Annotated in this window: 214 protein-coding genes (1 of these 214 cut by a window edge); 103 read left to right on the top strand and 111 right to left on the bottom strand. The window is 67.6% G+C overall.

Going from position 1 to position 224,440, the window contains the following annotated elements; translation table 11 throughout:
• Positions 1-915: the 3' portion of a YicC/YloC family endoribonuclease gene (locus BMW75_RS01075; protein WP_076521027.1), read on the top strand. 18 nt of this gene lie to the left of the window's left edge; the window shows 915 of its 933 coding nt (coding positions 19-933); its start codon lies beyond the left edge, outside the window; it ends in the stop codon at positions 913-915.
• 19 nt (positions 916-934) lie between these two features.
• Here the strand turns inward: BMW75_RS01075 and BMW75_RS01070 are convergent, their stop codons facing one another.
• A complete protein-coding gene (locus BMW75_RS01070; protein ID WP_092575652.1) occupies positions 935-2,494 on the bottom strand; it encodes an amino acid permease in 1,560 nt (519 codons plus the stop codon).
• Between the two features lie 156 nt (positions 2,495-2,650).
• A complete protein-coding gene (locus BMW75_RS01065) occupies positions 2,651-4,150 on the bottom strand; it encodes an AMP nucleosidase (RefSeq protein ID WP_371466478.1) in 1,500 nt (499 codons plus the stop codon).
• 374 nt (positions 4,151-4,524) lie between these two features.
• Here BMW75_RS01065 and BMW75_RS01060 point away from each other — a divergent pair, with 374 nt between their 5' ends.
• Positions 4,525-5,121 carry a C40 family peptidase gene (locus BMW75_RS01060; RefSeq protein WP_092575649.1) on the top strand — a complete coding sequence of 199 codons (597 nt, stop codon included), beginning with the start codon at positions 4,525-4,527 and terminating at the stop codon, positions 5,119-5,121.
• 93 nt (positions 5,122-5,214) lie between these two features.
• On the opposite strand, the gene BMW75_RS01055 is transcribed toward BMW75_RS01060, so the two are convergent.
• The gene (locus BMW75_RS01055) at positions 5,215-5,985 is read right to left on the bottom strand and encodes an SDR family oxidoreductase (protein WP_076521029.1); all 771 of its coding nucleotides are present in this window, start codon (positions 5,983-5,985) and stop codon (positions 5,215-5,217) included.
• Positions 5,986-6,138: 153 nt separating this feature from the next.
• Between BMW75_RS01055 and gmk the strand changes: the two genes are divergently transcribed.
• The 3 genes from gmk to BMW75_RS01040 are packed head-to-tail and all read left to right on the top strand — an operon-like array spanning position 6,139 to position 9,336.
• Positions 6,139-6,771, top strand: a complete 633-nt coding sequence (gmk, locus tag BMW75_RS01050; RefSeq protein ID WP_092575646.1) for a guanylate kinase — start codon at positions 6,139-6,141, stop codon at positions 6,769-6,771.
• Between the two features lie 44 nt (positions 6,772-6,815).
• Complete coding sequence (gene rpoZ, locus BMW75_RS01045; protein ID WP_006219679.1) at positions 6,816-7,019, top strand: DNA-directed RNA polymerase subunit omega; 204 nt, start codon at positions 6,816-6,818, stop codon at positions 7,017-7,019.
• A gap of 22 nt (positions 7,020-7,041) precedes the next feature.
• The gene (locus tag BMW75_RS01040; protein ID WP_092575644.1) at positions 7,042-9,336 is read left to right on the top strand and encodes a RelA/SpoT family protein; all 2,295 of its coding nucleotides are present in this window, start codon (positions 7,042-7,044) and stop codon (positions 9,334-9,336) included.
• Between the two features lie 132 nt (positions 9,337-9,468).
• Here BMW75_RS01040 and BMW75_RS01035 read toward each other — a convergent pair whose 3' ends face one another.
• The 5 genes from BMW75_RS01035 to glnH form a co-directional block, all read right to left on the bottom strand.
• Positions 9,469-10,239: a DNA alkylation repair protein gene (locus tag BMW75_RS01035; RefSeq protein ID WP_092575642.1), complete on the bottom strand. Its 771-nt coding sequence runs from the start codon at positions 10,237-10,239 to the stop codon at positions 9,469-9,471.
• Complete coding sequence (locus BMW75_RS01030) at positions 10,236-10,730, bottom strand: MarR family winged helix-turn-helix transcriptional regulator (protein ID WP_175493062.1); 495 nt, start codon at positions 10,728-10,730, stop codon at positions 10,236-10,238. The genes BMW75_RS01035 and BMW75_RS01030 overlap by 4 nt, the downstream gene beginning before the upstream one ends.
• 96 nt (positions 10,731-10,826) lie before the next feature.
• Entirely contained in the window at positions 10,827-11,555 is a 729-nt protein-coding gene (gene glnQ, locus BMW75_RS01025; protein ID WP_092575636.1) for a glutamine ABC transporter ATP-binding protein GlnQ, read from the bottom strand.
• Complete coding sequence (gene glnP / locus BMW75_RS01020; RefSeq protein ID WP_076521033.1) at positions 11,552-12,208, bottom strand: glutamine ABC transporter permease GlnP; 657 nt, start codon at positions 12,206-12,208, stop codon at positions 11,552-11,554. Before glnP ends, glnQ begins: the two co-directional genes overlap by 4 nt.
• A gap of 164 nt (positions 12,209-12,372) precedes the next feature.
• Entirely contained in the window at positions 12,373-13,122 is a 750-nt protein-coding gene (glnH, locus tag BMW75_RS01015; protein WP_092575633.1) for a glutamine ABC transporter substrate-binding protein GlnH, read from the bottom strand.
• Positions 13,123-13,289: 167 nt separating this feature from the next.
• Between glnH and BMW75_RS01010 the strand changes: the two genes are divergently transcribed.
• On the top strand, positions 13,290-14,324 hold the full coding sequence (locus BMW75_RS01010; protein ID WP_092575630.1) for a C45 family autoproteolytic acyltransferase/hydolase: 1,035 nt from the start codon (positions 13,290-13,292) through the stop codon (positions 14,322-14,324).
• Positions 14,325-14,347: 23 nt separating this feature from the next.
• Here BMW75_RS01010 and BMW75_RS01005 read toward each other — a convergent pair whose 3' ends face one another.
• From BMW75_RS01005 to nudC, 3 genes are all read right to left on the bottom strand, one after another.
• A complete protein-coding gene (locus BMW75_RS01005) occupies positions 14,348-17,971 on the bottom strand; it encodes a hydantoinase B/oxoprolinase family protein (protein ID WP_076521036.1) in 3,624 nt (1,207 codons plus the stop codon).
• An 88-nt stretch (positions 17,972-18,059) separates the two neighbouring features.
• A complete protein-coding gene (locus BMW75_RS01000) occupies positions 18,060-18,569 on the bottom strand; it encodes a winged helix DNA-binding protein (RefSeq protein WP_076521037.1) in 510 nt (169 codons plus the stop codon).
• 222 nt (positions 18,570-18,791) lie between these two features.
• On the bottom strand, positions 18,792-19,562 hold the full coding sequence (gene nudC / locus BMW75_RS00995; protein WP_092575627.1) for an NAD(+) diphosphatase: 771 nt from the start codon (positions 19,560-19,562) through the stop codon (positions 18,792-18,794).
• 280 nt (positions 19,563-19,842) lie between these two features.
• On the opposite strand from nudC, the gene BMW75_RS00990 reads away from it, so the two are divergent.
• The 5 genes from BMW75_RS00990 (at position 19,843) to BMW75_RS00970 (ending at position 25,532) form a co-directional block, all read left to right on the top strand.
• Complete coding sequence (locus BMW75_RS00990; protein ID WP_076521039.1) at positions 19,843-20,817, top strand: TRAP transporter substrate-binding protein; 975 nt, start codon at positions 19,843-19,845, stop codon at positions 20,815-20,817.
• Positions 20,818-20,824: 7 nt separating this feature from the next.
• Positions 20,825-21,325 carry a TRAP transporter small permease gene (locus tag BMW75_RS00985; RefSeq protein WP_092575625.1) on the top strand — a complete coding sequence of 167 codons (501 nt, stop codon included), beginning with the start codon at positions 20,825-20,827 and terminating at the stop codon, positions 21,323-21,325.
• Positions 21,318-22,619 (top strand): TRAP transporter large permease, encoded by a 1,302-nt coding sequence (locus tag BMW75_RS00980; RefSeq protein ID WP_092575622.1) that lies wholly within the window; start codon positions 21,318-21,320, stop codon positions 22,617-22,619. The genes BMW75_RS00985 and BMW75_RS00980 overlap by 8 nt, the downstream gene beginning before the upstream one ends.
• Before the next feature lie 268 nt (positions 22,620-22,887).
• Positions 22,888-23,958, top strand: coding sequence for a porin (locus tag BMW75_RS00975; RefSeq protein ID WP_092575619.1), 1,071 nt, complete (start codon positions 22,888-22,890; stop codon positions 23,956-23,958).
• Positions 23,959-24,227: 269 nt separating this feature from the next.
• Positions 24,228-25,532 carry an alpha/beta hydrolase gene (locus tag BMW75_RS00970; protein WP_175493061.1) on the top strand — a complete coding sequence of 435 codons (1,305 nt, stop codon included), beginning with the start codon at positions 24,228-24,230 and terminating at the stop codon, positions 25,530-25,532.
• An 18-nt stretch (positions 25,533-25,550) separates the two neighbouring features.
• Here the strand turns inward: BMW75_RS00970 and BMW75_RS00965 are convergent, their stop codons facing one another.
• The 7 genes from BMW75_RS00965 to BMW75_RS00935 all read right to left on the bottom strand — a co-directional run bounded on the left by BMW75_RS00965 (position 25,551) and on the right by BMW75_RS00935 (position 32,989).
• A complete protein-coding gene (locus tag BMW75_RS00965) occupies positions 25,551-26,357 on the bottom strand; it encodes a putative hydro-lyase (protein WP_092575612.1) in 807 nt (268 codons plus the stop codon).
• Between the two features lie 36 nt (positions 26,358-26,393).
• On the bottom strand, positions 26,394-27,743 hold the full coding sequence (locus BMW75_RS00960; protein WP_092576253.1) for an amidase: 1,350 nt from the start codon (positions 27,741-27,743) through the stop codon (positions 26,394-26,396).
• Positions 27,744-27,834: 91 nt separating this feature from the next.
• Positions 27,835-28,518, bottom strand: coding sequence for a DUF2848 domain-containing protein (locus BMW75_RS00955; RefSeq protein ID WP_092575609.1), 684 nt, complete (start codon positions 28,516-28,518; stop codon positions 27,835-27,837).
• A 66-nt stretch (positions 28,519-28,584) separates the two neighbouring features.
• Positions 28,585-29,868: a TRAP transporter large permease gene (locus BMW75_RS00950; RefSeq protein ID WP_092575606.1), complete on the bottom strand. Its 1,284-nt coding sequence runs from the start codon at positions 29,866-29,868 to the stop codon at positions 28,585-28,587.
• Positions 29,865-30,485, bottom strand: a complete 621-nt coding sequence (locus BMW75_RS00945; protein WP_092575603.1) for a TRAP transporter small permease subunit — start codon at positions 30,483-30,485, stop codon at positions 29,865-29,867. The genes BMW75_RS00950 and BMW75_RS00945 overlap by 4 nt, the downstream gene beginning before the upstream one ends.
• Before the next feature lie 155 nt (positions 30,486-30,640).
• Complete coding sequence (locus BMW75_RS00940; RefSeq protein WP_076521048.1) at positions 30,641-31,687, bottom strand: TRAP transporter substrate-binding protein; 1,047 nt, start codon at positions 31,685-31,687, stop codon at positions 30,641-30,643.
• Between the two features lie 414 nt (positions 31,688-32,101).
• Positions 32,102-32,989, bottom strand: coding sequence for a LysR family transcriptional regulator (locus BMW75_RS00935; RefSeq protein WP_076521049.1), 888 nt, complete (start codon positions 32,987-32,989; stop codon positions 32,102-32,104).
• A 111-nt stretch (positions 32,990-33,100) separates the two neighbouring features.
• Here BMW75_RS00935 and BMW75_RS00930 point away from each other — a divergent pair, with 111 nt between their 5' ends.
• Both BMW75_RS00930 and fabV read left to right on the top strand, forming a co-directional pair.
• On the top strand, positions 33,101-34,075 hold the full coding sequence (locus BMW75_RS00930; protein WP_092575600.1) for a DMT family transporter: 975 nt from the start codon (positions 33,101-33,103) through the stop codon (positions 34,073-34,075).
• Between the two features lie 106 nt (positions 34,076-34,181).
• Positions 34,182-35,372, top strand: coding sequence for an enoyl-ACP reductase FabV (fabV, locus tag BMW75_RS00925; protein ID WP_092575597.1), 1,191 nt, complete (start codon positions 34,182-34,184; stop codon positions 35,370-35,372).
• 64 nt (positions 35,373-35,436) lie between these two features.
• On the opposite strand, the gene BMW75_RS00920 is transcribed toward fabV, so the two are convergent.
• Together BMW75_RS00920 and BMW75_RS00915 are read right to left on the bottom strand one after the other, a co-directional pair.
• Positions 35,437-35,622, bottom strand: a complete 186-nt coding sequence (locus BMW75_RS00920; RefSeq protein ID WP_092575594.1) for a hypothetical protein — start codon at positions 35,620-35,622, stop codon at positions 35,437-35,439.
• Between the two features lie 471 nt (positions 35,623-36,093).
• Positions 36,094-36,771 (bottom strand): ABC transporter ATP-binding protein, encoded by a 678-nt coding sequence (locus tag BMW75_RS00915; protein WP_076521053.1) that lies wholly within the window; start codon positions 36,769-36,771, stop codon positions 36,094-36,096.
• On the opposite strand from BMW75_RS00915, the gene BMW75_RS00910 reads away from it, so the two are divergent.
• Positions 36,770-37,417 (top strand): arylesterase, encoded by a 648-nt coding sequence (locus tag BMW75_RS00910; RefSeq protein WP_175493060.1) that lies wholly within the window; start codon positions 36,770-36,772, stop codon positions 37,415-37,417. The two genes, BMW75_RS00915 and BMW75_RS00910, sit on opposite strands and share 2 nt — an antisense overlap.
• Before the next feature lie 16 nt (positions 37,418-37,433).
• On the opposite strand, the gene BMW75_RS00905 is transcribed toward BMW75_RS00910, so the two are convergent.
• A complete protein-coding gene (locus tag BMW75_RS00905; RefSeq protein WP_092575591.1) occupies positions 37,434-39,398 on the bottom strand; it encodes a SurA N-terminal domain-containing protein in 1,965 nt (654 codons plus the stop codon).
• 305 nt (positions 39,399-39,703) lie between these two features.
• Here BMW75_RS00905 and ugpQ point away from each other — a divergent pair, with 305 nt between their 5' ends.
• On the top strand, positions 39,704-40,453 hold the full coding sequence (gene ugpQ, locus BMW75_RS00900) for a glycerophosphodiester phosphodiesterase (protein WP_092575588.1): 750 nt from the start codon (positions 39,704-39,706) through the stop codon (positions 40,451-40,453).
• 12 nt (positions 40,454-40,465) lie between these two features.
• On the top strand, positions 40,466-41,356 hold the full coding sequence (locus tag BMW75_RS00895; RefSeq protein ID WP_092575585.1) for a 23S rRNA (adenine(2030)-N(6))-methyltransferase RlmJ: 891 nt from the start codon (positions 40,466-40,468) through the stop codon (positions 41,354-41,356).
• 87 nt (positions 41,357-41,443) lie between these two features.
• On the opposite strand, the gene BMW75_RS00890 is transcribed toward BMW75_RS00895, so the two are convergent.
• From BMW75_RS00890 to BMW75_RS00880, 3 genes are all read right to left on the bottom strand, one after another.
• Complete coding sequence (locus BMW75_RS00890) at positions 41,444-42,874, bottom strand: dihydrolipoyl dehydrogenase (RefSeq protein ID WP_092575582.1); 1,431 nt, start codon at positions 42,872-42,874, stop codon at positions 41,444-41,446.
• 133 nt (positions 42,875-43,007) lie between these two features.
• The gene (locus tag BMW75_RS00885; RefSeq protein WP_076521059.1) at positions 43,008-43,736 is read right to left on the bottom strand and encodes a glutathione peroxidase; all 729 of its coding nucleotides are present in this window, start codon (positions 43,734-43,736) and stop codon (positions 43,008-43,010) included.
• A gap of 181 nt (positions 43,737-43,917) precedes the next feature.
• Positions 43,918-44,118, bottom strand: coding sequence for a heavy-metal-associated domain-containing protein (locus BMW75_RS00880; RefSeq protein WP_076521060.1), 201 nt, complete (start codon positions 44,116-44,118; stop codon positions 43,918-43,920).
• 153 nt (positions 44,119-44,271) lie between these two features.
• Here BMW75_RS00880 and BMW75_RS00875 point away from each other — a divergent pair, with 153 nt between their 5' ends.
• Positions 44,272-46,554, top strand: a complete 2,283-nt coding sequence (locus tag BMW75_RS00875) for a heavy metal translocating P-type ATPase (protein ID WP_092575578.1) — start codon at positions 44,272-44,274, stop codon at positions 46,552-46,554.
• Positions 46,551-46,943, top strand: coding sequence for a Cu(I)-responsive transcriptional regulator (gene cueR / locus BMW75_RS00870; protein WP_092575575.1), 393 nt, complete (start codon positions 46,551-46,553; stop codon positions 46,941-46,943). The genes BMW75_RS00875 and cueR overlap by 4 nt, the downstream gene beginning before the upstream one ends.
• 109 nt (positions 46,944-47,052) lie before the next feature.
• Here cueR and rlmD read toward each other — a convergent pair whose 3' ends face one another.
• The 7 genes from rlmD to surE form a co-directional block, all read right to left on the bottom strand.
• Positions 47,053-48,546 carry a 23S rRNA (uracil(1939)-C(5))-methyltransferase RlmD gene (gene rlmD, locus BMW75_RS00865; RefSeq protein WP_092575572.1) on the bottom strand — a complete coding sequence of 498 codons (1,494 nt, stop codon included), beginning with the start codon at positions 48,544-48,546 and terminating at the stop codon, positions 47,053-47,055.
• Between the two features lie 175 nt (positions 48,547-48,721).
• Positions 48,722-49,474, bottom strand: a complete 753-nt coding sequence (locus BMW75_RS00860) for a TorF family putative porin (protein ID WP_092575567.1) — start codon at positions 49,472-49,474, stop codon at positions 48,722-48,724.
• A 355-nt stretch (positions 49,475-49,829) separates the two neighbouring features.
• A complete protein-coding gene (locus tag BMW75_RS00855) occupies positions 49,830-50,453 on the bottom strand; it encodes a hypothetical protein (RefSeq protein WP_092575564.1) in 624 nt (207 codons plus the stop codon).
• A gap of 190 nt (positions 50,454-50,643) precedes the next feature.
• Positions 50,644-51,423, bottom strand: a complete 780-nt coding sequence (locus BMW75_RS00850) for a 3'-5' exonuclease (RefSeq protein WP_092575561.1) — start codon at positions 51,421-51,423, stop codon at positions 50,644-50,646.
• Positions 51,420-52,277 carry a peptidoglycan DD-metalloendopeptidase family protein gene (locus BMW75_RS00845; protein ID WP_092575558.1) on the bottom strand — a complete coding sequence of 286 codons (858 nt, stop codon included), beginning with the start codon at positions 52,275-52,277 and terminating at the stop codon, positions 51,420-51,422. The genes BMW75_RS00850 and BMW75_RS00845 overlap by 4 nt, the downstream gene beginning before the upstream one ends.
• 16 nt (positions 52,278-52,293) lie before the next feature.
• The gene (locus BMW75_RS00840; RefSeq protein ID WP_175493059.1) at positions 52,294-53,118 is read right to left on the bottom strand and encodes a protein-L-isoaspartate(D-aspartate) O-methyltransferase; all 825 of its coding nucleotides are present in this window, start codon (positions 53,116-53,118) and stop codon (positions 52,294-52,296) included.
• Positions 53,103-53,861 (bottom strand): 5'/3'-nucleotidase SurE, encoded by a 759-nt coding sequence (gene surE, locus BMW75_RS00835; RefSeq protein WP_076521069.1) that lies wholly within the window; start codon positions 53,859-53,861, stop codon positions 53,103-53,105. The genes BMW75_RS00840 and surE overlap by 16 nt, the downstream gene beginning before the upstream one ends.
• 179 nt (positions 53,862-54,040) lie before the next feature.
• On the opposite strand from surE, the gene plsY reads away from it, so the two are divergent.
• Positions 54,041-54,679, top strand: coding sequence for a glycerol-3-phosphate 1-O-acyltransferase PlsY (plsY, locus tag BMW75_RS00830; RefSeq protein ID WP_092575555.1), 639 nt, complete (start codon positions 54,041-54,043; stop codon positions 54,677-54,679).
• A gap of 51 nt (positions 54,680-54,730) precedes the next feature.
• On the opposite strand, the gene tsaD is transcribed toward plsY, so the two are convergent.
• Positions 54,731-55,762 carry a tRNA (adenosine(37)-N6)-threonylcarbamoyltransferase complex transferase subunit TsaD gene (tsaD, locus tag BMW75_RS00825; RefSeq protein WP_092575551.1) on the bottom strand — a complete coding sequence of 344 codons (1,032 nt, stop codon included), beginning with the start codon at positions 55,760-55,762 and terminating at the stop codon, positions 54,731-54,733.
• A gap of 110 nt (positions 55,763-55,872) precedes the next feature.
• On the opposite strand from tsaD, the gene BMW75_RS00820 reads away from it, so the two are divergent.
• Positions 55,873-57,165, top strand: a complete 1,293-nt coding sequence (locus tag BMW75_RS00820; RefSeq protein ID WP_092575547.1) for an NCS2 family permease — start codon at positions 55,873-55,875, stop codon at positions 57,163-57,165.
• A 57-nt stretch (positions 57,166-57,222) separates the two neighbouring features.
• On the opposite strand, the gene BMW75_RS00815 is transcribed toward BMW75_RS00820, so the two are convergent.
• Positions 57,223-57,579 (bottom strand): VOC family protein, encoded by a 357-nt coding sequence (locus tag BMW75_RS00815; RefSeq protein ID WP_092575544.1) that lies wholly within the window; start codon positions 57,577-57,579, stop codon positions 57,223-57,225.
• A gap of 242 nt (positions 57,580-57,821) precedes the next feature.
• On the opposite strand from BMW75_RS00815, the gene BMW75_RS00810 reads away from it, so the two are divergent.
• Positions 57,822-58,844, top strand: a complete 1,023-nt coding sequence (locus BMW75_RS00810) for an LLM class flavin-dependent oxidoreductase (RefSeq protein WP_092575541.1) — start codon at positions 57,822-57,824, stop codon at positions 58,842-58,844.
• Positions 58,845-59,012: 168 nt separating this feature from the next.
• On the top strand, positions 59,013-59,387 hold the full coding sequence (locus tag BMW75_RS00805) for a thioredoxin family protein (protein ID WP_076521074.1): 375 nt from the start codon (positions 59,013-59,015) through the stop codon (positions 59,385-59,387).
• 83 nt (positions 59,388-59,470) lie between these two features.
• Here BMW75_RS00805 and BMW75_RS00800 read toward each other — a convergent pair whose 3' ends face one another.
• The 17 genes from BMW75_RS00800 to BMW75_RS00720 all read right to left on the bottom strand — a co-directional run bounded on the left by BMW75_RS00800 (position 59,471) and on the right by BMW75_RS00720 (position 75,826).
• The gene (locus BMW75_RS00800; RefSeq protein WP_092576244.1) at positions 59,471-60,058 is read right to left on the bottom strand and encodes an IMPACT family protein; all 588 of its coding nucleotides are present in this window, start codon (positions 60,056-60,058) and stop codon (positions 59,471-59,473) included.
• 32 nt (positions 60,059-60,090) lie between these two features.
• On the bottom strand, positions 60,091-60,897 hold the full coding sequence (locus BMW75_RS00795) for a transporter substrate-binding domain-containing protein (RefSeq protein WP_092575538.1): 807 nt from the start codon (positions 60,895-60,897) through the stop codon (positions 60,091-60,093).
• Positions 60,898-60,913: 16 nt separating this feature from the next.
• Complete coding sequence (locus tag BMW75_RS00790; RefSeq protein ID WP_076521076.1) at positions 60,914-61,687, bottom strand: ABC transporter permease; 774 nt, start codon at positions 61,685-61,687, stop codon at positions 60,914-60,916.
• Entirely contained in the window at positions 61,684-62,682 is a 999-nt protein-coding gene (locus BMW75_RS00785) for an ABC transporter substrate-binding protein (RefSeq protein WP_092575535.1), read from the bottom strand. The genes BMW75_RS00790 and BMW75_RS00785 overlap by 4 nt, the downstream gene beginning before the upstream one ends.
• Before the next feature lie 68 nt (positions 62,683-62,750).
• On the bottom strand, positions 62,751-63,521 hold the full coding sequence (locus BMW75_RS00780) for an ABC transporter ATP-binding protein (protein WP_092575532.1): 771 nt from the start codon (positions 63,519-63,521) through the stop codon (positions 62,751-62,753).
• Positions 63,522-63,630: 109 nt separating this feature from the next.
• On the bottom strand, positions 63,631-64,857 hold the full coding sequence (locus BMW75_RS00775) for an MFS transporter (RefSeq protein WP_092575530.1): 1,227 nt from the start codon (positions 64,855-64,857) through the stop codon (positions 63,631-63,633).
• 140 nt (positions 64,858-64,997) lie between these two features.
• Positions 64,998-66,602 carry an ABC-F family ATPase gene (locus tag BMW75_RS00770; RefSeq protein WP_092575526.1) on the bottom strand — a complete coding sequence of 535 codons (1,605 nt, stop codon included), beginning with the start codon at positions 66,600-66,602 and terminating at the stop codon, positions 64,998-65,000.
• Positions 66,603-66,711: 109 nt separating this feature from the next.
• Complete coding sequence (locus BMW75_RS00765; protein ID WP_092575523.1) at positions 66,712-67,767, bottom strand: LD-carboxypeptidase; 1,056 nt, start codon at positions 67,765-67,767, stop codon at positions 66,712-66,714.
• Positions 67,764-68,255 carry a tRNA adenosine(34) deaminase TadA gene (gene tadA / locus BMW75_RS00760; RefSeq protein WP_092576241.1) on the bottom strand — a complete coding sequence of 164 codons (492 nt, stop codon included), beginning with the start codon at positions 68,253-68,255 and terminating at the stop codon, positions 67,764-67,766. Before tadA ends, BMW75_RS00765 begins: the two co-directional genes overlap by 4 nt.
• 10 nt (positions 68,256-68,265) lie before the next feature.
• Positions 68,266-69,114 carry an HAD family hydrolase gene (locus BMW75_RS00755; RefSeq protein ID WP_092575520.1) on the bottom strand — a complete coding sequence of 283 codons (849 nt, stop codon included), beginning with the start codon at positions 69,112-69,114 and terminating at the stop codon, positions 68,266-68,268.
• Between the two features lie 73 nt (positions 69,115-69,187).
• Positions 69,188-69,682 carry a hypothetical protein gene (locus BMW75_RS00750; protein WP_254791896.1) on the bottom strand — a complete coding sequence of 165 codons (495 nt, stop codon included), beginning with the start codon at positions 69,680-69,682 and terminating at the stop codon, positions 69,188-69,190.
• A 158-nt stretch (positions 69,683-69,840) separates the two neighbouring features.
• Positions 69,841-70,182: a monovalent cation/H(+) antiporter subunit G gene (gene mnhG / locus BMW75_RS00745; protein ID WP_092575514.1), complete on the bottom strand. Its 342-nt coding sequence runs from the start codon at positions 70,180-70,182 to the stop codon at positions 69,841-69,843.
• Positions 70,179-70,460 carry a K+/H+ antiporter subunit F gene (locus BMW75_RS00740; protein ID WP_076521085.1) on the bottom strand — a complete coding sequence of 94 codons (282 nt, stop codon included), beginning with the start codon at positions 70,458-70,460 and terminating at the stop codon, positions 70,179-70,181. The genes mnhG and BMW75_RS00740 overlap by 4 nt, the downstream gene beginning before the upstream one ends.
• Entirely contained in the window at positions 70,457-70,939 is a 483-nt protein-coding gene (locus BMW75_RS00735) for a Na+/H+ antiporter subunit E (RefSeq protein WP_076521086.1), read from the bottom strand. The genes BMW75_RS00740 and BMW75_RS00735 overlap by 4 nt, the downstream gene beginning before the upstream one ends.
• Positions 70,939-72,570 (bottom strand): monovalent cation/H+ antiporter subunit D, encoded by a 1,632-nt coding sequence (locus tag BMW75_RS00730; RefSeq protein WP_092575512.1) that lies wholly within the window; start codon positions 72,568-72,570, stop codon positions 70,939-70,941. The genes BMW75_RS00735 and BMW75_RS00730 overlap by 1 nt, the downstream gene beginning before the upstream one ends.
• A complete protein-coding gene (locus BMW75_RS00725) occupies positions 72,567-72,911 on the bottom strand; it encodes a Na+/H+ antiporter subunit C (RefSeq protein ID WP_076521088.1) in 345 nt (114 codons plus the stop codon). The genes BMW75_RS00730 and BMW75_RS00725 overlap by 4 nt, the downstream gene beginning before the upstream one ends.
• Positions 72,911-75,826, bottom strand: a complete 2,916-nt coding sequence (locus BMW75_RS00720; protein WP_092575509.1) for a monovalent cation/H+ antiporter subunit A — start codon at positions 75,824-75,826, stop codon at positions 72,911-72,913. Before BMW75_RS00720 ends, BMW75_RS00725 begins: the two co-directional genes overlap by 1 nt.
• 585 nt (positions 75,827-76,411) lie before the next feature.
• Between BMW75_RS00720 and BMW75_RS00715 the strand changes: the two genes are divergently transcribed.
• Both BMW75_RS00715 and BMW75_RS00710 read left to right on the top strand, forming a co-directional pair.
• Complete coding sequence (locus BMW75_RS00715; protein ID WP_092575506.1) at positions 76,412-77,398, top strand: Bug family tripartite tricarboxylate transporter substrate binding protein; 987 nt, start codon at positions 76,412-76,414, stop codon at positions 77,396-77,398.
• Positions 77,399-77,815: 417 nt separating this feature from the next.
• On the top strand, positions 77,816-78,772 hold the full coding sequence (locus BMW75_RS00710) for a FapA family protein (protein ID WP_254791895.1): 957 nt from the start codon (positions 77,816-77,818) through the stop codon (positions 78,770-78,772).
• Here BMW75_RS00710 and BMW75_RS00705 read toward each other — a convergent pair.
• From BMW75_RS00705 to BMW75_RS00695, 3 genes are all read right to left on the bottom strand, one after another.
• Positions 78,769-81,471, bottom strand: a complete 2,703-nt coding sequence (locus BMW75_RS00705) for an AAA family ATPase (protein ID WP_092575503.1) — start codon at positions 81,469-81,471, stop codon at positions 78,769-78,771. The two genes, BMW75_RS00710 and BMW75_RS00705, sit on opposite strands and share 4 nt — an antisense overlap.
• Positions 81,468-82,595 (bottom strand): metallophosphoesterase family protein, encoded by a 1,128-nt coding sequence (locus tag BMW75_RS00700; protein ID WP_092575500.1) that lies wholly within the window; start codon positions 82,593-82,595, stop codon positions 81,468-81,470. The genes BMW75_RS00705 and BMW75_RS00700 overlap by 4 nt, the downstream gene beginning before the upstream one ends.
• A 191-nt stretch (positions 82,596-82,786) precedes the next feature.
• On the bottom strand, positions 82,787-84,088 hold the full coding sequence (locus BMW75_RS00695) for a D-amino acid dehydrogenase (protein WP_076521094.1): 1,302 nt from the start codon (positions 84,086-84,088) through the stop codon (positions 82,787-82,789).
• Between the two features lie 135 nt (positions 84,089-84,223).
• Between BMW75_RS00695 and BMW75_RS00690 the strand changes: the two genes are divergently transcribed.
• From BMW75_RS00690 to BMW75_RS00670, 5 genes are all read left to right on the top strand, one after another.
• Positions 84,224-84,691, top strand: a complete 468-nt coding sequence (locus BMW75_RS00690) for a winged helix-turn-helix transcriptional regulator (RefSeq protein WP_092575497.1) — start codon at positions 84,224-84,226, stop codon at positions 84,689-84,691.
• 158 nt (positions 84,692-84,849) lie between these two features.
• A complete protein-coding gene (locus BMW75_RS00685) occupies positions 84,850-85,617 on the top strand; it encodes a DUF502 domain-containing protein (protein WP_254791894.1) in 768 nt (255 codons plus the stop codon).
• A 27-nt stretch (positions 85,618-85,644) separates the two neighbouring features.
• Positions 85,645-85,887 carry an RNA-binding S4 domain-containing protein gene (locus BMW75_RS00680; protein WP_076521097.1) on the top strand — a complete coding sequence of 81 codons (243 nt, stop codon included), beginning with the start codon at positions 85,645-85,647 and terminating at the stop codon, positions 85,885-85,887.
• A gap of 33 nt (positions 85,888-85,920) precedes the next feature.
• A complete protein-coding gene (locus tag BMW75_RS00675) occupies positions 85,921-86,496 on the top strand; it encodes a restriction endonuclease (RefSeq protein ID WP_092575494.1) in 576 nt (191 codons plus the stop codon).
• Between the two features lie 52 nt (positions 86,497-86,548).
• Positions 86,549-86,941: a DUF2784 domain-containing protein gene (locus tag BMW75_RS00670; protein ID WP_092575491.1), complete on the top strand. Its 393-nt coding sequence runs from the start codon at positions 86,549-86,551 to the stop codon at positions 86,939-86,941.
• Positions 86,942-86,966: 25 nt separating this feature from the next.
• Here BMW75_RS00670 and BMW75_RS00665 read toward each other — a convergent pair whose 3' ends face one another.
• The 3 genes from BMW75_RS00665 to BMW75_RS00655 all read right to left on the bottom strand — a co-directional run bounded on the left by BMW75_RS00665 (position 86,967) and on the right by BMW75_RS00655 (position 90,869).
• The gene (locus BMW75_RS00665) at positions 86,967-88,094 is read right to left on the bottom strand and encodes an acyl-CoA dehydrogenase family protein (RefSeq protein WP_092575488.1); all 1,128 of its coding nucleotides are present in this window, start codon (positions 88,092-88,094) and stop codon (positions 86,967-86,969) included.
• A gap of 125 nt (positions 88,095-88,219) precedes the next feature.
• Positions 88,220-90,040 carry a glycoside hydrolase family 15 protein gene (locus BMW75_RS00660; RefSeq protein ID WP_092575485.1) on the bottom strand — a complete coding sequence of 607 codons (1,821 nt, stop codon included), beginning with the start codon at positions 90,038-90,040 and terminating at the stop codon, positions 88,220-88,222.
• Positions 90,041-90,047: 7 nt separating this feature from the next.
• Positions 90,048-90,869, bottom strand: a complete 822-nt coding sequence (locus tag BMW75_RS00655) for a glucose 1-dehydrogenase (RefSeq protein WP_092575482.1) — start codon at positions 90,867-90,869, stop codon at positions 90,048-90,050.
• A gap of 279 nt (positions 90,870-91,148) precedes the next feature.
• Between BMW75_RS00655 and BMW75_RS00650 the strand changes: the two genes are divergently transcribed.
• Both BMW75_RS00650 and BMW75_RS00645 read left to right on the top strand, forming a co-directional pair.
• Entirely contained in the window at positions 91,149-92,045 is an 897-nt protein-coding gene (locus BMW75_RS00650; protein WP_092575480.1) for an NAD(P)/FAD-dependent oxidoreductase, read from the top strand.
• A 107-nt stretch (positions 92,046-92,152) separates the two neighbouring features.
• On the top strand, positions 92,153-93,208 hold the full coding sequence (locus BMW75_RS00645) for a sensor domain-containing diguanylate cyclase (RefSeq protein WP_254791922.1): 1,056 nt from the start codon (positions 92,153-92,155) through the stop codon (positions 93,206-93,208).
• A gap of 15 nt (positions 93,209-93,223) precedes the next feature.
• On the opposite strand, the gene BMW75_RS00640 is transcribed toward BMW75_RS00645, so the two are convergent.
• The 7 genes from BMW75_RS00640 to BMW75_RS00610 form a co-directional block, all read right to left on the bottom strand.
• Positions 93,224-94,198 (bottom strand): alpha/beta hydrolase family protein, encoded by a 975-nt coding sequence (locus BMW75_RS00640; RefSeq protein ID WP_092576239.1) that lies wholly within the window; start codon positions 94,196-94,198, stop codon positions 93,224-93,226.
• A 184-nt stretch (positions 94,199-94,382) separates the two neighbouring features.
• Positions 94,383-96,113 carry an ABC transporter substrate-binding protein gene (locus BMW75_RS00635; RefSeq protein ID WP_092575474.1) on the bottom strand — a complete coding sequence of 577 codons (1,731 nt, stop codon included), beginning with the start codon at positions 96,111-96,113 and terminating at the stop codon, positions 94,383-94,385.
• Between the two features lie 137 nt (positions 96,114-96,250).
• A complete protein-coding gene (locus BMW75_RS00630; protein WP_092575471.1) occupies positions 96,251-96,559 on the bottom strand; it encodes a DUF2160 domain-containing protein in 309 nt (102 codons plus the stop codon).
• Positions 96,560-96,571: 12 nt separating this feature from the next.
• Positions 96,572-97,384 carry a carbohydrate ABC transporter permease gene (locus tag BMW75_RS00625; protein WP_076521109.1) on the bottom strand — a complete coding sequence of 271 codons (813 nt, stop codon included), beginning with the start codon at positions 97,382-97,384 and terminating at the stop codon, positions 96,572-96,574.
• Entirely contained in the window at positions 97,377-98,267 is an 891-nt protein-coding gene (locus BMW75_RS00620) for a carbohydrate ABC transporter permease (protein WP_092575469.1), read from the bottom strand. Before BMW75_RS00620 ends, BMW75_RS00625 begins: the two co-directional genes overlap by 8 nt.
• Positions 98,264-99,352, bottom strand: coding sequence for an ABC transporter ATP-binding protein (locus tag BMW75_RS00615; RefSeq protein WP_092575466.1), 1,089 nt, complete (start codon positions 99,350-99,352; stop codon positions 98,264-98,266). The genes BMW75_RS00620 and BMW75_RS00615 overlap by 4 nt, the downstream gene beginning before the upstream one ends.
• A complete protein-coding gene (locus BMW75_RS00610; protein WP_092575463.1) occupies positions 99,352-100,437 on the bottom strand; it encodes an ABC transporter ATP-binding protein in 1,086 nt (361 codons plus the stop codon). Before BMW75_RS00610 ends, BMW75_RS00615 begins: the two co-directional genes overlap by 1 nt.
• A 220-nt stretch (positions 100,438-100,657) precedes the next feature.
• On the opposite strand from BMW75_RS00610, the gene BMW75_RS00605 reads away from it, so the two are divergent.
• Both BMW75_RS00605 and BMW75_RS00600 read left to right on the top strand, forming a co-directional pair.
• Complete coding sequence (locus tag BMW75_RS00605) at positions 100,658-101,449, top strand: DeoR/GlpR family DNA-binding transcription regulator (RefSeq protein WP_231952158.1); 792 nt, start codon at positions 100,658-100,660, stop codon at positions 101,447-101,449.
• A gap of 93 nt (positions 101,450-101,542) precedes the next feature.
• The gene (locus BMW75_RS00600) at positions 101,543-103,141 is read left to right on the top strand and encodes a glycerol-3-phosphate dehydrogenase/oxidase (RefSeq protein WP_092575460.1); all 1,599 of its coding nucleotides are present in this window, start codon (positions 101,543-101,545) and stop codon (positions 103,139-103,141) included.
• A 20-nt stretch (positions 103,142-103,161) separates the two neighbouring features.
• On the opposite strand, the gene BMW75_RS00595 is transcribed toward BMW75_RS00600, so the two are convergent.
• From BMW75_RS00595 to BMW75_RS00585, 3 genes are all read right to left on the bottom strand, one after another.
• Positions 103,162-103,761 (bottom strand): HD-GYP domain-containing protein, encoded by a 600-nt coding sequence (locus BMW75_RS00595; RefSeq protein ID WP_092575457.1) that lies wholly within the window; start codon positions 103,759-103,761, stop codon positions 103,162-103,164.
• A 129-nt stretch (positions 103,762-103,890) separates the two neighbouring features.
• Positions 103,891-104,586, bottom strand: a complete 696-nt coding sequence (locus tag BMW75_RS00590) for a type 1 glutamine amidotransferase domain-containing protein (RefSeq protein ID WP_092575454.1) — start codon at positions 104,584-104,586, stop codon at positions 103,891-103,893.
• Positions 104,583-105,632 (bottom strand): NADP-dependent oxidoreductase, encoded by a 1,050-nt coding sequence (locus BMW75_RS00585; RefSeq protein WP_092575451.1) that lies wholly within the window; start codon positions 105,630-105,632, stop codon positions 104,583-104,585. The genes BMW75_RS00590 and BMW75_RS00585 overlap by 4 nt, the downstream gene beginning before the upstream one ends.
• 162 nt (positions 105,633-105,794) lie before the next feature.
• Between BMW75_RS00585 and BMW75_RS00580 the strand changes: the two genes are divergently transcribed.
• The 10 genes from BMW75_RS00580 (at position 105,795) to BMW75_RS00535 (ending at position 115,858) form a co-directional block, all read left to right on the top strand.
• Positions 105,795-106,523 carry a TetR/AcrR family transcriptional regulator gene (locus BMW75_RS00580; protein WP_092575447.1) on the top strand — a complete coding sequence of 243 codons (729 nt, stop codon included), beginning with the start codon at positions 105,795-105,797 and terminating at the stop codon, positions 106,521-106,523.
• A 2-nt stretch (positions 106,524-106,525) separates the two neighbouring features.
• Positions 106,526-107,479: an HlyD family secretion protein gene (locus BMW75_RS00575; RefSeq protein WP_092575443.1), complete on the top strand. Its 954-nt coding sequence runs from the start codon at positions 106,526-106,528 to the stop codon at positions 107,477-107,479.
• Positions 107,476-108,423, top strand: coding sequence for an ABC transporter ATP-binding protein (locus BMW75_RS00570; protein WP_092575439.1), 948 nt, complete (start codon positions 107,476-107,478; stop codon positions 108,421-108,423). Before BMW75_RS00575 ends, BMW75_RS00570 begins: the two co-directional genes overlap by 4 nt.
• Positions 108,420-109,565 (top strand): ABC transporter permease, encoded by a 1,146-nt coding sequence (locus BMW75_RS00565; protein ID WP_092575436.1) that lies wholly within the window; start codon positions 108,420-108,422, stop codon positions 109,563-109,565. The genes BMW75_RS00570 and BMW75_RS00565 overlap by 4 nt, the downstream gene beginning before the upstream one ends.
• 5 nt (positions 109,566-109,570) lie before the next feature.
• Complete coding sequence (locus BMW75_RS00560) at positions 109,571-111,040, top strand: efflux transporter outer membrane subunit (RefSeq protein ID WP_092576235.1); 1,470 nt, start codon at positions 109,571-109,573, stop codon at positions 111,038-111,040.
• A 132-nt stretch (positions 111,041-111,172) separates the two neighbouring features.
• Complete coding sequence (locus BMW75_RS00555) at positions 111,173-111,898, top strand: response regulator transcription factor (RefSeq protein WP_092575434.1); 726 nt, start codon at positions 111,173-111,175, stop codon at positions 111,896-111,898.
• A 66-nt stretch (positions 111,899-111,964) separates the two neighbouring features.
• Entirely contained in the window at positions 111,965-112,447 is a 483-nt protein-coding gene (locus BMW75_RS00550; RefSeq protein ID WP_092575431.1) for a YbaK/prolyl-tRNA synthetase associated domain-containing protein, read from the top strand.
• 63 nt (positions 112,448-112,510) lie between these two features.
• Positions 112,511-114,448 carry an FUSC family protein gene (locus BMW75_RS00545; protein ID WP_092575428.1) on the top strand — a complete coding sequence of 646 codons (1,938 nt, stop codon included), beginning with the start codon at positions 112,511-112,513 and terminating at the stop codon, positions 114,446-114,448.
• A gap of 3 nt (positions 114,449-114,451) precedes the next feature.
• Positions 114,452-115,246 (top strand): NRDE family protein, encoded by a 795-nt coding sequence (locus BMW75_RS00540; RefSeq protein ID WP_092575425.1) that lies wholly within the window; start codon positions 114,452-114,454, stop codon positions 115,244-115,246.
• Between the two features lie 177 nt (positions 115,247-115,423).
• Positions 115,424-115,858, top strand: coding sequence for a carboxypeptidase-like regulatory domain-containing protein (locus tag BMW75_RS00535; protein WP_092575422.1), 435 nt, complete (start codon positions 115,424-115,426; stop codon positions 115,856-115,858).
• Positions 115,859-115,908: 50 nt separating this feature from the next.
• Here the strand turns inward: BMW75_RS00535 and BMW75_RS00530 are convergent, their stop codons facing one another.
• Positions 115,909-116,283, bottom strand: coding sequence for an MAPEG family protein (locus BMW75_RS00530; protein WP_076521127.1), 375 nt, complete (start codon positions 116,281-116,283; stop codon positions 115,909-115,911).
• A gap of 155 nt (positions 116,284-116,438) precedes the next feature.
• Here BMW75_RS00530 and BMW75_RS00525 point away from each other — a divergent pair, with 155 nt between their 5' ends.
• Entirely contained in the window at positions 116,439-117,287 is an 849-nt protein-coding gene (locus tag BMW75_RS00525; RefSeq protein WP_092575419.1) for a CPBP family intramembrane glutamic endopeptidase, read from the top strand.
• Positions 117,288-117,385: 98 nt separating this feature from the next.
• On the opposite strand, the gene BMW75_RS00520 is transcribed toward BMW75_RS00525, so the two are convergent.
• The 4 genes from BMW75_RS00520 to arfB all read right to left on the bottom strand — a co-directional run bounded on the left by BMW75_RS00520 (position 117,386) and on the right by arfB (position 120,005).
• Positions 117,386-118,441 carry an alkene reductase gene (locus BMW75_RS00520; RefSeq protein ID WP_092575416.1) on the bottom strand — a complete coding sequence of 352 codons (1,056 nt, stop codon included), beginning with the start codon at positions 118,439-118,441 and terminating at the stop codon, positions 117,386-117,388.
• Positions 118,442-118,469: 28 nt separating this feature from the next.
• Positions 118,470-118,817 (bottom strand): ArsR/SmtB family transcription factor, encoded by a 348-nt coding sequence (locus BMW75_RS00515; protein WP_092575413.1) that lies wholly within the window; start codon positions 118,815-118,817, stop codon positions 118,470-118,472.
• Between the two features lie 69 nt (positions 118,818-118,886).
• Entirely contained in the window at positions 118,887-119,579 is a 693-nt protein-coding gene (locus tag BMW75_RS00510; protein ID WP_092575410.1) for a DUF2238 domain-containing protein, read from the bottom strand.
• Positions 119,580-119,588: 9 nt separating this feature from the next.
• Complete coding sequence (gene arfB, locus BMW75_RS00505; protein WP_076521132.1) at positions 119,589-120,005, bottom strand: alternative ribosome rescue aminoacyl-tRNA hydrolase ArfB; 417 nt, start codon at positions 120,003-120,005, stop codon at positions 119,589-119,591.
• 225 nt (positions 120,006-120,230) lie between these two features.
• Here arfB and queE point away from each other — a divergent pair, with 225 nt between their 5' ends.
• The 7 genes from queE (at position 120,231) to BMW75_RS00470 (ending at position 126,637) form a co-directional block, all read left to right on the top strand.
• Positions 120,231-120,863 (top strand): 7-carboxy-7-deazaguanine synthase, encoded by a 633-nt coding sequence (queE, locus tag BMW75_RS00500; protein ID WP_076521133.1) that lies wholly within the window; start codon positions 120,231-120,233, stop codon positions 120,861-120,863.
• 28 nt (positions 120,864-120,891) lie between these two features.
• Positions 120,892-121,335, top strand: coding sequence for a 6-carboxytetrahydropterin synthase QueD (gene queD, locus BMW75_RS00495; protein WP_092575406.1), 444 nt, complete (start codon positions 120,892-120,894; stop codon positions 121,333-121,335).
• A 160-nt stretch (positions 121,336-121,495) separates the two neighbouring features.
• Entirely contained in the window at positions 121,496-121,969 is a 474-nt protein-coding gene (locus BMW75_RS00490) for a MarR family winged helix-turn-helix transcriptional regulator (RefSeq protein WP_076521135.1), read from the top strand.
• Between the two features lie 2 nt (positions 121,970-121,971).
• Positions 121,972-124,023 carry an FUSC family protein gene (locus BMW75_RS00485; RefSeq protein WP_092575402.1) on the top strand — a complete coding sequence of 684 codons (2,052 nt, stop codon included), beginning with the start codon at positions 121,972-121,974 and terminating at the stop codon, positions 124,021-124,023.
• Positions 124,020-124,238: a DUF1656 domain-containing protein gene (locus BMW75_RS00480; RefSeq protein WP_076521137.1), complete on the top strand. Its 219-nt coding sequence runs from the start codon at positions 124,020-124,022 to the stop codon at positions 124,236-124,238. Before BMW75_RS00485 ends, BMW75_RS00480 begins: the two co-directional genes overlap by 4 nt.
• The gene (locus BMW75_RS00475; RefSeq protein ID WP_092575399.1) at positions 124,235-125,149 is read left to right on the top strand and encodes an efflux RND transporter periplasmic adaptor subunit; all 915 of its coding nucleotides are present in this window, start codon (positions 124,235-124,237) and stop codon (positions 125,147-125,149) included. Before BMW75_RS00480 ends, BMW75_RS00475 begins: the two co-directional genes overlap by 4 nt.
• A gap of 66 nt (positions 125,150-125,215) precedes the next feature.
• Positions 125,216-126,637, top strand: coding sequence for an efflux transporter outer membrane subunit (locus tag BMW75_RS00470; protein ID WP_092575396.1), 1,422 nt, complete (start codon positions 125,216-125,218; stop codon positions 126,635-126,637).
• A 72-nt stretch (positions 126,638-126,709) separates the two neighbouring features.
• On the opposite strand, the gene ypfH is transcribed toward BMW75_RS00470, so the two are convergent.
• Positions 126,710-127,414 carry an esterase gene (ypfH, locus tag BMW75_RS00465; RefSeq protein ID WP_092575393.1) on the bottom strand — a complete coding sequence of 235 codons (705 nt, stop codon included), beginning with the start codon at positions 127,412-127,414 and terminating at the stop codon, positions 126,710-126,712.
• Between the two features lie 282 nt (positions 127,415-127,696).
• Here ypfH and imuA point away from each other — a divergent pair, with 282 nt between their 5' ends.
• From imuA to BMW75_RS00445, 4 genes are all read left to right on the top strand, one after another.
• Positions 127,697-128,401 carry a translesion DNA synthesis-associated protein ImuA gene (gene imuA, locus BMW75_RS00460; protein ID WP_076521141.1) on the top strand — a complete coding sequence of 235 codons (705 nt, stop codon included), beginning with the start codon at positions 127,697-127,699 and terminating at the stop codon, positions 128,399-128,401.
• Positions 128,331-129,800: a Y-family DNA polymerase gene (locus BMW75_RS00455; protein ID WP_092575390.1), complete on the top strand. Its 1,470-nt coding sequence runs from the start codon at positions 128,331-128,333 to the stop codon at positions 129,798-129,800. The genes imuA and BMW75_RS00455 overlap by 71 nt, the downstream gene beginning before the upstream one ends.
• Before the next feature lies 1 nt (position 129,801).
• Positions 129,802-133,041 (top strand): error-prone DNA polymerase, encoded by a 3,240-nt coding sequence (locus BMW75_RS00450; RefSeq protein WP_092575387.1) that lies wholly within the window; start codon positions 129,802-129,804, stop codon positions 133,039-133,041.
• A gap of 143 nt (positions 133,042-133,184) precedes the next feature.
• The gene (locus BMW75_RS00445) at positions 133,185-133,562 is read left to right on the top strand and encodes an I78 family peptidase inhibitor (RefSeq protein ID WP_076521144.1); all 378 of its coding nucleotides are present in this window, start codon (positions 133,185-133,187) and stop codon (positions 133,560-133,562) included.
• Here BMW75_RS00445 and BMW75_RS00440 read toward each other — a convergent pair.
• From BMW75_RS00440 to BMW75_RS00400, 9 genes are all read right to left on the bottom strand, one after another.
• Positions 133,559-134,494, bottom strand: coding sequence for a LysR family transcriptional regulator (locus BMW75_RS00440; protein WP_175493070.1), 936 nt, complete (start codon positions 134,492-134,494; stop codon positions 133,559-133,561). The genes BMW75_RS00445 and BMW75_RS00440 overlap by 4 nt on opposite strands.
• Before the next feature lie 67 nt (positions 134,495-134,561).
• The gene (locus tag BMW75_RS00435; RefSeq protein ID WP_076521145.1) at positions 134,562-135,296 is read right to left on the bottom strand and encodes an amino acid ABC transporter ATP-binding protein; all 735 of its coding nucleotides are present in this window, start codon (positions 135,294-135,296) and stop codon (positions 134,562-134,564) included.
• Between the two features lie 11 nt (positions 135,297-135,307).
• The gene (locus tag BMW75_RS00430; protein ID WP_076522118.1) at positions 135,308-135,997 is read right to left on the bottom strand and encodes an amino acid ABC transporter permease; all 690 of its coding nucleotides are present in this window, start codon (positions 135,995-135,997) and stop codon (positions 135,308-135,310) included.
• Positions 135,990-136,679 (bottom strand): amino acid ABC transporter permease, encoded by a 690-nt coding sequence (locus BMW75_RS00425; protein ID WP_076521146.1) that lies wholly within the window; start codon positions 136,677-136,679, stop codon positions 135,990-135,992. Before BMW75_RS00425 ends, BMW75_RS00430 begins: the two co-directional genes overlap by 8 nt.
• A 134-nt stretch (positions 136,680-136,813) precedes the next feature.
• A complete protein-coding gene (locus BMW75_RS00420; protein ID WP_092575381.1) occupies positions 136,814-137,635 on the bottom strand; it encodes an ABC transporter substrate-binding protein in 822 nt (273 codons plus the stop codon).
• A gap of 72 nt (positions 137,636-137,707) precedes the next feature.
• On the bottom strand, positions 137,708-138,910 hold the full coding sequence (locus tag BMW75_RS00415) for an aminotransferase class I/II-fold pyridoxal phosphate-dependent enzyme (protein WP_092575378.1): 1,203 nt from the start codon (positions 138,908-138,910) through the stop codon (positions 137,708-137,710).
• Complete coding sequence (locus tag BMW75_RS00410) at positions 138,907-139,587, bottom strand: RraA family protein (RefSeq protein ID WP_092575375.1); 681 nt, start codon at positions 139,585-139,587, stop codon at positions 138,907-138,909. Before BMW75_RS00410 ends, BMW75_RS00415 begins: the two co-directional genes overlap by 4 nt.
• Before the next feature lie 223 nt (positions 139,588-139,810).
• Positions 139,811-140,701 (bottom strand): ParB N-terminal domain-containing protein, encoded by an 891-nt coding sequence (locus BMW75_RS00405; RefSeq protein WP_092576233.1) that lies wholly within the window; start codon positions 140,699-140,701, stop codon positions 139,811-139,813.
• A 27-nt stretch (positions 140,702-140,728) separates the two neighbouring features.
• The gene (locus tag BMW75_RS00400; RefSeq protein ID WP_076521150.1) at positions 140,729-141,340 is read right to left on the bottom strand and encodes an LON peptidase substrate-binding domain-containing protein; all 612 of its coding nucleotides are present in this window, start codon (positions 141,338-141,340) and stop codon (positions 140,729-140,731) included.
• 166 nt (positions 141,341-141,506) lie between these two features.
• On the opposite strand from BMW75_RS00400, the gene BMW75_RS00395 reads away from it, so the two are divergent.
• Positions 141,507-141,935 (top strand): VOC family protein, encoded by a 429-nt coding sequence (locus tag BMW75_RS00395; RefSeq protein ID WP_092575372.1) that lies wholly within the window; start codon positions 141,507-141,509, stop codon positions 141,933-141,935.
• A gap of 37 nt (positions 141,936-141,972) precedes the next feature.
• Here the strand turns inward: BMW75_RS00395 and BMW75_RS00390 are convergent, their stop codons facing one another.
• Positions 141,973-142,845: an IclR family transcriptional regulator gene (locus BMW75_RS00390; protein ID WP_092575369.1), complete on the bottom strand. Its 873-nt coding sequence runs from the start codon at positions 142,843-142,845 to the stop codon at positions 141,973-141,975.
• A gap of 134 nt (positions 142,846-142,979) precedes the next feature.
• Between BMW75_RS00390 and BMW75_RS00385 the strand changes: the two genes are divergently transcribed.
• Together BMW75_RS00385 and BMW75_RS00380 are read left to right on the top strand one after the other, a co-directional pair.
• Complete coding sequence (locus BMW75_RS00385; protein ID WP_092575366.1) at positions 142,980-144,641, top strand: GMC family oxidoreductase; 1,662 nt, start codon at positions 142,980-142,982, stop codon at positions 144,639-144,641.
• Between the two features lie 81 nt (positions 144,642-144,722).
• Positions 144,723-146,063, top strand: a complete 1,341-nt coding sequence (locus BMW75_RS00380) for an MFS transporter (protein ID WP_076521153.1) — start codon at positions 144,723-144,725, stop codon at positions 146,061-146,063.
• A gap of 19 nt (positions 146,064-146,082) precedes the next feature.
• Here BMW75_RS00380 and BMW75_RS00375 read toward each other — a convergent pair whose 3' ends face one another.
• The 3 genes from BMW75_RS00375 to BMW75_RS00365 form a co-directional block, all read right to left on the bottom strand.
• Positions 146,083-147,519: an efflux transporter outer membrane subunit gene (locus BMW75_RS00375; RefSeq protein ID WP_092575362.1), complete on the bottom strand. Its 1,437-nt coding sequence runs from the start codon at positions 147,517-147,519 to the stop codon at positions 146,083-146,085.
• Between the two features lie 3 nt (positions 147,520-147,522).
• Positions 147,523-150,672, bottom strand: a complete 3,150-nt coding sequence (locus tag BMW75_RS00370; RefSeq protein ID WP_092575359.1) for an efflux RND transporter permease subunit — start codon at positions 150,670-150,672, stop codon at positions 147,523-147,525.
• A gap of 93 nt (positions 150,673-150,765) precedes the next feature.
• Positions 150,766-151,941, bottom strand: coding sequence for an efflux RND transporter periplasmic adaptor subunit (locus tag BMW75_RS00365; protein WP_092576230.1), 1,176 nt, complete (start codon positions 151,939-151,941; stop codon positions 150,766-150,768).
• Between the two features lie 215 nt (positions 151,942-152,156).
• Between BMW75_RS00365 and BMW75_RS00360 the strand changes: the two genes are divergently transcribed.
• Positions 152,157-152,729 carry a TetR/AcrR family transcriptional regulator gene (locus BMW75_RS00360; RefSeq protein ID WP_092575356.1) on the top strand — a complete coding sequence of 191 codons (573 nt, stop codon included), beginning with the start codon at positions 152,157-152,159 and terminating at the stop codon, positions 152,727-152,729.
• A gap of 39 nt (positions 152,730-152,768) precedes the next feature.
• On the opposite strand, the gene BMW75_RS00355 is transcribed toward BMW75_RS00360, so the two are convergent.
• The 3 genes from BMW75_RS00355 to BMW75_RS00345 all read right to left on the bottom strand — a co-directional run bounded on the left by BMW75_RS00355 (position 152,769) and on the right by BMW75_RS00345 (position 156,184).
• The gene (locus tag BMW75_RS00355; protein ID WP_076521157.1) at positions 152,769-153,779 is read right to left on the bottom strand and encodes an aldo/keto reductase; all 1,011 of its coding nucleotides are present in this window, start codon (positions 153,777-153,779) and stop codon (positions 152,769-152,771) included.
• A gap of 127 nt (positions 153,780-153,906) precedes the next feature.
• A complete protein-coding gene (locus BMW75_RS00350; protein WP_076521158.1) occupies positions 153,907-154,965 on the bottom strand; it encodes a serine hydrolase domain-containing protein in 1,059 nt (352 codons plus the stop codon).
• Between the two features lie 22 nt (positions 154,966-154,987).
• The gene (locus BMW75_RS00345; RefSeq protein ID WP_092575353.1) at positions 154,988-156,184 is read right to left on the bottom strand and encodes a pyridoxal-phosphate-dependent aminotransferase family protein; all 1,197 of its coding nucleotides are present in this window, start codon (positions 156,182-156,184) and stop codon (positions 154,988-154,990) included.
• Positions 156,185-156,419: 235 nt separating this feature from the next.
• Between BMW75_RS00345 and BMW75_RS00340 the strand changes: the two genes are divergently transcribed.
• The 7 genes from BMW75_RS00340 to BMW75_RS00310 all read left to right on the top strand — a co-directional run bounded on the left by BMW75_RS00340 (position 156,420) and on the right by BMW75_RS00310 (position 164,009).
• Positions 156,420-157,133 carry a GntR family transcriptional regulator gene (locus BMW75_RS00340; protein ID WP_371466541.1) on the top strand — a complete coding sequence of 238 codons (714 nt, stop codon included), beginning with the start codon at positions 156,420-156,422 and terminating at the stop codon, positions 157,131-157,133.
• Between the two features lie 23 nt (positions 157,134-157,156).
• Positions 157,157-158,743 (top strand): ABC transporter substrate-binding protein, encoded by a 1,587-nt coding sequence (locus tag BMW75_RS00335; protein WP_092575348.1) that lies wholly within the window; start codon positions 157,157-157,159, stop codon positions 158,741-158,743.
• A 63-nt stretch (positions 158,744-158,806) separates the two neighbouring features.
• Positions 158,807-159,724: an ABC transporter permease gene (locus tag BMW75_RS00330; RefSeq protein ID WP_076521161.1), complete on the top strand. Its 918-nt coding sequence runs from the start codon at positions 158,807-158,809 to the stop codon at positions 159,722-159,724.
• A gap of 1 nt (position 159,725) precedes the next feature.
• Entirely contained in the window at positions 159,726-160,643 is a 918-nt protein-coding gene (locus BMW75_RS00325; RefSeq protein ID WP_076521162.1) for an ABC transporter permease, read from the top strand.
• Positions 160,644-160,645: 2 nt separating this feature from the next.
• Positions 160,646-161,635: an ABC transporter ATP-binding protein gene (locus BMW75_RS00320; protein ID WP_076521163.1), complete on the top strand. Its 990-nt coding sequence runs from the start codon at positions 160,646-160,648 to the stop codon at positions 161,633-161,635.
• On the top strand, positions 161,632-162,612 hold the full coding sequence (locus BMW75_RS00315; RefSeq protein WP_092575346.1) for an ABC transporter ATP-binding protein: 981 nt from the start codon (positions 161,632-161,634) through the stop codon (positions 162,610-162,612). The genes BMW75_RS00320 and BMW75_RS00315 overlap by 4 nt, the downstream gene beginning before the upstream one ends.
• Entirely contained in the window at positions 162,609-164,009 is a 1,401-nt protein-coding gene (locus BMW75_RS00310; protein ID WP_092575344.1) for a M20 family metallopeptidase, read from the top strand. Before BMW75_RS00315 ends, BMW75_RS00310 begins: the two co-directional genes overlap by 4 nt.
• On the opposite strand, the gene BMW75_RS00305 is transcribed toward BMW75_RS00310, so the two are convergent.
• Positions 163,993-164,907 carry an MBL fold metallo-hydrolase gene (locus BMW75_RS00305; protein WP_092575342.1) on the bottom strand — a complete coding sequence of 305 codons (915 nt, stop codon included), beginning with the start codon at positions 164,905-164,907 and terminating at the stop codon, positions 163,993-163,995. The genes BMW75_RS00310 and BMW75_RS00305 overlap by 17 nt on opposite strands.
• 244 nt (positions 164,908-165,151) lie before the next feature.
• Here BMW75_RS00305 and BMW75_RS00300 point away from each other — a divergent pair, with 244 nt between their 5' ends.
• Complete coding sequence (locus BMW75_RS00300) at positions 165,152-165,853, top strand: hypothetical protein (protein ID WP_092575340.1); 702 nt, start codon at positions 165,152-165,154, stop codon at positions 165,851-165,853.
• 6 nt (positions 165,854-165,859) lie between these two features.
• Here BMW75_RS00300 and BMW75_RS00295 read toward each other — a convergent pair whose 3' ends face one another.
• Positions 165,860-168,265 carry a mechanosensitive ion channel domain-containing protein gene (locus BMW75_RS00295; RefSeq protein WP_092575338.1) on the bottom strand — a complete coding sequence of 802 codons (2,406 nt, stop codon included), beginning with the start codon at positions 168,263-168,265 and terminating at the stop codon, positions 165,860-165,862.
• A 377-nt stretch (positions 168,266-168,642) separates the two neighbouring features.
• Between BMW75_RS00295 and BMW75_RS00290 the strand changes: the two genes are divergently transcribed.
• Genes BMW75_RS00290 through BMW75_RS00280 form a run of 3 tightly spaced genes read left to right on the top strand, consistent with a single transcriptional unit; the run spans position 168,643 to position 173,454 of the window.
• On the top strand, positions 168,643-169,671 hold the full coding sequence (locus BMW75_RS00290) for a DUF4123 domain-containing protein (RefSeq protein ID WP_092575336.1): 1,029 nt from the start codon (positions 168,643-168,645) through the stop codon (positions 169,669-169,671).
• Between the two features lie 10 nt (positions 169,672-169,681).
• Positions 169,682-172,510 carry a toxin VasX gene (locus tag BMW75_RS00285; protein WP_092575333.1) on the top strand — a complete coding sequence of 943 codons (2,829 nt, stop codon included), beginning with the start codon at positions 169,682-169,684 and terminating at the stop codon, positions 172,508-172,510.
• Positions 172,507-173,454: a DUF6708 domain-containing protein gene (locus BMW75_RS00280; RefSeq protein WP_139208458.1), complete on the top strand. Its 948-nt coding sequence runs from the start codon at positions 172,507-172,509 to the stop codon at positions 173,452-173,454. Before BMW75_RS00285 ends, BMW75_RS00280 begins: the two co-directional genes overlap by 4 nt.
• A 77-nt stretch (positions 173,455-173,531) precedes the next feature.
• Here the strand turns inward: BMW75_RS00280 and BMW75_RS00275 are convergent, their stop codons facing one another.
• Positions 173,532-174,143 (bottom strand): TetR/AcrR family transcriptional regulator, encoded by a 612-nt coding sequence (locus BMW75_RS00275; RefSeq protein WP_092575327.1) that lies wholly within the window; start codon positions 174,141-174,143, stop codon positions 173,532-173,534.
• 226 nt (positions 174,144-174,369) lie between these two features.
• On the opposite strand from BMW75_RS00275, the gene BMW75_RS00270 reads away from it, so the two are divergent.
• The gene (locus tag BMW75_RS00270) at positions 174,370-174,939 is read left to right on the top strand and encodes a hypothetical protein (protein WP_092575324.1); all 570 of its coding nucleotides are present in this window, start codon (positions 174,370-174,372) and stop codon (positions 174,937-174,939) included.
• 12 nt (positions 174,940-174,951) lie between these two features.
• Here the strand turns inward: BMW75_RS00270 and BMW75_RS00265 are convergent, their stop codons facing one another.
• The 3 genes from BMW75_RS00265 to BMW75_RS00255 all read right to left on the bottom strand — a co-directional run bounded on the left by BMW75_RS00265 (position 174,952) and on the right by BMW75_RS00255 (position 176,179).
• On the bottom strand, positions 174,952-175,269 hold the full coding sequence (locus BMW75_RS00265; RefSeq protein ID WP_092576228.1) for a hypothetical protein: 318 nt from the start codon (positions 175,267-175,269) through the stop codon (positions 174,952-174,954).
• Positions 175,259-175,765 (bottom strand): 2-thiouracil desulfurase family protein, encoded by a 507-nt coding sequence (locus BMW75_RS00260; RefSeq protein WP_092575321.1) that lies wholly within the window; start codon positions 175,763-175,765, stop codon positions 175,259-175,261. The genes BMW75_RS00265 and BMW75_RS00260 overlap by 11 nt, the downstream gene beginning before the upstream one ends.
• 153 nt (positions 175,766-175,918) lie before the next feature.
• The gene (locus tag BMW75_RS00255; RefSeq protein ID WP_092575318.1) at positions 175,919-176,179 is read right to left on the bottom strand and encodes a hypothetical protein; all 261 of its coding nucleotides are present in this window, start codon (positions 176,177-176,179) and stop codon (positions 175,919-175,921) included.
• 74 nt (positions 176,180-176,253) lie between these two features.
• Between BMW75_RS00255 and BMW75_RS00250 the strand changes: the two genes are divergently transcribed.
• On the top strand, positions 176,254-177,126 hold the full coding sequence (locus BMW75_RS00250) for an AraC family transcriptional regulator (protein ID WP_092575315.1): 873 nt from the start codon (positions 176,254-176,256) through the stop codon (positions 177,124-177,126).
• Between the two features lie 25 nt (positions 177,127-177,151).
• Here BMW75_RS00250 and BMW75_RS00245 read toward each other — a convergent pair whose 3' ends face one another.
• Entirely contained in the window at positions 177,152-178,897 is a 1,746-nt protein-coding gene (locus BMW75_RS00245) for an NYN domain-containing protein (protein WP_092575313.1), read from the bottom strand.
• Between the two features lie 122 nt (positions 178,898-179,019).
• Between BMW75_RS00245 and BMW75_RS00240 the strand changes: the two genes are divergently transcribed.
• From BMW75_RS00240 to BMW75_RS00175, 13 genes are all read left to right on the top strand, one after another.
• Positions 179,020-179,610 carry a GNAT family N-acetyltransferase gene (locus tag BMW75_RS00240; protein ID WP_092576225.1) on the top strand — a complete coding sequence of 197 codons (591 nt, stop codon included), beginning with the start codon at positions 179,020-179,022 and terminating at the stop codon, positions 179,608-179,610.
• 154 nt (positions 179,611-179,764) lie between these two features.
• Positions 179,765-180,658 carry a motility protein A gene (locus BMW75_RS00235; RefSeq protein WP_076521180.1) on the top strand — a complete coding sequence of 298 codons (894 nt, stop codon included), beginning with the start codon at positions 179,765-179,767 and terminating at the stop codon, positions 180,656-180,658.
• On the top strand, positions 180,655-181,668 hold the full coding sequence (locus tag BMW75_RS00230; protein WP_092575310.1) for an OmpA/MotB family protein: 1,014 nt from the start codon (positions 180,655-180,657) through the stop codon (positions 181,666-181,668). The genes BMW75_RS00235 and BMW75_RS00230 overlap by 4 nt, the downstream gene beginning before the upstream one ends.
• Positions 181,669-181,877: 209 nt before the next feature.
• Entirely contained in the window at positions 181,878-182,264 is a 387-nt protein-coding gene (locus BMW75_RS00225; protein ID WP_092575307.1) for a hypothetical protein, read from the top strand.
• Positions 182,261-182,452, top strand: a complete 192-nt coding sequence (locus BMW75_RS00220) for a helix-turn-helix transcriptional regulator (protein ID WP_092575304.1) — start codon at positions 182,261-182,263, stop codon at positions 182,450-182,452. Before BMW75_RS00225 ends, BMW75_RS00220 begins: the two co-directional genes overlap by 4 nt.
• A gap of 98 nt (positions 182,453-182,550) precedes the next feature.
• Entirely contained in the window at positions 182,551-182,904 is a 354-nt protein-coding gene (locus BMW75_RS00215; protein ID WP_092575302.1) for a YciI family protein, read from the top strand.
• Between the two features lie 416 nt (positions 182,905-183,320).
• Positions 183,321-183,734: a YciI family protein gene (locus tag BMW75_RS00205; protein ID WP_076521187.1), complete on the top strand. Its 414-nt coding sequence runs from the start codon at positions 183,321-183,323 to the stop codon at positions 183,732-183,734.
• 67 nt (positions 183,735-183,801) lie between these two features.
• The gene (locus BMW75_RS00200) at positions 183,802-184,209 is read left to right on the top strand and encodes a VOC family protein (protein ID WP_076521188.1); all 408 of its coding nucleotides are present in this window, start codon (positions 183,802-183,804) and stop codon (positions 184,207-184,209) included.
• On the top strand, positions 184,206-185,492 hold the full coding sequence (locus BMW75_RS00195) for an RNA polymerase sigma factor (RefSeq protein WP_092575297.1): 1,287 nt from the start codon (positions 184,206-184,208) through the stop codon (positions 185,490-185,492). Before BMW75_RS00200 ends, BMW75_RS00195 begins: the two co-directional genes overlap by 4 nt.
• A gap of 33 nt (positions 185,493-185,525) precedes the next feature.
• A complete protein-coding gene (locus BMW75_RS00190) occupies positions 185,526-186,392 on the top strand; it encodes an AraC family transcriptional regulator (protein ID WP_092575294.1) in 867 nt (288 codons plus the stop codon).
• Between the two features lie 126 nt (positions 186,393-186,518).
• Positions 186,519-187,478, top strand: coding sequence for a DMT family transporter (locus tag BMW75_RS00185; RefSeq protein WP_092575291.1), 960 nt, complete (start codon positions 186,519-186,521; stop codon positions 187,476-187,478).
• A gap of 117 nt (positions 187,479-187,595) precedes the next feature.
• A complete protein-coding gene (locus BMW75_RS00180) occupies positions 187,596-188,243 on the top strand; it encodes a TetR/AcrR family transcriptional regulator (protein ID WP_092575289.1) in 648 nt (215 codons plus the stop codon).
• The gene (locus tag BMW75_RS00175; RefSeq protein ID WP_092575286.1) at positions 188,240-190,936 is read left to right on the top strand and encodes a PEP/pyruvate-binding domain-containing protein; all 2,697 of its coding nucleotides are present in this window, start codon (positions 188,240-188,242) and stop codon (positions 190,934-190,936) included. The genes BMW75_RS00180 and BMW75_RS00175 overlap by 4 nt, the downstream gene beginning before the upstream one ends.
• Here BMW75_RS00175 and BMW75_RS00170 read toward each other — a convergent pair.
• Both BMW75_RS00170 and BMW75_RS00165 read right to left on the bottom strand, forming a co-directional pair.
• A complete protein-coding gene (locus BMW75_RS00170; RefSeq protein WP_092575283.1) occupies positions 190,933-192,411 on the bottom strand; it encodes a sensor histidine kinase in 1,479 nt (492 codons plus the stop codon). The genes BMW75_RS00175 and BMW75_RS00170 overlap by 4 nt on opposite strands.
• Positions 192,408-193,127 carry a response regulator transcription factor gene (locus BMW75_RS00165; RefSeq protein WP_076521195.1) on the bottom strand — a complete coding sequence of 240 codons (720 nt, stop codon included), beginning with the start codon at positions 193,125-193,127 and terminating at the stop codon, positions 192,408-192,410. The genes BMW75_RS00170 and BMW75_RS00165 overlap by 4 nt, the downstream gene beginning before the upstream one ends.
• Positions 193,128-193,273: 146 nt before the next feature.
• Here BMW75_RS00165 and BMW75_RS00160 point away from each other — a divergent pair, with 146 nt between their 5' ends.
• Genes BMW75_RS00160 through msrA form a run of 5 tightly spaced genes read left to right on the top strand, consistent with a single transcriptional unit; the run spans position 193,274 to position 196,406 of the window.
• Entirely contained in the window at positions 193,274-193,897 is a 624-nt protein-coding gene (locus tag BMW75_RS00160; protein ID WP_076521196.1) for a cytochrome b/b6 domain-containing protein, read from the top strand.
• A 10-nt stretch (positions 193,898-193,907) separates the two neighbouring features.
• The gene (locus BMW75_RS00155) at positions 193,908-194,699 is read left to right on the top strand and encodes a molybdopterin-dependent oxidoreductase (RefSeq protein WP_092575281.1); all 792 of its coding nucleotides are present in this window, start codon (positions 193,908-193,910) and stop codon (positions 194,697-194,699) included.
• Between the two features lie 40 nt (positions 194,700-194,739).
• Entirely contained in the window at positions 194,740-195,066 is a 327-nt protein-coding gene (locus tag BMW75_RS00150; RefSeq protein ID WP_092575278.1) for a pentapeptide MXKDX repeat protein, read from the top strand.
• A 60-nt stretch (positions 195,067-195,126) separates the two neighbouring features.
• Positions 195,127-195,651, top strand: coding sequence for a peptide-methionine (R)-S-oxide reductase MsrB (gene msrB / locus BMW75_RS00145; protein WP_092575275.1), 525 nt, complete (start codon positions 195,127-195,129; stop codon positions 195,649-195,651).
• Positions 195,652-195,686: 35 nt separating this feature from the next.
• Complete coding sequence (gene msrA / locus BMW75_RS00140; protein ID WP_175493056.1) at positions 195,687-196,406, top strand: peptide-methionine (S)-S-oxide reductase MsrA; 720 nt, start codon at positions 195,687-195,689, stop codon at positions 196,404-196,406.
• 21 nt (positions 196,407-196,427) lie between these two features.
• On the opposite strand, the gene BMW75_RS00135 is transcribed toward msrA, so the two are convergent.
• From BMW75_RS00135 to BMW75_RS00115, 5 genes are read right to left on the bottom strand one after another with little or no spacing between them, the layout of a single operon-like run.
• The gene (locus BMW75_RS00135) at positions 196,428-197,717 is read right to left on the bottom strand and encodes a TRAP transporter large permease (protein ID WP_092575273.1); all 1,290 of its coding nucleotides are present in this window, start codon (positions 197,715-197,717) and stop codon (positions 196,428-196,430) included.
• Positions 197,718-197,720: 3 nt separating this feature from the next.
• Positions 197,721-198,329 (bottom strand): TRAP transporter small permease subunit, encoded by a 609-nt coding sequence (locus BMW75_RS00130; RefSeq protein WP_092575271.1) that lies wholly within the window; start codon positions 198,327-198,329, stop codon positions 197,721-197,723.
• Between the two features lie 16 nt (positions 198,330-198,345).
• Positions 198,346-199,404, bottom strand: coding sequence for a TRAP transporter substrate-binding protein (locus tag BMW75_RS00125; protein ID WP_092575268.1), 1,059 nt, complete (start codon positions 199,402-199,404; stop codon positions 198,346-198,348).
• Between the two features lie 58 nt (positions 199,405-199,462).
• Positions 199,463-200,845 carry an amidase gene (locus tag BMW75_RS00120; protein WP_092575265.1) on the bottom strand — a complete coding sequence of 461 codons (1,383 nt, stop codon included), beginning with the start codon at positions 200,843-200,845 and terminating at the stop codon, positions 199,463-199,465.
• A gap of 2 nt (positions 200,846-200,847) precedes the next feature.
• Positions 200,848-201,507 carry an RraA family protein gene (locus BMW75_RS00115; RefSeq protein WP_254791892.1) on the bottom strand — a complete coding sequence of 220 codons (660 nt, stop codon included), beginning with the start codon at positions 201,505-201,507 and terminating at the stop codon, positions 200,848-200,850.
• Between the two features lie 131 nt (positions 201,508-201,638).
• Here BMW75_RS00115 and BMW75_RS00110 point away from each other — a divergent pair, with 131 nt between their 5' ends.
• Entirely contained in the window at positions 201,639-202,571 is a 933-nt protein-coding gene (locus tag BMW75_RS00110) for a LysR family transcriptional regulator (RefSeq protein WP_076521206.1), read from the top strand.
• Positions 202,572-202,654: 83 nt separating this feature from the next.
• On the opposite strand, the gene BMW75_RS00105 is transcribed toward BMW75_RS00110, so the two are convergent.
• The 5 genes from BMW75_RS00105 to BMW75_RS00085 form a co-directional block, all read right to left on the bottom strand.
• The gene (locus BMW75_RS00105) at positions 202,655-203,653 is read right to left on the bottom strand and encodes a Bug family tripartite tricarboxylate transporter substrate binding protein (RefSeq protein ID WP_175493055.1); all 999 of its coding nucleotides are present in this window, start codon (positions 203,651-203,653) and stop codon (positions 202,655-202,657) included.
• A 223-nt stretch (positions 203,654-203,876) separates the two neighbouring features.
• The gene (locus tag BMW75_RS00100) at positions 203,877-205,136 is read right to left on the bottom strand and encodes a putative Na+/H+ antiporter (RefSeq protein WP_092575256.1); all 1,260 of its coding nucleotides are present in this window, start codon (positions 205,134-205,136) and stop codon (positions 203,877-203,879) included.
• Positions 205,137-205,185: 49 nt separating this feature from the next.
• On the bottom strand, positions 205,186-205,680 hold the full coding sequence (locus BMW75_RS00095; protein WP_092575254.1) for a hypothetical protein: 495 nt from the start codon (positions 205,678-205,680) through the stop codon (positions 205,186-205,188).
• A gap of 73 nt (positions 205,681-205,753) precedes the next feature.
• Positions 205,754-207,280 (bottom strand): tripartite tricarboxylate transporter permease, encoded by a 1,527-nt coding sequence (locus tag BMW75_RS00090; RefSeq protein ID WP_092575251.1) that lies wholly within the window; start codon positions 207,278-207,280, stop codon positions 205,754-205,756.
• Positions 207,281-207,283: 3 nt separating this feature from the next.
• The gene (locus BMW75_RS00085; protein WP_254791891.1) at positions 207,284-207,769 is read right to left on the bottom strand and encodes a tripartite tricarboxylate transporter TctB family protein; all 486 of its coding nucleotides are present in this window, start codon (positions 207,767-207,769) and stop codon (positions 207,284-207,286) included.
• A 344-nt stretch (positions 207,770-208,113) separates the two neighbouring features.
• On the opposite strand from BMW75_RS00085, the gene BMW75_RS00080 reads away from it, so the two are divergent.
• Together BMW75_RS00080 and BMW75_RS00075 are read left to right on the top strand one after the other, a co-directional pair.
• Positions 208,114-209,499 (top strand): sensor histidine kinase, encoded by a 1,386-nt coding sequence (locus BMW75_RS00080; protein ID WP_092575249.1) that lies wholly within the window; start codon positions 208,114-208,116, stop codon positions 209,497-209,499.
• On the top strand, positions 209,496-210,806 hold the full coding sequence (locus tag BMW75_RS00075) for a sigma-54-dependent transcriptional regulator (protein ID WP_092575245.1): 1,311 nt from the start codon (positions 209,496-209,498) through the stop codon (positions 210,804-210,806). The genes BMW75_RS00080 and BMW75_RS00075 overlap by 4 nt, the downstream gene beginning before the upstream one ends.
• Before the next feature lie 104 nt (positions 210,807-210,910).
• Here BMW75_RS00075 and BMW75_RS00070 read toward each other — a convergent pair whose 3' ends face one another.
• Positions 210,911-211,840, bottom strand: a complete 930-nt coding sequence (locus tag BMW75_RS00070; protein WP_092576217.1) for a LysR substrate-binding domain-containing protein — start codon at positions 211,838-211,840, stop codon at positions 210,911-210,913.
• Between the two features lie 159 nt (positions 211,841-211,999).
• On the opposite strand from BMW75_RS00070, the gene BMW75_RS00065 reads away from it, so the two are divergent.
• Positions 212,000-212,392: a RidA family protein gene (locus BMW75_RS00065; RefSeq protein ID WP_092575243.1), complete on the top strand. Its 393-nt coding sequence runs from the start codon at positions 212,000-212,002 to the stop codon at positions 212,390-212,392.
• Between the two features lies 1 nt (position 212,393).
• The gene (locus BMW75_RS00060; protein ID WP_092575241.1) at positions 212,394-213,557 is read left to right on the top strand and encodes an NADH:flavin oxidoreductase; all 1,164 of its coding nucleotides are present in this window, start codon (positions 212,394-212,396) and stop codon (positions 213,555-213,557) included.
• Here BMW75_RS00060 and BMW75_RS00055 read toward each other — a convergent pair.
• Both BMW75_RS00055 and BMW75_RS00050 read right to left on the bottom strand, forming a co-directional pair.
• On the bottom strand, positions 213,533-214,936 hold the full coding sequence (locus BMW75_RS00055) for an amidase (protein ID WP_254791890.1): 1,404 nt from the start codon (positions 214,934-214,936) through the stop codon (positions 213,533-213,535). The genes BMW75_RS00060 and BMW75_RS00055 overlap by 25 nt on opposite strands.
• Entirely contained in the window at positions 214,933-215,916 is a 984-nt protein-coding gene (locus tag BMW75_RS00050; RefSeq protein ID WP_092576215.1) for a tripartite tricarboxylate transporter substrate binding protein, read from the bottom strand. The genes BMW75_RS00055 and BMW75_RS00050 overlap by 4 nt, the downstream gene beginning before the upstream one ends.
• Before the next feature lie 127 nt (positions 215,917-216,043).
• Here BMW75_RS00050 and gcvA point away from each other — a divergent pair, with 127 nt between their 5' ends.
• The 3 genes from gcvA to BMW75_RS00035 all read left to right on the top strand — a co-directional run bounded on the left by gcvA (position 216,044) and on the right by BMW75_RS00035 (position 218,357).
• Positions 216,044-216,925, top strand: a complete 882-nt coding sequence (gene gcvA / locus BMW75_RS00045; protein WP_092575236.1) for a transcriptional regulator GcvA — start codon at positions 216,044-216,046, stop codon at positions 216,923-216,925.
• An 89-nt stretch (positions 216,926-217,014) separates the two neighbouring features.
• A complete protein-coding gene (locus BMW75_RS00040; RefSeq protein WP_092575233.1) occupies positions 217,015-217,758 on the top strand; it encodes an oxygen-binding di-iron domain-containing protein in 744 nt (247 codons plus the stop codon).
• A 98-nt stretch (positions 217,759-217,856) separates the two neighbouring features.
• Positions 217,857-218,357, top strand: coding sequence for a hypothetical protein (locus BMW75_RS00035; protein ID WP_092575231.1), 501 nt, complete (start codon positions 217,857-217,859; stop codon positions 218,355-218,357).
• A 24-nt stretch (positions 218,358-218,381) separates the two neighbouring features.
• Here BMW75_RS00035 and BMW75_RS00030 read toward each other — a convergent pair whose 3' ends face one another.
• Positions 218,382-219,170 carry an AraC family transcriptional regulator gene (locus BMW75_RS00030; protein ID WP_092575229.1) on the bottom strand — a complete coding sequence of 263 codons (789 nt, stop codon included), beginning with the start codon at positions 219,168-219,170 and terminating at the stop codon, positions 218,382-218,384.
• A 217-nt stretch (positions 219,171-219,387) separates the two neighbouring features.
• On the opposite strand from BMW75_RS00030, the gene BMW75_RS00025 reads away from it, so the two are divergent.
• The 5 genes from BMW75_RS00025 (at position 219,388) to BMW75_RS00005 (ending at position 224,382) form a co-directional block, all read left to right on the top strand.
• Positions 219,388-220,356 carry a Bug family tripartite tricarboxylate transporter substrate binding protein gene (locus BMW75_RS00025; RefSeq protein WP_254791889.1) on the top strand — a complete coding sequence of 323 codons (969 nt, stop codon included), beginning with the start codon at positions 219,388-219,390 and terminating at the stop codon, positions 220,354-220,356.
• Positions 220,349-221,230 (top strand): PhzF family phenazine biosynthesis protein, encoded by an 882-nt coding sequence (locus BMW75_RS00020; RefSeq protein ID WP_092575226.1) that lies wholly within the window; start codon positions 220,349-220,351, stop codon positions 221,228-221,230. Before BMW75_RS00025 ends, BMW75_RS00020 begins: the two co-directional genes overlap by 8 nt.
• The gene (locus BMW75_RS00015; RefSeq protein WP_092575224.1) at positions 221,218-221,748 is read left to right on the top strand and encodes a RidA family protein; all 531 of its coding nucleotides are present in this window, start codon (positions 221,218-221,220) and stop codon (positions 221,746-221,748) included. Before BMW75_RS00020 ends, BMW75_RS00015 begins: the two co-directional genes overlap by 13 nt.
• Positions 221,749-221,788: 40 nt before the next feature.
• Positions 221,789-222,997 (top strand): MFS transporter, encoded by a 1,209-nt coding sequence (locus tag BMW75_RS00010; protein WP_092575221.1) that lies wholly within the window; start codon positions 221,789-221,791, stop codon positions 222,995-222,997.
• 428 nt (positions 222,998-223,425) lie between these two features.
• Positions 223,426-224,382 (top strand): IS110 family RNA-guided transposase, encoded by a 957-nt coding sequence (locus BMW75_RS00005; RefSeq protein ID WP_092575218.1) that lies wholly within the window; start codon positions 223,426-223,428, stop codon positions 224,380-224,382.
• Positions 224,383-224,440: the final 58 nt, after the last annotated feature.

Genomic DNA, 224,440 nt, shown 5'->3' with positions numbered 1-224,440 from the left:
GCCTTCGGCAACGCCCGAGCAGACCTAGAACAAGGCACGCTTGCCATAGAACTGCGCAGCGTCAACAGCCGCTTTCTCGACCTGTATTTCCGCCTGCCCGACGAGCTGCGCCACGTCGAAACGCCGCTGCGCGAACTGCTGACCGCCAACCTGGCCCGCGGCAAGGTTGAGATCCGCGTGTCCTATACCCGCGCCGCCAGCGCGGACCTGTCCAAGCTGGACCCTGCCTGGCTCGAAAGCCTGGCCGAACAGCTCCAGGCCGCCCGCCGCATCATCCCCGACATCGCCTCGCCGCGCCTGGCCGAGCTGTTCAACTGGCCCGGCCAGCGTGGCAATGACGCGCTCGATCCGCAGATCTGGGGCGCCGCCTGCCTGCAGGCCGCCCAGCAGGCCCTGACGCAATTGCAGGAAGGCCGCGAACGCGAAGGCGAACGCCTCGCCGGCATGATGCGCGAATGCGCCGACGGCGTCGCCCGCGTGGTCGACATCGTGCAGGCCCACCTGCCGCAACTCTTGGCCGACCACCGCGACCGGCAGGCCGCCAAGCTGCGCGAAAGCGTGGAATCGGCCTTCCCCGGCGGTTTTGCCCATATCTCCGGCGCCGAATTGTCCGAACGCCTGTCCCAGGAAGCCAACCTGTTCGCCTTGCGCATCGACGTGGCCGAAGAGCTGTCCCGTCTGCGCTCGCACCTGGAAGAACTGCGGCACCTGCTCACGGACGGCGGCGGCAAGCCGTCCGCCGGCAAGAAGAACGCCGGCAGCGCCGGCAAGCGCCTGGACTTCCTGTTCCAGGAAATGAACCGCGAAGCCAACACGCTGGGCTCCAAGGCCGGCAGCATGGAAGTCACCCGCGCCGCGATGGACCTGAAGCTGCTGATCGAGCAGATGCGCGAACAGGCGCAGAACATCGAATAAGGGGCGTTGCGCCCCTCGTTCAGCGGATCTCGCCCGTGGCCGGCTCGCCCCGCAGCGCCGAATCCAGATAATCCCTGCGGGCGCGCGCATCCGGGAAGCGCATGTCGCGATAGTTGACAACGCGCGACCCGCGCGCCAGCCGGTAGCCCGCCCAGATCAGCAGGAAGAGCGGAATGCCGATATACGTGGCCACCACCCCGCCCCAGTCGATCCGGTCCTGCAGGAAGGCCTGGTAGTTCTGGCCCAGCGTGATGATCAGGCACAGCACGAACGCGAAGATCGGACCGAAGGGAAAGAACGGGGACACATAGGGCAGATCGGCCAGGCTGTTGCCCTGCTTCACGTAGCCCCGGCGGAAGCGGTAGTGGCTGATGGCGATGCCCAGCCACGCGATGAAGCCGGTCATCCCCGACGTGTTGAGCAGCCAGATATAGACGGCGTTGGGGCTGAAGATGAACGTGAAGAAGCACAGCGCCGCGACGGCCGTGGTGGCCAGCAACGCCCACATCGGCACGCCGCTATGCGAAATGCGCCCGAAAATGCGCGGCGCCTTGCCTTCCCGCGCCAGGCTGTACAGCATGCGCGTCGCCGCGTACATGCCCGAGTTGCCGGCCGACAGCACCGAGGTCAGCACGACGGCATTCATGACCGACGCCGCCCCCAAGAGGCCGGCCCGCTCGAAAATCAGCGCGAACGGGCTGACGCTGATGTCCTCGACATCGTTGCGCAGCAGATGGGGATCGGTATAGGGAATCAGCAGGCCGATAACCAGGATGGCCGCCACGTAGAACAGCAGGATGCGCCAGAACACCTGGCGCACCGCGCGCGGCAGGTTGCGCGCCGGGTCCTTGGATTCGCCTGCGGCGATGCCGATAAGTTCGGTGCCCTGGAACGAAAAGCCCACCACCATCGCCACGCCGATCAGCGCGGCGAACCCGCCGGCGAAAGGCGCGTCGCCCACGGTCCAGTTGGCAAGGCCCCCGGTGTCGCCGCCGCGGATGATGCCCAGCAGCATCATCACGCCCATGACGACGAAAGCCAGCACGGCGATCACCTTGATGAGGGCGAACCAGAATTCCGCCTCGCCGAAGCCTCGGGCAGACAGGGCGTTCAGTCCAAAAGTGACCGCCAGGAACAAGGCGCTCCAGTAGAACCCGGGCACGTCCGGAAACCAATACGCCATGACGAGCTGCGCCGCCACCAGATCCACCGCGACCGTGACGGCCCAGTTGTACCAATAGTTCCAGCCCAGCGCGAAGCCGAAACCGTCTTCGACGTAGCGTGCGCCGTAGGTGGAAAACGAGCCGGACACCGGCATCGCGGCCGCCAGTTCGCCCAGGCTGGTCATCAGGAAATAGACCATGATGCCGATCAGCACGTACCCCAGCAGCGCGCCGCCGGGGCCGGCCTTGGCGATGGTCGCGCCCGACGCCACGAACAGCCCGGTGCCGATCGACCCGCCCACGGCGATCATCGTCAGGTGGCGCGCGGACAGCGTGCGCCGCAGTTCGGACGGCCTGCCCGCCTCCGATTTGCGCGTGCCGCCTGAGCGGCGATCATCGTGTTCCGATGGAGCCAAAATGCATTCCTTCACGTCTGCAGGCCCCGCGCAACGCAGCGCGTAGGCCCTGGGAAATCCGAGCAACGCGCGAGAATAGCGCAATCGGCCCCGACATGAAAAATGACCCGCGGCGGGGGACGGATCAACCGTCCTGGCGCCCCGCCCGCCTCGCATTTATTGAAACGCTGTTTCCATGAACGTGCGCAGCTTGCGCGAATGCAACCGCTCCGGCGGCATGTCCCGCAGGCGCTCCAGCGCCCGGATGCCGATTTCCAGATGCTGGTTGACCTGGCGCCGGTAGAACGCGCTGGCCATGCCCGGCAGCTTAAGCTCGCCGTGCAGGGGTTTGTCCGACACGCACAGCAGGGTTCCGTAAGGCACCCGGAACCGGAAGCCGTTCGCCGCGATCGTGGCGGACTCCATATCCAGGGCGATCGCGCGCGACTGCGCGAAGCGTTCCACCAGGTCGACGTGATCGCGCAATTCCCAGTTCCGGTTGTCGATGGTCGCCACCGTGCCTGTGCGCATGATGCGCTTCAAGTCCCACCCGGACAGCCCGGCCACCTCTTCCACCGCCTGCTCCAGCGCAACCTGCACCTCGGCAAGCGCCGGCACCGGCACCCAGGTGGGCAGGTCGTCGTCCAGCACGTGGTCTTCGCGCACGTAGCCATGCGCCAGCACGTAGTCGCCCAGCCGCTGCGAGTCTCGCAGGCCGGCGCAGTGCCCGAGCATGAGCCAGGCGTGCGGGCGCAGCACGGCGATGTGGTCCGTGATCGTCTTGGCGTTGGACGGCCCGACGCCGATATTCACCAGGGTGATGCCGGAATGGTCGCCGCGTACCAGGTGGTACGCGGGCATTTGCGGCAGGCGCACCGGCTGGACCTCGTCGCCCGGGCCGCTTTCGCCGCGGCGGGTGATGCGATTGCCCGGCTCGACGAGCATCTCGTAGTCTTCGTTGCCGCTGGCCATGAGCGCGCGGGCGCGCGCGCAGAACTCGTCCACATAAAACTGGTAATTGGTGAACAGCACGAAATTCTGGAAGTGCGCCGGCGCGGTCGAGGTGTAGTGCTGCAGCCGGTGCAGCGAATAGTCCACCCGCTGCGCCGTGAACGGCGCGAGCGGCCGGGGCTCGCCTTCCTTGCCCCGCCAGGAGCCGTTGACGATGGCGTCGTCCGTGACCGCCAGGTCCGGCACGTCGAACAGGTCGCGCAGGGGCCGCTTGAGCGCCTCCAGGTGCTCGCCTTCCACGTAGGCGCCCTCGGGAAAGGCGAAGTGCAGCGGAATCGGCGAATCGGATTCGCCCACTTCAACCGCCACCCGATGGTTCTGCAACAACTGGCCGACCTGCTCGATCAGGTAATCGCGAAACAGCGCCGGCTGCGTGATGGTCGTCTGGTAGATGCCCGGTTCGGCGACATGGCCGTACGAAAGCCGGGTGTCGATGGGGTCGTAGGTCTCCACGACGATGCGGATGGCTGGGTAATAGGCCCTGAAACGGGCGGCGCCATTGCCGGGGTCCTTCAAGACCTCACGAAAGGCAGTACGCAAAAAAGCCGTGTTGCGCGCATAGATTTCAGCCAGCCGGTCCACCGCGGACTGTGCGTCCTGGAAGGGTTCGAAGGGCAACGCCTCGGGCCGGTTGAAGGACGACAAAAGGTGTACTGCGTTCATCATTGAGCTTTACTCCGCCTTCTTATCTGTCTTGCTCGAATCCCTTGCCGCGCGCGGCGGCGCCGCGGGGAGCCGATGCAGTCGATTATGCCCGAGGCGGTGCGCGATCACGTGACAGGCCCGCACGCGGATGGGGATATCCGCGCATCCTTGCCGCATCCGGGATCGCCAGGGGGGCGTCCTGTTACGGCAGCCGGTGGAAAGGCCGTAACAGCGGGCGGCCGATAATGCTGCATTGCACTACAAATGTAATGAAACATTATTACATTATAATCGTGAGGCGTTCCGGGTGTTCCGCCTGCGAACCGCTCCCTTTTCCGCCGGCTTGCCATCCCAGGCAAAGCCATGCCGCCCACTCCGATTCTTGAAGTGACGTAATGACGCCGCCCACGCGAAAAGTCCGCTTTTCCTTTTTCCGCATTCCCGCATTCCTGTCAGCGCCGCTGTTGGCCCTGACCCTGTCCTGGCCCCCCGGCGCCGCCCACGCATCGCTGGCTTCCGATCAGGCCCGCCCCACCCTCAGCGGCCTGCGCCTGGCGCAAGAGCCCACGGTGCCCACGCTGCGCGAACGCGTCGTGCAGGCCGGCCTGGAAGCCATCGGCACGCCGTACAGCTGGGGCGGCGACGACGCCGACGGTTTTGATTGCAGCGGCCTCGTTCTATATGTCTTCCGCGAAATCGCCGGACTCGAACTGCCCCGCACCGCCCGCGCGCAGCGCTCCGAGGGGCACAAAGTCGCCGCCAAAAAGGAACTGCGTCCTGGCGACCTGGTGTTTTTCGCCACCCGCGGACGGGGCGTGACCTCGCACGTGGGCATTTACATCGGCCAGAACAAGTTCGTGCACGCGCCGCGCCGCGGCACGAAGGTGCGGGTGGACGACATGAAATCCGCGTACTGGTCCAAGCGCTACCTCGGCGCCCGCGCCTACCTGGACACGCCGCCCAAGCAGATGTTGGCCCAAGCCTCGCGCTGAGCCGGCAAGTACGTTACGGGCTGGCGCCCTGGGGGACGGATGGGCGCATGACCGAAGGCCGTGCGCCCAATGCCCGCTGCCGGACCGGAAGCGTCAGCCCCGGCCCACGAACGGCATGTTGGTGGCCATCAGCGTCATGAACTGCACGTTGGCGTCCAGCGGCAGGCGGGCCATGGCGGCCACGGCCTGCGCCACGTGGGCCACGTCCATGCGCGGCTCCACCTTGGTGCTGCCGTCGGCCTGCAGGATGCCGGCGGCCATGCGCTCGGTCATTTCGGTCGCGGCGTTGCCGATGTCGATCTGGCCGCAGGCGATGTTGTACGGCCGGCAATCCAGCGAAATCGACTTGGTCAGGCCGGTCACGGCATGCTTGGTGGCCGTGTAGGCGATCGAGAACGGACGCGGGGCGTGCGAGGAGATCGAGCCATTGTTGATGATGCGTCCGCCGCGCGGGGTCTGCGCCTTCATGATGCGTATCGCGGCCTGGGCGCACAGAAACATGCCGGTCAGATTGGTGTCGACCACGTCGCGCCAGACGGACACCGGCAATTCCTCGATCGGCACCGCCGGCGCACCGCGCCCGGCGTTATTGAAGAGCACGTCGAGGCGGCCGTATTCGCGCTGGGCGGTGTCGAAGAGATCCCGGACCGCCTGCTCGTCCGACACGTCCGTGGGCACCACCAGCGCCCGCAAACCGTCTTCGCCCGCGGCGGTGCGCGTGGCTTCGAGCGGCTCGCGCCGGCGGCCGGCCAGCACGACCCGATAGCCCTGCGCCAGGAATTCCAGGGCAACCGCGCGGCCTATGCCGGTGCCGGCGCCGGTTACCAAGGCCACGCGGGGTGGGTCGATCTCGTTCGTCGTCATCGGATTCTCCTGCTTATGGATGCGCGAAATCCTACCCGAATCGTCCCGCGGATGCTGCAAGCGAAGGTTCCAAGCGCAACACACTTTCAACAGCCGCACCGCGCGATTTGCTATTCTTCGAGTCTTAGCATCACACGCCGGTCACATTCATTCATGCACGCCACTCCCGGAAACGTCTTCATGGTCGTCGCGCCCAGCGGCGCCGGCAAGTCCAGCCTCGTGAAGGCCCTGCTCGCGCAGGATCCTTCCATCCTGCTTTCCATTTCGTGCACCACGCGCGCGCCCCGCCCGGGCGAAGCAGACGGCCGTGAATACCGGTTCGTGTCGGCCGACGAATTCAAGCGCATGCGCGAAGCCCAGAACCTGCTGGAATGGGCCGAAGTCCACGGCAATTTCTACGGCACCCCCCGCGATCGCATCGACGAGGCCACCAGCCAGGGCCGCGACGTGCTGCTCGAGATTGACTGGCAGGGCGCGCGCCAGGTGAGGCAGCGTTTCCCCGGCGCGATCGGCATTTTTGTGCTGCCGCCCTCGATCGACGAACTCGAAAGCCGGCTCAAGGCGCGCGGCCAGGATGCGCCGCAGGTCATCGCCCGCCGGCTGATGGCGGCGGGCGGCGAAATCGCCCACGCGCCTGAATGCGAATATGTTATTATTAATCAAGAATTTAGCGTAGCCTTGTCGGAACTGACCCAAATTGTCAGCGCCGCGCGGCTACGCTTTTCGTCTCAGGCCGCCCGGCACGCCGACTTGTTTGCCCAACTTGGCATCCCGGCCGAACACTGAGCCGAACGCATTCTCCCTCTCTTCCATCAGCACCAGGTGTCCTAATGGCTCGCATTACCGTCGAAGACTGTCTGAATCAAATCCCCAACCGTTTCAAGCTCACGCTGGCCGCGACGTACCGTGCCCGTGAATTGGCGCAAGGCCATGCCCCGCGCCTGGACAGCAAAGACAAGCCCACGGTCACTGCACTGCGCGAAATCGCGGGCGGCCTCACCGGCGTGGAAATGCTGCGTAAAGTTCCCACCTGATCACTGCCGGGGGGCTGCTAGCATGGCTTTTCCCGGGCTGAAGTACGCTTCATCTGGTCTGCTTGCCGCACTGCGTGCCGGCTCCCGTCTCGGGCGCCGCACGGGCAAGAAAGATAAGAACTCCCCCACGCTACCGTCCGTCGCCGCGCAAGAAGCGGCGGACGCGACCGGATCCCCGGTCGCCTCGCTGGCGCCGCTGACCGAAATCATCGGCAGCTATCTCGACAAGAACGATGTAGAGCGCGTGCGCGAAGCCTATCGCTTCGCGGACCAGGCGCACCTGGGCCAGTTCCGCGCCAGCGGCTCGCCCTACATCTCTCATCCCATCGCCGTCACGGAAATCTGCGCGGGCTGGAAGCTCGACGTCAACGCGCTGTCTGCCGCCCTGCTGCACGACGTGATGGAAGACCAGGGCATCGCCAAGCACGAGCTGGCCGAACGATTCGGCCCCGAAGTCGCGGAACTGGTCGACGGCCTGTCCAAGCTGGACCGCCTGGATTTCGCCACCAAGGCCGAACAACAGGCTGAAAGCTTCCGGAAAATGCTGCTGGCGATGGCGCGCGACGTGCGCGTCATCCTCATCAAGCTGGCCGACCGGCTGCACAACATGCGCACGCTGGACGCGGTCAACCCCGAAAAGCGGCGCCGCATCGCGCGCGAGACCCTGGACATCTACGCGCCCATCGCGCACCGGCTGGGCCTGAACCTGCTGTTCCGCGAACTGCAGGACCTGTGCTTTGCCGCGATGTACCCCAACCGCTACCAGGTGCTGTACAAGGCCGTGCTGGCCGCGCGCGGCAATCGTCGCGAGGTCATCACCAAGATCGCCGATTCCGTGCGCGCCGCCCTGCCCGCCGCGGGCATCGAAGCCGAGGTCAGCGGCCGCGAAAAGACCCTGTTCGGCATCTACCGCAAGATGGTCGACCAGAAGAAGTCGTTCTCGGACGTGCTGGACATCTACGGTTTCCGCGTCGTGGTCCATACGCTGCCCGAGTGCTATCTGGCGCTGGGCACGCTGCACCAGTTGTTCCGCCCGGTGCCCGGCAAGTTCAAGGACTACATCGCCATCCCCAAGGTGAACGGCTACCAGTCCCTGCACACCACGCTGGTCGGCCCCTACGGCACGCCGGTTGAATTCCAGTTCCGCACGCGCGACATGCATCATGTCGCGGAAGAAGGCGTGGCCTCGCACTGGCTGTACAAGGGCGCCGACCTGACGCTCAACGACCTGCAGAAGCGCACCCACCAGTGGCTGCAATCGCTGCTGGACATCCAGAGCCAGACCGGCGATTCCGGCGAATTCCTCGAACACGTCAAGGTCGACCTGTTTCCGGATGCCGTCTACGTGTTCACGCCGCGCGGCAAGATCATTTCGCTGCCCCGGGGTGCCACGCCGGTGGATTTCGCCTATGCGATCCACACCGACATCGGCAACCAGGCGGTGGCGGCCAAGGTCAACGGCGAGTTCGTCCCTCTGCGCACCGAACTGAGCAGCGGCGACACCGTGGAAATCGTCACGTCCCCGGCTTCGCGTCCCAACGCGCAGTGGCTCAATTACGTGCGCACCGGCCGGGCGCGCTCCGAGATCCGGCACTACCTGCGCACGGTCAAGTACGAAGAGTCGGTTGCCTTTGGCGAGCGGCTGCTCGCCCAGGCGATGCAGGAGCTGCACATGCCCCTGCCCGCCACGGACGACCCGGCATGGCAGAAGCTGGCGCGCAGCACCGGCGCCAGCTCGCGCGAGGAAATCCTGGCCGACATCGGCTTGGGCAAGCGGCTGGCGGCGGTCGTCGCGCGCCGCTTCGCCCCCGAGCACCAGCTGGTCGCCACCACCGCCGCTGCGGTGGACGAACTGACCTCGGCGCGCAGCGCGCCCATCCTGATCCAGGGCAACGAAGGCCAGGCCGTGCAACTGGCCCCCTGCTGTGGCCCGCTGCCCGGCGACCCCATCGTGGCCGGAATGCGCATGGGCCATGGCCTGGTGGTGCATACCGCCGACTGCCCCGTGGCGATGCGCCAACGCCTGCGCGAACCCGAACGCTGGATCAGCGTGGGCTGGGACGCGCAGACCGCCAAGCACCTGGCCACGCGCCTGGACATCGTCACGCGCAATGAACGCGGCGTGCTGGGACGGCTGGCGGCTGAAGTCACCGCAGCCGACGCCAACATCGTCCACGTCACGATGCACGATGATGCCGTCGCCACCGTGTCGCTGCACCTGACGATCCAGGTGGACAGCCGCAAGCACCTGGCCCAGGTCATCCGCGCGATCCGGCATGTGCCGCAGGTGCAGAAGATCGTCCGGGTGAAGGGCTGAGGCACTGCAATCCCGAAGGCGTCCGGCAAAACCGGACGCCTTTTTTCATGTCTGCGCCGGCCGCGCGGCCGCGCTCACCTCATCATCGGTAGTATCGCGGCAACCAGATAGCCGCACATGAGAGGAGCCTCGTCACTTCAGACTGCGCATGGCGCGCTCGCAGATGCGGCGGGTGGCGTCCGCAGGCGTGGGCTGTAACCATTGGGCGCAGAGATCGCGCACCCAGGCGGGCTGATCCTTGGCGGCATCATTGAGCCAGTTGGCCACCGAGTCCTGCACGTAGACGGAAGGATCGGCGCGCAATGGCGACAGAATCGGTAGCGCCTGTGCCGGCTCGTGCTTGAGGGCTGCGATATGTGCACTCCAAACGCCGCGCGGCCGAAGCGCTTCGCTAGCGAAGCGGCGCAACCGTTCGGAAGGCGATGACGTCCATTGCGCCAAAAGGGCGATGGACACATTCAGCGCCTCCGCCAAATGTGGGCGTACCGCCATCCAGGCCCACTCGCGCACGCCGAAATGGTCGTCGTCCGCCAACGGCCGGATAGCGGACAGGCGCGCAGACGGAGGCAGATCGGGTTGGGCGCCGATCATGAAGCAAGCCCAGCCACGCACGGTATCGGCGCTATGCGCCCGGCAGACTTCGATGCCGTCGGGGCCCAGCGCATCCAGCAACACCGCGCCGATGCGGCCCATGCGTTTCAGAACACCGAGTTCGCAAGCCGAATCGACATCTTTCAGCACCTTGGGCGGCAGCTCCGGAAAAACCACGCGCATGAGTGTCGCTTGATCAAGCGCCATGCATTCGGCCAAGGTCGCGCTCTGCATCTCGCCGCGCGACAGGGCCTGCAAGACGTCGGCGGGAATATCGGCAGCTCGGGTGGCACCTTTTCGGGGAGCAGTCATGACGCCGTCCCCCCCAGATTGCCCGCAATCTTTTCCAACAGGGCGGCTAGTTGTTTGCGCTCTGGCTTGGAAAGGTTGCCGTACAGGCCGGCGATCCAGCGGCCGTGTTGCTCGAACACCTGCTTGGCAATCCGCTTTCCCTTGCGCGTGAGCCGTATGCACAGGGCGCGACGATCGTTGGCGTCCGCATGCCGCTCGATCAGTGCTTCCCGCTCCAGGCCGTCGAGCAAACCCGTGACGGTGGCTCGGGTGATGCCGGCGCGTTCGGCCAGCGCATTGGGAGCCAGGCCATCAGGCGCGGCATCAAGCAAAAACAGCAGGACAAAGCGCCCTTCCGACAGGCCATGCGGCGCCAGTAGCGCGGCGCAGTCGCGGTCGATTTTGGCAGCCAGCGAAAGCGTCTGAAAGCATAGAAAAATGCCCTCTACGTCGGGCGTGTTGCGTCGTTGCGCTTCCTGAATGAGCGCACGGTACTTCTGCTCAAGTTCCAATTTGAAAGCCACCATACTATACGGTGGCTAATTATATGCCAGCCACACCAAAAACCGTGCGGCCGCGTGGCCCTCTGCACGTGACAACGGACCGTTTCACGTCACATGCTGCAGAAAGTCCTTCAGGCGCTGGCTGGGAGGATTGTTCAGCAGTTCCTCTGGCGGACCGTCGTGCGCGATCTTGCCGGCGTCGATGAAAATGAGCCGGCTGCCGACCTTGCGCGCGAATTCCATTTCGTGCGTGACGACCACCATGGTCATGCCCTCCTCGGCCAGGTCGCGCATGACCTGCAGCACCTCATGGCGCAGTTCGGGATCCAGCGCGGAGGTGGGCTCGTCGAACAGCATCAGCTTGGGCATGATCGCCAGCGCGCGTGCGATCGCCACGCGCTGCTGCTGGCCGCCCGAAAGTTCGGCCGGATAGTGGTTCATGCGTTCGGCCAGCCCGACCTTGGCAAGCAACTCCCCGGCTAGCTTGCGCGCTTCCGCCCGGCCCTGGCCCCGGGTGTGCACCGGCCCGAACATGACGTTTTCCAGCGCCGTCATCTGCGGAAACAGATTGAACTGCTGGAACACCATGCCCGCCTCGCGCCGTATCTCGCGGATTTGCGCCGGATCCCCTTTCACGCTGAGGCCATCGACCAGCAGGTCGCCCTCGTTGATGGTCTCCAGCACGTTGATGCAGCGCAGGAATGTGGACTTGCCGGAGCCGGACGGCCCCACCACCACCACGACCTCGCCCGCATCGATGTTCAACGAGATGCCATCTAGCACCGTCGAGTCGCCAAAGCGCTTGGTGACGTTATGGAATTCGATCATGCTCATAGGATGCGCATCCTCTTTTCGACCAGATGCAGGGTCAGCGCCATCAGGCCCGTGAGTATCAGGTAGATGATCGCGACGGCCGACCAGATTTCGACCGCGCGGAAATTGCTGGCCATGATTTCCTGTCCCTGCCGGGTCAGTTCGGCCACGCCGATCACGATGAAGAGCGACGAGTCTTTCAGGCTGATGATGCACTGGTTGCCCAGCGGGGGGATCATCCGCCGGAATGCGACCGGCCCGATGATGTGCAACAGGATCTTGTGGAAAGGCAGCCCCATGGCCTGCCCCGCTTCCTTCAGCCCCTTGTGGACCGACAGCAGCGACCCGCGCACGATTTCCGAGATGTAGGCGCCCGAATTGATGATGAGGGTGACGATGGCCGCCCATTCGGCGTCCACCCGGATGTCCGCCAGCAGGGGCAGCGCGAAATAGATGAACATGACCTGCACCACGATCGGCGTGCCGCGGATGACCGCGACATAGACCTGCGCGATGCCCGAGAGAATCGCGTTCCCGTAGGCCCGCGTCACGCCGGACAGCGCCCCCAGCAGAAAACCGCCCGCCAGGCCCCAGAACGTGATCTTGATGGTCATGAGCGTACCCGTCAGGAGATTGGGTAGCGCATCGTTGATTACAGCCCAGTCGAACTCCACGATCTTCCCCCCTGGCGCGCGATGGCGCGCCCCTATCATGGCGCAGGCAACCGCGTAAGCGCGGGGACGGTGCCCGCGCCGGAAGCCGGCATTGCGGCCGGCGCCGGCATGGTCCCGTCCCGCCTAGGCGGCGCGCCCGCGAAAAGTGCGGCTATCCGGGCCCGTCAGGGCTTCTTGCCGAACCACTTGGTGTAGATCGCGTCGTACTGGCCGTTGGCCTTGAGCGTGGCGAGCGCCTTGTTCACCTCGGGCACCAACGGGCTGCCCTTGGGGAAGGCGATGCCGTAGAAGTCGCCGCTCTTGACCGACCCGATCACCTTCACGCGGCCCTTGCCGGCCGTGTTGGCGTAATACTGCACGTTGGGCGTGTCGTGCACCGCGGCGTCCACGCGGCCGGTCGCCAGTTCCAGGTAGGCGTTGTCGATATTGGGGAACAGCTTGAGCTTGGCGTCGGGGACCTGGGACCGCAGGAAGTCCACCGTGGCGGTGCCGGTTTTGACGGCCACGGTCTTGCCGGCCAGCGAGGCGGCGTCCTTGATGTCGGTGTTCTTTTCGCCCACCAGGATGGCCAGGCCGCTTTCGTAGTAGGGATCGGAGAAATCGATGACCTTCTTGCGATCGTCGCGTATCGTGATGCCAGCCAGCGCAGCGTCGATGTTCTTGGTCTGCAGGCCGGGGATGATGCCGGCGAAGTCCATCGGTTGCAGCTTGTACTTGAGGTTGAGTTCCTTGGCGATGGCCGCCCAAAGATCGACGTCGAATCCGGTATAGGTATTGCCCTGCTTGAATTCGAACGGCACGAAAGCGGTATCGGTGGCGACCACCAATTCCTTGCCCTGGGCCTGGACGGCCGAAGCGCCGGTCAGGGTGAGGGACAGGCCGACCAGTGCGGCGGCGACTTTACGCTTGATCATGAAACTCTCCTCTTGGGGAGCGCCAGGCACCCCGGGGCTGTTGTAAGGGCATGATTCCTGGGCTGAGCCGGGTTCGCCGGGCCAGCTTATCGACGATCTTAACGCATCAGTCCCCGCCGGGCGGGCGGGAGAAAACTTACAATCCGCGAGACATCCGGAGGATTCCCATGGCTTACAAGTACCTACGTATCGCCGGAAACCGCCGCCAGGTCGGTCAGGCGCTGGGCAGGCTGGCCCGCCCGATCATGGCGACCTACCTGGAGCAGAGCGCAACCTGGGAAGCGCTGCGGCCGTGGCGCGGGCATCCCTTCGTGGACGACCTGGCGCAACAGACGCAAGCTGCCCTGCCGCTGATCTGGGAAGAACTCGAGGGAATGGCCGAAGGCCTGCGCATGCCGATCAAGGACGTGCTGCTGTGGCACTGCCGCGGAGATCTGCTCCACAGCGCCACGGACGGCTGCACCTCGGTGGCCTTGCGCACCGCCGACGGCGCGCGCTGGATCGGCCACAACGAAGACGGCGATCCGTATCTGTATGGCCGTTGCCATCTGGTGGACGTCGCGCTGGACGACGCGCCGGGCTATCTCAGCTTCTACTACCCCGGCTCGCTGCCCGGGCACACCTTTGCCGCCAACCGGGCGGGGCTGGTGCAGACCATCAACAATCTGCGCACGCGGCAGCGGCACACGGGCGTGCCGCGCATGTTCCTGGCGCGCGCGGTCCTGGACTGCGCGACCCTGGACGAAGCGGTGGCGCTGCTGCGCGACCTGCCCCATGCCGGCGGCTTTCACCACACGCTGGGCGCGGCCACGGACGCGCGCCTGCTGAGCGCCGAAGTCACCCCCGGCTCGGTGTCGATACTGGAAATCGGCCGACGCTACGGGCACGCCAACCATATGGTGCACGCCGACACCCGCGGCCAGCCGCAGATCGTCACCGATTCGTCGCGGGCCCGGCAGAACCGGATCGAAGGCCTGGTGGATGGGTGGTCCCCGGAGTCGGGCAGCGCCGACATGCTTGCCGCGCTGCTCGACACCGAGGGCGCCCTGCCGATCCTGCGGACCGCGCGGGATGATCCCGACGACGAGAACACCCTGGCGACCGCCCTGTTCGAAATCACGGACGACGCCGTGGTCCTGCGCGTGCACGACCGCAAGGCGCGTGCGGATATCGCGCTGGACGTGATGTCCGATCCCGACTGAACGGGACCGGACACCCGCCCGGATCACAGCGTGCCGTAACCCCCGCCTCCCGGCGTTTCGACGACGAACACATCGCCCGGGTGCAGTTGCGCGCTGTCCTGCGGGCCGAGTTCCTCGATGGTGCCGTCCACGCGCTCGACCGAGTTGCGCCCCATCGCGCCGGGCTGCCCGCCGGCCAGGCCGAACGGCGCGTAACGCCGGTTGTTCGACAGGATGGCCGCGGTCATGTCTTCCAGGAAACGGATGCGGCGCACGCCGCCGTCGCCCCCCGGATACCGGCCCTTGCCGCCCGAGCCCTTGCGGATCTCGTAGGATTCCAGCCGCACCGGGAAGCGGAACTCCAGCACTTCGGGATCGGTCAGGCGCGAGTTCGTCATGTGCGCCTGGACCACCGACGTGCCGGCAAAGCCCTCGTCATGCGGACCGGCCGCGTCGATGCGCACCGGGCCCGCGCCCGTGCCGCCCGAGATGGTCTCGTAGTACTGATGGCGCGCGTTGCCGAACGTGAAGTTGTTCATCGTGCCCTGGCTGGCCGCCAGCACGCCCAGCGCGCCATACAGCGCGTTGACGATGCACATGGACGTTTCCACGTTGCCCGCGACCACCGATGCCGGCGGGTTCGGACGGAGCATCGAGCCTTCCGGCAGGATGATGGACAGCGGCACCAGGCAGCCGTCGTTCAGCGGGATGTCGTCGTTGACCATGGTGCGGAAGACGTACAGCACCGCCGCCACCGCGATCGCCCCGGGCGCGTTGAAGTTGTTGTCCAACTGCGGCGACGTGCCGGTGAAGTCGACCACGGCGCTGCGCGCCTCGGTGTCCACGCGCACGGCCACCCGGATGACCGCGCCGTTGTCCAGCGGGTATTCGTAGCTGCCGTCCTTGAGCACCGAGATCACGCGGCGCACCGCCTCTTCCGCGTTGTCCTGCACGTGCCCCATGTAGGCGCGCACGACGTCCAGGCCAAAGTGGTCGCACATGCGCAGAAGCTCCTGCACGCCCTTTTCGTTGGCGGCGATCTGCGCATGCATGTCGGCGATGTTCTGGTCCGGATTGCGCGCCGGCCAGCGGCCCGACCCCAGGATCTGGCGGGCGGCCTCTTCCCGGAACTCGCCGTTCTTGACGAGCTGGAAATTGGTGAACAGCACGCCCTCGTCTTCAACGGTCTTGGAATCCGGCGGCATGGAGCCCGGCGTGGTCCCGCCGATGTCGGCGTGGTGGCCGCGCGAACCCACATAGAACAGGATCTCGCGCCCCGCCTTGTCGAACACGGGCGTAATGACCGTGACGTCCGGCAGGTGCGTGCCCCCGTGGTACGGGTCGTTCACGACGTAGGCGTCGCCCGGCATCATGCGGCCGGCGTTGGCGTTCATGACCGTGCGCACCGATTCGCCCATGGAACCCAAGTGCACCGGCATGTGGGGCGCATTGGCGATCAGCCGCGCCTGCGCATCGAAGATGGCGCAGGAAAAGTCCAGGCGCTCCTTGATGTTGACCGAGTACGCCGTGTTCTGCAGGCGGTAGCCCATCTGCTCGGCGATCGACATGAAGAGGTTGTTGAAGACCTCCAGCATGACGGGGTCGGCCTGCGTTCCGACCTTGCGGCGCTCGGGACGCGCCTCCACGCGGCGGATCACGAAGTGGTCCTGCGCGGTCAGCTCGGCCTGCCAGCCGGGTTCCACCACCGTGGTCTGGTTGGGCTCGGAAATGATGGCCGGGCCCGGGACCACGTCGCCGCCGGCCATGTCTTCGCGCACGTACAGCGGCGTATCGCGCCAGGCGCCCGCGCTGTACATGCTGACCACGCGGCGCGATTGCAGCGCGCCGTCGCGGGCGCGCGCCGTCGCTGCCTCGCCCACGCGTTCGCCCCCGCCCGTCGCCTCGACCGAAATGGTCTCGACCACGAGTTCGCGGTTGGGCATCAGGAACGAATAGCGCTGGCGATAGGCGGCCTCGAAGTCGTGGCGGGCCTGCGCGAGGTCGGTGAACGCCACTTCCAGCGCGGTGTCGGTGCCGCGGTACTTAAGGTGCAGGCGGCGCTGCACGCCGATGTCGGCCTCGGCCACATGCTGGCGGCGCAGTTCGCCGACAGCCTGGCTTGCCAGGACGTCCAGCTCTTCCTTCAGCTCGCTCATCAGGGCCGCGTCCAGCACCTTTTCGACCGTCTTCTGGCGCATGTCCGTCTGGTCGGCCAGGCCCATGCCATAAGCCGACAGCACGCCGCCCAGCGGGTGGGCAAAGACGGTCGTCATGCCGAGCGCGTCGGCCACCAGGCAGGCATGCTGCCCGCCGGCGCCGCCGAACACGGTCAGCGCGTATTCGGTGACGTCATGGCCGCGCTGCACCGAGATGCGCTTGATGGCTTCGGCCATGTTGCCCACCGCGATCTCGAGGAAGCCCTCGGCCAGCTGTTCGGGCGACATCTCACGGCCCGTGGCGGCGCGGACCTCGGCGGCCATCGCGGAAAAACGTTCGACCACGGCGTCGCGGTCCAGGGGCTCGTTGGCCTCGGGTCCGAACACCTTGGGGAAGAAATCGGGCTGGATCTTGCCCAGCAGGACATTGCAGTCCGTCACCGCGAGCGGACCGCCCCGGCGATAGCAGGCCGGACCGGGATTGGCGCCCGCCGAATCCGGCCCGACGCGCAGCCGCGCGCCGTCGAAATGCAGGATGGAGCCGCCGCCGGCCGCGACCGTATGGATGCTCATCATGGGCGCGCGCATGCGCACGCCGGCCACCTGGGTTTCGAACTCGCGCTCGAACTCGCCCGCGTAATGCGACACGTCGGTCGACGTGCCGCCCATGTCAAAGCCGATCACCTTCGGGAAACCGGCGATCTCGCTGGTGCGCACCATGCCGACGATGCCGCCCGCCGGGCCCGACAGGATCGCGTCCTTGCCGCGGAAACGATGCGCGTCGGTCAGGCCGCCGCTGGATTGCATGAACATCAGGCGAATGCCCGGCAGCTCGCCGGCCACCTGGTCCACATAGCGCTTGAGGATGGGCGACAGGTAGGCGTCCACCACGGTCGTGTCGCCGCGCGAGACGAACTTGATCAGCGGGCTGACCTCGTGCGAGACGGACACCTGCGTGAAGCCGATGTCGTGCGCGATGCGCGCGGCCTGCTGTTCGTGGCCAGTGGCATGCCAGGCATGCATGAAGACGATGGCGACGGCACGGATGCCGCTGTCGTACGCGGCCTGCATGTCCTTGCGCAGACCGGCTTCATCCAGCGGACGGATCACCTCGCCGTCGGCCGCGACGCGCTCGTCCGCCTCGATGACGGATTCGTACAGCATCTCGGGCAGCAGCACATTGCGGTCGAAGAGCCGCGGGCGGTTCTGGTAGGCGATGCGCAGCGCATCGCGAAAGCCCCGCGTGGTCACGAGCAAGGTGCGCTCGCCCTTGCGCTCGAGCAGCGCGTTGGTGGCCACGGTGGTGCCCATCTTCACGCACTCGACCTGATCGGCGGGCACCGGCTGGCCGGGCGCGATGCCCAGCAGCTTGCGTATGCCCGCGACTGCGGCGTCGCGATACTGCTCGGGGTTTTCCGACAGCATCTTCGCCGTGGTGGTCGTGCCATCGGGGCGGCGCGCCACGATGTCGGTGAAGGTGCCCCCACGGTCAATCCAGAATTGCCACTTCATAGGTATCCTCGAAAACAAGAGGCCGCCGGGGCGCGCTCGGCCACGGTCGGGTTGCGGATGGATCGGGGCCTTGCCCCGCATATTGGAATCAGAGAGAGGTCGCGGCACGCGCCGCCTGGTCATACAGTCCGGACAACGCGCGCAGCGTGTGCGCCAACTGGCGGCTGAATTCCAGTCCGCCTCCGCCCGGCGCGTCCAGGCCGGCGGTCAGGCACTGCTCGCGGATTTCTCCGTAGCGCTTGAGAATCGCCGCGCCCTCGGGCGTGACGCTGTAGAAGACTTCCTTGCTGCTGCGCTCGCCGCGCACCACGCCCAGCCGGTCCAGCTTTTTAAGCGCATAGCTGACGACGTGGGTGTCTTCCACGTTGAGCGTGAAACAGATGTCGGCCAGCTTCTTGGGCCGCTGGCGGTGGTAGACGTGGTGGAACACCATGACGTCGGTAGGCGTCAGGTCCGGCAGGCCGGCAGCCGCCATGCAACGCACGGTCCAGCGATCGAACGCATGGCCGGCGATCATCAGGCCGAATTCCACTTCGGAAAGATCTGGCGCGCTACCGCCAGCCAGATGAGCCGATGACGCAATCAATGCAGAGGACATAGGACCCAGGACCCGAAAGCCAAGTTTATCTGGATGAAATACTAATAATTTATCCATATTTCATCAATAAAAAATAAGGCCTGGCCGTAAAAAATCCCTCGCTTCGAGGGAATACCCCTAGGTGGGATCGACCTGCCGGCCTTCAGGTCATCGGTCCCTCAGGTCACAGAGCACCGGGCAAGGGGCACAGGCCACAGCGCTCGGGCCATACGGCACAGGCCGTCAGGGCGCGGTCCAGCCCATGGGCAGGTTCGCCCGGATCAGCCAGCCGGCGATCGAAATGCGGGCCGCGATCTCGGGCATGGCGTCGCCCGGCCCGAACCAGCGGGCGTCGACGATCTCATCTTCCTGGACACGGATGTCGCCTGACACGTAGTCCGCCGTGAACGCCACCATCAACGAGTGCGGGAACGGCCAGGGCTGGCTGCCGAAGTACTGCAGGTTGCCGACCTTCAGGCCCACCTCTTCGAAGACTTCGCGATGGACGGTCTGCTCGATGCTTTCGCCCGGCTCGACAAAGCCGGCCAGCGCCGTGTAGCGGGCCGTGGGCGCGTTGGCGTGGCGCGCCAGCAATATGCTGTCGCCCTTGCGGATCAGCACCATCATCGCCGGCGCGATGCGCGGATACGCCGACAGCCCGCAGGCGGGGCAGCGCAGGCAGAATTCGTGCGCCACGCGCTCGGCCCGGGTGCCGCAGGCGCCGCAGAAGCGGTGGGTGCGCGCCCATTCGGCGATCTGGTAGGCGCGGCCCGCCAATGCCATGGCCTCGTCGTCGAACACGCCGAACAGCGACCGCAGCTTCTTGAATGCGTAGCCTTCCGGGGCTTCGATGCCGGGCTCGACGCACACCGTCCGATACGGCGAATCCGCCTGCACCCAGACGGTCAGCAAGGCCGCGGCGGTCAGGCCGATGCGTTCGCACAACGCCGAATCCGGCAACACGCTGGACGATGTCTCGACCAGCAACTCATCACGGCGAAAAACGAAATTCACACGACCCTCTGCGCTGCGTAGGCAATGGCGCAATCTTAGAAGAAAAACGGTGCGCCGATAACGCCTCGGCGGGCATCGGCCGCAAACATTGAACCTTCAATCAATGAACGACAGGCAGCCTTAGGAATTACCCGTAAAACGGCGATTTACCGCGCTTTGTTACCGCACAGCAACATAGAATGGCACGGCGCTCAGGCGGCGCGACGCCGCGCCGCGCAATCTTTTTCCGCACTGCCTATCGGGAAAGACCCGTCTTCACCATTCGCAAAGAAGGACCACCATGTACAAGAAAATCTCGCTGCTGACCGGCAGCATCGTCCTGGCATTCAGCGCGGGCGCACAGGCCCAGACCAAGTGGGACCTCCCCAGCGCCTACCCGGCGAGCAACTTCCACGTCGAGAACCTGACCACCTTCATCAAGGACGTGGACACGCTGTCGGATGGCAAGCTCAAGATCACGCTGCACAACAACGCCTCGCTCTACAAGGCGCCCGAGATCAAGCGCGCGGTGCAAGGCAACCAGGCGCAGATCGGCGAGATCCTGCTGACCAACTTCGCCAACGAAGACCCGGTCTACGAACTGGACGGCCTGCCCTTCCTGGCCACCGGCTACGACGCCTCGTTCAAGCTGTACCAGGCGCAAAAGCCCTTCCTGGAAAAGAAGCTGGCCTCGCAGGGCATGACCCTGCTGTACGCCGTGGCATGGCCGCCCCAGGGCATCTTCGCCAACAAGGACATCAAGCAGATCAGCGACATGAAGGGCCTGAAGTGGCGCGCCTACAGCCCGGTGACGGCCAAGATCGCCGAACTGGTCGGCGCGCAGCCCGTGACCGTGCAGCAGGCCGAACTGGCCCAGGCGCTGGCCACCGGCGTGATCGATTCCTACATGTCCTCCGCGTCCACGGGCTACGACACCAAGACCTACGAGTACATCAAGAAGTTCTACGACACGCAGGCCTGGCTGCCCAAGAACGCCATCATCGTGAACAAGAAGGCGTTCGACGCGCTGGATCCGGCCACGCAGGAAGCCCTGAAAAAGGCCGCCGCGCAAGCCGAGGAACGCGGCTGGAAGCTGTCGCAGGAAAAGAACAAGTGGTATCAGGCCGAGCTGGCCAAGAACGGCATGGAAACCATCAAGCCCACGGTCGAGCTCAAGGAAGGCCTGAGCGTGATCGGCAAGCGCATGCTTGACGACTGGCTCAAGAAGGCCGGCGCGGACGGCCAGGCCATGATCGACGCCTATAAGAAGCAGTAATTCCGACATGCGCCGTTTTCTAGATTCCCTGTACGGCGCGGCCGGCCTGTTGGCCGGCCTGTGCACGATAGGCGTACTTGTTTCAGTGCTGGCGGCGATCATCTCCCGCCAGCTCAGTTTCAACATTCCCGGCACGGATGCCTATGCCGGGTATTTCATGGCCGCGGCGGGATTCCTGGCGCTGGCCAGCACGTTCAAGCACGGCGAGCACATCCGCGTGACGCTGTTGCTCAATTCGCTGGCGCCCGCGGGCAGCCGCCGGCTCGACATCTTCGCCCTGGCCGTCGGCTGCCTGCTGGCCGCCGCCTTCGCGTTTTTCAGCGTCAAGCTCACGTACGACTCCTGGCTGTTCAACGACATTTCCACGTCGAACGACGCCACGCCGCTCTGGATCCCGCAGACGACCATGGCCGTCGGCACGATCCTGTTCTTCGTCGCCCTCCTCGATGAACTGATCCGCCGTTCGCGCGGCCTCTCCGCCGCCACATCGCAGCAAACCCATGAATGAACTTCTCGTCATTACCCTACTGGTCGTTTCGATCTTCGTCCTGCTTGGCTGCGGGGTGTGGGTCGGCCTGACGCTGGCGGGCACGGCCTGGATCGGCATGGAGATCTTCTCCAGCCGCCCCGCGGGCGACGCCATGGCCGTCACGATCTGGGGCGCCTCGTCCAGCTGGACGTTGACCGCCCTGCCGCTCTTCCTGTGGATGGGCGAAATCCTGTTCCGCACCCGGTTGTCGGAAGACCTGTTCAAGGGGCTTGCGCCCTGGCTGAACCGGGTGCCCGGCCGCCTGCTGCACACGAACGTGATCGGCTGCGCGATCTTCGCGGCGGTGTCCGGCTCATCGGCCGCCACCTGCGCGACGGTCGGCAAGATGACCATCCCCGAGCTCACGCGCCGCGGCTACCCCGAGGACAAGATCCTTGGCACGCTGTCGGGCGCCGGCACGCTGGGCCTGCTCATCCCGCCCTCGATCATCATGATCGTGTACGGCGTGGCGGCGGACGTGTCCATCGCCAAGCTGTTCATCGCGGGCATTCTGCCGGGCATCCTGCTGGCGCTGCTCTTTAGCGGCTACATCGCCTGGTGGGCCATCCGCAATCCCGGCCAGGTTCCGGCGGCGGACCCCGGCCTGTCCTTCATGGAAAAGCTGGGCCGCTCGCGGCACCTCATTCCGGTGCTGCTGCTGATCGGCGCGGTACTGGGCTCCATCTACACCGGCATCGCCACCGCGACGGAAGCCGCGGCCGTCGGCGTGGTGGGCGCGCTGTTCCTGTCGGCGCTGCAAGGGTCGCTCAACCGCAGCAGCTTCATGCAGTCCCTGCTGGGCGCCACCCGCCTGTACTGCATGATCGCGCTGATCCTGGCGGGTGCGCAGTTCCTTACCCTGGCGATGGGGTACATCGGGCTGCCGCGCGCGCTGGCAGAATGGATCGGCGGCCTGGGCTTGCCCCAGTTCGGCCTGATCATGGCGCTGATGGTGTTCTTCATTGTGCTGGGCTGCTTCCTGGACGGCATCTCGATCGTGGTGCTGACCATGGGCGTGCTGCTGCCGACCGTGCAGGCGGCCGGCATCGACCTGATCTGGTTCGGCATCTTCGTCGTGTTCGTGGTGGAAATGGCACAGATCACACCGCCAGTGGGCTTCAACCTGTTCGTGCTGTCGGGCATGAGCGGGCGGGAACTGCCCTACATCGCCCGCGCTTCGCTGCCGATGTTCATCCTGATGGCGGTGGCCGTGCTGCTGCTCTATGTGATTCCCGGCATCGCGACCTGGCTGCCGCTGCACATGACGCTGTAGCGCCCGCGCAAGCGTCGCCCAGGCCCCGCGCCATCCAAACCCCGTTCCTCGAACGGGGTTTTTTCTTTTCTGTCGGTCTGCTTTTTCTGCTTGGGGACGTGTCGCGGGCCCCGCAGGCTGTAAACCCGGGAAAACGCCGAAGTTTTTCGATGTTCCGGCCGCGCCAACTTTCTTAGAATCCCCAGGCGCGCGGCCAACCGCCGGGCGCGACCCGCCAAGCCAGAAGCGCGGCGCAACCACAAATCAGCTACACCTGGAGGAGTTTCAAGTGAAACGCATCACCCTCACGCTGGCCGCGGCCGGCCTGGGCCTGGCCGCCGGTACGGCCAGCGCCGAAACCAGCGTCACCCTGTACGGCATTGCCGACGTCAGCATCCGTTACCTGAGCACCAGTTCAGGCGCCGTGGGCGAAGACGGCAGCCGCGTCTCCATGGAAAACGGCGCCATCTCCAACAGCCGCTGGGGCCTGCGCGGCTCGGAAGACCTGGGCAACGGCAACCGCGCCTTCTTCCGCCTGGAAAACGGCGTCAACCTGCAGAACGGCCGCGGATCGGACACGTCCAAGGCCTTCAGCCGCCTGGCCTACGTCGGCCTGGATGGCGGCAGCATCGGCACGCTGACGCTGGGCCTGCAGAACACGCCCATGTTCGACCTGCTGGCCGATTACTTCGACCCGTTGACCGTCGGCAATTACGAGCAGAACGCCTGGCTGCCCGCCGCCATGTCGCGCGTGCGCACCAACAACATGACCAAGTACGCCAACACCTTCGGCAACCTGGCCGTGGTGGCCTCGTGGGCCAACGGCGACGAATGGGACGACCGCAAGGCCGGCCAGCAATATGGCGCCAGCCTGCGCTACACCGTGGGCCAGCTCGGCCTGGGCGCGGCCTGGCAACAGACCTACGCCGCCGCCGACTCCGACCAGCGCCAGCGCGCCTGGAACCTGAACGCCTCCTACCAGTTCGACGGGGCCAAGGTCTTCGCGGGCTACTTCAATGGCCGCGACGAAACGGGCTGGGTCAACGGCGTCATGGGCGGCACCACCACCGCCAGCCTCGATCGCAAGGACAACGGCTATTTCGCCGGCGTGACCTGGCAGGCCACCCCGCGCTGGGCCATCACGGGCGCGGCCTACTATGACCGCAGCGAGAACGTGGTCGAGGAAGGCGACAAGGGCAAGCGCTACGCGCTGGTCGCCGTCGCCGAATACGCGCTGTCCAAGCGCACGCAACTGTACGGCACCATCGACTGGAACAAGGTCAGCGACGCCGCCAGCGGCGAAATCGCCGGCCAGAGCCACCAGCTCGGCGCCGCCGTGGGCATGCGCCACATCTTCTGACGCCCCAAGCGCCGGCCCCCGCCGGGCCGGCGCGTGTCAAAACGAGGTGTCTGGCATCCGTGTGAAATGGTCTTCCTTACGGGACCGTGCCCCAAGGGCATCAGACACCCACTCCCCAACCCCCCCCTTCCCCCTTGATCGTCGCCATGACCACGGCGACAATCCACGCGTGCCTTCGCCGTTTGCAGTGGTATGACGGTGGCGCTTCGCGTGACGCTCCCGGCGCCTGCGCAGCGCCCATCCCCACCAACCTGAACCGGGCCCACCGCATGAGCCTCCTGCGTGCCTGCGCGTCTGCGTCACCGAGCCATCCGCTGCGGGTTGTCCTGACGGCCCTGCTGGCGGCAGCCATGGCGTTGCTGGCGGCCTGCTCCTCGCCGGTGCAGTTGATGCCCACGCCGCTCAAGTTCACGACCGGCCACGTGGATCCCTTCGAGCACAAGGACGCGGCGCTCGACAGCACCTCGATCCCCCTGTTGTACGCCACCAACCGCGCCGTGTTCATCGGGTCGCGCCAGCCGTTCTATTCCATTTTCCCCAGCGACACGCTGCGCTTGGGCATCGCGAAGGTGCAGATCGGCGACGGCACGCTGGACTGGGATCAACTGCGGCAGCTTTCCACCTCGGACAGCCAGCGCGGCAGGCCGGTGCTCAGCCTGGAGCGCATGGACGAGCTCGTCGCGCTGCCCCTGCAAAGCGACGCGCAAGCCTCGCCCGAGGCGCGGGCGTACTTCGATCTCATCAACGACGCCCTGGCGGTCACCCGGCATCGCGACCTGATCATCTACGTGCACGGGTTCAACAACGCCGTGTGGCGCGGCACCGCGCAGGCCGCCCAGTTCCATCATTTCACGGGCCGCCAGGCGGTCGTGCTGGTCTTCCTGTGGCCCTCGGCGGGCAGTCTGCTGTCCTATGCGACCGACGTCCGCGCCGCGCGCGCGTCGGTGCCCGCGTTTGCGCGGTTGATAGAGCTGCTGGCGAGCAACACGAATGCCGAACACATCAACGTGCTCGCCTTCAGCGCGGGCGCGCGGATCGCGAGCGAAGGGCTGGCCACGCTGGCCCAGCCGCGGGACGGCGAAAGCCGCGAACAACTGCGTGCGCGGCTGCGCCTGGGGCAGATCTATTTTGCGGCGCCGGACGAGGATACCTATCGGTTCGTGACGGACCTGCGCCAGTACATCGACCTGACCGAACGCGTAAGCCTGGGCGCCAACCTCGACGATCGCGCCCTGGGATTCGCGGCGCGGCATCAGCGCGCGTCCCGGGCCGGCCGCCCCAGCGCGGACGACCTGACGCCGGAACAGGTAGCGTTCGTGAACGCGGCATCGCAGCAGTTGAACTTCGACATGATCTGGGCCGATCCGCGCGCCATCCCCGACATGCACCGCCGCGCGCACAGTTTCTGGTTCGGCAACAGCTGGGTCAGCAGCGACGTGCTGATGCAGTTCCTGTACCACAAGGCGCCGGCCGACCGGGGGCTGCAGGAAGGCTACACGCAGCAAGGCATGCGCTTCTGGACCTTCCCGCCCGACTACGACCAGCGCGTCGAGGCGCTCATGCGCAAGCGTTGAAGCCTGCGCAGCGCCCGGTCAGAACACCGCCATGCGGCTGTTGATGAGGTCCGTGACCAGCATGTGGCCCGGCGCGTGCGTGATGCAGAACTCCGGCCGCACGGCCGCCACGACCGACTGGGGCGTGACGCCGCAGGCCCAGAACACCGGCATCTCCCCGGCGCGGATCTCCACCGGATCGCCATAGTCGGGATTGTCGATATCGGCGATGCCGATGAGCGACGGATCGCCGATGTGGACCGGCGCGCCATGCACGGAGGGAAAGCGCGACGTCACCTGGATCGCCCGTATCGCATCGGCCGCCTTCAGCGGCCGCATGGACACGACCAGCGGGCCGCCGAAGACGCCGGCGGGCTGCGTGGGGATGTTGGTGCGGTACATCGGCACATTGCTGCCCTGTTCGATGTGGCGCACGGGCAGGCCGTTGTCCAGCATGGCCTCTTCGAACGAAAACGAGCAGCCGATCAGGAACGAGACGAGGTCGTCGCGCCAGAGATCGCGCACGTCCGTCGGTTCGGCGACCAGCACGCCGTCCTTCCAGACCCGGTAGCGCGGAATGTCGGTGCGGATGTCGATGTCCGCGCCCAGTTCCGGCAACGACGGGTCGCCCGGTTCGGACATGGCCAGCAAGGGGCAAGGCTTGGGATTGCGCTGGCAGAAGTGCAGGAAATCCGCCGCCAGCGCGCGCGGCAGGATGGCCAGGTTGGCCTGCACGTGCCCCGGCGCCAGATTGGCCGTGGGTCCGGTCAGGCGCCCGCTACGCGCGTCCAGCCGCGCCTGCCGGGCAAGCGCGAGGCTGGTTCGAACGTTATCGGCGTCAGGCATGAAAGTTCTCTTGTTGCAGGTTGCTTGAAATGCCGGTCAGCGGCCGGCGAACAGGTCTTCAACGGACAGGCCGATGCCCAGGATCCGGCGATCCGCGCCGTTGCTGCCGGCGATCATCAGGCCGACCGGCGCGGTGCCTGCGGCATGGCACGGCAGCGACAGCGCGCAGCCGTCCAGGAAGTTGATGAGCGTCGGATTGCGCAGGATCAGCCCGTTGGCGGCGTAGTAGGCCTCGTCGGCGGCCTGCAGGTCCGCCACCGGCGGCGCCACGATGGGCGTGGTGGGCATGATGAGCGCGTCATAGCCCGCGATGCGGTGATCCACGGCCGCGACCCAGGCTTCGCGCGCATCGAGCAGGTCCAGGTAATCCGCCGCCGACATGTCCTGGCCGCGCATGATGCGCGACACCACGCGCGGGTCGTAGCGCTTGCCCGCGCGCGCGATCAGGTCGCGGTGCCAGGCCCAGGCTTCCGCGGCGGTGAAGCCGCCCTTGCTGTTGATGGCGGCCAGCTCGGCGAATTCCGGAATCTCGATCCGGTCGATCAGCGCGCCGGCCGCTTCCAGGCGCTGCACGGCCGCCGCAAAGCTGTCCGACACGTGCTTGTCCATGGCGTCCAGCGCCAGCGTGGTCGGAATGGCCAGGCGCAGGCCGCGCACGGGCAGCGCCTGCGGCAGCGGCCCCGCGTCGCCCGACAGGATGGCGTCCAGCTCGGCGCAGCAGCGCACGCTGGCGGCGATGGGACCGATGGAGTCCAGGTTGGCCGACAGCGGCAGCACGCCCTGCATGGACACGCGCCAGGCGCTGGGCTTGAAGCCCGTCAGGCCGCACAGGGCGGCCGGGATGCGCACGGAGCCGCCCGTGTCCGAGCCGATGCCCGCGACAGCCATGCCATCCGCGACCGAAACGGCGGCGCCGGAGGACGATCCGCCGGGAATGCGGCCGGTGGCGCGGTCGTAGGGGTTGAGCGGCGTGCCGTAGTGCGGATTGATGCCCAGGCCCGAATACGCGAATTCGGTCATGTTGGTGCGGCCGATGATGACGGCGCCGGCGGCGATCAGGCGCTGCACGACTTCGGCATTCGCCTCGGCCGCGGGCTCGCCCTCGCGCGCCACCGAACCGGCCATCGTGGTTTCGCCCTCGATGTCGAACAGGTCCTTGATGCTGATGGGCAGGCCGTCGATCGCGGATCGCACGATGCCCGCCGCGCGCAGCGTGTCGGACGCGCGCGCCTGGGCCAGCGCCGATTCGGCATACAGCTTGGTGAACGCGCGGGCGCCCTCGCCCGCCGGATCCTGGGCCCGCGCCAGCGCGGCTTCGGTCAGCGCAACGGAGGTGCTGCGGCCCTCGCGCAGGGCCGTGGTCAGATCATTCAGGGTCGAAACCATCATTGTCCTCATGCCGCCGGGCGGCGTGAATGTGCGAACGGACGCATCCGCAGGAATGCGCCCGGTTAATCAGTGCCGGGAGTGGCAGGTGTCAGGCCACCACGGGAAGCGATTCGACATGATAGCGGTGGCGCAACGTGCGCTGCAGGCGCGGATCGTGCAGTTCCATCGTGAAGTCCGCCGCCGCGCGGATGCCGCCGATGGCGCCCACGGTGCCGCAGGTCATGCCCGCGCCTTGCGGCAGCACGGCAGCGCCGCCGGTGTAGCCCGCGATCAGGTCCTGCGGCGTGCGCAGCGTGGACAGCGGACCTTCCTGGTACAGCACCTTTTCGCCGTTCTCGACGATGTAGGAGCGGATGACCAGCTCGTCCCAGTGGTCCGCCACGTCGGCAAGGCGCCAAGCCTCGGTGGCCACGGGCTTGACGCAGACCTGCTTGGACATGGCCACGCTGACCGTTTCCAGCTTGCGGTCGGTGTGGTCGGAGGCGATGCTGACGTACATCTCGCCGTCCACGGCAAAGACGAACGTCTCGACCTCGCCCGACGATTCCTCGCCCAGCGCCTGCACGTTCTCGGCCTGGGTCAACTGGTTCTCCGCGATGCGGTAGTACAGCGGCACGCTGCTCGGACGCGGCACGCCGATGGCGGCCAATTCCTCGATGTGATGCTCGATGGCGGCCATGTCGCGGCCGGCCCAGCCCGCCACGATCACGGTGTTGAAATCCACTTCCACCTGACGGGGATTGGCGTCGTCGATCTTGAATACGGCTTTCATGTCTGTCCTGCGAAGAAGGGGGTGAAAAGCGGCGCGGCGTCGGGCCGCGCCGGGATCAAAGAGAAATCAGCCAAAGACGCGCGGCAGCCACAGCGCGATGTCGGGCCAGAACGCCAGCAGCGCCAGCATCACGAACATGGCCGCGACGAACGGCAGGCTGCCGACGATGACCGCGCCCATGGAACCGCTCTTGCGCAGGCTCTGCACGACGAACAGGTTCAAACCGACGGGCGGGGTGATCAGGGCGGCCTCGACCAGGATGATGATCACGATGCCGAGCCAGATGGGGTCGTAGCCCAGCGCGATCATGATGGGCGCGACGATGGGAATCGTCGTGATCATCATGGACAGGGTTTCCATGAAGCAGCCCAGCACCAGATAGAAAATCACCACGATCAGCAACATCCAGCCGGGCGACAAGCCGAGCCCGGTGATGGACTTGGTCAGCGCATCCGTCAAGCCCGTGGCCGACATGATGAAGTTCAGGAAGCTCGCCGCGATGACGATCAGCATGATCATCGCCGTGGAGCGCATCGTGCCCTCCATCACCTCGCGCAGCATCGTCCAGCTCAGGCGGCGGAACCACGCCGCCAGGATGAAGGCGCCCAGCACGCCCAGCGCTGCCGCTTCGGTCGGCGTCGCCAGGCCCGCATAGATGGAGCCCACCACCAAAAAGAAGATGCCCAGGGGCGGCGCCAGGTGCACCAGGCTGGCCATGCGCTGGCCCCAGGTCGCGCGGATCTTCTTGCCGCCCCACGACGGCTTGGCCAGGCAGGCGATGACCACCATCAGCATGAACAGCATCGCCATCGCGAAGCCGGGAATGATGCCGGCCAGGTACAGCTTGGGCACCGACGAGTTCGTCAGCACGCCATAGATGACCAGGTTGATCGACGGCGGGATAAGAATGCCCAGCGTGCCGCCTGCGGCAAGACTGCCCAGGAACAGCGGTTCGTTGTAGCCGTACTTGCGGATCTGCGGAATGGCGACGGTGCCCACGGTGGCCGCGGTGGCCACGCTGGAGCCGGAGGTCGCCGAAAACAGGGTCGACGCGCCGATATTGGCATGCATCAGCCCGCCCGGCAGCCACGACAGCCACAGGCTCATGGCGCCGTACATGCGCTCGGCAAAGCCGGCGCGCAGCAAGACCTCGCCCAGCATGATGAACAGCGGAATCGCCACCAGGAGGAACTCGTTGTTCGAGCTCCAGGAAATCTCGCCGATGGCGCGCGTCAGCGGCAGCATCGAGAACATCGGGTCCAGGATCAGGCCCAGCACGCCCAGCGCGGCGCCCACGGGGATGGACAGGCCGATGAGCACCAGCAATAGTGTCAACGCGGTGGCAATCATGCGGATTCTCCCTTGACCATGCGCTCGCCGGCGGCGGCTTCTTCTTCGGCCTCTTCCTGCGCGGAGCGCACGCCGCAGATCTGCTTGACCAGTTCGATGTCGCCCGTGACCAGGGCGGCGGAGGCGCGCGCCAGCATCAGCGCGACGGTGATGCACATCCAGCCCAGACCCAGCATCCACAGGCCCTGCGGAATCCACAGCGGCGTGGCCAGCGGCGTGTTGGCGGTGGACTTCTGGGTCCAGGACGTCACCACCACGTCGTAGGCGTAGTAGGTCAGGAACACCATGAAGACGGCCAGCGCCACGATGGAAAGCCAGTCCAGCACGGCCGACAGTCGGACGGGCAGGTGTTGGTACAGCACGTCGACGCGCACGTTGGCGCGTTGCAGCGTCGCAAAGGCCAGCGCCCAGGACGTGCTGATCGCGAAGGCGTAGCTGGACAGTTCGTCCGCGCCGCCGGTCGTGAAGCCCAGGAATTTACGGGCCAGCACGTCAAAGGAGATCAGCAGCACGCTGGCAACCGTCAGGGCGCCGCCGGCCCATACGGCCGCGCGGGAAAAGGTCTCGGCGCGCCGCAACAGGCCGCCGAGCAGGCGGAAGTGTTCGGTTTGAGTCATGAATGGAACCTCGGGTGGCTCGGCCTGGCATCACAGGCGGATGGCGCAGGCCGGTATCGCAAGCCGGTATTGCAAGCCCGCTTCGCGGGCGGGTACAGCAGGCCGGCGCGTTGGCCGGCGGTCGCGCCAGCCCGCGGGCTGGCGCGTCCTGGCATTTACTTGCTGGCAGTCAGGTTCAGCGTCTTGCCGACGGTGGCGTTCCAGTCCTTCACGCACTGCGCCGAGCAACGGGCGGCCCACTTGGGCAGCACGGCCTCTTGCGCCACCTTCTTCAGCAGGGCGCGGTCGGCATCGGAGGGTTGCACCAGAACCATCTTGCCCTTGACCGGGAACGGGCAAGCGGCGGCGCCGGTGTTGCAGTCATAGCCTTCCTGCGTCTGGCGGGCGGCGGCGTCCCAGATGTTGTCGACCAGCATGGTGATGTTGGTCTGCAGGAACGTGCGCACCTTCGGATCCAGCTTGTCCCAGGCCTTCTGGTTGACGGCATGGATCTGCTGGTTCCAGTTGATCGGCAGCGCGACCAGGTGGGTCGACACTTCATACCACTTGGCCGAATAGCCGGACAGCGAACCCGTGATGGCGCAGTCCACAACCTTGTTCTGCAGCGCGGGGACCACTTCGCCGAAGGCCATCGTCACGCTCGAACCGCCCAGCGCTTCCACGAATTCGGCCGTGGTGCGGCTGCTGGTGCGCACCTTCTTGCCCTTGATGTCGGCCAGGCCCTTGATCTCGGCATTGCAGAACAGCACCTGCGCCGGATAGGTGGAAATGCCCAGCAGCTTGACGTTGTTGCCTTCGCCGTAGAGCTTGGCGTAGACGGGCTCGAATGCGTCGGTCACGGCGCGCGCGGTCTTGACGTCCGGCGCCAGGCCGGCCAGGTCGATGGCTTCGTTGATGGGATTGTCGCTGGCGAAGTACGACAGCGTGGCGGTGCCGAATTCGATCACGCCCTGCGACATCAGGCGCAGCAGCTCAGGCCCCTTCAGGCCCATTTCGTTGAAGCCCTTGATCTCCGCCGTGACCTGTCCCTTGGACAGCTCGGGAATGGTCTTGGTCCAGAACGGCTTCTCGTAGTCGTTGTAAGCGGTCAGGTTGGACAGGCCGCCCACGACCTTCAGATTGGTCTTGGGCAGGTCCTGGGCCTGGACGGCGCCGGCCAACAGGCTGGCGGCGACGGCGGCGAAAGCAAGAGACTTCTTCATGGACAAAACTCCTGGCTGGCGGGATCGTCTGTCGCGCGCGGGATCCCGTTATCCTGGTCGCGCGCCGTTAAGAATCGGGTGTCAGGGATGCAAGGCAGGGACAGGAAATGCGTCAGGTCCGACGTGCAACTGATGCCTATTCATGGTTTTCCCCCGCACTGTGTATCCAGGCGCTACTTATTTCTGTAGCGCCATTGCATCGCCAGGGGCGGCGACCGTCCAATCGTATGTTGCGATGTGGGGGTATAAATTTTTTTTGGGTCTCGCCGCGCAATTTGCCGCCGTTTTTCGCAAACGACGTATCGGCGCGGCTTTGCGGCAGATGCCGCACTGCGCAAACCGGCGCGGCATGCGCGCCGGCCACGGGTGGCGCGGCGCCCCATCTGGGGAAAACACCTACGGCCATTTGGCCGTTCAGGCCTGCGCCGCGACCTTCTGCGCCATCTGCGCGATGATGCGCACGGCGTGGCTGTCCGGCCCCTGCACCCAGGTGGCGGTAAAGCTCAGCTCGGGCAGCGGATCGGCCTGCACCTGCAGGATCCGCAGTTCGCCGCGCGCCAGTTCCTTGCCCAGGAACACGGGCGCGATCACGCTGGTGCCAATTGCATCCTGCGTCATCCGCACCACCATGGACATCGACGCGCTGCCATACATGCGCGGCGACGCGATCCCCGCCCGCGTGAGCATGTCGCGCACCACGCGGTACGGCGAACTGTTGGACGGATACGTGATGATCGGCAGCTTGCCGATCGTCGCCAGCGTCAGGGGCTCCGGCCCCAGGTCCAGCAACGGGCTCGCCACCCACGCCAGCGGATACGTGCACAGCGGCAGGTTCTCGACCCGGGCCTCCAGCACCGGCCCCATCAGGAACGCCAGGTCGATCTGGCGCGACATCAGGTGCGAGCGCAGCACATGCGTGGTGTCCACCTCGATCTCGAGCACCAGCGCCGGATACGTCGCATGGATCAGTTCGATGAGGGCTGGCAGCCAGGTCTGCACGATGGTCTCGGCCACGCCGATGCGCACCGTGCCGGACATGACGTTCTGCTCGCGCGCGGCCTCGAACATGTCGCGCCGCACCTGCAGCATGCGCTCCGCGTGCGACAGCAGTTCATGCCCCTTGGCCGTCAGCTTGACGCCGCGCGCATCGCGGTCGAACAGCTTGACGCCCAGGTCCGCCTCGAGCGAGGCGATGCGCTGCGAGACCGCGGGCTGCGTGGTGTTGAGCTTGTCCGACGCGGCGCGAAAGCTGCCCAGCGTGGCGACCCAGAAAAAAGTTTCGACGTTTCGTAGTTCTATCATTGGCCTGTTCCCCTGCCGGGATGAGCGTATCATGTCAGCCGCCCAGCGCCGCGTCGCCTGCATCAGTCCGATGGCGCGACGGTCCCTACATCCAGAACAGGAGCCCTGTCCATGTCCCCGGCCGATAACGGTCGCCCGCGCCCCGGCGCGTCCGCCGCGCGCGGCCCGATGATCGGTGTGCTGCTGCTGGTGCTGTCGATGTGGACCCTGTCCTGCCTGGACGCCAGCGGCAAGTGGGTCATGGATGCGGGCGTGCCGCTCCTGGTGCTGTCCTGGTTCCGTTATGCCATTCACCTGGTGCTGGTGCTGGCACTGGTCCTGCCGGCCCGCGGCACGGCCGTGCTGCGCAGCAAGAAGCCGCGCGAGCAGCTCGTGCGCGGCGGCTCGATGTTCCTGGCCACGCTCATGTTCTTTACGACGCTGAGCTACATCCCGCAGGCCGAGGCCACGTCCATCAACTTCCTGGCGCCGCTGCTGGTGCTGTCGCTGGCGCCCTGGATCCTGAACGAACCCGCGCGCCTGTCGCGCTTCGTCGCCGCGGGCATTGCCTTCGTCGGCGTGCTCATCGTCATCCGTCCCGGCGGCGGGCTGCATCCCATCGGAACGATCTTCGGGCTGGTGACGGCCTGTTGCTTTACCGCGCAATTCATCGCCACGCGCCGCGTGGCGGGCGACGACCCGTTCACGTCCCTGATCTGGAGCGGCGCGGTGGGCACTGTGTGCCTGACGGTCACCCTGCCCTTCATCCTGCCGCCCGCCCTGCCCGTGCTGCAGGGCCTGTCCACGCTGGACTGGATCGTGCTGATCTCGACCGGCCTCACCGGCGGCCTGGGCCACCTGTTCCAGATCGCCGCCTACCGCCGCGCGCCGGCCTCCACGCTGGCCCCGTTCATCTACCTGCAGATCATCAGCGCGGCGTCGGTCGGCTGGCTGGTGTGGGGCCACTTCCCCGACCCGCTGACCTGGCTGGGCATCGCGATCATCTGCGCCAGCGGCATGGGCATCGGCCTGGTCGAATGGCGACGCAGCCGCGCCCAGGGCGCCGTCCCGGCCGGTTCCGCCTCCGGCAAGACGGCCGCTCGCTGAACGGCGGCCGGCCCGCCGCCGCGGGCCGACCGCCTCCCGTACAATGCGCTTCGCCTTTTGCCCTATGCGGCATCGGCCCCTGGCGTATCCCCAACAAGAGGCCCTCATGATCATCAAGCCCCGCGTGCGCGGTTTCATCTGCGTCACCACCCATCCCGTCGGCTGCGAGGCCAACGTCAAGAACCAGATCGACTACGTGAAGGCGCAGGGAGCGGTGCCCGGGGGGCCCAAGCGCGTGCTGGTGCTGGGCGCATCGACCGGTTATGGGCTGGCCGCGCGCATCACCGCGGCATTCGGCTGTGGCGCGCAGACGCTGGGCGTCTTCTACGAACGCCCGGGCGAAGCCAGCAAGGCGGGCACGCCGGGCTGGTACAACAGCGCCGCCTTCCACAAGTTCGCCGAGGCCGAAGGCCTGACCGCGCAAAGCATCAATGGCGATGCGTTCTCCGACGAGATCAAGCAAAAGACCATCGCCGCCATCAAGGCGGGCATGGGCCAGGTCGACCAGGTCATCTACAGCCTGGCCGCCCCGCGTCGCACGCATCCGGAGACCGGGCAGGTCCACAACTCCACCCTCAAGCCCATCGGCAAGTCCGTGACCCTGCGCGGCCTGGACACCGACAAGGAACTCATCAAGGACGGCGTGCTGGAACCGGCCTCGCAAGCCGAGATCGACGCCACCGTCGCCGTGATGGGCGGCGAGGACTGGCAGATGTGGATCGATGCGCTGCAGGCGGCCGGCGTGCTGGCTGAAGGCGCCACCACCACCGCCTTTACGTATCTGGGCGAAAAGATCACGCACGACATCTACTGGAACGGCTCGATCGGCGCCGCCAAGAAAGACCTGGACCAGAAGGTGCTGGACATCCGCGCAAAGCTGGCGGCCCATGGCGGCGACGCGCGCGTGTCGGTGCTCAAGGCCGTCGTGACGCAGGCCAGCTCGGCCATTCCGATGATGCCGCTGTACCTGTCGCTGCTCTTCAAGGTCATGAAGGAAGACGGCACCCATGAAGGCTGCATCGAGCAGGTGTATGGCCTCTACCGCGACAGCCTCTGCGGCCCCTCGCCCATCATGGATGAGGAAGGACGCCTGCGCGCCGACCGCAAGGAACTGGCCCCGCACGTACAGGCGCAAGTACAGGCCCTATGGAACCAGGTCGACACCGGCAGCCTTTATACGCTGACCGATTTTGCGGGCTACAAGCGCGAATTCCTGGGCCTCTTCGGCTTTGAAATCGACGGCGTGGATTATGAGGCCGACGTCGATCCCGTCGTGGAAATGCGCGGACTGATCTGACCACCCGCGGGGCCCGCGGGCCTCGCGTGCCTGGCTGCCCCGGCCAGCCGGGGCGCCGCCTCGGTCAGATGTATTCCAACGTGACCACGTACCGTTTGGACGCGGCGCGCGCTGCCTGAGGGCCTTCCGCAGGCACCTGCACCACACTCGTCTTGACGCGCAGCGCCGGATCGAACGTGCCTTGGCCGCGGACCGGGGCGCAGGCGACCGTGGGACGCGCGGCAGGATTGGCGTGCGTCACGCGGGGCATGCAACTACTGGGTTCTACGACTGCACCGACGAAGCGGATGACTCCGCCGTCCGCGCTGGCGACCGCCGGGGCCAGCAAAGCAACAAACAAGGATGCATGGATTGACGAACGTATAGACATGGCAACTCCTTGGCGTGGGTAAGAACAAGAACGGCACTGCATTCTTCATTCCTATTACGGCGCTTTTGCGCAAAAGCTAAGGCCGCACCAAGCAATCCATCCGACCTGCCGCATCTGCGCGGGTATTCAATGCCAACTTCGTCGTTGAAAAGAGCCTACTCCGGTTGTTTTTACGCAGCAATTCGATTTTTTAATAATTTTTCGATTGACGCTGCACAGGCGCAACATTGCAGGTCGAACTGCAAACGCAGATTGCAGATATGATTTTTTGAGGACGCGGGCCTGCCGCACTGACGCGCGACAAGGCCTTCGCAAGACAAAAAGCGCCGCGAGCGCGGCGCGAGAATGGCGTCAGGCGCCCTGGACCATGCGGCCCGCGGCCAGCACGAGTTGCCGTCCGCAGCGCGCGGCCAGTTGGGCATCGTGGGTCACCAGCACCAGCGTGGTGCCGTGTTCGCGGTGCAGGTCGAACATCAGGTCGATGACCGTCACGCCCGTGGCGGCGTCCAGGCTGCCGGTGGGCTCGTCCGCAAACAGCAGATCGGGCTGCACCACGAAGGCCCGGGCCAGCGACACGCGCTGCTGCTCGCCGCCCGACAGGGTGCGCGGATAGTGGTGCAGGCGCGCACCCAGCCCGACCCGCTCAAGCATGGCCTGCGCGGCCTCGCGCGCCGCCTGGCCGGCCAGTTCCAGCGGCAGCATCACGTTTTCCAGCGCCGTCAGGTTAGGCAGGAGCTGGAACGACTGGAACACGAAACCGACATGATTGGCTCGCAGGCGCGCACGGCCGTCCTCGTCGAGCGCGAACAGGTCCTGCCCCGCCAGGTGTACGCTGCCCATGCTGGGAACATCCAGGCCGGCCAGGAGTCCCAGCAAGGTGGACTTGCCCGAGCCGGAGCTGCCCGTGATGGCCACGGCGCTGCCCGCGGCAACCGTAAAATCAATGCCTTCCAGGATAGAGAGCGTCCCGCCGGCATCGGCCACCCGCTTGCCCAGCCCTTTCACCACGATCGAGTTATTGCTATCCATGCGCCTATTTTCCCGTCTGCTTCTTGTGACTGCCTTCGCGACCGCCTCGGCGGCGCCCGCCCTCGCTCAGACCGCCGCGGCAGCCCAGGGTTCCGCCCCGCGCACCGTGCTGGTGGTGGGCGACAGCCTGTCCGCCGAATACGGCATCAAGCGCGGCACCGGCTGGGTGCCCTTGCTGTCGGCGAGGATCTCCGAACAATACCCGAAGTTCCAGGTCGTCAACGCCAGCATCAGCGGCGACACGACCAGCGGCGGCGTCGCGCGCCTGCCTGCCCTGCTGCGCCAGCATGCGCCGGCCGTGGTGGTGCTGGAGCTGGGCGCCAATGACGCACTGCGCGGCCTGCCCCTGAACATGACCGAGCAGAATCTGCGCACCATGGCCCAGGCCGCCCGCAAGGCCGATGCCGACGTGCTGATCGTCGGCATGCAGATCCCGCCCAATTACGGCCGGGATTACGCGCAGCGCTTCGCGGCCGTGTTTTCCAAGGTCGCCAAAGACGAAAAAGCCCGGCTCGTGCCCTTCCTGATGGAAGGTATTGCAACGAACCGGGCGATGTTCCAGGCTGACGGCATCCATCCGAACGAGGATGCCCAGCCTCAACTGCTGGACAACGTGTGGCCGGCGCTGCGGCCCCTGTTGAACTGAACCTGCGCCGGGGCGGTCAGCCCGCGGCCTGGGCCTGATCGCCGCGGATGACCTCGGCGGCGGACGGCAGCACATTGACCTTGTACTGCTCGCGCAGCATGCGGATCATGGCCTCGGTCTCGGCCTGGCCCCAGGCGCCCGACAATTGCTGCGCCAGGCGCTCCTTGCCGGCGGCGTCGGCGTTGCCGGCCTCCACCTTTTCCAGTCGCACCAGCGTGTAATCGACGCCGGACTGCACGCCCGCGTAGGCCGGCAGCGTGGACGACGGCAGGCGCATCACGGCATCCAGCACCGGGCGCGACAGGTCCTTCGGATCCTGGCGCGACACCGTGATGGCCGGGCCAAAGCCTTCGGGCGCGGCAGCCGGGTTGGCCTTGTCGGCCGCCAGGGCCGCTTCGCCGGCCTTGCGGGCAGCTTCGGCCGAGCGCTCATCGAGCAGCTTGCCACGGATGACTTCGCTGACCGTGTCCAGCGGCGGCACGTGCGCGGGCTCGACCGCGGCCACACGCACGGCCAGCATCGTGTCGGGCGCCAGTTCGATCACGCCGGAGTTCTGCTTTTCACGCAGGACGTCAGGCGAGAACAGCACCTGGCGCACGCGCGGGTTGTCGAGCAGCGCGGCGTCCGGGCTGTCGGCAGCCGAACCGGGGCCTGCCTTGTCGGCGGGCAGCAGGCCTTCACGCGTGACGCCGGAAGCGGTGCGCAGTTTCAGGCCGACGGCATCGGCGGCCGGCTGCAGGCTGTCGCGCTGGTCGTAGACCTGCTTGTTCAACTGGCTGGCCATTTCGGAGAAGCGCTCCGCGGCGATCTGCTTGCGGACTTCGGCGGTGATCTGGTCCTTGACCTCGGCCAGCGGCTTGATGGCGGCGGGACTGATCTCGGTGACCTTGAGGATGTGCAGGCCGAACGGGCTTTCAACCACGCCGGACACCTGATTCAGGCCCAGGCCGAAGATGGCCTTGTCCAGCGCGCCAGCCTGCGCGCCCGGGGCGATCCAGCCCAGGTCGCCGCCCTTGGCGGCCGAGCCCGAGTCCTGCGAATTCTTGGCCGCCAGTTCAGCGAACTTGGCGGGATCGGCGGCGGCCTGCTTGGCGATGTCTTCCGCCTTGGCGCGCGCAGCCTTGCGGGCCTCTTCCGAAGCGCCCGACGGCAGTTCGATGAAGATGTGGCTGGCGCGGCGGCGTTCCGGCTGGCCAAAGCGGCTCTTGTTCTGTTCGTAGTAGGCAGCCAGGTCCTCGTCCTTGACCTGCACGCCCTGCGTGGCGGCGGCTTCGTCCAGCACGATGTACTGGACCTGCACCTGCTCGGGCACCTGCAATTGCTGCTTGTTGGCGTCGTACCAGGCCTGGATGTCGGCCGGCGTCACGCTGACCTGCGAGCGGTAGTCCGCCGCCGAGAAGCTGCGCAACTGGACCGTGCGGGTCTGCGTCAGCGCCGCCTCCAGGGCGGACACGACTTCGGCGGGCGCGCGGGCCGACTGGCCCACGGGTTCGAGCACGCGCGCAATCGCCAGATCACGGCGCAGGCCGGCTTCGAACGAGGTCGGCGACATGCCCTGGGCAGCCAGCACCTGGCGGTAGCGCTCGGGCGAGAAGCGGCCGTTGTCCTGGACTTCGGGGATGGCGGCGATGGTGTTGCGCAGCGTCTCGTCCGACACCGAGAAACGGTTGTCGGCGGCCACATTGGCCAACAGGCGCTGGTTGATCAGCTGGTTCAGCAGGCTTTCGCGCAGCGCCGGCGTGTCGATCACTGCCGGGTCGAACTGCGCGCCCAGGCGCTGGCGGAACTGCTCGAGCTGGTTGCGGTGCGCCTGGTCGAACTCGGCGCGGGAAATCGGCTGGCCCGCGACGGTGGCCAACTCGGGCTCCTGGCGCATGAAGCTGTCATAGCCTTGAATCCCGACCAGGAAGAAGGACGGCACAATCAGAATCAGCAGGATGAACTGCATCCAGCGCCGATGGCTGCGAATAAATTCGAACATGGAATCCCTGTTGCCGCGCTCCGAGGGTAGACGCCCGGGGGCCGCACAAAAACGCATAAAAAAAGGCGAAATCGATTCGCCCTATTCCCATACCGGCTATACCGGAATCAGCGGGCGGATTTTAGCATTTCTCATTCATTACGGAGGCAAACGGCCCCAAACGGCCGCTTTGTTGAGATGCGCGCCCCGGCGCGCCCCGTTTCGCCCGGGTTCCAGGGCCCCGCCGGGCGCGGGGCGCAGGTGACACCCGCGAAGACAAGGTATCCTTGCAAGCTGTTCCAGAAGAATCCAACCGCAGCACCCAAATGACCGCAAATCTTCCCTCCTGGCCCTATTCCCGTTACATCGCGCACCGCGGCGGCGGCCGTCTGGCGCCGGAGAACACGCTGGCCGCCATGCGCGTCGGCGCAGAACATGGCTTCACGATGTTCGAGTACGACGTGAAGCTGAGCCGCGACAACGTGCTGGTCCTGATGCACGACGACGACGTCGACCGCACCTCCAACGGCAAGGGGCCCGCCGCGGCCAAGACCTACGCCGAACTTGCCCAGCTTGACTTCGGCAGTTGGCATTCGGCCGCCTACGCCGGCGAGCCGCTGCCCACCCTGGCCGCCGTCGCGCGGTATACGGTGGCCAACGGCATCGCCAGCAACGTCGAGATCAAGCCCTGCCCTGGCCGCGAGGCCGAGACCGGACGCGCCGTCGCCCTGGCCGCCCGCGAGCTGTGGCAAGGCGCGGACACCGCGCCCCTGCTGTCTTCGTTTGCCGAGGACGCCCTGGCGGCGGCCCGCGACGCCGCGCCCGAGCTGCCGCGCGCCCTGCTGGTGGAAAAGGTGCCGGCCGACTGGCGCGAACGCCTTGCCAAATATGACTGCGTGGCCCTGAACATCAACCAGAAGGACGCCACCCGCGAACTGATCGACGCCGTGCATGCCGCCGGCTACCGGATCGCGGCCTGGACCGTCAATGACCCCGAACGCGCGCGCCTGCTGCTCGACTGGGGCATCGACGGCATTTTCACCGACGAGCTGGCCGCCATCCGGCCGGCCGCCTGAGGCAGACCGCCCGTGTTCAGCTACCGCCACGCCTTCCACGCCGGCAACCACGCCGACGTGCTCAAGCACGCCATCCTGGTCCACACCCTGGACTACTTCAACAAGAAAGACGCCCCCTACTGGGTCATCGACACGCATGCGGGCGCCGGCCTGTACAGCCTGGACAGCGACTGGGCGGCCAAGACCTCGGAATTCGCCGACGGCATCGGCCGGCTGTGGGAAGCTCAGGACCTGCCGCCCATCCTGGCCGACTACGTGGCCCGCATCCGCAGCTACAACACCAACGGCCGGCTGCGGCGCTATCCCGGATCGCCCTGGCTGGCGCTGGACGCGCTGCGCCCGTCCGACCGCCTGCGGCTGTTCGAGATGCACCCCACCGAGATCGACACGCTGGTCGGCAACCTGGAACACCAGGGCCGCGCCGCGCAGCGCCAGACCACGATCTACGGCGACGACGGCTTCGAGGGCGTCAAGGCGCTGCTGCCGCCGCCCACGCGCCGCGGCCTGGTGCTGATCGACCCCTCGTACGAGGACAAGCACGACTATCGCCGCACCCTGCTCACCGTGAAAGAGTGCATCAAGCGCTTTGCCACGGGCACCTTCGCCATCTGGTATCCGCTGGTGCAACGCCGCGAGGCCAGCGAAATGGCGCGCCATTTCGAGAACCTGAAGGTCAAGAGCTGGCTGCACGCGACGCTGACGGTCAAAAAGGCCACCATCGACGGTTACGGCCTGCACGGCAGCGGCATGTTCCTCATCAATCCGCCCTGGACGCTGCACGACGCGCTCAAGCAGGCCATGCCCTATCTGGCGCGCGAACTGGGGCAGGACGAGCGGGCGGGCTTCACGCTGCAATACCGCGAGAATCCGTTCCCGGTCGCCAAAAAGCACTCGGACGACTGACGCGGCGCCGCGCCCCGGGGCGCGGCAAGCATGCAAACGGCAGGGGCCGCGCCTGGTAGGCGCGGCCCCTGCCGCATTGCGCCGCCTTCAGACCGTTTCGACGTCGGCCTGGCGCAGCGCGTCCTGCGCCTGCGCCAGCTTCGATGCCGCGTCGCGCAGCGCGGTGCGCAGGCCTTCCTCGATCACGGGATGGTAGAACGGCATTTCCAGCATGCGCGCCACCGTGAGGTCCTGCTGGACGGCCCACGCCAGCAGATGGCCGATGTGTTCGGCGCTCGGACCGATCATTTCGGCGCCAAGGAAGCGGCCGGTCTCGATATCCGCATACACATGCAGCATGCCGCGGTTCTTCAGCATGACGCGGGAGCGTCCCTGGTCGCTGAAGTCAACGGCGCCCGTGACGAAGGTGCCGGGCACGAGTTTCGCGTGCCCCGCCCCAACCAGCGCGATCTGCGGATCCGAGAACACCACGCCCAGCGGCGCGCGGCGCAAGCCCTGGCGCACTTCGGGGAAACGCGCCGCGTTTTCGCCCGCGATCCGGCCTTCGTCGGCCGCCTCGTGCAGCAGCGGCGCGTCGGCGTTGGCGTCGCCCGCAATGAAAATGGGCGCGTCGCCGGCCTGCATGGTCAGGCGGTCGAACACCGGCACGCCCTGGGCGTTCAGCGTGAGCGACGTGTTTTCCAGACCCAGGCCATCCACGTTCGGACGGCGGCCCGTGGCGACCAGCGCGTAGTCAAAGCGTTCCGTGCGCTCGGTGTTGTCCAGCGCCACATAGCGCACCTGCACTTCGTCGCCGACGCGGGTCGTTTCCAGCACGCGGGCGTCCGTATCCAGGTAGAACTCGCGCTGGAAGATCTTGCGCGCGGTCTGGCGCACCTGCGGGTCGCTGATGCCGCCCAGGCTGCCGCTCATGCCGAAGACGCGCACTTCCACGCCCAGGCGCGCCAGGGCCTGGCCCAATTCCAGCCCGATCACGCCCGGCCCGAAGACCGCGACGCGGTTCGGCAGATCGTCCCACTCGAACACGTCATCATTGACGACGAGGCGGTCGCCCAGCTCGCGCAACGGCGGCGGAACGGACGGGCGCGAGCCCGTGGCGATCACCACGCGCGACGCATGGATTTCGGTGTGGTCGTCCACGCGCAGCACGGTGTCCGACACGAACTTCGCGTAGCCGCGCAGCTTGTCCTGCGCGGGAATGCTTTCCACGCCGTCGACCACGAACCCCACGAAGCGGTCGCGTTCGCGCTTGACGCGGTCCATCACCAGGGCGCCGTCAACCGTGACTTCGCCGCCGATGTGCACGCCGAATGCCTCCGTGTGCGCGGCGGCATGCGCCGCCTCGGCGGCCGCAATCAGCAGCTTCGAGGGCATGCAGCCCACGCGGGCGCAGGTAGTGCCATAGGGCCCGCCTTCGATGAGCAGCGCGCGCTTGCCCGCCGCTTTGGCCGCGCGGTAGGCGGCCAGGCCAGCGGTGCCGGCGCCGATGACAGCGATATCGGTATGCAGAGTTTTCATGGTTGGAGATCCCCCGGTGTAGCGTGATGTTCAGGATGGCTGGCGGCGCCGGTGCCGCGCGACGACCAACGTCGCGCGGCACCGGGCTGGCCGGACGGGGATCGCGTCCCCTGCCCGGTCATGCGTCCGCCGATCAGGCGAAGTGCGCCTTCAGGTCTTCCAGGCCGCCGATGAGGGCGCCGTTGATGAACACCTGGGGAGCCGTGCCCTTGCCGGACACTGCGCCGATCACGCGGCCGCGGACCTTGTTTTCCAGCGGGATCTCGATCGGGGCGTAGCCCTTGCTGTCCAGCAGCGCCTTGGCCTCGACGCAGAACGGGCAGCCCGGCTTGGAGAACACCACGACCTGGTCGGGCTTCTTGGCCGACGGCGCGACATGGGCCAGCATGGTGTCGGCGTCCGACACTTCGAACGGGTCGCCTTCCTTTTCGGGTTCGATGAACATCTTCTGGACCACGCCGTCCTTGACCAGCATCGAATAGCGCCAGCTACGCTTGCCAAAGCCCAGGTCGCTCTTGTCGACCAGCATGCCCATGCCTTCGGTGAAGGCGCCGTTGCCGTCCGGCAGCAGGGTGATGTTGGCCGATTCCTGGTCCTTGGCCCATTCGTTCATGACGAAGGTGTCGTTGACCGAGACGCACACGATGCTGTCCACGCCGGCGGCAAAGAACGCCGGGGCCAGTTCGTTGTAGCGCGGCAGGTGGGTCGACGAGCAGGTCGGCGTGAAGGCGCCGGGAAGCGAGAAGACCACGACCGTCTTGTTCTTGAACAGGTCGTCGGTCGTGACCTTCTTCCACGTGTTGTCCTCGCGGACGGGGAACGTTACGTTGGGAACACGTTGGCCTTCGCGGTTTTGCAGCATTCGAATTTCTCCTTGGTGGCTTGGGGTGGCGGATTGACGACCCGCCATGAACAGAATCATAAATCCCAGCTATCAATTAAACCAATTTAATTAATTCAATTGATCGATAGTTTCAGGCAATCGTAGATTCACAGCCTTAAAGATCGAAACTATCACAGCCTCGCCCCAGGGGGATGCTGCGTCAGACCCGCGCCGGCTCGTAGCCCGCCTCCCGGATGGCGGCTTCGACCTTGTCAGCCTGGTCCGTGCCCGTCACCGTCACCCGGTGCGTGGGCAGGTCGACGGCCACGACGGCGCCCGGAACGGCCTGGTTGACGGCCCCGGTGATGGTCTTGACGCAGTGGCCGCAGGTCATGTCGGGGACTTGGAACGCGATGCTCATGTTTTTCTCCAGAGGATTGAGGGTGGACTGGCTCAGCCACCGCACCGGCAGCTTAGACCTTCCTATCGTGGGAAGGTCAAGTCTAGAATGATGCTTGACCTTCCCACGATGGGAAGGATGAAACTGGGTGTTCCCATTCAGACAGAGACTGCCATGAGCGTTGCCCCTCCCTCCTCTTTTTCCGAACTGGAACTCGCCATCGAAGGGATGACCTGCGCATCCTGCGTCAAGCGCGTGGAAAAGGCCTTGACCAATGTCCCGGGCGTCGCGCGGGCGCAAGTCAACCTCGCGACCGAACGCGCCCTGGTGTCCTTCGACCCGTCCGCCGCCCAGCCGCAGGCGCTGGTCGCCGCCGTCGGCAAGATGGGCTACGAGGCGCATCCCATCGCGGCCCAGGACGACCATGCCGAGCGGCAGTCGCAGGCGCGCGACGCCGAGGCGCAGCGGCTGCAGCGCGCCTTCATCGCCGCGCTGCTGCTGACGCTACCGGTCTTCGCGCTGGAAATGGGATCGCACCTGATCCCGGCCATGCACCACTGGGTGCTGGACACCATCGGCAGGCAGAACAGCTGGCTGCTGCAATTCGCGCTGACCACCGTCGTGCTGGCATGGCCGGGCCGGCAGTTCTTCACCAAGGGCTTTGAGGCGCTGTGGCGCCGCGCGCCGGAAATGAATTCGCTGGTGGCGCTGGGCGCCGGCGCGGCGTGGGGGTATTCGGTGGTGGCGACGTTCGCGCCGGGCTGGCTGCCGGACGCCGCGCGCAATGTCTATTTCGAGGCCGCCGCGGTCATCGTGACGCTGATCCTGCTGGGCCGCATGCTGGAGGCGCGTGCCAAGGGCAAGACGGGCGCGGCCATCAAGCGGCTGATCGGCCTGCAACCGCGCACGGCGCGCGTGGTGCGCGATGGCCAGGCGCAGGACGTCGAGATCGAACGCGTGCGCACCGGCGACATCGTCATGGTGCGCCCCGGCGAGAAAATCCCCCTGGACGGCGACATCATCGAAGGCAGCTCCTACGTCGACGAATCCATGCTGACGGGCGAGCCCGTCCCGGTCGAAAAACAGCCGGGGATGCAGGCCACCGGCGGCACGCTGAACACCTCGGGCAGCTTCACGCTGCGCGTCACGCACACCGGGGCGGACACCATGCTGGCCCGGATCATCCGTATGGTGGAAGCGGCCCAGGGCGCCCGCCTGCCGATCCAGGCGATGGTGGACCAGGTGACCGCCTGGTTCGTGCCGGCCGTGATGGCGGCCGCCCTGCTCACCTTCCTGGTGTGGTTCTTCCTGGGGCCCCAACCCGCGCTGTCTCACGCGCTGGTCCATGCGGTGGCGGTGCTGATCATTGCCTGCCCGTGCGCCATGGGGCTGGCGACGCCCACGTCCATCATGGTGGGCACCGGACGGGCCGCCGAGATGGGCGTGCTGTTCCGCCAGGGCGACGCGCTGCAGACGCTGCGCGACGTGGACGTGGTGGCCTTCGACAAGACCGGCACGCTGACGCTGGGCAAGCCGACCATGACTGAACTGGAGCCCGCGCCCGGCCATGACGCGCAGCAGGTGCTGCAGTGGGTCGCCTCGGTGCAAGCGCGCTCCGAGCATCCCATTGCGCAGGCCATCGTGGCCGCGGCAGCCGAACGCAAGATCGAATTGCTGGCGGCCGATGGCTTTGCCGCCATCACCGGCGCCGGGGTCCAAGCCACGGTTGACGGCCGCCAGGTGCTGGCCGGCGCCGCCCGCCTGATGGCCGAGCGCGGCGTCGACGTCGGCGCGTTCGGCGCGCGTGCCGCCGACTGGGGCGCCGATGGCAAGACGCCGATCTATGTGGCCGTCGACGGCCGCGCGGCCGCCATGATGGCCGTGACGGACCCGGTCAAGCCGTCTGCCGTGTCCGCGATCGCCGCGCTCCATGCCCAAGGCCTGAAGACGGCCATGATCACGGGCGACAACCGGCACACCGCGCAGGCCGTCGCGCGCCAGCTGGGTATCGACGAAGTGCGCGCAGAGGTGTTGCCCGACGGCAAGGTGCAGGCCATCGCCACGCTGCGCGAAGGCGGCCGCAAGGTGGCTTTCGTGGGCGACGGCATCAATGACGCGCCCGCGCTTGCAGCGGCCGACACGGGGATCGCCATCGGCACCGGCACGGACGTGGCGATCGAGGCGGCATCCGTGGTGCTGATGTCCGACGATCTGCACGGGGTGCCCAACGCCATCGCGCTCAGCCGGGCCACGCTGGCCAACATCCGGCAGAACCTGTTCTGGGCGTTCGCCTACAACGCGGCGCTGATTCCGCTGGCAGCGGGCGCGCTGTATCCGGCGTTCGGCCTGTCGCTCTCGCCCATCTTTGCGGCAGGCGCCATGGCCCTGTCCAGCGTCTTCGTGCTGGGCAACGCGCTGCGCCTGAAGACATTCCGACCCCATGGGAGCCCGGCATGAACATCGGACAAGCCGCCAGGCAGTCTGGCATTTCGGCCAAGATGATCCGCTATTACGAAAGCATCGGACTGATCGGGCCGGCCGTGCGCACGGACTCGGGTTACCGCGTCTACAGCGACCAGGACCTGCATACGCTGCGCTTTGTGCGCCGCGCGCGCGACCTGGGGTTTTCCGTGGAGCAGATGAACGAGCTGCTGGCGCTCTGGAAGGATCGCAGCCGCGCCAGCGCGGACGTCAAGCGCATCGCGCTGGAACATGTCCGGGAATTGGAGCGCAAGGCCGAGGCGCTGCGCGACATGGCCGCCACGCTCAAGCACCTGGCGCAGCACTGCCATGGCGACGACCGGCCCGATTGCCCCATCCTGGAGAACCTGGGCTGCGCCCCTTGAGAATGGCGCCAGGCCCAGCGCGGCGCGGACCGGTGTGTGGGCCGGAATGCGGCGCCCGCCGCCCTTTCCGGCTTTGCCCCGCGGACCGATCCCGACGGGGCGGCCAGGTTTACTGTCCGCTCTGCGCCTCGGCGGCGACCCGGGCCTCGTAGGCTTCGGTGGCGGCCTGTTTGGCAGCCGCCTTTTCGGCGGCGGCAGCCAGGCGGGCCTCTTCCGCCGCCAAGGCGTCGGCGGCTGCCTGCACCGCGCGCTGGCGGGCCCGTTCCTTCGCGTCGATCACGCCTTGCGCGTCGAGCGATTCGAACACGGCGATCGATTCCACATGCCCCGTGTGCGGGAACATGTTGATCACGCCAGCGGCCTTGAGCACGTAGCCGCCTTCGTGGACGAGAATGGCCGCGTCGCGCGCCAGGGTGGCCGGATTACAGGACACGTAGACGATGCGGCGGGGACGCTCTTCGTACGACAGTTCCGACAAGGCCTGCGACACCGCATGGGCGCCTTCGCGCGGCGGATCGATCAGCATGCGGTCGAAGTAGCCCAGGCTGCGCAGCCAGGTCACGTCGACCTCGAAGAGGTTCAGGGTGGCAAAGCGGGTGCGGTCGCCCAGGCCATGGCGCGAGGCCGCGTCAAAGGCGCGGTCGGTCAGCGCCTTGCTGCCTTCGACGCCCACGGCTTCGCGGGCCTGGGTCGCCAGGGGCAAGGTGAAATTGCCCAGCCCGCAGAACAGATCGGCCACGCGGTCGGTGGGCTGGACGTCCAGCAGCTTGAGCGCGCGCGACACCATCGCGCGGTTGATGGCGTGGTTCACCTGCGTGAAATCGGTGGGCCGGTACGGCATCCGCAGGCCGAATTCCGGCATGGTGTAGGACAGCGCGTCGTTGTGCTCGCGCTCCAGGGCGTGCACCGTGTCCGGGCCCTTGGGCTGCAGCCACCATTGCACGTCGTGCCGGGCCGCGAAGGCGCGCAGGATGGCGATGTCGCCGTCGGTCAGGGGCAGCAGATGGCGCAGCACGAGCGCGGTCACGCCTTCGCCGAGCGCCACTTCGATCTGCGGCATGCGGTCCGGCGCGGACATCGACGAGATCATCTCGCGCAGCGGGATCAGCAGGTCGCTGACGTGGCGCGGCAGCACATGGCATTCGCGCATGTCGGCCACGTAGCTGCTCTTGCGTTCATGGAACCCGACCAGCACCCCGCCCTTCTTGGGCACCACGCGAACGGACAGGCGCGCCCGGTAGCGGTAGCCCCAGGTCGGGCCCTGCAGCGGCGCCAGGATCAGCGCCGGGCGCAGCTTGCCCACATGCCAGAACGTGTCTTCCAGCGCGCGCTGCTTGATGGCCACCTGCGTGGTGGGCTCCAGGTGCTGCATGGCACAGCCCCCACAGACGCCGAAATGCGGGCAGCGCGGCCGGACGCGTTGCGACGAGGGACGCAGCACCTCGTCCACGCGCGCGGTTTCATAGGAAGGCTTACGGCGCAGCGTCACCGCAGTGACCCGCTCGCCGGGCAAGGCTCCTTCCACGAAAATGACTTTCCCGTCGCGGCGGGCGATCCCCCTGGCTTCCAGGTCCAGGGATTCGATACTCAAAACGTCAGACATCTCACGCAGTCCAGAATTGCACGCAACCCGTGATTGTAAAAGGACTTCGCGCATTCCCGGAAATGGATCCGATGGGGCCGGAACGTAAAAAAAGGGGCTTGCCGGACGCCGCCCTGGCCGGGCGGAATCCCGCAAACCCCAAAAGCCGGCGCTGTTCAGGGCGCCGCCACGGATTTCAGAATGAACGCGCCACCGAGAAGACGGCGCCGATGCGGCCCGACGGGTGGCCGTATTTGGTGGGCAGCCAGTTGTCCTTGGTGGCGCCGACCGCCGCCAGCCCCAGGATCCAGCCCTTCAGGTCCTTGGTCACGCCGACCTTGTAGTCGACATAGTGGCCGATGGAATCCCCGTCCATGTTGGTCTGGTTCTTGAGCTTCTGGTAGCCCAGATGACCCACCAGGCCCCAGCCTTCGCCCAGGTCGAAGGTGGCCGTGCCGTCCAGGTACCACGTGCCCTTGCTGTCCGGCGTGCTGAAGAAGTCGCTGGGCGTGTACGAGTACTTGAGGCTGTAGTTGCCGTAGGACGCGCCCAGGTACAGGTCGGTGTTGTTGTAGTTGCCGCCTTTGGGCGAACTGGAGCCGGGATAGTAGTAATGCAGCACGCCCGCATCCAGCGTGAAGCCGCCGCCGACGTCGCCCTTCCAGCCGCCGTAGAAGTCCATTTCCAGGTTGCCGTCGGTGAAGACGAAGCTGGAGACGTTGGAGTTCCAGTTGCCCAGATAGAAGCCCGAACTGTGGTTCAGGTCGAAGCCCAACTGCACGGCGGGACGAAAATCGGTCTGGGAGTAGCCCCGGAACCGGTAGTCGCTGACTATGGTTGCGTTACCGCTGAGTGAAAAGCCGCCTCCGAGATCGGTGGGTTCGGCCTGCGCCAGACCTGCAAAGCAAACGGCAAGCGCGAAGGGCAAGGCTAGCAACGTCTTCTTCATGGTGCGGAAGTCCTGATCGGATTTACGAGAAAGCGGACAGCGCATGGCGCATCCGGCTGACCGGCCCTGCTGCAAGGGTATTGCCGGCTCAAATTCCATGAAGCAATGTCCATGCCAGGTCTGGCCATGCACACAAACGCATGGCCGGCGCGCGGCGGCGGGCCTGACGCACCAGTTTGGTGCCCCGCTTTGGGGCGCGTTGGCGGCGCATGCGTCATAACGGGGAGCGACGCGTCCACCTACACGAACAAAACCCCGGCACGCGCGGGGCGTCCGGGGTTTGAAGCAGCCGGCGGGGCTTGCCCCCGCCCTGTGGCAGGGGCCGGGCCGTGGGGTCAAGCCGGGGATGGCAGGCTTAGTTGGCCTGGGGCGGCGGCGGGGGCACGTCGCCGGCGGGCGGAGGCGGCGGCATGCCGGCGCGGCCCTTGCCATGACGACCTTCCATCTTGGCGTGACGCTCGGCCATGCGGGCTTCGCGTTCCTTGACGATCTTGGTGACCTGGCCCCGCTGGGTCTCGTTCAGGCTGTCCCAGACGGCCAGCCATTGGTCTCGCACCTGCTTGGCCTGATCGCCGAACTGGTCGCGGCGCTTTTCGGATTGTTCGATCAGCGCGCGGGGATCCAGCTTGCCGCTGTCCAGTTGGGCCTTCAGCAGATCGTGGCGCTTGCCGCCGGCGGCGCGCATCGCTTCGTGCAGGCTGCGCTGGCTTTCCTGGGCGGTCTTGAACAAGGCTTCCTGCTTGGCGTCGAGCTTCAGTTCGGCGACCTGGGCCTTGGACACGGGGCCCAGGCCGGGGATGTAGAGGCCGTCGCGCATGCCCTTGTGGAAACCGCCGCCGCGGTGACCTTCGTGCATGGCGGCCGGACCGCCATCGGCGGGAGGCGGCGGCGCAGCCATCGCGGTGCTGGCCGCGAAACCGCTGGACGCGGCGACGATTGCAAGGGCAACCAGATTGGAGCGGATAGCGAATCGGGACATGTGTGTCTCCTGAAAGTGAAGAAAGCGAGGCCATTGTGCGATCCCGCTGGTTTCATCCAGGTTTCGCGCGCGCCCGTCTTGTTTCAGTCGATTGCTTACCCTGCCGACGCAAGAACGGGGCCCTGCAGGCCCCGTCCGTCTTGCGGCTTGCGTCGCGACGCAAGCGCATCCGATGCGGCAGCCGCCGCGGTTAACCCGCGTCCCAGGCCGCCAGGTATTCCTTCCAGTGCGGCGCGTCGCTGGCGCCGAGGGTATCGCGCACCAGCGCGACCTCGGCCTCGTAGGCCGCGCGGTCGAGTTCGCCCCGCAGAAAGCGAAAGCGGCAATACACCAGCCACGTATTGACCACGTCGGTCTCGCAATACGCCCGCACCTCGTCGGCGCGGCCGCTGCTCCAGGCCTCCCAGACCTTGCTGCCGTCCATGCCCAGCTTGCCCGGAAAGCCGCAGAGCTTGGCCAGTTCATCGAGCGGCGCATTGGCGCGGCCGTTGTACTTGGCCAGCACGTCCATGAGGTCGACGTGGCGCGTGTGGTAGCGCGAGATGTAGTTGTTGAACTTGAAGTCGCGGTCTTCCTCGCCCATGTCCCAATACCGCGGCGCGGGCACGCCCTGGATCAGGCTGCGGTAATGCAGCACCGGCAGGTCGAAGCCCGAGCCATTCCAGCTCACGAGCCGCGGGGTGTAGCGTTCGATGGTCTTGAAGAAACCCGCGAGCAAGGCCGCTTCGGGATCGTCCGGCTGGCCCAGCGTCTTGACGCGAAAGCCCTGGTCGTCGCGGAACACGCACCCCACCACCGCGACCTTGTGCAGGTGCAGGGGCAGGAAGTCGTGGCCCACGGCCTCACGCCGCGCGGTGAGCGCGCGTTCGACGACTTCCTGGTCGGGCACGTCGGCGCCCCAGCCATTGAGCTTGCGCAGCCCGTCGGCATCGGGGATGGTTTCGAGGTCGAATACCAGGGTGGGCGTCATTTGGGCGGCAGGTACTGCATCGGGTCGACGGGCGTGCCCTGTCGGCGGATCTCGAAATGCAGGCGCGGCGACGTGGTGTCGCTCTGGCCGAGTTCGGCGATCTTGGCGCCGCGCTTGACCGTCTGGCCCGTCTTCACGAGCAGCGCGCGATTGTGCGCATAGGCGGTGATGAAGCCGTTCTGGTGCTCGACGATGATGAGGTTGCCCAGCCCGCGCACGCCGTTGCCGCTGTACTTGACCAGGCCGTCGGCCGCGGCGGTGATCGGGTCGCCCAGCGCGCCGGCAATGTCGATGCCCTTGCTGCTGGTGTTGAACCCCTGCACGATCTGGCCGCTGGCCGGCCAGGCCCAGTTGATGACGCCCGCGTCAGCGGCGCGCGTGGCCGGCTTGGTGTCCACGGGAGTCGGCGCCGGCGTGGGCGTGGCCTCGGGCTCGGGCGTGCTTGCCGTGGGGGTTTCGGGCTGGTCCAGCGGACGGGGCTGCGGCTTGGCGCCCGAGACCGGCGCGGTTTGCGCACCGCCGCTTGCGCCTGCCGACATGCGCAGCACCTGCCCCACCGAGATCTGGTTGGGATCGCTGATGTTGTTCCAGCGCTTGATGTTTTCGATGTCGACGTTGTTGGCTCGGGCGATCTTGTAGAGCGTGTCGCCCGGCTTGACCACATAGCTGCCGGACGTGGCCGTCGGCGCGGGTTGCCCGCCGGTCATGTCGACCACCGGGGCACGGGTACCTTTGGATGCGCAGCCGGCCAGGATGGCGAGGCTGAGGACCCCCACTGCGAAGAGCGGGCGGCGCAGGCGCGTCAAAGACGCGCCCCTATTCATATCGGTCAGTTGCAACTGCCCGTTGAGCATACGTTTCTCCTGTCGCTCAAGATTGTATTCCGGACCGTAGCGGCACAAAGCGCACGGCCTCTAGTTCAGTACGTTTCCAGCTGGCCGCGCCTGTGCGTTCGATAAGAACCAGGCGCTGGTTGGAGCCTCCTTCCGGAGCGATCAGGCGACCGCCCGGCGCAAGCTGCGTAAGCAGCGCTTGCGGGATGGCCAGACCAGCGGCAGCCACAACAATAGCATCGAACGGCGCCACGCCGGGCAGCCCCAAGGTGCCGTCGCCATAGATCAGCCGGATCCGGGTGGTCAGCCGCAAGGCGCGCAAATGCTCGCGCGCAAGCTCGTACAGTCCGCGTATGCGTTCGATGGTGTGGACATCGCGCACGAACTGGGCAAGCACCGCGGCCTGGTACCCGCAGCCCGCGCCGACCTCGAGCACCCGCGTGGGTGCGCGGTCTTCGCAGGCAGCCGCGATCATACGCGCCACGACCCACGGCTGTGAAATGGTCTGCGAATGGCCGATGGGCAGCGCGGCATCTTCATAGGCGCGGCTGGCCAGGGCCTCGTCCACGAACAGGTGCCGCGGCACCGCGGCCATGGCGTTCAGGACGCGCTCGTCGGTGATGCCCTGCGTCCTCAAGCGCTGCACCATGGCCTGGCGCAGGCGTTCGGAGTTCAGGCCCAGGTTGCTGCCCGCCTGCGGCAGCGGCGCCTGCGATTGCCGCTGCAAGGTGGCGGCGGAAATGCGGGTGTTGCTGTTGGCCGGCGTATAGCCCGGTCCGAGGCGTCCGGAGTCGGGGCGCGCCGGGCTGGCGCGGCCGGCGGCGCCCGGCGTGAGGTCCGGCTGGCTTATCCGTTTGCGCATAGCGGCTCCGCCCAGGTGCGGATCTCGTCAAGCTGGCTGTGCTGGGTCAGGTCCAGGCGCAGCGGCGTGACCGACACGATGCCCTGCTCGACCGCATGGAAGTCCGTGCCGGGCGTGGCGTCCGCGGCCAGGCCCACCGGTCCGATCCAGTAGACCGTGTCGCCGTAGGGCGTGGTGGTGCGCACGACCGGCTGCGACGGATGCCGCTTGCCCAGGCGCGTGACCGCAAACCCGTGCATGTCTTCGAAACGGCGGTTGGGGATGTTGACGTTGAGCAGCACCGGCGCCGCGAGCGGCTGGGCCAGATGGCGCTCGACCACCTTGCGCGCCGCGCGCGCGGCGGAGTCGATATGTTCCCAGCCCTTTTCGGCCAGCGAGAAGGCAATGGCGGGAATGCCGAACAGATAGCCTTCGCTGGCGGCGGCGACGGTGCCCGAATACAGGGTGTCGTCGCCCATGTTGGCGCCATTGTTGATGCCCGACACGACCAGGTCGGGGCGTGCGTCCATCAGGCCGGTGAGCGCGACGTGCACGCAATCCGACGGCGTGCCGTTGACCGCGATGAAGCCGTTGGAGGCGGTCCGCACCGACAGCGGCCGGTTCAGCGTGAGCGAGTTGGAGGCGCCGCTGTGGTTGGTTTCGGGCGCGACGACGGTCAGGTCGCCCAGGCCTTCCAGCGCCGCTACCAGCGCCTCAAGCCCGGGGGCCGAGTAACCATCGTCGTTCGAAACCAGAATTCGCATTGTGCATCCGAAAGAAAATAAAACGCGGGTGACGTTGCGGATTGTACCGTCCGCCGACCCGTCGCGCCTGCCCGGCGACGCGTCCCGGATTCGCGGCGCCCGCTCGATAACCCGAACCCCGCGCCTGCCCGGGCGCGGTAGAATCCGCAGCCATTACTACAACAACGGACTCCCTTTCCATGGCGATAACCGAACCCTCCCTGGCGTTTTCCGTCGCGCTCGTCGTGCTGGCCTACCTGATCGGCTCCGTGCCGTTTGCCGTGGTGGTCAGCAAGGTCATGGGCCTGCAGGACCCCCGCAGCTACGGTTCCAAGAACCCCGGCGCCACCAATGTCCTGCGCACCGGCAACAAGACCGCCGCCGCGCTGACGCTGCTGGGCGACGCAGCCAAGGGATGGTTCGCGATCTGGCTGGCCGAACGGCTGGCGCCGGGCATCGGCCCCGTCGCACTGGCCTGCGTGGCGCTGGCCGTCTTCATCGGCCACCTGTACCCCGTGTTCCTGGGCTTCAAGGGCGGCAAGGGCGTGGCTACCGCGCTGGGGGTGCTGGTGGCGATCCAGCCGTGGCTTGCCGTCGCCACCGCCGCCACGTGGCTGATCATCGCCATTTTCTTCCGCTACTCTTCGCTGGCTGCCCTGGTGGCCGCGTTCTTTGCGCCGGTGTATTACGTGTTTGGATCGGGCCTGGCCTGGCAGGCGCAGCCCGCGCTGGGCGTGGCGCTGGCGATCATCGGCGTGCTGCTTTTCTACCGCCACCGCGCCAACATCGCCCGCCTGATCCAGGGCACCGAAAGCCGCCTCGGCAGCAAGAAGAAGTAAATCCGGGCCTGATGCCGGGTTTCGCGGGCGGCCCTGGCCGCCCGCGTCGTTTCAGGCGATATCGGCCAGGTCCCAGCGCGGCTTCACGGTGAAGCTGTGCGCGCTGGCGTCCAGCGTCGCCAATCCCGCCTTGACCCGTTCGGCGGCCGCAAACGCAATCATCGCCCCGTTGTCCGTGCAGAGTTCCAGCGGCGGAAAGTACGCGCGCGCCTTCAGGGGCCTGAGCGCGGCGTCGAGCCTGGCGCGCAGGAGCTGGTTGGCCCCCACCCCGCCCGCAACGACCAGCCGGCGCAAGCCGGTCTGCTTCAACGCGCGGATGGCCTTGGACGCCAGCACTTCCACGATGGCCGCCTGCGTGGCGGCGGCCAGGTCGGCGCGGGTCTGGTCGTCCAGGCCGCCATCGCGTTCGGCCGCCTTGACGCGCGTCAGCACGGCCGTCTTCAGGCCGCTGAAGCTGAAATCCAGGTCCCCACTGTGCAACATGGGGCGCGGCAGATCGAAGCGCGAGGCGTCGCCGCTAGCGGCCAGCCGGGACAGCGCCGGTCCGCCCGGATAGCCCAGGCCCATCAGCTTGGCGGACTTGTCGAAGGCTTCGCCCGCGGCGTCGTCCAGCGTCTCGCCCAGCAGTTCGTAGCGGCCCACGCCATCCACGCGCATGAGCTGGGTATGCCCGCCCGAGACGAGCAAGGCGATGAAGGGAAACTCAGGCCGCGGATCGGCCAGCATCGGGGACAGCAGATGGCCTTCGAGGTGATGGATGCCGATGGCCGGCAGGCCGCGGGACCAGGCAAACGACTGCGCCACGCTCGCGCCCACGAGCAGCGCGCCGGCCAGGCCAGGCCCCGCCGTGTAGGCCACCGCGCCGATGTCGGACATCTGGATGCCCGCCTCTTGCAGCACCTGGCGAGTCAGCGGCACGACGCGGCGTATGTGGTCGCGCGAGGCGAGTTCCGGCACCACGCCCCCGTATTCCTGGTGCATGGCGATCTGGGTGTGCAACGCGTGCGCGAGCAGGCCGCGTTCCGTGCAGACGGCTGCGACGCCGGTTTCGTCGCAGGAGCTTTCAAAGCCGAGAATAATCATGGCGGCAGAGTTTACAACTGATGCGAAAATACGCCTGTTCATGAACGGGGCGCGGTGTCCGGCCACGCCCGACACAATCTTAAAATCCTGCAAAAACCCTGGGGACTCGAATGCTGGAGAAGCTTTTCAAGCTGCGTGAGCACGGCACGACCGCAAGAACGGAAATTGTCGCGGGCCTGACGACATTCCTGACGATGTCGTACATCATCTTCGTCAATCCGGACATCCTGTCCTCGACGGGGATGGACCGCGACGCGGTGTTCGTCGCCACCTGCCTGGCCGCCGCGCTGGGCTCGCTGGTGATGGCGTTCATCGCCAACTGGCCGATCGGCATGGCGCCCGGCATGGGCCTGAACGCCTTTTTCGCCTTCACCGTGGTCAAGACCATGGGCTACACCTGGGAGCAGGCGCTGGGCGCCGTGTTCATTTCGGGCATCATCTTCCTGTTCCTGACCATATCCGGCATCCGGGTCTGGCTGGTCAAGGGGATTCCGCATTCGCTGCGCAGCGCCATCGCGGCCGGCATCGGGCTGTTCCTGGCCATTATCGCGCTATCCAGCGCCGGCATCGTGGTCGCGCATCCGGTCACCAAGGTCACGCTGGGCAACCTGACCTCGCATGGCCCGCTCTTCGCCATATTGGGCTTCTTCGTGATCGCGTCGCTGGACGCGCTGCGGGTGCGCGGCGCCATCCTGATCGGCATCATCGTCGTCACGGTGCTGTCCATGGTGCTGGGCTACAACGAATTCAAGGGCATCTTTTCGGCGCCGCCCAGCCTGTCGCCCACGCTGTTCAAGCTGGACATCATGGGCGCGCTACACACGGGCTTCGTGCACGTGATCCTGGTTTTCGTCCTGGTCGAAGTGTTCGATGCCACCGGCACGCTGGTGGGCGTGGCCAAGCGCGCCGGGCTGGTGCCCGAGGATCGTCCCAACCGCCTGGGCCGCGCGCTCTTTGCCGACAGCACCGCCATCGTCGCGGGCTCCATGCTGGGCACCAGCAGCACCACGGCCTACGTCGAAAGCGCATCCGGCGTGCAGGCCGGCGGCCGCACGGGCATGACCGCGCTGGTCGTGGGCCTGCTGTTCCTGGCCGCCCTGTTCATTTCGCCGCTCGCGGGCGCCGTCCCGGCCTATGCCACCGCGCCCGCCCTGCTCTACGTCGCCGGGCTGATGATGCGCGAGCTCATCGACATCGACTGGAACGACGTCTGCGAAGCCACGCCGGCCGCGTTGACCGCGCTGGTCATGCCGTTCACGTACTCGATCGCCAATGGCATCGCGTTCGGCTTCATCAGCTACGTGGTGCTCAAGACCGCCACCGGCAAGATGCGCGACGTGCACCCGGCCACGTGGCTCGTGGCGGTGCTGTTCGTCATCCGCTACGCATTCTTTCCGGAATAGGCGGCCTTATCCGCTGTTCGTTTCAAGCCGCCGCAGGTCATGCCCTGCGGCGGTTTTTCATTTGGCTGCGGTCCAAACCGCCAGTTCGTAGCCATCCGGATCCGTGAAATGGAAGCGGCTGCCACCCGGGAACGTGAACGCCTCGCGGCTGATGCGCCCGCCGGCTGCCTTGATACGCTGCTGGATTGCGGCCAGGTCATCGCCGTACAGGATCACCAGCGGACCGCCCGGGCGCACGGCTTCGCCCGTCGTGAAGCCGCCCGTCAGGCGGCCATCCGTGAATTCGCAATAGGTGGGCCCGTAATCCGTGAAGGTCCACCCGAAGACCTCGCCATAGAAGCGCTTGCTGCGCGCGATGTCGGCAACGTTGAATTCGATGTTGTCGATCTGGTTGTCCTTGCCTCTGGCGCCCATGCGCGTCTCCTTGATGGCGGCTGATTGAAAGCGGCCCGAACGGCCGCGTTTGCCCGTTCGCTATTGTAGGGATCGGAAAATTCAATCAACCCGGCCAAGGGCATGGTTGCTGACGGGTGCGGTTGAATTCGCCGATACACTCCCTCATGTAGATCAGTAGATCAGCATATGGAGTACATTTTGCGCCCTTCCCGTTTCATTCCCGCGCGGCACGCCTGTCCCCACGCCGCGGAGGCGCACGCATGAGCGCCCTGGCCAACATCCCCTTTTCCGTGCTGGACCTGGCCCCGATTGTGCAGGGGCGCGATGCCGCGGACGCCTTCCGCAATACGGTCGCGCTGGCGCAGCATGTCGAGCAGCTGGGCTACAACCGCTTCTGGCTGGCCGAACACCACAACATCAATGGCGTGGCCAGCAGCGCGACGGCCGTGCTGATCGGTCACGTGGCCGGCCACACCAAGACCCTGCGCGTCGGCTCGGGCGGCATCATGCTGCCCAACCACGCGCCGCTGATCATCGCCGAGCAATTCGGCACGCTGGAGACCCTGTACCCCGGGCGCATCGACCTGGGCCTGGGCCGCGCGCCCGGCAGTGACGGCGCGACGCAGCAAGCGCTGCGCCGCAGTCCGCGCAGCGGCCTCGAGTTTCCGGCGCTGGTCGAGGAACTGCGCGCCTTCCTGGCGCCTTCGCGACCCGGCCAGCCGGTGCGCGCCATTCCCGGCGAAGGCCTGGACATTCCGATCTGGCTGCTGGGTTCCAGCGATTTCAGCGCGCGCATGGCGGCCGAACTGGGCCTGCCCTTTTCGTTCGCGGGCCATTTTTCTCCCGAGGGCATGGCCGCGATGCGCCTGTATCGCCACCTGTTCAAACCCTCGGAGACCCTGTCGCGCCCGTATTCGATGATCGGCGTGCCGGTGATCGCCGCGGAAACGGACGAGGCCGCCCGTTTCCAGTCCACCACGCAGCAATTGAAGTTCCTGTCGCTGGTGCGCGGCCACCGTCTGCAATTGCAGCCGCCCGTCCAAAGCATGGACGGCTTGTGGAACGAATGGGAGCGCGAAGCGGTCAATCAGAGACTGGGCGCCTCCATCGTGGGCGGGCCGGATACCGTCAAGCGCGAACTCGAAGCCCTGGTCGCGGAAACCCAGGCCGACGAGGTCATGATCGTGTCCGACTTCTATGACATCGCGGACCGCCTGCGCTCTTTCGAAATCGTCGCCTCGTTGAAGAACGGCGCCGGCGTCTCCACCAAAACCGCGGCCTGAGGGCCGCCGACTGCGCTTGCGCACAGCGCCAACCATTGCGACGCAGCCGTGACCGGCTCTACTATTGGTCATCGGGCCTTTGGCAACCATGCGTCGCCGCCGCACGCCGGGGCGTAATCCGGGGGTCTTCGCCACTGCTTTTCGCCGCCCGCGCGGCAAGGATTTCATATGAGTATTGTTGAACTCACCAAAGACAGCTTCCAGGAAGCCATCACGCCCGACGGCACCCTGATCGTCGACTTCTGGGCGCCCTGGTGCGGCCCGTGCCGCGGCTTCGCGCCGGTCTTCGAGCAGGCGGCCACCGAACATCCGGACGTCACGTTCGCCAAGGTGAATACCGATGTGGAGCAGGAACTGGCCGGCGCGCTGGGCATCCGCTCGATCCCCACGTTGATGGTATTCCGCGAAAAAGTCCTGCTGTTCTCGCAACCGGGCGCATTGTCCGGCGGCCAGCTCAATGAGCTGCTGGCCAAGATCAAGGAAGTGGACATGGAGCAGGTCCACAAGGAAATCGCGGCGGCCCAGGACGGCCAGGACGCGTGAATGAGCAAGGGGCCCGGTTGGGCCCCTTCTTTTTGCACTGGCGCTGGACGACTCCCTTTGCGTCCCATGCGCCCTGCGTCGGGCTAGGAAATGACCTCCCACGCCGAACGGCCGCGCGTGATGTTCGCCACGGTGACCTCCAGTTCGGGCACGGCGGCGCGCGGCACCGCAAATAGCAGCGTCACGCCATCAGCGTCGTAGTCTTCCTGCCGGATCGCCGCGCCCGCCTGCGACAGGCGGGATTTCAGCAGCGCCATTTCCGCGAATCCGCACGCGCAGCGTACGGTTGCCAGGTCGACGATCTCGGTCCTTTCGGCCAGCCGCAGGCAATTGGCCGCGCAGCCGCCGTAGGCGCGCACCAGTCCGCCCGCACCCAGCTTGATTCCCCCGTACCAACGCACCACGAGCACCGCCACGCGATCCATGTCCTGGCCTTCGATGGCCTGCAGGATCGGCCTGCCCGCCGTGCCGCCGGGCTCGCCATCGTCGTTGAAGCGGTATTCCTGGCCGATGCGGTAGGCCCAGCAGTTGTGCGTGGCCTCCGGGTCGCTGTGTTCGGCAAAGAAACGCATGGCGTCTTCGATCGCCGCCACGGGCGCCGCGTACGCGACGAAGCGGCTCTTCTTGATGTCTTCCTGGTACGTGCAGGGCGCGGTCAACGTGTACGTCATGCCCGGCATTGTAAGTGCGTGGACCGGCGGCGCTAGCCGTGGCAGTCGGGGACTTCCTGGTCCAGGTAGACGTCGAACGCGACGTCGCGCGCCCACTTCGACGCCATGGACTTCCAGGCGCCGGCGCGGTCCCACGCGCGCATTTCCTGGCCGAGCCAGGCACGGGAGGCGTCGTCGCCCGCCCGCAGCAACCAGACCCGCTCCTGGCGCGCGCCGTCCGGCGTCAGCGTGGACGAGAATTTCTTCCATTCGGGAAAGCGCATCAGCGGCTCCCACACCGCGTCGTCGACCAGGCCGATATCGCAGGCGCCTTCGCGCACCGCGACCAGCGCGTCGGACGGCACGCGGTAGGTCTTGACGACCGCGCCCCAGCCCTGCGCCAGGGCCTGCGCGTGCGCGGCGGCCTCGGCCACGCAGACCGTGCGCCCCTTCGCGTCGGCGGGTTTGCGCAAAGGCGTGTCGCTGCGAATCACCGCCTTGGGGCGCGCGGCGTAGCCGGTGGGCTGCGCCGCCACCGATGCGGGCTGGCCGTTCGCGCGCTCGGCCAGCACCAGATCGACCTGGCCGGAAGCCAGCGCCGTGGCGGCCTGCCCCGCCGGCAACTGCACCAGGCGCACAGGCAGTTTCAGGCTGGCCGCCAGCTTGTCGGCGATGGCCGCGTCCAGGCCTTCCGGGGTGCGGATCTTGGCGCCGGCGGCGGGCGGCGGCGCCAGGTACGGCACGCCCACGACCAGTTCGCCGCGGGCGCGCGCCGCCGGGAAGGTCTCGGGCTGCGCCAGCGCGAGGCCCGCCAGCGCCAGGCTGGCGGCAAGGACGAATGGACGCAACCGCGACATCATGGCTTGCTCCGCGGCCTCAGACGTATTGATAGCGCAACAGGCGGTGCTTGAGGTTTTCAAGCACGAACTGGTCGATCAGCGCGGCCAGCACGGCGATGACCAGGATGTTGGTCATGACGCCCGTCATGTCGGCGATTTCGCCCGAATAGGCCAGCGAACGTCCCAGCCCCTTGCCGAAGCCGATCAGCATTTCCGCCGAGATCAGCGCGCGCCACGCATTGCCGAAAGCAAGCTGCGCGCCGGTGATGAGCTCGGGCATGACGGCGGGCAGGTACACCCGCTTGACCAGACCCCAGCGCGTGGCGCCCATGACGCGCGCCGCCGACACGTGCACGCGCTGCACGGATTCGGTGGCGTTCATGACGCTGAGCGCGGCCGGAAAGAACGCGGACAGCGCGACGACCACGATGATGGGCGTGTTGCCGAAGCCCATCACGATCAGGAACAGCGGCACCCAGGCGATGGACGGGATCGATTGCAGGATGACGATGGCGCTGCGCAGGACTTCGCGAAAGAAGAACAGCACGGCGGCCACCAGCCCGAAGCCGACGCCGGCCGCGAGCGCCAGGCCGTAGCCCGCGCCCAGGCGCCCCAGCGTGCCCATGAGGCTCTGGTGGAACGACTGCTTGCCCAGGTCTTCGAACAGGCGCTCGACCACCGCGGGCACGCCCGGCATGAGGAAGTCGGGGAGCGCGAACGCGGCCAGTTGCCAGAGGGCCAGGATGAACAGGACACCCAAAACGCCCGCAATGTGCTTGCGGGCGCCGGTCACACGAGTCGATGCGCTCAAAGCTTGCGAGCCTCTTGCCAGGACAGGTCGACGATGCTGGAGACGTCGTACGGCTTGCCGTCACGCGTCTTGAGCGATCCCTGGGCCTGCAGGATGTCTGCGATCTCCTGCATGCGGGCCGTGTCCTTGTCCGTCAGCTTGGGCGTGAACACCTGGGTGCTGATGGCCTCGGCGATGACCGTTTCGCGCGGAAGTTCGCCGCGCGAGAGCGTCTTGAGCGTGGGCTCGGCGATGAAGTAGGAGGCGATGAGCTTGGAGGCCTGCGCGGGTTCCTTCTGCAGCAGCGTGATGGCCTGGTTCTGCGCGTCCAGCGCCTTCCAGACGTCGTCCTTGCGCTTGGCGAGGGTCTCGCCGGACGTGATGACGACCATGCACGGGAAAGGCCAGGCCTGGCCCACTTCGTAGATCTGCTTGACCGGCGCGACCAGTTGCGCGATGCGGTCGTAGGGCTCGAACAGGAAGGCTGCATCCACGCGCTTGCCCACCAGCGACTGCACGGCGACCGCCGGGCTCACGCCCATGACGTTGACGTCGTCGGCCGACAGGTTGCCCTGCTTGAGCACGACGCCCTTCAGGACCACGTCCGCGGTGCTGCCCTCGGCTTGCGAAGCCAGGGTCTTACCCTTCAGGCCGGCGATGTCCTTGATGCCGGAATCGTCGCGCACGACCAGCGAGTGATAGCCCTGCTGCGCGCCGCCCACGACCTTCAGGTCCGCGCCCTTGGAGGCCCAGGCCACGGCGTTGGTGAACCCCAGCACGCCGATGTCGAGCTGGCCGCCGACGATGGCCTTGATGAGGTCGGTGCCCGACTTGAATTCGATCAGTTCGGAATCCAGGCCGGCTTTCTTGTAGTAGCCGCCCTCTTGCGCGACGATGGCCTGCGCATCGTCCATCACGCGCAGATAGCCCACGCGGAATTTCTCGGCGGCCATCGCGGGGGCCGCCGCCAGCAGCGCCGCGGCCAGCGGCAGGGACAACCATTGCTTCAGTTTCATCAGGAGCTCCAGGGAATTCACAATCGGGCGGCGCCAGGGCGCGCCCGTGGGGTATGTCAGAAAGCGGGTCAGGCGGCCAGCGCCATGTCCGAGTGCGCGCCCGAGCCGTCGACCGCAATGCCCAACAGGCGCAGGATCTCGCGCTTTTCGGCGGCCAGGTCGGCCAGGTCGTGGGTCTTGGCGCGGTGGGCCAGGTTGAATTCGCGCAGCACGCGCGCCGGGCGCGGGCTGAAAACGACGATGCGGTCGGCCAGGAACAGGGCCTCGTCGACGTCATGCGTGACCAGCAGCACGGTGGGCTTTTCCTGCGCGATGAGCTGGCGCAGCACGTCCTGCAGGCTCAGGCGGGTCAACGCGTCCAGGGCGCCGAAGGGTTCATCCATCAGCATGGTCTGGGGCTGCGCGATGAACGCGCGGGCCAGCGCCGCGCGCTGGCGCATGCCACCGGACACCTGGTGCGGATAGTAGTGTTCAAAACCCGCCAGGCTGACCCGGGCAAGCCATTCGCGCGCGGCGACGCGGGCGCGCTTCTTGGGGGTGTTCTGGAATTCCAGGGCCAGCGCCACGTTGTCTTCGAGCGTCAGCCAGGGATAGAGGGCGTGCTCCTGGAACACCAGCGTGCGGCTGGGATGCGGACCGGCGACCGGCTTGCCGTCCGCCAGCACGCGGCCTTGCGTGGGCATTTCGAGGCCCGCGGCCAGGTGCAGCAAGGTGGATTTTCCGCAGCCGGACGGTCCGACCAGCGCAACCAGTTCGCCGGTCTTGAATTCGCTGGTGAAGCCATCCACGACGGGCAGGTCGCCGAAGTGCTTGTGGACGTGATCGAAGGTCAGATTCATGGAAACGGATCGTGGGGGCGCGTGAAAAACGAGCCTCAAATCTAACAATTCGTTATATGAATCCAAACGATTGATATCGAATGTCTTTACTTCTTCCGGTAATAACGCATCAGATCGGCGCCGATTGGGCCTGCTGCCGGCTGGCGGCGCGCTGCAACCCGAAGGCGATCGCCAGGCCCACGAGCACGGACAGCGAGGCCGCCAGGAAGATCGCCGGATAGCCGAAGCCGCTGGAGATATAGCCGGCGACCGGTCCGGTCACGCCCAGCGCGAGGTCCAGGAAGGCCGAATAGGCGCCCAGCGCCGCGCCCCGGCTGCCGGCCGGCACGCGCGCCACGGCCTCGACGCCGATGGCCGGGAACACCAGCGCAAAGCCGCAGCCGGTCAGCGCGGCGCCCATCAGCGCCAGGCCGGGATTGGGCGCGAGCCACAGGAGCAACAGCCCCGCCGCTTCGACCAGGAAGGACACCTGCGCCACCCGGAAGCCGCCAAAGCGGGTGATGGTGCCGGCGAACAGCAGGCGCACGCCGATGAACGCGCCGCCGAAGGCGCTGAGCGCGTGGGCCGCGCCTTCCCAGGAGCGGCTGGCGTAGTACAGCGCCACGAAGGCGGCCAGGGTGCCAAAGCCCACCGACCCCAGGCCCAGCGCCATGCCGTGCGGAAAGACGCGCAGCACCACGCTCTTGAATGCCATGCGGTGCCCGCCGACGATGGCGACCGCGGCCCGGGCCATGGCCAGCCCCAGGCCGGCCAGCCCCAGCAGCAACACCGCCCCGCCCAGCGCGCCCATGCTCCAGTGCTTTTCAAGCTGCACGCCCAGCGGCGCGCCCAGCGCCAGCGCGCCGTAGGTGGCGATTCCGTTCCAGGAAATCACGCGGGCCGTGTGCAGCGGCCCTACCCGCGAGATCGCCCAAGTGGCCGCCCCGGTGCCCACCCAGCTTTCACCAAAGCCCAGCGCCAGGCGGCTGAGGATGATCGCCGTCAGGCTCAGCCAGTCGGTCCGTTCGAAGGCATACGCCAGCAGCAGGAAGATCCCGCTGACCGCGCATGCCGCCATGCCGATGACGACGGTCTGCTTCGGACCGACCGTGTCGGCCATGCGCCCGGCATGTGAGCGGCTGAGCAGCGTGGCCAGATATTGCACGCTGATCGCCAGGCCCGCCAGCACGGAGCCATAGCCCAGGTTGCCGTGCACGTAGCCCGGCAGCACGGCGAGCGGCAGGCCGATCGCCAGATAGCAGATGAAAGTGAAGAAAGCGATGGCGACGATGCGAGCCGTCAGCGTGAACGTGCCGATCTGCGCGCCATCGGGCGCGGCATGCTGGGTGGGAGACATTGGGAAAACAGGAGAATGCCTGGCCGGACACCGGCCAGGAACGGGCCGGATGATAGCGCGCGCGGGTTTCGTCGGGCTGAACGGAAACAAGAAACGGCGCACCCGACCGGGTGCGCCGTTTCATGGAAGGCCGTGCGGGATCAGGCCTCGATGCCGCGCGAGGACAGGTAGTCTTCGTAGCCGCCGCGATAGTCGACGATCTCGCCGGAAGGCAGGATTTCGATCACGCGCGTGGCCAGGCCGGACACGAACTCGCGGTCATGGGACACGAACACCAGGGTGCCTTCGTACTTTTCCAGCGCGAATTGCAGCGACTCGATCGATTCCATGTCCAGGTGGTTGGTGGGCTCGTCGAGCAGCATGACGTTGTGCCGGCCCAGCATCAGGCGGCCGAAGGTCATGCGGTTCTTTTCGCCCCCGGACAGCACCTTGGGCGCCTTGGGCAGGTCGTCCGCCGAGAACAGCAGGCGGCCCAGCACCGAACGGATCGACTGGTCGTCGTCGCCCGGCTGGCGATGGTTGCCCATCCAGTCCAACAGGTTGATGTCGGTCTGCAGGAAGTGGTCGGACACGTCCTGGGCCATGTAGCCCAGGTCGGCGTTGTCGGACCACTTCACCGTGCCCGAATCGGGTTGCAGGTCCAGGGCCAGCAGGCGCAGCAGCGTCGTCTTGCCGACGCCGTTGGCGCCGATGATCGCGATCTTCTCGCCGGCGTCGACCATGGCCGAGAACTTCGTGATGACCGGCGCGTCGTAGGCCTTGGTCAGGTTTTCGACGGTGACGGCCAGGCGGTGCATGACCTTGCTCTGCTCGAAGCGGATGTACGGGTTCTGGCGCGACGAGGGCTTGACCACGACCTGGTCGGCCTTGATGCGGTCGATCTGCTTCAGGCGCGAGGTGGCCTGGCGCGACTTGGACTTGTTGGCCGCGAAGCGGCGCACGAAGTCCTGAAGTTCGGCCACGCGTTCCTTGGCCTTGGCGTTGTTGGCCACCAGGCGTTCGCGGGCCTGGGTGGAGGCCAGCATGTAGTCGTCGTAGTTGCCGGCGTAGATGCGGATCTCGCCGTAGTCCACGTCGGCCATGTGCGTGCACACCTGGTTCAGGAAGTGGCGATCGTGGCTGATGATGATCATCGTGCTCTGGTAGCCGTTGAGCACGTTTTCCAGCCAGCGGATGGTGTTGATGTCCAGGTTGTTGGTGGGCTCGTCCAGCAGCAGCACGTCGGGATTCGAGAACAGCGCCTGCGCCAGCAGCACGCGCAGCTTCCAGCCCGGCGCCACTTCGCGCATGGGCAGGTTGTGCAGGTCCACGGCGATTTCCAGGCCCAGCAGCAGCTCGCCCGCGCGGGCTTCGGCGGTGTAGCCGTCGTATTCCGCGAACTTGGCCTCCAGGTCGGCCGCGCGCATGTAGTCGTCTTCGGTCGCTTCCGGGTTGGCGTAGATGGCGTCGCGCTCGGACATGGCGGCCCACATCTCGGTGTGGCCCATCATCACGACATCCAGCACACGCAAGTCTTCAAACGCGAACTGGTCCTGGCGCAGCTTGCCAAGGCGCACCCCGGGCTCGAGCGAAACGTTGCCGGCGGAGGGTTCGAGGTCGCCGCCGATGATCTTCATGAACGTGGACTTGCCCGACCCATTGGCCCCGATCAGCCCGTAACGGTTGCCTTCCCCGAACTTGACGCTGACGTTCTCGAAAAGGGGTTTGGGACCGAACTGGATGGTGAGATTGGCGGTGGATATCACGGTGTATTTGCGTTTGAAGGCGCCCGAAGGCGCATGCGGGGAAACCGGCTAGTGTAGCAAAGGAGCTGCGGCCCCAATTTGGGCCGCCCCGGCGCCCGCGCCGCCCGGATCAGTGGTGATGCTCGTCCAGCACCAGGTGCGCGAGACCTTTTTCGGTGGCGATGCCCACCTTCTGGCCGATCGGCAAGGTGGCCTTGGTGGCGACGTGGCCGTAAGGCAGGCCGGTGATGACCGGCACCTTGACCGTCTTGCGCAGCCAGGCCACGACCTCGTGCAGATCGTACCCCTTGTCGTGGGGCGCCAGGCGGTATTCGGTGAAGCGGCCCAGCACGATCGCCTTCTGCCTGGCCAGGATGCCGGCCTGCCAGAGCTGGATCAGCATGCGTTCGACGCGATAGGGATGCTCGGCCACGTCTTCCAGAAAGAGGATGCCGCCGCGGATCTTGGGCATATAGGGCGTGCCCAGCAGCGAGGCCACCATGGCGAGGTTGCCGCCCCACAGGATGCCGCGGGCGTCGACAGGGTCGGCGTCCTGCGTTTCAAAGCTGAGAATTTCCAGTTCGCCGCGCATCAGTTCGCCGAACAGCGCTTCGGTCAGGTCGTCGACCTTCTTGCCGCCGAAATCCTGGACGGCCGTAGCGCCCGAATAGCTGACCGCGCCGGTCTGCGCCAGCAGGGCCAGGTTGAACGCGGTGAAATCGCTCATGCCGACAAAGCGCTTGCCGCTGTCGGCCATGGCTTTCCAGTCGATCGCGTGCAGCAGGCGGCCCAGGCCGTAGCCGCCGCGCGTCACCATGACGATGGGCAGTTTCTGCTTGGCGGCGCGCGTCAGGCTGGCAAGGCGCTGCGCGTCGGTGCCGGCGAATCGCTGATGCTCGGCCAGCGCGGTGCGGTCCAGGGCGGTCTTGAAGCCCTGCCCCTCCAGCCGCTCGCGCGCCAGCGCGACGGTGGCCGGGTCGCGCACGGCCGAGGATGGCGAAATCAGGTAGATGCCGCGGGCGTCCGGCAGGGGGCCGTGGGCATGGCCGTGATCGTGGCCGCAGTCGTCGCCGCAGTCCGGGCCGTGATCGTGCGGGTGATCGTGGGCCGGGACGGCGGCGGCCCGGGCGCGGCGCGCCTTGGCGGCGGGCTTGGCGGCGGGCTTGGCGGCTTTGGGGGTGCTCATGCGATGGATTCCTTGGCGCGGCGTTCGCGGAAGAACTGGCGCAGCAGGTCGCCGCAGGGTTCCGCCAGCACGCCGCCGGTGACTGAAGTGTGATGATTGAGCTTGGGCACGGACCCGACGTCCAGCACGCTGCCGCAGGCCCCGGTCTTGGGATCGTAGGCGCCGAACACCACGCGGGCCAGGCGCGCGTGCAGCATGGCGCCGATGCACATGACGCAGGGCTCCAGCGTCACATAGACCGTGATGCCGGGCAGCCGGTAGTTTTCGAGCTGGCGCGCGGCGCCGCGCAAAGCGACGATCTCCGCGTGCGCGGTCGGATCGTGGTCGATGATGGTGCGGTTAAAGCCCCGGCCCAGGATCTCACCCTGGGCGGACACGACCAGCGCGCCCACGGGCACCTCGCCGATGTCGTAGGCGGCCTGGGCCTGTTCCAGGGCCAAACTCATGAATCGGGCGTCCTGTTCGGTCCAGGGCGGGACGGCCGCCACGGCGACCGGCTCAACCACGGTACACCCGCGATTTCAGGGCGGTGCGGCCGGCCAGGCTGGTGACGGCCTCTTCCAGCCATTGATAGAGTTCGGCCTGCTCGTCGTAGCGGGCCTGATTCAGGTTGGACACGCGGCCTTCTTCGATGAAGCCCCAGGCCCGGCTGCGCTTGTCGCGGTGCTTGGGATCCCAGACGCCGAAGGCAAAGCCGCCGGCGCGGCGGATCAGCGAAAAGCAGGGAATGTCGGTGTAGCCGTCGCCCACGAAGACCATCTGGTCGAACGGCACGCGCAGGCGATCCTCGGGCACCTTGCGGTTGACCTCGAACGGCTTGTTGCGGAATTCGCGGCCGATGATGCCCTTCTGGATATGGAAGAGATACCGGGTCTTGTCGGTGAAGCTGACGATGCGGCGCGGGAACGCGATGCCGCCGTCGTCGCCGTAGACGAACTCGGATGCCCAGATCTCGGTGAATTCGTGCGCGATCGGGGTGGCGCGGACCACGTCGCCGATGCCGCTGGAAATCAGGTAGAACTCCAGTTGCACCTGAGGATGCTCGGCGCGCACGGCGGCGCGCAGGCGCTGAAACAGCGTGGACACGCCGTCGTGCAGGTCCAGCCGCGCGCCCCAGTCCTTCAGGCGCTGCTGCGTGATGAGGCCGTGCTGCCCCGCCTGGGACAACTGGATCATCTTGTAGAGGTAGGCGGGCACGGGGTCCCAGTCCTGCTGGAACAGCAGCGGGTCGACCTGTTCCTTCCAGAAGGCGGCCGTGTCCACCCCGATGCTGTCCAGGAAACCGGACGTGCTGTCCGAAGCCAGCGTGTCGTCGAAATCGAAAATCAGGGCGATGACGTCGGACATGAATATGCGTGAAATAAGGCGACAGCCGCCATTTTGCCTGAATGCGGCAGCGGCTGCGCCCTCACGCACTGCCCTACTGGCGGATGGGCGAGCTCATCGTGCCCGTGCCCGGCGCAGGCGCCATGCCCGGTGCGGGCGCCATACCCGGCGTGGTGCCGGCCGGCGCCATGGTGTCGGCGGGCACCTGGATCACGGTTTCGCGCAGCACGCCGCCGCCCTGCACGCTGCCTCGCACGTTGGTGGGCGAGGTCATCTGCGTGATGCAATTCTGGCGCTGCACTTCCGGCAGGCGATTGCAGCGGGCCAGCATGTTCTGCTGGAGTTGGTCAGGACTGCCTTCCTGCAGATTCTGGCGGCTACGCTCCTGGCGCGCGGCGCCGGCCTCGCGCAGGCAGGCATCCAGCGATTGCCCGGTGGTGCCGCTCTTGCAGGCCGCAACGTCCTGCTGGTAGCGGGATTGCGACGAGCCGTTGGTGTCAGCAGCGCTGGCGGCGCCGGACGCCAGCATCAGGCCGGCCGTGCAGAGAATCGCAGCAAGACGCTTCGAGGGCATGGAAACAGGTTTCATGGTCAGCTCCTTTAGAAGAGATTGAACCCGGGCGGCGCGTCGTTGCGTTGCGCTGCCCACTGACCTCACTATCCCATGACGGCGCGGTGGGGGACATGTCCAGCGACGTGAATTCGTAAGGTTACGTTTCAGCGCTGAAAAATGGGGACGCAAAAAGATCAGCGGGCGTCCTTGTCCGCTTCGGCCTTGGTCAAGCGGCTGCGATAGGTGGCGGCGCGCATCAGCAGCATGGCCGTGACCGGGGACGACACAATCAGCAGCAGCGTGATGATGACCTCATGAAACACCGGCCGCGCGGACATCGCCGAAAACACCAGGATGGAGGCCGCCAGCACGCAGGCGCAACCCAGGGTATTGCCCAGCGTGGGCGCGTGGATGCGCGACTGGAAATCGCGGAAGCGCAGCAGACCGGCCGAGCCGGTCACGGCAAGCAGGCCGCCCAGCACCAGCAGGATGCTGGCGGGAATGGAGGCCCACAGCGGAAGGTCGAACTCCATCATGGCTCGATGACCTCGCCGCGCAGCAGGAAACGCGCCATCGCGGTGGATCCCACGAAGCCAAAGAGCGCGATCAAGAGCGCGATGTCGAAATAGACGGACGTGCCGGAACGGATGCCGAACACCAGCATCGTCAGCATGCCGTTGATATACAGCGTGTCCAGGGCCAGGACGCGGTCCTGGGCGGTGGGACCGCGCAGCAGTCGGATGGTGGCAAGCACCATGCCCAGCGCAAAACACAGCAAGGCAAAGGATGCCGCCCAATACAGTACGGAATTCATTCAAACATCTCCATCAACGGGCGCTCGTAGCGCTGTTGCACCAGCTCGAACCAGTGGTCTTCGTTCTGCAGGTCCAGCACATGCAGCTTCAGGCTGTGGTCCTCGGTCAGGTCCACCCAGACGGTGCCGGGCGTATACGTGACGATGCAGGCCAGCAGTGCCAGGCCATGCGGGTCGCGCATGGTCAGGGGGATCTTGATGAACCCGGGCGAAAACTCATTGGGACGCGGATTGAGGATCAGCTTTGCCACCGCGATGTTGGAACGGATGATGTCCAGCGTCACGCGCAACATGAGCGGAACCGCCTTCCACAGCCGGCGCGGCCGCGCATGCAAGGGGCGCAGGCGCGCGGCGGCCCAGGTGAACCACAGCGCCAGCGCGAGGCCCAGCGCGATCTGTCCGGGCGAAACGCTTTCGTTCAGAACCAGCCACAGGACGAACAGGAGCGTGGGCAGGATCAGGAAGTAAAGTCGGCGCATCAGCTTCCTCCCATGGCGCCGCGCACGGTCTGCGCGGACATGACGGCGTCGATATAGGATGCGGGCTGGTCCAGCGACCGGGCGGCATCGTCCAGGTAGGCCGATACCGGTCCAGCGCCCGCGGCCAGGCCCACGCACAGCAGCACCAGCACCGCCACCGGGCCGGCCTCGATGAGGCGCAGCCGCGGCGTGCTGCGGTCGTCGCTGGCCCAGAACACGCGGATGCCGGTGCGGCCCAGGCCGATCAGGCCCGCCAGTCCCGACACCAGCACCGCCGCCACGAGCAGCCAGGCGTCCCGCGGCGGCGCCGATTCGGTCGCGGCGGAGACGGCCGCCGACAGCAGCGAGAACTTCGCCACGAAGCCCGACAGCGGCGGCAGCCCGGTCACGAGCAAGGCGCAGGAGATGAAGGCCAGGCCCAGGAAGGCCATGGCAGCGGGAATCGCCACGCCCACCACGTCGTCGGACCGGTTTACCGAGGCGGGGTCGTCCAGGTCAAAGGCATCCAGGGTGACCGCCAGCACGTTGGCGCCGAAGCTGCGCGTGCGTTCGATCAGTTCGGCCAGCATGAAGAACGCGCCCGTCGTCAGCACCGAGCTGATCAGATAGAACAGCGCGGGCCCCGTCAGCGTGACGCCCGGCATGCCCAGCGCGGTCAGCAGCGTGCCGGCCGACACGATCACGCAGTAGCCGACCATTTTTTCCAGTTGCTGGGTCGCCAAAAGGCCCACCGCGCCGAACAGCAGCGTGGCCATCCCCGCGGCGAACATCCAGTCCAGGCTGAAGGCCGCGGGCGCGCCCGTGGGCAGCAGCAGCGACCCGATGCGCAGCAGCGCGTAGATGCCGACCTTGGTCATGATCGAAAACATGGCCGCGATCGGCGCGCCCGCCGAGCCATATCCCTTGACCAGCCAGAAGTTCAGCGGCCAGGCCCCCGCCTTGACCAGGAAGGCCACGCCCAGGATGGCGGCGCCCGCTTCGAACAGCATGCGGTCCACGCCCGCCAGGTTGCCGGCGCGCAGCGCCAGGTCGGCCATGTTGAGCGTGCCCGTCACGCCGTAGATCAGCGCAATGCTGATGAGCAGCAGGAACGAGGCCACCAGGTTCACGGCGATGTACTGCAGGCCCGCGCTGACGCGCGCCACGCCGGACCCGTGCAGCAAGAGGCCGTACGAGGCCGCGAGCAGCACTTCGAAGAACACGAACAGGTTGAACAGGTCGCCCGTCAGGAAGGCGCCGTTCAGGCCCATCAGCAGAAACTGGAACAGCGAATGGAAATGCACCCCGGCGCGGTCCCAGCGGGCCAACGCGTAGATCAGCGTGGCCAGTCCCAGCACGGCGGTCAGCGTCAGCATGACCGCCGCCAGGCGGTCCACCACCAGCACGATGCCGAACGGCGCGGGCCAGTCGCCCACCAGGTAGGCCCCTACCCCGTTCGGCCAGACGTCCGGCACGCCGCCGCCGGCGACGAACAGCAAGGCGATCGCGGCGGCCAGTTGGGCCAGGGTCGACACCAGCGCGATGCCGCCGCGCGCGTAGCGGCTGGTGTCCGCAAGCAGCAGCATGGCCGCGCCCGCGACCAGCGGAATGATGATGGGCAGGACAGGAAGATGTTGAAGCCAGAAACTCAAGATTGGGACTCCCGTCCATCGACGTGGTCGGTGCCCGTGAGGCCACGCGAGGCCAGCAGCACCACCAGGAACAGCGCGGTGGTGGCAAAGCCGATGACGATGGCGGTCAGCACCAGCGCCTGCGGCAGCGGATCGGCATACCAGGAAGGATCATGCGCCGAGGCGGGGTCCACCACCGGCGGACGGCCGGAGGTCAACCGGCCCATGCCGAAGATGAACAGGTTCACCGCATAAGAGACCAGCGACAGGCCCATGATGAACTGGAACGTCCGGGGCCGCAGCAGCAGCCAGACGCCCGAGCCCGCCAGCACGCCGATCGCGGCAGCGTATATCAATTCCATCAGGCTTCTCCTGTTTGAGCGGCGGCCGCCTGGAGTTCGGCGGCGGCCTTGCGTTGCGCGCGCAGCGATTGGTGGGCCAGCGCCACCAGCACCAGCACGGTGGATCCCACGACCAGCATGTACACGCCCAGGTCAAAGAGCAGCACGCTGGACACATGCACGTGGCCGATCAACGGCAGCGCGACATCCCAGGCGAGCGCGGAAAGGAACGGCTTGTAGGCCAGCCACGCGCTCACCGCCGCGATGCCCGCGCACAGCAGCCCGATGCCGATCCAGTTCTGGGGGTTCAGCCGGCTGCGCGATTCGACCCAGTACACGCCGCCCACCATGTACTGCAGGATCACGGACGTGGCAAAGACCAGGCCGCCCACGAAGCCGCCTCCCGGCTGGTTGTGGCCGCGCAGGAGGAAGTACACGGAGATCAGCGCGCCGACCGGCAGCAGCAGGCGAACCAGCACCGCGGGCACCATCATCGACCCGGGCGGCAGCAGCGACTTGATGTCGGGCGCGTCGGGAATGCCGCCGTCCTGCTCTTTCTGCTGGCGCGGCAGGTCCGCGCTTTCCGCGGCCGGGCGGAAGCGGCGCAGCAGCGCGTAGACTGTGAGCGCCACGATGCCCAGCACCGTGATTTCCCCGAAGGTATCGAACCCGCGGAAGTCCACCAGGATCACGTTGACCACGTTGGTGCCGCCGCCGTCGGGCAGCGCCCGGTCGACAAAATAGGAGGAAATGGGATTGGTCTGTGGCCGCGCCAGCACCGCGTAGGCCAGCGCCGCCATGCCGGTGCCGGCCGCCACGGCCAGCGCCAGGTCGCGCAGGCGGCGACCGCGCGCCATCAGCGTGGCCTTGAGGCTTTCTTCGTCGTCCTGCTCGATGCGCCGCGGCAGCCAGCGCAGCCCGAGGAGCAGCAGCACCAGGGTCACGACCTCGACCGACAACTGCGTCAGGGCCAGGTCGGGCGCGGAAAACCAGACGAACGTCAGGCAGGTGATCAGGCCCGCCCCGCCCGCCAGCGCCAACGACGCCAGGCGGTGGTACTTGGCCTGGAACGCCGCGGCCAGCGCGCAGGTGCCGCCGACCAGCCACAACAGCGCGAATACCGGGTCGACCGGCGTCAGGCGCATCGCGCCGTCCAGCCAGCCCCCTGCCCGCAGCGGCAGCCACGCCACGAACAGCGTGCCCACGACGATCAGCACCATCTGCACCTGCAGGCGCGGGGACGACCCCCAGCGCAACAGCCACGAGGCCGCGACGCTGGAGCCCTCCAGCAGCGCCTCGAACGTGCGGCGGCCATCGAGGCGGTAGATGAACGGCACGCGACCGGGATTGGCACGCTGATGGGCGCGCAAGGCCAGGTACAGAAGCACCCCCGCCGTCGTCGCGACCAGGCTCATGGCCAGCGGCAGGTTGAAGCCATGCCAGACAGCCAGGCTGTATTCGGGCATGTTTTCGCCCAGGATGCTCTGCGCGGCGGTGGCCAGGAAAGGCCCGACGGTCAGGCTGGGCACGATGCCCACCAGCAGGCACATGAACACCAGCAGCGCGCTGGGCAGCAGCATCCAGCGCGGCGGCTCGTGCGGCGCGCGCGGCAGGTCGGTGGCCGGCGGGCCGAAGAACACCTGCAGGATGAAGCGCAGCGAGTAGGCGACGCTGAAAGCGCCCGCGATCGTGGCGAGCAGCGGCAGGCCGAGCTGCACGTACCGGTCGCCGCTGACGAAGGTGGTCTCGGCGAAGAACATTTCCTTGGACAGGAAGCCGTTCAGGAGCGGCACGCCCGCCATCGAGGCCGCGGCCACCATCGCCAGCGTGGCCGTGATGGGCATGGCCTTGTAAAGGCCGGACAACCGGGTCAGGTCGCGCGTGCCGGTTTCGTGGTCGACCACGCCGGCCGCCATGAAGAGCGAGGCCTTGAACGTGGCATGGTTCATCATGTGGAAGATGGCGGCCACCAGCGCCAGGGTGCTGTTCAGCCCCAGCAGCAGCGTGATGAGGCCCAGGTGGCTGATCGTGGAGTAGGCCAGGACGCCTTTCATGTCCTGCTGGAAGATCGCCGCGTAGGCGCCCAGCACCAGCGTGATCAGACCAAGGCCGCCGATGATCCAGAACCACTCGTCGGTGCCCGACAGGACCGGCCAGAAGCGCGCCAGCAGGAAGACGCCTGCCTTCACCATCGTGGCCGAATGCAGATAGGCCGACACCGGCGTCGGGGCGGCCATGGCGTTGGGAAGCCAGAAATGAAACGGGAACTGGGCGCTCTTGGTCAGCGCGCCCAGCGCCACCAGGATCAGCACGGCCGGATACCAGGGATCGGCCCGGACCAGATCGCCCGCCGCCAGCACGCGGTCCATGTCGTAGCTGCCCACGATATGGCCCAGGATCAGCACGCCGGCCAGCAGACACAGCCCGCCCGCCCCCGTGACGGTCAGCGCCATGCGCGCGCCGCGGCGCGCGTCCAGGCGATGGTGCCAATAGGCGATCAGCATGAACGACGCCAGGCTGGTCATTTCCCAGAACAGCACGAGCTGGATCAGGTTGCCCGAGAGCACCACGCCCAGCATGGCGCCCATGAACGCCTGGAAGAACGAGAAAAAGCGCGGCACCGGGTCTTCCGGCGACATGTAATAGCGCGCATACAGCACGACCAGCGCGCCCATGCCCGACACGATCAGCGCGAACAGCCACGCGTAGCCGTCCATGCGCAGCGTGAACTGGAGCCCCAGCGCGGGCGCCCAGGGCATGTCCGCCCGGATCACCCCGCCGTCGGCGACGTCGGGATACAGCGTAGCGACCAGAACCACGCAGGCAAGGGCGATGAGTCCAGCCAACCACGCCTCGGCGTTGCGGGCGTTGGACGGCAGCAGCGCGGCGCACAGGCTGCCGATGAACGGCAGAGCGAGGATCAGGATCAGCGACATGGCGTTCCGAGAATGTCCGGGCCCCCTCCCGCCAGCACGAGGCAGCAAGAGACGAAACAGACCGGGGATTGAAAGACGGACGGAACCCTGGCCCGGTGCGTCGCTGCACTACACGTTGCCCCGCGGGGACATCAACCAACGCCATTGAACGGCGCAGACAGAAACAAACGCAATAGCTTTCTTGCAAGACCGGGCAAGAATCTCATCCGAAAAATATCAGATTCTTGTAAGTTATGCAGAGATTTATGCATTTACCCGGCTAATGACAGCACGATGACTGCGCAATCAATGCGCAACAGACGCCGCTCAAATTGTGTTCTGGCGGATTTCACCGGGTGTAACGGGGGCTCAACCGACCGTCAGACAGTCTTTGTCCTGCAAATGCCGGCATTTCCGCCGAATTCACCGATCCACGATTGGATTTGAGATTCGTCATGGCAGGGACAATCCCGAGTTGACCCTGGGGGCATACCTGTGTGGAATTGCGCCCACGAGGCGTAGTCTTGCCGCACCCCGGCAATGCGCGCCTCACCGAAGCCGGTCCAAGAAGCCGGCCGGCTCGGAACAACAATATGGAGAAGACTCTTGAACGTGTTGTCACATGCCAAGGCCGTCCTGGCCGCCGCCGTCGCCGGCCTCTGCTTGACCTCCGCCGCCCAGGCCGCCGACCCCTACCCCAATAAGCCGATCCGGCTGATCGTCCCCTTTGCCGCGGGCGGCACCACCGATATCGTCGCCCGTATCGTGGCCGAAGGGCTGGGCCGTGAACTCGGCCAGCCCGTCGTCGTGGAAAACCGCGGCGGCGGCGGCGGCTCCATCGGCGCCGACGCCGTGGTGCGCGCCGAGCCCGACGGTTACACGCTGGGCGTCGCCACGGTCAGCACCATGGCGACCAATCCGGCCACCAACCCCAAGAACCCGTACAACCCGCTCAAGGACTTTGCGCCCATCACCAACCTGGTGAACGTGCCCAACGTCATGACGGTGAATCCGAGCGTGCCCGCCAAGACGCTGGCCGAGTTCATCGCCCTGCTCAAGGCCAATCCGGGCAAGTACAGCTACGCCTCGTCGGGCGCGGGCGGCATCAGCCACCTGGACGGTGAACTGTTCAAGTCCCTGACCAAGACCGACATGGTGCACGTACCGTACCGCGGATCGGGCCCGGCGCTGAACGACGTGATCGCCGGTCAGGTGAACGCGCAGTTCGACAACCTGCCCTCGTCCATCCCGCACATCCAGGCCGGCAAGCTGCGCGCCCTGGCCGTGGCCGCCCCCAAGCGCCTGCCCGCCCTGCCGGACGTGCCGACCTTCGCCGAAGGCGGCCTGCCCGACATGGACAACATGGCCTGGTATGGCCTGGTGGCTCCCGCCGGCACGCCGCAGGCCGTGATCGACCGCGTCCACGCCGCGGCGGTCAAGGCCCTGAAGGATCCGAAGATCGCCAAGCGCCTGGCGGACGGCGGATCGCTGGTGGACGGCAACACGCCCGCCCAGTATGCCGCGCAGATCAAGCATGAACTCGAACTGCGCCAGCGCATCGCCAAGGACCGCAACATCGTCCTGACGAACTGACCGACGCCGGCGAAGGGGCGCTTGCCGGGTGCAAGCGCCCTTTTTGCCCCGCCGCGCAGTGTTGCCGGCTTGACTGCAAATGCCCGGGTGGTAGCATCTGCCCCCGTGCGATCCGACATTTCCCCCCTTCCCTGCGTCACCTGCGCCCTCTGCGCCCTGCGCTCAACGATGTTGAGCTCGCAGGAGGTCGCCGCGCGTTCCGCTTACGCGCGGTCCAAGCCCGGCTAATCGCCCGCCCCTCCCCTTTCTGACTCATTGCTCCGGCCCGTTGCCGGCTGCCTGCGCACATCCACGCGCCTTGCAGCCCGCACCCGGCCGGCGGGCGCACTGCCGCGTGGCGGGCGCCCGCATTCCCCTTCGCCTGCGCCAGCCCACAACGGCTCGCGGGCGGCCACGCACCGTTTTCGTTCAAGCGCCATGCAACTCACCAAGAAATTCGTCAAAGCCAAGAACCCCTGCGCGGGTGGCTACAAATGGTTTATCCGCGACCACAACGGCCAGGGGGACTACCAGGCCGTGCTCGATGCCCTGGTCGCCGATGGCCGTGTCGGCGACGCCTGCTGGCTGCTGGACCAGTTCGGCCCCACCGATGCGGTGCTGCGGCTGGACAGCCTGGATGCCAACGCCATCGTGTTCGCCGGCACGCTGGAAGTGCGCATGGGCATCAGCGTGGACACGGTGGTGCGCGCGGGCCGCAGCATCGTCACGGGCGGCGGGATCCGAGCGGGCGAATCGATCGTCGCCGGCGAGAACATCGCGGCCGGCGGCAACATCGCCAGCGGCGGCAACCTGCGCGCGGGCGGCGACGTGGCCGCCGATTGGGGCATCGAGACCGCCACGCGCCTGGACTGCGGCGGCAACGTGCGCGCCAAATGGGACATCTGCGCCGGACAGGACCTGGCCGTGACGGGCCACCTGCACGCGGGCCAGGACATCGCCACGCAAGGCGCCATCAAGTGCGGGCAAGGCATCAAGGCCGGCGGCGCGGTGCGCGCCGAGAAGGAAATCCATGCCGCCTGCGGCATCCAGGCGGGCGGGGCAATCGAGTGCGGCGACCATCTCGCCTGCGGCTGGGGCCTGATCGCGGGCGACGACATCCGCGCCGAGGGCGCCATCCGGGCAGGCGAAGGCGTGCAGGCCGCCGGAGTCATCCAGGCCGGCTCGGGCCATGGCGTGTACGCCGGCCTGAGCGTGCGGCTGGACGCCTGGGACGTGTGCGCGCGCGTGGTCGCGCAAACGCGGCCGTCCCAGCTCGTGAGCGGGCACTGGGCGGGGGCCGACGACACGGGCCGCGCAGGCAGCGCGCCGGACGGCCAGCCCTGGAGCGGTTGGCTGGACGTGGGCGCGGGGCGCAGCGCCGGGCCCGCGCGCTAGCCGATCCTGCGCTGCTCCACGCCCATGTCGCGCCACGCCTCGCCGTGGCAGGTGAACATGAGGATCTGGTGCCGCGTTGCGGCGTCGAACAGCGCGCGCTTCATGAAGTCGCGCCGCGCGTCGTCGGTGTGCACCAGCGCGTCGTCCAGCAGCAGCAAGGTGGGCCGGCCCGCCTCGCGCAGCAGGTCCGCATAGGCAAAGCGCGCCAGGATGCCCAGTTGTTCGCGCGTGCCGAAGCTCAACGCGTCGAGCAGGTCTTCGCCGTTGCCGCGGCGCAGCGCCGTGGGCAGGAGCGCGTCGTCCAGGCGCAGCGCCGCGTCCGGAAACAATAGCGCCAGGTAGTGATTCAGCCGGCGGGCCAGCGGCGCCTGCAGGCGCTGCGTGGCCGCGGCGCGTTTGTCGGCCAGCAGCTTTTGCAGCAGATCCAGGGCGGCCGCGCGCCGCGCGAATTCGTCCCGGCGCCGTTGCAGGCGCTCGCACGCCGACTGCGCTTCGGAGAGGCGTTCGCCCAGCCCCTGCGCGCCGGCCTGATCCAGCTTGCCCTGCAATTGGAGGATCTCGCCGTGGCGCTTGAGTTGCGCCTCGCGCTCGATGGCTGCGGATTTCTCGAAGCGTTGCATGTCCTGTTCGGCAAGGTCCGGCCGGTGTTCGGCCAGCGCCGCCTGGGCGGCGCGCACCCGCTGTTCGAGCTGGTCGTGGCCGCTGCGCACTTCGGCAAGGCGTCCGGCGCGGGCCTGCCGCTGCGCGGCCCGCTCGGGCGACTGCAATTCCGCGCCGCGCGCCTGCGCCTGCCCTTCCAGCACATGGGCGCGGGCCGCGTCCGCGTCAAGGGCGCGCTGCGCATCGACGAGCGCCTGCTCCGCCTGGACCGCCACGGCCTCGGCTTCGCGCAGCGCCTGGACGGCGGCGGGCAGATCGTCGTCGGGCGTGTCCGAGTCCGCCGACGGGACGCCGGCCGCCGGGTCGCTTGCCGCCGGTTCGCCTTCCGCCAGTTCGCCGGCCACCAGATCGCCGGCCGCCGGCAGCTTGGACAGGCGCTCCTGCAATTGCGACCTGCGGGCCAGCGCCTCGTCGCGTTGGGTCCGCAGCGCATCCACGCCCCGTGGCGCGTGGATGGCCAGGGTCTTGCGCATGGCGTCCAGTTCCCGTTGCAAGGCGCCATAGCGCGCGTGGCGCTGTTCCGCTTCGGCCAGGGTTTCGACGTCCGCGCGTTTGAGCAAGGCGGCGAAGGCGGCCTCGGCGCGCGCCAGATCGCGCTGCAGGGCTGGCAGGTCCTGGCCCCCGGGCTCGATCTGGAACCGGCCCACGCCCGGGAGATCCAGCTCGGCGGCGGCGGTGATGAGGACCTCGCCGGCACCGTCGACCGGCTTGCCATCCAGCAGGGCCTGGCGGCCGGCATCGAGCCGATAGCGCAGGCGCGTGGCGACGGACTGCTGCTGCAACTGCAGGTTGCCGACCTCGCGCCCCGCCTTGCGCAGCGCCTCGATCTCGGCGTCCGACATCTCAAGGCGGACCGCCTCGGCCTTCAGGGCCGACCCCTCGGCGATCAACTGCGCCACCGCGTTCAGGGCGCCGTCCAGGCGTTCGATCTCGGGACTGAGCTGGGCCAGTTGGCGGTCCAGGTCGCGGCGGTCGGCCAGGGCCTGCAACTGCGTCACGCGCCGACGGGCGGACTCGAGCGCCGCGGCACGGGCCTGGCGCTGCTGCTGCGCGCGGGCCAACGGCTCCTGCGCGGCCTGCACATGGGCGCGGGCGGCGCGCGCGTCGCGCAGCAGCGCCTGATAGTCGGTGTCGTCCTGTTGGTCGCGCCGGACCTGGTCCTGCAACAGGGCGAGCGTCTGGGCGGCCTGGGACTGCTCGCGCTGCAGGCTTTCGAACGCCTCGCGCTCCTTGGCCAGCGCCGCCAGGCGCGCGCGAGCCTGGGCGGCCTTGGCCTCGAAGTCCTTCCAGGGCTGCGTCGCCTGCGCGCTTTCGTGCTCGCGCCGCAGCACGGCCAAGCGGTCGACGTCCGCATTGAGCTGGGCCATGGCCTGCTCGCACTCGTCGCGTTCGGCGGCGGCGCGGACGAAGGCGTCTTCGGCCTCTTTGTAACTGCCCTTGGGACGGCCGTTGCGCGCATCCAGCAGCGCGGCGCGCTCCGCGGACACGCGCTCGAACAGGCGGTCGCCGTCGCCGGAGGCCAGCTCGCCGGACAGTTGGGTCAAGGCGTCGCGCAGATGCGCGCCCGCGTGGCTGGCGGCCTCCTGGAGGTTCTGGCCGTCGCCCTGGCGTATCCAGAGCAAGCCCGGAACGCCGGCCAGGTCCGGTTTGCTCTGGCCGCGTCCGGGCAGTTCGAAGCCGAGCAAGGCGGCCAGCGCGTTCTCGGCTTCTTCGCCGTCCAGCCGCTGCGCGCCGTCGTCGATGACGAGTTCACAGCGGGCCCGCGACAGGAACTGCTTCTTCAGCACGTACGCGTGATCCGCGTGGGTGAAGGCCAGTTCGACGGTGGGGCGCGCGCCCGACTCGCCGCGCGGCGCCAGGTCGGCGACCTTGCTGGTGCTGTAGCGTTCAAGAAACGCGGCCCGGATGGCGGCGGCCACGGTGCTCTTGCCCGCCTCGTTGGGACCGACGAACAGGTTCAGGCCGTCCTGCAGCCCTTCCAGGGACAGCGGCTGGCGGAACTTGCGGAATTCTTCGAGGAAGATGCGCGACAGTTTCATTTTGCGGCTCCCGGCGCAAGCGTCTCGCGCTGGAACCGCAGCAACAGCCGCAACGCCTCGCCGGCCACGGCGGATTGCTCCTCGTCCGCCTGCAATGCCTGCAACTGGGCGGCGACCTCGCCCACGTAACCGCTGGCGCGCAGCTCCGCCAGGTCGGCCTCGTCGGGCTCCAGGCGCAGGCCCGACAGGTCGGGCAGCAACGCCCTCACCTGCGCGGCGGCCTGGTCCACCGCCTGTTGCAGCGCGTCCCAGGTTTCCAGGTTGACGTGGCCCTGCACGTCCAGGCGCAGGACGTCTTCGGGCCGCAGCGCGGCCATGCGTTCGGCCAGCGCCTGGGCATCGGTGGGCAGGCTGAGGGTTTCGGTCCAGGCGGACCAGCGGTACTTGCCGGTGGCGATGCGCTCGACCACGGGCACGGCGCCAGCCTCGGCGATGCGCACGTCCAGCACGTAGCCGGGCTCGTTGCCACGAAAGCGGTCCTGTTCGGGCGTGCCGGCATACCAGGTGCGCTCGTCGATGGCCAGGCAGCCGTGCCAATCGCCCAGCGCCAGATAGTCCAGCCGGGCGCGCGCCGCGCGGTCCGGTGCAATGGGGTTGGTGGCATCGACCGTGTCGGGCAGGCGGCCTGCGACGCTGCCGTGCGCCAGGCCCACGCGCGAGCGGCCGGGCGCGGACGCCAGCGCGTCGAACGCCTGGGTGACGTCGTCGTAGGTGTGGCGCTGCGTGAGCGGCGCGGCAAGGACGGCCAGATTGGCATCCGGCAGATCCACCACGCCTGTGGCGAGCGGAACGTGGACATTCGCGGGGATGCAGCCCAGCTGCATGGCGCGGCTCCAGACGCTGTCCGCCAGCGCCGCGTCGTGGTTGCCGGCGATCATTACCCATGGCCCGGCGTAGCCCGCCATGGCGGCAAAGAGACGCCGGATCGTGCGGTCCGACACGCCTTGCGTGTCGAAGACGTCTCCGGCGACCAGCACCGCGTCCACGCGGCGCTCGGCGGCCAGGGCGGCGATGCGGGCGACGACGTCGAAGCGGGCCTCGGCCAGCATGGCGGCATCGTCGGTTTCGAACTGGCCGTACTGTCGGCCGATCTGCCAGTCGGCAGTGTGCAGGAAATGGGTCATGCGGCGATTTTGGCACAAAGAAACGGACGCTCCCGCCGCAGCCCGCGCGCATTTGTCCACCCAAAAGCAACGGGCCGCGTTGGCGCGGCCCGTGGGCATTTGCGTTCGCGCCCGCGGCGCGAATGGGTTGAACCGTCCCGTAGCGACGGGGTGGACCGTCCCGGAGCGACGGAGCGGACGGTGCCGGGGCGTCAGGCGCCCTTGCCGCCCAGCACGAGCGGCTGGCTGGACGCGGCCTTGCGGTCGTAGCGCGACAACCCGAGGCCGTCGGTGCTGATCGCGGGCCGCTGGCCCATCACCAGGTCAGCCACCAGCTTGCCGGACCCGCACGCCATGGTCCAGCCCAGCGTGCCATGACCGGTATTCAGATAGAGGTTGCCGTAGCGCGTGGGGCCGACGACCGGCGTGCTGTCCGGCGTCATGGGGCGCAGGCCGGTCCAGAATTCGGCTTGGGCCACGTGCCCGCTGCCGGGGAACAGGTCGTTCACCACCAGTTCCAGCGTCTTGCGGCGGGCGTCCTTGAGCCGCAGGTCGAAACCGGACAGTTCCGCCATGCCGCCTACGCGGATCCGCTTGTCAAAGCGCGTGACCGCGATCTTGTAGGTTTCGTCCAGGATGGTGGACACCGGCGCGGCGGCTTCGTTTTTCATGGGGATGGTCAGCGAATAGCCCTTGACCGGGTACACCGGCAGGTCCAGCCCCAGGGGCTCCAGGAACCCGCGCGTGTAGCTGCCGAAGGCCGCCACGTACCGGTCGGCGGTCAGGACCTCGTTGCCGACGCGCACGCCGGCGATCTGGCCGCCCGCCGTGTCCAGGCCCGCGACGGCCTGGCCGAAGCGGAATTCCACGCCCAGGGCGGCGGCCATGTCGGCCAGCCGGCGGGTAAAGAGCTGGCAGTCGCCGGTCTCGTCGTTGGGCAGCCGCAGGCCGCCGGAGAGCTTGTGGACCGAATTGGCCAGCGCGGGCTCCGCCGTCACGAGGCGGTGGCGGTCCAGCAGTTCGTAGGGGACGCCCACTTCTTCCAGCACAGCGATGTCGCGGCGGGCGGCTTCCATCTGGGCGTCGGTGCGAAACAGCTGCAGCGTGCCGCGCGTGCGCTCTTCATAGTGGATGCCGGTGGAAGCGCGCAATTCGCGCAGGCAGTCGCGGCTGTACTCGGCCAGGCGCAGCATGCGCTCCTTGTTGACGGCGTAGCGGTCGGCCGAGCAGTTGGCCAGCATGGCCGCCATCCACTTCAATTGGTACAGGCTGCCGTCCAGGCGGATCGCCAGCGGCGCATGCTTCTGGAACAGCCACTTGAAGGCCTTGAGCGGGATGCCGGGCGCGGCCCAGGGGGTCGAATAGCCGGGCGACACCTGCCCGGCGTTCGCGTAGCTGGTTTCCTGCGCCGCGGCGGGCTGGCGGTCCAGCACGGTCACTTTAGCGCCCTGACGGGCCAGATAGTAGGCGGTGGTGGTGCCGATGACGCCGCTGCCAAGGACGATCACATGCATGATGCTTTCCAGTGTTTGGTTTTGTACGGGAATTTCGGTAGTCTATGAGCCCCTAAGCAGTGAAAAGCACTGAAGATTTTGTTTTGCCAGGGCTTTTTCTCGGCAAGATCGGGTTTTCTGACCGGCAAAAGTGAAATGCGCGAACTCGACCGAATCGACCTCAAAATCCTGGATATCCTGCAGCGCGAAGGCCGCATTTCGGTCACCGATCTGGCCGAGCGCGTGAACCTGTCCGCCACCCCCTGCTCCGACCGCGTCAAGCGCATGGAACGCGAAGGCGTCATCACGGGTTACCATGCGCGCGTCAATCCGTCGGCGCTGGGCAAGAACCTGCTGGTGTTCCTGGAAATCAAGCTGTCGGCCAAGTCGGGCGACGTGTTCGACAAGGTCAAGAAAGAGCTGCTGTATGTGCCCGAGGTCATGGAGTGCCACCTGGTGTCGGGCGATTTCGACTACCTGGTCAAAGCGCGCCTGACCGAAATGAATGAATACCGCCGCCTCCTGGGTGAAATCCTCAAGCGTCTGCCCGCGTCCGCCGAATCGCGCAGCTATGTCGTCATGGAGGAGATCAAGGAGACGCTGTTCCTGCCGGTGGACCGCTAGGGCCGGTTCACACTAAAAGAAGACATGTCCCATAAAACATGACCCGGGCCGGGCCTGGTCCGGCCGGTCTTGTTACCGGAAAATCCTGCGACGGCTGCTATGCTGCGGCCCTCCGGCGCGCCATCACATTCGTCCGCCCCCATTTTTTGCTCTTGCCTATGACTCGCCTCTATAAATACTTTTTCCGTGGCCTGATCACCGTCCTGCCGCTGGCGCTGACGATCTACCTGCTGTATCTCTTCCTGGCCTGGACCGAAGGCGTCGCGCTGACCTTCCTGCGCCCGTTCATCGGCGGCTTCTATGTGCCGGGCATGGGATTGCTGCTGGGCATCCTGGGGATCCTGGCCATCGGCTACCTCGTCTCCAAGGAGCGCGTGCAGCGCTTCCTGACTCTGGTGGAAATGCCCTTTACCAACCTGCCGGTGGTCAAGAGCATCTATTCGTCGCTCAAGAGCTTTGCCGACTACTTTTCGCCAAGTTCCAAGAACACCGCCCAACAGGTCGTCATCCTGCGTATTCCGGGCCAGCAGCTCGAACTGGTGGGCCTGGTGACCCGGCGCGGCATGGACGGCCTGCCCGAAGGCTTCACGCAGGGCGAGCGCGTCGCGGTCTACCTGCCCATGGGCTACATGATCGGCGGCTATACGGTCTTCGTGCCGCAAGAGTGGGTGCAGCCCATCGAGATGTCGGTCGAGGAAGCCATGCGCTCGTCCTTGATCGCCTGGATGGCGCGCTCCGAAACCGGCAACGGCCGTCCGGTGCCGCCCGCCGGACCGCCGGAGCCCGCCGCCCAGCCGCCGGCCGAGGCCGCCCATCCGGCCAATGCAGCCAATGCGGCCAGCGCGGCCAATGCCGCCAATGTCGCCAATCCGGCCAGTTCCGCCAACCCCGCCAACCCCGGCGCCCCGGGCAGCGGTCCCGTTTGACCCCTCGCCCCCACGGATTCACCCAGTATGCGCATCATCGAATTCACGCTTGCCGCCGGCAGCCCCTATATTGAAATCAACCAGCTCCTGAAGGCCACGGGCGTTTGCGACAGCGGCGGCGCGGGCAAGATGCTCGTGGCCGACGGCCAGGTCCGCGTTGGCGGCGAGGTCGAAACGCGCAAGACGGCCAAGATCCGCGACGGCCAGATCGTGACCTGCGGCGACGTGCGCATCGTGGTGCGCGCGCCCGACGCCGGCGGCCAAGCCTGATTTCCCGTTGAACCTGACACGCCGCGAGCCGCCATGAAACTCAAGATGTCCCAGAACTCCATCTTCGCCGTGCTGCTGCGCTCGCCGTGGTGGATGGCCGCCGGCGTGGCCGTGCTGCTGAGCGCGGGCGGCTTTGCCGCGTTGCCGCTGGAGTACGCCGCCATGGGCGTCTTCGCCGCCGTGCCGTTCGCCGTGATCGCCATCATGGCGGCCTACAAGCAGTTGCGCGCGCCGTCCGGCGCCCGCGTGCAGGCCGTGACCCAGGCCGTCGCCGCGATGTCGTGGGCGGAGTTTTCGCGGGTCATCGAAGCGGGATTCCGGCGCGATGGCTGCGAGGTCGAGCGCATCCAGGCGCCCGGCGCCGATTTCGCGCTGAGCAAGGACGGCCATGTGGCCATCGTCGGCGCCAAGCGCTGGAAAGCCGCCAGGCATGGCGTGGAACCGCTGCGCGAGCTGCAGGCCGTGCGCGAGCGGCGCGGCGCCCGCGAAGCCATCTACATCGCGCTGGGCGACGTGTCCGACAATGCCCGGCAATATGCCAAGGCCCAGGGCGTGTCGCTGATGACGGCGCCCGAACTCACCAAGCTCCTGCGGGACCTGAAAACCTGACGGCCCGGCCGGGGCCTGGATCTCCCTCACCGAACCCTGGGCGTTTTCTCCGATGATCTATCGCATCCTTGCCGACCTGGTGCTGGTCGTGCATGGCCTCTTTGTCGCATTCGTGGTGTTCGGCGGCCTGCTGGCCCTGTGGAAGCCGCGGGCCGCCTATTGGCATCTGCCGGCGCTGGCCTGGGGCGCGCTGGTGATCGGCATGGGCTGGATCTGTCCGCTGACGCCGCTGGAAGTGTCGCTGCGCGAACGGGCGGGACAGGAAGGCTATGCGGGCGGCTTCATCGAGCACTACGTGCTGGGCATCATCTACCCCGAGGGCATCACCCGGACCACGCAGATGCTGCTGGCCGCGTTGCTGATCGTGGGCAATATCGTGGTGTACGCCGTGTGGGCCCGCCGGCGGGCCGGCGCCCGGCACGCGGCGGCCGCGGCGCGCAGGTAGCGCCCGCCGAGCCGCCCGGACCTGCCTACAGGTTGCGCGCGATCACCAGGCGCTGGATGTCGCTGGTGCCTTCATAGATCTGGCAGACGCGCACGTCCCGGTAAATGCGCTCAACCGGGAAATCCTTCAGGTAGCCATAGCCGCCCAGGGTCTGGATCGCCGCCGAGCAGACCTTCTCGGCCATCTCCGAGGCAAACAGCTTGGCCATGGAAGCTTCCGTCAGCGCGGGCCGGCCGGCTTCGCGCAGGGCGGCGGCATGCAACACCATCTGGCGCGCAGCATGGATCTGCGTGGCCATGTCCGCCAGCCTGAACGACACCGCCTGGTGCTCGATGATGGGCTTGCCGAAGGCCTGGCGGTCGCGGGCGTAGTCGCGCGCGCACTCGAAGGCGGCGCGCGCCATGCCCACCGATTGCGCGGCGATGCCGATGCGCCCGCCCTCCAGGTTGGAAAGCGCGATCTTGTAGCCCTCGCCCTCTTCGCCCAGGCGCCAGGCGGCGGGAATTCGCATGTCTTCGAACGCGATCTGGCAGGTGTCGGACGCATGCTGGCCCAGCTTGTCCTCGACCCGCAGCACCTTGTAGCCCGGGGTATCGGTAGGCACGATGAAGGCGGAAATGCCGCGCTTGCCCGCGTCGGGATCGGTCACCGCGAAGACGATCACCGTCTGCCCGTTGCGCCCGGAGGTGATGAACTGCTTGGCGCCATTGAGGATGTAGTCGTCGCCGTCGCGCCGGGCGCGGGTGTGCAGGCTGCTGGCGTCCGAGCCCGCCTGCGGCTCGGTCAGGGCAAATGCGCCGATATGCTCGCCCCGCGCCAGCGGGCGCAGGAACTGCGCCTTCTGCGCGTCATTGCCGAATTTCAGGATGGGCATGCAGCCCACCGAGTTGTGCACGCTCATGATGGTGGAGCAGGCGCCGCTGCCCGCGGCGATCTCTTCCAGCGCCACCGCGTACGCGAGGTAGCCGCTGTCGTTGCCGTCCCACGCCTCGGGCACCAGCATGCCGAAAAAGCCCAGTTGCGCCATCTCGGCGATGGCGTCGGCCGGATAGTGGTGCTCGCGATCCCAGCGCTCGGCATTGGGCGCGAGGCGCTCCTGCGCGAACCGGCGCGCCATCTCCTGGACGCTTTGCTGTTCATCGGTCAAAAGCATGCTTGTCTCTCCTGGTGCAGGGGCCGGCGCGCGGCGGGCGCCGCGGCGGTCTCTCGATGTTGTGTGCGGGCGGCGATGAACGGACCGGGCCGCCCGATTGCCAGAATACACCGGCCCGGATCCGGCTACGCGCGCGGCGCGGCCTGCTCGGCCCGCTGTTGCGCGGGCCCCATGGCGCGGCTCAGGTTGTAGGCGGTGTTCACCAGGCCGATGTGCGAGAAGCCCTGCGGAAAGTTGCCGATCAATCGCCGCCGCACGACGTCGTACTCTTCCGACAACAGGCCCAGATCGTTGCGCAGCGACAGCAGCCGGTCGAACAGCCTTTCCGCATCGCCCAGCCGGCCCAGCATCACGTAGGCGTCCGCCAGCCAGAAGCTACACGCAAGGAACACGCCCTCCTCGCCCTCCAGCCCGTCGTCGGTGTGCTCAACCGAGTAGCGGCGCAGCAGCCCGCCATGCATGAGCTCGCTTTCGATGGCGTGCACGGTGCCCGCCACGCGCGGGTCGTTGGGCGGCAGGAAGCCCACCTGCGGGATCAGCAGCAGGCTCGCGTCCAGCGCCGGCGAACCGTAGCTTTGCACGAAGCAGCCCCGCGCACGGTCGTAACCGCGGTCGCAGATGTCCTTGCGGATCCGCTCGCGCAGCCGCCGCCAGTCGTCCACCGGGCCTTTCAGGCCCCATCGCTCGCAGGCCTTCACCGCCCGGTCGAACGCCACCCAGCACATCAGCCGGGAATGGGTGAAGGCGCGCCGCTCGCCCCTGACTTCCCAGATGCCGTGGTCCAGTTCGCGCCAGCGCGTTTCCAGCGGCTTGAGCAGCACGTTCTGCAGGCGCCAGGCTTCGGCCAGCGGCGCCAGGTCCGCCACGCGGGCGGCATACAGGGTTTCGATGAGTTCGCCATAGATGTCGAGCTGGCTCTGTCCCGCCGCGCCGTTGCCCCGGCGCACCGGCCGGCTGCCCTCATAGCCGGGCAGCCAGGGGATTTCCAGCTCGGGGAGCCAGCGCTCGCCCGCGATGCCGTACATGATCTGCAACTGGTCCGGATGCCCGGCCACCGCGCGCAGCAGCCATTGGCGCCAGGCCTCCGCCTCTTCGCGATAGCCGGCGTTGAGCAAGGCGTACAGCGTCAGGGCCGAATCGCGCAGCCAGCAATGGCGGTAATCCCAGTTGCGGCTGCCGCCCAGCAATTCGGGCAACGAGGTCGTCGGCGCCGCGATGATGCCGCCGGTCGGGTGGAAGGTCAGCAGCTTCAGGGTGATGAGCGAGCGCACCACGGCATCGCGGCGTCCGTCCAGCGCGCCTTCCCAGTGGCAGCGCTTGGACCACTCCTGCCACCACGAGACCGTGCGGTCCATGCTTTCGACGCGGTCCGGCACGAATCGGGGGGTGCGGTGCGAGCGGTGATACGACAGGGTGAACGGCACGACGCGTCCCGGGTGCACGGAAAAGCGCGCCGTTGTCTTCATGTCGTGGCCTTCGAGCTCGACGGGGGTGTGCAGCTCGATCGCGTCCGGCCCGGCGATGGCATTCAGGCCGTAGTCCCGCCGCCGGACCCAGGGCACGCTCTGGCCGTAGTTAAAGCGCAGGATGAGCTCCATGTCCATCTGCACGTGCCCGGATTCGCCGCGCACGATGCGCACGACGTCCGCCCGCTCGTCGTCGTCGCTGAGGGGCATGAAGTCGTACAGCAGCACCGAGCCTGTCCGGGTCTCGAAGCGCGTTTCCAGGACCGCCGTGTCGGGCACGTAACGGCGCGAGGTCGCCCGGACCTTGCCGTGCGGCGCGATGAGCCAGCGCCCGTGATTCTGGTCGCCCAGCAGCGCGGCAAAGCACGCCGGCGAATCGAAATGCGGCAGGCACAGCCAGTCGATCGACCCGTCGCGCGCCACCAGCGCGGCGGACAGCATGTTGCCGATGAGCCCGTAGTCTTCCAGGGGTTTGGACATGCCGGCCTCAGCCCGCGCCGCGGAATTCGGGGTACAGCGTCATGCCGCCATCCACGAAGAGCGTCGTGCCGGTCACGTAATCGGACGCATCGCCGGCCAGCCAGACGGCCGCCTGCGCAATGTCCTCCGGTTCGCCGATCCGGCCATAGGGAATGAGTTCCAGCAGCTTGGCCAAGGCTTGCGGCGTGTCCCACGCCGGCTGGTTGATGGCGGTGCGGATGGCGCCGGGCGCGATGGAATTGACGCGGATGCGGTCCGGCGCCAGCTCTTGCGCCAGCGACTTCATCAGCAGCGAAATGCCGCCCTTGGACGCCGCGTAGTTCACCTGGAACGCCCACGGGATCACTTCATGCACCGAGCTGATGAAGAGGATGTTGCCCACCGAGAGGTTCTGCCGCGCCGGGTCCGGCGGCTGCGACTTGAAGGCCCGGGCTGCCGCGCGGGCGCAAAGGAAATGGCCGGTGAGGTTCACGTCGATGACCCGCTGCCAGTCGGCCAGCGTCATGTCGGCGATCGGCGACGGATGCTCGACGCCGGCGTTGTTGACCAGGATGTCCACCCGGCCGAAGTGCTGCACCGCCTGCGCGAACAGATGATCGACGTCGGCTTCGCGGCTGATGTCGGCCGCCGCGGCCACCGCCGTGCCGCCGTCGCGCTGGATCGCTTCCACCACCGCCGCGCCGCGGGCCTGGGAATCGCCGCCCGCGCGGTGGTTCACCACCACCCGCGCCCCCGCCTGCGCCAGGCCGATCGCCGTGGCCCGTCCGATGCCGGAGGACGCTCCCGTCACCACGGCCACCCGGCCGCGTAACCCAGTCGTCTGCTGCATGCCAGTCTCCTTGGCGGCCGGCTCTTGGGGTCGGCCGCCGGTGTAGAGGGTTCCAGGGTAGTCCTGGCCCGGGGGCCGGCGCAACCCGCCCGCGGCTGGCGCTCGTTCGAGCAAGCGGCGTTCCCGAAGTGCGGCATGGGCGCGGCAAGACATGCGTCAGATATGCGGAAGACATGCGCAATGCATGCATATGAAACATCATAAGTTGCGTAAAACGCCAACCCTGCCTATCATGCAACTTATAAAGTATCGAGACCCCCCACCTTGAAAGGACCATCCATGCAATACGACGTCATCATCGTCGGCGGCAGCTTCGCCGGCCTTTCCGCCGCCCTGCAACTGGCGCGCGCGCGCCGGCAGGTTTTGCTGGTCGACGCCGCGCGCCCCCGCAACCGCTACGCCGCGCACGCCCACGGCTTCCTCGGGCAGGACGGCGTGCCGCCGCAGGAGATCGTGGCGCGCGCCCGCGAGCAGCTTGCCCGGTATCCGACCGTCGCATTCCTGGACGGCGAGGCGCTCCAGGCCGCGCCCGTGGACGGCGGGTTCGAGCTTGTCCTGGCCGCCGGCCAGCGCGTGCGCGGCGCGCGCCTCATCCTGGCCACGGGCATGCGCGACGAATTGCCGTCCTTGCCCGGCCTGCAGGAACGCTGGGGCCAGACGGTGCTGCATTGCCCGTATTGCCATGGCTATGAAGTGGCGGGAGAACCGCTGGGCGTCCTGGCCGCACATCCGATGTCCGCGCACCAGGCCTTGCTGCTGCCCGACTGGGGGCCGACCACCTACTTCACGCAGGGCCAGTACGAGCCCTCGCCGGAGGAAGCGCGGCACCTGGCCGCGCGCGGCGTCCGGCTGGAACGCACGCCGGTCGTGCGCCTGCTGGGCGAAGCGCCCGCGCTGCGCGGCGTGGCGCTGGCCGACGGCCGCCAGGTGCCGGTCCATGCGCTTTTCGTGGCGAGCAGGACGCACATGGCCAGCCCGCTCGCCGGGCAACTCGGGTGCGCGTTCGACGAGGGGCCGCTGGGACCCGTGATCCGCGTGGACGAGCTCAAGCAGACCACGGTGCCGGGCGTCTTCGCCGCGGGCGACGCGGCCACGCCGATGTCCAACGCCACGCTGGCCAGCGCCTCGGGCGTGATGGCGGGCATCTGCGCGCACCGTTCGCTCGTGATGGCCTAGCGCCCTGGCACGGCCCGCGCGCGTGCATAATGCCGGATGGCCGGCCCGCTCTGCTTGCAGAGTCCGGGCCGAAAGTTCATCCGACCATGCATCCAGGAGCAGCCGTGCTGGATCCCATCCTCGCCGAACTGTCGACGACCCTGCCCGCCGCCAAGTCGGTCGAGCAATTGACCCGCCCCCTGCTGGACATGCTGGGCGCCGTCACCGGACTTGAATCGACGTACCTGACCTCGATCGACCTGCAGGCCGACCTGCAGCACGTGCGCTACGCGCGCAACGTGGGCCAGCTGCAGATACCCGAAGGGCTGTCCGTGCAGTGGGGCGACACGCTCTGCAAGCGCGCGCTGGACGAAGGCCGCATGTGCACCAGCGACGTTGCGCGATGCTGGCCTGATTCCGACGCGGCGCGGCAGCTTGGCATACAGACCTACGTCAGCGCGCCGGTGCGCGCCGAGGACGGCGTCCTGTACGGGACCCTATGCGCGGCCAGCGCCAGGCGCCACGACATCGATCCGCAGGCCGAGTCGGTGCTCAAGCTCTTTTCCAGCGTGATCGCCAGCTTCATCGAACGCGAAATGCTGGTCGAGCAGCTGCATGCCGCCAACGTCCGGCTCATGTCGTACGCGCTGACCGATACGCTGACGGGCCTGCCCAACCGCCGCGCGCTCTACGAAGCGCTGGACCGCCTGATGGCGCGCGCCGTGCGCGAGCACGGCAGCGTGCTGGTGGGCGTGATCGACCTGGACGGATTCAAGGGCATCAACGACACCCATGGACACCAGGCCGGCGACGTCTTCCTGCAGGAAGTCTCGCGCCGGATTGCCGCGGCGCTGCGCTCGTCGGACATGCTGGGGCGGCTGGGCGGCGACGAGTTCGTGCTGATCGGCCCGGGCCCGGCGCTGCCTCGCAAGCACGCGGATGCGGGCGGCGTGACGCACCATGCCGAAGCCGAGGAAGCCGCGCGCGCCATGGAAGAACGCGTCCTGTCCGCGACGCTGGGCCGCTATGCGCTGGGCGAAGCCTCGGTCGCCTACGAAGGCGCCAGCGCCGGCGTCGTGGCGCTGGACCCCGCCGGACTGGACGCCGAGGCCGCCGTCCAGCTGGCCGACGCGCGGATGTATGAGATCAAGCACGCGCGCCGCGCGGCGCGCACCATCCATTGAGGCGCGGTCAGGCGTTCATCGCAGTTGGGCCTTGACGAACCCCACGATGCGGGCGTTCAGGTCGCGGTGAAACGCCTGGCGGTCGAATCCCTCGCCATCGCGGCAGATCCCGGGCAGCGATGAGGCCTGGTCGGTCGAGCACGGCGCCAGGAACGCGAAATGCCCCGCGCCCGCGGCGACCTGGTAATCCGGCGCGGCGCCCAGGCCCTGGCGCACCGATTCCACGCTGGCCGGGCTGACGCCGTCACCGCCCCTCTCCGAGGCCCACAGCTGGATCGGCACGGCCACGCGCTTGAGCGTGTCGCCGGGAAACACATTGAGCGGATCGGCGATCACCGCCGCCTTGATGCGCGCATCCGCGGGGTACGGCTGCTGCGGCACCTTCCCCGCCGCAATGTCGCGGCACATCGGCAGCGAGGGCGAGTCGGCGCAGGTCGCCAGGCCCGCGCGCAGATCCGGCACGGCGCCGGCCAGCACCAGCCCGGTGTAGCCGCCGCGCGAAAAACCGAAAAAGCCGATCTTTTCCGCATCCAGTCCCGCCCGGTCCGGCCAGGCGACCGTCATGTAGTCGATCAGCCGCCGCATCTCCCGGGGCCGCGTCGAGAAGATGGACAGATACCCCTGGCGCGACCGGTCCTGCGCGTTGTCGCCCACGTGGTTGATCGCCGCCACCACGAAGCCCGCGTCGGCCAGCGCCGCCGCGGTGTCATGGTGGCTGAGGTATGAGCCGCCCGATCCATGGGACATGACGATGAGCGGGTAGCGGCCGGCGGGCATCTTGCAACCCTGCACGCCCGCGATGACGCTGCGCCCCATCTTGATCTCGCCCGCCGGCTCGGCGCAGGGCGTCCAGACCGCCCCTTGCAGACCCGGGCCGTTCTGGTCCATCGGCAGGTTCAGCCGCTGGAAACCGGCGGCATGGCACAGGCTGGCGGACAGCGCCAGGGCGGCAGGAACCAGGGACAACAGGCGTTTGGCAAATAAGGTCATGCGGGCGCGGGAAAACGGAAGGTGGCGGGGAAGCGGCCAGCGGCCAGCGGCGCGCGGCCAGCGTGATTGTGACATGTGCGCCGCCGCGCCCCGCCGCAGGCGCGCCATCCGCCCGCCCTCCGCGCACCCGCCAAAACAAACGCCACAGTCAACCTGTGGCGTTCGTTCCCTGCCGACGCGCGCGTTACCTCACCTTCCCTTCCTTCCAGGCCGACAGCAGCTGTTCGTAGGGAATCGTCTCCCCCTTGGGCTTCTCGTTGGCCAGTTTCTTCCACGGCGCGTGCTGGTCGGACAGCCACTTGCCGGGATCGCTCTTGGGATTGAGCTTGGGCGCGCACTGCGCCATGCCCGCGCGCTCCAGCCGCGCCATGACCTGATCCATTTCGTTGGCCAGGTTGTCCATGGCCGCCTGCGGGGTCTTTTCGCCCGTGACGGCGGTGGCCACGTTCTTCCACCAGAGCTGCGCCAGCTTCGGATAATCCGGCACGTTGGTGCCGGTCGGGGTCCACGCCACCCGCGCCGGGCTGCGGTAGAACTCGATCAGGCCGCCGTAGTTGGCCGCGTTCTTGGTGAAGAACTCGCTGTTGATGTCGCTGTCGCGGATGAAGGTAAGACCCGTGATCGACTTCTTGAGCGACACCGTCTTGGACGTGACGAACTGCGCGTACAGCCATGCCGCCGCCATCTTGTCCGGATTGGTGGACTTGAAGAACGTCCACGAGCCCACGTCCTGGTAGCCGTTCTGCATGCCGTCCTTCCAGTAAGGGCCGTAGGGCGACGGGGCCATGCGCCACTTCGGCGTGCCGTCGTCGTTCACGACAGGCAGGCCCTTCTTGGTCATGTCAGCCGTGAAGGCCGTGTACCAGAAGATCTGCTGCGCGATCTGGCCCTGCGCGGGCACCGGACCGGCTTCGGAGAACGTCATGCCCATGGCCTGCTGCGGCGCGAATTTCTTCATCCAGTCGATGTACTTGGTCAGCGCGTACACCGCGGCCGGGCTGTTGGTGGCCCCGCCGCGCGATACCGACGCGCCGACCGGCGTGCATTTGTCGTCGGCGACGCGGATGCCCCATTCGTCCACCGGCATGCCGTTGGGCAGGCCCTTGTCGGCCGCGCCCGCCATGGACAGCCACGCATCGGTGAAGCGCCATCCCAGCGACGGGTCCTTCTTGCCGTAGTCCATATGGCCGTAGACGCGCTTGCCGTCGATCTCCTTGACGTCATCGGAGAAGAACGCGGCAATGTCTTCATAGGCGGACCAGTTCGTCGGCACGCCCAGTTCATAGCCGTACTTGGCCTTGAACTTTTCCTTCAGGTCCGGGCGGGCGAACCAGTCGGCGCGGAACCAGTACACGTTGGCGAACTGCTGGTCCGGCAACTGGTACAGCTTGCCGTCCGGCGCCGTGGTGAACTTGGTGCCGATGAAATCCTTCAGATCCAGTTGCGGATTGGTCCATTCCTTGCCGGCCCCGGCCATGTAGTCCGACAGCGGCAGGATGGCGCCGTAGCGATAGTGCGTGCCGATCAGGTCGGAATCGGAGATCCAGCCGTCATAGATGGACTTGCCGGACTGCATGGACGTCTGCAGTTTTTCGACGACGTCGCCTTCCTGGATGAGGTCGTGATTGACCTTGATGCCCGTGATGTCGGCAAAGGCCTTGGCCAGCACCTTGGACTCGTACTCGTGCGTGGTGATGGTTTCGGACACCACGCTGACTTCATTCACGCCCTTGGCCTTGAGCTTGGCCGCGGCGTCGATGAACCATTTCATTTCGGCCATCTGCTGGTCCTTGGACAGCGACGAGGGCTGGAACTCCGAATCGACCCATTTCTTTGCCTCCGGCTCGCCGGCCCAAGCCCCTGACGTTCCGATCAGGGCGATGGCGGCCGCCATGGCGTGCATGCGCAATTTCATGACCTGTCTCCTCGATGAGTCTTCCCCTATCGTGCTGCGGACCGCGGGCCGGGGAAGACGCTGGCCGATAGTCCTTTCTGACTGCCCGAATTGGACGAGGGGTCTGCGCCCCTCTTTCACCTTTTTTCGCCCCTTTTTCACCCTTTTTTCATGATGAACGCCAGCAACAGCATGGACACCACGAAGCTGATCCACACCGATGGCGGCTCGTCCAGCGAAAACCACGACATCGCCTTCTGGCCCAGACCCAGGAATGCCAGATTGACCCAGGCCGCGGCCATCAGGCCGATGAACAGGCGGTCGCCGCGCGTGGTGGGCAGGGGCAGGAACCCCTTGCGCTCCTGCGTGGGCGACTTCAGTTCCCAGATCGTCATGCCGATCAGCATCAGGACGATGCAGGTGAAAAACACGGCGACCGGGGTGGTCCACACCATCCAGCTGAACATGGCGCCCCCCTCCTACACGCGGCCCATCGCGAAACCCTTCGCGATGTAGTGCCGCACGAACCAGATGACGATGCCGCCCGGCACGATGGTCAGCACGCCCGCCGCCGCCAGCACGCCCCAATCCATGCCGGAGGCCGACACGGTGCGCGTCATGGTGGCGACGATGGGCTTGGCGTTGACCGAGGTCAGCGTGCGGGCGAGCAGCAGCTCCACCCAGCTGAACATAAAGCAGAAAAACGCCGCCACGCCCACGCCGGACTTGATCAGCGGCAGGAAGATCGTCAGGAAGAAACGCGGGAACGAGTAGCCGTCGACATAGGCGGTCTCGTCGATCTCGCGCGGCACGCCGGACATGAAGCCCTCCAGGATCCACACCGCCAGCGGCACGTTGAACACCAGATGCGCCAGCGCCACCGCCAGGTGGGTGTCCATCAGCCCGAGCGAACTGTAGAGCTGGAAGAACGGCAAGAGGAACACGGCGGGCGGCGTCATGCGGTTGGTGAGCAGCCAGAAGAACACGTGCTTGTCGCCGATGAATCGGTAGCGCGAGAAGGCGTAGGCGGCCGGCAGCGCCACGCCCAGCGACACGACCGTATTGATGACCACGTAGATCAGCGAATTGATGTAGCCCGAATACCACGCCGGATCGGTGAAGATGGTGCGGTAGTGCTCGAAGGTGAAATCGCGCGGCCAGAGCGTCAGCGTGCTGACGATCTCGGTGTTCGACTTGAACGACATGTTCAGCATCCAATACAGCGGCAGGATGGCGAACACCAGGTACAGCGTCAGGAAGGCGCCCCGCCACCAGGTGGTTTTCTCACGCATTTGCCCGCTCCTCGTCGAAGCCGCCGGTGGTGCCCGCGCGCTGCATCCAGTTGTAGAGGATGAAGCACAACAGCAGGATGATCAGGAAATAGATGATCGAAAACGCCGCGGCAGGCCCCAGGTCGAACTGTCCGACCGCCTTCTGCGTCAGGTACTGCGACAGAAAGGTGGTGGCGTTGCCCGGCCCGCCGCCGGTCAGCACGAAAGGCTCGGTGTAGATCATGAAGCTGTCCATGAAGCGCAGCAGCACCGCGATCATCAGGACGCCGCGCATCTTGGGCAGCTGGATGTAGCGGAACACGGCAAAGCGCGAGGCGCCGTCGATCCGCGCCGCCTGGTAATACGCGTCGGGAATCGCGCGCAGCCCCGCGTAGCACAGCAGCGCGACCAGCGGCGTCCAGTGCCACACATCCATGATCAGCACCGTGATCCAGGCGTCGAAATCGTTGCCGGTGTAGTTGTAGTCCACGCCCAGCCACGACAGCGTGGCGCCCAGGAGGCCGATGTCGGTGCGCCCGAAGACCTGCCAGATGGTGCCCACGACGTTCCAGGGAATCAGCAGCGACAACGCGATGATCACCAGCACCGCGGACGCGCGCCAGCCGCTGGCCGGCATGGACAGCGCCAGCAGGATGCCCAGCGGGATCTGGATGAGCAGCACCGCGAACGAGAATCCGATCTGGCGCAGCAGCGCCCCATGCAGCTCGTCGTCCTGCAGCACGGCGGCAAACCATTCCGTGCCGACAAACACCCGCCGGTCCGGCGCAATGATGTCCTGCACCGAATAGTTGACGATGGTCATCAGCGGCAGGATGGCCGAGAACGCCACGCACAGCACGACTGGCATGACCAGGAACCAGGCCCGGTGATCGGTGGGTTTCATGGGATCAGCGCCTCGTCGCGATAAAAGCAGGTGTGCGGATTGACCACCGACAGCCACACGTCGCCGCCATGGCCGGGGGGTGCGACATCGCTGCCCAGCCGCGCGCGCACCGGCGTGCCGTCGAAATCGGCCACCAGCAGCGTGTAGGTGCCCACGTCCTGCACGCGGTCCACGCGCAGGGGCACCGCGCCGGGCGCGCCGGCCTGCGTCACCCGCAGGTATTCAGGGCGCACGCCGAGCTTGACCGGACCGGCGCCCGCCAGCTTGGCGGCCAGCGACTCGGGCAGGCCGTCCAGACGGTGCCGGCCCACCATCAGCGCGCCGTCGCGCCACTCGGCCGGCAGGAAGTTCATGCCGGGCGAGCCGATGAAATGGCCCACGAAAGTGTGCGCGGGCCGCTCGAACAGATCGTCCGCGCTGCCCACCTGCACGGCGCGGCCCCGCGCCATGACCATCACCTGATCGGCGAAGGTCAGCGCCTCGGTCTGGTCGTGCGTCACGTAGATCAACGTCAGCTTGAACTCGTGGTGGATTTCCTTGAGCTTGCGCCGCAGTTCCCACTTGAGCTGCGGGTCGATCACCGTGAGCGGTTCGTCGAACAGGATGGCCGACACGTCGCTGCGCACCAGGCCCCGGCCCAGCGAGATCTTCTGCTTGGCGTCGGCCGTCAGGCCGCTGGCCCGGCGGTCCAGGACATGGGACATCTCAAGCATTTCGGCGATGCGGCCGACGCGCTCGCGGATGCGCTCGGGCGCGACGCCCCGGTTGCGCAGCGGAAAGGCCAGATTCTGGGCCACCGTCATCGTGTCGTACACCACCGGAAACTGGAACACCTGGGCGATGTTGCGCGCCTGCGGGCTCTTGTCGGTGACATCCTGGCCATCGAACAGGATGCGCCCCTGCGACGGCCGCAGCAGGCCCGACACGCAGTTCAGGAGCGTCGTCTTGCCGCAGCCCGACGGCCCGAGCAGGGCATAGGCCCCGCCGTCGCGGAACGTGAACCGCAGCGGCAGCAGCGCATAGTCTTCGTCCGACCGGGGATGGGGCACGTACGAATGGGACAGGTCCAGCTCGATCTGCGCCATCAGGCCGCCTCCCCCGCGCTGGCCGGCTGGCGCGGCGCGGTCAAGAGCGCGCCGTCCGCGCCGAAGGCATAGGTCTGCGCCGGATCGAAGTAGAGCGCCACGCGCTCGTCCAGGCTGTAGCGGTGCACCCCGGGCAGTTGCGCCACGACGTCGCCGGCGGCCGTGGCGGCGTGCACGAAGGTATCGGACCCCGAGATCTCGGCCAGGGTCACCCGCCCGGGCAAGGCGACATGACCCGGGCGCGGCGTCACGTCCAGGGCGCCGGCGCGCAGGCCGGCGGTGATGTCGGCATCGGCGCCCGGCGGCAGCGCGCGTTCCACCGCCACGTCGCCCTGCAACACGAAACCGCCATTGTGGCGCCGGGCGGCAAACAGGTTCATGGGCGGATCGCTGAAGGCCCTCGCCACACGGATCGAATTGGGCCGGTGAAAGACCTCGGCCGTGGGGCCGTATTGCAGCAGCTCTCCCGCGTCCAGCACGGCGGTGTGGCCGCCCAGCAGCAGCGCCTCTCCGGGCTCCGTGGTCGCATAGACCACCGTGGACCGCCCTTCCGCAAACAGTTCCGACAGCTCATCGCGCAATTCTTCGCGCAGCTTGTAATCCAGGTTGACCAGCGGTTCATCCAGCAGGATCAGCGGCGCTTCCTTGGCCAGCGCGCGCGCCAGCGCCACCCGCTGCTGCTGCCCGCCGGACAGTTCCGACGGATACCGGTCCAGCAGATGGTCGATGTGCAGCCGCGCGGCCATGGCGTGGACCTTTTCGCGCGTGTCGCGCGCGCCGCGCAACTTGAGCGGCGAGGCGATGTTGTCGTAGACCGACATGGAGGGATAGTTGATGAACTGCTGGTAGACCATCGCCACGTTGCGCTGGCGCACCGGCACGCCGGTGACGTCGACCCCGTCGACCCGCACGCGGCCCTCGGTGGGACGGTCCAGCCCGGCCATGATGCGCATCAGCGAGGTCTTGCCGGCCAGGGTGGCCCCCAGCAGGACGGTCATGGCGCCCGCCACCGGGGCCAGGCTCATGGGATACAGATGCGTCTGCGAGCCGGCCCGCAACACGATCCCGTCCAAGGTCAGCTGCATCTAGTCTCCTCAACCTACTTGTATGTCCCTGTTTTTGTGGACTTCGGTATTCGGTACAGCGCCCTGCTCCGTGCGCCGGCGCGTTCACGCGCCGGGACAACACGATGAGCATACTCTTTCAGATGGCTTTCGTTTTTTGTGCGTTTTACTCAAGAAGCGAACAAAAAACAATCTTGCGGTGCGTCATTATTTTTCGCTTTTGTTGTTTTATCATGCGAACATGACACTGAATCCACGCCAGAGCGCGCTGATCGAAATGGTCCGGGCCCAGGGCTCCGCCTCGATCGAAGCGCTTGCCAAACACTTCGACGTCACGCTGCAGACCGTGCGGCGGGACGTCAACATCCTGTCCGAGGCCGGCCTGCTGTCGCGCTTTCATGGCGGCGTCCGCATCGAAGCCTCGACCATCGAGAACATCGCCTACCGCAAGCGGCAGGGGCTGCACGCCGCGGGCAAGCAGCGCATCGCCGAAGCCGTGGCGCGTGCCGTGCCCGACGGCTGTTCGCTGATCCTGAACATCGGCACCACCACCGAGGCCATCGCGCGCGCGCTGCTGCGCCACCGCGGGCTGCGCGTCATCACGAACAACCTGCACGTGGCCGACATCCTGTCCGACAACCCGGATTGCGAAGTCATCGTGGCGGGCGGCGTGGTGCGCTCGCGCGACCGCGGCATCGTCGGCGAGGCCACGATGGACTTCATCCGCCAGTTCAAGGTCGACATCGGCCTGATCGGCATTTCCGGCATCGAGGCCGACGGCACCCTGCGCGATTACGACTTCCGCGAGGTGCGCGTGGCCCGCACCATCATCGAACAATCGCGCGAGGTCTGGCTGGCCGCCGACAGCAGCAAATTCAAGCGCCAGGCCATGGTGGAGCTGGCGCATATTTCGCAGATCGACCGGTTCTTCACCGACGCCCACCCGCAGGAGCCGCTGGCCCAGGTGCTGCTGGACGCCGGCGTGCGCTGCGACGTCGCCGCGGCGCCGAACACCCTGAAACCCACACCCTGACCGCGCGCGCCCGAGCGGGCCAGTTGTCCGCTGCCGGGCCGCCGACGCGACCACCGACGCATTTACCTCGCGGCCCCGCCGCCATCAAAGAACATGAACCGACCCCTCGCCTCCGTCACCCCGCCCGACCGCAGCCGACTCCTGAACACGCTGGACAACACGCACTCCTGGGACGTCATCGTCATCGGCGGCGGGGCGACCGGCCTGGGCACCGCGGTCGATGCCGCCTCGCGCGGCTACCGCACGCTGCTGATCGAAGGCGCCGACTTTGCCAAGGGCACGTCCAGCAAGGCGACCAAGCTGGTGCACGGCGGCGTGCGCTATCTGGCGCAAGGCAATGTCAGCCTGGTGCGCGAGGCCCTGCACGAACGCGGCCTGCTCAACCGCAACGCGCCGCACCTGGTGTGGCCCCTGGGCTTCGTGGTGCCTGCCTACAGCATGCTGGACCAGCCTTTCTACGGCATCGGCCTGAAGATGTACGACATGCTGGCCGGCAAGCTGAACCTGTCGCCCAGCCGCTGGCTGTCGCGCCGCGAGACGCTGGCCAATGCGCCCACGCTGGCCGAAAGCGTGAATGGCCGCAGCCTGAAGGGCGGCGTGCTGTACTACGACGGCCAGTTTGACGACGCGCGCCTGGCGGTGAGCCTGATGCGCACCCTCTTCGACCTGGGCGGCACGGCCGTGAACTACGTGCGCGCCACCGGCCTGACCACCACGAGCGGCAAGGTGGACGGCGTGACCGCGCAGGACGTGATCGGCGGCTCGACCTTCACGCTGCGCGCGCGCTGCGTCGTCAACGCCACCGGCGTCTGGGTGGATGCCGTGCGCCGCATGGAAGACAAGAACGCGCAAAGCATGGTCGCGCCCAGCCAGGGTGTGCACCTGACGCTGCCGCAGGATTTCCTGCCCGGCAAGCGCGCCGTCCTGATTCCCAAGACCGACGACGGCCGCGTGCTGTTCGTGGTGCCGTGGAACGGCCACACCATCGTGGGCACGACCGACACGCCGCGCCAGGACCTGCCGCTGGACCCCGACGCCGGCGAACAGGACGTGGACTTCATCCTGAACACCGCGGCGCGCTATCTGAGCCGCAAGCCCACGCGCGCCGACGTCACCAGCGTCTGGGCCGGGCTGCGTCCGCTGGTCAAGGCCACCGGGGAAGCATCCACCAAGAAGCTGTCGCGCGAACACACCATCCTGGTGTCCAAGGCCGGGCTGGTCACGGTGACCGGCGGCAAGTGGACCACCTACCGCCGCATGGCGCAGGACGTGGTGGACACCGCGATCCAGCACCAGTTGCTGACGCAGGCCTCGTGCCGCACCGAATCGCTGCCGCTGCACGGCGCCAGCGGCCTGGCCCCCTCGCAGGAACACGCCGGCACGCCGGACAGCTATTACGGCAGCGACCTGCCGACGCTGCAGGCCCTGCCCGGCGCGCAGCGCTTGCTGGTCAAGGCCAGCGGGCTTTCGGAAGCGCACGTCCGTTTCGCGGCGCGATTCGAACTGGCGCGCAGCGCCGAAGACGTGCTGGCGCGCCGCAATCGCGCGCTGTTCCTGGATGCCGAGGCCGCGATGCTGGCCGCCCCCGAAGTCGCGCGCATCCTGGCCGAGGAACTGGGCCACGACGCGGCCTGGCAGCAGCGCACGCTGCAGGACCTGGCCGCCGTCGCGGCGCACTATCGGTTGAAGTAGACGGGTTGAAGTAGACGCCGCTACGGCACGCGCAGCCGGCTTTCCCCGATCATCGATTCGAACACGCGAAGCAGGTCGGGATCGCATTTGGATCCGCGCTCCTGGTTCAGGATGCGCATGATCTGCGCATGGGTGCGCGCCGGATGGTAGGGCCGCGCGTCGCCCAGCGCGTCGTAGGAATCGGCCACCGAAATGATGCGCGCGTGCAGCGGAATGGCATGCCCGGCCAGTCCGTCCGGGTAGCCGGAGCCGTCGAAGTGCTCATGGTGGTGCCGCACCGCCAGCGCAATGGCCTCGCGCTGCGGCATGGCGGTCTGCATGATGAGGGCGGCGCCCGCCGCGGCGTGCCCCTTCATGATTTCCCAATCTTCGTTTTCCAGGCGGTGCGGGTGATGCAGCACGCGATCGGGCGTGCCGATCTTGCCCACGTCGTGCAGCCGCGCGGCCGGGGCGATCACCTCCAGTTCCGCCTCGGGCAGCCCACAGGCCCGGGCCAGCGCAACGCTCAGCGCAACGACTCTGTTGCAATGCCGGCCGGTGGCCGGGTCACGCGCCTGCATCGCGGCGAACAGCACCGCTTCGTAGGATCCTGCTGGGTTTTCGGGAACGTCGGAAGGCATGGGAAAGCGTGCGCGCCGCCACACCGGGGCGACGCGCAAATATCGAAAAGCCGCGATTCTGACACAAGGCGTGGCGGTTCTCGGCCGCCCGGCGCGCCGCGGGCGGCCGGGCCCGCACGCGGTTCGGCTTCAGGCCGGCGCCGCCAGGTCCTTCAGGCGTTTGAGCAGCGCCTCGGCCACGCCCACCGAGGACGCGGGATTCTGGCCCGTGATGAGCAGCCCGTCGCAAACCACGTGCGGCTGCCAATCCGGCCCGCTGCTGTACTGGCCGCCCAGCTTTTTCAGTTCGTCCTCGACCAGGAACGGCACCACGTCGGTCAGTTCCACAGCGGCTTCCTCCGCGTTGGAAAAGCCCGTGACCTGCCTGCCCTGCACCAGCGGCTTGCCGTCCGCGGTCTTGGCATGGCGCAGCACGCCCGGCGCATGGCACACGGCCGACACCGGCTTGCCCGCCGCCAGCATGGTCTCGATCAGCGCGACCGATTTGACGTCTTCCGCCAGGTCCCACAGCGGACCGTGGCCGCCCGGATAGAACACCGCGTCGAAATCCGACGCCTGCATCTCGGACAGCCGGTGCGTGGACGCCAGCAGGCGCTGCGCCTGCTCGTCCTGGCGAAAGCGGCGCGTATCGTCGGTCTGGGCGTCGGGGTCGTCGCTCTTGGGGTCCAGGGGGGGCTGGCCACCCAGCGGCGAGGCCAGCGTGACCTTGGCGCCCGCGTCCACGAAGGCGTAATACGGCGCCGCGAACTCCTCCAGCCAGAAGCCGGTCTTGCGCCCCGTATTGCCCAGCGTGTCGTGGGAAGTCAGCACGATCAATATGTTCATGTTGCGCTCCATTCGTCAGGACCGACCCGCACGATGCGTTTGCCGGCATTTTCGCCCTTGAGCAGCCCGATCAGCCCGCGCGGGGCGTTTTCCAGGCCGTCGACCACGTCTTCACGATACTTGATGCGGCCTTGCTTGATGAGGTCCTGCATCGCGTCGCGGAATTCGCCGTAGCGGTGCGCGTATTCGTTGAAGATGATGAAGCCCTGCATCCGCAGGCGCTTGGTCAGGATGGTGCGCATCAGGAGCGCCAGGCGGTCCGGGCCCTCGGGCTGGCTGGTGGCGTTATAGGCCGAGATCAGCCCGCAGACCGGGATGCGGGCGCGCGGGTTCAGCAGCGGCAGCACCGCGTCGAAGACAGCGCCGCCCACGTTCTCGAAGTACACGTCGATGCCTTGCGGCACGGCTTTGGCCAGGCGCCCGGGCAGGTCGGGCTGCCGGTGGTCCAGGCAGTCGTCAAAGCCCAGTTCCTCGACCACGTACCGGCACTTGTCCGGTCCGCCCGCAATGCCCACGACCTTGCAGCCATGGATCTTGGCGATTTGGCCCACCACCGCGCCCACCGCGCCGCTGGCCGCCGCCACGACGACGGTCTCGCCGGCCTTGGGCTCGCCGATGTCCAGCAGGCCCATGTAGCCCGTGAAGCCGGGCATGCCCAGCACGCCCAGCGACCAGGACGGGTGCTCCGGGTTGGGGCCCAGGCGCAGCAGCCCGGCGCCGTCGGACACGGCATAGTCCTGCCAGCCCGATTGCGCCAGCACCCATTCGCCCACCTGGAACTGCGGATGATTCGAGGCCTGCACGCGCGTGACCGTGCCGCCCACCATCACCTCGCCGATCCGGACCGGCTCGGCGTAGGACGGCGCATCGCTCATGCGGCCGCGCATGTAGGGATCGAGCGACAGGTAGACCGTGCGCAGCAGCACCTGGCCCGGGCCGGGCTGCGGCACCTCGCCCGTTTCGAGACGGAAGTCGGTGTCGGCGGGTTCGCCTTGCGGACGCGCGGCCAGCACGATCCGGCGATTGGTGGAAGAGGATTGCGGCATGACGTGCGGTCTCCTTGTAGAGGCCGGCTGGCGCGGTGATGGCGTGCGGCCGGCGGGACGGGGAACCGGTCCATTACACCATCCACGCCCCGTCCCCCGGGCTTGAAACCCTGATGATCGCGCCCCTTTTAATTAATTAATTCTTTAATTAGAATCTGCCGCATGTCTTCCGCTCCCTCCGCTCCCGCCCGCCGCCCCGGCCGCCCGCCGCGCCCGGACAACGCCGCCGCCCGCGCCAACCTGCTGGACCTGGCGACGCAACTGTTCGCCGCCCAGGGCGTCGCCGCGACCACCATCGCCAGCATCGCCCAGCGGGCCGGCGTCACGCCGGCGATGCTGCATTACTACTTCAAGAGCCGCGACCAGCTGATCGACGCCGTGGTCCTGGAACGGATCGTGCCGGTGATCGGATTCGTGTGGGCGCCCGTGCCGCTGGACGTGTCCGCTGCCGACGCGCCGCAGGACCCGGCCGCGGCGGCGCGGCACTACATCACCGAGATCGTGAGCCGCGTGGTCCAGAGCGCCACCGACAAGCCCTGGCTGCCGTCCCTGTGGATGCACGAGGTCGTCAACGAAGGCGGCCAGTTGCGCGACCGCGTGCTGCGCCACCTGCCTTCGGACCGGCTGCAGGCCTTTGCCGGCCTGATCGCCGACTGCCAGCGCCGCGGCGCAATCACGCCGGGCGTCGAACCGCGGCTGGTGTTTCTTTCCATCCTGGGCCTGACCCTGCTGCCGCTGGCCACATCCACGCTGTGGCGCCGGATCTGGCAGGACGACCCGGTGGCGCAGTCCATCGACAACGAGGCGATCGCGGCCCACGCCATCGCCATGCTGACGGGCGGCCTATTCACGCCGCCCGGCCTTTCCCCGGCCCCGCCTTCAGGACGCTGACCATGCGCACCCGCCTCCCCCTGCCCGCCGCCCTGGCCCTGCTGTCCCTGTCCGGCTGCGGCAACCATGAACCGGCCTTCTACCAGGGTTACGTAGAGGGCGATTACGTGTATGTGGCCTCGTCCGAGGCCGGCCGCCTGGACTCCCTGGCGGTGCGGCGCGGCCAGCTCGTGGACACGGCCCAGCCCCTGTACACGCTGGACGCCACGCGCGAGGCCGCGGCGCGCGATCAGGCGCGTGCGGAACTGGCGGCGGCGCGCGCGCAACTGGAGGACATCGCCACCGGCAAGCGGCCGCCGGAGGTCGACGTCAGCCTGGCGCAACTGGCGCAGGCGCAAGCCGCCAGCCGGCGGTCCGCCGCGCAACTGCAGCGCGACATCGCGCAGTTCCGCATCGGCGGCATCGCGCGCTCGCAACTGGACGACAGCCGCGAACAGGCGCAGTCGGACGCCGCCCGCGTGCGCGAGCTGCAGGCGCAGGTCGAAGTCAACCGCCTGCCCGGCCGCGACGAGGCGCGGCGCGCGCAGGCGTCGCAGGTCCAGGCCGCCGACGCGGCGCTGGCGCAGGCCGAATGGACGGTGGCCCAGAAGCAGCTCGCGGCCCCCGCGGCCGGCCGCGTGTTCGACACGATGTACCGCGTGGGCGAATGGGTGCCCGCCGGCAGCCCGGTCGTCAGCCTGCTGCCGCCGGGCAACGTCAAGGTGCGCTTCTTCGTGCCGGAGACGGTCGTGGGATCGCTCAAGATCGGCCAGGAGGCCACGCTGCGCTGCGACGGATGCGGCGACCCGATACCCGTGCGCATCGACTACGTCTCGGACCAGGCGGAATACACGCCGCCGGTGATCTACAGCCGCGAAAGCCGCAGCAAGCTGGTCTACATGGTCGAGGCCCGCCCCGCGCCGGACGCGGCGGCGCGGCTGCATCCCGGCCAGCCCGTGGAGGCGACCCTGCCATGAGCGCAACCGACGCCGGCGGCTACGTCATCGACGTCCACGGCCTGAACAAGCACTTCGGCAGCAAGCACGTCGTGAACGACGTGACGCTGCAGGTGCGCAAGGGCGAGATCTTCGGCTTTCTGGGCCCCAACGGCAGCGGCAAGACGACCTGCATCCGCCTCATGTGCGGCCTGCTCACGCCGGATTCGGGCAGCGGCACCTGCCTGGGCTACGACATCCTGCGCGACAGCGCGCAGATCAAGCGCAACGTGGGCTACATGACGCAGAAGTTCTCGTACTGGGAGGACCTGACCATCCGCGAGAACCTGGACTTCGTGGCGCGCATGTACGGCATGGCCCAGCGCAAGGAGGCCGTGGACCGCGCCCTGCAGGACCTCGGCCTGCAAAGCCGCGCCGGGCAACTGACCGGATCGCTGTCGGGCGGATGGAAGCAGCGGCTGGCGCTGGCCGCCTGCCTGCTGCACCAGCCCAGGCTGCTGCTGCTGGACGAGCCCACGGCCGGGGTGGACCCCACGGCGCGGCGCGACTTCTGGGAACAGCTCCACGAGCTGGCCGCGCGCGGCATCTCGGTGCTGGTCAGCACCCACTACATGGACGAGGCCGAACGCTGCCACAAGCTGGCCTACATTTCCTACGGCAAGCTGCTGACCCAGGGCACCGCCGATGAGGTCATCGCCGAACAGGGCCTGACCACCTGGGCGATCCACGGGCACAACCTGGTGCCGCTGGGCCAGCAACTGCGCGGCGCGCCGGGCGTGGACCAGACGGTGGCCTTCGGCTCGGCGCTGCACGTCAGCGGCCGGGATGCGGCATTGCTGGAGCGCACGCTGCGCGCCGCCATCGACGGCCAGGACCTGCGCCTGGAACGCATCGACACCAGCCTGGAGGACGTCTTCATTTACCTGATGAACCGGTCCACCGACAACTTTGCGAGCGCCCCATGAGCCTGCGCCTGAACGGATTTTCCTGGTCGCGCTGGTGGAGCATGGTGCTCAAGGAGTTCCTGCAGCTGCGCCGCGACCGCATCACTTTCGGCATGATCGTGGGACTGCCCATCATGCAACTGGCGCTCTTTGGCTACGCCATCAACACCGATCCGCGGCAGATGCCCACCGCCGTCATCGCGTCGGACCACAGCCCCTTCACGCGCAGTTTCATCGCGGCGATGCGCTCGTCGGACTACTTTCACATCGTCGAGGAACTGGACAACGAAGAGGCGGGACGCGCCGCGCTGGCTCAGGGGCGCGTGCTGTTCGTCGTGACGATTCCGCCGGATTTCACCCGCAGCCTGTTGCGCGGCGAGCGCCCGGCCCTGCTGATCGAGGCTGACGCCACCGACCCCATGGCGACCGGCATGGCGCTGGGCGCGGCCACGCAGTTGACCCAGGCCGTCGCGCAAAAGGACCTGACCGGACCGCTCGCCAGCCTGGCGGGCGGCCAGCCGCCTTTCGACGTGCGCATCCACCAGCTCTACAACGAAGAGCAGATCTCGCAATACAACACCGTGCCGGGCCTGATGGGCGTGATCCTGACGATGACGCTCGTGATGATGACCGGGCTGGCCATGACCCGCGAGCGCGAACGGGGTACCATGGAAAACCTGCTGGCGATGCCAGTGCGGCCGATCGAGGTGATGACCGGCAAGATCGTGCCCTATATCGCCATCGGCCTGATCCAGGCCAGCATCATCCTGGCGGCCGCGCATTTCGTGTTTCACGTGCCCATCATGGGCAGCCTGCTGTCGGTCTACCTGGCCGCGCTGCTGTTCGTGGCGGCCAACCTGACGGTGGGCATCACCCTGTCGTCGCTGGCGCAGAACCAGCTTCAGGCCATGCAGCTCACCATGTTCTATTTCCTGCCCAACATGCTGCTGTCGGGATTCATGTTCCCGTTCCAGGGCATGCCGATGTGGGCGCAGCACCTGGGCAACCTGCTGCCGCTGACGTATTTCAACCGGCTGATCCGCGGCATCCTGCTCAAAGGCAACGGCTGGTGGGACCTGTGGCCGAACATCTGGCCGCTGATGGTCTTTACCGTCATCGTCATGACCGCCGCCGTGAAGTTCTACCGCCGCACCCTGGATTGATGCCCATGCGCCGCCCCGCCCGCCTGTCCGCTCCCCGCCCCCTCGCCACGCTCGCGCTGAGCGCGCTGTTGTCCGCCTGCGCGGTCGGCCCCGACTTTCCGCAGCCTGCCGCGCCGGACGTGGCGTCCTACACCCCGCAGGGACAGGATGCGTTGCCCGCGGGCGACCAGCGCCTGCAGCCGGGCGCGGACATTCCCGCGCAGTGGTGGCAGCTATTCCGATCGGAGGAACTGGACCGGCTGGTGCGCCAGGCGCTCGCCGCCAGTCCCACGCTGGATGAAGCGCGCGCGCGGCTGCGCCAGGCGCGCGAGGACCTGTCCGCCGAGACCGGCGGCCGCACGCTGCCCTCGGTGGACGGCAATTTGTCGGTAGCCCGGAAAAAGGTGGATCCGGCGGCCTACGGCGTGCCGGTGGCCGAGCCGCCCCCGCCTTTCACGCTCTACAACGCCTCCATCGACGTGTCCTACACGCTGGACGTGTTCGGCGCCAACCAGCGCGTGCTGGAGGGCCTGGCCGCGCAGATGGACTACCAGGCGCACGAACTGCAGGCCGCGCGCATGTCGCTGGCGGCCAACGTCGTGACCGCCGCGATCCGCCAGGCGGACCTGGCCGAGCGGCTGGCGGCCACGGACGCGCTGCTGGCGGCGCAGGTCAGCCAGCAGGAAATCATGCAAAAGCGCCTGGACGCGGGCGGCATCGCGCTGGCCGACCTGCGCAACCAGGAACTGCTGGTCGCCCAGACCCGGGCCACCGTGCCGCCGCTGCAATACCAGTTGGCGCAGGTCACCCATCAACTGGCCACCTACCTGGGCGTGGCGCCCGCCGCCCTGCAGTCGCCGCCCCTGCGCCTGGCGGACCTGACGCTGCCGCCGGACGTTCCCACGGGCGTGCCCTCCGCCCTGACGCGCCAGCGGCCCGACATCCTCGCCGCCGAGGCCCTGTGGCACAAGGCGTCGGCGGACGTGGGCGTGGCCACGGCCAACCTGTATCCGCAGTTCACCCTGACCGCCAGTTTCGGGTCGCAGCGCACGGGCGCGAACGAGCTGTCCGATGGCGTGAACGTGTGGAATCTGGGGCTTGGACTGGTCCAGCCGCTTTTTCATGGCGGCGAGCTGCGCGCGCGCAAGCGCTCGGCCGAGGCGGCCTATGACGCGGCCGCCGCGTCCTACCGGCAGACGGTGCTAGACGGATTCCGCCAGGTGGCCGACGCGCTGCGCGCCGTGCAGACGGACAGCGAGGCCTTCGCGGCCTATGACGACGCCTGGCGCCGTGCCGACGAGGCCGGCCGCATCGCGGCGGGACGTTTCCAGGCGGGCGGCATCAGCCATCTGAGCCTGCTGGACAGCCAGCGCCAGGTGTTACAGACGCAAATTTCGCGCATCCAGGCCGATGCGGCGCGCTACACCGACACGGCCGCGTTGTTACAAGCGCTGGGCGGCGGCTGGTGGAATGAGGTCTCCGGCGACGCTCCCTGACGCCGCGAAAGGCTTATCTCCCGGCCATGGCCGAGAATTCGGGTAGGAAAGTGTCGTTGTGCGCGGTTTGGGAAACCGTTGTAACCGATGCATCATGCAAGCGCTCAAGCTGCATGATGTTCACAACGATTCATGAATGACCTATTAGACCTGATCGTCTTCGCTCCCGACGCCAGCCAGCGCGTGCGCCGCAGCGACGAACTGGCCGAAATGGGGTTCTCGCCGCGTCCTTGCGAAGACTCCAACGGACTGTTCCGCCTGTTCCAGGCCCGCCGCACCCCGCTGCTCGTGATGCAAGCCGAATTTACCGATCTTTGCATGGCCGTCGCAGGTCTGCGCGCCATGGACACCACCGCCGGCATCGTCGCCGTTTCCGCCTTCGACACCCCTGAGAACCGCATTCTCGGCCTGCACTGCGGCGCCGACGCCTGCTTTTCGCCCGAGGTGGCCACCGCCGAGATCGCGGCCGCCCTGCAGGCGCTGGTGCGCCGCGTGCCCACCGCCGCCAGCCGCCGCGCCCCCGAGGCCGACGCGCGGCCTGCGGCGCCCTCGGCGCCCGCCGTGCTCACCGGCAAGTGGCAATTCCTGGATGCCGCCTGGACCCTGGTCAGCCCGCAGGGCACGCGCCTGGCGCTGACCCAGGCCGAGCGGGAGTTCCTGCTGAAACTGACCGGATCGCCCGACAAGCGCATGCCGCGCGGCGACCCTCCCGGCCTGGACCCGCATTCGGGCCGCGAATCGATGCGCCGCACGGACGTCGTCGTCAGCCGCCTGCGGCGCAAGGCGCAGGATGTCAACGTCGAGCTGCCGATACGCACGGTCTGGGGCTGGGGCTACGCCTTCACCGGGGAAATCTAGCGCCGCGCGGGCGTATGATTCCGCGTACGAGGCCGACTCCCGGCCCGCCCCATTCCCGTCGCCCCCATGGAAGTCTTTGAACGCCTGCAAGCCCTGCTTACCCAGCACCAGGCCCGCTATCGCCTGCTTGAACACGCCTCGGCGGGTCGGTCCGTCGAAGTCGCCGCCGTGCGCGGCACCGAAGTCAGCCAGGGCGCCAAGGCGCTGGTCTGCCGGGTGAAGATCTCGTCCAATCTGCGCAAGAACGTGCTCGCGGTGTTTCCGGCCGACAAGCAGGCCGATCTGGACGCGATCGCGCGCGCCGCGGGCGGCAAGAAAGCCTCGCTCGCGTCGCGCGACCTCGCGCGCGAGCTCACCGGCTGCGAGATCGGCGCCATCCCGCCCTTCAGCTTCAATCCGGACCTGTGCTTGCTGGTGGATCCCAGCCTGCGCGAGCGGCACGAGGAAATCGTCTTCAACGCCGGACGCCTGGACGCGTCCATCCTCCTGAACACCGAAGACTACTTCCGCCTGGCGGCGCCCGACGAGGCGCCGCTGACCAAGGCCTGAGCACCGTCCCATGAGGCCGCCTTGTCCCGCCGCCCATCGATAAGCCACCCGCACGCGTCCAACATGCGCTGGCTGATGAGCCTGGCGCACCTGGAGCCTTCGCCGCTCAACCCCTGGGTGATGCTGCGCGCCGCCCTGGCCATCGGACTGCCGACGGCCGCGGGGCTGGTCCTGGACCAGGGGCCGGCGGCCGCGCTGGTGGCGCTGGGCGCGCTGCCCGCCATCACGGGCGACAACGGCGGCCCCTACCGCAACCGCGCGCTGTCCATCGGCGCCACGGTGTTCGGCGGCGCGCTGGGCTATCTGCTGGGAAGCCTGATGGCTGGCCACGGGCTCTGGACCGCCGCCGGCATGATGCTGCTGGTCCTGGCGGCCAGTTTGGTCGGCACGTTCAACACCATCGCGGCCGTCGCCACCCTGCAATTCGCCACCTATGTGATCGTCGGTTCCAGCCTGGCCTCGACCCTGCCGCCATGGCTGCCGCCCGCGCTGGTGGGCGTGGGCGGGCTGTTCGGCCTGGCGCTCACGCTGTCCGGCTGGGTCGTCAATCCCATCGCGCCGGAGCGGGCCGCGGTGGCGCAGGCCTACCGCAAGCTGGCCGCGATGTTCGCGGCCACCGGCACCTCGCGCGTCATGGCCGCGCGCCGCGAGATGGAAGGCGCCATGGCCACCGCCTATGACACCGTCCTGGCCGCGCGGGGCCGGTCGGCGGGCCCGTCGCCGCGGCTGGCGCGCCTGGTCGCGCAACTGCAGGCCTGCACGCCGCTCACCAACGCCGCGCTGGCGCTGGCGCGCGCCGGGCGCGTGCTGCCGGCCGAATGCGCCCGGGTCATGAACCATCTGGCCGACCGCGTCGAAAATGACGCCGAGCCGGACGCGCGCGACGACATCGCCGCGCTGCGCCGCGCCGGCATGCCGCAGCTTGCGGACGCGCTGGAGCAGGCGCAGCCGCTGCTGAACGGCACGCGGGCCACGCCAGCCGATGACTGCGCCGACCTGCCGCCCGCGCCCGCGCGCACGCCCTGGCGCGTGCTGGTCCGGACCTACCGCCCCGGGCCGACCACCGTGCGGTATCTGGTGCGTCTGGGGCTCTGCCTGCTTGCCGCCGAGGCGGTCGCCCTGGCCACCGCCTTGCCCCGGTCCTACTGGGTGCCGCTGATCGTCGTGGTGGTGTTCAAGCCCAATTTCGGGTCGGTCTTTGCCCGCGCGCTGCAAAGCTGCGCGGGCAGCGTGGTGGGCGTCGCGATCAGCGCCACCGTGCTGGCGCTGGACCGCGGCGGCGTCGCGAGCCTGCTCACGGTCGCCGGGCTGGCGGCGCTGCTGCCCTGGTCGATACGGCGCAACTACGGGCTGTTCTCGGCGATATTGGTGCCCATCCTCATGCTGCTGATCGGCGCGCTGCAACCCGGAAGCTGGTCCATCGCGCTGGCGCGGCTGGTCGACGTGGGGGTCGCGTCGGCCATCGTGCTGCTGGTGGGCTACCTGCCCTGGATTCGCATCGAACGCAGCAACCTGGACCATGCCGTGTCCGCCGCCACCTCGACGCTGGCCGCCTACCTGAACACCGTGTTCCAGGCCGATCCCGGCAGTCGGCACGACCTGCGCGCGCGCGCCTACGCGCGGCTGTCCGACCTGCGCATCGCGCTGCAGCGCGGACTGTCCGAACCGCGGCTCGTCAGCCGCCGCGCCCTGGCCTGGTGGCCGGTGGAAGTGGCGCTGGAACGCGTGGCCAACGCCATCTCCGACACCGTGTGGTCGCTGCCCGCCGGCCAGCCCGCGCCCCCTGCCGCGCAGGTCGCCCAACTGGCCGCCGCCCTGGACCGCATTGCCGCCGCCGTCAACCAGGGCCAGCCCGTGCCCCCGGACGCCATCGAGGCGCCGTCGCCCCTGCTGCGGGACGTCGCCGCCGAAATCGAATCGTTGCGCGCCACCCTGGCCGGCCCCGACTTCACTGCGGCGCCCGGGCGTCCCGCCTCCCCTTCCCCTCTTCATCAGGTCTGAATCATGTGTCTTGCCGTACTGGCCCTGCACACCTTGCCGGGCATCCCCGTGCTGATCGCCGCGAATCGCGACGAATTCCACGCGCGCCCCACCCTGCCCGCCGCGCAATGGCCCGACGCCCCCGGCATCTATGCCGGGCGCGACGGCCTGGCGGGCGGCACCTGGATGGGGGTGACGGCGCACGGGCGTTATGCGCTGGTGACCAATTTCCGCGAACCGGGCCGGCACCTGGACAACGCGCCGTCGCGCGGCGCGCTGGTCGAGGACTTCCTGCGCGGGGACATCGCCCCGCAGGCGTACCTGGAGGACGTGCATCGCCGGGACCAGGCCTACAACGGGTTCAACCTGATCGTGGGCGATGCCGCGCAGGCCTGGTATCTGAGCAACCGCGATGGCGGACCGCGGCGCCTCGCGCCCGGCGTGTACGCGCTGTCCAACCACCTGCTGGACACGCCCTGGCCCAAGCTGGCGCGGACCAAGGCCGCCTTCACGGCCGTGCTGGAGAGCCATCCGCAGCCCGACCTGCCCGCGTTGTTCGCGGCGCTTGCCGATCCCCTGCCCGCGGACGACGCCGACCTGCCCGCCACGGGCCTGCCCCTGGACCGCGAAAAGCTGCTCAGCAGCCCGTTCATCGTCAGCCCGGACTACGGCACCCGCAGCTCCAGCGTGATGGCGCTGCACGGCGACGGCGCGGGCGAACTGCACGAACGGCGATTCGCGCCGGACGGCTCGGTCAGCGGCGAGAGCCGGCTGACCTTCACCTGGCACGCGGCGGCTGCCATGATGCGTGATGCTTGATGCGAGACGCGGACGGCTGCCGCGCGTGCTCAAGAAAAATGCGGCTGATACAAACGGTTGATTTCCGAGCCGAGACGACGCGAACTCGGTTCAGGCGACCGGGTCGAACGAAGTGCAATCGTCCGGTGGACGCGAGCGACCGCTCGGCCGCGCCGGACCTACCCGCAGGAGAATTCCATGAATAAACGTTTTGAACGCTGCACGATGGCCGCCGCCATGGCGGTGGGCAGCATGGCCATCGCCGGCATTCTTTCCACGGCCCAGGCCGGGACGCCGCCCGTCAAGCATCAAGGCTCGGTGGAATACGTCAGCGGCGGCATCGGCATCGACGAATCCGAAGCCATGAAGGCCGCCTCCGGCAACTACCCGCTGGCGCTCACCTTCGCCGCCCAGCGCGGCGGCAAGGCCGATTACGTCGCCGACGTCGCCGTCGTCATCCGGGACGCGCAGGGCAAATCGGTGTTGCAGGTCACTGCCGAAGGCCCTTACATGCTGGTCAAGCTGCCGGCCGGCAACTACCGGATCTCGGCCACCTTCGACGGCAAGGCGCAGGAGCGCCAGGTCTCGGTGCAGGATTCCGGCACCGCGCGCGCCATGTTCGAATGGAAGTGACGCGGCGCAGCGGCTGCCGATAGCGCCGCCGCCACGATCCGGCGCGGGCCTCAGACGCCCGCGAACAGGATCGCGATCACGAAGCCCACCCCCGCCGTCCAGACCAGCGAGCGCAGCGCGCCCCAATTGGCCAGGTACATCGCCACGTAACCCAGCCGCGTGCCCAGCCAGCACGCCATGAGCGTGGCCACGTGCGCGGCGGGCGCCTGGTTGTAAAGCGCGAACAGCACAGCGGCGTAAAAGAACGGCAGGGCCTCGAAGGTGTTTGCCTGGGCGGCGTTGGCGCGGGCGCGCCATCCCTCCTGCCGCCCCAGCCACGTCCGCGGATCGTTGTTGTCGAACTGCTTGCCGCCGGCCTTGGCGATGATGGTGCACACGAACGGCAGCAGCGCCGCCGCCAACATCAACCACGCGATACTCTTCATCCCTGACTCCCTGGATGGCGGTTCCCGGCCCGCCGGACAAGCGGGGCGTCTGCCGCCGCTGCCGCATGGTCGCCTGAAAATGCACGCATGGCAAAAGCGCGCCCAGGCGCAGGCCGCGCTTACACTCTGGCGTTCGCCCGAATCCCCGCCCGCCGATGCCTCACGACCTGCCGTGGTCCGCCCTGTTTCTGGCCGCAGCCATGCTGTGGCCGCCCTGCACGCGCCGCTGGGCCCTTGCCCCCCTGGCGGTGGCGTGGGCCTGGGCCTTGGCCGGCGGCGTTGCCGACCCCGTGGCGCTGGCGTGGCCGGCGCTGTTGCTTGGCGCCGCGGTGCTGGCGCGTTCGCAGGCGGGGCCGGTCGCGCGCGCGGCCGGGCACGCGTTGTTCGTGGCCGTGGCCGTGCTGCTCTTTGCGCATCTGCTGCCCGGCTTTCACAACCTGCGCGTGATCGAACCCGCCCCGCTCAGTCCTGGCGCCGTGCCGTTCGGCATGTTCCTGAACCTGGACAAACCGCTGGTGGCGTTCTGGGTGGTGCTGGCGATGGCGCCGCCGATGGCCGCGGCCAGTGCGCGCCTCACCCTGTCGGCGGCGTTGCTGGCCTGCGGGGCCGCGGTGGCGGCATGCCTGGGCCTGGCGCTGGCGCTGGACGTGGTGCAGTGGGCGCCCAAGTGGCCGCCGTCGGGCGGGATCTGGCTGATCAACAATGCGCTGCTGGTGACGCTGGCCGAAGAGGCGCTGTTTCGCGGGTATGTGCAAGAGCGCCTGTCGCAGCGTTGGCGTAGCCGCGCGTGGGGCGGCTGGGCGGCGCTGGCCGTGGCGGCCGCGCTGTTCGGGCTGGCCCATTTTGCGGGCGGATGGCAATGGATGCTGCTGGCCGGGCTGGCGGGCGCGGCCTATGGCCTGGCTTACCGGTACGGCGGCCTTTCCGCCGCCGTGCTGGCGCACCTGGGCCTGAACGTGGCGCACTTCGGGCTGTTCACCTATCCGATGCGCGCCGCGCTGTGAAAGCAAAAGGCCCGCCGAGGGCGGGCCATTGCTTCAGGGGGTGGCTGCAGGGGGTGGCTTCAAGCAGCAACGTCAAGCTGCAACTTCAAGCAGCAACTTCAAGCCGCCAGTGCCGGATAGTCCGTATACCCTTCCGCGCCGGAAGCGTAGAAGGTCGCCGGGTTCGGCGTGTTGAGCGGCGCGTTGCGCTGAAGGCGCTCGGCCAGGTCGGGCGTGGCGATGTAGGGTACGCCAAACGCCACGGCGTCGGCCCTGCCAGCGGCCACGGCGGCTTCGGCGCTCTCGCGCGTGTAGCCCTCGTTGCCGATATACACGCCGCCGAACGCGGCCTTCAACACCGGCCCCAGGCTGTCCGGGCCTTCATGTTCGCGCACGCACAGGAACGCGATGCCGCGCTTGCCGAGTTCACGCGCCACATACGTGAACAGGCCCGCCCGGTCCGAATCGCCCATGTCGTGCGCATCGCCGCGCGGCGACAGGTGCACGCCGACGCGCCCCGGGCCCCAGACGGCCACGCAGGCGTCGACCACTTCCATCAGCAGGCGCGCACGGTTTTCGACCGAACCGCCGTACTGGTCGGTGCGGTGGTTGGTGCTGTCCTGCAGGAACTGGTCCAGCAGGTAGCCGTTGGCGGCATGCACTTCCACGCCGTCGAAGCCGGCTTCCATCGCCATCTGCGCACCGTGGCGGTAGGCCTGCACCACGCCCGGAATCTCGTCGGTCTCGAGCGCGCGCGGCGTCACGTAGGCGCGCTTGGGGCGCACGTGGCTGACGTGGCCCTTGGCGGCGATGGCGCTGGGCGCGACGGGCAGTTCGCCGTCCAGGAACATCGGATCGGAAATGCGGCCCACGTGCCAGAGCTGCGCCACGATCAGGCTGCCCTTGTCGTGCACGGCGGACGTCACCTTGCGCCAGCCCTTGACCTGTTCCGGCGACCACAACCCGGGCGTATCGGCATAGCCGACGCCCTGCGGCGTGACCGCGGTGGCTTCGGTCAGGATCAGGCCGGCGCCGGCGCGCTGGGTGTAGTACTCGACCATCAGGTCGTTGGGGACGCGGCCGGCGCTGGCGCGCTGGCGGGTCAAAGGCGCCATGACCACGCGGTTGCGCAGCGTCAGGTCGCCAACTTTCAGCGGTTCAAACAAGGGGTTCATGCAAAGTCCTTTCGTCCCGGCAATGGGGCTACATATCCTGGTTCAACTGCCGCAGAAACGCGGCAATCACGGGCTCGTTGCGACGGAAAAAGACCCACTGCCCCACCTTCGTGGCCGAAATCAGGCCCGCGCGCTGCAAAACGGCCAGATGCGACGACACGGTCGACTGGGACAGCCCGCAGCGGTCATCGATGTGGCCCGCGCACACCCCGTGTTCGAAGGTGTGGCCGGGACGCTCCTCGAAGTACGCATGCGGCGTCTTCAGCCAGGCCAGGATGTCGCGCCGCACCGGATTGGCCAGCGCCTTGAGGATGGCGTCGGCGTCAATGGCGGGCTGCGCGATGTTCTGGTCGGAGGGTGAGGTAGTTGCGGTCATATTTGTATATCGCAATTTATCGAATCATATATCGGGTTTGTCCGATATGTCGAGATGCCCCTGCGGGCATCAAGGACTATCGGCCTGCCGCCGTCGCGCGGGTTTGAGGCTGTCGGCCCAATCGCGGGCCAGATCGCGCTGCGCCTTCCAGTTGACCAGCGCGGTCACGGTCATGGCGATGACCGCGCCCAGCGCCGCCAGCGCCATGTCTTTCTGGGCGTCCCAGATGTCGCCCTGCGTGCCGAGATAGGCTGCGCCCAGGTCGCCGCCGAAGAACTCCGCGGCGCCCCACTCGATCAGCTCGTAGAGCGCCGAGGTGGACAGCGTCACGTCCAGGGGCAGGAAATACGCCCAGAACCCGCGCACCTCGGCCACGCGCAGGAAGATCTCGCGGATCGGATAGGCCAGGAGCAGCCCGTAGGAAAAGTGCACGACCCGGTCGAAATTGTTGCGCTCCCAGCCCAGCAGGCTGTTCAGGCTGTGGCCGGTCAGGGCGCGCCACCAATCGTCGTACGGAACCAGCGAGTAGGTGTAATGCGCCCCCACGGTGTGCAGGCACAGGAACAGGAAGATCAGCGTGTACGACGCGCGCGAAAACACGAACGCGTGCCGCGTGGCGAACAGCACGGCGCCCAGGGCCAGCACCAGCGCGTTTTCCAGCGCCCAGGCCGAGCGGTCGTGCGGATCGATGGCCAACGCCGTCCAGATGACGGCGAACACCCCGGCCAGCGTAAGTAGATAGCGGCGGCGCGCGTCTGACATGATCCCCTCCTATTCGCCCTGCACCCGTCCGCGCAGCCGCTTGACCTCGCCGTGCAGCACCTTGCGCTGCACGCGCCGGCGCTGCGAGGCCCGCGTCGGCTTGGTGGCCCGGCGCGGCTTGTCGACCCGGATCGCCGCGCGGACCATGGCCACCAGGCGCTCGATGGCCTCGGCCCGGTTTTTTTCCTGGCTGCGGAACGCCTGCGACTTGATGACGATCACCCCCTCCTTGGAGATGCGATGGTCGCTCAGCGCGCACAGCGCGTCCTGCACCTCGGGCGGCAGGCGGGAAGCGCGCACATCAAAGCGCAGATGGACGGCGCTGGACACCTTGTTGACGTTCTGCCCGCCCGCGCCCTGGGCGCGGATCATGGAGAAGGTCAGGTCGCGTTCGTCGATGAAAAGCGAGTCTTGGACGTGAAACATAGGCGGGAAGTCTACAGGGCCGCCACGCTTCCTGCACGGCGTGGGCCGGCGGCTCGCGGGGCCGGCGAATGCTGCGGACGCGGGGCGGAGCGGGCCGGGGCGCCGGCGGCTCGCGCGGCTGCGCCGAACCCCCGCCCAGCAGGGTCTTTCGGCGCATATCCGCCGCGCCAAGTAAAATAGCGCGCTTTTGCTCGAATCGCGCGGCGCCCGGCCGCCCGCCCCCCTATGACTTACACCGCCAAAGAAATCTTCAAGACCCTGCAAGGCGAAGGCGCCCACGCAGGCCGCGCGGCGGTATTCTGCCGGTTCGCGGGCTGCAACCTGTGGTCCGGCCGCGAGAGCGACCGCGCCAGCGCCGCCTGTACCTTCTGCGACACCGACTTCATCGGCACCGATGGCGACGGCGGCGGCAAGTTCGCCTCGGCCGACCTCCTGGCCGACGCCATCGCCGCGGCCTGGGGTCCGGACACGCACAACCGCTACGTGGTCTTCACGGGCGGCGAGCCGCTGCTGCAACTGGACGCGCCGCTGCTGGACGCCATCCATGCCCGCGGCTTTACCGTCGCCATCGAAACCAACGGCACGATCAAGCCGCCCGCGGGGATCGACTGGATCTGCGTCAGTCCCAAAGGCACGGCGCCGGTCGTGGTCGAGCGCGGAAACGAGCTCAAGCTGGTCTACCCCCAGCTCAATGCCCTGCCCGACGCCTTCGCGCACCTCGATTTCGAACACTTCTTCCTGCAACCCATGGACGGACCCGCGCGCGCGGCCAACACCGAGCAGGCCGTCCAGTACTGCATGCAGCACCCGCAATGGCGGCTCAGCCTGCAAACCCACAAATACATAGGCATTCCATGATTCACCCCCACGCCGTGCGGAGCGCGCGATGATTTCCGTGACCCGCAGGCTCGAGTTCGACGCCGGCCACCGCATCCCCGACCACCGCAGCCAGTGCCGCAACCTGCACGGCCATCGCTACGTGCTGGAGATCACCCTGACGGGCGACGTGGTGCAGGCGCCCGGCGAGTCCGACAACGGCATGGTGATGGACTTCTCCGAGATCAAGCACATCGCCAAGACGCACATCGTGGACGTCTGGGACCATGCGTTCCTGGTCTATGAAGGCGATGCCGCCGTGCGCGGATTCCTGGACACGCTGCCCGGCCACAAGACCGTGGTGCTGGACCGCATCCCCACCGCCGAAAACCTGGCCGCCATCGTCTTCGAAACGCTGGCGCCCCACTACCACGGCCACTACGGCGCCGAACTGCGCCTGACGCGCGTGCGCCTCTACGAAACGCCGAACTGCTGGGCCGACTGCAACGGTTGACCGGATAGGCCGGCCGCTGTCGCGCCGGCCGGTCGCAGTTTTGTCCCCGGTTTTCCACCCATGGAAAACCGCTCCCCTATTTTTCCAATTGAAAGGATCTATCGAGATAGTCGTCATTTTCAATCATTAGTAAGCTAATAGATAGGATACAATCTATTCCATGCCTACTCCTTCCGACTCCCAGCTCATGGCCACCACCGCCAACCTCATGGTGCTGTCGCGCGCCTATCGCGGCGCCGCCGACAAGGCGCTCGTCGACTACGGCCTGTCGCAGGCCACCGCCTGGCCCGTCATCCTGGCCGGCCGGCTGGGCGACGGGGTGCGCCAGGGCGCGCTGGCCGAGGCCCTGGGCGTCGAGGGCCCCTCGCTGGTGCGCGTGCTGGACCAACTGGTCGCCGCCGGGCTGATGGAACGTCGCGAAGATCCCCACGACCGCCGCGCCCGCACCCTGCACCTCACCGAGGCCGGCCACGCGCTGCGCGCCCAGGTCGAAGACGTGCTGGTCGAACTGCGCCGCCGCATCTTCAACGGCATCAGCGAGTCCGACCTCGAAGCGTGCCTGCGCGTCTTCGACGCCATGAAGGTGTCGCTGGGCCGCAGCGGCGCCGGGGCGCAAGAGGACGCGCGGCCATGAAAGTGAATCTGCCCAACGTCCGCGAAACGGTCTTCTCGCTCAAGAGCTACCTGAGCGCCATCATGGCGCTCTACCTGGCCTACAGCATCGGTTTGCCGCGTCCGTTCTGGGCCATGACCACCGCCTATGTCGTGGCCCAGCCCTGGTCGGGCGCCGTGCGCTCCAAGGCGCTGTATCGCCTGGTGGGCACCTTCTTCGGGTCGGCCGCCACCGTCTACCTGGTGCCCCGGCTGTCGAATTCGCCGGTCGTCATGACCGGGGCGATGGTGCTGTGGGTGGGCGCCTGCCTGTACATGTCGGTGCTGGACCGCACGCCGCGGTCCTACCTGTTCATGCTGGCGGGCTACACCGCGGCGATGATCGGCTTTCCCAGCGTCACCGACCCTTCCCTCGTCTTCGACACGGCGCTTGCGCGCGTCGAGGAGATCAGCCTGGGCATCGTGTGCGCCACGCTGATCCACAGCATCATCCTGCCGCGCGGCCTTGCCCCCGCGCTGACGCTGCAACTGGACAAGGCGGTGCGCGACGCGCGCAACTGGATGCACGACACCTTGAGCGGTAAAAACGCCGAACAGCGCGACAAGGACCGCCGCGTGCTGGCCAACGACATCACGCAATTGCGCCTGCTGTCCACCCATGTTCCCTTCGACACCAGCAACCTGCGCTGGACCGCGGGCGCCGTGCGCGCCATGCAGGACCAGATCGCCGCGCTGACGCCCGCCGTGTCGGCCGTCGAGGACCGCATGCGCGCCTTGCAGGCCAACGGCCAGGACCTGCCCGAGCCGGTGCAGTCGCTGCTGTCCGATATTTCGGAATGGATCAACGCCGGCGCCCAGGCCTCGCACGAGACCGCCGTGCGGCTGCGCGCCGCCGTCACCCGGCTGACGCCCGGCATCGACAGCCGTTCGACCTGGCGCGATGCGCTCCTGGCCAGCCTGATGACGCGGCTGCGCGAGCTGATCGACACCTATGACGAATGCCTCGCCCTGCGCCGCGACATCCACGCGGGATTGGCGGGTGCGCCGGTGCGGGCCCCGCGCGCGGCCCGCGATCCCAATTCGGCGCTGCACCGCGATCACGGCCTGGCGCTGCTGTCCGCGCTGGCCGCGGGCGTGGCCATTTCGGTCTGCTGCGCCTTCTGGATCGGCACAGCCTGGAGCAATGGCGCCACCGCCGCGCTGATGGCCGCGATCTTCAGCTGCTTCTTCGCCTCGCAGGACAATCCCGTGCCGGGCATCATGCAGTTCCTGACCTACACGGTGTATTCGATCCCGCTGTCGGCGCTGTATCTGCTGGGCATCATGCCGGCCATCCACTCGTTCGAAATGCTGGCGCTGTCCATGCTGCCGACGGCCTTCGTGCTGGGCATCTTCATCGCCCGGCCGGCCAGCACCGGCAAAGGCATGGCCATGCTGTTCGGCTTTCTGGGCACCATGGCCCTGCAGGACACCAACACCGCCAATGTCGTTTCCTTCATCGACACGCAGGTCGCGCAGTGCATGGGCGTGGCCACGGCCGCGATCATCGCCGCCATCTTCCGCACCGTCAGCGCCGACTGGAGCGCGCGCCGCATCCAGGCCGCCAACTGGAAAGAGCTGGCGACGCTGGCCAGCTCGCCGCGCGCGCCTTCACGCCATACGTACACCGCCCGCATGCTGGACCGCATCGGCCTCTTGCAGCCGCGGCTGGCGCTGGCCAGGCGGCCCGACGACCTGGTCGCGGCCGACGCGCTGAAAGACCTGCGCGTGGGGCGCGACATCACCGAACTGCAACGAGCCCGCCGGCACCTGCCGATGGCCGACGCCACGATCGGGCCGGTGCTCGACAGCCTGGCGCAGTTTTTCCGGGTCCGTTCATCGGGGCGTGTGCAGGACAAGACGCCCGAGTTCCTGGCGCAGATCGACCGCGCGCTGGGCAGCGTCGCCGCCACGCCGCACGGCCCTCACGCGCGCGACCGCGCCGTGGTGGCGCTGGTCGGCATCCGCCGCGCGTTCTTCCCCGAGGCGCCCGACTACCAACCCGCTCATCCCACGCTGGAGAGCCAAGCATCATGATCGGCGAATTCAATCTCTACGGCATCTATTTCCCCTGGCTGCTGGTGCTAGGCGTCATCACCCTGGGCGTGGCCTGGGCGGTGCGCCGCGTGCTCGCCCGCGCCGGACTCTACCGCCTGGTGTGGCACCCCGCGCTCTTTGACCTGGCGCTCTTTGTGGTGCTGCTGTACGGCGTCTCCCTCATTTCCCCCTATTTTCTGCAAAGACCGGTATGAAACTCCCCAATGCCCTTCGTCCTGCTGCCATCGGCAAGTTCGCGGTCACGGCCGTCGTCGTCGCCGCCGCCGCTTACGCCGGCTGGCAGCTCTGGGACCACTATGAAGTCGAACCCTGGACGCGCGACGGCCGCGTCAAGGCCTATGTCGTGCAGGTTGCGCCCGACGTCTCCGGCCTGGTCACCCGCGTGCCCGTGCACGACAACCAGGACGTGAAGGCCGGCGACCTGCTGTTCGAAATCGACCGCGCCCGCTTCCAGCTTGCGTACGACCAGGCCGAGGCCGCCGTGCGCTCGCAGCAGGTGGCCCACGACCAGGCGCTGCGCGACGCCAAGCGCAACCGGTCGCTCGGACAGCTCGTCGCGGCCGAAACGCTGGAACAAAGCCAGACCAAGGTGCAGCAGACCGAAGCGGCGCTGGCGCAGGCGCAGGTGCAACTGAACACCGCGCGGCTGAACCTGGAACGCAGCCGCGTCGTCGCCGCCAGCGACGGCCGCGTCACCAACCTGGACCTGCGCGCGGGCTCCTACGCCACGGCTGGCCACGGCGTAATGGCGCTGGTGGATGCCGGCTCCTTCTACGTCGAAGGCTACTTCGAGGAAACCAAGCTGCCCGGCATCCACGAAGGCGATCCCGTGACCGTGACCCTGATGGGCGAATCGCGCCACATTCGCGGCCACGTCGAGAGCATCGCCATGGGCATCGCCGACCGCGACCGCAGCACGGGCGCCAACCTGCTTCCCAACGTGAACCCCACCTTCAACTGGGTACGCCTGGCGCAGCGGATTCCCGTGCGCGTGAAGATCGACGACGTGCCCGACGGCGTGCGCCTGGTCGCCGGCCAGACCGCCACCGTCTCCGTCGACGACCGCCCCGCCCAGGCCGCGGCCAGCGCGCCCCACGCCTCCTGACGCGAGCGCACGCCGCACGCCATTTCGAAACCCTCAACTTCCTATCGACGCCAAGCCGTACCTGCCATGAAAACCAGACTTCTCCTCCCGCTGACGCTGGCCCTCGCGCTGGCCGGATGCGCCTCCGTGGGCCCCGACTACAAGGTGCCGCCGGAGTCGGTGTCCCAGCGGCCGAGCGCGCAATCGTCCTTCGTAGAAGCGCAGGACGATGTGTACCGGCAAGAGGCGGTGCCCGGCCACTGGTGGCGCCTGTACAACGACCCCATGCTGGACGGCCTGGTGGAAAAGGCCCTGGCCGCCAACACCGACCTGCGCGTCGCCAGCGCCAACCTCGAGCGCGCCCAGGCCGCCCTGCAGGAGACCCGCGCCCAGCAGCAGCCCACCCTCGGCGTCAACGCGTCGCCCACCTTCGGTCACGTGTCCGGCCTGCAGGAACTGCAACCCGGCATCGATCCTCCCAACCGCTGGTCGTATTCCACCGGCGCCAGCGTGTCGTATCAACTTGACCTTTTCGGCCAGATCCGCCGCGCCGTGGAAGCCTCCACCGATGACGCGCAGGCCGCGCAAGCCGCCTACGACGCCACCCGCGTCACCGTCGCCGCCGAGACCGCGCGTGCCTACGCCAACCTGTGTGCCGCGGGCATGCAGCTCGCCTCGGCGCAGCACTCCGTGCAGGTCCAGAAGGAATCGCTCGACGCCGTCAGCCGCCTGCAGCGCGCCGGCCGCGGCACCACGCTGGACGTCACCCGCGCGCGCAGCCAGCTCGAACAATTGCAGGCCAACCTGCCGCCCTTCCAGGCCCAGCAGCGCACCGCGCTGTACCGCCTGGCCGCGCTGACCGGCCAGACGCCGCACGAGATCTCCCCGGCGCTGCTGCAATGCGCCACCGCGCCGAAACTGACCGAAACCATCCCGGTCGGCGACGGGGCAGAACTGCTGCGCCGCCGCCCGGACATCCGCCAGGCCGAGCGCACCCTGGCCGCCTCCACCGCGCGCATCGGCGTGGCCACGGCCGACCTCTATCCCAAGATCACACTGGGCCTGTCGGCCGCGTCGGGCGGCCCGGCCACCATGTTCGGCGACCGCGGCACCTTCAGTTGGAGCGTCGGCCCCCTCATCTCCTGGACCATCCCCAACACCGGCGCCGCGCAAGCGCGCATCGCGCAAGCCGAAGCCAACACCAAGGCCGCCGCCGCGCGCTTTGACGCCACCGTGCTGAACGCCCTGCGCGAAACCGAGAGCGCGCTGGTCGTCTACGCCCGCCAGCTCGACCGCGACACCGCCCTGCGCGCCGCCCGCGACCAGAGCGCCGAAGCGGCGTCGCAGGCTCGGCGCTTGTTCCAGTACGGCAAGACCGACTACCTGACCGTGCTGGACGCCGAACGCACGCTGGCCAGCAACGAAAGCGCGCTGGCGGCGTCGCAGGCGGAGCTGAGCAGCGACCAGATTGCGTTGTTTCTGGCGTTGGGCGGGGGGTGGGAGAAGTAAGGTCCACGCCGGGCGCTTCCGGCCTCTTCGGCCAGACGCCGCAGACGCCGCAGACGCGTCAGACGCGTCAGCTCAATGCACCGTCGTCCCATCCGGCGGCGTCTGGTTCAGCCCCAGGGCCGCTTCCCAGCTGCGCAGCGGCACGCAGGTCTGCAGGCGCACGATGGCGCGCTGGATCAGGGCGGGATGCAGTTCATGGCCGACCTGAGAGGCGATGTCGATGGTGGAGTCGCCATGCAGTTCGGCGAGCCGGGCCTGCGCCGCCTGGGCGTTGGCCACGGCCATGACGGGATCGTTGGCGCCGTGCAGCAGATGAATGGTGGTGTATTGCGGCGCGGTCTTGGGCAGTTGCGCGTAGCGGCCCGAAAACGCGAGGACGCGGCCGGCCATGCCGTCGTGGGCCTGCACCAGTTCCAGCGCCATGATGGCGCCCTGCGAAAAACCGGCCAGCGCGGTGTCGGATTGCAGCAGGCCGAAGCGCGCCTGCGCGTTGCGCACGTAGGCTTCCAGGGGCGGCATTGCCTGGGCCACGCGGTCGGCGCGGTTTTCCTCGGTGACCCCGCGCACGGAGAACCACTGCCGGCCGGCGCCGCCGCCGTCGAACGGTTCGAAGCCTTCGGGGATCAGCACGGCCGCGCTCGGGAAGGCGGCGCGCAGCGCCTGGGCCAGAGGCGCCAGGTTGTCGGGTGACCCGCCCACGCCGTGCAGCAGGATGAAGAGCTGGCGCACGTCGACGCCCGGATCGGGAAGAAATTCGATAGAACTGGAAGACGCCATGAAACCGCTCCGTACTGGCTTGGGGACGTCAAACGGCGCCCCGATTGCCGCATTGTAAAAGGCGCGCCGCCTGGGAGCCTGCCCGGGTTTGCTGCGCGCCGCCCGGCGCGTCACGTGGCCATGATAGCGCCGGGACGAGCCCTGGGCACCGGCCCGTTCGTGGCCCGCGGCGCGGCACATGGCGATACGTCCGGCGGGTCTAAGTCTGGCCCCGAAGCCCGGCGCCAAAGCCGGTACAATACTGTATATTCATACAGTCATTTACCATCAGGCGTCCCCGCCATGCAGTCCCCCGAACGTATCCATCCCGCGCTGTGGCGGGCCACGCAGTTGGCCCAGGGCGCCGCACGCACCCTGCCTACCGGGCATGCGGCGCTCTCGGCCGAACTGCCCGACGGCGGCTGGCCGCTGGGATCGCTCGTCGAACTGCTGACCCCGCACCCCGGCATCGGAGAAATCCGCCTGCTGCGTCCCGCCCTTGCCCAGCTGGAAACACGCCGTCCCATTGCCCTGGTGCAGCCGCCGCATGTTCCCCACATCGCCAGCTGGATGAGCTGGCGGCTGGATCCCCGGCAATTGCTCTGGGTGGCGCCCGAAAAGCCGGTCGATGCCCTGTGGGCCACCGAACAGATCCTGAAGAACGGCAGTTGCGGCGCGCTGATCTGCTGGCTGCCCCATGTGCGCCCCGAATCCCTGCGCCGCCTGCACCTGGCCGCCCAGGCCAGCGACCTGCTGTTCATCGCCGTGCGCCCGTCCCGCGCCGCGCAGAACGCCACGCCCGCCGCCCTGCGGCTGGCGCTGGCGCCCGCGCCGGGCGGCTTGTCCGTGCACATACTCAAGCGCCGGGGGCCTGTCTGCGACACCCCCCTGTACGTGGGCCTGGAGCCCGGCGCCCTTACCCCTTCCACTCCCCGCCATGCGCCTCTGGATCGCCGCCTGCCTGCGCTGCCTGCCGCTGGACGTCATACGCCCGCACTGGCCGCATGAACAGGAGGCGTTCGCCGTTCTGGACCAGGAACGGGTCGCCGCCCTGACTCCCGCCGCCCGCCAGGCCGGCGTGACGCCCGGCATGCGCCGCGCGGGCGCGGCGGCCATCGCCCCCGGCGTGGAACTGCTGCCGCGCAATGCGCAGGCCGAAGCCGAGGCCCTGCAGGGCGCGGCGCTGGCCTTGCTGCAGTACACCCCTGAAATCGCGCTGGCCGACGGCGACACCGTGCTGCTGAACGTGGGCGCCAGCCTGATGTTCTTCCGCGGGCCGCGCGCGCTGGCACGGCGGGTGGCCGCGACGCTGCGCGCGCTGGACCTGCGCATGACCCTGGGCATGGCGCCCACCGCCACGGGCGCCTGGCTGCTGGCGCGGCGTGCCGGCCGGGGCGTCCCCCGGCGCACGCTGAAGCTGTCCACCCTGGCGCGGCGGCTCGATGCCCTGCCCCTGTCGCTGCTGCCCCAGGCGCACGACCGCCGGCACTGGCTGGACGACATCGGCTGCCACACGCTGGCGCACCTGCGCGCCCTGCCGCGCGCGGGCCTGCAGCGGCGCAGCGCGCCCGATCTGCTGCAGGCCCTGGACGCCGCCTACGGCCAGGCGCCCGAACTCCACCGCTGGATCGAACCGCCGCATCGGTTTTCGCGGCGCATCGAACTCATGGACTATATGGAGCACACCGACGCGGTGCTGGCCGTCGCAGGCCGCCTGGCCGAACAATTGGGCGGCTGGCTGGCCGCCCGGCAATTGGCCGTCCAGCGCGTGGTGCTCAGCATGGACCACGAACGCGGCCGCCACGCCCGGCCGCCCACCGAACTGGAGCTGGCCCTCGCGCAGCCCGTCTGGCAGGCGCGGCAGCTCCTGCCGCTGCTGCGCGAAAAACTGAACCACTTCACGCTGGAAGCCCCCGTCATCGCCGTCACGCTGCAGGCACCCGACACGGTCGAGCAGCCCGCCGCCAGCACCACTCTGTTTCCCGAGCCGGGCGGCACCGCCGCCGACCACGCGCGGCTCCTGGACCTGCTGGTGGCGCGCCTGGGCCGCGACCGGGTGCGCCACGCCCGGCCCGTCGCCGACCACCGCCCCGAGACCGCCAATGCCTGGGGCGACGCGCTGGCCGCGCCCCAGCGCCCCGACCCGCTGCCGCCCCTGCTCGAACGCCCCTTCTGGCTGCTGGAAACCCCGCAGCCCCTGAAGCTGTCCGGCCATCGGCCCCAATACGGCGGGCAGGCGCTGCGGCTGATGCGCGGTCCCGAACGCATCGAAAGCGGCTGGTGGGATCCGGTCCTGACCGTGCGCGATTACTTCGTCGCCGAAGACGCGGCCGGCGCGCGCTACTGGATCTACCGCGAGCGCGACGCCGAGGACGCCCGCTGGTTCCTGCACGGACTGTACGCCTGACATGCGCACGGACGACGACGCCCCCGATCCGCTGGACCCGGCTGACACCCTGGCCGGCTTGCCCGGCTATGCCGAGCTGCAATGCCAATCCAATTTTTCCTTCCTGCAGGGCGCCTCGCACCCCGAGGAACTGGCCGCGCGCGCCGCCGAACTCGGCTACGCCGCGCTGGCCCTGACCGACGAATGCTCGCTGGCGGGCGTGGTGCGCGCCCACACCGAGGCCAAGACCCTGAAACTGCCGCTGATCGTCGGCGCCACCTTCCAGTTGCGCGCCGCGCCCGATGCCGCGCCACTGGGCCTGACCCTGCTGGCGCAGACCCGCGAAGGCTACGGCAACCTCTCCGAACTCATCACGCTGGCCCGCACCCGGGCGCCCAAGGGCGAGTACCGGCTCTCCCCGCAAGACCTCGCCGATCCGCCCGGCGGCTACGCGCATCTGCGCAGCCTGCCAGAATGCCTGGCCATCCTGACGCCCGCCTACGGCACCGACGCCGACCGCATGGCCGACCAGGCGTGCTGGCTGGCGCGCCTTTTTCCCGGCCGCGCCTGGGTGGGACTGACCCTGCTGCACCAGTCGCGCGACGACCTGCACCGCGCCGCCGTCGAACACGCGGCCCAGGCGTCGCAACTGCCCGTGGTGGCGGTCGGGCAGGTCCAGATGCATATCCGCTCGCGCAAGCCGCTGCACGATACGCTGACCGGCATCCGCACCCGCCGGCAGGTGTCGCAATGCGGCTACGAACTGTCCGGCAATGCCGAACAACACCTGCGCAGCCGCATGCGGCTGGCCAGCCTGTACCCGCCCGACGCCCTGGCGCAAACCCTGGCCGTGGCGCGCCGCTGCACGTTTTCGCTGGACGAGCTGCGCTACGAATATCCCGACGAGATCGTGCCGCCCGGCCATACGCCGGCCAGCTACCTGCGCCAGGAGGCGCTGGCCGGCGCCCGTCGGCGCTTTCCGGCGGGGGTGCCGGACAACGTGGCCGCGCAGATCGAAAAGGAACTGGAGCTGATCGCCGAGCTGGGCTACGAGGCCTACTTCCTGACGGTCTACGACATCGTCAAGCATGCCCGCAGCATCGGCATCCTGTGCCAGGGCCGGGGCTCGGCCGCCAACTCCGCCGTGTGCTATTGCCTGGGAATCACCGCGGTGGACCCGCAGCGCGGCAACAACCTGTTCGAACGCTTCATCAGCAAAGAGCGCAACGAACCGCCCGACATCGACGTGGACTTCGAACACCAGCGCCGCGAAGAAGTCATCCAGTACATCTACGGCAAGTATGGCCGCGAACGCGCCGCCCTGACCGCGGTGGTCATCTCGTACCGGCCGCGCAGCGTGCTGCGCGATACCGGGCGCGCGCTGGGGGTGGACCCGGGCGTCATCGATGCCGTGGCCCGCGCCCACCAGTGGTGGGACGGCAAAAAAGAAATGCTGCGCACGCTGGGCGCCTGCGGCCTGGACCCCGAATCCCGGGTGGCGCGCCAGTGGGCGTCGCTGGCGCAGACCATGATGGGCTTTCCGCGCCACCTGTCGCAGCATCCGGGCGGTTTCGTGATCTCGCGCGGCAAGCTCTCGCGCCTGGTGCCCATCGAGAACGCCGCCATGCAGGACCGCAGCGTCGTGCAATGGGACAAGGACGACCTGGACGCCCTGAAGCTGCTGAAGGTGGACGTGCTGGCGCTGGGCATGCTGTCGGCCTTGCGCCGCACGCTGGAACTGGCCAGCCAGCGCCGGGGCCGGCCGCTGACCCTGCAGGACATCCCCGAAGGCGACGCGCCCACCTACGACATGATCTGCGATGCCGACACCATCGGCGTGTTCCAGATCGAATCACGCGCCCAGATGACCATGCTGCCGCGCCTGCGTCCGCGCGAATACTACGACCTGGTGGTGCAGGTGGCCATCGTGCGCCCCGGACCGATCCAGGGCGGGATGGTCCACCCCTACCTGCGGCGCCGCCAGAAGAAAGAGCCCGAAACCTACCCCAGCGAAAGGGTGCGCGGCGTGCTCAGCCGGACCATGGGCGTGCCCATCTTCCAGGAACAGGTCATGCAGATCGCGGTGGTGGCGGCCGGCTTCTCGCCCGGCGAGGCCGACCAACTGCGCCGGTCGATGGCCGCGTGGCGGCGCAAGGGCGGCGTGGACAAGTTCCGCGTCAAGCTGGTGGGCGGGCTGCTGGCGCACGGCTACACGCTGGAGTTCGCCGAGGCCCTGTTCCGGCAGGTGGAGGGGTTCGGCGAATACGGTTTTCCGGAAAGCCATGCCGCCAGCTTCGCCCTGCTGGCCTACGCCAGTTCCTGGCTCAAGCGCCACGAACCGGAAGCCTTCCTCGCGGCCCTGCTCAATTCCCAGCCCATGGGCTTTTACGCGCCCGCGCAACTGGTGCAGGACGCCCGGCGCCACGGGGTCTGCATCCTGCCCGCCGACGTCACCGTCAGCGGCTGGGACGCCGCGCTGGAAGAACCGCCTCCCGGCCATCCGGGCGCCGCGCGCCGTGCGCACGCCCACGCGCCGCCGTCCGAGCCGCCCCGCCCCGCCGTGCGGCTGGGCCTGGGCCTGATCCAGGGCATGCGCGAGGACGCCGTCCGCCGCATCGAGGCCGCCCGGGCCGACGCGCCCTTTGCCAACACGGCCGACCTGGCCCGGCGCGCCGGGCTCAACCGGCACGACCTGAACGCGCTGGCGGCCGGCGACGCCCTGCGCACGCTGGCGGGCCACCGGCGCCAGGCCAGTTGGGAGGCCGCCGCCAGCGTGCAAAGCCGCGACCTGCTGCGCGATGCCGAGATCGTGGACGCCCAGGCCCCGCGACTGTCCGCCCCGACCGAAAGCCAGACCGTGGCCGCCGATTACCGCAGCGTGGGCCTGACGCTGCACAGCCATCCCGTGGCGCTGCTGCGCCCCCAACTGGCCGCGCGCAATTTCCAGCCGGCCTCGGTGCTGAACGGCTACCCCAACAAGCGGGTCGCGCGCGCCTGCGGCATCGTCACGGTGCGCCAGCGCCCCCAGACCTCCAAGGGCGTCATCTTCGTGACGCTCGAAGACGAGACGGGCCCCGTCAACGTGGTGGTGCGCCCCGACCTGATCGAACGCCAGCGCCGCGAGCTGCTGGGCGCTACCCTGTTGGGCGTGTTCGGCGCCTGGCAGAGCGTCGACGGGGTGCGCCACCTGATCGCGCAGCGGCTGGTGGACATGTCCGACCTGCTGGGCGGACTGGCGGCGCACAGCCGCAACTTTCACTGAGGATTTCCGACCCGCCCCCTTTTCAGGGCCCCCGGCCCGTCGCGGACCGTTGCAGGGCGTGCACGCGCCCGGCGCGCCCTAAGCACAGCGCCTCGCCGCTGGTCTATCATGGCTTTTTGTCCGCTCGTTGTAAGGAGTCCTACATGATCCGCAAGCTGATCCCCTTCCTGCTGGTTGCCAGCCTGGCCGCGTGCGCCAATACCGGCGGCTCGCGCACGTCCAGCGCGCCGGCCTCCAGCTCCTCGGATGCGTCCTCGAGCGTCGGCGCCGGGACTTCCTACGGTTCGTCGTCGGCCATGCCCGGCAGCACCAGCGGCAAGACCTGCGACGCGGGCCCGCTGCAGTCGCAGATCGGCCAGAAGGCCACGCCCTCGGTCATGGAAGACCTGCGCACGCGCAGCGGCAGCACCACCGCGCGCATGCTGCGTCCGGGCCAGGTGGTCACGATGGAATACAACAACACCCGCCTGAACCTCATCGTGGACGACAAGGACGTCATGACCGCGATCCGCTGCGGCTAGGCCACTCCGGCGGCGGGCGGCACATGGGGCAGGAACGCCCCCGCCACTTCGAACGCGCACTCTTCGCGCGCGATGTCGATCACCCGGGACACCACCGGGTTGACGATGTTCTTCTTATGGACCGCGTAGTAATTGATGGTCGGCAGGTCCGGCTGCACATTCAACTGACAAAGCGCCCCGCGCGCGACCAATGGCGCGAAATACGCGCCCGGCAGGTAGCTGATGCCCAGGCCCAGCATCGTCAGCTGGGCCATCATTCCCAGGCTGTTGCACGTCAGGACGCGCTTGACCGGCATCCCCTGCTCCGCAAACCAGGCGTCATACAGGTGCGAGAGCGCGGAATTCGTGGGTTGGGAAATCACCGGATAGGGCGCCAGGTCCTGCGGCGTCAGGTTCGCCGAGACATCGATATCCAGCGCCGGACTGGCCATCCAGACATTGGTGACCGCGCCCAGGTGGGTGCAATCGTACTGGTAGCCCCAGAACGGCCCCGGCATGATCGCCAGGTCCAGCTCGTCCTTTTCCAGCCGCTCGTACAGCGTGATGCCGCCGTCGATCTCGGGCATCAGCTGCACGCGCGGGTAGCGCTGGCTGATCTGCTTGATCAGCCCCGCCAGCCAGGTCATGCCGACCAGTTCCGTCACGCCCAGCCGCACCACGCCCTCGAAGCTGGCCGGATCGGCCATGTTCTGGACGATGCGGCTGTTCAGTTCCAGCATCTGGCCCGCCAGCTCGAATAGCTTGCGGCCCTGTGGCGTCATGAGCAGCTTCTTGGCCCGCCGCTCGAACAAGGGCGAGCCGGCAAAGGCCTCCAGTTCCCCCACCCGCTTGGCCACGGCCGATTGGGTGGTGTGCAGCTTGCGCGACGACGCGCTGAAGCTGCCCAGTTCGGAACTCCAGTAGAAAGCCTCTAGCTGTTTGAGGGTGTACATCGCCGCGGAGGAAGAAAAGCGCATGGAAACCCTCACATTATCCTCGCGGCCGCGCGGCCCCGGGAGTTCAGCCGCGCGGATGCAGGATGTCCGCCAGGAAACGCTGGGCGCGCGGATGCGCCGGGGCGCTGAAGAAGCGCTCGGGCGTGTCCACTTCCAGGATCTCGCCCGCGTCCATGAACACCACGCGATCGCACACGTCGCGCGCGAAGCCCATTTCGTGGGTCACGCACACCATCGTCATGCCGTCCTTGGCCAGGCCCTTCATCACCTGCAGCACCTCGCCCACCATCTCCGGGTCCAGCGCGCTGGTCGGCTCATCGAACAGCATCACCGGCGGCTGCAGGGCCAGCGCCCGCGCGATCGCCACGCGCTGTTGCTGGCCGCCCGACAGCGATCCCGGATAGGCGTCGATCTTGTGCGCCAGCCCCACGCGGTCGAGCAGGCCGCGCGCCAGTTCCACCGCCTGCTTGCGCGGCTGCTTGCGGATGTTGACGGGCGCAAAGATCACGTTCTCCAGCACGCTCATGTGCGGGAACAGATTGAACTGCTGGAACACGAAGCCGATCTTCTGGCGCAGCGCGTTCAGGTTGGCGCCCTTCTCGTAGATATCGGCGCCGTCGATCAGGATGCGGCCCTTTTCGATGGGCTCCAGCCGGTTGACCGTGCGGATCATGGTGGACTTGCCCGACCCCGACGGGCCGCACACCACCACGACCTCGCCCCGCGCCACCGCCAGGTCCACATCCTTGAGCACATGATGCTCGCCGTACCACTTGTTGACTTTCTCGAGTTTGATCATGTTTTTTTCCTTTAGGCCATGGCGCGCGAGCGGCGGATGCGCAGGTCCAGCCAGCTCACGCCGCGGCTCAGGCTGAAGCACACCACGAAGTAGATGATGGCCAGGATGCCGAACACCTGCAGCGGCTGGGTCAGCACCAGGTTGTTGACCTGATTGGCGGCAAAGGTCAGTTCGTTGACGCTGATGACATAGCCCAGCGACGTTTCCTTGATGGTGGAGACGAACTGGCTGGTCATGCTGGGTAGCACGTTAAAGAGCGCCTGCGGCAGCACCACCTTGCGCATCGTCGTCCAGTAGCCCACGCCCAGCGAGCGCGAGGCCTCGATCTGACCGCGCGGCACCGCCTCGATGCCGGAGCGGATCACCTCGGACAGATAGGCGCTTTCATAGACCACCAGCGCGAAGATCAGCGTCCAGAAGCCGCTGACCACCTGGCCGGTAAGCTTGGGCACGACGAAATACGCCCAGAAGATCAGCATCAGCAGCGGCATCCCGCGCACCACATTGACGAGCGCCTTGCTCGCCGTGCGCAGCCAGCCGTAGGGACTGACCCGGGCCAGCGCGATCAAAAGCGCCAGCGGCAGCGACATGGCCAGGCCCAGGGCCGCCAGGATCAGCGTCAGCGCCAGTCCGCCGAGCGGACCGTTCGGGTATTGGCCCACGAGCAGCGTGGGCCAGTATTGCATCAGGAGATCAAGCACCATGGCCTCCGCGGTTCAGACGATAACGGGCGTAGAGGCGCGATCCCAATGCCATGATCAGGAACGATCCCAGCAGGTACATGATCGTCGCCGCGCCGAAGGTGGCGAAGGTGCGGTAGGTCTCGTTTTCGATCTCCCGGGCCTGGTAAGTCAGCTCCATCACCCCGATCGCCATGGCCACGCTGGTGTTCTTGAACAGCAGCAGCGCGCGGCCGACCAGCGGCGGAATCGAGATGCGCACCGCCTGCGGCACGATCACGAAGCGCATGCATTGCAGATAGCTCGCGCCCAGCGCCCGCGCGGCCTCGAACTGGGTGCCCGGAATGGCGCGCAGCCCGCTGCGAATGTCTTCGGCGATGTAAGCGGCCGAACCCAGCGCCAGCGCGATCGCCGCCAGCGACATCTCGGCGTTGTGCGCGTACAGCCACATGCGAAAGCCTTCCGGCAGCAGCTCGGGCATGCCGAAATACCAGAACAGCACCTGCACCAGCAGCGGCACGTTGCGGTGGTATTCGACATAGGCGTCGACCAGCCAGCGGCACGGGGCCAGGTTGGTGGCGCGCACCACCACCAGCGTCACCGCGATGGAAAACGCCATGACCCAGGCGACCAGGAAAAGCTGCACGGTGACGGCCATGCCGCTGAGCAGTAGCTGGTATTGGGAAGCGTCTAGAAAGCTCATAAAACTATCAATCTCCTGCGATCGGGCACTCGACGCCAAGCGTCACGGCTCCCCGCGCGTTGCCTGGCGTTGCCTTGCAAGACGCGGGAAGCCGTGACGGGGACTGGCGAAAGACAGCGCTGCGGTCCGCGCCCTCAGCCGGCGATCGGGCCGATCTTGAAGCTGCGTTCCAGCTTGTACGGCGTTTCCGGACCGAACCACTTGTCGAACAGCTTGCCGGCCGCGCCCGAGGCCTCGGCCTCATCCAGCGCCTGGTTCACCGTTTGCAGGAAGCGCGGTTCGGACTTGCGCACGCCCAGGCCCCAGGGCTCGTCGAACACCGCCTTCGGAATCACGCTGACCGGCGCCGTCGGCGGGCTTTGCAGCACCAGGCGCACCAGCACCAGCTCGGAGGCGAACTGCGCGTCCACCTTCTTCTGCTGCAGGGCCAGGTAGGTGGCCGAGCTGTCGCCATAGCCGATGACCTGCGACTTGTCGAGGATGCGCTTGATTTCGCGCTCGGAGCTGGAGCCCTTGGTCGCGCCGATGCGGCGGCCGTTCAGGGCTTCGATCGAATCCAGGCCCGAATCCTTGCGCACCAGCAGCTTTTGCGGGCTGACGTAATAGGCGTGGCTGAAGGCGATCTGCTGGGCGCGGTCGGGCGAATAGCCCAGGTTGGCCGCCAGGATGTCGACGCGCCCTTCGTTCAGTTCAGGCACGCGCGCCGCCACGGACAGCAGCTTGTAGTTGATCTTGACGCCCAGCTTGTCGGCGACGAGCTTGCAGACGTCCACGTCGTAGCCCACGAGCTGACGCGTCGCGCCATCCTGGAAGCTGAACGGCTGCGAGGTGCCCAGCGTGCCGCAGATCAGCTCGCCGCGCGCCTTGATGTCGTCCACCTGGTCGGCATGGGCAAGTCCGGCCAGGCCCAGCGAGGCCAAGCCGAGGCAGGCGGCAAATAGAGTGTGACGCTTCATTGTTGATTCCCCTTGAATGGTTGTGTGGTGAACAGACTGGATGTGGCGCTGAATGAATCGATCCGGCGGGCGTCAGGCCAGCCTGGCGCAGGCCTCGCGGATGGCGGCGCATCCCTGGCGGATATCGTCCAGCGATGCGGCGAACGACAGCCGGAACGTGCCCGGCGCGCCGTAGGCGTGGCCGTCGATGACGGCAACACCGGCTTCGCGCAGCAGGTAGTGCGTGAAATCGGTATCGGTGGCGATCACATCGCCGGCCGGCGTCTTCTTGCCCAACAGGCCCGAGCAGTCCGGAAAGACATAGAAGGCGCCCTGCGGCACGACGATGTCCAGGCCCGGCGCGCCGGACAGTTCGGCGATCGCCAGGTCGCGGCGTTCGCGGAACACCTTGGCAAACTCGACCACGCAGTCCTGCGGGCCGGTCAGGGCTTCGAGCGCGGCCGCCTGGCTGACCGACGAGGCGCCCGACGTGCTTTGCGATTGCAGGATCGCCATCGCCTTGATGAGTTCGTCCGGGCCGGCGCCATAGCCGATGCGCCAGCCGGTCATGGCATAGGCCTTGGACACGCCGTTGACCACCAGCGTGCGCGCGGCCAGTTCCGGCGCCACCTGCAACGGGTGCACCGTCGGCTCGCCGGTGAAGTTCAGGCGCGCGTAGATGTCGTCGGTCATCAGCCAGACGTGCGGATGGCGCTGAAGGACCTCGGCCAGGCCGCGCAGCTCGTCCGCGCTGTAGACCGATCCGGTGGGATTGCTGGGCGCATTCATCATGAGCCACTTGGTGCGCGGCGTGATGGCGCGTTCCAGCGCTTGCGGCGTCACCTTGTAGTCCGTGGCGGGCGACGTTTCCACGGCAACGGGCACGCCGCCGTTGACCAGCACCATGTCCGGATACGACACCCAGAACGGCGCCGGGATCAGGACTTCGTCGCCGTCGTTCAGCGTGGCGGCCAGGCCGTTGAAGATCACCTGCTTGGCGCCCGTGCTGACGATGACGCGCGCGGCCGGGTATTCCACGCCGGTGGCTTCCCGCAGATGGGCGGCCGCGGCCTTGCGCAGGGCGACCGTGCCCTGCGCCGGCGGATACTTGGTCTCGCCGCGGTTCATGGCGGCGGTGGCCGCCTGGCGGATGTGTTCGGGCGTGGAGAAATCCGGTTCGCCGATGGTCAGGTCGATGATGCGGCGGCCCTGCTCGCGCAGTTCGGCAATGATGGCGCGCGCGGCAACGCTGGGCGACAGCTTGATGCGCTTGATGCGGTCGGCGACGATGCTCATTGGGCCGCCCCCGTCTTTTCGGCCAGGGTCTTTTCCAGCCACGGCTTGGTGTACGTGCCGGCGCGCAGCTTTTCCTTGGCCACGGCTTCGTCGGCTTCCTTCTTCAGGGCCAGGGCCAGCACCGCGCTGGCATGTTCGGCCGGGATCACCACCACGCCATCGGCGTCGCCCACGACCACGTCGCCGGGCTGGACCACCTGGCCGCCCACCGACACGGGCACATTGATCTCGCCGGGGCCGTCTTTGTAGGGACCCTTGTGCGACACGGCGCGCGCAAAGCAGCCGAACTCGCCCTGCGCGAACACGTCCGCGTCGCGCACGGCGCCGTCGATCACAAAGCCTTCGATGCCGCGCGACTGCGCGTCCATCATCATCAGTTCGCCGACGAGCGCGTTGCTGGTGTCGCCCGCCCCGTCCACGACGATCACGTCGCCCGCGCCGCCCAGCGAAATCGCCTTGTGGATCATCAGGTTATCGCCCGGGCGGGTCTTGACGGTGAGCGCCAGGCCGACCGTGCGGCGCGTGCCGCCGTGCAGCGGCCGCAAGCCCGACACGCCGTACAGGCGGTTCATGCAGTCGCTGATCTGGGCCGAGCCGATGCTGGCGAAGCCGGCCAGCACGTCGGCGGCGACGGCCGGCCCGGGCCGGGAAAGTATGCGATATCCGATGGGATTCATAAGGGAAGTCAGGTGTGAATGCGGGATGCGTTAAAGCGAACCTGCATTACAAAGCCGCACAAGCCTTTCCTCAAAACGATATAAATTCCCATCGATCCACGAATTTTTTTCGTGGATTTCAGGCTTTACGGGTTATCCCTTATTCGTGCATCCGGGTGCGGACGGCCTTGGACAACGCCGTCAGTCACCGCTTTGGATCACCCGCCGCCGCCCACCGCCGCCGTCAATCATCCCCGCCGGCCGCGCTGCGCGCCTCGGACAAGGCCACCGTCAGATGCATGACCTTCTTCTTCAACTGGTCGCGCTCGTCGGTCAGCTTGGCCAGCAACTGCCGCAGCCGCGCAATTTCGGCGGGCATGTCCTCGATGCTGTCGATCGGCACCTCGGGCGGCGCCTCGCGCGGCGCCGGCGCCTTGGCCTGGCGCACTTCCCTGGCGGCCTGCTGCAGTTCCTTGCGGCCGCCGGCCACGGCCGCGGCCTGGCGTTCGGCGGGCAGCGACGCCACCGCCGCCGCGGCGTTGATGGAAATCGCGCCCTCTTTCACCGCGCGCACCAATTCGGGCGCCGCGCTCTTCTGGATTTTCTCGATCTGGCCCAGCGTATTACTGCTGATGCGGGCGGCGCGCGCCAGCGCCTGGCGGCTGGGCACGGCCGGCTTCCAGTTCGTGTTGGCGGGCATGCGGGGCGCGGCGCCTTCCTGCGCCGGAGCGTCCTCATCCCAGGGCGGAGATCCGTCATCGGGCGGTCCGTCCTGCGGCGCCCCCTCGGCCGGCGCTTCCTCGGCGGCGGTCCGCGCCTGCAGGATTTCCTTTTTGCGCAACGCCAGCACGCCGCGCTGGAAGTCCGACACGCTGCGCCGGCCCAGGTGGTTTTCGATCATCCACAGATGCACGTCGTCCATGGACTTGAAGTGCGTGTTCTGCGTCGTCCGGAACGGGATGCCGTGCTTCATGCACAGCGCATAGCGGTTGTGGCCGTCGATCAGCAGGTCGCCCCACAGGACGAGGGCGTCGCGGCAGCCTTCGGCCAGCAGGCTGCGCTCCAGCGCGGCGTGCTCGTCTTCGGTCAGCGGGTCTATATAGGCGCGCAGGCCTTCATCTATCCTGATATCCATGGTGTCCAAATCGTGTACGGCCCCGCCCTACGCCAGCCCCTGCCCGCGCAGCACGTCCTGGATCGCCGCCAGGCGCGCGACCGGGTCGGTCAGCCCCAGCAGCGTGGCCTTGTCGTCCGGCGGCAGGGGCAGCAGTTCGCACCAGCGGTTCGCCACCCAGCCGCAATCGTCCAACCGGAACGGCGGCGCCAACGGCATCTTCCGGGCGGGCACGCCTTCCTGCTGCCACTGGGCCACCAGCCGGCCCAGCGCATCGGCGCTGCCCTGCATGGCCGCCGGCACGGGGGTGGGCGGGTCATCGGGAATGGGCTCGGTCTCGCCCATCCAAAGCCCGTATTTTGCCACCTCGCTGGACCGCAGCCGGAAGCGCGTGGTGCCCATGCAGCGGATTTCAAGCAAGGCCGGCATGGGCGCTTCCCAGGTATCCACGCGCGCCATGGTGCCCACCGGAGACAGCGTCTCCACGCCTTCCGGAGAGCGCACCTCGCTGCCCGCCAGCAGCCCCACGATGCCGAACTCGGCGCCCTGCGCGATGCTGCGGCGGATCATGTCCAGATAGCGCACCTCGAAGATGCGCAGATGGACGACGCCGCCCGGAAACAGCGGATTGGATAGCGGAAACAAGGGAATCAGCGACATGGCCGCCTCCAGTTCATGTCACGCGGAAGACATCTTCCACGGGCACCTGCAGGTGAAAAAACACGTTACGCCGCCGCCGTTTCGCGGCAGACTCACATCATAGGCCCGATTCGCGGCTCGCCTTGGCCAGGCGCGCGCACCGGCCCCCATCCCGCACGGAGACATCATGCCCCAGCTATCCGCCTACCTCAGTTTCGACGGCAATTGCGCCGAGGCCATGCGCTTTTATGAACGTGTGCTGGGCGGCCGCCTGGACGCCCTGGTCCGCTATGCGGATGCGCCCGCGGACGCCGCCATGCCCGTGCTGTCCGACGAAGACGCCACGCGCGTCATGTATGCGCGGCTGACGCTGGACGAGCAGACGCTGCTGGCCAGCGACGCCACCGCCGGGCACCCGTATCCCGGCAAGCAGGGCGTGGCGCTGGCGCTGGCCTATCCCACGGTGTCCGACGCGCACCGCGTGTTCGACCAGTTGGCCGAGGGCGGCAGCGTCACCCTGCCCCTGCAAAAGACGTTCTGGGCGGAAGCCTACGGCGCGCTGATCGACCGTTACGGCACCCGCTGGATGGTGAGCGGCGGACGCCTGAGCCACTGAGGGCGCGGGCGGCCAGCCCGGGCGACCGGCCTGGAGTTCAGGTCCGCGCTTCGCCCTGGCCGCCCGGCCGGTGCGCCGCCAGCACCTCGTGCAGCGCCTGCGCCGCGCCCTGCAGCACCGGCACCGCGCGCAGCAGATCGTCCAGCATGACGCGCGCCGTGGGCGCATGGCAGGCCACCGCCGCCACCACGCGGTCCTCGCCGTCGCGCACCGGCACCGCCACCGCGCTCATCCCGCGCACGAATTCCTCGTTGTCGATGCCGATGCCGCGCGCGGCCAGCCGCTCCAGTTCCGCTTCCAGCCGGGCCGGATCGGTCAGCGTGCGCGGCGTGTTGCGCGTGAGCGGCAGCCGCGCCAGCACGCGGCTGCGCTCCAGCCGGTTCATGGACGCCAGGAACAGCTTGCCGCTCGCGGTGCAATGCATGGGCACGTGGCTGCCCACCGCGAAAAACAGGCGCAGCGGCTCCGACGTCTCGACGCGTTCCATATAGACGACCCGGTCGCCGTCCGGCGCGGTGAGGTTGCAGGTCTCGCCCAGCGTGCCCACCAGCTTGGTCAGCACCGCGCGGCAGGCGCGCGTGAAGGCGCAGGCGCGCAAGGTGGCAAGCGCGAGCGAGGTGGCCTGCGGTCCGGGCACGAAACCGTTTTCGGTGGGCGTGGCCGCCACGTAGCCGGCGCGCTGCATGGCGGCGAGCAGCCGCATCAGCGTGGTCTTGGGCATGTCCAGCCGCTGCGCAAGCTGCGCCAGCGTGGGCGGATGCTGGGCGCGGGCCAGGTGATCCAGCACCAGCAGCGCCCGCAGCGAACGCGCGGCCTCCTGCTGCCCGCCCGCATCGTCGGCGCGGCCATCGGCCGCCTGGTCCGATGCTGCACTGCGATTTTGAAACCGAAGCTGCATGTTCTGTTCCATTTCTCCGCCCCTGCGCGTGTTGTGCTTTGTTCTGTGCGCGCGCTTCCTAGAATCGCCTCAGATGCCCGCCCGGTCCGCATGGCGTAGCGCGGACCGCGGCCCTGCCGGACAAATATAAGGGAGACCGCGTGGAAATGTCCGATACCGTCGATTACATCGTGGTGGGCGCCGGCTCGGCCGGATGCGTGATGGCGAACCGGTTGAGCGCGGACGGCGCGCATGCCGTCTGCCTGCTGGAAGCCGGCCCCCGGGATACCTATCCGTGGATTCATATCCCCATCGGCTACGGCAAGACGATGTTCCACAAGGTCGTGAACTGGGGCTTCTACACCGACCCCGATCCGAACATGCTGGGCCGCCGCATCTACTGGCCGCGCGGACGCACGCTGGGCGGCTCCAGCGCCATCAATGGCCTCATCTACATCCGCGGCCAGCAGGGCGATTACGACGCCTGGGCCGACGCCGGCAATCCGGGCTGGGGCTGGCACGACTGCCTGCCCTGGTTCCGCAAGCTCGAAAACAACGACCTGGGTCCCAGCCCCACCCGCGGCACGCAAGGCCCGCTGAACGCCACGTCCATCAAGACGCCCCACCCGCTGGTCGAAGCGCTGATCGGCGCCGCCGGGAAACTGGGCATCCCGCACCTGCGCGACTTCAATACCGGCGATCAGGAGGGCGTGGGCTACTACCAGCTCACCACGCGCAGCGGCCGCCGCTGCTCCACCGCCGTGGCCTACCTGCGTCCGGCGCAGGACCGGCCCAACCTGCGCATCGAGACCGACGCGCACGCCATGGCCGTGCTGTTCGAGGGCACCCGCGCCTGCGGCGTGCGCTACCGCCAGGGTGGCCAGGTGCGCACGCTGCGCGCGCGGCGCGAAGTGGTGCTGTGCGCCGGGGCGCTGCAATCGCCGCAATTGCTGCAGCTTTCGGGCGTGGGCCCGGCCGGCCTGCTGCGCGAATTCGGCATCGGCGTGGTGCGCGACCTGCCCGGCGTGGGCGAAAACCTGCAGGACCACCTGCAGATCCGCCTGATCTACGAGACCACCCGGCCCATCACCACCAATGACCAGTTGCGCACGCTGACCGGACGCCTGCGCATGGGGCTGCAATGGCTGCTGCTGCGCAGCGGCCCGCTGGCCGTGGGCATCAACCAGGGCGGCCTGTTCTGCCGGGTCGATCCGGCCAGCCGCACGCCCGACACCCAGTTCCATTTCGCGACCCTGTCGGCCGACATGGCCGGCGGCAAGGTGCATCCGTTCTCGGGCTGCACCTATTCCGTATGCCAGCTACGCCCGACCTCGCGCGGACGCGTGCGCCTGCGCAGCGCGGATCCGTTCGAGGCGCCGTCGATGCAGCCCAACTACCTGTCGACGGACCTGGACCGCCGCATGGCCGTCGCCGCCGTGCGCTATGCGCGCCGGCTGGCCGCGACCGAGCCGCTGGCCGGCCTGATGAAACGCGAGTTCCGCCCCGGCGCGGACGTGCGTTCCGACGACGAGATCCTGCATTTCTGCCGCGAATACGGCGCCACCATCTTCCACCCGTCGGGCACCGCAAAAATGGGGCCGCGCAGCGATCCCATGGCCGTGGTCGACGCGCGGCTGCGCGTGCACGGCGTGTCGGCGCTGCGCGTGGTGGATTGCTCGATCATGCCCACGCTGGTCTCGGGCAATACCAACGCGCCAGTCGTGATGCTGGCCGAGCGCGCGGCGGATTTCATGCTGCAGGACGCGCACCAGTCGCGTGCGCAGGCCGTGCGCGCGCCGGCCCGCATGGCAATGACGGACCCAGGATAGGAATCGCATATCGCATATCGCAGACAGACCCGGTCCGCGGCAACGCAGATTGCCCGGCCGACCCACCAAAGGAGACTAGACATGGCCAAGCAAAACGAAGCGGCGGTGCGCAAAGTCGTCACCGCCTCGCTGATCGGCGCCACCATCGAGTGGTACGACTTTTTCCTGTATGGCGTCGTCGCCGGCATCGTATTCAACAAGCTGTACTTTCCGGCAGGCGACCCGCTGGTTTCCACCATGCTGGCCTACACGACCTTTGCCGTCGGCTTCGTCACGCGGCCATTGGGCGGGCTGATCTTCGGCCATTTCGGCGACCGCATCGGCAGAAAGAGCATGCTGGTGATGACGCTGATGATCATGGGCGTGGCCACTTTCCTGATCGGCCTGGTGCCCACCTACGAGACCATCGGCGTCTGGGCGCCCATTCTTCTGCTCCTGCTGCGCGTGTTCCAGGGCATCGGGCTGGGCGGCGAATGGGGCGGCGCGGTGCTCATGGCGTATGAATACGCCCCGCCCGACAAGAAAGGCTTCTACGCGTCGCTGCCGCAGATCGGCCTGGCCATCGGGCTGTGCTTGGCCTCCGGCACCGTGGCGCTGCTGTCCGTGTTACTGACCGACGAGCAGTTCATGGCCTGGGGCTGGCGCGTCGCGTTCCTGGTGTCGGCCGTCATGGTGGCCGTGGGCATGTACATCCGGCTGAACATCAAGGAAACGCCGGAGTTCTCGGCGGTCAAGGCGCAGAACGCCGAGAGCCGCATCCCCTTCATGGACATGATGCGGCGCTATCCGGGCAACGTGGTCAAGGGCATGGGCGCGCGCTACATCGACGGCGTGTTCTTCAACGTGTTCGGCGTGTTCTCGATCTCGTTCCTGACGCAGACCGTGCAGATCACGCGGACCGAGGCGCTGATCGGGGTGATGGCCGCGGCGCTGGTCATGTGCTTTTTCATCCCGTTCTTTGGCCGGCTGTCCGACCGCATCGGGCGCACCCGCGTGTATTTCTGGGGCTCGCTCATCACCGCGGCCGCGTCCTTTCCGGGCTTCTGGATGATGATCAACAGCGGCGGCAACGTGATGCTGATCTGGCTGGCCATCATCATCCCGTTCGGCATCCTGTACGCCGCCGTCTACGGGCCGGAGGCCGCGCTGTTCTGCGAGCTGTTCGACGCCAAGGTGCGCTACACCGGCATTTCCTTCGTCTACCAGTTCTCCGGCATCTTCGCCTCCGGGATCACGCCCATCATCGCCACGGCGCTGCTCAAGACTGGCGGCGGCCAGCCCTGGCTGATCTGCCTGTACGTGATGTTCGCGGGCGTGGTGTCGGCGGTGTGCGCCTGGCTGATCGGCCGCGGCAGGCAGCCGGCCGAGCTGGACGGCGCCAACCAGCCGTCCATGCAGGCGGCCGGTCTGCGCAAGGCGTAGCCGGAAGGCCGGCCGCGCCTCAGTCCCGCGCGGCCTGCGGCGGCTGCTGGGCCGGCCAGCCGCCGCCCAGCGCCTTGAACAGCGTCGCCAGCGCCGCCTGGCGCTGCGCACTGACGTCGATGTAGGCGATCTGGTCCGTGTACGCGCTGCGCTGCGCGTCCAGATAGCGTAGATGGCTGTCCACGCCGCCCCGGTAGCGCGCCTCGGACAGGCGCATCGCGACCAGGCTGGACTGCGCCAGCGCGCGGCGCGAGGCCTCTTCGCGCCGCAGCGTCTCGGTGGCCACCAGCGCGTCGGACACCTCCCTGAACGCCGTCTGGATGGTCTTTTCGTACTCGGCCACGGCGATGTCCTTGCGCACGGTCGCCAGGTCCAGATTGGCGACGTTGCGCCCGCCGGCAAAGATCGGCAGCGTGATCTGCGGCGTGAACGACCAGGCGCGCTGGCCCGAGTCGAACAGGCCCGACAGGTCCGCGCTGGAACTGCCGAACAGGCCCGTCAATGAAATGCTGGGAAAAAACGCCGCCCGCGCCGCGCCGATGCTGGCATTGCGCGCCTGCAACTGACGCTCGGCCGCCAGGATGTCCGGCCGGTTCTCCAGCAGGTCCGACGGCGCGCCCGCCGCGATCTCCTGCACCAGCATGGGCGCATCCGCCGTGCGCGCGGGCAGATAGGGAGACAGGTCGCGCACGCCCACCAGCAGGCCCAGCGCATTGCCGGCCTGCCGGACCTCGCGGTCCATCCGTTCCAGCTCGGCGCGCGACTGTTCGGTCAGGCCCAGCGCCTCCTGGTAGTCCAGGGCGGTGGCCGTGCCCGCCTGGCGGCGCTTGACGATCAGTTCCAGCGACGCCTCGCGGCTGGCGAGCGTCTGGCGCGTGACGTCCAGGCGCCGCTGCGCGCTGTCGCGGGCCACGTAGGCCTGGATCACCTCGGCCACCAGGCTGATCTGCGCGCTGCGCGCGGTGGCCTCGGTCGCCAGGAACTCCTGCAGGGCCGCATCGGACAGGCTGCGCACCCGCCCGAAAAGGTCGATCTCGAATGCCGTGAGGCCCACGCCGGCCTGGTAACTGCTTTGCACGCCGGACGTGCCGGTGGTGTTCAGGTCGCCCGGCACGCGCTGGCGCGTGCCCGTGCCCTGCGCGTCCAGGGTCGGCAGCCGGTCCGCGCGTGTGATCTGGTACTGCGCGCGGGCCGCTTCGATATTGAGCAGCGACTGGCGCAGGTCGCGGTTGTTCTCCAACGCCAGTTCCACCAGCTTGCGCAAGGCCTCGTCGGTGACAAAGGACTGCCAGCCGAGCGTCGCCGCGGCCGAGCGCCCGGAGCCGGACGTGGCGTTGCTCCAGTGCTCGCTTACCGGTGAGGCCGGGCGTTCGTAAACCGGGGCCATCGAACAACCGGCCAGCGCCGCGGCAAGGACCAGCGCGGAAATCCGCAAGGGAAAGAAGGTCTGCATCATGGATTACTCCTGCACCGTGCGCGGCGCGGCGGCGGATGCCGGCGAGGACTTGCCCCGCCAGCGCTGCACCAGCGACAGCACCCACACGAAGAAGATGGGGACGAAGATCACGCCCAGCAGCGTGGCGGTCAGCATCCCGCCGATCACGCCCACGCCCAGCGCGCGCTGGCTGGCCGCGCCCGCGCCGGTGGCCAGCGCCAGCGGCACCACGCCCAGGATGAACGCCAGCGACGTCATCACGATGGGCCGAAAGCGCAGCTTGGCGGCCTGGATGGCGGCGTCGGCCAGCGTGTGGCCCTGTTCGCGCAGGCTCTTGGCAAACTCCACGATCAGGATGGCGTTCTTGGCCGCCAGGCCAATGATGGTGATGAGGCCCACCTTGAAGTACACGTCATTCGACATGCCCAGCAGGGTCACCGCCAGCACCGAGCCCAGGGCGCCGATGGGCACGATCAGCATCACGGAAGCCGGAATCGCCCAGCTTTCGTACAGCGCAACCATCAGCAGGAACACCACCAGAAAGGCCAGCGCGAACAGCATGGGCGCCTGCGAACCGGCGAACTTCTCCTGGTACGACAGGCCCGTCCACTCGTAGCCAATGCCCTCGGGTAGCCCCGCCACGATGCGCTCGATTTCGGCCATCGCCTCGCCGGTGCTGCTGCCCGGCATCGCGTCGCCCGCGATCTTGAAGGCCGGATAGCCGTTGTAGCGCGAGATCTGCACCGGCCCGGTCTCCCAGTCCGTCTTGACGAACGCGCTGAGCGGCACCATCCCGCCCGTCTTGTTCGGCACGTTCAGCTGCAGGATGCTTTCGGGCCTCATGCGGTCGCGCACGTCGGCCTGCACCACCACGCGCTGCAGGCGGCCGGCATTGGCGAAGTCATTGATCGTGGCCGACCCGTAGGCGGACGAGATCGCCGTGCTGATCACGTCGAACCCCACGCCCAGCGCCTCGGCCTTTTCGCGGTCGATGTCCAGCCGCAGTTGCGGCGCATCCGCCAGGCCTTCCATCATGGCGTAGGCGATCACGGGCGAACTGTTGGCCTGCGCCAGCAACTGGTTGCGGGCGTCGGTCAGCGCCGCGCGACCCAGGCCGCCGCGGTCCTGCAGCCGCAGCGCGAAGCCGCCCGAATTGCCCAGCCCGTCGATGGGCGGCGGATTGACGGCCATGACCGCGCCGTCGTCGATCGCCGCGAAGCGCGCATTCACGCTGTCGGCCACGTCGGTGGCCGCTTGGCCCTCGCCGCGCTCGGACCAGTCCTTGAGCGTCGGGAACGCGATGCCCGCGTTCTGGCCGGTGCCCGAAAAGCTGAATCCCATCACGGTGAAGGCGTCGCCCATGGCGTCCAGCGACAACAGGTGCTGCTCCACGTCCGCCACGACCTTGTCGGTGCGCATGTGGGTCGCGCCCGGCGGCAACTGCACGTCGACGATGACATACCCCTGGTCTTCCGGCGGCACGAAGGATTCCGGCACGCGCACGTACAGCACGGCCAGCACCGCGACAATGGCGACGTAGATGACCATGTAGCGGCCGGTGCGGCGCACCAGCCGCGAGTTCAGGGCCTCGAAGCGGCCCGTCAGGCGGTTGAAGACGCGGTTGAATCCGCCGAAGAACCCCTTCTTTTCCTCGTGATGGCCCTTCGGGATGGGCTTGAGGAACGTGGCGCACAGCGCGGGCGTGAACGTCAGCGCCAGGAACCCCGAGAACAGGATCGACACCGCCAGCGACAGCGAGAACTGCTGGTAGATGACGCCGACCGACCCGCTCATGAACGCCAGCGGCAGGAACACCGCCGACAGCACCAGCGTGATGCCGACGATGGCGCCGGACACCTGCTCCATGGCCTTAACCGTGGCCTCGCGGGGCGACAGCCCCTCCTCGGCCATGATCCGCTCCACGTTCTCGACCACCACGATGGCGTCGTCCACCAGGATGCCGATGGCCAGCACCATGCCGAACATCGTCATCATGTTCACCGAGAAGCCCAGCACCGACATCACCGCAAACGTGCCCAGCAGGCACACCGGCACCACGATGGTCGGGATCAGCGTGTAGCGGAAGTTCTGCAGGAACAGGAACATCACCAGGAACACCAGCACCATCGCTTCCAGCAGCGTGTGCACCACCTTCGTGATCGCCACGCTGACGAACTTGGACGTGTCGAACGGCACCGAATAGGCCACGTCCTCCGGGAACGAGGCCGACAGTTCCTGCAACCGGGCCTTCACGGCCTTGACGGTGTCGATGGCGTTGGCGCCCGGCGCAAGCTGGACCGCCGCGCCGACCGATTTCCTGCCGTTCAGGCGCGTTTCGAAGTCATAGCTCTGCCGGCCGACTTCCAGCCGCGCCACGTCGGCCAGCCGCACGGACGAGCCGTCCGGATTCGCCCGCAGCACGATGCGGCCGAACTCCTCGGGATTGTCCAGCGTGCCCTTGACGGCCAGCGTCGCGGTCAGCTCCTGTTCGGCCGCGCCGGGACGGCTGCCGAAGCTGCCGGCCGGCACCTGCACGTTCTGCGCGGCGATGGCCGCGTTGACGTCCGCCACGGACAGGCCCAGGCCCAGCAGCTTCTGCGGGTCGATCCAGACGCGCATGGCGGCTTCGGCCCCGAAGAACTGCACCTTGCCCACGCCGTCGACGCGGCGGATCTCGTTGTTGATGTGGCGCGCGGCGTAGTCGGACAGCCCCACCACGTCCTTGTTCGCGTCATCGCCCTTGTACGTCAGGGCATAGATCATCAGGAAATTGGAACTGGCCTGCTCGACCTGCAGGCCCTGCTGCGTCACGGCCGTGGGCAGGCGCGCCTCGGCCTTCTTGATGCGATTCTGCACGTCCACCTGCGCCAGGTCGGGGTCGGTGCCCGGCTCGAACGTGACGGTGATTTCCGCGCTGCCGCTGGAACTGCTGGACGACTCGTAGTACAGCATGTTCTTCGCGCCGTTCAGCTCCTCTTCGATGACGCTGGTCACCGAATCGACCAGCACGGTCGCGGACGCGCCGGGATAGGTGGCCGCGATGGTCACCTGCGGCGGGGCCACCACCGGAAACTGCGACACCGGCAGCGACGGAATCGCCAGCAGGCCGGCGAGCGAAATGAAAATGGCCACCACCCAGGCGAAATTGGGGCGGCCAATGAAAAACTTGGACATGTTCTACCTTCGGGTTTGCGCGCGATGCATCACAGGCTGCTTACACAGGCCGATCAAATAGCCGATCAAACAGAGGCCGATCACACAGCCCGCTCATTGCGCGGCAGGCACTGCGGCATCGCGGGCGGCGGCCAGCTTTGCCGGGTTCACGGGCGTCACGCTGACCTTCTGGCCGGGGACGGCGCCGCTCGCGCCCCCGACGATGACGCGGTCGCCCGGCGCCAGTCCCTCGGTGATGTGCCAATCGCCGCCGCGCATCGTGCCGGTCTGCACCGCGCGGCTCTCCACGACGTCATCCGCCCCCACCACCAGCACCTGCGGCTTGCCATCGGTGCTGCGCGTGACGGCGCGCTGGGGCACCAGGATCGCTTCGGGGTCCACGCCCTGCTGCGTGCGCACGCGCACGTACATGCCGGGCAACAGCAACACGTCGGGATTGGCGAACTCGCCCCGCAACGCGACCTGGCCCGTGCCGCGGTCCACGGCGATGTCCGAGAACAGCAGACGGCCTTCGCGCTGCTGGTCGGTGCCGTCGATGGTGATGGAGATGCTGGCGCCCTCGCCCGCGCCCAGGCGGCCGTCCTGCATGGCGGCGCGCATGCGCAGCATGTCGGCCACGGGCTGGTTGAAGTCCACGTAGACCGGATCGAGCTGCTGGATCGTCGCCATCACGGTGGCTTCGTTCTGGCCCACGAGCGCGCCCTCGGTCACCTGCGCGCGCCCGATGCGGCCCGAGATGGGCGCCTTCACGGTGGCGTAGTCCAGGTTCAGCCGCGCGGTCTCGACGTCGGCCTGGGCCGAGCGGCGGGCCGCCAGCGCGCTCTTGAGCGTGGTGTTGGCGGTATCGAAGTCCTGCTGGCTGACGGCTTCGATCTTGACCAGCGGCGCGTAGCGCCTGACGACGGCCTGCGCGTCGGACACGGCGGCCTCGGCCTTGGCCAGCTCGCCCTGCGCGCGCGACAACGCGGCCTTGAACGGCGCCGGGTCGATGCGGAACAGCACGTCGCCCGCCTTCACGTCGGCGCCTTGCTCGAAATCCCGGCTGAGTACGATGCCGGCCACACGGGCGCGGACTTCGGCCACGCGCATGGGCTCGACCCGGCCGGGCAGTTCGCTGGTCAGTGCGTAACGCTGGGGCTGCACCGCCAGCGCCTTCACCGGACGCGGTCCGGCCGCCTGCGGCTCGCCGCCCTCCTTCCCGCCGCACGCGGCCAGAAAGGTTGCCGCCGCCAACGCCGCCAGGGGCAGTCGCCATGCCTTGTTCCACATCATTCACATCCCCCGCGCACCGCGTCTTGAATTCAAAGAGACGCCGATGCTACCTTAAAGGATGATTTGAATCAATAATGATTCATTTGCGGCTAAGTAGACTGAGTTTGACCAAAAACAAGTCTTTGCTTGAACAAATGACCAAAGTTTGTACAAAGTGAATCGACCATGATCCAATACCGGCCCAAGGGATAAGCACAAACGGGGAGGAAGCAATGTCCGAAGAAGCCGGCCACGAACGGCTGCTCGTCGCGCTGGCGCTTGCCATGGTGGACCAGCCGCGCGCGACGCTGCAGGAACTGGCCAAGGCGGTCGGCGTCAGCAAGGCGACCTTGTACCGGTTCTGCAAGACGCGGGACCAATTGGTGTTGCGGCTCATGACGCACTGCGCGCACGTCATGAAGCAGGCGCTGGCGGATTCGCATCTGGAGACCGCCCCGCCGCGCGCGGCGCTGCGCAGCCTGATCGAACAGCATCTGGCGCACAAGGAGCTGACCGCGTTCCTGATCTACAACTGGAAGCCCGACACCGAACTGGAGCCGGACATCATGAACAGCTGGTCCGGGTATCAGGAAACGCTGGACGCGTTTTTTCTGCGAGGCCAGCGCGAAGGCGTCTTCCGCGTGGACATGACCGCCGCCGCGCTGAGCGAACTCCTGATTGCCGTCATCACCAGCATGGTGGACGCCGAGCGGCGCGGGCGCATCGCCCGCATGGGAATCGCCCAGGTTGCCGAACAGATGATGCTGCACGGCATCGCCGCCGAGCCCTCGGCGGCGCGAGGCTGACCGCGGGGTTGACCGCGGGGTTGACCGCGGGGTTGACCGCTACACAGCCGTCACCGGACGGCCATAAAACGGATAGCTCGGATCGTTGTAGCCGTGCGCGGACGCGTGGCCCGGCGTCACCCAGTCGTTCACCACGGTCTCGTCCTCGGGCGTGATCGTCACGTCCAGCGCCGCGTAGTAGTCGTCCATCTGCGCCAGCGTGCGCGGGCCGGCGATGACGGCCGTGACGACGGGATTGGCCAGCACCCAGGCGGTGGCGAAATGCCCCGGCTGCACGCCGCGCGCGGCGCTGTGCTGGACGAGCTTTTGCGCGATCTGCAGCGACTCCTCGCGGAACTCGGTGGCCAGGATGCGGCGGTCGCCGCGCCCGGCGCGCGTATCCGCCGCGGGGGCCTGGCCCGGCAGGTACTTGCCCGTGAGCACGCCGCGCGCGATCGGGCTGTACGGCACCACGCCCAGCCCGTAATGCTTGCAGGCCGGCAGGATCTCGACCTCCGGTCCGCGGTTCAGCATGTTGTAGTAAGGCTGGCACACCACCGGCTGCGGCACGCCCAGTTTTTCGCACAGGCGCATCACTTCGGCGATGCGCCAGCCCCGGAAGTTCGACAGGCCGAAGCTGCGCAGCTTGCCCGCGCGGATCAGGTCGCCCAGCGCCCACAGCGCCTCTTCGAGGTTTTCCTCGTGGTAGTCGCGGTGCAGGTACAGGATGTCCATGAAATCCGTGCCCATGCGCGACAGGCTCTGCTCCACCCCGCGGATCAGCCACTGGCGCGAGTAATGCGCCAGGTTCGGTCCCTTGCCGACGGGATTGCCGATCTTGCTGGCCAGCACCCAGTCGTGGCGCTGGCCCTTGAGCAGCTTGCCAACCACTTCTTCCGAACGGCCCTCGTTGTAGACATCGGCCGTGTCGATGAAATTGAGCCCATGGTCGCGCGCCGACGCGACGATGCGCGCGGCCTCGTCATCGGGCGTCTGCTCTCCGAACATCATGGTGCCCAGGCAGAGCGGCGATACCCGGAGATTGCTGGTTCCCAGTCGGCGGTAATTCATGGCGTGTTCCTTGATCGGATGAAGAGGTCAGGCGTGGCCGCGCCGCAGCGCGGCCGAACGCCACATCTTGCCCGAAAAATCCTGACACGCCGCAAAACCCGCGCGGCGCGCCGGGCTTTGCCAGGTGTCAGACACCGGCGCCAGCATCCACCGCGGCCAGGATCTTGCCGAAGAGCGCATCCGCATGCGCCGAGTTGAGCCAGCGCACGATCACCACCATCTTGCGCTCCGGCTCCACCCACGTGAAGGAACTGCCCGCCCCCACCCCGAAGAAGCTGGACGACGGCACGCTGGGGAACACCTTGCCCTCGTGGTTCAGCCAGATCAGGTAGCCGTAGTACGGCGCGATGTCGCACGGCGTGCGCATGGCCTGCAGCCATTCGCGCGACAGGATCTGCTGCCCATTGGCCTGGCCGTCGTTCAGCAACATCTGGCCAATCAGCGCCTGGTCGTTGGCGCTGATGGACATGCCGCCGCCCCAGTGCGACCCGCCCGGCACGGACGGCATGCGCTGGCCGTCGATCTCGACCCAGGCGTTGTCGTAGCCCACCCACTGCCAGTCTTCGCTGCAGCCAATGGGGCGCGTGACCGCCTCGCGGAAGACCTCCGGCAGCGGTTTCCTGAACAGGTGCAGCAGCGCATACGACAGCTGGTTGATGCGCACGTCGTTGTATTCCCAGTACGTGCCGGGCGTCTGCAACGGGCGCGCATCGCCCTTCTTGCCGTCGGGCGGCACGCCGAAGGTGACGGCGCGGTAGCGGTCCGCCTGGTCCGACACGCCGAAGCGTTCGCCTTCCCACTCGCTGGTCTGCTGCAGCAGGTGACGCCAAGTGATGGACGCGTTGCGGCCTTCGTCAAAGCCGATGCCCGGCACGCGCTTGCCCACGGGTTCGTCCACGTCGGGCAGCAGGCCGCGGTCATGGGCCACGCCCGCCAGGATGGCCAGGTACAGCTTGGCGACGCTGAAGGTCAGGTCGGCGCGGTCGGGCTCGCCCCAGGCGGCCACCGTCTTGCCGTCCACCACGACCACGCCGGACACCGGCCCGCGGTCATGGATGGGGCCGAGCAGGCGGTTCCAGGGCGGCGGATCATTCAGGTGCACGCCGAAATTGCCCTTGACGCTGCGGTCCCAGGGCGATTCGTGGTCATTGGCGAACTGGATCGCCTGCTGCATGAGCGTATTCATCGGTTCCCTCGTAGTGATTGATTCAGCCCGCCGCGCGTTCCGGCGCGCGGGACAAGAATTCCATGGCCGCCTGCAGCCCGCCCGGGCGGTGCGGGACGCCGGCCGCGGCCAGCCCCATCTCCACCCCGGCCAGCGTGCCGCACAGCGTCAGATCGTTGAAATGGCCCAGGTGGCCAATGCGGAAGATGCGGTCGGAGAGTTTGCCCAGCCCCTGCCCCAGCGACATGTCGTAGCGGTCCAGGATCACCTTGCGCAGCGCGTCCGCGCCATGGCCCTCGGGCATCAGCACGGCGGTCAGCGCCGGACTGTGCGCGGCTGGGTCCAGGCTCAGCAGCTCCAGCCCCCAGGCCGCCACCGCCAGCCGCGTGGCGCGTGCGTGGCGCTCGTGGCGGGCGAACACGCGCGGCAGGCCTTCGGCGTGCAGCATCGCCAGCGCCTCATGCAGGCCATACAACAGATTGGTCGACGGCGTGTACGGGAAATAGCCCTTCTCATTGGGCCCCAGCATCTCGCGCCAATCCCAGTAGGACCGCGGCAAACGGGCGGTCTCGGCCGCCGCCAGCGCGCGCGGCCCCACCGCGTTGAACGACAGGCCAGGCGGCAGCATCAGCCCCTTCTGCGAGCCCGCCACCGTGACATCCACGCCCCATTCGTCGTGGCGATAGTCGATGGAGCCCAGCGACGAAATCGTGTCCACCATCAGCAGCGCCGGGTGCCCGGTCTGGTCCATGGCCGCGCGCACCGCGGCGATGTCGCTGGTGACGCCGGTGGACGTCTCGTTGTGCACCACGCAGACTGCCTTGATGCGGTGCTGGGCGTCGTCGGCCAGGCGGGCGCGGATGGCGTCCGGGTCCACCGGATGGCGCCAGTCGCCTTCGATGTTGTCGACGTCCAGGCCCAGGCGCCCGGCAAGCTTGCGCCACAGGCTGGCGAAATGGCCGGTCTCGACCATCAGCACGCGATCGCCGGGCGACAGCGTATTGACCAGCGCCGCCTCCCACGCCCCGGTGCCCGAGGCCGGAAAGATGACGACGGGGCCGTCGGTCTGGAAGACTTGCCTGATGCCCGCCAGCACCGCCCGCCCCAATGCCCCGAACTCGGGTCCGCGGTGATCGATGGTGGGCTGGTCGATGGCGCGCAGCACCCGGTCCGGCACGTTGGTGGGTCCGGGAATCTGCAGGAAATGCCGGCCAGACGGATGGGTGTTCAGCGTGAGCATGCGTGGCCCCAAAATGGACGTTTTGTATACCAGCCAGTGTGGCGCGGCAGGCGAACCGCGCGCTGCCGGCAGGCGGATATGCGGCATGCGCCACTCTATCCCATTGTTTTTGCCCGCATAACCTAGGGTATGCACCCATCAGAGGGAAGACGAAGTCGGGTTTATAGTCTGCGAAAACAAGGGGAATTTTTGTATACCAATGCGCAGCGATCCTAGCCTGTTGCCGGATCACGCGATGGCCGATGCCTCGCCCGATCCCGCACCGCAACCGGCGGCCCGTGCCGCCGGCGACGGCCGCACGCTGGCGGGCACGGCGGCGGGCGCGCTGCGCGAACGCATCATCCAGGGCGAGTTCCCGCCGGGCACACGGCTGAACGAACGCGCGCTGTGCGACCTGCTCGGCGTGTCGCGCACGCCGCTGCGCGAGGCGTTCCGCCTGCTGGCCGCCGAAGGCCTGGTGCAGATCGAACCCAACCGCGGTGCGCAGGTGGTGGCGCTGTCGCTGGCCAACATCCGCGAGATCTTCGAAGTCATCGGCGGCCTGGAAGCCATGTCTTGCCGGCTGGCCTGCGAACGCGCCTCGGTCGTGGAGATCGCGGAGATCCGCGCGCTGACCTTCGAAATGATGGCCAGCCATGCCCGCCACGACCTGCCGACGTACTTCCGGATCAACCGGGAAATCCACGAACGCATCAGCCTGGCTGCCCACAACAGCCTGCTGAAACAGCTGTACGACGCGCAGAACGCACGAATTCAGAACCTGCGCTTCGTGTCGAATGAAAACCGCCAGAAATGGGATCTGGCGATGCGCGAACACATAGAAATGGCAGAGGCCCTGGCCGCGCGTGACGCGGACCGGCTGGCAGCCATCATGCGGCAGCACCTGCAGCGCAAATGCGAGGCGGCGCTCAAAAGCCGGAGCGAGACGATAGATACGCAACACATGTAGTGTCTTCAAGAGGAGCCTTCACCATGGCTGATTGTCGCTTCACACCTTATCGCTTCACCCCCGCTGCACCCGCGCTGTCCTCCCGCCGCATCCCTGCGTTCAAGTCCCTGGCCGCCGCCCTGCTTGCCTGCGCCGCCCTGGCCACCCAGCCGGCGCTTGCCGGCAAGAAAGACGACACCTTGCGCATGGCCTACGACCAGGCGCCGGAAAGCGTCGATCCCTACTTCAACAACGTGCGCATCGGCGTCATCATCGCCGCCAACGTGTGGGACACCCTGCTCTACCGCGACCCGGTCACCAATGAGTACAAGGGCCAGCTTGCTAAGAGCTGGAAGCAGATCGACGACAAGACCATGGAATTCGAGCTGCGCCAAGGCGTCAAATTCCACAACGGTGAGGAGTTCGACGCCGACTCGGTCGTGTACACGCTGAACTTCGTGGCCGACCCCAAGAACAAGGCGGTCACGCAGCAGAACGTGTCGTGGATCGACAAGGTCGAGAAGATCGACAAATACAAGGTGCGCCTGACCACCAAGCAGCCCTTCCCCGGCGCCAAGGAATACCTGTCCACCACGGCCGCCATCCACCCCGCCAAGTACTACCAGGAAGTCGGCCCCAAGGGCATGAACGCCAAGCCGGTCGGATCGGGTCCCTACAAGGTGGTGGACTACCAGCCCGGCAAGTCCATCACCCTGGAACGCAACGCCGACTATTTCAAGGACTCGCCCAAGGCGCAGCCCAAGATCGGCAAGGTGGTCATCCGCTTCATCCCCGACCGCCAGACGCAGATGGCGGAAGTGATCTCGGGCGGCGAAGACCTGATCATGAGCGTGCCCAAGGACCAGGCCGAACAGTTGGGCGGCATGCCCAACCTGCAGATGGTCACGGGCAACACCATGCGCATCGTGTTCATGCAGATGAACATCCTGGAGGGCACGCCCGCGCCGCAGCTCAAGGACGAGCGCGTGCGCCGCGCCATCATCCACGCGATCGACCGCGAATCCATGCTCAAGAACATCGTGGGCGAAGGCGGCGGGCTCATCAATACCATCTGCACGCCCTCGCAGGTCGGCTGCACGCAGGAAGGCGCGCCGACCTACAAGTACGATCCGGCGCAGGCCAAGAAGCTGCTGGCCGAGGCGGGCTATCCCAATGGCTTTGACATCGACATCGTGGCCTACCGCGAGCGCAATCAGACCGAGGCCATCATCAATTACCTGCAGGCCGTCGGCATCCGGGCCAAGCTGAACTTCCTGCAGTACGCCGCCATGCGCGACATGATCCGCGCCAACAAGGCATCGCTCACGCACCAGACCTGGGGCTCGAACCTGGTCAACGACGTGTCCGCGTCCACGCCGGTGTACTTCGCCTTCGGCAACGACGACATCACCCGCGATCCCAAGGTGCGCGACCTGCTCAACAAGGGCGACCACACGATCGAGCTCGGGCCGCGCAAGGCAGCCTACAAAGAGGCGCTGGACATCATCGCGGAAAAGGCCTACGCGGTGCCGCTGTGGACGCTGCCCGCCTACTACGTCGCCACCAAGGACGTGAACTTCAAGCCCTACTCGGATGAGCTGGTGCGATTCTGGGACATGAGCTGGAAGTAAGGCGCGGTCCGCGCCGGGCCGGCCCCGTGCCTGCCCGGCGCTGCTGAACAGAGAGGTAGTCCTATGCTTTATTTCACGCTGAGGCGCCTGGGCCTGGCGGCCCTGGTGGCGCTGACCGTGTCCGTCCTGGCGTTCCTGCTGCTGCACCTGTCGGGCGATCCGGCGCTGGCCCTGGCCGGCGAAGGCGCGCGGCAGGCCGACATCGACTTGATCCGCAAGACCTACGGGCTGGACCGGCCCATCATCGTCCAGTACGCCGACTGGCTCTGGCACATCCTGCAGGGCGACTTCGGCACCTCGGTGTACTTCAAAACCGAGGCCGGGCCGCTGATCCTGTCCAAGCTGGCCACCACGCTCAAGCTGGGCATGGCCGCGCTGGCCTTCGCGCTCCTGATCTCGATCCCGCTGGGCGTGCTGGCCGCGCTGTACAAGGGCAGCCTGATCGACCGCGTGTGCCTGGCCATCGCCGTGCTGGGCCAGGCGCTGCCGAATTTCTTCTTCGCGCTGATCCTGATCATGCTGTTCTCCATTTCGCTGCGCATCCTGCCGGTGTCGGGCAGCGGCACGTGGCAGCACTTCGTCATGCCGGCCATCGCGCTGGGCTACTACGTGGCGCCGGCCTTCATGCGCCTGATCCGCGCGGGGATGATCGAGGTGCTGGGCGCCGACTACATCCGCACCGCGCGGGCCAAGGGTCTGCCGGCCAGGAAGATCATCTTCAAGCACGCCCTGCGCAACGCCATCGTGCCCGTGGTGGCGCTGGCCGCGGTGCAACTGGGCTACCTGCTGGGCGGCTCGGTCGTCATCGAGACCATCTTCGCGCTGGACGGCCTGGGGTACCTCGCCTACCAGAGCATCACGTACAAGGACTACCCGGTCATGCAGCTCATCGTGCTGCTGCTGTCGGTGCTGTACGTGCTGCTGACGCTCGCCAGCGACGTGGCCAACGCGTGGCTCGATCCGCGCATCCGGGTGTCCTGACATGAACACGCCTATCCTCACTCCTTCCGCGCCCGGCGCGCCCGCCCCGGCGCCGCTGGAACTGTCCGCCTCCGCGCTGCGCTGGCGCCGGCTGCGCCGCAACAAGGCGCTTCTGGCCGGCGGCGGCATCCTGCTCGTCATCGTGCTGATCGCGCTGCTGGCGCCATGGATCTCGCCGCACGATCCCTACTTCCAGGACCTGGCCTACCGTACCGCGCCGCCCGTCTGGTATGAAAAAGGCACCTGGCTGCACCCGCTGGGCACCGACCAGCTCGGGCGCGACTACATGTCGCGGCTCTTCTACGGTGCGCGCATTTCGCTCCTGATCGGCATCAGCGTGGCGCTCATCTCGGGGCTCATCGGCACCGCGATGGGCATGGCCGCCGGCTACTTCGGCGGCAAGGTCGACATGGCCGTGTCGTTCCTCATCACCACGCGCCTGTCCATGCCGGTGATCCTGGTGGCGCTGGCCACCGTGGCCATCGTCGGGGGGTCACTGTGGGTGGTGATCCTGGTGCTGGGCCTGCTCAAGTGGGACCGCTACGCCGTGGTGATGCGCAGCGCCACGCAGCAGGTGCGCTCGCTGGAATACGTGGCCGCGGCGCAGGCCGCGGGCGCCAGCACCTGGCGCATCGTGTGGGGCGAGGTCCTGCCCAACGTGGTGCCGCAGCTCATCGTGATCGCCACCCTGGAAGCGGCCAGCGCCATCCTGCTGGAGGCGTCGCTGTCGTTCCTGGGCCTGGGCGTGCAACCGCCGCTGCCGTCCTGGGGCCTGATGATCTCCGAAGCCAAGGCCTACATGTTCTTCTCGTTCTGGCTGATCGCCATCCCGGGATCGGCCCTGGCGCTCCTGATCTTCGCGATCAACCTGGCCGGCGACGGCCTGCATCAACTCCTGACGCCTGAAGAGAGGGCCTGAGCATGAACAGCACGGATATCGTCCTGGACGTCCAGGGCCTGACGGTCGACATCGCCACGCCGCGCGGCGCGCTGCACGCGGTGCGCGACGTCTCCTTCCAGGTCCGCCGCGGCGAAACGCTGTGCCTCGTGGGGGAATCGGGCTGCGGCAAGTCCATGACCTCGCTGGCCATCATGGGCCTCTTGCCCAAGGCCGCCCGGCGCAGCACGCGCCGGCTGGCGGTGCTGGGCGAGGACCTGTCCACGGCGCGCGGCCGGCGCATCAACGCGCTGCGCGGCAGCAAGATGGCAATGATCTTCCAGGAGCCCATGACGGCGCTCAACCCCGCCTACGCCATCGGCGAACAGCTCACCGAACACTACATCCACCACCGCAAGGCGAGCAGCCAGCAGGCGCGCGACCGGGCCGTGGAGCTGCTGGAGAAGGTCGGCATCGCGTCGGCCGGCCAGCGCCTGGGGCAGTATCCGCACCAGTTGTCGGGCGGGCTGCGCCAGCGCGTCATGATCGCGATGGCGCTGATGTGCGGTCCGGAGCTCCTGATCGCCGACGAGCCCAGCACCGCGCTGGACGTCACCATCCAGGCGCAGATCCTGCGGCTGCTGGCCGACCTGCAGGCCGAACTGGGCATCGCGATGGTGCTGATCACGCACGATCTGGGCGTGGTGGCGCGCATCGCGCGGCAGGTGGCGGTGATGTACGCGGGGCAGATCGTCGAGGAAGGCCCCGTGGCCGACATCTTCGCCACGCCGCACCACCCCTACACGCAGGGGCTCCTGGGCTGTATTCCCGTTCCCGGCCGCACGGCGCCCGGCCAGGCGCTGGGCACCATTCCCGGCGTCGTGCCGTCGCTGGTGGGCGAGCTGCGCGGGTGCGCCTTCGCCGACCGTTGCCCGCATGCCCAGCCGCAATGCAGGCAAGCGGTTCCCGTCCACGGCCAGGCGACTGGCCAGCAATGGCGCTGCATCCTGGGCGCCGAAGGAGTGCCGGCATGAGCGCGCTGCTGCAAGCCGACGCCGTCAGCCGGCAATTCACCGTCCGCGCGGGGATGTTCCGCCCGCGCGCCACCCTGCACGCGGTCAATGGCGTGGACCTGGCCGTGGACCGCGGCGCGGTGCTGGGCATCGTGGGCGAGTCCGGCTGCGGCAAGTCCACGCTGGCGCGCATGCTGCTGGGCCTGACCCCACCGAGCGAAGGCGCCATCCGCCTGGAAGGCCAGGACATCCGCCAGATAGACCGGCGCGCGCTGGCCCGGCGCGTGCAGCCCATCTTCCAGGATCCGTATTCGTCGCTCAACCCGCGCCGCTCCATCGCCTCCATCGTGTCCCTGCCGCTGGAGGTGCATGGCATCCCCAATCCCAAGATGCACAAGGCCATCGACATGCTGGAGCGCGTGGGCCTGCCGCCCCGGCTGGCCCACAACACGCCGGGCCAACTGTCCGGCGGACAGCGCCAGCGCGTGGCGATCGCGCGCGCGCTGGTGATGCAACCCGAGATCGTGATCTGCGACGAGCCGACCTCCGCGCTGGACGTGTCGGTGCAGGCGCAGATCATGAACCTGCTGATGGATCTGCGGCGCGACTTCAACCTGACCTATGTCTTCATCAGCCACAACCTGGCGGTGGTCGAGCACATCGCCACCCACGTAGCCGTGATGTACCTGGGCCGCGTGGTGGAATCGGCCCCCACCGCCCGCCTCTTCCATGACCCGCGCCACCCCTACACGCAGGCGCTGCTGGCGTCGGTGCTGACGCCCGAGCCCGGCCTGGGCATTCCCGACATGGGCCTGGGCCTGTCGTTCCCCGATCCGCTGCACCCGCCTTCCGGCTGCCCTTTCCATCCCCGCTGCCAGCACGCCATGGCGCAATGCAAGACCGAGCGCCCCGCGCTGGCCGAGCGCGACGGCGCGCTCGTCGCCTGCCACCTCTATCCGTCCGTCACCCCCACTTCCCAGGGAGTTACCCAGCCATGACCCGCGCACACGCCATCGCCCAGGCGGAACAATGCTTTGATTCCGGCGCCTTCCGCGCATTGCTGGCGCGCCGGCTGGCGCTGCCCACCGAAAGCCAGAACCCGGAACGCGCCGCCGTGCTGGCGGACTACCTCGAGTCCGAGATCCGCCCGGCCTTCGAGGCCCTGGGCTTTACCTGCCGCACCCTCACGCATCCGAAGGCGCTGGCGCCCTTTCTCTATGCCGAGCGCATCGAGGATCCCGCCCTGCCCACCGTGCTGGGCTACGGGCATGGCGACGTCATCCGGGGCCTGGAACGCGAATGGAAGGAAGGCCTGTCGCCGTGGGCGCTGACCGAGGCCGAAGGCCGCTGGTACGGCCGCGGCATCGCCGACAACAAGGGCCAGCACACCATCAACATGGAGGCCCTGCGACTGGTGCTGGAAACGCGCGGCGCGCTGGGCTTTAACGCCAAGTACCTGATCGAGATGGGCGAGGAAACCGGCTCCATGGGCCTGCGCGAACTGTGCGCCGAGCATCGGGACCTGCTGGCGGCCGATCTGCTGATCGCCTCGGACGGCCCGCGCCTGAGCGCCAATCGGCCCACCATTTTCCTGGGCGCGCGCGGCAGCCTGAATTTCGACCTCACGATCGAGGCGCGCGCCGGCGGCCATCATTCCGGCAACTGGGGCGGACTGATTTCCAACCCCGGCCTGCAGCTTGCCCACGCGATCGCCAGCATCGCCTCGCCCACCGGCAAGATCCTCATCCCCGAGTGGGTGCCCAAGGCGCTGCCGGCCGCCGTGCGGCGCGCGCTCGCCGACTGCGAAGTCGACGGCGGCGCGGACGGCCCCGACATCGAGCCCGACTGGGGCGAACCGGGCCTGTCGCCCGCCGAGCGCGTGTTCGGCTGGTGCTCGTTCGAGGTGCTGGCCTACAAGACCGGCAACCCCGACACGCCCGTCAATGCCATCCCGCCGCGCGCCTGGGCGCGCTGCCAGTTGCGCTTCGTGGTGGGCGTGGACCCCGACGACCTCATCCCCGCCCTGCGCCGGCACCTGGACAGCCACGGCTTTCCGATGGTCAAGATCTCCCTGACCCGCGAATCCATGTTCCGCGCGACGCGCATCGATCCCGACGACGCGTGGGTGCGCTGGGCCGTGGAATCGCTGGAACGCACGTCGGGCCAGAAGGCCGCGCTGCTGCCCAACCTGGGCGGCTCGCTGCCCAACGACATCTTCACCGACGTGCTGGGCCTGCGCACGATCTGGGTGCCCCACTCCTATCCCGGCTGCTCGCAGCACGCGCCCAACGAACACCTGCCGCCGGCACTGCTGCGGCAGGCGCTCAGCCTGATGACCGGGCTGTACTGGGATCTGGGCGCGGGGAATACACCCGCGATCAGTAATCCCAGATGACCGGGACCCAGCGGAACGCATCGCCTTCCACCGCCACCCGTCCCACGGACGGGAACGGCAGGTGCGCCGCCACGAGCAGGCCCTTGTTCTCGGCCAGTTCGTTAAAGAGCGCAAAGCGCACACGGGCCGATTCCACCGGGTCGTGCTCGAAGCCGTTGTGCCATTCGGGGTGGTCAAAGCCCACGGGGAACACGGCGTCGCCGGCAAACGTCAGGCGCTCGCCGCCCGAGACCAGGTCCACCACGCAGTGGCCGGGCGTGTGCCCGCCGGTCAGGCGCACGGTCACGCCCGGGGCCACTTCGTGGCGGTCCTCGAAGACGCGGATCCGGTCGCGGTACGTCTCGTAGAAGCTCGTCGCGGTCGAGCGCAGCACCGCGGGCACCGGCTTGGGCATGACCGTCTGAGAAAAGTCCGGCGAGGTCCAGAACGCGACCTCGGTCGCATTCACATGGATGCGCACATCGGGGCGCAGGCGCTCCTTGACGCCGGGGACCAGCAGCCCGCCCACGTGATCCATGTGCATGTGCGTAATGATCACGTCCGTCACGGTTTCGAGCGGGATGCCGGCCGAGGCCAGCCGTTGCGGGAACATGCCCGCGCGCGGAAAGCCCGGGAACTGGCCGCCCAGCCCCGCGTCGATAAGAATGGTCTGGTCGCCGCTGCGCGCCACCATCACGTTGAGCGGCCAGTCGAAGGCGTCCGGCGGCATTAACATATGATCCAGCCAGACGGCCAGGTCGGCGGGATCGGCGTTGGTCGCCATGGTCGCGGTGGGCAGCGGCAACACGCCGTCGCTGACGACCAGCGCGTCGATGTCGCCGATCTGCACGGCGTAGCGGGACGGGACCAGGTCGATGGGTTCCTGGGTGATGGAATCCTGGGTTTCTGCGGAATACATGGCGAAAGCTCCTTGATGGCGGGCGAACAGGCCGTGCGGCGCCCCGGGGTCGCATGCATCCTTGATGGGGGCCTCAGGCAGGGAAGAGACAGTGAGGGCATCGTAGGACCGGGGGCGTGCGCGCGGTAGACACGGCGCCGGAAGCACGATGTTGTGCGATGCGCACCAATGCGCGCGGGCAAGCCGTGATCACGTCGCGCAATCTCGGTTACGCTTGCGGCCTTTCACCATCCGCCGAACCTTCATGAAATCGCTTTCCCTCGCACTCGCCGCCGCGGCCTGCGCCCTGCAGCCTTCGCTGGCCCACGCCGCCTACACGCCCAGCGCCAAAGAAAAAGCCGTGCTCGAATACGCCATCCGTGAAGAGCACGATGGCTTGCTCCTGGCCGAGCGCCGCCTGCTGGGCCGCCAAATGGAACTGGCCCGCGTCGATGCCGAGGTCGTCTCCGACATGTACGCGACGGGCCCCAAAAAGCAATTGCCGGCCGTGATCGAAGAAGCCTTCGTGCTGAAGGCCAAGATCGATGCCGCCGCGGCGCAAGCCGGGGTGCTCACTTTCGCCGGCACCAGCGGCGCCACGGTGCGCGTCGCCCTGCCCGCGGGCGCCGCGCCCGCCGAGGCGATGCTCCTGTGCCGCAAGCTGGCGTGGGCCGAGGGCGTGGTGACATTCTCGCAATGCCAGGACTGGAAGACCGTCGCTGAAAAGACCGTCGCGACGTTCCGCGCCGACATCGCCGGCTTCCTGCAAGGCAAGCCCACCAACAAGCACGTCGCGCAGTTCGTCATCGACTACTTCGTGGTCGCGGGCGACATGCCGGCAAAGTCCGGCTGCCCCGACGACCGCGCGGCGTGCGACCAGGCCATCCGCAAGACCGACATGACGCAGGCCGGTTACCAGGCCGTCGAAAAACGCCTGCGGGCCGCAGGCGTCAAGGTCATCGACTGAAGACCGTCACGACGTCCGGGCGGGTGCCGCGTCGGGCTCCTCCCGCGCCTCCAGCTCATTGCCCAGCACCTCGGCCGAATCCTCGCCGGCCGCCTCCGGCTTGAGCCGGCGGCGCGTATGGCCCGCGGCGCGGGCGTCGTCGCCCTCGTCCGCGCGTTCAGTCTGCAAGGCCACGTTGGCAGGCGGCGCGTAACCGCGCTTGTCCTGCCCGAAGTAAACCACCGTGTGCGGGTACGGCAGCTCGATGCCGGCGGCGTCGAAATGCTTCTTGAGCAGCCGGTTGTAGCCGCGCTGCACCGCCCACTGCATGCCGGGCGTGGTCTTGATCAGGATGCGGATGGTCACGCCCTTGTCGTTGACCGCCGTGACGCCGGCCACCGTCATCTCTTCCAGGATTTCCGGTCCCAGCACCGAATCCGTCATCAGCTCGGCAAAGGCCGCGCGCAGATGCTCGATCGCGTCATCGATGCTTTCGCGGTGCGCAATGGTGTATTCGCCCAGGTGGTAAGAGAAGTCGCGCATGTGATTGGCCACCACATCCACCGACGAGAACGGCACAAGGTGATAACCGCCATCCAGCGTGCGGATGCCGACCGAGCGGATGGTCATCTTCTCGACGGTGCCGAACACGCCCGCCACCTGCACCACGTCGTTCTCGTTCATCCCGTTCTCAAGCTGGATGAAAACGCCGGTGATGATGTCCTGCACCAGCTTCTGCGCGCCAAACCCGATGGCCAGGCCGACCACGCCAGCGCCGGCGATCAGCGGACCGACGTCGATGCCGATCTGCGACAGCAGCACCATCAAGGTCATCGTCACGATGACGATCAGCGCCGCGTTGCGGAACAGCGCCAGCAGCGTGCGTTCGCGCGCGCTGGGCATGCCGCGCTCTTCGCTCTGGCTCAGGCGATGCTCGATGATGCTGGCGATGACGGTCCAGGCCAGCGTGGCGATCAGCAGCACGATGACGATGTTCAGCACCACCTTGATCGCGGCGGCCCCGGCGTCCGAGGCCAGCCAGCGCGACAGGTCGAAGGCCTGCCATGCATCCAGGATCAGCAGCACGATGACGATGCGGATGATCCAGCCGACCCCTTTCAGCGTGGCCGGCACGTAGGCGTTGACGCGCGCCTCCAGCAGCGGCAGGCGCCGCCGCAGGTCGTCCGACAGTCGGATGGGCTTGGCCAGCACGGTATTGAGCAGCAGGATCAGCAGGCTGCCCACGCCGATGACCAGCAGGGTCTGCGCCGTGGCGCGGGCCATGAATGGCAGCGCGTTGGTCGGATCGACCTGACTGACCACCAGCAGGATCGTGAAATAGCCGATCCCCAACACGTGCCAGACGCGCGACAGGAAACGCAGCCTCGATCCCATGAACGTGGCCGCCCCCGCGGCGCGCCGGTCCAGGCGCTCGCGCACGGCCCGGCGGTTATGCCAGATGACGCGCACGGCATAGATGTACACCGCCAGCATGATGAGCATCGTCGCCAGCCGCCCCAGCGCCGGCGATAGCGTCGCCGCCATCACGGGACCGACCAGCAGCGTGCCGTAGCCGGCCATCGCCGCGATGCGCAACAGCCAGCCGCACCAGTACCTGGCCAGTTCATCGGACATGGGCAGCAGGCGCAGGTGCGGATGGCGGACGGCGAACACCGTGCGGATCAGCACCTTGACGATCTCCACCGCCACGAACGCCTGCAGGAACACGGCCGCCAGCGCATCCAGCGCGCCGCGCCCGGGCGTGCCCCACAGCGCCGCGGCGCCGCCCGCCATGACGGCCAACATCACGACAACCACGTCGATCGCCAATGCCCCCACGATCGCGCCCGCTCGGCGGGCCAGCACGCGCATGGACGCGGGCGCGCCGCGTGCGGGTGACGCCGCCGCGCCGCAGCCCAGCTCGGCCACCCAATGGTCGATCCGGGTGTAGATGCGCATGGCGATCATGCGCAGCAGGAGGAACGCGACGAGCGTGACCACGGCGGCCAATGCCAGCGGCAGCAGCGCGGCGCCCGCGGTGCCGCTGTCCAGGCGCAGATTGCGGCCCGAGGCCAGCGCGCGCATGTCGTCGACGCCCTGCCCCATGTCGGCGGCCACGCCGGTCAGGAAGCGTTGCACGCCGTCGGTCATGCGCTCAAGCAGCGTGGGTTCGGCCGGCTCGGCAGGCGGCGCCTGCGATGACGCGGTCCGCACCGGCGCCGTTCCGCCAGCCGCCGGCTTATCCCCGGCCGCCTGCGCCCGCAACTGGTCGATCAGGGCCTGGCGCGCCTCGGGATTGTCCAGCAGGTCAGCCAGCGCGGCGGGCGTCAGCGCCGGGGACGCGGCCGCGGGTTCCTGTGTCTGGGTCTGTGACAGCAGCGGAAGCGCGGCCGTGGCGGGTGCGTGCCAGAGCAACGACAGGCAACTCAGCATCGCCCCCAGCAGCAGGACCGCCAGCCAGGGCCTCTCCCGTCTGCGCCGCCAGGAAATGGCGGCGTGATGGCGGGTGGGAAGGGATAGGGATGCTGTCGTTGCGGATCGAACCACTAATGAATCTCCTCTGCGATCAGGGCATGAATGTCAGGCAATAAAGCGGGCACACGAACAAGGTCGCGTGCTTGGGCACAGGGCACATGATAAAGCCCATGGGTCTGTCCCCTAGGGCGCGGGCGGTGTGGTGCGAGGGGGAGCATGGGCTGGGGCCCCAGGTTCGCGGGATCTGGGGTGCCAGCACGGCCGCGCGTCGGCGCCGTCGTCATGTCCAGGCGGGCCGCATGATTTTCGAAATATTCATATAGGCACGCGGGTGAATGTCGAATCAGATTGAACGGCTTTTTTTCCGTTCATGTTTCATTCACATTCCCTTCACGGTCTCGCTATTTCGTGACGTGTACCTGGCTGTAGAGGCGGTTAATTTGACGATCGAGCAATCCAAGTGGTCTCGCCGGGTAGTGCAAACCCTCCCATGCATGAACTGGGCCACGATTCAACCCGAAAGGCGCCCTTGGCTCTGCCTGGATGGCGCTCACAGCCAGACACTCGAACAAGACGTTCAGGCGATCACCAAGAATTTTGAGTATCGGTGGGTTTGGCGCGATACCGCGTGGGAGTATGGCTCCCCCGGCTATCGCCACGGCCCCCTGCTGATCCCGCTGACCGAGGCGCGGTACGCCCACGCGCAAGACAACTGGCTCCACCAGCGGGTCGGATTGATCCTGCTGGGCCCGGAAGATGGCGACAACCTGGTCGCCCACCTTCAGACATTGCATTGGCTGAGAGGAGCCGACGGTTCCACCATCAGCTTCAGCCTTCATGCCGTGCGCCAGCTCGAAGAGCTTTGTGAAGCCTTGCCGCCCCATCGCTTGGCTGCGCTGTTCGGTCCCATCCACCGCATCATCTGGTATGCCGGCACAGAGCGATCGGGCGAATGGGTATGTGCGGACGCCCCCGCGTGGGAGCAAGCCAGCTCGGGCCAGGACGAGCCCATCGCCTTGACGGAGTTCGACGAGATTTCGCTCGACCATGCCAGCCTCGCGTGGTTCATGCGCGACTGCGTGCGCGGCTTTCGCCAGCACATCCCGGCCTACGCCCATCCAGACGACGAACCCGCGCTTTGGCGGCATGTGGACCTTTTCGTTAAAGAGGCGACCGATCAACTGGCGCTTACCACGGAGCGCGACGTTCGCCACTACCTGGAACTTCGCCTTCGCTACCCCCAGGAATTCTTCGTCAAGGATGCCGCCCTGCGCGGCGTCCTGGTCAAACGACACGTACAGGGCAAACAGCGATTGATCGAAGCCGAAGCGCGGCTGGCGGCATTGGCCACCCCAACGTCCTGAAGGAAACCCCATGAACGCGACCTATAAGAAGGCATTGGGACCGGTGCCCCCCAACGAGAAGCGGCTCGCCAAGGCCATTTCTCCCCCACCCTGCGAACGCGGCGTGCCCCTGTACCCGCTGCGCTATGGCATCGCCGACCAACCGCTGGATGAAAAGGTGTTTCCGACCCTGGGCACCGAAAACTATCCCACGCTCTTGGCTGGCAAAGCCTACGGCTTACGCGTGCTGCGTCCGGGCACCTACGTCTATCTCTGCTATTTCGAAAACGCGCGCATGTGGACGCTGCATTATCAGGTGACCGAGGACGTCCGATTTGCCCGCATCTGGTGGAGCCATGCCGATGACAACGATGCGACCCCGGGCCGGCTGGCTCGCCCGGATACGACAGGCGCGAAACCTTATCTCCTTGCCCCCGAAACCAGCACCGCGGAAGTCGTCCACGTCCTGGTCAGCGATACGCTGCTGTCCCATCGCACCCTCTGGGACCTCGAAACCAATAAGGATGGCCTGCGCGACACGCTGGCCACCCCATGCAAGCCAGCCGGCGGGGCCCCTCAACGACACGCCTTCGATGCCGCGCTGCTGGGTAACGCAACGCGGGAACTCGTCCCACCCGCTGTGTATGGCAGTCCCACGCATTTCGACTGGAGCGAAATCCATTTTTCAGACGGGGCGCCAAGCCATGGCAACATCCTGGGCGAGATGTATATCGCCTTGCGCCCGCGCATGGATATCAAACCCCTCGCGGTAGCCCTGCAAGACCCCATCGGGGTAGCCAGTGAGCTTCACTACCTGATCACGGATGCCGTCGCCAACAAGACCCGGTATGCCGGCCAGAACGCGCACAAGCTGCAGAGCGCAACGCTCATCGGCAACTATTTCCAGGCAACGAAGAAGCAGGCGGCCAATTCACCGGACCTGACCCATGCCCTCGCCAGGCAACGCAACCTGGTGAACTATGCCGGCGCCATGTCCTTCCCCGACATTTACGCCAATACGATCAAGACGTTTGACCGCACCATCGGCGCGGCGGTCAGAGATTCCGTCGCATGGGTGCACCTCATCGACCCTTCCCAGTTGCTGGGCAAAGCCCTGCGTTGCTTTGACGTGGGCGTGATCCACAACGCGCGCGATTATGAGCAAGCCGTATTCCAATGCATCGGCGGCCTGATTCATGGCAAAGACGGGATCCAGGTGATGAGCGACCTGGTCATGACGCCAGTAGACAAAAGTCCCTACTGGCTCGCGCTGGCCAACGGCAACGAGATCCTGCTCGCCCGCCTGAAATCCACTGCGGGCGATATCGCCAAGAACGTGTTCAGCGTCATGGACAAGTACATCGAAGAGCACATGGCCACGCCCGCCACCAATGCCTTGATCGGGTTGTTGCAGGCATTGCCGGAAGCCGGGCGGGCGGACGTATTGGTGCGACGCCTGCGGCACGTGATGGAAATCCGGGCCAACGCAACCATTGTTGTGTACGACATCAGCAGGGCGGACCTGCAGCGTGCTGCTTATGAATTCCAGGGGTATCAAACACTGGGTGAAGAAGGACTACGGGGGTGGAAGATGCCCTCTCCGAAGGTAAGCCAGGTCGACCTTGATGCACGCGTCCTGATTTTCGACTGGGTGAAGGTCGGTGAGACAACGTATCGCGAGATCGACCGAGGATCGTCCGATGCGTCCGCGCTCCCGGCTGCGCGCGCTATTCAGATGGAGACCAGTGCTTTTATCCGCATGTTAAATCGTTTGCGAGGGCCGGGCGGATACTTGTTCACCGGACTGGCAGGATATCTCGCGCTGGTGGGGATGAGCAGTGCGATGAAAGAATGGAATACCGGCAAAGACCGGTTTCCAGCCAGGGCCAGCGCGTTGGGAGCCGGAAGCGCATTGATTGCAGCGAGCATAGAAATCAGCGCAAGCATTGTTTCACTAAATGCCGCAATTAGAGGAAATGCAGCCATCGCTGATAACGCAAGGATATTCGCCGCAAAACGGGGAACTGCCATGTTCGGCGCTGGTGCGGCGGGTCTGTTTGCATCGGCAGAGGCGTACAGATCAATCAAGTCGTTCAGCAATAGCAATCCCGAACAGGGAGCTTTATTACTTGGCTCGGCCGTTGCCAATGGCCTACTCGCCGCCACTTGGGCAGGAGGTATGGCCGCAGCCGCGACCATTTCAGGTGGCAATGGAGCAGTCGCAGTCCTTGGGCTTACCCCTTGGGGTTGGGCCGTGGTAGCTGCTGTCGCTTTTGTAGCCGGAATTGCATTTTCTGTCGGAGCCGACATAACCAAGCACGGCCCCGTGGAAATATGGCTCAAACACAGCGCGTGGGGTGTCCACGGGAGACACTACACCAACAGAGAGGAATTGGATGCTGCCCACAGCTTGTACTTTCGGCCAAGACTGACAGCTGTCTGGAATCAGGCTTCCGGCTATTCAGTAGGAATTCTGAGCATCAGTTGCCAACTACCCGGAATAAATGACATGCCCGGGGACAAATTTCAGACCAAACTATCGCCTACCTTGCGTGGCAACAAGCTTTCTGCAGTCGAAGGCCCCATTGTGCACGCCGCCGGTAGCAGCCCCATTGACTACAGCCGTGAATACCTGGTTACCCCTTTGGGCTCCACAGGTAAAGAATGTGGCTGGTTGATCCAAATGCACGAACACACCGATGTCTCGATCGAGTATCTGTACTTCCCCGACCCTGACCAAATGCCGCACCTGGCATTGTGGCAGCCGGGCGCGCCAGAACCTTTGGTATTCACGTCTGGCGGATGGTTTTCCGATCCAATTGATATATCTAAACTTGAGCCCGTCGGAGCGCCAAAATGACAACGGAAGTCAAATTGCTCCCGCAGGGCTTGCGCCGCGGAGGAACACCCCTGCGCAAAGATCACTTCACGGGTGAGCCTCCACGACCAGATGGCGTGAGGCGGATCAACAATAAATCCGTAGAGATCGAGTCCTATGCGAATTTCACGCAGAGCGGTGCAGCTAGCGCAATCGGCTTGTCCATCGTTGGCTCCATCGCAATCTGTTCGTTTATGCTTTTTGCTTCGGGGACTAAGCCTATTTCCCTCGTGGACATCGTCCAAACGGCTCTCTATATTCCACTGTTACCAGCAATGATCTCCGTTTTTTACTTTGCTGGCGGAACTCACAGGAGTAGAGGCGCTTTTATTCGTATCCACCGAGGCACCCGCAAGCTTTACTTCATCTATCCGCGGCAGAAACGACTGCATGTGCTCGACTGGGACCAACTTGAAGTGCTGGCCGGCTACATCCCCATCGTCTCCGCAAGCGGCTATACGAGCCGACACCCGCTCTACTTGATTGGGGTCGACTACACCATGGACCCGCCAACCGAGATCTGTGCAGCCTGCGGCAACCTCGGCCTGTTCGACGGAGATCGGTCGGCCAAGGCACTGTGGTCTTATCTGCAAGCTTTCATGGCACATGGCCCCGAGGGCCTGCCCGAACCTGCCCCGTTGCCCCTACGACAAAGCCGCAATCAAGAAACCCTTAGGCCCTACCGGGACTGGTATGCCGGTCTGCGGCGCAGGCTGGCCAAGCCCTATGGCTGGCTAAAGGCACCCATCACCATTCCACTCTGGCTGGGTTGGCTATTGATCAACGCCTTTCCCGAAAGCGTGGAGGCCTTCATTCAGTACAACGTGCCCTACGCGCCGTTTCCCAAGGAAATCGACCGGCTCTGCGGCTTCGATGACAAGCGCACACCGGTCATTCGCGTCAACGGTGAGCGGATCGAGCCGTAAATCACCTTCACGTGTCATCGCCCCATTACTCGCAACGTGAAAACACGCTCCATCGCAGGCCCACAAGCGAAACGGCCCTATCGTGGCCGCCGGCGCATCCCATCCAGCAGCAGATCCGTGATGAATTCCGCCAGCGCCTGCTGGCGGGCGGCGTCGGGGGATTGGCGGGTGAAGCGTTCGATGATGCCCATGAGGGACTGGCCGAACCACTCGGGCGATATTTCGGGGCGGAACAGGCCGGCCTGCTGCTCGGCGCGCACGTTGTCGGCGATCATGGCCACCAGTTCGTCCTTGAGCGCCTCGGCGGCGTCGGCCTGGAAGAAGCCGATGCGGGTCAGGTTGGGATCTTCCTGCAAGATGGCGAGCAGGCTGCCCACGCCCTGGCGGATGCGGGCGGCCAGTTCGGCGCCGTGCAGGTCGCCAGGCAGCCGCGCCTGGCTGATCGCCTGGCGCAGGCGCTGGGCGAACAGGCCCACCAGTTCGTCGTAGGCCGCCTGTTTGCTGGCGAAGTATTGGTAGAACACGGGCTGGGTCACGCCGGCGCGGGCGACGATGTCGCTGACCCGGGTGTACTGGAATCCCCGCTCGGCGAACTCTGCCGCGGCGACGGCCAATAGCAGCAGCCGCGTGCGCTCACCCTTGGTGAGACGCTTGTCTTGCGATGCCGAAATGGGTAGTGCCGTGTTCATCGCGAGAAAGTACTACCTATCCCCCCTTTGCGCCACACGCGGCAGGACGGTTTGGCCACGCGTCGGCCACTGCGAGCAACCCGTTCCCGGCCTCGGTCACGCGCCTGAAATCACTTGAAATCCCCGTATCGCTTGCGACAACTTATTGCGGCGACGGAGCAGTAAAGTAAGGCTGTCGTCCGGCGCCGTGCACGGTGCCGGTTCCGGGCGGCCGAGGAGCAAGATCATGAAGCGGTTTTCAGGCCGGGTGGCCATGGCGGCATTGGCGCTGGCGGTGGCCAGCGCGCCGGCGGTGGCTGGCGGGCGTGGCGGATATTGGGGCGGCGGCCATGGCGGCGGCTATCACCACCATCACGGTGGCGGCGGCAGCAGTTCGGACGGCTGGTGGATCGGCGGCGCGTTTGCGCTGGCGACGGTGGGACTGCTGCTGGCGGCCAATTCGGGGCCTTCCTATGTGCAGACCGGGGTGTATTCGTCCGGCGTGGGGTACACGAGCCCTCCCCTCTATGCGGCGCCGGCGTATGGCGCCCCGGTTTATGAAGCGGTGCCGGTGTATGAAGCGCCCCCCGTTGCCTATTCGACGCCCGTGCCGCAATACGCGCCGGTGCAGTATGAACCGGCTCCCGCGGTCAATACCGCCCAGGCAAACGCCACGACCGACTGCCGGCGCTGGGCCATGAACCAGAGCGGATACGATCCGGCCACCATCAACGCCTGGACCACCCAGATCATGGTGGACACCTACAACCGAGCGTTGGATTCCTGCATGACCAGCCGCGGGTATCGCGCCAACTGACGCACCGCGCGATCAGCGCCGCCAGCCGCGCCGGGCGTACAAGAGGCCCAGGATCAACAGCGCGGCGGCCGGCAGCACCCAGACGAACCCTGCGTCCGTATAGACCACCTGGTCGACCGGATCGTAGTAGCGGCCGAGTTCGTTGAAGTCCCATTTCAGGTACTGCGCGTACCAGGCGTAGAAGAAGAATGCGGACAAGGCCAGGCAGGAAAGCGCCGCCACGCGCGCAATCGCACGGCTGCGGCCGGCGCGCGCCGCGCTTTTCCATGCCGCATAGCCGCATGCGGCCACGCCCAGCAGGACCAGCCAGTCAGCGGCCTCAGTCAGCATCGCCCGCCTCCAGCGCCGCGAGACAGGCGGCGGCTTCGCCCCATTGCCTTTCGCTGAAGACGTGCAGGCCCGCGCGGCGCAGCAATTCGGCGGTCACCCCCACGCCGGGCTGGCGGCGGCCGGCGAAATGGCCGTCGTACACATAGCCGCTGCCGCAGGACGGGCTGCCTTCCTTCAGCACGGCGATGCGGATGCCGCGCGCCTGCGCCGCCGCGAGCGCCTCGTGGGCGCCGCGCACGAACGGCTGCGTGACGTCGTCGCCCGTCACCGCCACGACGCGCGCCCGGCCGGCCAGCACCGCGGCCGCGTCCTTGGCCGGCTCGATCTCGGCGGGCGGCCGGGGGATCGGCATGCCGCCCGCCACCTCGGGACAGACGGCAACGACCCGGCCTTCCTGCAGCCACCGGTCCAGCACGGCATCGCCTTGCTGCACGCTCCGGCCGTCGTAGCGCACGGGATTGCCCAACAGGCAGGAGCTGACCAGAACGTAATGCATGCAGGACCGGGAAATGGGGTGTCGGTGGAGGCGGACGGTGGATTTGGGCGGGCCGGGGCCTGGAATCCGGGGCCGAACGTACAGACCGGCGTCCGAGGCTCGAATCATAGAACACGAACGCGGCCATGCCCCCTTGCCTGCGGAACCGGTCCGCTAGTTGCCCGGCAACGCCTGCATCCAGTCCCGCAGCGCCGGATCGCGCACCTGGAGTATGTCGAACAGGCCCAGCGCCCGCAGGGCGGGCATCGCGTCCTGGATGTCCCGCCGCGCGGCGGCGACGGCCTCGGGCGGCGCCGCCGGTTCGACGCACACGCGGGCATTGGCCAGAAACGCGCCGACCGTGCCTTTGCGCACCGCCACCCCGTGGAAGATTCCTTGGTCCTTGCCGTCCGGCAGCACATCCTGGGCTTTCATGATTGACTCCTGAGGGTTGGGTACAGGCGCTACGATAAGCTCTATCTTTCGGCATAACTGCGTCAGTCTGGCCAATGAATACCGCGTTTCAGCCACCTGCCCCGCTTACCGGCGTCCGCCCCGGTCCGGCGCCCGCTTCTTCCTGCGCCCCGGGCGCGCCGCTGCTGGCTCCCGAGCGCGCCCGCGCGCGTGGGGGCCCGCGGCTCATCGCCGTCGCCCGGCAGGACGGCGCGCTTCGGCACACGGCCATGCACGAGCACGCGCGGGGTCAATTGCTGGGCGCGTGGCAAGGCCTGCTGACCGTCTACGCGGCAGACCAGCAGTGGGTCGTCCCGTCGCAGCATGCCGTCTGGATTCCTCCCGGTCACCCGCATGGGCTGCGCTCGCACGGCCCCTACGCCGGCTACAGCGCCTATCTCAGCCCCGCGGCCTGCGCGGGCCTTCCGCAACGGCCGTGCGTGTTGCAGGCCTCGTCTTTGCTGTTGGCCGCGATCGAACGCGCGGCAAGCTGGGGAGAAGACGACGACACCGCCGATCCGGCGCGCCGGCGTATCGTCGAGGTGATTCGAGACGAGATCCGTAGCCTGCCGCACGCCGGGGTCGCGCTCGTGCTGCCGCGCGATGCGCGCTTGCAGCAGTTGGCGCTGGCGTTGTCGGACCACCCCGCGGACACGCGGCCGCTGCAGGCATGGGCGGCCGCCGTCGGCATGGCCCCGCGCACGCTGGCGCGCCGTTTTCTTGCCGAGACGGGATTGCCGGTGGGCGCATGGCGCCAACGCGCGCGCCTGATGCGCGCCCAGGAAATGCTGGCGGCGGGGGCTGCGGTGACCACGGTGGCGCTGGAGCTGGGTTATGACAACGTCAGCGCGTTCATCGCCATGTTCAAGCGGGAACTGGGCGCCACGCCGGGCCGGTTCAGGCCACGGGCGGACCGCCAGGCGGATTAAGCACTGGCACCCCGCCCTGGCGCGCTCAACCCTCCTGGGTCGCCTTCTTGGCGGCGCGCGGCGCGGTCTTGCGGGCCGTCTTGCGCGCCGGTTTGGCGGGCGGCGCGGCCTCTGCCGCCGCCGGCTCGGCCGCGGACCTGGCGGGCGCGGATTTCCCTGCGGCAGGCTTGGCCTCATTCTGCGCGCCGTCTTCGGCCTTCGCGGCGGTCTTGCGCGCACCGCGTCCTCGCTTGGCGGCGGGTGCGGGTTCGGCGGCCGGGCTGGCTGCGGGGCCGGTGACCGGATCGGCCGCCTTCGCCGGGCGTTCGCGTTCGGCCTGGACAGGCGGCGTGACGAAGGTCCATTCGCCCACGTTCACGACCGGCGGCGGCATGGGCACGAGCGCCGATTGCGGCAGGGGTTGCGGGGGCCGGCCAAAGGTCGGCGGGGGGACCGCCGGGGCCTGGGATGCGTCGGACGGCACACGGTCGCCCGCGGGCGCCGTGGCCGGCTGGCTGGGTGCGTCGGCCTGCGCCTCGTCCCGCGCCCGCCGCGCACCGCCTGCCGGCCTGGCGCCGCGCGAACGCCGGTCCGCCTGCCGCGCATTGCGGGGCGGACGTCCTTCGTCCTGATCGTGACTGCGGGCCTGGCCGGCATCCTCCGGTTGATCGGCGCCCGCCATCTGCCCCGCAAGCGCGGGCGCGTCGACAACCGTGGCGCCTTCGGTCTGGCGGGGCGCATCGGGCTGTTTCCAGGCGTCCGGCTCGCCGGCATGATCCGCGGACGGCGAAGCGCCATCGTCCCGGTCCGCGCCGCCCTGTTGGCCCGCCGTCCGCCCGCCCGCCGACTTGCGGCCGCCGCGGGATTTGCGCGAATTCCTGCCGCCGCCGGCCTGCGCGTCCGCGTGGTCGGCCACGCCTTCCGGCGTGGATTCGGCCGGCGCATCGCCGCCCGCGACGCGCTCGCCGCCCGTGCTGTCGCGGTAGACATAGGTGCCGGACTTTTCCTCGCGGCCGACCTCCAGGAAGCCGCGCGACTGCGCCTCTTCCAGCAGGTTGCCGAACGCGCGGAACCCGTAGTAGGACTCGTTGAAATCCGGCTTGCGGCGCTTGAGGGCGTCTTTCAGGGCCGAGGCCCAGATCTTGCCGCTGTCGCCGCGTTCGGCCACCAGGGCCTCGAACGTCTCGACAACCATCTCGACGGCGCGGGTCTTGCGGGCTTCCTGCTCTTCCTTGCGGCGGCGTTCCTCGTCCGGCGAGCGCCGCTGAACGCTGGCGCCGCGGGTGTCTCGCCGTGCGTCGGCGGTGCGCTGGCCTTCGCGCGCCAGGTCGTCATAAAAGATGAATTCATCGCAGTTGGCGATGAGCAGGTCCGAGGTGGACTGCTTGACGCCCACGCCGATGACCTTCTTGTCGTTCTCGCGCAGCTTGGACACGAGCGGCGAAAAATCGGAATCGCCGCTGATGATCACGAAGGTGTTGACGTGGGATTTGGTGTAGCAGAAGTCCAGCGCATCCACGACCAGCCGGATGTCGGCCGAGTTCTTTCCCGACTGCCGCACATGCGGAATTTCGATGAGCTCGAAGTTGGCCTCGTGCATGGGCGCCTTGAATTCCTTGTAGCGCTCCCAGTCGCAGTAGGCCTTCTTGACGACGATGCTGCCCTTGAGCAGCAGGCGCTCGAGCACCGGCCGGATGTCGAACTTCTGGTATTTGGTGTCGCGCACGCCCAGCGCCACGTTCTCGAAGTCGCAGAAAAGCGCCATGCTGACGTTTTCGTTGGGGTTGTTCATGTTCTCTCCAATTCCGCGGCCGCCCACGCCAAGCCTGGGCCAAGCCAGGCGATACGCCGCCACAATCCGCCCATGATATACATTTCCGATTGACCTCTCCGGCCTCCCAGCCCGATCCCGCCATGCCCGACGCCGCTCCGCCTCCTGAACTGACCACCGCTCGACTGCTGCTGCGGCCCCTGGGCCTGGCGGACGCGGACGCCATCCAGCGCATCTTTGCCCAATGGGACGTCGTGCGATTCCTGGCCGACCAGGTGCCCTGGCCGTACCCCGACGATGGGGCGCGCCAGTACATCGAGCAGGCCGCCCTGCCCGCCGTGCGCCGCGGGACGCAGTGGCATTGGTCGATCCGCACGCGCGCGCAGCCGGACCAGCTGATCGGCGTCATCAGCCTGATGGACGACGACCCCAGCAACAACCGGGGATTCTGGCTGGATCCGGCCCAGCAGGGCCTGGGCTACATGACCGAAGCCTGCGCCGCCGCCACGGCCTACTGGTTCGGCGTGCTGGAAAAGCCCGTGCTGCGCGCGCCCAAGGCCATCGCCAACACGGCATCGCGCCGGATATCGGAAAGCAGCGGCATGCGCTGCGTGGCCACCGAGGAACGCGGTCTGGTCAGCGGCCGCCATGCCTGCGAGATCTGGGAGATCACTCGCGACGAATGGATGGCGCGCCAGGCCGGCTCCCCCACGGCCGAGTTCGTCCCCGATTAAGACGGACGTCTCGGCCGGCCGCCTGGCCGGTCAACCCGGCGCTTATCGCCTATTTCGCCCCGCTTTCCGGCCGATTGACCTGGGCCCGCGCTGGCTAGAATTCCCGAAAATCCGGCATTCCGCGCGTGGGATGCCTTGTCATCGGGCAACATCCATGAATCCGTCTACCGTCATCGGCGCCGTTGTCGGCCTGCTCACCCTGGTCATCGTCGTGGCGCTGTCCGCCAACGACTCCAGCCTGTACTTCAATCTGCCGGGCCTGGCGATCGTGCTGGGCGGCACCTGCGCCGCGCTGTTCATCGCGTATCCGCTGCAGGAAGTCGTGCGCGTCTTCAAGCTGGTGCGCACCGTGTTCCGCAATGACCAGCACGACCAGCAGCGCGACATCGAAGAACTGGTCGGAATGGCCCAGCTCTGGATGAACGCCGACGTCCACAAGGTCGAGCACGAGCTCAAGAAGGTTTCGAATCCGTTCCTGCGCACGGGCGTGCAGCTCATCATCGACAACACGCCCGAAGAGCAGATCATCGAGCTGTTGAAGTGGCGCGTGGCCCGCCTGCGCGCCCGCGAGCAGGCCGAAGCCCAGATGTTCCGCGTCATGGCCACGTTTGCGCCGGCCTTCGGGATGCTGGGCACGCTGGTCGGCCTGATCAACCTGATGGCCGTGCTGGGCGATGGCAGCATGCAGACCATCGGCCAGCAGCTGGCCATCGGCCTGATGACCACGTTCTACGGCATCCTGCTCGCCAACCTGGTCTGCAAGCCGATCGCGCTGAAGCTGGAACGCCGCACGGCGCGCCGCGTGGAGTCCATGAACATGGTGCTGCAGGGCATCTCGATGATGTGCGAGAAGCGCGGCCCGGCCATGGTGCGCGAGACCCTGAATTCCTTCGTGATGCACGTCGAAGACGAAATCTACGATGGCGGCGCCGACGCCCGGCCCAAGGCCAAGCCGGAAGGCCAGGGCAAGCCAGCGCCCGCCGCCGCGGCAGGCAACGCCGCCGGCGCTCCCGCCACCCTCGTCCGCCCGGCAGCCGCGCGTCAATGAGCCTGATTTCCCCTTCCCTCGCCCAGCGGATCGAGCAGGCCCGCCAGGCGCAGCTACGCGCACAGAAGGCGGCCGCCAATAGCGGCTGGCGCCCCAGCGAAAGCGACCGCCAGGACCGCTACGCGCGCTGGCACGTCGAGGAATCCGTCGAACAGGATTCCGAAAACTGGCTGCTGAGCTATCTGGACCTCATCACGCTGCTGCTCGCCATGCTCGTCGTCATGCTGGCTATTGCGCTGCACGGCGGCGGCTACGGCAAGTCCGATCAAGCGGTGGAAGTCGTCGGCACCCTGGCCGCGGCCGGACTGCCCGCCTACGACGGCGAGTATTCCGAGTTCGACAGCGTGGCCATCCCCGCCAGCTGGAAGGAACTGCCTGCTCCCCCCGCCCCGGTCGTCGCGTCGTCCGCGCCCCCCGCAGCGGACGACGAGGTCGTGGTGGCCGAGGCCGCCAAGCCACTGACCGCCCCGTCCAAGGAGTCGCTGGGCCTGGCGGACCTGGGCAATTCGGTGGATGTGATCGTCAATGAACAGTCGGTGAGCTTTCGCATCAGCAACGAGCTGCTGTTCGCCTCGGGCCAGGCCACGCTCAGCAACGCAGGCCTGGACGTGATCAAGCGCCTGGCGGGCATCCTCAACAAGAACGCCTACCAGGTCTCGGTCGAAGGCCACAGCGATCCGGTGCCCATCCTGACCAAACAGTTCGCCTCCAACTGGGAGCTGTCCAGCAGCCGCGCGACCAGCGTGCTGCGGGAATTGGTGCGCGACGGCGTGGACCCGCAGCGCCTGCGCGCGGTGGGCTATGCGGAAACGCGCCCCATCGAGTCGAACGACACGGCTGCCGGGCGCGCCGCCAACCGTCGCGTCGAACTGATCATGGACATCACGCCGCAGCAGGCCACCAAAGCGGCCGCCACCCCGCAGGCGACCGATGCCGGCAAGCCGGCGTCGCGCCCCGACGCGGCGGCCAAAGCCGCCGAGACCGCCGCGAAGGCGCCGGCCCGGTCCTGATCGCGGTCCCCTTCCGAAACCGGCGCAAGCCGGTTTTTTTATTGCCGTTCGATTGGGCGGCGGGCCTGTGCATGGCCTGCGCCTCGCGTCCTGCGTCCCGCGTGCAAAGACCGGCTGAAACGCACACCCGAACATGTAAAGGACGCTTGACACACCCCAACCGCCCCGCCAGAATGTCAAGCACGCTTTACATCCACACAGGCATTCCCATGAATCAAAACCAGGCAAAGCGCCGCTATTTCAAGGAACTGGGCATCGCATTCGCCCTCTACATCGTGCTGCTGGTGGGCGCCCTGCGCCTCAGCCTGGACATGCCGGCAGGCGCCTTGCGCACCGCCGTGCTGCTCACGCCCATGCTCGCCTTCCTGCTGGCGCTGCGCGCCGTCGTGCGCGCGGTCCGCAGCTCGGACGAGTTCATTCGCAAGACCACGCTGGAACATCTGGCCATCGCCGCCGCGGTCACGGCCGGCGTCACGTTCACCTATGGCTTCCTGGAAATCGCGGGCTTTCCGAAGCTGAGCATGTTCGTGGTCTGGCCGCTGATGGGCGGGGTCTGGGCATGCACGACCCTCGTCCAAACGCTGCGCCATCGATGAAAAACCGCATCCGCGAATTGCGCGCCGAACGCGGCTGGAGCCAGGCCGCGCTGGCCGAGCGTCTGGACGTGTCGCGCCAGACGGTCAATGCCATCGAAACGGGCCGCTACGATCCGAGCCTGCCGCTCGCGTTCGCCATCGCCCGCGTGTTCGGCACCGCGATCGAATCGATCTTCCAGGAAGAATGACGCCGCCGCGCCTCGGCGCCGTGGCGCGCACGCGGGGATCGGCGTTAACCTAGCGGACCCGCCGCTCGCGGCGTCCGCAGTCCGCCCCGGGAGTCTCCATGTCTTACCTGCTTCTGATCGTAGAACCGGTGGGCCAGCGCGCCCAGCGCACGCCCGAAGAAGGCCGCGAGGCCTATGCGCAGATGCTGCGTTACGCCGAATCCCTGCAATCGCGCGGCCTGCTCGCCCGCGCCGAATCCCTGAAATCCGAGGCCGAAGGCGCGCGCCTGCGCGTGCGCGACGGAGAACGGCAGATCGTGGACGGCCCCTATGCCGAGGCCAAGGAGATGATTGGCGGATTCTTCCTCCTGACCTGCGACTCGCGCGAAGAGGCGCTGGCCCTGGCCGCCGAATGCCCGGCGGCGCAATGGGCCACGGTCGAGGTCAGGGAGCTGGGGCCCTGCTTCCTGTAGCGTCTGTGGGGGGATGCCAGCCCGGCTTCACCACGCGGACACGCGGCTGCTTCAGCAATTGCCCTTCTTGGCCTGTCCGGGCGGACAGAAGCCCCCGCGGCCGCCGCCATCATGCGGGTCGACGACGACAGACCCTTGCGGCGTGTACACGGCACAGCCGGACAACAAGGAGGCAACAAGGGCAAGGCTGCACAGGATTTTCATATCGTGGCTTCAGGCGTTTGGAAAGCTTGCGAGTGTAGGGAAGGCGCCTGCAACAAGGGCTGGATCTTCGTAACCAACTGCGAAGCGCCCCCGTTTGACCTAGTGTTTACCCTGGGGTCACAAAAACCTTGTCGATCCGCAGCCGCGCCGTTCGTCGATGCAATACAAGTCCCCCTTCCGGGACTTGCCCATCGATCCAGGAGATCACACCGATGCGATTCATGATCCTCGTTCGGGCCACGCCCGACAGCGAAGCCGGCAAGATGCCGGACGACAGCCTGCTCGCCGCGATGGCGACCTACCACGAAGCCCTGGTCAAGGCCGGCGTGCTGCTGGACGCCAATGGACTGCAGCCCACGTCCAAGGGCTGGCGCGTGCGCTATGACGGCGGCGGCGAACGCCGGCTTATCGACGGGCCATTCGCCGAGACCAAGGAACTGATCGCCGGCTACACCATGATCCAGGTGCGCTCGCGCGAAGAGGCGATGCAATGGGCGATGCGCTTTCCGTCGCCCTTCCCCGGCCAGGCATGCGAGATCGAGGTGCGCCAGGTGTTCGAGCTGGAGGATTTCGAGCCCAGCCCGCAGGTCGAGCGCTTCCGCCAGATGCCCTCGCCCAGCCACTGAAGCCGCCAGCCTCCCGCGCAACGCAGACGCAGACCCAAACGCCCCCCCACACAAAGCGAGACACGCCATGCACAAGCAGATTTTCGTCAACCTTCCCATCGCCGACATGCAGAAGTCCCAGGCATTCTTCCGGAAGCTGGGCTACGACTTCAATCCCGACTTCACCAACGACCAGGGCGCCTGCATGGTCGTCGGCGACAACCTCTACGTCATGCTGCTGGTGAAGGACTTCTTCCAGGGCTTCACCGGCAAGCCGGTGGCCGATGCCACCCAAAGCACGGAAGTGCTGGTCTGCCTGTCCTGCGAGAGCCGGGCCGAGGTCGACGACCTGGTCGCGCGCGCGGTGGCGGCGGGCGGCACGGCGCCGCGTGCGCCGCAGGACCACGGCTTCATGTACGCGCACGGCTTCGAGGACCTGGACGGGCACATCTGGGAACTGGCGTACATGGTCCCGGGCGAAGCGGCTGGCGCATGACGCAGGCGGCCACGCATCGCGCCATCGAGGCGGTCTGGCGGATCGAGGCCGCCAGCGTCATTGCCGGCGTTGCGCGCCTCGTGCGCGACGTGGGACTGGCCGAAGAACTGGCGCAGGATGCCCTGGTCGCGGCCCTGGAACGCTGGCCGCAGACGGGCGTGCCGGACAATCCCGGAGCATGGCTGATGACCACCGCGAAGAACCGCGCGCGCGACCGCCTGCGGCTGGATGCGCTGCACGCCCGCAAGCACGCGCAGATCGGCCACGAACTGGAGGCCTTGCAGGCTGACGTGGAGCCCGATTTCGTCGACGCGCTGGATGCGGCGCGTCAGGACGACATCGGCGACGACCTGCTGCGGCTGGTCTTCACCGCCTGCCACCCGCTGCTGTCCACCGAGGCCCGCGTGGCGCTGACGCTGCGCCTGCTGGGCGGGCTGACCACGGCCGAGATCGCGCGCGCCTTCCTGGCATCGGAATCGACAATCGCCCAGCGCATCGTGCGGGCCAAGCGCACGCTGTCCGCGGCCAACGTGCCCTTCGAGGTGCCCAAGGCCGCGGACCGGGCGCCCCGCCTGGCCTCGGTGCTGGAGGTCATCTACCTGATCTTCAACGAAGGCTATTCGGCGACGTCGGGCGAGGACTGGATGCGCCCCGGCCTGTGCGACGAAGCGCTGCGCCTGGGCCGCATCCTGGCAGAGTTGACGCCCGACGAGGCCGACGTGCACGGGCTGGTCGCGCTGATGGAGCTGCAGGCGTCGCGCCTGCATGCGCGCACCGATGCCGCGGGCCGGCCGGTGCTGCTGATGGACCAGGACCGCCGGCGCTGGGATCCGCTGCTGATCCGGCGCGGGCTGGCGGCGCTGGCGCGCGTCGAGGCGCTGGGCGGCGCGCGCGGCCCCTATGCCCTGCAGGCCGAACTGGCCGCCTGCCACGCCCGCGCCCGCACACCCTCGGAAACGGACTGGCCGCGCATCGTGGCCCTGTACGATGCGCTCGCCCAGGCGGCGCCGTCGCCGGTGGTGGCGCTGAACCGCGCCGTCGCCGTCGGCATGGCATACGGCCCGCAGGCCGGGCTGGATCTGGTCGACGAACTGGCGGCGGACCCGTCACTCGCCAACTATCACTGGCTGCCCAGCGTGCGCGCCGACCTGCTGGCCCGGCTGGGCCGCAGGGCCGAAGCCCGCGAGGAATTCGAGCGCGCGGCCGGCATGACGCGCAACGCCCGCGAGCGCGAACTGCTGCTGGCGCGGGCCCGCGACATGGCCGCGGCGCCGGAGGAATGATGGGGCCCGACGTGGCGTGCTTAAATCCCAGGCATGCCACGCGCCGCCGCCACGCCCGATCCCGCCGCGCCGCCCCTCACGGGCGTGCCGGCGGCGTTCGACCATCCCGGTGACCGCGCGCAGTTTCGCCGCGCGGCCCACCAGCCCGGGGTGGAGCTGTACCGCGCCCACATCGTCCGCCACGCCTTCGAACCGCATACGCACGAGGCGTTCGGACTGGGCGCCATCGAATCCGGCGTCGAACGCTTCCGCTACCGCGGCGCCGAGCACCTCGCGCCCCCCGGCTCGCTGGTGACGATGAACCCCGACGAATTACACACCGGACGCGCCGAAACCGAAGGCGGCTGGCGCTACCGCATGGCCTATATCGATCCGGACGTCGCCGCGCGGGTGACCGGGGAAACCGGCTGGTGGTTCGCCGCCGCCGTGGGCCGCGATGCCGCCGGGGCGCAGCGCGTCACCGCGCTGCTCGATACGCTGTGGCACGCATCCGAGCCGCTGGCATTCGACAGCGCGCTGTTCGCGCTGCTGGGCGAATTCCGCCGCCACGCCGGCGTGCCGCGTCCCGCCGCGGCCGAAGGCGCGCCCCGCTTCGCGCCGGTCATCGACTACCTGCACGCGAACCTGTCGCGCCGCCTGACGCTGGACGAGCTGGCCGCGGTGGCCGGGCTGAGCCCCTTCCATTTCCTGCGCAGCTTCCAGGCGCATCACCACGCCACGCCGCAGCAGATGCTGATGGCGCTGCGGCTGTACGAGGCCAAGCGCCTGCTGGCGGCAGGCGTGGCGCCGGCCCAGGTGGCGCTGGCTGCCGGGCTGACCGACCAGGCGCATCTCACGCGCGCGTTTTCGCGCCGCTACGGCGTCACGCCGTCGCGCTATCAGAAACAGGTGCGCGGGTAAAAGGTGCGCGGCTAATAGAAGCGTGGCTGCCGGTGCACGCCCCGCCGCCGACGCCGCAATCTGGTACAAGATTCGGCCCCCCGCTCCTGGCTAGACTGGCCGCATTCAAGACCTGGAGTGCACCGTATGTGGGCTGGAACCCTTTACGCCCTGGCCGCCGGCCTGATGTGGGGGCTGGTGTTCATCGGTCCGCTGCTGCTGCCGGAGTATCCGGCCGCGCTGCAATCCGTGGCGCGCTACCTCGCGTTCGGCCTCATCGCCCTGCCGCTCGCCTGGCTGGACCGCCGCAACCTGCGCCTCTTGACGCGCGCGGACTGGATCGAGGCGCTCAAGCTCGCCGCCATCGGCAACCTGCTGTATTACCTGTGCCTGGCCAGCGCCATCCAGCGCGCCGGCGGACCGGTGCCGACCATGATCATCGGCACCCTGCCCGTGGTCATCGCCATCAGCGCCAACCTGCGCAACGCGCGCCGCGACGGCCGGTTGCCGTGGCGGCGGCTGGCCCCGTCGCTGGGGCTCATCGCGCTCGGCATCGCCTGCGTCAACCAGGTGGAGTTGCAGGCGCTGCGCCAGGAGGCGGATGCCGACATGTCGCGCCACGCGCTCGGCGCCTTGCTCGCGCTGGGCGCGGTGGCGTGCTGGACGTGGTATCCGCTGCGCAATGCCGACTGGCTGCGCAACCATCCCGGCCGCAGTCCGCGCACCTGGGCCACCGCGCAGGGCGTGGCCACGCTGCCGCTGGCGCTGGCGGGCTACGGCCTGCTGTGGATCGGCATGGCGGCCGCCGGCAGCGAGTTCGACATGCCGCTGGGGCCTCGCCCCGACGTGTTTCTGGGGTTGATGATCGCCATCGGCCTGTTCGCGTCCTGGCTGGGCACCCTGTGCTGGAACGAAGCCAGCCAGCGGCTGCCCACGGCGCTGGCCGGCCAGCTCATCGTGTTCGAAACCCTGGCGGCGCTGGCCTATGCGTTCATCCTGCGCGGGAGCATGCCGGCGCCGCTGACGCTGGTGGGCATTGCTTGCCTGGTGGTCGGCGTGCTGCGGGCCGTGCGGGTGAAGCCGCAGGCGGTGGCGGCGGCCGCGTGAAGCGGCGCCTGCGGGGGCCGCCCGCTACCACCGGTGCGGCGGCCCACCGCCGGCGGGCATCTCGCAAATTATTAGACGTCGTATAATTTTCTACGCCGTCTAATAATTGGATCCTCCATGCCCGACGCCATGCCCGTTTTTCCCGACGCCGACGCCGCCGACACCGGCCGCCGCGAGCGCAAGCGCCAGCAGACCCTGTCTCATCTGACCCAGACCGCGTGGCGCCTGTTCGAAACGCTGGGCTACGACGCGGTGACGATGGAACAGATTGCGGCGCAGGCGGACGTGTCCAAGGGCACCCTCTACAACCATTTCCCCGTCAAGGAAGCCCTGCTGGCGCACCGCTTCCACGGCGAACTGGCGGCGTCGCTGGCCGGCCTGGGGCCCGCATTGAAAGCGCTGCCCACGCTTGCCGCGCGGCTCACGCGCCTGCTGCATGCCTCGGCGCATTGGTCCGAATCGCATCGCGCCTACCTGGGCCCCTATCTGCGCTACCGCCTTGCCACGGTGCAGCCGGGCGGACGCGACGACGCGCGCTCCCCCCGCAGCGGCATGCAGGCCATCTTTGCCGCCTTGATCCAGGACGCGCAGGCTGCGGGCCAGGCGCGGTCCGACCTGGCCGCGGATCTGCTGGCTCACCATCTGCAGTTTCTCTACCTGGGCGCCCTGCTGCGCTGGCTGGACCAGCCCGGCGCGTCGCTCAAGACGGAGTTCGACGCCGCGATCGCCCTTTTCATGGACGGCGTCGACCGGCGCGCGGCATGACCGCCCTGGTGCTGGACTGGGCGGCGGCGGCCCACGCCGGCCCGCAAGCGGCGGGCGGCAAAGGATGGCAGTTGGGCCGCATGGCCCAATTCGGCGTGCCGGTGCCCGACGGCTTCGTGCTGGCCGCGCAGGCCAGCCGCGCGCATCGGCCCGGCCAGGATCTGCCCCCCGGCGCCGTGCAGGCCTTGGTCGAGGCCTTGCACGCCCGCGGCTGGCTGGACCGCCCGCTGGCGTTGCGCTCGTCGGCGCCGCAGGAAGATTCCGCGGGCGCGTCGTTCGCCGGCATCCATCTCTCGTGCCTGAATGTGCGCGGACCGGACGCGGCGCAGGAGGCGCTGCGGCGCATCTGGGATTCGCGGTGGACGCCCCAGGCCCAGGCCTACCGCCAGCGCCTCGGCCTGACCGACAGCGACGCGGGCGGCATGGCCGTGGTGGTGATGCCGATGATCGAGGCGGCGGCCTCGGGCATCGTCTTCACCATCGATCCCGCCACCGGCCGCCACGACGAGATGATCATCCACGCCAACTGGGGCCTGGGCGAATCCCTTGTGAACGGCCAGGCCGAGGGCGACGAGTACCGCCTGCGTGAACACACCCTGCGCCAGGCCTGGCCGCTGGTGGCCCGGCGCATCGGCGCCAAGCGCCACGCGACGCAGCCTGTCCCGCGCGGCACCCGCCTGGCCGCCACGCCCGACGCGGTCGCCGCGCGGGCCGTGCTGACGGACGCGCAGGCCGAGGCCCTGGGCGACATTGCCCGCGACGCCGCCCGCGCGCTGGACTACGGCGGCCGGGGCTACGACATCGAGTGGGCCTGGGACGGCGAGCGGTTCTGGATCGTCCAGGCCCGGCCGGTCACCGCCTCCGCCCGCCGCACCTATCCCGCGCTGCAAAACCAGCCCGATTACTGGTCGCGCGGCAACACCCGCGAGGTGCTGCCGCAGGCCATGTCGGCGCTGGAATGGGACGCGGGCCGCGTCATGGCGCAGCGCATGCTCACCTGCGGTTTTGAATTGAGCGGCTACGGCACGCTGCCCGGCGTGCGGCTCGCGGCACTGTTCCAGGGCCGCGCCTACCTGAACGCGTCGGTCATCCAATGGGTGGGCTACGACGCGCTGGGGGTCAAGCCGCGCGACATGAATGCCTTGCTGGGCGGCCCGCAGCCCGAGATCCGCGTGCCGCCCCTGACCGCTGCGCAGCGCCTGCGCCATGGCCTGCGCCTCGTGCGCTATCTGCGCCGGGCCGCCCCGTTGCGCCGCCAGGCCGCTGCAGACCTGCCCCGGTTCATGGCGCGCGCGCAGGCATGGCTGGATGCGCCGCTGCCCGCTTCCAATGCCGCCCTGGGCGCCCAACTGCGCGAACAGTTCCAGACCGTGCTGGCCGCCGATGAGCTGTTTTTCCTGCAGGGTTCCGGCGGCGGCGCGCTATCCAAGCTGCTGGAAATGGTGGAGCGCGCCGCCCCCGGCGAAGGCCACGCGCTGACCGCCGCCCTGATGGCGGGCGGCGATCCCAGCGTGACCGCCGAGCAAGGCTACGCGCTCATGCGGCTGGCGCAACTGGCCGCGGACGACGCCCCGGCGCTTGCCTGGCTGCGTGCGCCGGGGCGCGACAGCGCCGCGTGGCAGGCTGCCCTCCCGGACGGCAGCCCGTTCAAGACGGCGTTTGCGGACTTTCTGCGCCGCTATGGCCACCGCGCCGTCTACGAGACGTATCTACGCAATCCGCGCTGGCGCGAAGCGCCGGGCTACCTGCTGAACAGCGTGTTGAACCTGATCGGCGCCGACCCCGCCGCGCTGCGCGCGCGGCAGGCCGACGCGGCGCGGCAGGCATGGCAGCGCGTGCGCCGCGCCTTGCCCTTCTGGCAACGGCCGTTGGCCGCCAAACTGCTGGCCGCGTCCCGCCTGGAAGGCAACCAGCGCGAGGCCGCGCGCAGCGTGCTCGTGGCCTATCTGGCCGTGGCCCGCAGAATCGCGCGGGAACTGGGCCGGCGCACCGCCGGCCCGGACGGGCTGGCCGTCCCGGACGACATCTTCCATCTGAACGCCGCCGAAATCTTCGCGCTGGCGGACGGCCGGATATCCGCCGCCGCCCTGGGCCGGCGGGCGGCGGCACGACGCGAGCAACTGCAGGCCTGGGCCGCGCTGCCGGACCCCGATGTCATCACCGAATACGCCACCGGCGACGCGGCGGTTGGCGTGCGGGTTGGCGTACCGCAGACGCCCCCGCCCGGGGCAGCGCCCGGCGATTCGTGGCGCGGCACGCCGGTGGCGGGCGGACACGCTCGCGGCCGGGCGTTCGTTGCCCGCACGCCGGACGAGGGCCTGGCCATGCCTGCCGGCGGCATCCTGGTCGCGGCGTCGTCCGACCCTGCGTGGACGCCCCTTTTCCTGCGCGCGGGCGCGGTGGTGATGGAAGCCGGCGGCTACCTGTCGCACGCCGCCATCGTGGCGCGCGAATTCGGCGTTCCGGCCGTGGTGAACGTGCAGGGCATCCTGCAAGGCGTCGCCACGGGGGACATGCTGGCGGTGGACGCCGTGCGCGGCGTGGTCCGGCGCGTGCCGGACAACCTGCCGGACGACATGCAGGGCAACAGACAGGACGACAGACAGAACGACCAACAGAACGACACGCAGGACGCAGGCCACCCGCCCGGCCAGACCCCCGGCCCCGGCGCCCACGAGGCCCCCCGCCCCTAGGCCGGGTTTCCCGCCGCCAGGTCGAACTGGAACACCGCGCCGCCGGCCGCCCCGTCGACCAGCCGGATCTCGCTCTGATGCAGTTGCAGGATGCGCTGCACGATCACCAGGCCCAGCCCGCCAGCGTCGCCAGGTCCCCTGTTCAGCGCCGACGCGCGCGTGAACAGCCCCGCGCGCAGTTCCTCCGGAATGCCGGTGCCGGAATCGCTGACCTGGACCTGCACCCGGTTGCGCGACACGCCAAGCTGCAATTCGATCCGCCCGCCCGGTGGGCTGTGGCGGATGGCGTTGTCCAGCAGATTGGTCAGCACGCGCTCGATCAGCCCCAGGTCCGCGCGCACCGGCGGCAGCGCCTGCGCGATGGCCGTCGTCAGCCGCTGGCCGCGCGCCTCGGCGGCCAGTTCGAACTTCTGGATCACGTCCTGCACCAGTTCGGGCAGCGAGAACGTCTCGGGCTCCAGCCGCACCAGCCCCGACTCCAGCCGCGCCAGTTCGAAGAGTTCCTGCGCCAGCCGGCCGACCTTGCGGCTTTGCGCCAGCGCGATGTCCAGGTAGCGGCGGCGCTCGGCCGGGTCCAGCGACTCGTCCTTCAGGCGCAGCGTTTCCAGATAACCATGCAGGGACGTGAGCGGCGTGCGCAGGTCGTGCGAAATATTGGCGACCAGGTCGCGCCGCTGCTGGTCCTGACGTGTCAGTTCGCGCCACTGCTCGGAGATCCGCTGCCCCATCTGCGCAAACGTGCGCCGCAGCACCGCGATCTCGTCGCCGCCGCGCGCCGCCAGCTCGTCCGGCGGCGCCAGCGCGGCCAGGGCCTGGCCTTCGTCGCCATCGAAGGCGCGCACCGCGCGCGTCAGGGCGCGCAACGGCCGCGTGATCAGCGCAAACGCGGCCAGGCCCGCCACCAGTCCCAGCAAGGCCACCAGCGCGATCGACCACAGCGTCGTGCGCAGCACCGAGCTGCGCGACACATCCATCGCCAGCGCATCATGCGCCTGGCCCTGCAGCACCACGTAGACGTAGCCTTGCTCGCGGCCGTCCACGCGCACCGGCGCGGCGCTGAACACTTTCTGCGCGTCCAGGCTGCGCGGGTCGTCGCCCGCAATGGGCAGCATCCCCCCGGCCAGAAGGCGCTGCACCGGGCCCAGATCCACCCGGTCGCGCCTGATCTGCCCGGGCGGCGCGGCATCGGCCACGATGCGTCCGTCGCTGGCCAGCAGGTAGACCTCGACGGCCGGATTCACCGCCATCAGCATGTCGAACAGCGACCGCACGGCGCCGGGCTTCCAGCCGCCGGCGTCCATCAGCTCGGTGGACCCGGCGATGTGCTGGGCCAGCCCGCTCGACAGCCGCTGCACGACCTCCTGTTCGTAGCGCGAATTGGCGGCGATCTGCAGCCAGGCCGACGCCCCGCAGCACGCCAGCAGCAGCAAGGCGAAGACGCCAGACAGGCGCTGGGTCAGCGTGAAACGTTTCATGACTGTCCCCCCGGGGCCGCCGAAAATTTGTACCCTCGCCCCCACACGGTCAGGATGCGCTGCGGGTTGGAGGGGTCGGCCTCGATCTTGGTGCGCAGCCGGTTGATGTGCGTGTTGACCGTGTGTTCGTAGCCCTCGTGCTGATAGCCCCACACCTGGTTCAACAGGTCCATGCGCGAAAACACCTTGTCCGGATGCCGCGCAAAGAAATGCAGCAGGTCGAACTCGCGGGGCGTGAGGTCCAGGCGGCGCGCGTCCACGTCCACCGTGCGGGCGATCGGATCGATCGACACGCCGTGGACAGCCAGGCTGCCGGCATCCAGGCGCGCATTGCGCTCGATGGCGTCGCTGCGGCGCAGCAGCGCGCGCACCCGCGCCACCAGCTCCAGCATCGAAAACGGCTTGGCCAGATAGTCGTCCGCGCCCAGCTCCAGGCCCAGGATGCGGTGGACCTCGCTGGACCGCGCGCTGGTGATGATGATGGGCGTATAGCGCGCCATCGCGCGCGCGCGCTTGCAGATTTCCAGCCCGTCGATGCCGGGCAGCATCAGATCCAGGACCAGCGCGTCCCAGCCGCCCTCTTCCAGCATGCGCATGCCCGCGTCGCCGTCGGCCGCGTGCTCGACGTCATAGCCCTCGTCGCGCAGGTGCAGGCGCAGCAGTTCCGCGATGTGGGCGTCGTCTTCAACTATCAGTACGCGGCGGGGCGTATCCATGGGGCTACCTGGGGCGTGATCGATGCGCCTATTGTCGCCAATCGGCGGGGGTGAAAGTTCACATTTAATTTAACTTTGCGTGAGGACTTCGATATTGGCGCGGGGCAAGAATGCCTCCAACGACAGCCCCCCCACCGGAGACCGCCATGCTGGCTCGACCCGCAATCGACGACTTGCCGCCACAGAACGCGCCCATCCACCCCGCCTGGCTGCGGGTGGCGCATTGGCTGAATGCGCTGGCCGTGGTCATCATGGTGATGAGCGGCTGGCGCATCTACAACGCCGCGCCCTTCTTCGCGTTCACGTTTCCCAACGGCATCACGCTGGGCGGATGGCTGGGCGGCGCGCTGCAGTGGCACTTTGCCGGCATGTGGCTGCTGTTCTTCAATGGCCTGTTCTACCTGGCGATGAACATCGCCACCGGCCGCCTGTGGCGCAAGTTCCTGCCCGTCAGCGCGGGCGGCGTCGCGCGCGACCTGGTCTCGGCCCTGCGCGGCAGGCTGTCCCACGCGGATCCGCGCCGCTACAACCAGGTGCAGCGCCTGGCCTATCTGTTTGTCATGGCCGATATCGCCGTGCTGATCCTGTCCGGGCTGGTGCTGTGGAAATCCGTGCAATTCGACCTTTTGCGCGAGCTGATGGGCGGCTACGAAGCCGCGCGCCGCGTGCACTTCGTCGCGATGGCGTTGCTGGTGGCGTTCGTCGCTGTCCACCTGGCGATGGTCGCGCTGGTGCCCCGCAGCCTGCTCGCCATGATCCGCGGCAAATAAGGAGCCATTCATGAGCGAAAAGCGACGCCCCCCGCTGCCGGGCCTGGACGGCCCCGCCATCCTGCGCGAAGCCGGAAAACTGTTGGACAAACGCGTGGAGCAGCCCGCGCGACGCGCCTTCCTGCGGCGCGGGCTGACGCTGGGCGGCCTGGCCATGCTGTCCGGATGCTCGCTGTCCGACGACGAACACGTCGAGCAGGCGCTCTCGGCCGTGTCCCGCTTCAACGACCGCGTGCAAGGCTGGATCTTCGATCCGACCAAGCTCGCGCCGACCTACCCCGAATCCATGATCACGCGGCCCTTTCCCTTCAATGCCTTCTACGGCATCGACGACGTGCCGCAGGTGGACGAAGACGCGTTCCGCCTGGAAGTCACCGGCCTGGTCGCCGACAAGCGCCGCTGGCGCCTGGACGAACTGCGCGCCATGGCGCAGGTGGACCAGGTCACGCGGCACATCTGCGTCGAAGGCTGGAGCGCCATCGGCAAATGGGGCGGCGTGCCGTTTTCGGACTTCCTCAAGCGCGTGGGCGCGGACCTGTCCGCCAGGTACGTCGGCTTCAAGTGCGCCGACGACTACTACACCAGCATCGACATGCCCACCGCGCTGCACCCGCAGACCATCCTGGCCCTCACCTACGACGGCCGGACGCTGCCCCCTGAATACGGCTTCCCCATGAAGCTGCGCATGCCCACCAAGCTTGGCTACAAAAACCCCAAGCACATCCAGGCGATTTTCGTCACCAACACCTACCCGGGCGGTTACTGGGAGGACCAGGGCTACAACTGGTTCGGCGGAAGCTAGGTGAATTCTGTCTTTTTCCCACTGTCAAAAGGAAAGCATCATGAAGAAACTGACCACCGCCGCTCTGTCCCTGTGCCTGGCCTTCGGCGCCGCGGCCGCCCACGCCGCCGACACCATGAGCAAGGACGGCATGACCAAGAACGGCATGTCGAAAGAAGCGCCCGCGCAGGACGGCATGAAGAAGGACTCGATGTCGCGCGACGGGATGTCGAAGGGGTCGATGTCGAAGGATTCGATGTCGAAGGATTCCATGTCCAAGGATTCGATGTCCAAGGGGTCGATGTCCAAGGATTCCATGTCCAAGGATTCCATGTCGAAAGGCACGATGGGCAAGGACGGCATGTCCAAGGACGGCATGCAGAAGTGATCCCGGGCGGGGGCCGCCCTTGCAGCCCCCCGCCTGAACGCAACCCGCACGGAAATCGCCATGAACTTGAACCGCAGACATTTCCTGGGCCTGGGCGGCGCGGCCGCTGCCGCCGCGGGCCTGGCTCCGCTGCTGGCCGCGCGCAGCGGTCTGGCGCAAGCGGCCTCGCCGGCCGCGCCTAAGCCGGCCGCGACCTTTCCCTACACGCTCACCGACGCGCAATGGCGCGAACGGCTGACGCAGGCGCAGTACCAGGTGCTGCGCCGCGACGGCACGGAACGCCCCTACTCCAGCCCGCTCAACGACGAGCACCGCCCAGGCACCTTCGCCTGCGCGGGCTGCGCACACCCCTTGTTCTCCTCGTCCACCAAGTTCGACAGCGGCACCGGCTGGCCCAGCTTCTGGCAACCCCTGCCCGGCGCGGTCGGCGAGACGCGCGACCACAGCTTCGGCATGGTCCGCACCGCCGTGCATTGCGCCAACTGCGGCGGCCATCTGGGCCACGTATTCGATGACGGCCCACGCCCCACCGGCCTGCGCTATTGCATGAACGGCGTGGCCATGACCTTCGCCCCGCAGGCCTGACCCGCGGCCCGCAACCTACACAGGATCCCCGCACCATGTCCAAGCATCCCACGATCCGCCGCCTCTGCGCGGCGCTGGCCGCCACCGCCGGCCTGCTGGCCTCGGCCCCCGCGCCCGCCGCGGAACGCGCCTTCATCATTCCCCCGCCCGCCGCGGACCTGACCACGGCTCCCGCGGGCCAGGCCGCCACGCAGGAAAAGGCCATCCTCGCCGGCGGCTGCTTCTGGGGCGTGCAGGCCGTCTTCCAGCACGTCAAAGGCGTCAGCAACGCCGTCTCCGGCTACGCCGGCGGCCAGGCCGCCACGGCCAACTACAACGCCGTCAGCGGCGGACGCAGCGGCCACGCCGAAGCCGTCGAGATCACCTACGACCCGCGCCAGATCAGCTATGGCCAGCTGCTGCAGATCTATTTCTCGGTCGCCCACGACCCGACCCAGCTCAATCGCCAGGGCCCGGACCACGGCCCCCAATACCGTTCCGCCGTATTCCCCGCCAACGACAGCCAGCGCAAGGTGGCCGAAGCCTACATCGCCCAGCTCAATAAGTCGGGGGTCTACCCCAAGGCGCTGGCGACCACGCTGGAACCGCTGCAGGCGTTCTACCCTGCCGAGGACTACCACCAGGATTATCTGGTGCGCAACCCGAACAGCCTGTACATCGTGATCAATGACATTCCGAAGGTGGAGAATCTGGCCAAGACGTTTCCGGAGCGGTATCGGGAGAAGCCGGTGCTGGTGGCTGAGCACAATCGATAACCAGGCTTCGCGGTGAGTTGCTCAGAGGGTCGACATCTGGCCCGGCAGCCAGAGCGCCAGTTGTGGGACGGCCAGCAGCAACACGATCATCAGCAACAGCATGGCGAGGAACGGCAGCACGCCCACCACGACGTCCATGAACCTGCCCTGGCCGCGCACACTGTGCACCACGAACAGATTCATGCCGAAGGGTGGCGTGAGCTGGCCCATTTCGCACAACACGATCAGCATCACGCCAAACCAAATCGGGTCGTAACCCAGCGCCACCACGATGGGCACGGTGAGTGGCGCGGTGGTGACCAGCATGGCGAGCGTGTCCATGAAGCAGCCGAGCAGGATGTAGAAGAGGATGATGGCCAGCATCATGCCCAGCGGCGGCAGGTCCAGGCTGGTCATGGCATTCACCAGCAACGTGGTGAGACCGATCGAGGACAGCACGAAGTTCAGGAAGAACGCCGCCAGCGTGATCAAGATGATCATGCCGGTAGTGCGCAGCGTGGCTTCGAAGGCGCGGCCCAACATCGCCCAACTTAGCACCCGTTTGCAGGCGCACAGCACCGTGGCGGCCACCACCCCGAGCGCGGCCGACTCGCTGGCTGTGGCGATGCCGCCGTAGATCACGCCGATCACGAGCGCGAAGATCGCGAGCGGTGGCAGCAGGTGCGGCAACGCGGCGATGCGCTCATTCCAACTCACCGTTGGGCGCTTGCCGGCCAGGCCCGGCCGCCACACGCACAGGCCCACGATCAGCCCGACGAACAGCAGGGTGAGCAGCACGCCCGGCAGCGTGGCGGCCAGATAGAGCTTGGGCACCGACACGTTTGCGATCAGCGCATACACGATCATGTTGATCGACGGCGGGATCAGGATGCCCAGCGTACCGCCTGCCGCGATCGAACCCAGGAAAAGCGGCGCGTTGTAGCCCGCCTTGCGCTGCTCCGGCAGCGCCAGCGTGGAGATCGTGGCGGAGGTGGCGACGCTCGATCCGCTGGTGGCCGAGAACAGGGCCGAGGCGCCGATGTTGGCGTTCATCAGCCCGCCCGGCAGCCACGACACCCACTTGGACACGGCGCCATACATGCGGCCTGCCACGCCGGAATGCACCAGCAGCTCGCCCATCAGCACATAGAGCGGAATCGCCACCAGCAGGAATTCGGCGCTGGTGCCCCAGGCCAGTTCCCCGATGGCGTTGCTCAGTTTCAGGGGCGAATACGCGCCGGCCAGGCTCATACCCAGCAGGCCCACAGTGGCCGCCGCCGTCACGCTCAGCGCCAGCAGGCCGAGCAGCATGGAAATCGTCATTATCAACATGGATCAGTCCTGGGGTTGTGTGCGCGCCGGCACGAGTGCGTCGGCGGTTTCTTCTTCAATACCCTCTTGCACCGAATGGATGCCGATCAGCGCATTGACCGCCTGCCAGCGGCCGCGCATCACGCGGCCCAGCGCGCTGGCGCCAAGGACCACGATGGTGAGCAGGAAGAACGCGTAGCCGGCGAACCAGAGCGACTGCGGAATCCACTGCGGCACCTGCAGCGGCGTGTTGGACACCGACTGGAAGGCGATGGAATCGGCCAGCACGAACCATGCGTGCCAGGTCAGCGTGCCCACGAACACGCCCAGGCACGCCAGCGCAAACAGATCGAGCACGACGCGCGCCTTGGCGGGCAGATGGGTGTAGACCACGTCGACCCGAATGTGCGAGCGGCGCAGCAAGGTGATGGGAAAAGCCCAGGCACTCGCCACCGCCAGCGTGTAGCCAGCCAGTTCGTCCGCCCCACCGAGCGAGAAGCCCGCGACTTTGCGCGCGATCAAGTCGATCACGATGAGCCAAGACACGAGCAGCAGCCCGAGACCGCCTATCCAGGCGCCGATGCGGGCCACCCGTTCGAGAAAGCGAAGCGAACCATGCGTTTCTGTCGTCATGAGATGTCCTTGAAGATCAGCGTAGCGTCACGCCCAGGGCTTTGCCCACGGACGCGCTCCAGTTGGCGGCGCATTCCTCGCCGCAGCGCCGCGCCCAGCGGCTGGCCATGTCCGTCGCAACCTCGCGCAGCGTGGCGCGCTCGGCTTCGGTGGGCGCCGTGGCCTGCATGTCAGCCTGGGTGTGGATGCGGCATTCGCCCTGCCCGGTGTTGCAAGCCAGCGCATAGTCGCCCTCGCGGCCGGTCTCGTCCCACAGGCGCTGCTCCAGCACCTTCGCCTCCTCGAGCATGAACTGCTGCACCGCGGGATCGAGCTTCTGCCAGCGGCGTTCGGCAATGGCGTAGAAGCCGATGGACCAGTCGATCGGCAACAGATACAGGTTCTTGGCCACGTCATACCATTTCGCGGCGTTGCCCGAGCCAATGCCGGTGACGGCGCAATCGACCACGCCCGTCTGCAAGGCGGGTATGACCTCGGCGAACGGAATTGTCACCGGCGCGGCGCCCAGCGTGCGCACGTATTCGGCCATGTTGCTGCCGCGCGTGCGCACCTTGCGCCCCTTCAGGTCCGCCAGGCTATTCACCGGCGCACGGCAGAAGAACACCTGGGCCGTATAGGGCACGGTGGCCAGGAGCCGCACGCCGTGGCGCTTGAGCATGCGCTGCTCCAGCACGGGCCGGTAGGCGGCGACCATCTTGCGCGCGGTGGCGAAATCGGTCGCCATGCCCGCCAGGTCCACCCCTTCGAAAGTCGGGTCGTCGCCGCTCACGAAGGCAAACACGCCCATTCCCACGTCGAGCGCGCCGGCGCGCAACAGCCGCACGATCTCCGGGCCCTTTAGACCGCTCTCCGACAGGCCGATCAGCTCGGCCGTGACCTTGCCGCCTGACGCTTGGGGCACAGTCTTCTCCCAAAACGGCCTTTCGACGGCTGTGAAGGTGTAGTTGTGGCTACCGCCACCGACCACCGCGAAGTGGGTCGCGGGCAAGGCGCCCGACTGGGCGCTGGCTGGTCCGGCCGCGGCAAATGAGGTCGCGACGGCCGCCAGCAGCGCCGCCAAAGTGCTGCATTTCATAATTCCCCCTGTTTTCGAGAAGAGCCGCGCGCAGCGCGTGCCCGAGTGCGGCGGCGTGTCAGTCCGCGTTCGCCGGCGCCCGCGCCTCGGCGCGCTCGCGATGCCAATCCGAATGACGCTGGAACACCTCGGCAAGGTACAGCGCAAGCCGGTCTTCGCCGCCGGGGCAAAGAATCTGCAGGCCGGTGGGCAGGCCGGCGTCGTCGCGGCCGTTGGGTACCGATATCCCGCACATCTGCAGCAGGTTGCCGATGCGGGTGTAATGCACCGGCGCATTGCCATGATCGATCTCGGTAAGCGGTAACGCGGTGGTGAGCGTGCTGGGCGTGAGCAAACCGGCCACGCCCCGCAGGCGCCCTTGCATCTCCGCCTGCAGCCGGTCGCGCTCGCGCAGCGCGGCCAGATACCGCACCGCCGGCACGTCCAGCCCTACCAGCAGGCGCGGGCGCACCGACTCATCCACCGGCAACGAGAAATCGGTCATCTCGCGCTCGAACGAGGCCACGCCCTCGGTCATCATGATGTCCCCGGTCACGGCCTTGAATTCAGCCAACGTCGCGGGGGGCGTGATCTCCACGATCTGCGCGCCCAGGCTTTGATAAAGCGCGATCGATTCCTCATAGGCGCGTCGCACGGCCGTCGTAACGTCGGCGAGGAACGCCTCCGGCAGTCGGCCGAGCGTAGCGCCGGCGATGCCAAAGCGTGAAGCGTCGAGCGGCTCGCGCCATTCGCCGGGTGCGGCCGGCACTAGCGCGTCAAACACCAGGCGCGCGTCCGCGGCACTGTGGGCGAAAATGCCAACGCTGTCGAGGGTCTGGCTCAGCGTAACGACCCCCTGCGACGATATGCGGCCCACGGTCGGCTTGAGGCCCGTGATGCCGCAGTAGCTGGCCGGCACACGCACCGAGCCACCGGTGTCGGTGCCGATCGCGGCCGGCGCCAGGCGGCCAGCCACCGCCACCGCCGAGCCGCTGCTCGAGCCACCCGGGATGCGGTGCACATCATCGTCCCAGGGATTGCGCGGCGTGCCCATATGCTGATTGGGGCCCCATGCGCCCATGGCGAATTGCACCATGTGCGTTTTGCCCAAAATGATGGCGCCGGCCTGCTGCAGTTGCCTGACCAGCGTCGCGGTGCGCGTGGCGATGGTCTCGGCATGGATCGGCGAGCCGATGGTGGTTGGCCGGCCTGCGATGTCGATCAGGTCTTTCAGTGCGATCGGCACGCCGTGCAGCGGGCCGAGCCAGATGCCCCGATCCATTTGGAGATCGGCGGCGCGCGCCGCGTCCAGCGCCTCGTCCGGATAGACCGCCACGTAGGCGTGCAGCCAGGGGTCGAGCGCGCGGATGCGAGCCAGATAGTCGCCCACCAGCGCTTCGGCGCGCAGTTCGCGGCGGCGCAGCCGCTGGGCGAGTTCGGTGATGTCGAGGTCGATGCTCATTTTCACACTCCTTGGACAGCCGCGATGGCGCGTTCGATCAGCGCGCGCGAGCCCACGATATCGGGAAATTTCTCACCGGCGCGCAAGCGCGCCAGCGTGGTCTGCTCCTGGGCCTGGAAGTCGATCGCGCGCTGGGCTGCGGCGCGCACGGCGCCGCGCTCAAGCACCAGCACGCCGTTTTCGTCAGCCAGCACGGCGGCTCCGGCGCACACCGTGACGCCGCCGCAATGGATCGTCCCGCAGAACTCGCCTTCATGGCCGAGCAACCTGGTGGTGATCACCGAAGGTCCCCTGGACCAAACCGGCATGCCATGCTGGCGCAGCTCGCCCAGGTCGGTGACCACCCCATCCACGATGATGCCGGCCACGCCCGCCTGTCTGGCGGCGTACGCCATGGCGCCGCCGAAGGCGGCAGTAACAGTCTCACCGCAGCGGTCGATCACCAACACGTCCCCCGGCCGCACGCATGCCATGGCATGGTGCAGAATGCCGCCATCGCTGCCCGGCATGCGAACCGTCACCGCGGTCCCTGCGATGCGCACGTCACGCTGGTGCGCGCGAATATCGTTGCGCATGAAACCCGTGGTCTGGAAATGGCCGATGGTGGCCGGCTCAGCCTTCTGCAGCAGCGCCAGATCGTCGCTTGGCAGCGCATCGGGCAAGGAATGAATCAGATACATCGTGTGTCTTCACTACAATGAGATGGGCCGAAACCCGTTGGAAAAAAGGTATCACGCAGGCTTTCCGGCCCAATAATCAAAGTTTCGGCGCTGTTTGAAAAAGACTCCTTATCATGCGGATAACCCTAAGCCAGCTCGAGGCCTTCTACTGGACGGCGAAGCTGGGCAGCATCCACGCGGCCGCGCGCCATTTGCACGTGACGCAGCCCGCCGTATCGGCACGCATCCGCGAGCTTGAAGGCGCGCTGGACGTGCAACTCTTCGACCGCTCGCGCCAGCGCGTGAGCCTCACCGACGTAGGACAGTCGGCGTTGCGCCACGCCGAAAGCGCGCTGCACAGCACCCGCCAGCTCGAACATTTCGGCAAGGATCGCAGCCTGGGCGGCAAGCTGCGGCTGGGCGCGGATGAGTGTTCGGCCAATGTCGGGCTGACCGCGGTGATCGCGCAACTCAAGGAGCACTACCCCTCGCTGGCATTGGAGATGACGGTGGACGTGGGCTCGGTGCTCAACAGCAAGCTCAATGCGGGCGAACTCGACATGGCGCTGCTCACCAACCCGGCCACGGGCGACACCGTCACCGACGTATTCATCGGCTGGATGACGTTTCATTGGGTAGCCTCGCCCACTTTGCACATCACGGCCGATCCATTCCGCGCTGAGCATGCGCGCGGCCATCACATCGCCACGCACTCGCCGCCGTCCACCCTCTATACCGTGGTCGAAAACTGGCTGGCCTCAGGCGGCGTCGACATGTCGGGCCCCAGCACCACCAATTCACTTGCGCTCATCTCGCGCCTGATCGCAGCCGGCCACGCCATCGGCATCCTGCCGGTACCGCTGCTGCAGGACATGCTGAACATGGGGGTACTGCGCGCCCTGCCCGCCGATCCTCCGATCCCCCCAGCGCGCTTCTATATCTCGTACCTCACGGCTTCGCATGGCGCCCACATCGACTCGATCGTGGACATCACGCGCGACACGCTCACGCGCCTGAACTTCCTGGCGCCTATCGAAGCCACGCCCGCGCACGCCGACAAGGCATGAAAAAGGGGCCGCGTGAGCGTCCCCCGATCTTGCTTCCTGTCATCGCGCCCGGCACGGCTGACCCGAACCGCGGGGCGGCCGGCTCAATCGATACGCGCGCCCGACACCCGCACGACCTCGCCCCATTTCCGCACTTCGGCGTCCACCAGCGTCACGAACTGCTTGCCATCGGTGAGCGGCGGAATCACCAGGCCCACCGCGCCGAGCTTTTCCTGAATGGCGGGCGACTGCATCGCGGTGCGGGTAGCCTGGAACAATTGCTGGAACACCGGTGCCGGCAAGCCAGCCGGCGCGCTCAGGCCGAACCAGTACTCCGACGAGAAGCCCGGATAGCCGCTCTCGGCCACGGTGGGCGTATCAGGATAGGTGGGATTGCGCTGGGCGCTGCCAATGGCTAACGCGCGCAGCTTGCCAGCGCGGACATGCGGCAACGCCGTGTCCTGGTTCACGAACAGCACGTCGACGCGGCCCGCCAGCACATCATTGATCGCGGCCGAACCGCCGTTATAGGGCACATGCATGATATCGAGCTTGGCGCGCTGCTTGAGCATTTCCATGCCCAGGTGGCCGGTGGTGCCGTTGCCCGATGAGGCATAGGAGTACTTCCCGGGCTGCTTGCGCACCAGGTCGACGAACTGGGCCAGCGTCTGCGCCGGGAAATCGGGCGCGGTCACGAGCACATCCGCGCCGAAGGCGAGGATGGCGATCTGGTCTAGCTGGTCAAGCTTGTAGGGCAGCTTGCTGTAGAGGCCCTGATTGGTGGCGATCCCCACGCCCGACACCAGCAACGTGTGGCCGTCGGGCCGGGCCTGGGTCACGTAGGCTGTGCCGATATTGCTGTTGGCGCCGCCCTTGTTCTCGACCACGATCGTGGTCTTGAGCGCCTTGCCCAGCTCCGACGCCAACAGGCGGCCGATGAAGTCGGTACCGCCGCCGGCGGGGAACGGCACGACCAGGCTGATCGGCTTGTCGCCCGGAAAATCCGCGGCCCGCGCCGGCGCGGCGGCCGCGCCGAGGACCATGCCAGCGATCAGCGCCGGCGCCATCAACTTCAGAAACGTGCTGCGAACGGACGATGCCATCCCTGCCTTGCGGCATGCTTTACCCACGGCGTGCATGGTGTGATTCCCTTGTGTGTTATGGAGCGATCCTTGAACTGCAGGGAAAAATTAGCATGGCGGTTCCGGCCGCCGATAATCACAAATGCCCACTGAATTGAGAGATTTTTCTTATTACGGGTAATCCCGGCGTCGCAACGCGGAAAGCAGGATGCCGCGCCAGCCTGCCGAGTTGGCACCCACAGCCTCAAAGAAAGAAAAGCATCGCCGCCGCAATGGCCGTGGGCCCCAACGCAGCCATCAGCAACCCCAGCATGCTCACCGCGCCATTGGCGAACCCTCCTCGAAGCAGCGCCACGCCCGCGGGGTTTGGCGCATTGGCGATGACGGTCAGCCCCCCGCCGGCGACTGCGCCGGCCACCAGCATGTACTGCGCCTGGCTGGAGATTCCGTCGATGAGCGAGCCCAGGTAGGTCAGCGCGGCGTTGTCGGTGATCGCCGTCAGCGCCAGGGCGCCGATGAACAGCACGTCGGGCTCGAGTCCGCTGACGATGGGTTGCAGCCACCACTGCTGCATGCCGCCCAGCACCACCAGGCCGGCCAGGAAAAAACCCACCAGCAACGCTTCTTTGATGATGAGCGGGCTCTGGTGCGCTTTATAGGCCTGGGTATAGCCGATGAAAAACAGGAAAAGGCCCAGGAAGATGATCGGATGATGCGCGCTGAGTACGACCGCGGCCAGGAAAAACAGGTGCACGGCGATGACGAGTGGCGACATGGGCGGGGCGGATGCCTTCAGCGAGAGCACATCGCCCGAACGCAGGTAGGGGCGCAACACCAGGGTCACGAGCGTGGCGTTGATCAGGACGGCCAGCGCCGCCTTCCAGCCAAAATGGCTGAACATGAAAGCGCTGTCCCATCCCCAGGTCGAGGCCACCATCAAGACGGGCGGGGCCGCGTACGACGTCAGCGTTCCGCCGACCGAGATATTGACGAACAGGACACCCAGCGCCAGGTACTTCAGCCGTTCCGGCATCTCGCGGTGAAACACCTGCGGGGCCAGCATCATCGCGGCAATCGTCATCGCGGCCGGCTCGGTGACCAGCGATCCGGCCAGGGGCACCAGGGCCAGGCACAGCCAGGCCTTGGCCGTCTGGTCGCGAACCGGAAGCAGGCGCGCCAGGCGCTCGACCAGGCGCATCACGACCGTCAGCACGGGCAGCGACGCCGCGATGACCATCACCACGAACACGAAGGCGGGTTCAGTGTAATTGCGCGACTCGGCGTAGGCCATGGCCGTCTCGCCGGATGCCGCCAACGCCATCAGGACCAGCAGTATCGCCGCCCAGAAGCCGAACACGACTTCGACTTCGCCCAACAGATGCAGCAGTCCGCCATGGCGCTTGCTACGGTGCGCCAGGCGCAGAAACACCGGCGCCGAAAAGGTGTGCAGCAAGGCAATGGCAAAAACAATGGCGGCGATGATTTCAAGCCCGGACTCTGTCACGTGTCTATTCCTGCTTCAGTTTCTGATGAGAGGGAAGGATCCGCGCAAGTCAGATCCGAGAGGACGATACCCGCGCGACGTCGACCCACAGGCGTGTCATGACGACCCGCCGGACCAGGTCGAAGAGATGCGCGGGAGCGCTGGCGGGCACCAGAACGCGCCGAATGAGTGTCTGCAAGTCTACCCGCACGCAAGGTTCCGGCGCCGCGCGCCCGCGTTGCCGCGATAGCGCGCGCAGACGCACCCGGCTTTCAGACGGCATGTCGATGCTGAGTTCGGCGTTGTCGGGGGCCAATACGGCCTGATGCAGGGCATCGAGCGTGGTGCAGACATAGACGGACCCGGGTTGCGCCGATTCCTCCCGGATGTCACGCAGCCATTCCTGAGAACCGACCAGCGTCGTCGTCGAGCCGTGCTCGGGCAGGTCGAAACGCAGGTGGCTGAATTCAAGCAGCTCGATGAATTCCACAAAAGGCAGCGCGCGAACGACGGTCTGCGCGCCGTACGGCCCATCGCCTTCTCGATGCGGCGTCAATGATTCCATGAGGCCCTCCCGTCAATGAGAAAAGGGGGAACCAGACTGCGGTCCCCCCGTTCAATACCGGACCCGAGTGCGATCAGGCCCCGGCCTGCGCCTGGGTCCGCTCAAGTTCGCGAACCTTTTTGCGGTTGCGCACGGTCGAGAACACCAGCCAGACGGCAAGCGCGAGGATGGCGTAGACGAATCCGGCGCTGATCGGACGATCGATGAACACGCTCATGCTGCCGCGCGACAGCAGGAGCGCCCGGCGGAAGTTCTCTTCGACCATCGGTCCCAGCACGAAACCCAGCAGCAGGGGCGCGGGCGAAAACCGCAGCTTCAGGAACAGATACCCCACCAGGCCCAGCACCAGCACCATGCCCACGTCGAACAGGTTGTTGTTCGTGCTGTAGACGCCCACGCACACGAAGAACAGCGCGGACGGGAACAGATACTTGTAGGGCACCTTCAGCAATCTTGCCCACATCCCGATCAGCGGCAGGTTCATGACGACCAGCATGATGTTGCCGATCCAGAAGCTGGCGATCAGCCCCCAGAACAGATCCGCGTGTTCGGTCACCATCTGCGGACCCGGCTGAATGCCGTGGATGATCAGCGCGCCCAGCATCAGGGCCATCACCGAGTCGCCGGGAATGCCCAGACTCATCGTGGGGATGAAGCTGGTCTGCGCCGCCGAGTTGTTGGCCGCTTCGGGACCCGCCACGCCTTCGATGGCGCCGTTGCCAAAGCGCTTGGGCGTTTTCGAGACGCGCTTTTCGACCGCGTAGGACATGAACGACGCAATGGTCGCGCCCGTTCCGGGCAGGATGCCCAGGACCGCGCCGATGGCGCTGCCCCGCGCGACCGGCATGGCCGACTTCCTGATGTCGCCCGGTTCCGGCCGCACCGACATCTTGGGACCGGCGCCCACGGTCGTGGCCTTGCCGATGCGATTGACGTTGGCAAAGAAGTCCGCCAGGCCGAACAGGCCCATGGCCAGCGCCACCAGCGGTATGCCATCGCTCAGTTCGATGATGCCGAAGCCGTAGCGGATGGTGCCCGTGTTGACATCCGTGCCCACCACGCCCAGCAGCAGGCCAAGAAAGACCATGGCGATGCCCTTGATGGCGGAGCCCTTGGCAAGCGTGGCGCCGGCGAACAGGCCCAGCATCATCATCGAGAAATACTCGGCCGGCCCGAACTGAAACGCCACTTCAACCAGCAAGGGCGAGAACAGGATCATGATGACGATGCCCACGCTGGCGCCGACGAACGAGGCCATGACCAGCATGAACAGCGCCGATCCGGACTTGCCTTGCCGGGCCAGCGGATTGCCGTCCAGGCACGTCACCGCGTGCGACGGCGTGCCCGGCAGGTTGAGCAGGATGCAGGTGATGCCGCCGCCGTATTGCGCACCGTAGTAAATGCCGGCCAGCATCATCAGCGCGGCCACCGGCGTCATCGCGTAGGTCAGCGGCAGCAGGATCGAAATGGCCGCCAGCACCCCCATGCCAGGCAGCACGCCGATCATGTTGCCCATGAAGACGCCGAACAGCGACCACAGCAGGTTCTCCCACTGCAACGCCACGGAAAAGCCGTGCAGTACGTTGTCGAACAAATCCATTTTCTACCCCCAGCGCAGCATCGGAAACTGCAATTGCAGCGCCCAGGAAAACACCACCGCGCCGAACACGGTCATCGCAAGCGCGAGGATGGCGGCGGACTTGACGGAGTTGGACGTGTCGCCCAGCGCCGAAACAAACACCAGCGCGAACGTGGCGGGCAGAAATCCCAGATAGCTTCCCAGGACGATGAAGAGCGCGATGCCGGCCGCGATGCAGGCCATGCCGCGCACGCGCTCGTGGCGCGTGGGCTGAGGCATGTGCTCTTCGATCAGTTCTTCCTGCACTTCATCCGGATCCGGGCTGAGCGGAATCAGGATGCCCAGCGCGACGAGAAAGCAGCCGACCATCAGCGGAAAGTAGCCCGGGCCCATCCGGGCGAGCTCTCCGATGTTGTACGACGTTGCTTGAAGAATGGTGAGCGCGCCGCATAGGGCGACGAATGCACCGCCCCACAGATCACGCTTCCTGGAAAATATGGTGCTGCCCACGGCCTGCCCCCCTGTTCGTTATCGACATGCTCCGGCCGCGCTCGATGCCGCGAGCCGAAGGAGGGGCACTTTAAGGATGACGCCTTGCAATCTGCTTTCACAGCCCACGGCGCGTCCTTCGGGAAAACCAGCAGCCCGGCGAAGGGCTGTTCACACGGCTGAACAGGCCCGCGCAACGCTTAACACCCGATGTTCACTTTTGTGAACAACACGGGCGCGATTTCCCCCTGAAAAGGCAGTTGGCACGGTTATTTCCCGCGCGCGTGGCGCTTTCCATTTCTTGCAAATCCCGCGCCCGGCGGGCCAAGGCATAATCGCGTCTTTGTGGTTTTGAACGCGCCGCCATGCTACGTCTGCCCCTCACCGTGCGTATTCCCCTTGCGGTGTCGCTGCTGTTCCTGGTGATTTCCGCCGCGCTCATTTCCTTGGCGCTGCATGGCGTGTCCCGGCAGTTCGACAGGCAGGTCCGCGATCTGGGACAGGTGTACCTGGATGGATTGTCGGCCGCGATCCTGCCGGCGGTGCGCGACCGGGACGAGGCGCAGATGATCGACGTGCTCAACCGGGCGCTGGACACGCATCTGGGCGTGATCGACCGCACGCTTGCCGTCGTCACCCCGGACCACCGCATGGTCGCGCACGTGGCACGCTATCCCGAGGTGGAACCGATTCCGCTGGCCTTGTTGACGGCTCCCTCCGGCACGCTCGTCAGTCTGCGATCCGCGGGCGTGTGGACCTGGCGCCCGCTGGACGACGAACGGCCCGCGCTGGGCATGCTGGTGGCCAATCTCGATGTCAGCGACTTTCTGCGGCAGCGCGAGGCGCTGGCCTGGGAGCTGGGCCTGGTGGGATTGGCGATCAGCCTGATCGGGGCCGGACTGTGTTTTGGCATGGCGCGGCGCCTTCAGCGCCCGATCATTTCGCTGACCGACGCGCTGCGCGCAGGACCGGACGATCGCATGCGCCCGATGCGGCTGACAACGTCAGACCCGGAAATCGCGGAATTGCTGTCGGCCTACAACGGGATGGCCGAAAGCGTGCTGCAGCGCGAGGCGCTCACCGAACGCAATGCGCGCATCGAGCGCGAGGCCCTGTTGGGGCGGATGTCGGCGGCGCTTGCCCACGAAGTCCGCAATCCGCTGGGCGGCCTGCGAACCGCCGTGCAGACGCTGAGGCAGTTCGGCGAGCGCGGCGACGTGCGCGCCGAATCGCTGGACTTCATCGAGCGCGGCGTTGAAGCCTTGCAGACCGTGGTGGACGCCAGCCTGCGCACCTTTCGCCCGGGCGCCGCCTTGTTGCGCGAAGCAGATATCGCGGATATCCGCCTGATGGCGGGAGCCCAGGCCGGTCGCGGCGGCGTGCGCGTCGAACTGCATTGCGAAGGCCTGGGCGACCGGCACCTGGCGCTTCCGGCCGGCGCCGTCCGGCAGATGCTGCTCAATCTGGTGCTCAACGCGATCCAGGCCTCGCCGCCGGGCGCGCTGGTGCGGGTCGTTGCGCGTGCGCGCGCCGATGCGTTGATACTGCATGTGGCCGATGCGGGCAGCGGCTTGCCGGCGGCCGCGGAACGGGCATTGACCGGCGGGCAGACCGATGGCGACGGGATGGGATTGGGTATCGTGGCGGATCTGATCAAAGCCACGCAGGGACGCCTGCGCGTCACGCGCATGGCAATCGGCACGTGCATCACCGTGCGCCTGCCCTTCGGTGTACAGGAAGAAGCGCGTTGAACGACAACCAGGTATTGCTGATCGAAGACGACGAACTGCTGGGCGGCGCGTTGCTGCAGCGCTTGCGGCTTGAAGGCATTTCCACGCAGTGGGTGCAAAGCTGCGGGCAGGCCGTCGAACTGTTTCGCCGGACGCGCCTGCGGCCGGCATTCCTGCTGGCCGATATCCGGCTTCCGGATGGCTCGGGCGAAGATCTGTATCGACGCCTGATCCCGCACCTGGCCAGCACGACCGTGGTGTTCGCGACAGCCTACGGCGACATCGCCCAGGCCGTCCGCCTGGTCTCGGCGGGCGCGAACGACTACTTGACCAAGCCTTACGACACCGACGCGCTGGTGGCGCGCATCCGGTCCGTCATCGCCGCGCAGCCCGCCGGGCACCACGACGCGGTGCTTGAAAACCCCTACGCGCTCAACGACGAGACCCATGCGCTGGCGCAGGAGCTAGAACGGCTTGCCGCCAGCACCCTGCCGGTGCTGCTCGAAGGCGAGACCGGCTCGGGAAAAGACCGCGCCGCCCGCTATCTGCACGCGCGCTCGCCCTACCGTGACGGGCCGTTCGTCGCGGTCAATTGCGCGACCCTGGCGACGGACCTGGTGGAGAGCCTGCTGTTCGGCCACCTGAAAGGGGCATTCAGCGGCGCCAGCGCAGCGCGCGAGGGCTTGTTTTCGCAGGCGGCCGGCGGCACGCTGTATCTGGACGAAGTGGCGGAACTGACGCCCCGGGCGCAGGCCGCGCTATTGGGCGTGCTGGAAAACGGCCAGTACCGCCCGCTGGGCGACAGCACCGCGCGCCAGACGCATTGCCGGGTATTGGCCAGTACGTGCACGGATTTGCAGGCCGCGATGGCGCAAGGCAGTTTTCGGGCGGATCTGTTCTATCGGCTGGCCGTGGCCAGACTCGCGACGCCGCCGCTGCGGCATCGCCCCGGCGCATTGCCCGTCCTGGCGCGGGCCATCCTGGCCGAGCAATCCGCCACGCAGGCGTCGCTGTCGTCCGAGGCCCTCCAGGCCCTGCAGAAGTACGCCTGGCCCGGCAACGTGCGGGAGTTGAAGAATCGTATTGCGCGCGCCGTCGTCATGGCGGACGGCGCCCTGCTGCAAGGCAGCGACCTCTTCCCCGAGCAGAAGCTCGTCGACAAGCCAGACCTGGCGGCCACCCGGCTTGACGCCGAACAGCGCGCCATCCAGCAAGCCATTTCCGAATCCGGCGGCCATATGGGCCAGGCGGCCCGGCTGCTTGGCATTTCGCGCACAACGTTGTGGAAGAAGCTGAAAACGGGTCGAAACGAGTCTGGAGCGGATTGACCGGCCGCAGGCTCGCGGGCCCGTTGCCATGCCGCCGCCACGGCATCGCGCCAGGCGACGCCGCCGGGGCGCCGCACCGCCGACGCCGCTGCCAACTGCGCTACCTATTCCGCCGCCGATTCCGCCGCCGATTCCTTCGCCAACCTCCCCGCGCTTTCCGCCTGCGCGCACAGCCAATCCGCGACCGCCGTCACGGACCCGGAGGGCGCCCGCTCCCCGGACATGGCCAGACGATACGTGTGCCCGTCGATCTCGGGCCCGAACGGCCGCACCAGGTGGCCCGCTTTCAGTTCCTCATCGACCAGCGCCAGACTGACCAACGCAATCCCGTGCCCCGCCACGGCCGCCTGGATCGCGTGCCCTTCGTCGGAAAAACGTAGCTGGCCGCCCAGCGGCGGCGGTTGCCGTCCGGCGACGGCGAACCAACGTTCCCAGGTGGGATTCTCCGGCTGAGACCGCTTCCAGTCGAAGCGTATCAACGGCACGCGGCCCAGATCATCGGGCGAGACCACCCCCAGGCGCGGATTGGCCACGGGCGCAAAGCGGTCGGTGAACAGCGTCCGGGTCACCAGTCCGGGATACGGCCCCCGCCCGTAGCGGATGGCGATATCGACCGTGGCCGAACGCAGATCGGCGAGGTCGTCGCTGGCCTGCAACTGCAAGTCGATGTCAGGATGCCGCCGCCTGAAGTCCGCCATGCGCGGCACCAGCCACTTCACGGTGAACGCATTGGTCGCGGAAATGCTGACCTGGGCGCGCGTGCGCCGCTGCGTCAGCCGCGCCAGCGTGGCCTCGAAGGTATCGAAGCCGTCGCGCAGCACCGGGTACAGCTGCGCCCCTGCCTCGGTGAGCGTCACCTTGCGTACCTGGCGATCGAACAGGACCAGGCCCGTGCCGGCCTCCAGGGCGCGGATCTGGTGGCTGACCGCGGTGGGCGTGACGGCCAGCTCCTCGGCCGCGGCCTTGAAGCTGCCCAGGCGGGCAGCCGCCTCGAACGCGCGCAGCGCGGAAAGCGGGAGAGATCGTCGTTGCATGGCGGGCGCGCTCATAGATGAGTTTTTCTCGCCTTATAGCTGACAAACGAACCTTTGTCACGCGTCCTCGGCCCTCATACATTGACGACATCGGCCGACGTTTATACCCACCCAACCCCACCCCACCCCCGGCCGGACATAGATGAAGGAATTCGCACCATGCTCAAACAGGTCATCACCCAGCCCGACCACTACGCCCCCTTCCTGCTGTCGCAGGGCATCCAGTTCGGCAACCTGCTTTTCATCTCCGGCCAGGCAGGCGCCGGCGACGACGGCAAGATCGTCGACGGCGGCTTTGCGGCCCAGGGCGAGCAGGCCTTCCTGAACCTGCAGCGCGCCCTGCAAGCGGGCGGCTCCAGCCTGAAGGACGTCATCAAGGTCACCATCTTCGTGACCGACATGGGGCATTTCGACGACGTGGTCGCGCTGCGGCGGCGCTTCTTTTCGGCGCCCTACCCGGCCGACACCATCGCGGAAATCAAGGCGCTGTACGATCCCGCCGCGATGATCGAGATCGAAGCGATTGCCGCCATCCCGCAGGAGGGCCGCTGACATGGGCACGCCCGCCAATCGTCCGGAAAGCGCCGCGCCCGGGCCGCACGCCGGCCTGTTCGCGCCGCTGCAGGTGGGCGGACTGCGCCTGCCCAACCGCCTTGCCGTCGCGCCCATGACGCGGGTCAGCGCCACCGCGCACGGCCACGCCACCGCGCAGATGGCCGACTACTATGCGGCCTTCGCCGCGGGCGGATTCGGCCTGGTGATCACCGAAGGCATCTACACGGACCAGGCCCATGCGCAGGGCTACCTTTACCAGCCCGGCCTGGCCGACGACGCCCAGCGCGAGGCATGGCGGCCCGTGGTCGAGCGCGTGCAGGCGCAAGGCGGGCGCATCGTCGCGCAGCTCATGCATGCGGGCGCGTTGTCGCAGGGCAATCCCTACCGCAGCACCAACAGGGCCCCGTCGGCCGTGATGCCGGCCGGACAGCAGATGACGTTCTACCGAGGCGCGGGCCCCTATCCGATGCCCGAGCCGATGACCCGCGACGACATCGCCCAGGCGGTCGAAGGATTCGCGCAAGCTGCGCGCCGGGCGCAGGCGGCCGGATTCGACGGCGTCGAGATCCACGGCGCCAACGGGTATCTGCTGGACCAGTTCCTCACCGCGCACACCAATCTGCGCGATGACGACTATGGAGGCAGCCTCGACAACCGGCTGCGCCTGACCGTGGAGGTGATCCAGGCGGTCCGCCAATCGACCACCGGCCGCTTCGCCGTCGGCGTGCGCGTCTCGCAAGGCAAGGTCAACGACTTCACGCACAAGTGGCAAGGCGGCGCGAACGAGGCCGCACGAATCTTCGGCACGCTCGGCCGTCAGCCGATCGATTACCTGCATACGACGGAATTCGAGGCCTGGCGACCCGCCTTCGGCGACGACGGTCCCAGTCTCGCGGCGCTGGCGCGCGGGCACGTCGCGGTGCCGGTGTTGGCCAACGGTTCGCTGCATGATCCGGCGCAGGCCGCGGGCATGCTGGCCAGGCAGGAGGCGGACTTCGTATCGCTGGGCCGCGGCGCGCTCACGCATGCGGACTGGCCGGACAGGCTGCGCGCCGGCGCGCGGCATGAGGCTTTCGACCGCGGGCTGCTTGCGCCGATCGCCGACCTGGCCAATGCCGCCCGCCGGCGGGCGGCGCATCAGGCGGCTTGCCGCGAGGCCTGAAGCAGCCACGCCCCGATGGCGGTGATCGCGGCATCGCCGTGCGGCATGCCCATCACTTGCAGTCCCAGCGGCAAGCCGTCGACGGCCATCAAGGGGACGTTGATCGCGGGCGCTCCCAGAAGCGACGACGCGCAGGCGAAGGAGACGTCGCCGGTGGGGTATTTGCTGTCGCGGATATCCGCCGCCACCGGCGCCGCGCCGCACGCGTTCAGGCTCACCAGCGCGTCGCATTGCGTGGCCAGGGCCGCCAGGCGCTGGCGGGCATGTTCGCGCAGCAACAGGCATTCGCGGTAATCCGCCAGGGTCATGCCGCGACCGCTCTCAAGCTGCCGCACCAGGCTGGGCCCGAGCGTGTCGGGATGGTTGTCGACAAGGTTGGCCAGCGACCAGCGTTGCTCCCAGGAGATGAGCCTGAGCGACAGGGGCGCGGCCTGCGCGATGGCGCGTTCCAGCGCCTCGACCAGCGGCGAGTCGGCGCGCCGGATGATCGACACGCCCTGGCGGGACAGGTCGTCGAGGCAGGCCTCGAACGCCTGGCGGGCGTTCGGCTCGGCGCGTTCCCAGCCCTCGGTTTCCAGCGCGACCAGGCGGGCGGGCTTGCGGGCGGCGGGGGGATGCAGCGGTCCATACAGCCCCGGATGGCCAGGATCGCCCCCGGCGCGCAGGGCGATTTCCGCGGCCGCCGTCCACATGTCTTCGACGCTATTGGCATGGATGCCGATATGGGCCTGGCTCAGTCCCAGCCGCTCGCCGCGGTTGAGGGCGCCGAACGTCGGCTTCAAGGCCCAATTGGCGTTGAAGCTGGCCGGTCGCAGGACGGAGCCCACGAGTTGCGAACCGATGGCCATGGGCACCATGTTGGCGCCCACGACGGCGGCCGAGCCGCTGGACGATCCGCCCGGCGTGCGCAGGGGATCGAACGCATTGGTCGTCGGACCGGGATCCAGAAACCCCAGCGCCGTGGTGACGGTCTTGCCCAGGACGATCGCGCCGGCGTCGCGCAGGGCGCGCACCACGGCGCTGTCGTTCTTGGGGAAGTTGCCGTCGAAGGCGGCGCAGCCCATCTGCGTGGGCATGTCGCGCGTTTCGATCAGGTCCTTGATGCCGACCGGCATGCCGTCGATGGCCGACAGCGGGCGCCCGTCGCGATAGCGCTGGGCGCTGGCGTCGGCGGCGGCGCGCGCGCCGGCTTCATTCAGCACGACCCAGCCCTTGAGCTCGCCCTCCCGCCTGCCGATCACGTCCAGGCAGCGTTCCAGGTAGTCCCGCGGCGTGTCGCGGCGTTCGGCAAAGCGGGCGCGCGCGTCATGGAAAGTCAGGGCGGCGTGGGTGCGTGGGTCGTAGGTCAAGGCGTGGCTCCGGTGGGCTTGTTCAGTCATTCACTGCTTTTGATGCCGAGGGTCCGAATCAAGCCGCTCCATCGGGCATATTCGGCGCGGAAGAACGTGTCGAAGTCCGAGGGCGAGCCGGTCTGCACCTGCAGATTGATCCCCTTCAAGCGTTCCCGGATCGCCGGCTCGGCCAGGACGTCGTTCAGGTCACGATTGATTTTCTGCGCAAGATCGTCGGGCAGTCCGGCCGGCGCGAAGAGCCCATACCAGGCCTCCAGCCGCAGTTCAGGCAGGCCGGCCTCGGCGGCGGCGGGCACGGCGGGCAAGGCTTCCAGGCGCTGCGGCGAAGCCACGGCGTAGGCCTTGAGCTTGCCGCCCTTCACATGGTTGATGACATTGCCCGAGGCGAACTGCACCAGCAGGTCGACCTCGCCGCCGATGGCCGCCATCGAGGCCTCCAGCGCGCCCCGGTAAGGCACGTGCATCACATCCACGCCGGCCTCGCGCTTGAAAATCTCGGTGAACAGCTGCAGCGATGACCCCGAGCCATTCGAGGCGTAGGTGTATTGGCCGGGATTGGCGCGAAAGCGCGTAATCAGCGCGGGCAGGCCGGGATCGTCGATGCCCGGTCGTGTCAGCACCAGGACGGGCAGGCTGCCGATCTTGCCGATACGCGCCAGGCCATTTTCGACATCCAGCCTGACATTGGGATTCAGGGCGGGCAGCGTGGCCAGCTCATTGAAGGTCAACATCAAGGTGTAGCCGTCGGGCTTGGCCCGGGCCACGTAGTCGGAACCGATGAGCGTGCCCGCACCCGGCTTGTTTTCCACCACGACGGCCTGCCCCCAGCGCTCCGCGAGCCGGGGCCCGATCAGGCGGGCAAGGATGTCGGCGGTTCCGCCGGGCGTGGTCGGCACCACGATGCTGACGGGGCGCTGCGGATAGTCGGCCGCAAAAGCGGGTCCGGCCAGCGCCGCGGCGCCGCAGAAGGCGGCAATTCCAATCCGTCGAGCCAACGTTCTGAACATGGATTTCCCCTTATGGCTGTTCTTGGCCGCGAAGTCGAGCGGCCGTGCCATCTTGGGCGCTTGCGCGGCCGGGTTCAAACGACTTTATCTATGGCACACTTAACTTTTTGTTAACCGAACCACCGACATGACCGCCCTGCCCCCGCTCAATGCGCTGCGCTGTTTCGAGGTCGTGGGCCGCTTGGGCAGCATCACCGGCGCGGCCGAGGAACTCAGCGTGACGCCTGCCGCCGTCAGCCGCCAGGTCCGCCTGCTTGAAGAACACCTGGGGCTGAAGTTGTTCCTGCGCCAGCACCGCCGCATCGTGCTCACCGCCATGGGCGCGGGGTATCACGCCGATATCGCGCGCTGGTTCGGGGGGCTGCAGCGCGCGACGTCGGAACTGGGCGAGCGGTCGCGCCGCCGGCAGTTCGTCATCAAGGCGCCCCACAGCGTCGCCATGCGCTGGCTGCTGCCGCGCCTGTCGGGGTTTCACCGCCAATACCCCGACATCGACGTCAAGCTCCATACCGCCGTGGATCCGCCCGATTTTGAGCGCGAGGAAGTCGATGCCGGCATCTGCATGGGCAATGGGCACTGGCGCGGGTTGATCAGCCACAAGCTGATGGTCAACGAGCTGCTGCCAGTCTGCGTCCCCGAAAAATGCGCGCGGCTGCGCACGCCCGCCGACCTGAAGGGCGAGATCCTGCTGCATACGCTGGCGCGGCCCGACTACTGGGAAATCTGGCTGCGGGCGGCCGGCCTGACGCAGATCGACGTCTCGCGCGGCTTGCGCTACGAGTCGTCGGCCTTGGCCTACGAGGCCGCGCTCGAAGGCTATGGCGTGGCCATCGCGCAAAAGCCCCTGGTGCAGAAGGAACTGGATGAAGGCCGCCTGGTCGCGCCGTTCGATCTGACGGTGGACCTGGGCGCCCAGAGCTATTACTTTGTACTGCCGCCGGAGGACTACCGGCGGCCCTCGCCCGAGCTGACGCAGTTTCGCGCCTGGGCGGCGTCCTGCGCGGTGTAGCGCCGCGCGTCTTGCGCCAGGCGCTGGCGCGCCGGGCGCAGGGCCATTAATCTCGTACCCACGCCCGTTGCTCAACCAAGGAGCCCGCGATGGCGACCCAAGCGCATTCCAGCGACACGGCAATCGACGAGATTGCCCCCCGCATCTACCGCATATCCACCCCGGTCGAGATCCCCGGCGCCGGCGGATTTTCCTTCAACCAATACCTCATCGACGACGATGCGCCGCTGCTGTTCCATACCGGCCTGCGCAAGCTGTTCCCCGTCGTCAGCGCCGCGGTCGCGCGGATCTTGCCCATCGATCAGTTGCGCTACATCGGCTTTTCGCATTTCGAGGCCGACGAGTGCGGCGCGCTCAATGCGTTTCTTGCCGTCGCGCCGCGCGCGGAACCGCTGTGCGGCCAGGTGGCGGCCATGGTCTCCGTGGGAGACTTCGCCGACAGACCGCCGCGGGCGCTGAAAGACGACGAGACGCTCTCGCTCGGGCAGCATTGCGTGCGCTGGCTGGATACGCCGCATCTGCCCCATGCGTGGGAATGCGGGTTTCTGATGGAGACCGCGACCGCCACGCTGCTCTGCGGCGACTTGTTCACCCAGGGCGGCGCGCACACCCCCGCGCTGACCGAAAGCGACATCCTCGCGCCGAGCGAGGCGTTCCGCCGCCAGATGGACTATTTCTCGCACACCAAGCATGCCCGCGCCATGCTGGAACGCCTGGCGGCCTTGCAGCCGGCCACCCTGGCCTGCATGCACGGCAGCGCGTGGCGCGGCGATGGCGGGGCCCTGTTGCGCGCGCTGGCCGACAGCGTCGAGCAAGACGAGGACCGGCCCTGACGGCGCCCGGGCGGCCGGGACGGCCAGGCGCGCCGTAGGCTACAGTGCGGGTGGCCCGGCAAGTCCGCGCCGCCCCATTCTTCAGGAGCAGTAACGCAGTGAACGACACCCTCATGCCGGATAGCGGCATTTCCGAAGCGCCCAAGGAACAGCACGCCACGCTCTGGCGCGACGACGGCTGGACGGCACGCATCATCAAGAACGAAGACGACGACGGCTGGGCGGTCGAGATGACCAAGGACGGCCAGGCCGAGCCCGCCCTTGTGGGTCCCTGGACCATGGGCCGCGACAAGAAGAACCCCAAGCCGCTCGATTCACCGGCCTTCATCACGCTGGTCAAGACGGCCAATGAAGTCCTGCGCCGCCATGAACAGCAATTGCATGCCACGCTGCACAAGAGCGTGAAGATCGATACCGACGACGGCCGCCTGACCGTCAAGCTGGACATCGTCCCCGATGAGGACGAGCCCTATGCCGTGCTGAGCGCCTATGACGAATTCGGGGAATCGCTGGCCGAAATCCGCGTGCCGCCGACGTATAAGCTGAACGTGGATCGCGCGTCGGCGTGGGCGGCGGGCGGGTTCGGCAAGCAAGGCTGACAGGCGCGAACGCCGGCGCCTGCCCTACTGAGCCCAGACGCCGTCGTCCGCCTCATCCACCGCCCGCAGCAGCCGCCCCAGATGCCCGCTGCTGGAAAATCCCAGGTCTGCGCTGACCCTGGCGACCGGCTCGCCCAGCGCGAGACGCCGGCGCGCCGCCTGCGCCAGCACCAGGCGGCGCAAGGCGATGGGAGATCGGCCATAGGACTGGATGCAGGCGCGCTGCAGCGTGCGTGTCGTGGCGCCAAGGATGGCGGCCGAATCGGCAATCGCCGACAACGGCTGGCCGGCCTCCAGGCGTTGACGCAGCAGCGCCATCCATTGGTGCGCCAGCGGCAGCGGCGGCTGCGCATGGGTCCGGGCCTGCAGCCTGTGACTGGCGTCGAGCTGGGTGATAAGCGCCGTCACCAGCGCGGGCAGCGCCGACGGCGACAGCGCCGGCATCCATAGCGCATCCAGCATCGCCTGCGCGGCGCCGTCCAGCTGCATCAGTCCGCCGGCGCGGCAGGCCCGCAGCAGTTCCGGGGCCAGATAGAGCTCCCCATGCTGCTGCGCCACGCTTTCGGCCCGCGTGCTGTGTTCAACATGGGAAGGCAGCAACAGAGCGTGCCCCCTGACCAGCCGGCAGCGCTGGCGCGCGCCGGTCTCATCCCGCCAGGCGCTGTCCAGGGCGCCGGCGCGCGGCCATAGCAGCATGGCGCAGTCGTGCTCATGCCAATGAAAGGCGTAACGCGGCTGCCGGCTGGCGGCGAGCGCAAACCCTGTCTGGGCAATCAGGTCCTGTTTGGAGGAAAGCGGGACGGAACGCGGCATGAGGGCTTGCTGGGCGAAGGCGGGATCAGGCGAGGCAGCCAACGGCCGGATTGGCCGTCGAGCCAGTATCGGCGCGTGGCGCAATTCCCGCAAGCGCCCCATCGCGGCCGCGTTGCCCCTGTCGCGTGCGGGATCATCCGTTGTCGCGCCTCGGTTCGCCGGCATGCCGGCCCCTGCCTACGATCTGGATCGTTGAAACCAGACAAGGGGAAAAACCATGAACCGCGCACTACCCATCGCATTGCTGTCTGCCGCCGTGATGGCGTTGCCGGCCACCCGCGCCCTGGCCGAGTCCCAATGGCCGGACAAGCCGGTCACCCTGATCGTGCCCTTCCCGCCTGGAGGCGGCACGGACCTCGTGGTGCGCACGCTGCAGCCGGCGCTATCGCGCGCGTTGCACCAGACGGTGATCATCCAGAACACCGGCGGCGCGGGCGGAACGGTGGGGTCGGGCCAGGCGGCCCGCGCCAAGCCCGACGGCCATACCGCGCTCGCCGTGACGACCAGCACCACCGCGCTGGCCGCCAAGCTCTACAAGAACCTGCCGTACAACCCGGAAAAGGATTTCGACTACATCGGCTTCATCGGCACCTCGCCCTATGTCCTCGCGGTGCAGCCCGCGCTGAAGGCGACCACGGTCCCCGAAGTGGTCGACGCGCTGAAGGCGCGCCGCGTTGGCACGTATGCCTCGGCGGGCGCGGGCACGGTGTCGCATCTGCTGGGTGAAATGTTCAAGAAGGACAAGCAGCTGGACCTGACGCATGTGCCCTACCGCGGGGCGGCGCCCGCCTACACGGACCTGATCGGCGGCCAGGTCGACATCATGTTCGACAACCCCGTCGGCCTGGCTCCCTTCGTGCAAAGCGGCAAGCTGATCGCCGTGGCCACCACCCGGGCGACCCCCATTCTGCCGGGCGTCCCCACGTTCGCGGCACAGGGCATGCCGGCGTACACGCAATCCCTCTGGTATGGACTGGCCTTTCCCAAGGGCACGCCGCCAGCCATCGTGCAAAAGATGAATCTTGCGCTGAACGCGGCGCTGCGGGATCCGGCCATTGCGGCGGACCTGGCCGCCAAGGGGGTCGATGTCCGTCCCGACACGCCCGAGGCCATGACCCGCACCGTCTCCCAAGACCTCGCTTTCTGGAGCGATCTCATCACCACGACTGGAGTCCAGTTTGACTGACCTACACCCCATCGGCCTCCCCGCCGAGCCCGCTGCCGGCGAAGCGGCGCTGCTGCGTGTCTTTGTCGATTCCACGCAGCCTCTGCAAGGCGGAAACCCCGTGCCGCTGGTGCTTGACGCGCGTGGCATGCAGGCAAGCGACATGCAGGCCCTGGCCGCGCATTACGGCCACGAGTCTTCCTTTGTCGTGCCGGCCGGTCTGGATGACCACCTGTGCCGGCTTCGCTTCTTCGTCCCCGGCCACGAAATGGAAATGTGCGGCCACGCGACCGTCGGCACGCTCTGGGCCCTGCGCCAGTGGGGGCGGTGGACAACGCCGCATGCGCGCGTTCAGACCTTGAGCGGCAGCGTGGACATCGCGTGGGACGAGGCCGGCAACCGCGCCTGGGTGTCGCAACCCGCCGTCGCCACGTCGGCCATGCCGCCCGCCCAATGCCGCGCGGTCGCCGCCGTGCTGCGCATTGATCCGGCGCTGCCGGGACTGCATATGATCAACGCCAGCACGAGCCGCGTGAAAACCTTGGTCAGGCTTCCGAGCGTGGCGGCGCTAGACGCCTTGGCGCCCGACTTCGACGCCGTGCGCGACGTGTGCGAGGCCATCGGCTCGACCGGCCTGTACCCCTATGCGCTGACCGGGGACGGCGCCAGCGCGCGGCAGTTTCCCAAGGCGTCCGGCTACCCCGAGGACGCTGCCACCGGCATTGCGGCAGCGGCCTTGTGGGGCTACTTGAACGAAACCGGCAGCGTGTCGCCTGACCAGGTGTATACGGTTCGTCAGGGCGTGGCCATGGGCTCGCCGTCGGCGATCCAGCTGCGCCGGCGCGGCGACGCGCCCGGATGCTGGCTGAGCGGCGAAACGCAATGGATGGCTTGAACGGCCCCGACGCGGCAGCGTCGCGGCTGGCCGCGGCCGGCTGGCGTTTGCCCGCGCCGCCGGTTCCGCGCGGCGCCTATGCTCCTTATCATTTGGCGTCGTTGCACGGCGCCACGCTGGTCTGCGTGAGCGGCCAGGCCAGCCGCCGCGATGGCATGCCCATCGTCGGGGTCTGTCGGCCAGGCGCCGATCTGGCCATGGCGCGCACGGCTTGCGCGCAAGCGGCGCTGGGCGCATTGAGCGCGCTGCGCCTGGCGTGCGCGGGCGATTTGGGCCGGATCCGCGCCATCCTGCAATTGCGCGGCTATCTGCGCAGCGAGGCGGATTTCGAAGAACACAGCGCGGTGCTGGACGGCGCGTCGCAAGTGCTGGAAGCGGCGTTTCCGCACATGCCGCGTCCGGCCCGCAGCGCGATCGGCGTGACGAGCCTGCCGGGCCGTTGCTGGGCCGAAATCGAAATCAGCGCGCTGCTGGAGGATTGCACGTTGCCAAGGGAAGCGGGCGCCGCCAAGGAGTAAGCTACGCCGCTTCGCATCCCCCTCTGATCCCTCTTGCACCATGCGCGGCAATCCCGACGCCAGGCAAGGCGCCATCGCTTTGCACGGGTTTTACTTTCTGTACTACGGCCTGCAGGGCGTGAGCATCCCGTTCCTGCCTTTATGGTTCGCCAGCCGGGGCCTGGATCCGGCGCTGATCGGGCTGATCGTCGCCACGTCGTTCCTGCCGAAGATTCTGTCGACGCCGGTGGTGGCCCACGTGGCGGACCAGACGGGCCGCGCGCATGGGCTGATTGCGTCGGCGCTGGCGGCATCGCTGATTCTCTTCATCTGCTATCCGTTCAGCCAGACGCCGGCCTGGCTGCTGGCGGTGACGCTGCTCTTGAACGCCGTGTTCCCGGCCGTGCTGCCGCTGATGGACCGCATGGCGATCGCCAGCGGGCGCGGACAGGGCAATTCCTATACGGTGATGCGCGCTTGCGGGTCGCTGGGGTTTGCGACGGTGACGGTGGCGGGCGGGTATCTGATCAAGACGTTCGATGCGGATTGGGTGATGTGGCTGTCGATCCTGTTGATCGTGGCTTGCCTGGCCTGCGTGCGCTTCTTGCCGCACGCGGCGCGACCGGCGGGTGCGGAGCTTCGGGTTGACGCGTCCCGGGTTGACGCGCCGGCGCCCGATCCAGTCCGGTTTCCGATGCGGGAGGTGCTGCGCGATCGCCCCCTTCTGATGTGCATCGCGGCGGCGTCGCTGGTGCAGGCGAGCAATGGGTTTCTGTATTCCTATTCGACGCTTCATTGGACGGCAAGCGGGCTGTCCACGGCGCAGATTTCCCTGTTGTGGGTGGTGGGGGTGACGAGCGAGGTGGTGTTCTTTTTCCTGGCGCCGCGCATCCTGGCGCGCACGGGAGCCCAATGGCTGATCCTGACGTCGGCCATCATGACCGCCATTCGCTGGGCCGGGCTGTCCGCGTCGACGGACCCTGCCGTCATCGGCGGACTGCAGTTGCTGCAGTGCTTCACGCTTGCCGGCAACAACGCCGCGATCATGTGGTACATCACGCGCCACGTCCCGGCCGCCTGCAAGACCTCTGCCATCGCCCTGTACGCCCTGCTTTCCGGCGGCGTGTTCATGTTCGCCAGTATCCAGCTGGGCGGGGCGGTGTATCGCAGCTATGCGCCGGGGGGCTTTCTTGTCATGGCGGTGTGTGCGGTGGGGGCGGTGCCGTTGGTGGTGTATTCGGATCGGTTGCGGCGGGGGTTGGGGGGGTGATCGAACTATCTCTATCGTGATTTATTTTGCTACTACTGTGATTTTTCTTGCGGGTATGGGTGGGGGCTTGTGGGCTTTTGGGTGTTTGCGGGCTTTTGGGTGTTTGCGGGCTTTTGAGTTCTTTTGACGCCCGGCGCGGCGTGGGCCTGGGGCGGGCGGGGCTCCGGTTGCGGTCCGGAGCCTTCGCTCCGGACTGCCCCGTCCTCAACCTTGTATGGTGCGGATGCGTCTTTCGAAGAAGAAAGGCGCTGGGGTAAGGGACGTCCTCAACCATCAGCCGGTTGCACCCGGACTGCCACTACGAGAGCATCCCACCCCGCCTCACGCGTCGATAAGGAATCTAGCGGCCGAGACCGCCGATTGATCGCAAGGTAACGCCCGAGGCGTGGCTACCCCAGCGGACTTAACGTATCGCAGGGAGAGCTGTCATGCAAACTTCAATCATTTTTATTGGGGTCGATGTCGGCAAGTTTGAGTTGCAAGTAGCCGGGGCCAACGGTGAGATCGTGGCAGGCGTCTTGCACAACAATCGCTCCAGCATCGTGGGCTGGTTAAAGCGTCTGCCGGACACTAGTGTGATCGCCATGGAAGCGACAGGAGGCTATCAAGAGCTCCTGGCTCGTGCGGCGCATGAGCGCGGATTTGAGGTTTATGTCCTTAATCCGACCCACGTCCATCATTACGCCATCTCGTTGGGGAACCGCGGCAAGACAGATCGATTGGATGCCGCCGTCATCGCGCAATACATCGCGCAGCATCACAAAAAACTGCATCGTTACGAACCAATATCTCCAGAATTGCAGGAAGTCAGAGCACTTCATGCGCTGAGATCGACGGTGGTCCGTGTGGGCACATCCTTGCGATTGTCGGCACAGCGACATGGTTGCGTAAGCAGCCATCAGAAGAAGGCACTCGCAAGTTTGACAGCCTGGTCAGAGCAGCTCGAAAAGGAAATGATCGCCAAGATTAAGGCCCACAGTGACTGGGCCAAGACGTATGGTCTGCTGACCGGAATCTGCGGCATAGGACCGATAACCGGGGTTGCCCTGACGAACTTGTTCAGCCGGATCGACTTTGCCACCAGCGATGCGGCGGTAGCCTTCTGTGGCCTAGATCCGAGGCCGAACGAATCCGGAAGAAAAGTCGGCCGGCGCCGGCTAAGCAAGCAGGGCGATAAAGCGGCGAGGACATTGCTCTACAACGCGGCTAGCTCAGCGGCGCGCACGGCACAATTCAAGGATTACTACGCCATGCTCAGGGCTCGAGGGCTGGCCCCGACTGCGGCCTTGGTCATAATCGCCCGCAAACTCTTGCGGATAGCGTACGGGGTATGGCGAACAGGCCAACCCTTTGATCCAGAGAAATTGCGACCGGCAATTGCTTGACCAAGACCATAGAATCTCGTCCGCCTTCGGCTCCCTTCGGTTTCCGTCGGGCGCACCT

The sequence above is a fragment of the Achromobacter sp. NFACC18-2 genome (assembly GCF_900108985.1).
GTDB lineage: Bacteria > Pseudomonadota > Gammaproteobacteria > Burkholderiales > Burkholderiaceae_B > Achromobacter.
This window is presented reverse-complemented; position numbering and strand designations above follow the sequence as displayed.

Excerpts from the sequence above, each read along its gene's own strand:
- BMW75_RS00820 (WP_092575547.1), top strand. The coding sequence starts at position 55,873 with ATGCTGGAGAAGCTTTTCAAGCTGCGTGAGCACGGCACGACCGCAAGA.
- BMW75_RS00685 (WP_254791894.1), top strand. The coding sequence starts at position 84,850 with ATGACTCGCCTCTATAAATACTTTTTCCGTGGCCTGATCACCGTCCTG.
- BMW75_RS00800 (WP_092576244.1), bottom strand. The coding sequence starts at position 60,058 with ATGACGTACACGTTGACCGCGCCCTGCACGTACCAGGAAGACATCAAG.
- BMW75_RS00010 (WP_092575221.1), top strand. The coding sequence starts at position 221,789 with ATGCGCGGCAATCCCGACGCCAGGCAAGGCGCCATCGCTTTGCACGGG.
- BMW75_RS00785 (WP_092575535.1), bottom strand. The coding sequence starts at position 62,682 with ATGAAACTGAAGCAATGGTTGTCCCTGCCGCTGGCCGCGGCGCTGCTG.
- gcvA (WP_092575236.1), top strand. The coding sequence starts at position 216,044 with ATGACCGCCCTGCCCCCGCTCAATGCGCTGCGCTGTTTCGAGGTCGTG.
- BMW75_RS00360 (WP_092575356.1), top strand. The coding sequence starts at position 152,157 with ATGTCCGAAGAAGCCGGCCACGAACGGCTGCTCGTCGCGCTGGCGCTT.
- BMW75_RS00300 (WP_092575340.1), top strand. The coding sequence starts at position 165,152 with ATGAAATCGCTTTCCCTCGCACTCGCCGCCGCGGCCTGCGCCCTGCAG.
- BMW75_RS00855 (WP_092575564.1), bottom strand. The coding sequence starts at position 50,453 with ATGTCCCGATTCGCTATCCGCTCCAATCTGGTTGCCCTTGCAATCGTC.
- BMW75_RS00735 (WP_076521086.1), bottom strand. The coding sequence starts at position 70,939 with ATGCGCCGACTTTACTTCCTGATCCTGCCCACGCTCCTGTTCGTCCTG.
- cueR (WP_092575575.1), top strand. The coding sequence starts at position 46,551 with ATGAACATCGGACAAGCCGCCAGGCAGTCTGGCATTTCGGCCAAGATG.
- BMW75_RS00515 (WP_092575413.1), bottom strand. The coding sequence starts at position 118,817 with ATGACCGCAACTACCTCACCCTCCGACCAGAACATCGCGCAGCCCGCC.
- BMW75_RS00055 (WP_254791890.1), bottom strand. The coding sequence starts at position 214,936 with ATGACTGAACAAGCCCACCGGAGCCACGCCTTGACCTACGACCCACGC.
- BMW75_RS01040 (WP_092575644.1), top strand. The coding sequence starts at position 7,042 with ATGGCTTTTCCCGGGCTGAAGTACGCTTCATCTGGTCTGCTTGCCGCA.
- BMW75_RS00950 (WP_092575606.1), bottom strand. The coding sequence starts at position 29,868 with ATGATTGCCACCGCGTTGACACTATTGCTGGTGCTCATCGGCCTGTCC.
- BMW75_RS00185 (WP_092575291.1), top strand. The coding sequence starts at position 186,519 with ATGTGGGCTGGAACCCTTTACGCCCTGGCCGCCGGCCTGATGTGGGGG.
- BMW75_RS00780 (WP_092575532.1), bottom strand. The coding sequence starts at position 63,521 with ATGAATCTGACCTTCGATCACGTCCACAAGCACTTCGGCGACCTGCCC.
- BMW75_RS00325 (WP_076521162.1), top strand. The coding sequence starts at position 159,726 with ATGAACACGCCTATCCTCACTCCTTCCGCGCCCGGCGCGCCCGCCCCG.
- BMW75_RS00720 (WP_092575509.1), bottom strand. The coding sequence starts at position 75,826 with ATGTCGCTGATCCTGATCCTCGCTCTGCCGTTCATCGGCAGCCTGTGC.
- BMW75_RS00840 (WP_175493059.1), bottom strand. The coding sequence starts at position 53,118 with ATGCGCAAACGGATAAGCCAGCCGGACCTCACGCCGGGCGCCGCCGGC.
- BMW75_RS00435 (WP_076521145.1), bottom strand. The coding sequence starts at position 135,296 with ATGATCAAACTCGAGAAAGTCAACAAGTGGTACGGCGAGCATCATGTG.
- BMW75_RS00445 (WP_076521144.1), top strand. The coding sequence starts at position 133,185 with ATGATCCGCAAGCTGATCCCCTTCCTGCTGGTTGCCAGCCTGGCCGCG.
- gmk (WP_092575646.1), top strand. The coding sequence starts at position 6,139 with ATGCACGCCACTCCCGGAAACGTCTTCATGGTCGTCGCGCCCAGCGGC.
- BMW75_RS00980 (WP_092575622.1), top strand. The coding sequence starts at position 21,318 with ATGAATGAACTTCTCGTCATTACCCTACTGGTCGTTTCGATCTTCGTC.
- BMW75_RS00315 (WP_092575346.1), top strand. The coding sequence starts at position 161,632 with ATGAGCGCGCTGCTGCAAGCCGACGCCGTCAGCCGGCAATTCACCGTC.
- BMW75_RS00805 (WP_076521074.1), top strand. The coding sequence starts at position 59,013 with ATGAGTATTGTTGAACTCACCAAAGACAGCTTCCAGGAAGCCATCACG.
- BMW75_RS00875 (WP_092575578.1), top strand. The coding sequence starts at position 44,272 with ATGAGCGTTGCCCCTCCCTCCTCTTTTTCCGAACTGGAACTCGCCATC.
- fabV (WP_092575597.1), top strand. The coding sequence starts at position 34,182 with ATGATCATCAAGCCCCGCGTGCGCGGTTTCATCTGCGTCACCACCCAT.
- imuA (WP_076521141.1), top strand. The coding sequence starts at position 127,697 with ATGCAGTCCCCCGAACGTATCCATCCCGCGCTGTGGCGGGCCACGCAG.
- BMW75_RS00905 (WP_092575591.1), bottom strand. The coding sequence starts at position 39,398 with ATGTTCGAATTTATTCGCAGCCATCGGCGCTGGATGCAGTTCATCCTG.
- ypfH (WP_092575393.1), bottom strand. The coding sequence starts at position 127,414 with ATGGCGTCTTCCAGTTCTATCGAATTTCTTCCCGATCCGGGCGTCGAC.
- BMW75_RS00510 (WP_092575410.1), bottom strand. The coding sequence starts at position 119,579 with ATGTCAGACGCGCGCCGCCGCTATCTACTTACGCTGGCCGGGGTGTTC.
- BMW75_RS00170 (WP_092575283.1), bottom strand. The coding sequence starts at position 192,411 with ATGAAACGTTTCACGCTGACCCAGCGCCTGTCTGGCGTCTTCGCCTTG.
- BMW75_RS01005 (WP_076521036.1), bottom strand. The coding sequence starts at position 17,971 with ATGAAGTGGCAATTCTGGATTGACCGTGGGGGCACCTTCACCGACATC.
- BMW75_RS00650 (WP_092575480.1), top strand. The coding sequence starts at position 91,149 with ATGCAATACGACGTCATCATCGTCGGCGGCAGCTTCGCCGGCCTTTCC.
- BMW75_RS00575 (WP_092575443.1), top strand. The coding sequence starts at position 106,526 with ATGCGCACCCGCCTCCCCCTGCCCGCCGCCCTGGCCCTGCTGTCCCTG.
- BMW75_RS00550 (WP_092575431.1), top strand. The coding sequence starts at position 111,965 with ATGGAAGTCTTTGAACGCCTGCAAGCCCTGCTTACCCAGCACCAGGCC.
- BMW75_RS00670 (WP_092575491.1), top strand. The coding sequence starts at position 86,549 with ATGATCTATCGCATCCTTGCCGACCTGGTGCTGGTCGTGCATGGCCTC.
- BMW75_RS00005 (WP_092575218.1), top strand. The coding sequence starts at position 223,426 with ATGCAAACTTCAATCATTTTTATTGGGGTCGATGTCGGCAAGTTTGAG.
- BMW75_RS00535 (WP_092575422.1), top strand. The coding sequence starts at position 115,424 with ATGAATAAACGTTTTGAACGCTGCACGATGGCCGCCGCCATGGCGGTG.
- BMW75_RS00885 (WP_076521059.1), bottom strand. The coding sequence starts at position 43,736 with ATGCTGCAAAACCGCGAAGGCCAACGTGTTCCCAACGTAACGTTCCCC.
- BMW75_RS00560 (WP_092576235.1), top strand. The coding sequence starts at position 109,571 with ATGCGCCGCCCCGCCCGCCTGTCCGCTCCCCGCCCCCTCGCCACGCTC.
- BMW75_RS00270 (WP_092575324.1), top strand. The coding sequence starts at position 174,370 with ATGAAGCGGTTTTCAGGCCGGGTGGCCATGGCGGCATTGGCGCTGGCG.
- BMW75_RS00310 (WP_092575344.1), top strand. The coding sequence starts at position 162,609 with ATGACCCGCGCACACGCCATCGCCCAGGCGGAACAATGCTTTGATTCC.
- BMW75_RS00410 (WP_092575375.1), bottom strand. The coding sequence starts at position 139,587 with ATGAATCCCATCGGATATCGCATACTTTCCCGGCCCGGGCCGGCCGTC.
- BMW75_RS00960 (WP_092576253.1), bottom strand. The coding sequence starts at position 27,743 with ATGGTTTCGACCCTGAATGATCTGACCACGGCCCTGCGCGAGGGCCGC.
- BMW75_RS00555 (WP_092575434.1), top strand. The coding sequence starts at position 111,173 with ATGAATGACCTATTAGACCTGATCGTCTTCGCTCCCGACGCCAGCCAG.
- BMW75_RS00595 (WP_092575457.1), bottom strand. The coding sequence starts at position 103,761 with ATGCCTTCCGACGTTCCCGAAAACCCAGCAGGATCCTACGAAGCGGTG.
- BMW75_RS01055 (WP_076521029.1), bottom strand. The coding sequence starts at position 5,985 with ATGACGACGAACGAGATCGACCCACCCCGCGTGGCCTTGGTAACCGGC.
- BMW75_RS00355 (WP_076521157.1), bottom strand. The coding sequence starts at position 153,779 with ATGAATTACCGCCGACTGGGAACCAGCAATCTCCGGGTATCGCCGCTC.
- BMW75_RS00265 (WP_092576228.1), bottom strand. The coding sequence starts at position 175,269 with ATGCTGACTGAGGCCGCTGACTGGCTGGTCCTGCTGGGCGTGGCCGCA.
- BMW75_RS00105 (WP_175493055.1), bottom strand. The coding sequence starts at position 203,653 with ATGGCATCGTCCGTTCGCAGCACGTTTCTGAAGTTGATGGCGCCGGCG.
- msrA (WP_175493056.1), top strand. The coding sequence starts at position 195,687 with ATGTCCAAGCATCCCACGATCCGCCGCCTCTGCGCGGCGCTGGCCGCC.
- BMW75_RS00160 (WP_076521196.1), top strand. The coding sequence starts at position 193,274 with ATGCTGGCTCGACCCGCAATCGACGACTTGCCGCCACAGAACGCGCCC.
- BMW75_RS00660 (WP_092575485.1), bottom strand. The coding sequence starts at position 90,040 with ATGTCCAAACCCCTGGAAGACTACGGGCTCATCGGCAACATGCTGTCC.
- BMW75_RS00200 (WP_076521188.1), top strand. The coding sequence starts at position 183,802 with ATGCACAAGCAGATTTTCGTCAACCTTCCCATCGCCGACATGCAGAAG.
- BMW75_RS00615 (WP_092575466.1), bottom strand. The coding sequence starts at position 99,352 with ATGGCGCAGATCGAGCTGGACCTGTCCCATTCGTACGTGCCCCATCCC.
- BMW75_RS00425 (WP_076521146.1), bottom strand. The coding sequence starts at position 136,679 with ATGAGCTTTCTAGACGCTTCCCAATACCAGCTACTGCTCAGCGGCATG.
- BMW75_RS00815 (WP_092575544.1), bottom strand. The coding sequence starts at position 57,579 with ATGGGCGCCAGAGGCAAGGACAACCAGATCGACAACATCGAATTCAAC.
- BMW75_RS00400 (WP_076521150.1), bottom strand. The coding sequence starts at position 141,340 with ATGTCGCTGATTCCCTTGTTTCCGCTATCCAATCCGCTGTTTCCGGGC.
- BMW75_RS00405 (WP_092576233.1), bottom strand. The coding sequence starts at position 140,701 with ATGGATATCAGGATAGATGAAGGCCTGCGCGCCTATATAGACCCGCTG.
- BMW75_RS00845 (WP_092575558.1), bottom strand. The coding sequence starts at position 52,277 with ATGCTCAACGGGCAGTTGCAACTGACCGATATGAATAGGGGCGCGTCT.
- BMW75_RS00040 (WP_092575233.1), top strand. The coding sequence starts at position 217,015 with ATGGCGACCCAAGCGCATTCCAGCGACACGGCAATCGACGAGATTGCC.
- BMW75_RS00810 (WP_092575541.1), top strand. The coding sequence starts at position 57,822 with ATGAGCGCCCTGGCCAACATCCCCTTTTCCGTGCTGGACCTGGCCCCG.
- queD (WP_092575406.1), top strand. The coding sequence starts at position 120,892 with ATGATTTCCGTGACCCGCAGGCTCGAGTTCGACGCCGGCCACCGCATC.
- BMW75_RS00220 (WP_092575304.1), top strand. The coding sequence starts at position 182,261 with ATGAAAAACCGCATCCGCGAATTGCGCGCCGAACGCGGCTGGAGCCAG.
- BMW75_RS00230 (WP_092575310.1), top strand. The coding sequence starts at position 180,655 with ATGAGCCTGATTTCCCCTTCCCTCGCCCAGCGGATCGAGCAGGCCCGC.
- BMW75_RS00625 (WP_076521109.1), bottom strand. The coding sequence starts at position 97,384 with ATGCGTGAGAAAACCACCTGGTGGCGGGGCGCCTTCCTGACGCTGTAC.
- BMW75_RS00525 (WP_092575419.1), top strand. The coding sequence starts at position 116,439 with ATGCCTCACGACCTGCCGTGGTCCGCCCTGTTTCTGGCCGCAGCCATG.
- BMW75_RS00985 (WP_092575625.1), top strand. The coding sequence starts at position 20,825 with ATGCGCCGTTTTCTAGATTCCCTGTACGGCGCGGCCGGCCTGTTGGCC.
- BMW75_RS00440 (WP_175493070.1), bottom strand. The coding sequence starts at position 134,494 with ATGTACACCCTCAAACAGCTAGAGGCTTTCTACTGGAGTTCCGAACTG.
- BMW75_RS00570 (WP_092575439.1), top strand. The coding sequence starts at position 107,476 with ATGAGCGCAACCGACGCCGGCGGCTACGTCATCGACGTCCACGGCCTG.
- BMW75_RS00480 (WP_076521137.1), top strand. The coding sequence starts at position 124,020 with ATGATCGGCGAATTCAATCTCTACGGCATCTATTTCCCCTGGCTGCTG.
- BMW75_RS00880 (WP_076521060.1), bottom strand. The coding sequence starts at position 44,118 with ATGAGCATCGCGTTCCAAGTCCCCGACATGACCTGCGGCCACTGCGTC.
- BMW75_RS00450 (WP_092575387.1), top strand. The coding sequence starts at position 129,802 with ATGCGCACGGACGACGACGCCCCCGATCCGCTGGACCCGGCTGACACC.
- BMW75_RS00910 (WP_175493060.1), top strand. The coding sequence starts at position 36,770 with ATGCGCCTATTTTCCCGTCTGCTTCTTGTGACTGCCTTCGCGACCGCC.
- BMW75_RS01060 (WP_092575649.1), top strand. The coding sequence starts at position 4,525 with ATGACGCCGCCCACGCGAAAAGTCCGCTTTTCCTTTTTCCGCATTCCC.
- BMW75_RS00090 (WP_092575251.1), bottom strand. The coding sequence starts at position 207,280 with ATGGATTTGTTCGACAACGTACTGCACGGCTTTTCCGTGGCGTTGCAG.
- BMW75_RS00070 (WP_092576217.1), bottom strand. The coding sequence starts at position 211,840 with ATGCAACGACGATCTCTCCCGCTTTCCGCGCTGCGCGCGTTCGAGGCG.
- BMW75_RS00415 (WP_092575378.1), bottom strand. The coding sequence starts at position 138,910 with ATGAGCATCGTCGCCGACCGCATCAAGCGCATCAAGCTGTCGCCCAGC.
- BMW75_RS00725 (WP_076521088.1), bottom strand. The coding sequence starts at position 72,911 with ATGGAATTGATATACGCTGCCGCGATCGGCGTGCTGGCGGGCTCGGGC.
- BMW75_RS00680 (WP_076521097.1), top strand. The coding sequence starts at position 85,645 with ATGCGCATCATCGAATTCACGCTTGCCGCCGGCAGCCCCTATATTGAA.
- BMW75_RS00915 (WP_076521053.1), bottom strand. The coding sequence starts at position 36,771 with ATGGATAGCAATAACTCGATCGTGGTGAAAGGGCTGGGCAAGCGGGTG.
- BMW75_RS00125 (WP_092575268.1), bottom strand. The coding sequence starts at position 199,404 with ATGAAATGCAGCACTTTGGCGGCGCTGCTGGCGGCCGTCGCGACCTCA.
- BMW75_RS00710 (WP_254791895.1), top strand. The coding sequence starts at position 77,816 with ATGCAACTCACCAAGAAATTCGTCAAAGCCAAGAACCCCTGCGCGGGT.
- BMW75_RS00375 (WP_092575362.1), bottom strand. The coding sequence starts at position 147,519 with ATGATGCAGACCTTCTTTCCCTTGCGGATTTCCGCGCTGGTCCTTGCC.
- BMW75_RS00965 (WP_092575612.1), bottom strand. The coding sequence starts at position 26,357 with ATGCCTGACGCCGATAACGTTCGAACCAGCCTCGCGCTTGCCCGGCAG.
- BMW75_RS00990 (WP_076521039.1), top strand. The coding sequence starts at position 19,843 with ATGTACAAGAAAATCTCGCTGCTGACCGGCAGCATCGTCCTGGCATTC.
- BMW75_RS00655 (WP_092575482.1), bottom strand. The coding sequence starts at position 90,869 with ATGCAGCAGACGACTGGGTTACGCGGCCGGGTGGCCGTGGTGACGGGA.
- BMW75_RS00335 (WP_092575348.1), top strand. The coding sequence starts at position 157,157 with ATGGCTGATTGTCGCTTCACACCTTATCGCTTCACCCCCGCTGCACCC.
- msrB (WP_092575275.1), top strand. The coding sequence starts at position 195,127 with ATGAACTTGAACCGCAGACATTTCCTGGGCCTGGGCGGCGCGGCCGCT.
- BMW75_RS00955 (WP_092575609.1), bottom strand. The coding sequence starts at position 28,518 with ATGAAAGCCGTATTCAAGATCGACGACGCCAATCCCCGTCAGGTGGAA.
- BMW75_RS00380 (WP_076521153.1), top strand. The coding sequence starts at position 144,723 with ATGGCCAAGCAAAACGAAGCGGCGGTGCGCAAAGTCGTCACCGCCTCG.
- BMW75_RS00025 (WP_254791889.1), top strand. The coding sequence starts at position 219,388 with ATGAACCGCGCACTACCCATCGCATTGCTGTCTGCCGCCGTGATGGCG.
- BMW75_RS00590 (WP_092575454.1), bottom strand. The coding sequence starts at position 104,586 with ATGAACATATTGATCGTGCTGACTTCCCACGACACGCTGGGCAATACG.
- arfB (WP_076521132.1), bottom strand. The coding sequence starts at position 120,005 with ATGTTTCACGTCCAAGACTCGCTTTTCATCGACGAACGCGACCTGACC.
- BMW75_RS00420 (WP_092575381.1), bottom strand. The coding sequence starts at position 137,635 with ATGAAGCGTCACACTCTATTTGCCGCCTGCCTCGGCTTGGCCTCGCTG.
- BMW75_RS01065 (WP_371466478.1), bottom strand. The coding sequence starts at position 4,150 with ATGATGAACGCAGTACACCTTTTGTCGTCCTTCAACCGGCCCGAGGCG.
- BMW75_RS00385 (WP_092575366.1), top strand. The coding sequence starts at position 142,980 with ATGTCCGATACCGTCGATTACATCGTGGTGGGCGCCGGCTCGGCCGGA.
- BMW75_RS00150 (WP_092575278.1), top strand. The coding sequence starts at position 194,740 with ATGAAGAAACTGACCACCGCCGCTCTGTCCCTGTGCCTGGCCTTCGGC.
- BMW75_RS00285 (WP_092575333.1), top strand. The coding sequence starts at position 169,682 with ATGAACGCGACCTATAAGAAGGCATTGGGACCGGTGCCCCCCAACGAG.
- BMW75_RS00860 (WP_092575567.1), bottom strand. The coding sequence starts at position 49,474 with ATGAAGAAGACGTTGCTAGCCTTGCCCTTCGCGCTTGCCGTTTGCTTT.
- BMW75_RS00395 (WP_092575372.1), top strand. The coding sequence starts at position 141,507 with ATGCCCCAGCTATCCGCCTACCTCAGTTTCGACGGCAATTGCGCCGAG.
- BMW75_RS00275 (WP_092575327.1), bottom strand. The coding sequence starts at position 174,143 with ATGAACACGGCACTACCCATTTCGGCATCGCAAGACAAGCGTCTCACC.
- BMW75_RS01010 (WP_092575630.1), top strand. The coding sequence starts at position 13,290 with ATGGCTTACAAGTACCTACGTATCGCCGGAAACCGCCGCCAGGTCGGT.
- BMW75_RS00320 (WP_076521163.1), top strand. The coding sequence starts at position 160,646 with ATGAACAGCACGGATATCGTCCTGGACGTCCAGGGCCTGACGGTCGAC.
- BMW75_RS00935 (WP_076521049.1), bottom strand. The coding sequence starts at position 32,989 with ATGATAGAACTACGAAACGTCGAAACTTTTTTCTGGGTCGCCACGCTG.
- BMW75_RS00690 (WP_092575497.1), top strand. The coding sequence starts at position 84,224 with ATGCGCGAACTCGACCGAATCGACCTCAAAATCCTGGATATCCTGCAG.
- BMW75_RS00240 (WP_092576225.1), top strand. The coding sequence starts at position 179,020 with ATGCCCGACGCCGCTCCGCCTCCTGAACTGACCACCGCTCGACTGCTG.
- BMW75_RS00700 (WP_092575500.1), bottom strand. The coding sequence starts at position 82,595 with ATGACCCATTTCCTGCACACTGCCGACTGGCAGATCGGCCGACAGTAC.
- BMW75_RS00390 (WP_092575369.1), bottom strand. The coding sequence starts at position 142,845 with ATGGAACAGAACATGCAGCTTCGGTTTCAAAATCGCAGTGCAGCATCG.
- BMW75_RS00345 (WP_092575353.1), bottom strand. The coding sequence starts at position 156,184 with ATGCTCACGCTGAACACCCATCCGTCTGGCCGGCATTTCCTGCAGATT.
- BMW75_RS00490 (WP_076521135.1), top strand. The coding sequence starts at position 121,496 with ATGCCTACTCCTTCCGACTCCCAGCTCATGGCCACCACCGCCAACCTC.
- BMW75_RS00605 (WP_231952158.1), top strand. The coding sequence starts at position 100,658 with ATGACACTGAATCCACGCCAGAGCGCGCTGATCGAAATGGTCCGGGCC.
- BMW75_RS00610 (WP_092575463.1), bottom strand. The coding sequence starts at position 100,437 with ATGCAGCTGACCTTGGACGGGATCGTGTTGCGGGCCGGCTCGCAGACG.
- BMW75_RS00095 (WP_092575254.1), bottom strand. The coding sequence starts at position 205,680 with ATGGAATCATTGACGCCGCATCGAGAAGGCGATGGGCCGTACGGCGCG.
- BMW75_RS00165 (WP_076521195.1), bottom strand. The coding sequence starts at position 193,127 with ATGGATACGCCCCGCCGCGTACTGATAGTTGAAGACGACGCCCACATC.
- BMW75_RS00675 (WP_092575494.1), top strand. The coding sequence starts at position 85,921 with ATGAAACTCAAGATGTCCCAGAACTCCATCTTCGCCGTGCTGCTGCGC.
- BMW75_RS00080 (WP_092575249.1), top strand. The coding sequence starts at position 208,114 with ATGCTACGTCTGCCCCTCACCGTGCGTATTCCCCTTGCGGTGTCGCTG.
- BMW75_RS00665 (WP_092575488.1), bottom strand. The coding sequence starts at position 88,094 with ATGCTTTTGACCGATGAACAGCAAAGCGTCCAGGAGATGGCGCGCCGG.
- BMW75_RS01000 (WP_076521037.1), bottom strand. The coding sequence starts at position 18,569 with ATGTCCTCTGCATTGATTGCGTCATCGGCTCATCTGGCTGGCGGTAGC.
- BMW75_RS00015 (WP_092575224.1), top strand. The coding sequence starts at position 221,218 with ATGGATGGCTTGAACGGCCCCGACGCGGCAGCGTCGCGGCTGGCCGCG.
- BMW75_RS00030 (WP_092575229.1), bottom strand. The coding sequence starts at position 219,170 with ATGCCGCGTTCCGTCCCGCTTTCCTCCAAACAGGACCTGATTGCCCAG.
- surE (WP_076521069.1), bottom strand. The coding sequence starts at position 53,861 with ATGCGAATTCTGGTTTCGAACGACGATGGTTACTCGGCCCCCGGGCTT.
- BMW75_RS00050 (WP_092576215.1), bottom strand. The coding sequence starts at position 215,916 with ATGTTCAGAACGTTGGCTCGACGGATTGGAATTGCCGCCTTCTGCGGC.
- BMW75_RS00295 (WP_092575338.1), bottom strand. The coding sequence starts at position 168,265 with ATGCTGAGTTGCCTGTCGTTGCTCTGGCACGCACCCGCCACGGCCGCG.
- BMW75_RS00365 (WP_092576230.1), bottom strand. The coding sequence starts at position 151,941 with ATGTGGAACAAGGCATGGCGACTGCCCCTGGCGGCGTTGGCGGCGGCA.
- BMW75_RS00135 (WP_092575273.1), bottom strand. The coding sequence starts at position 197,717 with ATGTTGATAATGACGATTTCCATGCTGCTCGGCCTGCTGGCGCTGAGC.
- BMW75_RS00235 (WP_076521180.1), top strand. The coding sequence starts at position 179,765 with ATGAATCCGTCTACCGTCATCGGCGCCGTTGTCGGCCTGCTCACCCTG.
- BMW75_RS00110 (WP_076521206.1), top strand. The coding sequence starts at position 201,639 with ATGCGGATAACCCTAAGCCAGCTCGAGGCCTTCTACTGGACGGCGAAG.
- BMW75_RS00130 (WP_092575271.1), bottom strand. The coding sequence starts at position 198,329 with ATGACGACAGAAACGCATGGTTCGCTTCGCTTTCTCGAACGGGTGGCC.
- BMW75_RS00065 (WP_092575243.1), top strand. The coding sequence starts at position 212,000 with ATGCTCAAACAGGTCATCACCCAGCCCGACCACTACGCCCCCTTCCTG.
- BMW75_RS00755 (WP_092575520.1), bottom strand. The coding sequence starts at position 69,114 with ATGTCCGACGTCATCGCCCTGATTTTCGATTTCGACGACACGCTGGCT.
- BMW75_RS00175 (WP_092575286.1), top strand. The coding sequence starts at position 188,240 with ATGACCGCCCTGGTGCTGGACTGGGCGGCGGCGGCCCACGCCGGCCCG.
- BMW75_RS00290 (WP_092575336.1), top strand. The coding sequence starts at position 168,643 with ATGTCGAATCAGATTGAACGGCTTTTTTTCCGTTCATGTTTCATTCAC.
- BMW75_RS00545 (WP_092575428.1), top strand. The coding sequence starts at position 112,511 with ATGCGCTGGCTGATGAGCCTGGCGCACCTGGAGCCTTCGCCGCTCAAC.
- BMW75_RS00940 (WP_076521048.1), bottom strand. The coding sequence starts at position 31,687 with ATGAAGAAGTCTCTTGCTTTCGCCGCCGTCGCCGCCAGCCTGTTGGCC.
- BMW75_RS00305 (WP_092575342.1), bottom strand. The coding sequence starts at position 164,907 with ATGTATTCCGCAGAAACCCAGGATTCCATCACCCAGGAACCCATCGAC.
- BMW75_RS00705 (WP_092575503.1), bottom strand. The coding sequence starts at position 81,471 with ATGAAACTGTCGCGCATCTTCCTCGAAGAATTCCGCAAGTTCCGCCAG.
- BMW75_RS00120 (WP_092575265.1), bottom strand. The coding sequence starts at position 200,845 with ATGAGCATCGACCTCGACATCACCGAACTCGCCCAGCGGCTGCGCCGC.
- BMW75_RS00350 (WP_076521158.1), bottom strand. The coding sequence starts at position 154,965 with ATGAATACGCTCATGCAGCAGGCGATCCAGTTCGCCAATGACCACGAA.
- rpoZ (WP_006219679.1), top strand. The coding sequence starts at position 6,816 with ATGGCTCGCATTACCGTCGAAGACTGTCTGAATCAAATCCCCAACCGT.
- BMW75_RS00695 (WP_076521094.1), bottom strand. The coding sequence starts at position 84,088 with ATGCATGTGATCGTCCTTGGCAGCGGCGTCATCGGCACCACCACCGCC.
- BMW75_RS00750 (WP_254791896.1), bottom strand. The coding sequence starts at position 69,682 with ATGAAACCTGTTTCCATGCCCTCGAAGCGTCTTGCTGCGATTCTCTGC.
- queE (WP_076521133.1), top strand. The coding sequence starts at position 120,231 with ATGACTTACACCGCCAAAGAAATCTTCAAGACCCTGCAAGGCGAAGGC.
- tsaD (WP_092575551.1), bottom strand. The coding sequence starts at position 55,762 with ATGATTATTCTCGGCTTTGAAAGCTCCTGCGACGAAACCGGCGTCGCA.
- BMW75_RS00155 (WP_092575281.1), top strand. The coding sequence starts at position 193,908 with ATGAGCGAAAAGCGACGCCCCCCGCTGCCGGGCCTGGACGGCCCCGCC.
- mnhG (WP_092575514.1), bottom strand. The coding sequence starts at position 70,182 with ATGATGGAGTTCGACCTTCCGCTGTGGGCCTCCATTCCCGCCAGCATC.
- BMW75_RS00280 (WP_139208458.1), top strand. The coding sequence starts at position 172,507 with ATGACAACGGAAGTCAAATTGCTCCCGCAGGGCTTGCGCCGCGGAGGA.
- BMW75_RS01035 (WP_092575642.1), bottom strand. The coding sequence starts at position 10,239 with ATGACTGCTCCCCGAAAAGGTGCCACCCGAGCTGCCGATATTCCCGCC.
- BMW75_RS00190 (WP_092575294.1), top strand. The coding sequence starts at position 185,526 with ATGCCACGCGCCGCCGCCACGCCCGATCCCGCCGCGCCGCCCCTCACG.
- BMW75_RS00890 (WP_092575582.1), bottom strand. The coding sequence starts at position 42,874 with ATGAAAACTCTGCATACCGATATCGCTGTCATCGGCGCCGGCACCGCT.
- BMW75_RS00565 (WP_092575436.1), top strand. The coding sequence starts at position 108,420 with ATGAGCCTGCGCCTGAACGGATTTTCCTGGTCGCGCTGGTGGAGCATG.
- BMW75_RS00920 (WP_092575594.1), bottom strand. The coding sequence starts at position 35,622 with ATGCCCCGCGTGACGCACGCCAATCCTGCCGCGCGTCCCACGGTCGCC.
- ugpQ (WP_092575588.1), top strand. The coding sequence starts at position 39,704 with ATGACCGCAAATCTTCCCTCCTGGCCCTATTCCCGTTACATCGCGCAC.
- plsY (WP_092575555.1), top strand. The coding sequence starts at position 54,041 with ATGGCGATAACCGAACCCTCCCTGGCGTTTTCCGTCGCGCTCGTCGTG.
- BMW75_RS00630 (WP_092575471.1), bottom strand. The coding sequence starts at position 96,559 with ATGTTCAGCTGGATGGTGTGGACCACCCCGGTCGCCGTGTTTTTCACC.
- BMW75_RS00245 (WP_092575313.1), bottom strand. The coding sequence starts at position 178,897 with ATGAACAACCCCAACGAAAACGTCAGCATGGCGCTTTTCTGCGACTTC.
- BMW75_RS00195 (WP_092575297.1), top strand. The coding sequence starts at position 184,206 with ATGACGCAGGCGGCCACGCATCGCGCCATCGAGGCGGTCTGGCGGATC.
- BMW75_RS00180 (WP_092575289.1), top strand. The coding sequence starts at position 187,596 with ATGCCCGACGCCATGCCCGTTTTTCCCGACGCCGACGCCGCCGACACC.
- BMW75_RS00520 (WP_092575416.1), bottom strand. The coding sequence starts at position 118,441 with ATGAACCCCTTGTTTGAACCGCTGAAAGTTGGCGACCTGACGCTGCGC.
- BMW75_RS00255 (WP_092575318.1), bottom strand. The coding sequence starts at position 176,179 with ATGAAAGCCCAGGATGTGCTGCCGGACGGCAAGGACCAAGGAATCTTC.
- BMW75_RS00225 (WP_092575307.1), top strand. The coding sequence starts at position 181,878 with ATGAATCAAAACCAGGCAAAGCGCCGCTATTTCAAGGAACTGGGCATC.
- BMW75_RS00340 (WP_371466541.1), top strand. The coding sequence starts at position 156,420 with ATGGCCGATGCCTCGCCCGATCCCGCACCGCAACCGGCGGCCCGTGCC.
- BMW75_RS00795 (WP_092575538.1), bottom strand. The coding sequence starts at position 60,897 with ATGATGTCGCGGTTGCGTCCATTCGTCCTTGCCGCCAGCCTGGCGCTG.
- glnH (WP_092575633.1), bottom strand. The coding sequence starts at position 13,122 with ATGATCAAGCGTAAAGTCGCCGCCGCACTGGTCGGCCTGTCCCTCACC.
- BMW75_RS00540 (WP_092575425.1), top strand. The coding sequence starts at position 114,452 with ATGTGTCTTGCCGTACTGGCCCTGCACACCTTGCCGGGCATCCCCGTG.
- BMW75_RS00060 (WP_092575241.1), top strand. The coding sequence starts at position 212,394 with ATGGGCACGCCCGCCAATCGTCCGGAAAGCGCCGCGCCCGGGCCGCAC.
- BMW75_RS00370 (WP_092575359.1), bottom strand. The coding sequence starts at position 150,672 with ATGTCCAAGTTTTTCATTGGCCGCCCCAATTTCGCCTGGGTGGTGGCC.
- BMW75_RS00215 (WP_092575302.1), top strand. The coding sequence starts at position 182,551 with ATGTCTTACCTGCTTCTGATCGTAGAACCGGTGGGCCAGCGCGCCCAG.
- BMW75_RS00765 (WP_092575523.1), bottom strand. The coding sequence starts at position 67,767 with ATGAGCACCCCCAAAGCCGCCAAGCCCGCCGCCAAGCCCGCCGCCAAG.
- BMW75_RS00530 (WP_076521127.1), bottom strand. The coding sequence starts at position 116,283 with ATGAAGAGTATCGCGTGGTTGATGTTGGCGGCGGCGCTGCTGCCGTTC.
- BMW75_RS00330 (WP_076521161.1), top strand. The coding sequence starts at position 158,807 with ATGCTTTATTTCACGCTGAGGCGCCTGGGCCTGGCGGCCCTGGTGGCG.
- BMW75_RS00455 (WP_092575390.1), top strand. The coding sequence starts at position 128,331 with ATGCGCCTCTGGATCGCCGCCTGCCTGCGCTGCCTGCCGCTGGACGTC.
- BMW75_RS00740 (WP_076521085.1), bottom strand. The coding sequence starts at position 70,460 with ATGAATTCCGTACTGTATTGGGCGGCATCCTTTGCCTTGCTGTGTTTT.
- BMW75_RS00640 (WP_092576239.1), bottom strand. The coding sequence starts at position 94,198 with ATGACCTTATTTGCCAAACGCCTGTTGTCCCTGGTTCCTGCCGCCCTG.
- glnQ (WP_092575636.1), bottom strand. The coding sequence starts at position 11,555 with ATGAGCATGATCGAATTCCATAACGTCACCAAGCGCTTTGGCGACTCG.
- BMW75_RS00970 (WP_175493061.1), top strand. The coding sequence starts at position 24,228 with ATGAGCCTCCTGCGTGCCTGCGCGTCTGCGTCACCGAGCCATCCGCTG.
- rlmD (WP_092575572.1), bottom strand. The coding sequence starts at position 48,546 with ATGTCTGACGTTTTGAGTATCGAATCCCTGGACCTGGAAGCCAGGGGG.
- BMW75_RS00635 (WP_092575474.1), bottom strand. The coding sequence starts at position 96,113 with ATGAAATTGCGCATGCACGCCATGGCGGCCGCCATCGCCCTGATCGGA.
- BMW75_RS00470 (WP_092575396.1), top strand. The coding sequence starts at position 125,216 with ATGAAAACCAGACTTCTCCTCCCGCTGACGCTGGCCCTCGCGCTGGCC.
- BMW75_RS00580 (WP_092575447.1), top strand. The coding sequence starts at position 105,795 with ATGTCTTCCGCTCCCTCCGCTCCCGCCCGCCGCCCCGGCCGCCCGCCG.
- BMW75_RS00945 (WP_092575603.1), bottom strand. The coding sequence starts at position 30,485 with ATGACTCAAACCGAACACTTCCGCCTGCTCGGCGGCCTGTTGCGGCGC.
- BMW75_RS00260 (WP_092575321.1), bottom strand. The coding sequence starts at position 175,765 with ATGCATTACGTTCTGGTCAGCTCCTGCCTGTTGGGCAATCCCGTGCGC.
- BMW75_RS00475 (WP_092575399.1), top strand. The coding sequence starts at position 124,235 with ATGAAACTCCCCAATGCCCTTCGTCCTGCTGCCATCGGCAAGTTCGCG.
- BMW75_RS00620 (WP_092575469.1), bottom strand. The coding sequence starts at position 98,267 with ATGAAACCCACCGATCACCGGGCCTGGTTCCTGGTCATGCCAGTCGTG.
- BMW75_RS00205 (WP_076521187.1), top strand. The coding sequence starts at position 183,321 with ATGCGATTCATGATCCTCGTTCGGGCCACGCCCGACAGCGAAGCCGGC.
- BMW75_RS00600 (WP_092575460.1), top strand. The coding sequence starts at position 101,543 with ATGAACCGACCCCTCGCCTCCGTCACCCCGCCCGACCGCAGCCGACTC.
- BMW75_RS00250 (WP_092575315.1), top strand. The coding sequence starts at position 176,254 with ATGAATACCGCGTTTCAGCCACCTGCCCCGCTTACCGGCGTCCGCCCC.
- BMW75_RS00775 (WP_092575530.1), bottom strand. The coding sequence starts at position 64,857 with ATGTCTCCCACCCAGCATGCCGCGCCCGATGGCGCGCAGATCGGCACG.
- BMW75_RS00850 (WP_092575561.1), bottom strand. The coding sequence starts at position 51,423 with ATGACGCCCACCCTGGTATTCGACCTCGAAACCATCCCCGATGCCGAC.
- BMW75_RS00585 (WP_092575451.1), bottom strand. The coding sequence starts at position 105,632 with ATGCCGCAATCCTCTTCCACCAATCGCCGGATCGTGCTGGCCGCGCGT.
- BMW75_RS00930 (WP_092575600.1), top strand. The coding sequence starts at position 33,101 with ATGTCCCCGGCCGATAACGGTCGCCCGCGCCCCGGCGCGTCCGCCGCG.